The sequence below is a fragment of the Saccharomonospora cyanea NA-134 genome, assembly GCF_000244975.1.
Taxonomy (GTDB): domain Bacteria; phylum Actinomycetota; class Actinomycetes; order Mycobacteriales; family Pseudonocardiaceae; genus Saccharomonospora; species Saccharomonospora cyanea.
In genome coordinates this window covers 4,234,152-4,458,519 of the sequence record NZ_CM001440.1, presented here as the reverse complement: position 1 = coordinate 4,458,519, position 224,368 = coordinate 4,234,152, and the positions used below count along the sequence as shown (strand labels likewise).

Here is a 224,368-nt window from a genome sequence, read left to right as displayed (position 1 = left end):
TACCAGCGGAAGACCGTCCGGGTCATCCCCGTCGTGGCGCTGGTGCCCGTGGCGGCGAAGCCGAGCGACCGCCGGTGGGGCGACGACCTCGTCGCCATTCACACCGTGTTCCGGCGAGAGCTGGCGCTTGTTCGCCACGAGATCGCGAGCTCAGGACCCGGGCTGGGAGCTCAGCTTCGGATCAACTGCCTGATGGTCTGCCGTGGGCTCAGCCATCACCACACGGCGGAGGACACCGAGCTGTTCCCCGCCCTCGACGAACAGCACCCCGAACTCGGTCCGGTGATGAGACGGCTGCGCGCCGGACACGAGGTGGTCGAGCGGCTCATCGGCGAGCTGCAGGCGGCGATCGGCACCGACGGCCTCGGCCGTGACGAGCTCCGGGAGAAGGCCGAGCACCTCACCAAGGAGGTCGAGGCTCATCTCGACTACGAGGAGGAACAGCTAGTGCCGGTGCTGAACAGGATGCCGGAGGCGTAGCGCCGACCGACGCGGACGGTGACGCCCCGTTATCGTCAGGCCACGGGTACGAACGGCGTTGTCGAGCGTGCACGTACCCGGGCGCACAGAGCCCGACGGGACTTCGCGCAGGGCCGCGATCCGGTGGCGGTGTTCGGTCCGGACCGACTGCCCGACTCCGCCCGCTCAGCCATCCCGGTCCTCTCGAATCGGCGCGTTCACCTCGGCCCATACGACCTTGCCGGTCGGAGTGACCTCGGTGCCCCAGTCGTCGGCGAACGAGGCGATGAGGAACATCCCGCGTCCGTGCGGCCGGTACGGCGACGGTGTGAGCACGAGCGGGGGCTCCGGGCTGCCGTCGTGCACCTCGGCGCGCAGGACGGAGCCTTCGCGCAGCACACGCAGCCGCCTGGGACTGCGGGAGTGCAGTACGGCGTTGGAGACCAGCTCGGAAACGATGAGCAGGAAGTTGTACCTGGTGTTGGGTTCGATGTCTCCGAGTACGGCATCGGCGTCCCGCCTGGCCTGTGCCGGGATGTTCCTGTCCATGCTGAGCCGCACGTCCACCAGGGGAGTCGCGTGCAGGGCCCTGGCCCGCCGAGTCATCACGTTTCCGGTTCTATGTCGAAGAGGGGCAGCAGACCGGAGATCTGAAGCACCCGATGGGCGTACTGGTCGACGTTGACCAGCTTCACGGTGCCGCCGCGTTCGGTGACACGTGCGTGGGCCCGGACCAGCGCACTGATACAGGCGGAGTCGAAGAAGGACAGCCTCTGGAAGTCGACGACGAGCCGGTCGGCTCCTTCGGCGAGAAGCTGGTCCAGCGCGTCGTCCAGTTGAGGCGCCACACCGTGGTCGATCTCGCCGCAGAGCGTGATCCGTCCCTCGTCGTTGCTCACCAGCTCGACGTGGACCGTCGAGCTTCCGGGACTGTCGGAGATTCGTGTGGTGGGCGGTTCGTTGCCGTCCGTCATGTTCGACCGCTCCTGGATCTTGCCTGCACCCCCTACCGGGCAGTACCCAACCTGGAGGTTAGCCCTGTCGTGCCTTAAGTTTGCCAGGGAGAGCCGCATATATCAGCGTGAAGACCCCACCCCTATCGGAGCCGATACATGACCGACGAGACCCCCCACCCCGTCCGGAACCGCGTACTTCAGTTCCTGGAGGATCGCAAGGAGGACATCCAACGCGAGTGGGTGGCGACCCCGCTGTTCAGCTCCCGCAACCGCGCGGACTCGGCGGAGGAGGTGGCCGCCCTGCTGAGCGGCGTGAAGGAGGTCATCCACGGGGGAGCGGAGGAGGATCCGTCCGCCGACGGGTTCGCCATGGTGCGTACGGTGCTCGGCTCTCTGGCCGCCCGGTCGGCGGGCGGTCCCTCGGGTAGTAGCCGCCCTGACGTCACCATGCTCAAGCAGCCGCTGCTGCGGTTGTGGGAGCAGCAGGAGGTGAGCGGAAACGACGCCTACTACGGGGCGCTCATCCTCTCCACCGCCCTGAGCACCCTGCGGGTCGCGTTGCTGGAGATCGAGCTGTCCGCGGGCGCCGACACCATCCTCGCGCAGCAGGAGCAGCTCGCCGAGCTGTCCACCCCGGTGGTCAAGCTGTGGGAAGGCATCCTCGCCATCCCGTTGATCGGCACGCTCGACAGCATGCGGAGCCAGGCCGCCACCGAGAGCCTGCTCGAACAGATCGTGAAGCAGCAGGCCCGGGTCGCGATTCTCGACATCACCGGCGTCACCGCGGTCGACACTCTCGTGGCACAGCACCTGCTCAAGACCGCGATGGCGGCCCGTCTGATGGGCGCGGAGTGCATCATCAGCGGAATCCGCCCGCAGATCGCGCAGACGATGGTGCAGTTGGGCATCGATCTGGGTGAGGTCGCCACCCGGGCGACCCTGGCGGATGCCTTCGCGTACGCGTTGCGTACTTTGGGTTTTCTGGTCGCGCGGACGGACGAGGTGAAGTGACCTCCTCATGAGCACCACGACTTCGATCGTCGGACTCGGAGACGTCCTACTCGTCACGATCCAGGGTGAGCTGAGCGACGACGACGCGCTCAGCCTGCAGGAAGAACTCACCACGCGCGTGGCGAACACGAGCGCGCGGGGCGTGCTCATCGACATCTCCGGTCTGGAGATCGTCGATTCCTTCCTCGCGAGGACGTTGCACGACATCGCCGGCGCGAGTGCCCTACTGGCCGCGAGAACCGTGGTCGTGGGTATGCGACCGGAGGTGGCCATCACGCTCGTCGAACTCGGGCTGACGTTACCGGGGCTGGAGACGGCGTTGACGGTGGCAGGGGGCCTTTCCCTGCTGAACAGCACGGGGCCGCGATGACGAGCGTCTCGACTGTGCATGAGGTGCCGATCCGCGAGGAGGTCGACATCGTGCACGTCAGGCAGGCTGCGCGCGAAGTGGCGGTCTCGGTCGGCTTCTCCCTGGTGGAGCAGACCAAACTGGTGACGGCGGCGAGTGAACTCGCCCGCAACACCCTCAAGCACGGCGGCGGTGGGACGGCGGAGGTGGAACTGGAACGGACGCCGGGGTACACGGTGCTGCGGCTGGTGTTCCGCGACGAGGGTCCGGGGATCGACGACGTCGACCTGGCACTGACCGACGGATACAGCAGCGCGGGCGGGCTCGGACTCGGGCTCAGTGGCGCCCGCCGACTCGCCGACGAGTTCGACCTCCGGACGGCGTCGGGGGAGGGGACGACGGTGGTCGTCGCGTTCCGCACGAGATCGGTAACGAGATGACCGGTGGGGCGCTTGCGGTGACGTCACCGGTGCACGTGACGCAGGCGCGCCAGCTCGCGAGCCGTGCGGCGCGGAACGCCGGCCTGTCGGACGCCGACGTCGAGCGCGTGATGCTCGCCACCGTCGAGTTGGCCACCAACCTCGTGAAGTACGCCACGGAGGGATTGCTCGTGGTGATGCCAGCCGAAGACCGGTTGGACGTCATCGCCACGGACCGAGGCCCTGGCATCGAGCACGTGCCGGAGAGTCTGCGTGACGGCTTCTCCACCACGGGGACGCTGGGTGTCGGGCTCGGCGGGATCACGCGCATGGCCGACGAGTTCGACATCTTCTCGCGCTACGGCGAAGGAACGACGGTGCTGGCGCGCTGGCGCACCACCGCACAGGTGACCCCAAGGTTTCCTGACCTGCGGATCGGTGCCGCCCTGGCCGCCGCACCAGGTGAGTCGACGTGTGGCGACAGTTGGGTCGCCGCGCACGCCGACGGCGTGTTGACCGTGGCGTTGAGCGACGGCCTGGGGCACGGTCCCGACGCGGCGGCCGCGAGCCGGGCGGCCACCGCTCACGTGGCGGCGCGTCCGGCCGCGTCTCCGGTCGAGTTGCTCGCCGCGATGGACGCCGACATGGGGCCGAGGCGCGGCGCGACGGTGGCGATCGCCCAGTTCCGCACCGGGCGGGCGACGGTGTCGTTCTCCGGTGTCGGGAACTCCGCCGTCCGCCTCATCAGGGGTGACGGCTCTCACGAGACGTTCGTGTCGACACCTGGCATCGTGGGGAGGAGGCAGCGAAGCGGCAGGCGGATGTTGCCGTTGGAACGCCCGTGGGACGACCGCAGCTTGCTCGTGATGCACACCGACGGTGTGTCCGAGCGGTGGACCCCGGCAGGTCAGGCGGACGTGTTCGCCCATGATCCCGCTACCGTGGCAGGCTGGCTGCTGGGAACGTACGGCAGGCACCGGGACGACGCGTGTGTCGTCGTGGTGTCCGGAATTGGAAGTACATGAAGGACGATCTTCGCGCAGCAGGACGGGACGACGTCGTGCGTGCCGCGCTCAGCGATGCGCTGCACGGACGCGAACTCCCGCCCGACGTGTGGCGTCGGCTGCTGACCCGGCTGGGCGAAGACGACCCGGACGACGTACTGGCCGCGGCGCTGCGGGAGTTGGCGGACGTGCTCCGTGACCGCGACCGCAACCTGAGCTGGCACCAGTCCGAACTCGAACAGACGAACGCCGGGCTGCTCGCCCTGCACGCCGAGATCGACTGGCAGCGGCAACGCACGTCGTTCCTCGACGAGGTGGCGCGTGCCTCCGCGAGGTCGCTGGATGCCACCCACCTTCTGGACGAGGTCGCCGAGCTGGTGCGTTCACAGGGCTTCGCCGACACCACGAGGGTCTGGACGCTGACGGAGTTCGGACTGTCCTGCCTCGACGATCCCGAGTGTGAACCCGATCAGGCCACGCGTAGCGCGGCGAGGACGCGGGAACCGGCGCGGGCGGGCGCTCTCAGGGTGAGCGTGCCGTTGACCGCGGGGCCTCACGTGCTGGGTGTTTTCGACCTGTACCGGAACGCCGCCGAGTTCACCGAGGACGACCTGACGCTGGCCATGGGTATCGCCAACCGCGTCGCGGTCGGACTGCGCAATGCCAACGAGTACGAGCGGGAGCACGAGCTCGCCGAACGGCTGCAACGTGCGATGTTGCCGACCCTGGCGTCGCTGCGTGATCTCGGGCTCGTCGCTCGATACCGCTCCGCCACCAGCGGTGTCCACGTCGGGGGTGATTGGTACGACGCGGTGACCCGCCCGGACGGCACGGTGGTGCTGACGGTCGGGGACGTCACCGGCCACGGTGTGGACGCCGCCGTCGTGATGGGGAAGCTCCAGAACGCCCTGCGCGCCTATGCCCTCGAAGGCCACGGCCCGGCCGCGTCCCTGCGTCTGGTGCACGACCTGCTGCGAGGTCTCGACACGCCGCTGTACGCCACGGCCGTGGTCGCGGAGCTGGAGCCGGAGACGGGGCTACTGCGCTGGACCAGCGCGGGCCACCCCCCGCCGTTGCTCCAGGAGCGTGGTGGCGAGGTCTCCTTCCTGGAAGCCGAGCACGCTCCGATGCTGGGGATCCACATCCCACCGGGACTGGAGTTTCCGCAGCACGAGCGCGAACTGCCGCCGGGTTCGTCGGTCGCGTTGTTCACCGACGGGCTGATCGAGCGCAGGACGAGTGACCTCGACGCGGGCATGGCTCGGCTGGTGGAGGCTTTCCGCACCTGCGAGAGCGACGCCCTGGACGCCAGGGCCGAGCACGTGCTGAAGGTGATGCTGGGCGCCACCGACCACGACGACGACGTCTGCCTGCTCATGTGCCGCTGGGAGGGGTGACCCGGGCGTCCCTCAGGGGTCGCTCACGGTGAACTCGACGACGGCCAGCTTCTCACCACCGGCCCCACTGGTGTGGTAACTGCGCACCGAACGCACCAGCGCGGTGAGCATGTGCCAGTGGAGCCCGTTGCCGGGCAGCGCGGTGCCTTCGTGGCAGCCGGCCTCCGTGCGGGCCGTGATGGTGCCCTCCCCGATGGTGAAGCGGGTGCGCAGGGTGGTGGGCGTCGCCGCGCGGGCCAGCAGCAGTCCGCAGGTCTCGTCCACGGCGAGTCGCAGGTCGGCGATCGTGTCGAGTTGCAGGTCGAGCCGGATGGCCAGGTCGGCCGCGACGTTGCGCACCACCGGTACGAGCACCGGGTCGGCCTCGACCGTCACTTCTACGGTCCGGTTCGCCACCTTCGGCCCCCTTCCTGACCTGTGCACCGTATGACGAAGGGGTTCGAGGGCGAACCGACGACCCGGTGAGATCACACTTCCGAGCGAAATTAGGTTCGTCTAACCTAACCGCATGCCTAGCTCATTGTCTCGTCGCGCGTTCCTCGGCGGCAGCCTCGCACTCGGTGCGACAGGGCTGCTCGCCGCCTGCGGCGGTGGAACGTCGAGTGGTCAGGGAGGCGGCTCGGGGTCGTGGTCGTTCACCGACGACACCGGCAACACCGTCAGCCTCGACCGGCGCCCCACCCGCATCGCCGGTCTGAACGACGCCATCGCGTCGCTGTGGAACTACGGCATCGTGCCGGTGGCCTCCTTCGGATACACCGCGCTCGCCGACGACGTGAACTTCGAGGGCAAGGACACCTCCAGGGTCACCGAGGTCGGCACCACCTACGGTCAGATCGACGTCGAGGCGCTCGTCGCGCAGAAGCCGGACGTGATCGTCACCCACGCCTACCCCGTGTCCACCTCGGGCAAGCTGGACCCCGAGAAGCCGCTGTACGGCTTCAACGACCTCGAACAGCAGAAGCTCGTCGGTGAGATCGCCCCCATCATCGCCATCGCGATGGCGGGCTCGGCCACCCAGGTGGTCTCCCGCACCGTGGAGCTCGCCAAGTCCCTCGGCGTGACCGACGAGACCCTCGCCAAGCCGAAGCAGGACTACGAAGCCGCCCGTGACCGCCTGCGCAAGGTCGCGGCGAAGGATCTCACGCTGATGGCGGTGGCCGCCTATCCCAGCGAGGGCGTACACATCGCCAAGGCCCAGGACGACCCCGCGCTACGCAGCTACGTCGAACTCGGTCTGTCCTATCCGGACCCCGGTGGTACCGACTACTACTGGCGTGCCGTGAGCTGGGAGAACATCACCGACCACCGCACCGACGTGGTGCTCTACTCGCTTCGCGCCATGGACGGAAAAGCCATGCTCGACCAGCCCACGTTCGCGCAGCTGCCCGCGGCGAAGGCCGAACAGGTGTACCCGTGGGAGTTCAGCTCGATGGACTACGTCGCGCAGGCCCGGACCATCGACAACCTCGCGGCCAACCTGGAGAAGGCCCGAAAGGTGACGTGAGCCCGCGGCGGGACGGTTCGACACCGTCGTCCGTCCCGCCCGTTCGCGTCAGAGGTTCTTACGACCGGCCGGGGGCCTTCGTGAGGGCGGCTTCCTCGTCGGGCGTGGGCAGCAGTGCCGACTCGCCGCGCCGCAGCACCTGGTCGGCCTCGGCAAGCCGCGCGCGGGCCTCCTCGCGGATCCGCGTCAGGCGGTTGACGACGTCGTTCGCCTCCGTGGTGCGACGCTCGGCCTCGGCGGTGGCCTCGTCGACCAGCTTGCGGGCCTTGGCCGTGGCTTCGTCCACCAGCCTCTTCGCCTCGGCCGTCGCCTCGGCGACACGCCGCTCCGCCGCGTTCTTGCTCGCCGTCGTCTGGTCGGCGATGTGCTTCTCCAGCGCACTCTTCTCCGCCGACATCCGAGCCTGGAAGTCGCTTTCGATCCTGCGGCGCTTGCGTTCGGCCTCGGCGTCGAGCTGTTCCCGACGCTTGGCCGCCTCGGTGGTCATCCGCCGAACCTCTTCCTTCGTGGCCGCCAGCGCCTGCTCGTGCTCCCGCTTCAGCTCGTCGGCGTGGCTGTCGAGCGTCTTCAGCAGGTTCTGGTAACGCTCGTGGAGCCGCTTCGACACCTCACCGCTCTCGGCCCAATTCTTCTCCGCCGCCGCCTCGGCGCGGGAGAGGATCTCGGCGGCCTGGGTCTCGGCGAGCTGGACGGTGCGCTGCATCCGCTCGTCGAGGTCCTCGACGCGCTCCGGCGGTTTCTTCAGTTCCTCCACGCGATCCCGGAGCTTGGCGATCTCCCGGCGGGCGCCGTCGAGCTCACGGGACGCCTCGTTGGCCCTCGCCATCGCCGCGTCCCGCTCGGTCATGAGCCGGTGCAGGTGAGCCTCGAGATGTTCGAGGTACTGCACCACCTGGTTGCGGTCGAAACCATGCCATGCCTGGCCGAACTCCCGCCTCAGCGGAAGCAGACGGTGATCGTGGTCGGAAGCCATGTTCTGACCGTACCCGCGAGTGCCCACGTGTCGGCGTCAGGCAGGCCGAGTGGGTGAGTGGTGTGTACCGCTCGTGGTTCTCACGCCGGCTCGGCGATCACCACGCGGTTCTCCGCGTAGCCGGTGGTGCCGCCCAGCCAGCGTCCGCCGCACGTCACGAGCACCAGCCGGTGTGGGCCGCTCTGGCCGAACAGCTCGGTGGCGCGGGCGGGCAACTCGTTCTTCCCGAGCGTGATGATCTGGGCGACGGAGTAGGCGAACGTGGTGCCGTCGTCGTCGGTGACGGTCACCTGCTCTCCGACGCGGACGTCCCACAGCTCGGCGAACGGCCCGGTGCGCCCCTGCCAGTTGACGTGCCCGGCGAAGACGCTGGCGCCGCTCGGTGCGTCGAGCCCGGCGCCCCACCAGGTGGCTTCGCCGAGATCGTCAGGCACCGGCAACACCGCGTCGGGGCCGAGTTCCTTGCGGACCAGCGTCGCCGTGCCGCCGTCGGGCAGTACGACGGTTCCGGGACGCTGACCGCTCGGCGCGGCGGCGGGTTGCTCCACCGCCGGCCTGGTGGGCTCGTCCTCGTCGTCCCGGGGTTCGTCGCGATCGGCATCCGCTTCCGGCTGCTCACTCGGCCCCGGCGTGGTCTGGGCCGCCACCGTGGCAGGTGGGGCCGGGGCGGGCACCGCGGTGCCCGCCACCACCACCGGTGAGCGCAGAGCCAACACGCCCACCACCACGAGTTCCACGGCGAGCACACTGCCCGCCCCGAGCAGGTAGGCCCTGCGCCACCGGCGGCGGTCGTCGGGTCCGGAGGACCCGGTGGTCGGTGCTGTCATCGCTGCCGGACGATCCTCTTCCGAGCCACCCAACCCACGAGCGCCGACACGGCCAACGCGAGAACTCCGAGGGCCACCAGCGCACCGACCGGAGCGCCCGTGGTGGTCGCCGCCTGCGCCGTCGCTGTGCGCGCGCCGGCGGGTATGGTGCGGGGCACTTCGTTCGCCACGTTGGCGATGCGGAGTTCGAGGGTTTCACCCGGCCGGAGTTCACCACAGGCTGTCGGTGGGTTCTCCGGGTCGAACGCGTCGGTGTAGCCGTTCGGTGGCCGCACCTCGATGACGCACACCTTCTGCGGAGTACGCAGGTTCTCGATCGTGACGACGCCGTCGGTGCCCTCGGTGGTCACGACCAGCGGCTTGCCGTCGTCGCCCACGAGTTCCCCACCGTCCGAGGCGACGGCGGGAGAGGACTTGTCCTCGGCCGTGAGCCGCAGCGGTACTCCGGCGATGCCCTCACCGGTCTCCTCGTCCACCTTGGTCACCTTCACGACACCCGGCGCCGGGATGGCGTTGGTGGCCGCCTCGGCGGTCAGCGTCTGCTCGCCGCCGGTGGAGACCACGCGCTGGGTGTCGGCGGTCACCGGGTCGCGGACGTAGGGGCGTTCGGCGGGAGCCTCCAGAGTCGCCACGATGCCGGGCTGCTCGCCCGTGGGCGCGGCGCTGAGGCTCACGGTGCCGTCGTCGTCGGTGACCAGCGTGATCTGCTGCGCCTCGGGGGTTCCGACGTTCCCCGCGTCGTCCTCCGTGCCCTCTGTGCTTTCCGTGCCTTCCGTGGTCCCTACGACGTCAGCCTCCGCGGTGGGTCCGGTCGTCTCGGTGGGGGCACCGGCAGCGGCAGCCCCGTCGCTGCCGGAACGCTGGTCCACCCCGCCGTCACCAGCGAGCACCAGATCGGTCAGCGCCAGCGTCACCTCGACGCCCGGAATGCCCTTGCCGTCGGCGTTGGTGACCGTCACCGACCACTCGGCCGGGGTGTCGATGATCTGCTCTTCTTCCGGGGCGCTCGCCGTCACGTCCCAGGGGCCCCGGTTGGCCTCGGCGTCGGCCCGGAGTCGCTCCACGGCGTCCTGCGCCGACTTCGGGAGCTTGGCGAAGTGGGCGTCGACGTCGTAGCCGATCTTTGTGAACGGCTTGTCCGGGTCGAGGTCGGCCGCGCTGCGGGGAGCGGCGGTCCAGGAGTGCAGTAGGTGGGCCAGCGCGGCGGCCTCGTCCGCGTCCTGTGTGTCCCCGTAACGCAGCAGCAGGTACGAGATGTTGGCGGCGACGTCGGCGGGCAGCGGCTCGCCCCACTTGGTGAGGAGCTCGTCGCCCGGCTCGTAGCGTTCGTCGCTGTCGGGGGCCTTGAGCGCGAACGACACGCAGAACACGTGTTCACCGTTCACGACGTAGGAGCCGAGCCAGTCGTAGGCGCGGTCGCGGCCTCCCCAGGACTGTCCCGGGGTGGTCCGGTGGCCGATCCCCTCGTCGACCTCCGCGGACGCCGCGGGGGCGACCACGACGAGGGACAGTGCACCGAGCAGGGCGACAAGAGCGAGGCGGACTGCCTGCGTGAGGCGTCTTCGTGTCACGGGTTCGAAACCCCCATTGTGTTTTGTGAGATCCCCATCACGTCGACGCGGGAATTCGACAGTCGCGTCGGCGGATCGATTCGCCGTGGTGAGAATGGCGTGAGACCTGCCACAACGCAATCGGCCAGGTGGTGGACGTGTGGGGGCCTGATCGGGAAGGATGCGGGGCGGCGTCCTTGTCGTCGGGCCCGATGTCGGACACGGGGTCGGACACGGGTTTGCCTTCCCGCGCTGGTCCGAGCGGGTAAAGTTGTTTTTACTTCAGTGCAGGGAACCAATCGGCGCGCGCGGTCGTTGAATCCGATGCAGGTGCCGAAAGATCCAGGAGGATCAGGTGCGAACTTCCAGCAACCCCGCCTTCCGCAACCTGCCCAGGGGTGCGGCGGGCGCCCCGTACGCGGGCTTCCAGCAGCCGCACGGCCAGCCGGGCTACCCGCCGCCGGCGGGTTACGGTGCTCCGCAGGCGCCGTCCGGCGCGGCCGGTCGTCCCATGACGGTCGACGACGTGGTCATGAAGACGGGTGCCTCCCTCGGCGTGACCCTGCTCACGGGTGTCGTCACGGCGGTCTGGGCGCAGACCCAGGCGGCCGCGGGCTCGATGGGTGCCATCACCGGCGCCATGATCGGCGGGATGCTCGTCGGCCTCGTGCTCTCCCTGGTCATCATCTTCAAGCAGATGGCCAGCGCGCCGATGACGCTCGCGTACGCCGCCGCCGAGGGTGTCTTCCTCGGCGCGCTCACCGGCGTGTTCGAGATGCTCTACCCGGGCATCGCGTTGCAGGCGATCCTCGGCACCGCAGCGGTCTTCGTCGTGATGCTCGTGGTCTACAAGACCGGCGCGGTGAAGGTGACGCCCAAGTTCCGTAAGTGGATGATCGGTGCGCTCGGAGGCGTGCTGGTCGTCATGCTGGTGAACCTCGTGCTCGGCCTGTTCGGCATCAACACGGGTCTGCGGGACGGCAGCGGGCTGGCCATCGTGTTCAGCCTCGTGGTGATCGGTATCGCCGCGTTCAGCTTCCTGCTCGACTTCGACATGGCCGACGAGGCCATCCGGCAGGGCATGCCCGCCAAGTTCGCGTGGTTCGTGGCGTTCGGTCTCCTGGTCACCCTGGTGTGGCTGTACCTGGAGATCCTGCGTCTGCTGTCCTACTTGCAGAACGACTGACGAGCGCGTTCCCGACGCGGTGGACGAGGGGCGTTCGACCGAGAGGTCGGGCGCCCCTTTCGTCTGTGTCGATAAGGTCTCGAACCGCCTCCTGGCGGAGGACGCCTGCACTCGGCGGTGTTTACTCTATGCCGATCGTCGCTGTCAGTCCCTCGAACAGGTGAGGTCGCGGTGAGCCTTCCCCCCGGCTCCGGTGCTCAGCCCGGTGACCCCTACTCGCACTCGCCGTACGGGCAATCCCAATACGGGCAGCCCCAGTACGGGCAGCCCCAGTACGGGCAGTCGTACGGTTCCGCTCCCTACGGTGAGCCGCAGTTCCCGCAGCAGCCGCGCTACGGCGAGATTCCCACCGGGCCTCCGCCGATGCCCATGCCACCGGTACCGCCGAAGAAGTCGAAGACCGGCGCCATCGTGGCGGCCATCGTGGTGGCGCTCGCCGTGGTGGGCGGAGCCGTCACGCTCTTCGTGGTCAACCAGCAGTCGGACAGGATGGGGATCGACGGGGAGGACGTCGCGGTGGGCCAGTGCATCACCGTGGACGGCTCCGACGAACTCGCGCTGGCGAAGTCCGTCGACTGTTCCGATCCGAAGGCGCTGTGGCAGGTGGCCGCCAACCTCGACAGCACGTCGAGTCCGTGCCCGGACGGCGACTACGACGAGTACCACTACAACAGCGGCACCAAGCTCTGTCTCACGCTCAACGTGAAGACCGGCGACTGCCTCGCGAACCTCAGCGGGAACATGGCGGAGATCAGCAAGGTGAACTGCACCGACGCCGGTGCCGAAGTGGTGATCCTGGCGGCTCAGGACGGCGTCACGGACGTCGAGGGTGTGTGCGGCGGTTTCGAGGACGCCTTCGGCGGTGGCTACTACTCCGAACCCGCCAGGGTGCTCTGTTTCGGATACCCGCGGGGAGTCTGACCGGAGCGGCGGTGTGCGCGGAGGGTGTCCGCGCACACCGCGTCGCTCAGCTCAGCCGTTCGATCACCATGGCCATGCCCTGACCGCCGCCGACGCACATCGTTTCGAGCCCGAACTGCTTGTCGTGGTGACGCAGGGAGTTCAGCAGCGTCGTGGTGATGCGCGCGCCGGTCATGCCGAACGGGTGGCCGACGGCGATCGCCCCGCCGTTGACGTTGAGCTTGTCGATGTCGATGCCGAGGTCCCGGTACGACGGGATGACCTGGGCGGCGAACGCCTCGTTGATCTCCACGAGATCGATGTCGTCGATGGTCATGCCCGCCCTGGCGAGAGCCTGCTTCGACGCCTCCACGGGGCCGAGCCCCATGATCTCCGGTGACAGCCCGGATACACCGGTGGAGACGATGCGGGCGAGTGGTGTGATGCCGAGTTCGCGGGCCTTCGTGTCACTCATGATCACGAGGGCTGCGGCGCCGTCGTTCAACGGGCACGCGTTGCCCGCCGTGATCCGGCCGTCGGGGCGGAACACCGGCTTGAGGCCCTCGACGCCTTCCAGGGTGACGCCGGGGCGCGGGCTGTCGTCGGCCGACACCACGGTGCCGTCGGGCAGCGTGACCGGGGTGATCTCCTGGGCCCAGAACCCGTCGGCGAGTGCCTTCTCCGCGAGGTTCTGCGAGCGGACGGCGAACTCGTCCATCTCACGCCGGGAGATGCCCTTGTGCAGCGCGAGGTTCTCGGCGGTCTGCCCCATGGGGATGTAGATGTCGGGCAGCACGCCGTCGTCACGGGGGTCGGTCCAGTCGTCGGCTCCCGACTCGGCTCGCTGCGTGGTCCGGGCCTCCGCGTCTGCGAACAACGGGTTGTGGGTGTCGGGCCACGAGTCGGACGTGCCGTTCACCGCCCGCGACACGGTCTCGACACCGGCCGAGATGAACACGTCGCCCTCGCCCGCCTTGATCGCATGCATGGCCATGCGCGTGGTCTGCAGGCTCGACGAGCAGTACCGGGTGATCGTGCACCCCGGCAGGTGGTCGTATCCGAGCTGGACGGCGACGACCCGGCCCATGTTGAACCCCTGCTCGCCGCCGGGCAGGCCGCAGCCGAGCATGAGGTCGTCGATGTCGCGCGGGTCGAGTTCGGGCACCTTGTCGAGCGCCGCCCGTACCATCTGTGCGGTGAGGTCGTCGGGACGCATGTCCACGAGTGAGCCCTTGCGGGCCCGCCCGATGGGGGAGCGGGCGGCGGACACGATGACGGCTTCCGGCATCGGACACTCCTTCGGGTCGCTAAGCGCGTGCTTAGTCACATCCTGCCCGTCCCGCACGGGAATGCAAAGAGCGGGCGCCCGACACCACACCGCAGGCGGTGGGTGCCGGCACCGTACTCACCGGGCGGTGATGCGCCCTTCACCGCCCTCCGGGTAGTCGGCCGAGGTCACCGCACCGCCCAACCCCTCGGTGAGATAGCGCTGTACCGCCTGCTGGTAGGTCATGCCCACGCTCGTGAACGGCAGGTCGGCGAACGGGTACCCGTCGCCGCCGCGTGCGGAGAAGTCGTTGGTCGCGACCGACACCGGCGGCCCGTCCACGACGGTGCCGTCCGACACCAGCACCGTGCCGTCGTCCAGGACCACGTCGCGCACGCGTTCGCCGGGCGTCACGATCTCGTTGGTGCCCTCGCGGACCTCCTGTGCCTGCCTGGCCGGATCGTACGTGAACGACAGCCCCGCCACCTGCATGAACGCGCCCGACGCTTCCGGCGCGGCGGCGACCCCGCGTTCCAGGAGCTGCCGCAGCACGTCCCTCGGGACCTCCGGGACCACGGCCACGAAGTTGGCGAACGGCGCCACCTCGTAGGTGTGCAGCGCGGTCAACTCGCCCGCGGGCAGCACCGAGTCGTTGCGGATGCCTCCGCCGTTCTGGATCGCCACCCGGGGCGGGGTCACGCCGTACTCCGCCGCGTTCTCGCGGCCCGCCCACAACAGGCTGTCGGCAACCAGGTCGCCGAGGTTCGTCTCGCCGCTGCGGACGTCGCCCCGCACCCCGTTCAACGGCACGTCACTGGTGGCCACGACCTCCTCGGCGAGCGAGGCCACGTGCTCGGACACCGGCTTCTCCACCTGGGCGCGCACCACCGGGTCACCGTGGACCGCGTCGGGACCGACCCCGGACACCCGCACCGGCTGGGTCCGCTCGTCGTCCACGCTCACGACGGTGCCGTGCCGGTCGAAGTTCAGCACGAGCCTGCCCACGTACTTGTAGTCCCCGGCGACCGTGACCACGGGCACCGACCGGCCGTCGGCGTCGGAGGCGTGCAGCGGGAAGCCCCGCTCGGCCACGTCGCCCGGGACCAGCCGGTCACCGGGGTCGGCGAGGATCTCGCCGCCGCCCGCGCCCACCACGGCGTCCACCCCGCGCAGCCGCGGCACCAGCGCGAGTTCGTTGTCGATGTCCTGAAGATGGCTGACCAGCACCACCTTGTCGACACCGCGCCGGGCGAGGTCGTCTGCGAGCGCGTTCGTGATCTCGGCCAGCTCCGGGCGCACGTCGACGTTGCGAGGGCTGGAGATCGCGGGAAGCTCGGGCGTGGTCAGGCCGATGACGCCGATCCGCTCACCCGCCGTCCGCAGGACACGGCTACTGGCGAGCGTGCCGTCGGCGGCGTGCGCGGCCAGTTCGGGTTCGCCCGAGACGTCCAGGTTCGCGCTGACGAACGGCACCTCGTCGCCCGCCGTGTCGAGGAACCGGCCGAGCACGTCCGGTCCGAAGTCGAAGTCGTGGTTGCCGAGCGCGCTGAGGTCGTAGCCGATGTGCTCCAGCGCGAGCGCGTCGTAGAACGGGGCGCCCTCCCGCGTGCTCGCCGAGTACTCGGGCCCGGCGAGGAAGTTGTCCCCGCCCGACACGGTGATCGCACCGCGGTGCCCGGCGTGCCCCGGCGCGGGCCTGCCGCGGGTCGCCTCCGCCCGCAGCTCGTCCACCAGGGTCGCCACGCGCGACGGGCTGCCGTACGGGCGCTCACCGCCGTCGACGATCGGCCCCTCGTCCGTGTCGCCACCGCCCGGCACCCCGAGCAACGCGGACTCCATGTCGCTCGTGAACAGCACGGTCAGGGTGAAGTCGACCCGGCCGGGGCCTGCAGCGGAGGCGGGAAGTGCCACCGCTCCCAGCAGCGTCGCCGTGGCGAGCGTGCACAGCCCGGCCTTTCGGAGGGATCTCACGTGGGCTCCTCGGTTGATCACGCGAACGATGTCGCGCCAGAGCTAACCACATGAGTCCTTTTCGGACAATGCTGGCCGGGCGGACCCGACGAAGGTAGGTGTCCCTCCCCGCTCGACGGGCCGCATACCCTGGTCACATGGATTACGCCGAACACGTCACCGACCTTGTGGGCAACACACCCCTGGTCAAGCTGAACGCCCTCACCCAGGACGTGGAACCGCTCGTGCTCGCCAAGGTCGAGTACCTCAACCCCGGCGGGAGCGTCAAGGACAGGATCGCCCAGCGCATGATCGAGGCCGCGGAGGCGTCGGGCGAGCTCAGGCCGGGCGGCACGATCGTGGAACCGACCTCCGGAAACACCGGGGTGGGGCTGGCCATGGTCGCGCAACGCAAGGGATACCGGTGCGTGTTCGTGTGTCCCGACAAGGTCAGCGAGGACAAGCGCAACGTGCTCAAGGCGTACGGCGCCGAAGTGGTGGTGTGCCCCACCGCCGTGCCGCCGGAGCACCCCGAGTCCTACTACAGCGTCTCCGACCGGCTCACCCGTGAGATCGAGGGCGCCTGGAAGCCCAACCAGTACGCCAACCCGCACAATCCGGAGAGTCACTACCACTCCACCGGCCCGGAGATCTGGAAGCAGACCGAGGGCAAGGTGACGCACTTCGTGGCGGGTGTGGGCACGGGGGGCACCATCTCGGGCACCGGCCGTTACCTCAAGGAGGTGTCCGAAGGCCGCGTCAAGGTCGTCGGCGCGGACCCGGAGGGATCGGTGTACTCGGGTGGTACCGGCAGGCCGTACCTGGTGGAAGGCGTCGGCGAGGACTTCTGGCCGGACACCTACGACTGCGGCGTCGCCGACGAGATCATCCCGGTGTCCGACGCCGACTCGTTCACCGTCACCCGTAGGCTCGCCCGGGAAGAGGGCCTGCTCGTCGGTGGGTCGTGCGGCATGGCCGTCGCCGCCGCGCTCGAACTCGCGAAGCGGTGCGGCCCGGACGACGTGATCGTGGTGCTGCTGCCCGACGGCGGCCGCGGCTACCTCGGCAAGGTCTTCAACGACACGTGGATGTCGTCGTACGGGTTCCTCTCGCCCGAGTCGCAGGACGCGACGGTGAGTGACGTGCTGCGTCGCAAGGACGGCACGCTGCCCGACCTCGTGCACACGCACCCGAACGAGACGGTGGCGGAGGCGGTCGCCATCCTGCGGGAGTTCGGCGTCAGCCAGATGCCGGTCGTCAGCGCGGAGCCGCCCGTGATGGCGGCCGAGGTGGTCGGTGCTGTCAACGAACGCGACCTGCTGGAGGCGCTCTTCACAGGTAAGGCGGCTCTGGCCGACCGGCTCGAACAGCACATGTCGCCTCCTCTGCCCACCATCGGTGCGGGTGAGCAGATCGGTGCCGCGATGAAGGCCCTCGGTGCCGCCAGCGGCGCGCTCGTCCTGGAGGACGGCAAGCCGGCCGGTGTCGTGACCCGCCACGACCTGCTGGCGTTCCTCTCCGGCCACGCGTGAGGCTGGATAAGATCATCGAGCGAACCGCCAGGGGCGTTACACGCTGGGGGGATCACGATCCGATAGCGTGTGCGCGAGCGAAATCACCAAGGTCCTCGTCAAGGGGGTTCACGACCCAATGAGTGCTCCGCAGCCACCGAACCAGCCCTGGGGTGGCGAGCAACAACCCCAGGGGCCGTCCAGCGGTCCCCAGCCTCAGCAGAACAGCCCTTTCGGCACGTCCGAGCCGACCCAGGTGGTGCAGCCGCAGCAGCCCCAGCAGTCGCAGGGTGAGCAGCAGCCGTTCGGGGACAACCCCGAGCCCACCCAGGTCGTCCAGCCGCCCAACCCGGCTTCTGCGGGGCAGCAGGGCGACAACGCCGAGTCGACACAGCTGGTGGCGCCGGGGTCGCAGCCGCAACCCGCGATCCCGTACGCCCCGCCTCCCAGCGCGGCGGACAACCCCGCTGCGGTGAACCCGCAGGGCGGGTTCGGGCAGCAGCCTCCGTCCGGTGGCTTCGGAGCACCGGGTCAGCTCGGTCCGCAGTCCGGACCGCAGCCCCAGCAGGGTTTCGCTGGTCAGCCAGGTCAGTTCGGCCCGCCGCAGGGCGGTTTCGGCGCTCCTCCCGGGGGCGGATTCGGTGGTCCGCCCCAGCCCGCGTTCGGTGGCGGTGCAGGCGGTGGCGGAAACAAGCTGAAGTCGCTGGTCGCCGGTGGCGTCGTGGCGGTGCTCGCCATCGTCACCGCGATCCTGGCGATCACGCTGATGTCGGACCTCAGCGGTCCGGGCAGCAGTGAGATCGACGAGGCCGTCGAGCAGTGCGTGGCGGCGGGTGCGCCCGAGGACATGTGCCGGGAGAGCGTGGAGCAGTACGCGGATTCCGCGGAGGGGGCGCCCGGCTACATCTGGTTCTACGTCATCATGGTGCTCGTGGGCGGTGTCCTCGCCACCGCCAGTGGTGTGTTGCTCGCTCTGTTGGGCAAGCTGAAGGGCGGCCTGCGCAAGCTCGTCGCGCCGTTCATGCTGGGCGGTGGCTTCTTCACCCTGCTCTTCTCGATCCTGCTGATGATCGAGGTCGAGGGCCAGGTCACGCGGGTCATCTTCACGATGATCTTCGGTCTCCTCATCACCGTCGCCGGTGTGCTCGCGCTGCTGCCGGCGACCGCGCCGTTCCTGGGCATCGGTGGTCCCGGCGGTGGTGGTGGCGGCTTCCCGCCGCCCGGTCAGCCGGGTGGTTTCGGTCAGCCCGGTCAGCCGGGTGGTTTCGGTCAGCCCGGTCAGCCGGGTGGTTTCGGTCAGCCCGGTGCTTTCGGTCAGCCCGGCCAGCCGGGTCAGCCCGGTGGTTTCGGCCAGCCCGGAGGCCAGTTCCCGTCGAGTGGTGGTTTCCCGCAGCCTGGTCAGCCGGGCCAGCCCGGCCAGCCCGGTGGTTTCGGCCAGCCCGGTGGCTTCGGTCAGCCCGGCCAGCCGGGTGGCTTCGGTCAGCCGGGTCAGCCGCCGCAGCAGTGGTGAGCTGCTGAGCCAGATCTCCTGAAAGGGCCGTGGGTTTCTCGCCCACGGCCCTTTCGGGTCTCGGCGGCGTGTCCAGGGGGCCGCCCGTAGGCTGTGGGCATGGTTGCAGAACCGCGCTACGGATTCGAGACACGCGCCATCCACGCAGGGCAGGAACCCGACCCCCGCACGGGTGCGGTGATCGTGCCGATCTACCAGACCTCCACCTATGCGCAGGACGGTGTCGGTGGCACGCGCGAGGGAGACTACGAGTACTCCCGGACCGCCAACCCGACGCGTACCGCGCTCGAGGAGGCCCTCGCCGCGCTGGAAGGCGGCAGGCACGCACTCGCGTTCGCCTCGGGCATGGCCGCCAGCGACGCGGTGCTGCGTACCACGCTCCGGCCCGGCGACCACCTCGTGCTGGGCAACGACGTCTACGGCGGCACCTTCCGGCTGATCGACAAGGTCCTCACCGAGTGGGGCGTGAACTACAGCGTCGCGTCCCTGTCCGACCTCGACGAGGTCAGGGAGGCCCTGCGCCCCGAGACGAAACTCGTCTGGTGCGAGTCGCCCACCAACCCGCTGCTCGGCATCGCCGACATCGCGGCGCTCGCGGAGTTGGCCCACGTCGGCGGGGCGAAGCTCGTCGTCGACAACACGTTCGCCACGCCGTACCTCCAGACGCCGCTGGAGCTCGGAGCGGACATCGTCGTCCACTCCACCACCAAGTACCTCGGCGGCCACTCCGACGTCGTGGGCGGAGCGGTGATCACCGACTCCGACGAGCTGCGGGAGCGGCTGTTCTTCCTGCGTAACTCGGCGGGTGCCGTGCCGGGTGCCTTCGACGCGTGGCTGACGCTGCGGGGCTTGAAGACGCTGGCCGTGCGCATGGAGCGGCACTGCGGCAACGCCGAACTCATCGCCGAGGCGCTGGCGGTCCACCCCAAGGTCGAGCGCGTGTACTACCCGGGCCTTGCCGAACACCCCGGTCACTCACTGGCGGCCAAGCAGATGCGCCGGTTCGGCGGGATGGTGTCGTTCACGCACGTCGACGGCGAGCAGGCGGCGCTCAACGTGGCTGCCAGGACGAAGTTGTTCATCCTCGCCGAATCGCTCGGCGGTGTGGAGTCGCTGATCGAGCACCCGGGCCGCATGACACACGCCAGTGTCGCCGGGTCGCTGCTTCAGGTCCCCGCGGAGCTGGTGCGGTTGTCCGTGGGCATCGAGGACGCGCACGACCTGCTGGCCGACCTCAGGTACGCGCTGGACGCTTCGTAAAGCGCCGTAGAACACCGCAGAACGCCGTAGAACTCGGTAGCGCTCAGGGGCGGAGGTTGCTGGGGGAGGTGTCGTCGGCGCCCGACCGGTCGCGGTCGTGGCCGATGCCCGCCTCTCTCAGCTCCGCGCCCGAGACACAGCTTCCGACGAGGGTCGCCTGCCTGCCGTCGGTGACGTAGTGGCCGGGGTCGCACCGCGCCTCCGTGACGGTGTAGACGGCGGCTCCGGTGAGGGCCAGGGCCGAGACAACGCCAGCGAGAAGCGACATCACACCCGCGGAACGTGAACCGTCCGACGTGCGCACCCTTCCCATACGTGTCTCTCCCACTCTGAAGGCTCCGGTGACGTCCGGTGTGCCACAAGCTTACCCAATCGTGATCTGAGCGAGCAGGTAACCTCGTCGTGACGCTGGGTGCAGTGACATCATCTGCGGTCATGGGACTTGTCAGCGTGGACACAATCCGCGAGGCGAGGCGGCTGCTGGAATCCGTCGTGCGGAAGACGCCGATGGAGCATGCGCGTGACCTCGAACCCCCGCAGGGCGGGCCGGTGTACCTCAAGTGCGAGAACCTGCAGCGCACCGGCTCGTTCAAGATCAGAGGCGCGTACACCCGAATTCACGGGTTGAGCGACGAGGAGCGCTCCAGGGGGGTCGTGGCCGCCAGTGCGGGCAACCACGCCCAGGGAGTGGCGCTCGCCGCCGCCCTGCTCGGCACGAAGGCGACCGTGTACATGCCGGAGCGGGCTCCGCTGCCGAAGCTGGCCGCCACCCGTGGGTACGGCGCCGACGTCCACCTGCACGGCGAGTCGCTGGAGGAGGCGTTGGCCGAGGCGACGGCCTTCGCCGAACGCACGGGCGCGGTGTTCATCCACCCGTTCGACCATCCCGACATCATCGCGGGGCAGGGCACGGTCGGGTTGGAGATTCTGGAACAGGTGCCCGACGTCGCCACGGTCCTGGTCGCCACCGGCGGCGGCGGGTTGGTCGGCGGTGTGGCCAGTGCGGTGAAGGCGGTGAAGCCGGACGTCCGGGTCGTCGGCGTGCAGGCCGAGGGCGCGGCCGCCTTCCCGCTCTCGCTGTCCGCGGGCAACCCCATGCGGCTCGAAACCACGCAGACCATGGCCGACGGCATCGCGGTCGGTGCGCCCGGCCCCATCACGTTCGAACACGTTCGCGCACTCGTGGACGACGTCGTGACGGTGAGCGAGGAGTCGCTGTCGCGTGCCGTTCTGCTGTGCCTGGAACGCCGCAAGCTCGTGGTCGAGCCTGCCGGCGCGGCGGCGGTCGCCGCGTTGCTGGAGCATCCCGAAGTCTTCGAGCCGCCGGTCGTCGCGGTGCTCTCGGGTGGAAACGTCGACCCGCTGCTGCTGTTGCAGATCATCCAGCACGGCATGACGGCCGCCGGCCGCTACCTCAGTCTGCGGTTGCGGGTTCCCGACCGGCCCGGGTCGCTCGCGGGCCTGTTGTCGAGGGTCGGCGAGCTGGGCGCGAACGTGCTCGACGTCGTGCACTCGCGCATCTCGGGTCGGCTGGCGATGGGCGAGGTGGAGATCGCGTTGAAGCTGGAGACCCGCGGCCCCGAGCACTGCGCCGACGTCGCCGCCCAGCTCCAGCGTGCGGGTTACCGCGTGCTGGTCTGACGGCGGACGTGCCGTGGGGCCGCCCGGAGCGGGCGACCCCACGGGGCGGTGTCACAGGTTGCCGCGACGGGCCTGTTCGCGTTCGATGGCCTCGAACAGCGCCTTGAAGTTGCCCTTGCCGAAGCCGAGCGAGCCGTGCCGCTCGATCAGCTCGTAGAACACGGTCGGGCGGTCGCCGATCGGCTTGGTGAAGATCTGGAGCAGGTAGCCGTCCTCGTCGCGGTCGACGAGGATGCGGTGCTCCTTCAGCGTCTCGATCGGTACCCGGACCTCACCGATGCGGGCCCGCAGTTCCGGGTCGTCGTAGTAGGAGTCCGGCGTGTCGAGGAACTCCACACCCGCGGCCCTCATGGCTTTGACGGTGCCGATGATGTCGTTGGTGGCCAACGCGATGTGCTGGCAGCCGGGGCCGTCGTAGAACTCCAGGAACTCGTCGATCTGCGACTTCTTCTTGGCGACGGCCGGTTCGTTGAGCGGGAACTTCACCCGGTGGTTGCCGTTGGCCACCACCTTGCTCATCAACGCCGAGTACTCGGTGGCGATGTCGTCGCCCACGAATTCGGCCATGTTCACGAAGCCCATCACACGGTGGTAGAAGGCCACCCACTCGTCCATCCTGCCGAGCTCGACGTTGCCGACGCAGTGGTCGACGGCCTGGAAGAGCCGCTTCGGTGCGCCTTCGGGCTTCGGCGCGGAACGCTCACGGGCCTCGTAGCCAGGCAGGTAGGGCCCGGAGTAGCGAGAGCGGTCGACGAGGCTGTGCCGCGTGTCGCCGTAGGCGGCGATGGCGGCGATCCGCACGGTGCCGTGTTCGTCGGAGACGTCGTGCGGTTCCTCCAGCACGGTCGCGCCGTTCGCGCGGGCGTGCTCGACGCACTTGTCGACGTCGGCGACTTCGAGGGCGAGGTCGGTGACCCCGTCGCCGTGCTTGCGGTGGTGGTCGAGCAGGGGGGAGGTGGGCTTCACCCCGCCGTTGATCACGAAACGCGCCGAGCCCGACTTCAGGACGAACGACTTGTACTCGTAGTTGCCGGTCTCCGGGCCGGAGTAGGCGACGAGGTCCATCCCGAACGCCGTCTGGTAGAAGTGTGCGGTCTGCGTGGCGTTGCCGACCGTGAACACGACGGCATCCATCGCCTTGACAGGGAACGGGTCGCTGGCCAGGTCGTGGTCGACCAGGCCGACGAGCTGACGGAGCTGGTTGTAGTCGATGTCGTCGAGTGCTGGGTTCGCCATGTGACGAAGAATGCTCCGCAGCGCGCAGACTGGGCAACAGTCATGCGAAACGATGGACAATCTGCCCAGCCGAATCGGCATTCGGGTGATCAGATTGGCGCAGATTGCGCAGGAGGACGCATGACACTGGACTCGCTGGACGCTCGGTTGCTGCTGTTGCTCGCCGACGCGCCCCGCCTCGGCGTGCTCGAATGCGCGCGCAGACTCGGAGTGGCTCGGGGCACGGTGCAGGCGCGGCTCGACCGGCTCACCGCCTCCGGCGTGCTCAGGGGTTTCCCACCCGAACTCGACCTCGCCGAGATGGGTTACGGCCTCACCGCGTTCGCCGTGCTGGAGATCGCACAGGGGCGCCGCGCCGAGGTCGCCTCCGCGCTCGCCGCCATCGACGAGGTGTGCGAGGTGCATGCCACGACGGGACAGGGCGACCTGTTTGTGCGGGTGGTCGCGAAGTCCAACGACGATCTACAGCGGGTCATCGACGAGGTCGTCGGAGTGCCCGGTGTGCGGAGGACGGCGACGTCCATCGCGCTGTCCACGCCGGTGCCGCCGCGCGTGCGGCCGTTGCTCGAACGCATAGCCGACCGTCAGGGTTGAAGGTCGGCGGACAAACCAACGGCCGGTGCGCCACCCACGCGGCTACACCGGCCGTCCACACACGCTCGGGGTCGACCCCGGCTCAGGCGCTGTAGGGGACCGCTTTCACGAGCGTCACCTTCTGGGTCTTGCCGTTGGGCAGCGGGTACTCCCGTGCCTCGCCCTCCTTCGCTCCGAGCAGGGCCCTGCCGAGCGGCGAGTCGGGCGAGTACACCTCGATCGGCCCGCTTCCGCCTTCCTCGCGGGTGGCGAGCAGGAACGTCTCCTCGTCGTCATCGCCGTCGTAGCGCACGGTCAGCACCATGCCGGGCTCGGCGATGCCGTCGTCCTTCGGTGCCTCACCGACCTTGGCCGAGCGCAGCAGCTCCTGCAGGTGCCGGATGCGGGCTTCCTGCTGACCCTGCTCCTCACGGGCGGCGTGGTAGCCACCGTTCTCCTTGAGGTCGCCTTCTTCCCGACTGGCGTTGATCTTCGCGGCGATGACCGGACGATTCTCGATCAGCTCGTCGAGTTCGCTCTTGAGCCTGTCGTAGGCATCCTGGGTCAGCCAGGTCACCTTGCTGTCGCTCACGGTCACCATCTCCTCCTAGGGGCCTGCCGAGCCTGGGTATACAAGCCGGCCGCCACGCCGTCGTGGCTGGTAGATAAAGGAAAGACACGGCCCCGCGGGACCGTGCCGACAAGTAGAGGATAGCACGAAACCGCCCCCGAAGGCCGCTACGTTCTCGGTCGCCGGGCGTTCCGGCGCCTATTTCACTCCGTTGGCCGCTCGGGGGTTGACAAGTATTCGGGAACATCATAAGAGCACCCGTACACGTCCGCAGTGACGGGCCGTCCGATGCTCCGCACGACGGTGTTCAGGCGATGCACGCCCGGCGGAACGTAGAGCTCCTTCCTTCCCGACTCGGCTCCGTTGATCTCACGGACCCTGACGATGCACACGGCCGGACGCGACGGATCGTCACGGTTCACGTCCACCGTGATCTCCATGGCGTTGCCCGGCCGTTCCTCGAACGCCACACGTTGACCGTCGATGGGTGTGGCGAACCACTGCGAATAAGCGACATAGCTACCGAGGCCGAGAACCACGACGGTGGCGAGCCCGGCGAACCAGGCCTTCCTGCCACGCAGGCGGCGGCGCGGCCGACGGGTACGGGCGGATCCGTAGCGGTCCTCCAGAGCGCGCGCCGACTCCTGGCCGGGCTCCGAACTGCTCAAGGGAGGGCCTCCCGAACGGTCTTGTCGTTGCGGCGGGGAGAATGAAAACACCCACCTCGCGTGTTGAGTATCCGTGAGAGCGATACGGACGTGGGCCGGGGGGTCCGCACATGACGTGGGATCGGAAAGGAACCGAGCCGAACATGGCGCGAACCGATGGAGAGAGGGCGGACAGGGTGGACGCGGGGTTGCGGCTGATGGCGGTGCACGCCCATCCGGACGACGAGTCGAGCAAGGGCGCCGCCACGATGGCCCGCTACGTCGCCGAAGGGCACGAGGTCATGGTCGTGACGTGCACCGGTGGTGAAGCGGGCAGCGTGCTGAATCCGGCGATGGACCGGCCCGAGGTCCACGAGAACATGACGATGCTGCGCAGGGAGGAGATGGCCAGGGCGGCCAAGATCCTCGGGGTGCAGCACCGCTGGCTCGGCTTCATCGACTCCGGTCTGCCGGAGGGCGACCCGCCGCCGCCGCTGCCGGAGGACTGCTTCGCCAACGTGCCGCTGGAGGAACCGGTCGCGAAGCTCGTTCGGGTCATGCGTGAGTTCCGCCCGCACGTCGTCACCACCTACGACGAGAACGGCGGTTACCCGCACCCGGACCACATCCGTTGCCACGAGGTCTCGATGGCGGCCTACGACGCCGTGGCCGACCCCGAGCAGTACCCGGACGCGGGCGAACCGTGGCAGCCGCTGAAGCTGTACTACGGCCACGGATTCTCGCGGGCGAAGTTCGAGGCGTTCCACGAGGCGCTCACCTCCAGGGGGCTGTCCTCGCCCTACGAGGAGTGGCTGAAGAACTGGGACCCCGACCGGCCCGACGTCATGGAGCGCGTCACCACGCGCGTGCCGTGCGCCGACTACTTCGAGGTGCGGGACGACGCGCTGCGGGCGCACGCCACGCAGATCGACCCCAACAGCCGGTGGTTCGCGGTGCCGCTCGACGTGCAGCGTGAGGTGTGGCCCACCGAGGAGTACGAGCTGGTGCGCTCGCTCGTCGACACGACCCTGCCCGAGGACGATCTGTTCGCGGGGGTCCGAGAGAGGGTGACGACATGACACTGCCGGCCTTCGCGGCCGTACCCGCCATGAACGCCGGGGTCTGGCTCTCCCAGCAGCCGCCCGGCGGCAACGGCGGGGACGGCGGCGGTCAGGGCGAGGACTTCGGCAAGTCCTCGCCCGTCGGCCTGCTGCTTCTGCTGGTGTTCTTCGTGGCGGTCGCGTTCCTCGTCCGCTCGATGACCAAGCACCTCAAGCGGGTGCCCGCGAGTTTTGACGGCACCTCCGGGCGCGGTGACTCCGGCGGCGGTGGCAGCACTCACCACCACGACGGTGGCAGCGGGGACACCGCCGGAGCCGACACCGGTTCCGGCGGCGGTGACTCCGGCGGCGGGGGCGGCGACTGAGCGCCGCGGTTACCCGTTGGAGACGGCGGGTCGGACCGCCCTGCGGAGGTACTCCGCCGTATGGGAGCCGCGCGCGTCGAGCAGTTCGCGCGGCGTGCCCTGGAAGACCACCCGTCCGCCCTCGTGACCGCCTTCCGGGCCGAGGTCGATCACCCAGTCGGCGCGTCCGATGACGTCGAGGTTGTGTTCGACCACGAGCACGGTGTTGCCGCCGTCCACCAGGCGGTCGAGGACCGAGAGCACCACCTCGACATCGCGGGGGTGCAGGCCGGTGGTCGGTTCGTCGAGAACGTAGATCGCTCCCTGTTTGTGCAGCTCCGTGGCGAGCTTCACCCGCTGGCACTCACCGCCGCTCAACGTGCCCAGGGGTTGTCCCAGCGTCAGGTACCCGAGGCCCACGTCGAGCACCGACGACAGGATCGCTTTCGGCTTGCGTTCGGTGAAGAACTCCGCGGCTTCGGCGGCCGTCATGGCCAGCACGTCGCTGATGGAGCGGTCCCGGAGCCGGTGGGTCAGCACCGGGTCGGAGAAGCGCCGTCCCTCGCACGTCTCGCAGACCGACTTGAGCCCCTCCAGGAACGCGAGGTCGGTGTAGATCACCCCGGCGCCCTGGCAGTCCGGGCAGGCGCCGTCGGAGTTGAAGCTGAACAGTGACGCCTTCACTCCGCACTCGCGGGCGAAGAGGCCGCGGACGACGTCGAGCAGACCGGTGTAGGTGGCGAGGTTGGACCGCCTCGACGTGCCCGGCGCGGACTGGTCGATCACCACGGCCTCGGGATGCTGGGGAAGGAATCCCTCGTGTACGAGCGTGCTCTTGCCCGACCCGGCGACCCCGGTGACGACCGTGAGTACTCCCGCGGGCACGTCCACGATGATCCCGGTGAGGTTGTGCGCGTCCGCGTCGACGACGGGCAGCGCACCCGTCGCGGTGCGGACCGTCTCCTTCAGCCGGATACCGCGTGAGAAGTACCGGCCGGTGAGCGTCTCCGCACGGGCCAGGCCCGCGACGTCGCCGCTGTAGACGACGTGTCCTCCGCCCGTGCCCGCGTCGGGCCCCATGTCGATCACGTGGTCGGCCACGGCGACCACGTCCGGGTCGTGCTCCACCACCAGTACGGTGTTGCCCCGGTCCCGCAGCCTCACCAGCAGTTCGGTGAGCCGGTGCACGTCGCGTGGGTGCAGGCCGACGCTCGGCTCGTCGAAGACGTACAGCATGTCGATCAGCGCGCTGCTCAGGTGCTTGACCGTCTTGATCCGCTGCGACTCGCCACCGGACAGCGTGGCGGTGCGCCGGTCGAGGGAGAGGTAACCGAGACCGATGTCCACCAGGTTGCGGAGCCGCTCGACCAGATTCGCGACGACCGGTGCCACGACCGGCTCGGTGATGCCGGCGACGACGTCGACCAGGGCGGTGATCTCCATCGCGGACAGCTCGGCGATCGAGTGACCGTTCACCCGGCACGCGAGGACCTCGGGGCGCAGCCGAGCGCCCCCGCACCCGGGACACTCCGCTGTGGTGGTGAACCGGCGCAGCAGTTCCTGCCTGCGGGCGGACGCGCCGTCCCCCTCGCCGTCGTCCTTGTTGATGTAGAGGCGGGTGACCTTGTCGACGAACCCCTCGAACGTCGACCTCACCGTGCTGCCGTTCCAGTCGAGCGCGATCTTCGTCTCCTCCGACGGGCCGTGCAGGAACGTCTCCCACTCCGCGGCGTCGTAGTCGGCCAGGGGTTTGTCCGGGTCCAGCAGCCCGGAGTGGGCGTACAGCTTCCACATCCAGCCGCCGACCTTGAACTGCGGGTGCCGGATCGCTCCGTCGGCCAGTGATCTCGACGTGTCCAGCAGGGCGTCGAGGTCCGGCTTCGTGATGTTGCCGAGGCCGTGACACTCCGGGCACATCCCGGCGGGGTCGTTGAACGAGAAGGCGTTCGAGTACCCGACGTACGGCGTGCCCGCCCGGGAGAACACCAGCCGCAGCAGAGGTGCGATGTCGGTGACGGTTCCGACGGTGGAACGGGCGTTGCCGCCGAGGCGCTTCTGGTCCACGATGATCGCGGCTGGCAGGTTCTCGATGCTGTCGACGTCCGGCCGTGAGTAGCTCGGCAGGAAGGTACGGGCGAAGGCGGAGAACGTCTCGTTCAACTGCCGGCCCGACTCCGCCGCGATCGTGCCGAACACGAGCGACGACTTCCCCGAACCGGACACGCCGGTGAACGCGGTGATCTTGTGCTTCGGCACGCGGACGGTGATGTCGGCGAGGTTGTTCTCTCGCGCGCCGGTGATGACGATGTGGGTGCTTTCCACCTGGAGCTCCTAGCGGCTCAACCGCCGGTAGCGGCGAACGGACAGCGGGAAGAAGACGGCGATCAGCAGCACCGGCCACAGCACGGCGGGCAGCATGGGGTGCGCCGCGACCCACGAGTCGCTCGCCCAGCCCGGGTTTCCGAGCAGCTCGCGGACGGCGGCGACCGTGGCCGACAGCGGGTTCCACTCGGCGATGGGGCCGAGCCAGTTCGGCATCGTGGCCGGTGAGACGAAGGCGTTGGACAGGAAACCGACCGGCCACACCAGGATCTGGAGTGCCATCACCGACTCCGGGCCACGGGCGACGAGACCGAGGTAGATGCCCACCCACAGCATGGCCAGACGCAGCAGCAGCAACAGACCGAACGCGGCGAGCGTCGGCGCGAGTCCGCCGTGGGGCTGCCAGCCCACGGCGAGGCCTGTGGCCACCAGCACGGCAAGGGTGACGGCGCTGTTCAGCAGGTCCGCGCTCGCGCGGCCGACCACCACCGCCGAAGCGGCCATCGGCAGTGAACGGAACCGGTCGGTGACGCCGCGCGCGAGGTCGGTGCTCACGGCGGTGAACGTGGACTCGATGCCGAACACCATGGTCAGCGCGAACACGCCGGGGACGAGGAACTCCCAGTAGTCGCCCGGGACCGCCATCGCGCCTCCGAACAGGAAGCCGAACATCAGCAGCACCATCACGGAGAACAGCAGGTTGGCCACCAGCATCCCGGGCTGGTTGGCCCAGTGGGCGAGATCGCGGCGGGTCACGGTCCACGCGTCCGCGACCGCCCATCGCAGCCGCGAGCCCGTGGTCGTGGGCACCTCGGCGGGACGGGGCGCCGAGGTGGTCGAGATCGTGGGAACGGTCATGCCAGTCATGCCAGTCATGCCAGTCATGCCACTGTCTCCTTCGCGGTCCGTTCGATACCGGTGAGCTGCAGGAACACCTCGTCGAGCGTGGGGCGGCGGACGGTGACGTCCTCGATCGCGAGGCCGTCCTTCTCGACCGCGCGGAGGAAGTCCGAGAGCGTGCCGACGCGGTCGGCGACGGGCGCGCTGAGACGGGCCCTCTCGGCATCCGTGTGGACGTCGGCGTCGGAGACCCGCCGCAGCAGTTCCGCCGCCGCGGTGAGGTCGGAGGTCCGGCGCACCGTGACGTCGAGCCGGTCGCCACCGACGAGCCCCTTCAGCTCGTCCGGCGTGCCCTGGGCGATCACCCTGCCGCCGTCCACCACCGAGACGGCGTCGGCGAGCTGATCGGCCTCCTCCAGGTACTGGGTGGTGAGGATGACCGTGGTTCCCGAGGCGGCCAGTTCACGCACCGCCTCCCACATCTCCGTGCGGGCGCGCGGGTCGAGTCCCGTGGTGGGTTCGTCGAGGAACAGCACGGACGGCGCCGTGAGCAGCCCGGCCGCGAGGTCGAGCCGGCGGCGCATCCCTCCGGAGTACTGCTTCACCGGCTTGCCGCCCGCCTCCGTGAGCCGGAAGGCGGCCAGGAGTTCGTCGGCCCGGCGCGCCGCCTGCGCGGGGGTCAGGTGGTAGAGCCTTCCGAACATCACCAGGTTCTGACGTCCCGTGAGGGTCTCGTCCACGGCGGCGTTCTGCCCGACCAGGCCGATGCTGCGCCGCACGTGCTCCGCCTGCGTGCTCACGTCGAAACCCGCGACGCGGGCTGTGCCCGAATCGGCGCGCACGAGCGTGCTGAGCACGCGCACGGTGGTGGTCTTGCCCGCGCCGTTGGGGCCGAGGACGCCGTGGACGGTGCCGGGCGGCACGACGAGATCCAGGCCGTCCAGCGCGTTGGTCGTGCCGTAGCGCTTACGCAGTCCGATGGCCTCCACGGCCAGAACGGCGCTCATGCATCCTCCTAAACTCTCTACGTTGTATGGATTAGAAAGTACTATACGGCGTATGGAGATTTCAAGCCGGAGGTAACGTGAGTGAGGTGAGCAGCGTGTACGTGGGCAGCGGAGACCCGAAGCGCAGCATGGAACTGCTGTGGGGGGTGGTGGACAAGCCCCGGCGCGGGCCCAAACCCCGGTTCACCGTCGACGACATCGTCGCCACCGCGATCGAGCTGGCCGACGCCGAAGGAATCGACGCCGTGACCATGCGGGGAGTCGCCTCGGCGCTCGGCCTCACGGCCATGTCCCTCTACGGGTACGTGCCGGGCAAGGCCGAGCTCGTCGACCTCATGGTCGACCGCGTCCACGCCGAGCTGAGCCCGCCCGAGTCGAGCGCCTCCGGCTGGCGGGCAAGGCTGGAGGCCGTGGCCCGCCGGACGTGGGAGCTGTACCTACGGCACCCGTGGCTGCTCCAGGTGTCCACGGTACGACCGGTGCTGGGACCGAACGTCATCGCCAAGTACGACGCCGACCTGCACGCCGTCGCCGACCTCGGGCTGACATCCGTCGAGATGGACCAAGTGATCACCCTCGTGTCGAACTACGTCCACGGTGCAGTGCGAGCCGCCGTCGAGATGCGCAGGGTCAGGCAGGACACCGGCAAGGACAACCCCCAGTGGTGGAGCGAGTACGCGCCGCTGTTCACGAAGCTGTTCGACGACGAGCGTTACCCGGTGGCCGCGAAGGTGGGGAGCGAGATGGGCGAGGAGCACTACGGCCCCGACGCCCCCGAGCTGGCGTTCGAGTTCGGTCTCGAACGCATCCTCGACGGCGTCGCCGTGCTTGTCGAGAACGCCGCCCGCCGTGCCGGACCTGACGTCACTTCGCTGTGAACCGCCCGGACGTGTGACACGCTGGGGTCATGAACCGCCTCGCCACCGCCACCTCGCCCTACCTGCTGCAACACGCCGACAATCCCGTGGACTGGTGGCCGTGGGGACCCGAAGCGCTCGCCGAGGCGCGGCGCCGGGACGTGCCGATCCTGCTGTCGATCGGATACGCCGCCTGCCACTGGTGTCACGTGATGGCACACGAGTCGTTCGCCGACGACGACGTCGCCGCGTTCATGAACGAGCACTTCGTCAACATCAAGGTCGACCGGGAGGAACGTCCGGACATCGACGCCGTGTACATGACCGCCACCCAGGCCATGACGGGCCAGGGCGGGTGGCCCATGACCTGCTTCCTCACCCCGGACGCCGAACCGTTCCACTGCGGCACCTACTACCCGCCCGTGCCCGCACACGGGATTCCGGCGTTCAAGCAGCTGCTGACGGCGGTCGACCAGGCGTGGCGGGAACGTCGTGACGAGCTCGTCGAGGGCGCCGGGCGCATCGTCGACCACATCGCCGAGCAGACCGGGCCGCTGAGCCCGCACCCGGTCACCGGCGACACCGTCGCGTCGGCCGTGTCGAAGTTGCGGACCGAGACCGACCCCGGCCACGGCGGGTTCGGTGGCGCGCCCAAGTTCCCCCCGTCGATGGTGCTGGAGTTCCTGCTGCGTCACTACGAGCGCACGGGTTCGGTGGAAGCGCTGTCCATTGTGGATATGACGGCCGAAGGCATGGCACGCGGAGGGATCTACGACCAGCTCGCCGGCGGGTTCGCGCGGTACTCCGTGGACTCGGGGTGGGTCGTGCCGCACTTCGAGAAGATGCTGTACGACAACGCGCTGCTGTTGCGTTTCTACGCCCACCTCGCGCGGCGCACCGACTCCCCGCTCGCCCACCGCGTCGCGGGGGAGACGGCGGAGTTCCTGCTGCGCGACCTGCGGACGCCGCAGGGCGCGTTCGCCGCGTCGCTCGACGCCGACACCGAAGGCGTCGAGGGCCTGACCTACGTGTGGACGCCGCAGCAGCTCGTGGAGGTGCTCGGCCCCGACGACGGCGCGTGGGCCGCGGAGACGTTCGGTGTCACCGAGGAAGGCACCTTCGAACACGGGGCCTCCACGCTCCAACTACGCCGTGACCCCGACGACGCCTCCCGGTGGATGCGTGTGACGTCCGCACTGCTGCAGGCCCGCAACGCACGGCCACAGCCGGCCCGCGACGACAAGGTGATCGCCGCGTGGAACGGCCTCGCCATCACCGCACTGGCGGAGGCGGGCGTCGCCCTGCAACGTCCGGAGTGGGTCGAAGCCGCGGTCGCCGCCGGAGCGTTCGTCCTCGACGTGCACGCCGGCGGCGACACCGCGGGCGGACTGCGGCGCACCTCGCGCGACGGAGTCGTGGGTACCGCGGCCGGAGTGCTGGAGGACTACGGCTGCCTCGCCGACGGGCTGCTGGCGCTGCACCAGGCCACCGGCGAGTCGGTGTGGCTCGTGGAGGCGACCACCCTGCTCGACACGGCGTTGCGGCGTTTCGGGGTCGAGGGCGCGCCGGGTGCTTTCCACGACACCGCGGCCGACGCCGAGGCGCTCGTGCACCGGCCGAGTGATCCCACCGACAACGCGAGTCCGTCCGGGGCGTCGGCGTTGGCGGGTGCGCTGCTCCCGGCGTCCGCGCTGGCGGGTCCCGAGCGCGCGGGAACGTACCGGGCGGCGTGCGAGGAGGCACTGAGCCGAGCCGGCGCGCTCGTGGCACAGGTACCCCGGTTCGCGGGGCACTGGTTGTCGGTGGCGGAGGCGTTGCTGTCCGGCCCGGTGCAGGTCGCCGTCGTGGGTACCGACGCGGCGGACCGCGCCGAGCTGGTGGTGGAGGCCGCCAGAAGGGTGCACGGCGGGGGCGTGGTGCTCGGTGGCAGCCCCGAGGCCGACGGTGTGCCGCTGCTGGCCGACCGCCCGCTCGCGGACGGCGCCCCGGCGGCGTACGTCTGCCGGGGCTACGTCTGCGACCGCCCGGTGACCACGCCCGAAGCCCTAGCCAGGTCCCTCTGAAGCCGTGTCCGCAGGTTAGGAACGCGTGTCCGCACTCCTTGTACGCACCGCTGTGCGGGAACTGCGGACACGCGTGCACAGGCTGCGGACACGGTGTCCCAGGTGACGATCTTCAGGACTGCGGCGGCACCGTTTCTGGGGCAGGCTGGGCACATGGAGTCGCTGACCGAAGTGTTGACCCGGTTGCTCGACGGGCGGTGGGCGGCGGTACGCCGCGACGTCAGGGAACACCTTGCCGCGCAGGCGGCCCGAGGGGCCCTCGACACGGCGGGGCTGGACGTCGCCGCGCATCGCGAGCGGGTAGCCCGGCAGTTGCAGGCCCTCGCCGAGACCGGAGGCCCGCGACTCGGCTTCCCCCGCGAGTACGGGGGCCACGGGGACATCGGCGCCGCCGTGGTGTCGTTCGAGATGCTCGGTTTCGGTGACCTCTCCCTGATGGTCAAGGCCGGCGTCCAGTGGGGGCTGTTCGGTGGCGCGGTCCACCTCCTCGGCACCCGGTACCACCACGAGCGGTACCTCCCGGACATCATGTCCGGCGCGTTGCTCGGTTGTTTCGCGATGACGGAGGTCGGGCACGGCTCGGACGTGCAGCACCTGCGCACCACGGCCACCTACGAGAAGGACACCGCCGAGTTCGTGGTGCACACCCCCGACGAGGCGGCGTCGAAGACCTACATCGGCAACGCGGCGCGCGACGGCCGGGTCGCGGTGGTGTTCGCCCAGCTCGTCACCGGTGGCGAAAGCCGGGGCGTGCACGCGCTGCTCGTGCCGATCCGCGACGAGCACGGCGCGGTGCTGCCCGGGGTCACCGTCGAGGACTCCGGTGTGAAGGCCGGGCTGAACGGGGTCGACAACGGCAGGCTCACGTTCGACCACGTGCGCGTGCCCCGCACGGCACTGCTCAACCGCTACGGCGACGTCGCCGAGGACGGCACCTACACCAGTCGCATCGACAGCGACGGCAAGCGTTTCTTCACCATGCTGGGCACGCTGGTGCGTGGCCGGATCAGTATCGCGGGCAGCGCGGCCAGCGCCACGAAACGCGCGCTTACCATCGCCGTGCACTACGGCGACCGGCGCAGACAGTTCCAGAACCCGGCCGGGGCCGAGATTCCCGTGCTCGACTACCTGACCCACCAGCGTCGGCTGCTGCCCGCGCTCGCCACGACGTACGCGCTGCACTTCGCGCAGGAGGACCTCGTCGGGGAGTTGCACGACCTCCAGGGCGGGGGCGTCCCCGAGGACGTCGCGGAGGTCGACGACGTCCGTCAGCGGGAGCTGGAGTCACTCGCCGCGGGGATGAAGGCGCTCGCCACCTGGCACGCCACGCGCGCGATCCAGGCCGCTCGGGAGGCCTGCGGCGGAGCGGCTTACATGGCCGAGAACGTGTTGCCGTCGCTCAAGGCCGACACCGACGTGTTCACCACGTTCGAGGGCGACAACACGGTGTTGCTGCAACTCGTGGCGAAGGGACTGCTCACCAACTACCGCCTCCAGTTCGAGGACTTGAGTCCACTCGCGACAGCGCGGTTCGTGGCCGAGCAGTTCGTCGGCGCCGTGATCGAACGCACGGCGGCGAGGAGGGTCGTCGAGCGGCTCGTCGACGCCTCACCGGCCAGGGACGACGACGCCGCCGTGTTCGACCGCGCGTGGCAGTGCAAGTTGTTCACCGACCGCGAGTCGCACGTCCTCGACGGTCTGGCCCGGCGACTGCGGGCGGCGACGCGCGACAACGCGTTCGAGGTGTTCAACTCCGCAGGCGACCACGTGCTGCGGGCGGCGCGGGCGCACGTCGAGCGTCTGGTGCTGGACTCCTTCGTCGCGGCCATCGACCGCTGTGAGGACGACCGGGCGCGGGAGCTGTTGAACAAGGTGTGCGACCTGCACGTGCTGTCCACCATCGAGGCCGACCGCGCGTGGTTCCTGGAACACGGCAGGCTCACCAGTGGGCGGGCGAAGGCCGTGGTGGCCGGGGTGAACCGGCTGTGCGGGGAGTTGCGGCCCCACGCGCGCACGCTGGTGGACGCCTTCGCGGTCCCGGAACCGTTGTGGCGGGTGCCGATGCTGGACTGGACCTGACCGTCCGGTGGTGTTCACCGTGGGGTCGGCGGCCTGTGACCTCCGCCGGGTAGGAAGGTCGTAGGAGGACCGATCCGTATGGAGGAATCCGAGTGAGGCGTGCCGGGCGGCTGCTTTCGGTGATGGCGATGGTGGGGACGCTGGTGGCGGCCACACCCGCTCATGCGGAAGGCCGGATGCAGACACGGCAGGTGACCGTGGCGACGTTCAACATCCACCACGGCGCGGGGCCGGACGACCGGCTCGACCTCGCTCACGTCGCCGACGTCGTCGCGGGCAACGAGTTGGACGTGGTCGGGCTGCAGGAGGTGGACCGGCACTGGGGCGAGCGGAGTGAGTTCGTCGACCAGGCTCGCTGGTTGGCCGAACGCCTCGACATGCACGTGGTGTTCGGCGCGAACCTCGACGAGGACCCGCCGGAGGCCGGGGCGCCCCGGCGGCAGTACGGCACGGCGATCCTGTCGCGCTTCCCGATCGTGGACAGCCGCAACGTCGCCCTGCCTCGCCCCGAGGGTGGAGAGCAGCGGGGTCTGCTGGAAGCGGTGGTGCGGGTGCGGGGCGTGCCGCTGCACTTCTACTCCACGCACCTGCAGCACGACTCGCAGGTGGAACGGCTGGCTCAGGCCGACGCCGTCAACGAGATCCTCGCCGACGTCGACCGGCCGGTCGTATTGGTGGGAGATCTGAACGCCGAACCCGGAACGCCGGAGATCGAGCGGCTCACTACGCGGTTGTACGACACCTGGCCGGTGGCGGGCGACGGGGACGGGCACACCTACGACGTGCTCACCCCGCACGCCCGCATCGACTACGTCCTCGCGAGCGACGAGGTCCACGCCCGCTCGGCGCGGGTGATCGACACCGACGCCTCCGACCACCTCCCGGTAGCCGTCGACGTCGTGATCACTGCCGCGCTGGGGCCGAGCGGGCGTTAGAGGCGTGTTTCGTAGGTCCGCTCCGAGCAGCCGGTACGCGGTACTTACGAAACACGCCCGGGTTCACGACAGTCCCCAGCTCTGTCCCAGGTGCCAGGCCGCGCAGACGTTCACGTCGAGCACGTACGCGGCCGCGCGCCCGCACTGCCCCTCACCGGTACCCGGGTCGACGGGCTGTCCGTGTCCCATGCCGGTGAGCGTCACGGTCTCGACGACGGCCCGGCCACTGCCGTCCTCGTACACCGCGTGCGGGTAGCCGCCCACGGTGCCCGTGCGGTCGGGAGTGGCGTCGGTGCCGTGCACGTCGGTCCACTGCTCCACGAGTTCACGCTGGTTGGCGACCCGGACCGTGCTGTCGGCGTCGCCGTGCCAGATGCTCACCGTCGGCCAGGGACCGTCGTGCGAACTCGCGCGGCGGACGAGGTCACCCCACGCGGACGGGCTGAGGTTCTTGCCCACGTACATACAGGTGTAGGCCTCGTACAACGCCGCCGCGCATCGGTAGGGCAGTCCGGCCACCACGCCGCCGCCCGCGAACCGGTCCGGGTAGGTGGCGAGCAGGGCCGACGTCATGCCACCGCCCGCCGAAAGCCCCGTGACGTACACGCGGGAGGAGTCGCCGCCGGTCGCGGCCAGAGTGTGGTCGACCATGCTGACCACCGACGCGACCTCACCCTGCCCGCGCGTCGTGTCGGCCGAGGCGAACCAGTTGAAGCAGTTGTTGAAGTTGTTCGTGGATCGCTGTTCGGGGAGGACCACACTGAACCGCCATTCGTCGGCGAGTTCCACCCAGCCCGAGTCGGTGCCGTAGCCGGTGGCGTTCTGCGTGCAGCCGTGCAGGGCGACCACCACGGGCCTGCCCTCGGCGAGTCCCTCGGGCACGTACCGGAACATGCGGAGATTGCCGGGGTTGCTGCCGAAGCCGGTGACCTCCGTGATGCTCGCAGCCTGTGGCGGCGTGGCGTGCGCGACCACGGGCGCGGCCAGGAACACGGCGGCCAGCAGGGACAGCAGGAGACCGCGGAAACGTAGTCGCGTTCGGACAGAGGTGCTCACGGGTCCCTCCTCACGTCGTTGTGATCCAAACCACGGTAGGGGTGGGTCGTGGTGCACACCATGTCGGCGACGGCCACATCGGTCGGCCCGACTGTGGTCGGCGAGCACATTCCGTGTGGTGAGCGCTACTCCTACGGTGACCCGGTGTCGGGAGGGAGAACCGGAGGTCACGTGATGCGCAAACGCAAGGTCGCCACCGCGGTGCTGTCGTCGGTGCTCGTCGCCGTGTCCGGTGCAGGCTCGGTGGCGGTGGCGGAGTCAGTCCCCGCCCCGGCGGGGGAGTGCGCCGAACGCCACCCGCGGGTGCCCGGAGTGCGGTACCAGGAGGTGTCGTGTCTCGACGACCTCACCACCACGGGCACCGCCCGTACGGGACACACCGACCCGGCGGACTGGGCCGGCCTGACCCAGGAAGCGCTCCCCGTGCCCGGGGCGGTGCCGGGAACGCAGATCGACGGGTACTTTCCCGACGACTCCACCACGAACACCAACCACGGCTGGAACCATGACTCGCAGTTCGTCATCCGGCTGCCCGAGAACTGGAACGGTGGTCTGGTCGTCTCGGGAACGCCGGGCAACCGGGAGCAGTACGCCAACGACCGGGCTATCTCCGACTGGGTGCTGTCGAAGGGGTATGCCTTCGCCGCCACCGACAAGGGCAACACCGGACTGGAGTTCCACACCGACGGCAGGCGTCCGGGCGACGCGATCGCCGAGTGGAACCGCCGGGTGACCCAACTGGCCCGCGCCGCGAAGGCCACGGTGACCCGGCACTACCACCGGCGACCGTCCACGACACTGGTGACGGGACTGTCCAACGGCGGCTACCTGGTGCGCTGGCAGCTGGAGAACCACCCCGAGCTCTACGACGGCGGCGTGGACTGGGAAGGCACGCTGTGGTCTGCGCGGGGACCGAACCTGGTGGAGTACCTGCCGGAAGCCCTGTCGGCCTATCCCCGCTACGCCGACGGCGGTGACGACGCCGACGCGGCACACGCCGAGTTGGTGGCGGCCGGGTTCCCCGCAGGCTCGGAGTTCCTGTGGCCGTACCACTACGAGATCTACTGGGACCTGACACAGCGAATCTACCGCGAGGAGATCGACCCGGCGTTCGACGGTGACACCGTGGCCGGGACCCCGTTCTGCGAACCGGGCACGCCCGCGTGCGACGCCGACTACGACTACCGCGAGCGGCCGGAGTCGGTGCACGAGGCCGTCGAACGCATCGGGCTGACCGGGCGGATCGGCAAACCGTTGCTGACGCTGCACGGCACGCTCGACGTGCTGCTGCCCATCGGCGAGGACTCCGACGTCTACGCCCGCATGGTGCGTGAGCAGGGGCGCGGGCACCTGCACCGCTACTACCGCATCGCCGACGGCACGCACACCGACTCGCTGGTGGACACCCATCCCGACAGGCTGCGGGCGCTGACCCCGTGTCACCGCACGGCCTTCGAGGCGCTGGAGGCGTACCTGGCAGACGGCACACCGCTGCCCGCCTCCGCCACGATCCCCCGCCCGGCCGACGCCACCCCGCAGGAACTGGTGACCACCTGCGACCTGCGCTGAAGCGACCCCTACCACCGTGTCCGCAGTTCACGTACGCGTGTTCGCACTGAGGGAACGCGCTGGGCGGGCCGGGCTTGTGCGGCCTTCGGCGACCGGAGCCGTTCGTGCCGCGCTTGTTCGTCACGGGCGAAACGCCTCCCGGGTGCCGGATCGGGGCGACTACTCTGCGCGCATGAACCTGGGGACGCACTTCTGGCGGTTCTGGACCGCGGCCGTGCTCGTCAACGTCGGCGACGGTATCCGACTGGCCGCCTTCCCTTTGCTAGCGGCGAGTCTCACCGACAGCGCCGCATGGGTGTCGCTCGTGACGGCGGCGAGCACGGTGCCGTGGCTGGTCGCGGGTCTCGCGGCGGGCTCTCTGGCCGACCGCCGGGGCGCTCGTGGTCTGGTCGTCACGGCCGACGCGCTGCGCGTCGTGGTGCTGGCCGGGCTCGCGACCCTGGTCGCCGTGGGTGCGGCGAGCGTCGCGCTCGTCGCGGTGGCGGCGCTGCTGCTGGGGATGGCGGAGACGCTGCGCGACACCGCCGCCCAGACGGTGGTCCCGCGGTTGGTGCCCGCCGCGTTGCTCGAACGCGCGAACGGCCGGTTGGTGGCCGGTGAGGTCGCGGGTAACGAGTTCGTCGGCCCGTTGCTCGGGGGTCTGCTGTTCGGTGTCGGGGCGGCCGTGCCGTTCGTGGCGAACAGCGCGGCGACGGCGTTGGCGGTCATGGCGGTGCTGAGCATTCCCGCCGCGGTGCTGAACCTGCGGGCCGAGCCGTCGGACGGCGCGGAGCCGAAGGTGGGTGCCGGTGTCCGCGCGGCGCTGTCGTGGCTGCTCGAACAGAACGCGCTGCGCATGTTGGTGATCGCCGGTCTCGGTGTCGCCGTGGCGGACAGCGCGTGGTTCGCCGTGTTCGTGCTCTACACCGAGCAGACGCTGCAGCTGGGCTCCGTCGGGTTCGGCGCGTTGCTGGCCGTCGGCGCTGTGGGCGGTATCGCCGGAGCCGTCATCGCCGACAAGGTGGTGGCGGGCCGTAGGCATCGCCTGGTGCTGGCGGTGGCCATGCTGCTGGCCGCGGCGACGCCGGTGTTGCTGATCGTGCTGCCGAACGTGCCGGGTGCGGTCGTGGTCGTGGTGACGACCAGCGGGGCGTTCGGGCTGTTCAACGTCGTGGCCGTGTCGCTGCGGCAACGGTTGGTTCCCGGGAGTTTGCTCGGCCGGATCACGGCCACCTGGCGCACCGTCGTGTACGGAGGTGCCGCACTCGGGGCGTTGGCGGGCGGTGCGCTCGCCACGCGGTGGGGGCTCGACGCGCCGTTCGTGCTCTGCGGAGTCCTGGGATTGGGGGCCACCGTGGCGTGGCTGCTCAGTTCGCGTGGCCTGCCAAGCCTGCCCGGGGGCGCGGCGTGACCGGGAAAGCAGTGGAACATCACGGTGGGTGGACACTGTGGCCATGCTGCCCACCGGTGAACTCGTCGTACTGCGACCTCTCGAACCCGATGACGCGGACGATTTCTGGCGCTGGCACAAGGATCCCGACGTGGGGCGGTGGCTGGTGGCCGACTACCACGAGTCGTTCGCGCAGACTCGCGCCCGGTTCGCCGAGCGGAAGCCGAACTCGCATTCGAACGTGGTGCTGGGTGTGGAGACCCTTGCCGAGGGCAAGCTCATCGGCGCTGCCTGCCTGGAGGGCGCGACCCCGGAGACGGCGAGGGCGGAGGTGTCCTTCTACCTCGGGGAGAAGGATTACTGGGGGCGCGGCTACGGCACCGACGCCATGCGTACGTTGTGCCGATACGGCTTCGAGGTCATGCGGTTGCACTCGATCGCGCTGTGGGTGGTCCCGGAGAACGAAGCCGCGGTGCGGCTCTACAAGAAGGTCGGATTTCGCGAGGACGGCCGGCACCGGGACGCCTTCCGTGGGGTCGGCCGGTGGCACGACCTGCTCCTCATGAGTCTGTTGGAGGGCGAGCTCACCTGAACCGAGCTCTTTGTCAAGGAGCTCTTACCATCGCGGTTGAGCGATACCAAGCGAACGGAGGAGCGTCATGATCTTCATTACCGCCAAGTTCCGCGTCCTGCCCGAGCACGCCGAGGCGTGGCCGGAGATCTCACGTGAGTTCACCGAGGCCACCCGCGCGGAGCCGGGCTGCCTGTGGTTCGACTGGTCACGCAGCCTCGACGACGAGAACGAGTACGTGCTGGTGGAGGCGTTCCGCGACGGCGAGGCGGGCGCGGCCCACGTCCAGTCGGACCACTTCAAGGCCGCGCAACAGAAGCTGCCGCAGTACCTCGTCGAGACCCCGCGCATCGTGAACACCACCGTCGATCAGGACGGTTGGTCCGAACTCGGTGAGATGGCCGTCAACCGCTGAGAACTCGCACAGTCCCGAAGTCGGGCACGATCCCACCACCTCGGACGAGCGTGAGGCGACGAAAAGCGCTCGCAATCACCGGATCGCGGCACTAGCGTGCGCACATGTCCGACGAGCGCTTCGCCTGGATGGCCTCGGAACGCGAGGTGTTGCTGCACTACCTGAACGCCATGCGCGACGCGGTGGTGCGGGTGTCCGAGGGACTGTGCGAGGAACGTCAGCGTGAGCCGGGCGTGGAGTCCGGCACCAACCTGCTGGGACTCGTCCGCCATCTGACCTGGGTGGAGCAGCACTGGTTCCAGTGCGTGTTCCTCGGTGAGGAGCCGGGCACGACCGACTCGATGGTCGTGCCCGCCGGACAGTCACACGACGAGATCGTGGCCGCCTACCGGAAGGCGTGCGCGCGCAGCGACGACATCGTGCGCGCCGCACCCGATCTCGGCGTGCTCGCGGCGCGGGCCAACCCGGGAGAGCAGGTGCGCGTACCACTGCGGGTCATCGTCACCCATCTGATCGAGGAGACGGCTCGCCACGCCGGACACGCCGACATCCTGCGCGAACGCCTCGACGGCGCGACTGCGCTGTAGCCCTGCTCAGCCCAGCGCGCGCCGGTACAGAGCCTCGACGTCCTCGCGCCGAGGCGGGGCCTCGCCGAGCACCGCCTGCATCATGAGCCCGCAGGTGAGCGTGGCCACCAGCCGTCCGGTCAGCGGATCGGTGCGGGCGACGAACAGCTCGGCCAGTGCGTCGTCCCACGCGACGGCGGCCCCGCGCAGGCGGGGGCGTTGGAGTGCGAGCGCGTAGAGGTTGTATTCGGCGATCGTGTTGGCGCGCTCCCTGGTCACGGAGTCGAGCACCAGTTCCGCCAGCGCCGCCGCCAGGTCCACGTCGTCGGGCAGCGCCGCGTCCCACTCCCGGAGCGCGGCCACGTTGCGCCGCGCCGCCTCGTCGAGGGCGCTGGCGATCAGCTCGTCGAGCGTGGCGAAGTGGTAGGTGGTGGAGCCGAGCGGCACGCCCGCCTCCGTCGCGACGGCACGGTGGGTGAGCGCGTTGATGCCGCGTTCGGCGATGACCGTGATGGCCGCGCGGGCGATGCGGTTGCGGCGGTCCGGATCGTTCGGACCACGGGTGCGTCTGCGTGTCACCGGTTCCTGCGCTGTCATGCGCGTGGCTCCCCTCCAAGCCGGTCCCCGCAATGACATCACACCACGTCGGACGGGTGTGACAGCCCTATCTCTTCACTGTGTACGCATGTACATATAACATGTACCAGCGTACACAAATTGTGTGGTGTGAACCACACCGGAACGGAGGAGTGGGAAACCCGCCTCATGAGAGACCTCTACATCGACGGAGCCTGGACCGAGGCGACGACGTCGAACGGCGGCCGAGCCGTACTCAACCCCTACGACGGCAGCACCGTGACGACCGTGTCCGAAGCCGGTCCGGACGATGTGGACGCCGCCGTGTCCGCAGCCCGGCGTGCCTTCGACGAGGGTTCGTGGCCCACGACTCCCGCCCGCGAGCGCGGTGACCTCCTGCGGAGGGTGGCGGAGCTGTTGCAGCGCGACCGCGAACACATCGCCCGGCAGGAGAGCATCGACACGGGCAAGACCCTGGCCGAAGGCCGGATCGACGTCGACGACGTCACGAACGTCTTCCGCTACTACGCGAATCTCGCCGACGCCGACGCGGGTCGCGTTGTCGACACCGGCGACCCCGGCGTGGTCAGCCGCGTCGTCTACGAGCCGGTGGGCGTGTGCGCGCTCATCGCGCCCTGGAACTACCCGCTGCTGCAGATCGCGTGGAAGATCGCGCCCGCACTGGCGGCGGGCAACACCATGGTGCTCAAACCCAGCGAACTCACGCCGCTCACCACCATCGCCCTCGTCGGGCTGCTGGAGGAGGCGGGCGTTCCGCGTGGCGTGGTGAATCTCGTGCTCGGCGACGGCGGAAGCGTGGGCTCGGCGATGGTGCGCCACTCCTCCGTCGACCTGGTGTCGTTCACCGGTGGCCTCGCCACCGGCAAGAAGATCATGGCGATGGCGGCCGAGGGCGTGAAGCGCGTCGCGCTCGAACTCGGCGGGAAGAACCCGAACGTCGTCTTCGCGGACGCGGACTTCGACACCGCCGTCGACTACGCGCTCGCCGCCGCGTTCGTCCACTCCGGTCAGGTGTGTTCCGCGGGAGCCCGGCTGATCGTGCAGGACGAGATCCACGACGAGTTCGTCGCCGAACTCGGTCGCCGAGCCGACGCCATCCGGCTCGGCAACGGCCTCGACGAGGGCACCGAGTGCGGCCCGCTCGTCTCGGCCGAGCACCGCGCCAAGGTGGAGCGCTACATCGAGCGCACGATCGCCGAGGGTGCCCGGCTGGTCGCCGGAGGTGGACGTCCGTCCGAACCGGAACTCGCGAACGGGTTCTTCCTGCGGCCCACCGTTTTCGCCGACTGCACGCGGGACATGACCGCCGTGCGGGAGGAGGTGTTCGGGCCCGTCGTCACCGTGGAGCGCTTCCGTGACGAGGCCGAGGCGATCCGTGTCGCCAACGACACCGAATACGGCCTCGCCGGTGCCGTGTGGACGAACGACGCCTCCGTCGCGCAGCGCGTCGCGGGAGCGCTGCGGCACGGCACGGTCTGGATCAACGACTACCACCCGTACCTGCCCCAGGCCGAGTGGGGCGGATTCGGCAAGTCCGGTATCGGACGTGAACTCGGACCGACCGGACTCGACGAGTACCGCGAGGCCAAGCACATCTACCACAACATCAACCCGAAACCGATGCGCTGGTTCTCCGGCGATCCCAAGGAGGGATGAAGAAGTGGCAAGAAGGTACGACTACATCATCGTGGGCGGGGGGTCGGCCGGGTGCGTGCTCGCCAACCGGTTGAGCGAGGACCCGTCCACCAGCGTCCTCGTGCTGGAGGCCGGGCGCTCGGACTGGATCTGGGACATCCTCATCCACATGCCCGCGGCGCTGACCATGGTCATCGGCAACCCGCTGTACGACTGGCGGTACGAGTCCGAGCCCGAGCCGTACATGAACGGCCGCCGCGTGTACCACGGCCGCGGCAAGGTGCTCGGCGGGTCGAGCTCCATCAACGGCATGATCTTCCAGCGCGGCAACCCGATGGACCTCGAGCGGTGGGCTTCCGACCCGGGCATGGAGACCTGGGACTACGCCCACTGCCTGCCGTACTTCAAGCGCATGGAGAACTGCCGTGCCGGGGGAGACGAGTGGCGCGGTGACGACGGCCCGCTCTGGCTGGAACGCGGTCCCGCGAAGAACCCGCTGTTCGGCGCGTTCCTGGAGGCGGCGCAGCAGGCGGGCTACCCGCTGACCTCCGACGTCAACGGCTACCGTCAGGAGGGTTTCGCGGCGTTCGACCGCAACATTCGCAACGGCCGCCGCTGGTCGGCCGCGCGGGCGTACCTGCATCCGGTGAAGCACCGCCGCAACCTCACCGTGCAGACGCTCTCCCACGTCAACCAGGTGTTGTTCAACGGCAAGCGGGCGATCGGCGTGTCGGTCAGTCGGCTCGGCCGCAAGCCCGAGAACATCTACGGCGGCGAGATCATCCTCTCCGGTGGTGCCATCAACACGCCGCAGCTGCTCCAACTCTCCGGTGTGGGAGACCCGCGGCACCTGAGGCCGCTCGGGATCCCGACCGTCCAGGACCTGCCGGGTGTCGGTGAGAACCTCCAGGACCACCTCGAGGTCTACGTGCAGCACGCGTCCAAGCAGCCGGTGACGTTCAACCCGGCGCTCAAGCTGCACAACCGCCCCAAGATCGGGCTGCAGTGGCTGCTCGGCCGGACCGGCCCCGCGGCGACCAACCACTTCGAGGCAGGCGGGTTCGTACGGGGCAACGACGTCGTCGACTACCCGAACCTGATGTTCCACTTCCTGCCGATCGCGGTCCGCTACGACGGAACGCAGATCGACACCCCACACGGCTACCAGGTCCACATCGGACCGATGTACTCGGACGTCCGGGGCAGCGTGAAGATCAAGTCGGTCGACCCCAAGGCGAAGCCGGCGCTGCGGTTCAACTACCTGTCCACGGAGAACGACCGCAAGGAGTGGATCGAGGCGGTCGGTGTCGCCCGCGAGATCCTGAAGCAGCCCGCGCTCGACGAGTTCAACGGCGGCGAGATCTCACCGGGACCCACGGTGCAGACCGATGAGGAGATTCTCGACTGGGTCGCCCGGGACGCCGAGACCGCCTACCACCCCTCCTGCTCGGCACGCATGGGCATCGACGAGATGTCCGTCGTCGACCCGACGAGCATGCGAGTTCACGGCACGGAGAACCTCCGCGTCGTCGACGCCTCGGCCATGCCGTACCTCACCAACGGAAACATCTACGCGCCGGTGATGATGCTCGCCGAGAAGGCCGCCGACCTCATCCGGGGTAACACCCCGCTTCCACCCGCGGACACGCCCTACTACCGACATGACCGTTCCCACGGCGAAAGGTGAGTACCGTGTCCGACAGCGACGATAAACAGATCGCGGAGGAAGGCAGCACCGTCAACCGCGTGGTTTTCCTCGGATCGGCGGCGGTCATCCTCCTGATCGCCCTCTGGGGCATCATCGCCCCGGACAACGCGGCGGACACCATCGGCGTCCTCGTCGGCTGGGTCTCCGAGGGACTCGGCTGGTACTACATCCTCCTCGCCACGATGATTCTCGCCTTCGTGGTGTTTTTGGCCGTGTCGAAGTACGGCCGGGTCACGCTCGGCCCCGCGAAATCCAAACCGGACTACGGGTTCTTCTCGTGGGGCTGCATGCTGTTCGCGGCGGGCATCGGCATCGACCTGATGTTCTTCTCGGTCTCCGAACCGGTGACCCAGTACCTTGCCCCTCCCGAGGGAGCCCCGGAAACCCTCGAGGCCGCGCAGGACGCCGTGGTGTGGGCGCTGTTCCACTACGGCATCACCGGGTGGGCGATGTACGCGCTGATGGGCATGGCGCTCGGATACTTCGCGTTCCGCCGCGGGCTGCCGCTGGCCATCCGCTCGGCGCTGTACCCGCTGATCGGCAAGCGCGTGCACGGTCGCGCGGGCCACGCCGTGGACATAGCCGCGGCGCTGGGCACGGTGTTCGGCATCGCCACGTCGCTGGGTATCGGCGTCGTGCAGCTCAACTTCGGGTTGCACTTCCTGTTCGGCATCCCGCAGGGCACGGCCGCGCAGATCGGGCTCATCGCGCTGGCGGTTCTGATGGCGACCGTGTCGGCCGTCGCGGGCGTGGACAAGGGCATCAAGCGGCTCTCGGAGCTCAACGTCGTCCTCGCGCTCGGACTGATGGTGTTCATCCTCTTCGCCGGTGACCCGGTGTACCTGCTGAACGGGCTCGTGCTCAACATCGGCGACTACCTCAGCGGCTTCTCCGACATGACGCTGAACACCTTCGCCTACGACCGGCCCACCGAGTGGCTCAACTCGTGGACGCTGTTCTTCTGGGCCTGGTGGATCGCGTGGGCGCCGTTCGTCGGCCTGTTCCTGGCGCGCATCTCGCGAGGCCGCACGATCCGTCAGTTCGTGGCGGCCACGCTGATCATCCCGTTCCTGTTCACGGCGGCGTTTCTGTCGGTGTTCGGCAACAGCGCGCTGAAGCTGGTGCGGGACGGCAACGCGGAGTTCGGTCAGGTCGCGGCGAACACACCCGAGCAGGGCTTCTACACGCTGCTGGCGCAGTACCCGGGAGTCACGTTCAGCGCGGGCCTGGCGACGGTCGTGGGCCTGCTGTTCTACGTCACCTCGGCCGACTCCGGGGCGCTCGTGCTGGGCAACCTCACGTCGAAGCTGCCCACGCCCACCACCGACGCGGTGCCGTGGTTGCGGGTGTTCTGGTCGATCGTCATCGGCCTGCTGACGCTGGCCATGCTCATCGTCGGCGGCGTGGCGACCCTGCAGAACGCCACGATCATCATGGGGCTGCCGTTCTCGGTGGTGATGGTGCTCGTCATGTGGGGCCTGTACAAGGCCCTGAACAAGGAGAAGACGAGCGAGAAACAGTTCCTGGCCGCCCCGCCGAAGGAACGAGTCCCAGCCGGACGCTGAAGCCCCCGACATCGTGTCCGCAGGTTATGCACGACTGCGGACACGATGTCGACCAGAAGTGTCCGGTGTGAGGTGGATGGCTGGTTTCGTCTGTTCCCACCCTGTGAGGGGATGGTCACGCTACGATGCTCGTCGGCTGTTGCAGAGTGCAAGGGGGCGAGTAGTGGAAGCCAGCAGGGGAACTGGCGACTTCGCTGTCGGCGACGCCGCGCGGTTAGGGCTGTCGACGGCGCCGGGTGGGGGCGCGGTCGGTACGGGTATGGCGAGCCTGTGGCGCAACACGAACTTCATCGTCGACGGCAAGGCCTCGACTCCCGGCGCGGGTGGAGGCTTCGAACTCGACACCGACACCGCCGAAGGCCTGTACCGGGAAGCCGCCGCATTGGCCGATGATTTGGCTGAGCAGGCGCGTGAGGCGGAGAACCTTCGCGAGACTCGACCGCCCGCTGAGGACCCGGCCAGTGTGGGCTTCAACGATGTCGGGAGCCAAGCATTCGATGCCGGGGCCCAGTATGTCAGGGCCGAGGCCGAGTTTTATAGAGGGCTCGCGTGGGCTTTGGGCAAGGCGCTTGGCCTGTACCAAGAGTCCGACGAGCAGGCAAGACGGGATATCACCACCTCCGGTGGAGAGGCCGATTCTGGTGGAGGTTTCATCTGATGAAGCGCGTGGTTGCAGTGCTGAGTGTCGGTCTTGCCGTGCTAGCGGTCGCGGGATGTTCGGAGGAGTCGGCTGGTGAGGCGGCTCCGGGGTCGGAGTCGTCGGTGCCGGGGCCCGCCGAGCAGACGTCGGCGAGTTCTTCGAGCGAACCCGGTTTGCCGCACAGCGGTGCTCCAGCGGTGACGGACCCGTTGCCGGAGTCGGTGCTGTCTGTTCATCCGTGTGACGTCCTCACTCGGCAACAGGTGCAGGGCGCATTGGGTCCGGCTGCGTCGGAAGGTGAGCGCAGGGATCTCGACGAGGTGGGGCCGGGCTGTGACTGGGGAAACCTGGATACCCTCGGCGGGCTTCGGATCGGTTTTAGCGTCGTGTCGCGAGAAGGGCTTAGCGCGCAGTATGCGAACACGAAGCCCCAAGTAAAGGTTTTCCGGGAATCGGGGCCGGTAGCGGGCTTTCCTGCGGTGGCTTACAAGACCAGCGAAGACGATAGTTACTGCACCGTGGCTGTGGGACTGGCTAACGAGTACTCGATCACGACAACTGTGACTCTCAGCGCCGAGAAGGAAGCCGAGGGGGTTGACTCCTGCGTCCCGGCGGAGAGGGTCGCCGAGATGGTCGTGGGGAATCTGAAGGCCAAAGCGGGGAGATAACGGTGGGGTTGTTCGACGGGATCGGAACGAACTTCGCGGAGGAAGTCGTTCCGAAGATTCTGGCCGACATGGGGGTCCTTCCGGTTCACGAGCTGGTTCGTCGCGTGCACGAGGGGGACGCGTCGAAATGGCACGATGCGGCCACCAAGGCCGACGCCATCGTCACTGCTCACCACGAGGCGAGTGAGCGCAGCAGGAAGATGTTGCAGGTGCTGGAGAGCTCCTGGACGGGAGCCGGTGCCGACGCCGCCGCGAACAAGATCCGCATGGGGGCCCAGGCGACCCAGACGTCCGCGGAGGTGTACGCCTCCAACGCCCGCGTGTACACCGACGGCGCCCACACCTTCGACAGCATCAAGCAGCAGCTGCCTCCGGTGTCCGCGAATCCGCCGGAGCGAGGCGTCGTCGACGTTCTGACCCCGTGGGACACCGACACCGAGGACCAGATCAACCAGCACAAGGCCGATGTGGAGCGTGCCCGCCAGATCTACCAGGGCTACGAACAGGCCATGCAGTCGGCGCAGCAGGGCGTGGTGAAGGACTTCGGTTCCCTGGGCACGTTCGACGGCGACCTCGGTGCCATCGAACGCGACAAGTCCGGCACGGTGAAGGACGCCGGAACAGGCATCAGGACGTTCGACGAACCCACCTCATCGTCGCGCTCCGGCGCCCCGTCGTCCAGCCAGCCGGTGACGACCGGCGGCCCGACGTCGACGCAAGGATACCCGACGCCGCACCTGCCGAGCTCGCCGCAACCCGACTCCAGAACGTCCGCCTCGGGATTCGCGCCTTCGGACGTCAGCCGCCCCGCAGCCGCCGCTCCCAACTACACCACCCCGGGCTTCAACCCCCCGAACACCGGTTTCGGCCAGGGCGGCGGGAACAGCTCCTATCACCCGCCGGGCTTCGGCCCGATCGGCAGGCCTGGAGGCTTCGGTCCTGCCGGGGGTCCGCCAGCAGGAGGAGGTGGTCGCTTCCCCGTTCCCGGCGTGGGCGCGGGCGCCAACGGGATGCCCCGCGGGGGCGCAGCCGTCGGTGGTGCGGTCGGCGGCGCTGGCGGCGCGGTTGGCGGTGCCGGTGGTACGGGCGCGCCCGGCTCGGGTAGGGCCACGGGTACTGCCCCGTTCGGTCCGGCCGGAGGCGGGCCTGCGGCTGCCGGTGGTGCGGCGGGCGCGGCCGGTGGTCGCGGTGCGATGCCCATGGGGGCCATGGGCGGAGCTGCCGGCCGTGGTGGGCAGGGCGGTGGCGACGAGGAACACCAGCGCCAGTACGTCCAGGCCACCGACGAGGCGTTCGCGCTCACCGAGAACGGGGAAGTGCTCCGTGACCCGGTCACGGGCAACCTCGTCGCACCCCCGACCATCGGCGGGTAGCCGTGGTGGCCACACTTTCCCGCCCGATCGCACTCCCGCGGGTGGTGTTGCTGCACCTGTGGGAACTGGAGGGCCTCGGCGATCCGCACCCGCTGCTGGGTGCGGCCGACCTGTACGTCCCGCAGGGCGAGCGGGGCGAGTTCACGCGCCGATGCTTCCACGAGCTGGCCGGTCTCGGGTTGGCCGACGGGGACATGCTCACCCGTGAGTTCCGGGTCGTACTGCGGATCCTGGCCTCACCGGGTCGCGAACTGTACTGCTGGAGCGCCTACGTCGACGACCCCGGCCGCGACCGGCAGTTTCTCGTGGCCTTGGCCGGGGGTGACGCGGTGGCGATGCAGGTACAGGGCGAAGCGGTGGCGATCGTGCCGGTCGACGAGCGACGCCTTCTCGAGGAGTTCGTCGGCGAGCTGCCCGAGTTCCCGCCCGCGCCGGTGCCGGATCTCCACACGACGCGGCAGGCCTTCGACACGCGAACCGAGAACCATGACATGTTCGCCGCGAGCCTGAGCCCGGAAATGGAACTCGAAAGGCAGTTGAAGGCTCCGCGCGAAGCGGTGCACCAGGTCTACGCCGGTGGTACGTCGGACGGCCGGTACCGGCGCAGCCAACCACTCTCAGTGATCGACATCCGCGACGAGGGCAGGATCCTGGTGTTCGCCGACGCGCAGCAGAACCTGCACCGCCTCTCGGGGACTCCGGCCAACCTGGCGAGGGCCTTCGCGGCGACCTGGCAAGGCCTGTAGCCGGTCCGAGAGGCGTGCCGATGAGTGGGCCAGGACGGATCCACCGCGGTCCGTCGTGACCGACGAGCCCACCAACGATGTCGAGCGCTGAAGCGGCAGCGTCGCGCCGTTGCCGTCTCAGCTGGGCACCTCATGCTTCGTCGTCGAACCGGGCGCGCGCCCGCCGCACCTCGGGAAGGCTCGCGGAGGTCCACCGCAGGAGTGCGTCGATGAGGTCCTGGAGTGTCGTTCCCAGCGGCGTGATGCGGTACTCGACGGCTACGGGGCGCGTGGCGGTGACGACTCGCGCGACCATCCCGTTGCGTTCCAGGCGCCGAAGCGTCGCCGTGAGCGACTTCTGTGTGATCACGGGGATGGTGCGGCGCAGTTCGTTGAAGCGCCGTGGGCTCTCACACAGCTTGTCGAGCACCATCAGCGACCACTTGTCGAGCAGCTGATCCAGCAGTTCGCGATGCTCGGCGGTGATCTGCGGGTGTTCCGGGGTGGTGGGGGTGGTTTCCTGCATGAAACCTAGTCTCGTTGAAGTTCCCTTCAGACACCAGGTATCCCTCGTATACCTGCTAGAGGTGCCATCACGAAGGGAACGACATGACAGTGCAGCTGGTGACTCCCGAGGGAATGTTCCAGCCCGTCCCGTACCACCACGTCGCGATCGGAACCGGTTCGAAGCACGTGCACGTGGCCGGGCAGATCGCGCGGGACGCCGACGCGAATCGCATCGCGCCGGGGGATCTGACCGGTCAGCTCGCGCACGCGCTGCGCAACACGGCACGTGGCCTCGCCGGCGCGGGCGCGACCTTCGCCGACGTGGTGCGCCTGCGATTCTTCGTCGCCCGTTGGAAACCCGAGCAGATGGACGCCTTCCTCGCGGGCATCGACGAGGTCACGGACGAGTTGGGAATCCCGCGTCCGCTGCCACCTCTGTCCGTCATCGGTGTCGACTACCTGTTCGAACCCGACGTGCTCGTCGAGGTCGAGGCCTACGCCGTACTGGACTGACGGCGAAGCCGGCGGCCGTGGCTCCGCCGCTTGTGGGCTGGTCCGACCTTCCCGACGGGCAACCGCGTCGGGAAGGTCGGTCGGCGTCAGCCGCCGGTAGGGCTTTGGTGCCGGTCTCGACCTGTGAAACCCCTGCTAGGCGTACATGGCCAGCCAGATCGCGATGAATTGATCCCGGAGTCTGGCTGACCTGCCGTTCGAGCGTAAAAAGCGGGTTTGACCTGCGGGAATGCTTGTCATCGTTTCTCGCGGGTTCTGGGTCGTTCCGGGGCTCATACGGCCTGGAGACGGCCTGGCGCGAGCCTGCCCACTCGCCCTCCTTCATCCCGGTACACAGCCCAGAACGCGGCCGGTGGTGCCGTGTCAAGGGTCGAAGATCGCGTCAGCGACGCGGTAGCGCCCTTGATGCGGTGCCACCGGCCGTTGTCACGATCCGGTGTCGGGGTGGAGGATGTCCGTAACGACGTAGTTGCGCTGAGCGACCGAGCGGGTAGGACGTGCTGATCTGGGGGAGGGCTGCCCGTGCTCCACGTGGACATGTGCGCCGCCAATGCGTGGCGATTTCAATACATTGCGCGGGCCGCTCCGCCCGGCCGGTGGGCGGAGCGGAGCGGGAGCCCACCGAGCCGGAGCGGATGCGGCCCCAAGCGCGCCAGGACGGCCGCGAGCGCGTCGCCGCTGGCGGCGCGCCTTGATCCCATAGAGGCGGATTCGGCAGCTTGGCTGCTGCAGTTGAGCATGAAGGGCGCCTAGAGCTCGAATAAGCCGAGTAGGCGAATCAAAGCGAAAATTATTCAAATTGATCGACTTAGGTGTGATGATGGCCCGCATGAATACGCAGGATTTCCCAGTTGCAAGCCTTTTATTGGACGAGGAGAATCCGCGATTCGAGCAGAAGGTAAGCAGTCAGCGTGAAGCAATAAACGCGATCCTTTCCGAGGCGCCCGCAAAGCTTGTTGCTCTCGCGCAAGACATCGCCCGGAAAGGTGTCAACCCCACCGAATTACCTGTAGTTACTGAAATAGACGAACGTATTGTAGTAATCGAGGGTAATCGGCGAGTCGCCGCTCTTAAGCTTCTCAATAATCCGGACCTGGCTACTGACGCAGGGTTGCGTCGACAATTTGGAGATGCGGCGCAGCAGGGAAAGGGGCCAACGAGTATATCCTGCGTGGTCGCAGAATCACGATCCGATGCGGATCACTGGATTGCTTTGCGGCATACTGGTGAGAATGGCGGAGTCGGTATTGTCTCATGGAACACGGAACAAAAGTATAATTTTGAGCAGCGGCGGCAGATTCGACGCAGTAAAAGTTCTCAGCGGGACCGGGCAATAATTTTCTGCAATGCAGTAAGTGCGAAATTCGCCGACGAAGCAGATTTGCTGGTCGATGTGGCGAAAGTTCGAAGAGAGCGTTTGACTACGCTAGGTCGCCTTGTTTCTGACCCAGAGGTCCGAGCCGCGTTAGGTATCGATTTTTCAGAAGATTCTCTTCTCTTTCACTACCCGCACGACGCGACTATGTCAGCCGTCTCTCGTCTATTTGCTGATCTTGCCAGTGAGCTGTCTGTTTCACAGGTGAAGAGCAAAGCTCAGCGTCGCCAGTATATTGGCAAGATCGAAGCGGATCTGCCATCCCGATCAACACGCCTGGCAAATCCTGAGTCAGTAAGTCCGAGTTCTACGAGTGGCTCGATTGGCAGCGACAAGACACCCCCGATTGGCAGCACCAAGACACCAGCTACGCCAACTAGGCAGCGGAAACCTCAGGAAAAGTACATTTTTCAGGGGCTACGTCTCCGCAATGTGCACCTTCGGACGGCCGATGTGCTGCATGAGGCTCAGCGGGTAGAGATCGATAGCTCGCCGAACCTAGCGGCTATCATGCTTCGAGTCGTGATTGACATCGCAGTGACGGACGTGGCTGACCAGCTGGGCTGGACGAAGAGTCAGCAGGAGCTCAAGGAACGTATCCGGGCTGTTCTTAATAAGCTCGATCCGGCGCGTAGTGACATGGAGTTGACAGATGCACGTCGCCATTCGGAGGGGGATCAATTGCTTGGAATTAAAACCCTGCACGGCTTCGTTCATCATTGGTCGACGCATCCTCTTACGACTGATATTCGCAAGTTAAGTGCGGCTTTTCGGCCAATGTTGGCCAAGTTGGACGTCTACTTGGGAGAGCATCGTAAGTCGTGAGATATCTAAGTCCTTTGAGGTATCCTGGCGGTAAAGCCCGGTTGGCATCGTACATCGCTAAGCTAATTTCTGTCCAAAATCCTCGACCGTCTGACTATGCGGAACCATTCGCAGGCGGAGCCGGTGCAGCACTCCGCCTGTTGGTTGACGAAGAAGTTAGCAGAGTGCATCTTAACGATCTAAACCCCGGAATCGCCGCTTTTTGGCGTTGTGTTTTTTGGAAGACTGAGGAGTTTGCGGACCGTATTGAAAGTGAAGAGGTCAACATTGAGGCGTGGCGTAGGCATGCTGAGGTGTATGCAAACCCCTGTCGCTATGAAGATATAGAACTGGGGTTCTCGACTTTCTTTTTGAATCGATGTAATAGGTCGGGTATTCTAGATGCGCGTCCAATTGGAGGTCTTGATCAGTCTGGAAAATGGAAAATTGACGCGCGTTTCAACCGGGAATCGCTCGCCTATAGAGTGAGATTTCTTGGCCAGTACCGAGAGCGGGTCTCTGTCACGCAACTAGATGCGCGCGAGTTTCTCCGCTCTATTGAGTTATCACATGAAAGATTTTTTGTCTATATCGATCCGCCATATCTGGCGCAAGGCGATGATCTCTATTTGGATTCGCTGAAGCCAAATGATCACGCGCAACTTGCTTCGTTGTTGCGGTCATCTCCTTTGCGTTGGCTCCTGACGTATGATACTCAAGAATGGATTATAAACGATCTTTATGTCGGAATGCGCGCATTAGAGTTCGATCTAGCGCATACTGCACAGGTGCAACATGTTGGCACTGAGTATGCGATCTTCAGCAGTGACTTGAGGCTTCCCGATGAAGATCAACAACTTGCGCGGAGTATCGGTCGGTGGATCGTTGAGGGGGGGCTGGCCTAATCTTCTAATGGCGCCAACGAAGGGTGGATTGCTCGTGTTGGATCACCGATCACGGCAATTTTCAAATCGCACTACTTTGTCGTAGATGTGCAGGCGCACCATCGATGCCATCTCGTGGGGAAGGTGGTTGGACACATTATTTGTGACCTTGTCGTCTGGTCAGGCATCGCCGTGAGCGGCTGCTGACCTACTCCGAACCAAGTGCGTATCCTCGGCGGCATGCGGGGTGCTGGTGAGGATCTAAGCATCGGTGAGCGGGTGGCGTTCTATCGGCGCCGCCGTGGTTTGTCGCAGGCCGTGCTAGCTGGGCTGATGGGGAAGTCTGAGGACTGGGTCAGCAAGATCGAACGTGGTGAACGGCAGGTCAACCGCATCGATGTCGTTGTGGAGTTGGCGCGGCAGTTGCGGGTGACGTTGAATGATCTGCTTGGTGAGCCGGTGTTGTTCGAGGATGAGGACGATAACGACGATGTTCCGGCAGTGCGTGATGCGCTGATGTCCCCGCAGCGGTTGTCTCGCACGTTGTTCGGCGGTGGGCTGCAACCGGAATACGTCGATACGGAGCCGGTGGCCCGGGTGACCGAGGAAGCGTGGAACCAGTACCAGCAGGGCAAGGTGGGACAGGTGATCTCGCTGCTGCCAGGGCTACTCAAGTCGGCGCAGCAGTTGGAGCGTGGGGCGGCTGGACGTCCTGCCTATGCGCGTCGGGCGTTCGCGGTGTCGGCACGCATTCATCACTTGGCGGCCACGACCCTGAGCAAGGTCGGTGAGGCGGACCTGTCGTGGATCGCTGCGGAGCGGGCGATGCAGGCGGCCGACCAGTCTGAGGATGCGTTGGTGCTGGCGTCGGCGGCGCGGGCCGGGACGCACGCGCTGTTGGCTGTGGGCCGGTTCGATGAGGCGCTGAGTCTGGGGGAGACGGCGGCTCGATGGATGGCGCCGGAGCTGCGTGACGGGAACCCCGGTGCATTGAGCCTGTACGGGATGCTCCACCTGCGGACGGCGGTGGCGGCGGCACGTCGGCAGGATCGCCGGACCGCGACCGAACTGCTCGGGCAAGCCGATGCGGCGGCCGAGCGGCTGGGTAGGGACGGAAACTACTGGCAGACCGGTTTCGGCCCGTCGAACGTCGAGTTGCATCGCCTGTCAGCGGCGTTGGACCTGGGCGACGTGGCGCACGTGGTCGAGCGAGGGCAGGCGGTACGGCCGACACATCTTCCGGTGGAACGGCAGGTCACGCATGCCATTGATGTGGCTCGTGCGTTAAGCATGTTCGCCCGCGACGACGAGGCGCTGGACATGCTGCTGGACGCGGAACAGAAGTCCCCGCAATTGGTTCGCCACTCGTCGATGGTGAGAGAAGTGGTGCGCACCCTGTATCGCCGTGCGCCGGTCAGTAACGGTAAGTCGTCGCCGCTGTTCGGGTTGGCTGAGCGGTGCCGGGCGGTGCGATGAACACGCGGGCACTGGGGCTCATCGGATCGGCTGCCGGTGGGTTGGAACGTATCCGGTCGTCGCTGGTGGAACCGGCGATCGCTCGCGGTTGGCGGGTGGCGGTGACGCTGACCCCGACCGCCGGCACGTGGCTGGAAGCCAGTGGGGAACGGGCACGCATCGAGCAGGTCACCGGCCTACCCTGCCGTGTAGCACCTCGACTGCCGAGTGAGTCGAGCCCGCACCCGCCGATTGACTGCTACCTGGTGTGCCCGGCTTCGGCGAACACAGTTGCGAAGATGGCGCTCGGCCTGGCGGACAACCAGGCGTTGACCACGGTGTGCGAGGCCATCGGCTCTCGGGCAGTGCCCGTGGTGGTGTTCCCGCGGATCAACGCGGCTCACGCGCGTCAACCCGCGTGGGACTCTCATATCGCCGCGTTGCGGGGTGCCGGGGTGTACCTGCTGATGGGCGAGGACTACTGGCCTTTGCACGAGCCCCGGAGCGCCCCCGGTAAGGATCTTCCTTGGGGAAAGATCCTCGACGCAGTGGATCGCATTTCTCCTGTTCACGGCTCGTCCAGTACTGACTGATCACGGACCCGGACAGTTTGTCCGGGTGGTTTGGACGACTCCGGGTTTTCCTGGGTGTAGCGGCCCTGATGGGTGGGCTCGACCAGGAAGGAACGAACCCGTGAGCATGTATGTGATCGTCCAGCCCTCCGCTGGGGACGGTGCGGAGGTCGTGGAACCGACCCCCGGCGTCCGCCAGCTCATCGTCGGAGTCGGTAATGCGGCACTGAGTGTGCAGGTACCCGCCAGACTCGGTGGTCCTGCGGACGCGGCCCGCTTCGCCCGTGGCTTGTCCAGTGCGGCGCTGGACTTCGCCGAATGGTGCGAACAGCAAAGCCTCGGGCGGCACCGGCTGGGCGATCCCTACAGCAGTGGCCCTCCTTCCGGTTCCTGGCCCACCGAGGGTGGCGACTGAGTCGTCTCCCCAAGGTCGCGGCAGGACAGATCAACCAATCGAAAGAGACAGCACGGGAGAAAGACGAATGGCGATCCCAAAGGGTCACCGGTTTCCGATCGAGTTCGATGAGGCGTTTCCGCAGGGTTTGGTGATGGTCGGTGAGGTGTCGCCGGATACGGAGTTCCAGTCGCGCGAGGACAAGGCGATGGGCAAGCCCGCTCGTCAACGAGTGGATGAAGCGACGGGGCTGCTCCAGTGGAAGGTCACGGTGACCGACCCGTCGGAGTCGAACGCGAAGCGGGCTTCGTTCGAGGTGACGTTGGTGGCGAAGGTGCAGCCGGTGCCGCCGACGTCGGAGGCGTTGCCGGGGATGCGGCCGATCGAGCTGGAAGGGCTTACGGCTGAGCCGAGGGTGGCTGGCAACGGTGAGTTCAAGTACCAGTCCTATGTCTTCCGGGCGACCGGCTTCAAGGCCCCTGCTGCTGCGGGCGGCGGGCGCTCGGGCAAACCCCCGGCGTCGGGTGGTGAGTCGTCGGCCAAAGCCGCGTGAGCGGGCGCGAAAGGCTGCGTGACGAGTGCCGTTCAACCTGACATTCAGTCCTGACCCTGCGGCGAGAGCGGGTACGCAGGCGTTCTGTTTCGTGGACGAGTCGGCGACGCTGGTGGTGTACGCGGACCCGGATTGTCTGACGATCGAGCCGCCGCGTGATCCGGCGTTGTGGCCGGACTTCGCGAAGTTCCTGTGTCAACTGCGCAATGCGGCTGACGAGTTGGCCGGGTGGCTGAAGCGTGAGCCCGCGTGTTCGGGCGTGGAGCAGCAGGAGTGACCGTGATGGCACGGAGGTGAGTGCACGTGGCGTCGTGGTTCTGCCTCCGTGCCTGAGCACGTTCCGTTTCTATCGAGTCATGAGGAAGGGGGGTGTCAGATGTGGTCGAGGATGTGGGTGTCGCGCGTCAGACTTTGTGGCTCAGGGGTTATGTAGGTTCCTGAGCAGGAGGTATGACGATGAGCCGTCCCCCGGTGTTCCCGGTGGAGGACAAGATCCGGATCGTGCTGAGCGTGCTGTCCGGGGAGATGACGATCGCCGAGGCCGCTCGGCGGAACAAGGTCTCGGAGCAGTCGGTGTCGCGGTGGAAGGCCCAGTTCCTCGAGGGCGGCCGGGCCGGGGTTGCCGAGGGCGGTAAGGCCGGTCCCTCGAGTCGTGAGGAGCAGTTGCAGGCCCAGATCGACGAGTTGACCACGGCACTGGGCGAGGCGCATGTCGAGCTGCGGGTGTGGAAGCGCTCCGCGGAGCGGCTGGCCCCTTCGAGGACCTCGAGGTGATTCGCCAAGACGCGGCGATGCCGGTCTCGAGGTTCACGGCCTTGATCGGCATCCCGCGCCGCACCTATACCCGCTGGATCAGCAAACAGCGCGCCGGGAACCCGCCGAAGGGCCCATGGCCGGCACCGGCGGTCGAGGCGTTCGAGCCGGTCGTGGAGAAGTATGCCCAGGCCTGGCCGGCGTGGGGACACCGCAAGATCCACGCATTGATGCGCGCCGATGGACACGAGGTGTCCGTTTCGACCGTGGAGCGGGCGATGCGGCGGCGGAATCTGTTGCAGTCCACGAAATATCAGGCTGAACGACGAGAGCTAGCCAAGGCCCGTAAGGCTGCGTTCGCCGAGCCGCCTACGGGGCCGAATCAGGTGTGGCAGCTGGATTTCTCTGAGTTCGAGACCACCCGTGGTGGGATCTGGCGGATCGCCGGGTGCGCGGACTACTACTCGAAGTACGAGTTCGGCTGGCACCTCGCGACCACCTGCAACGCCGCCGATGCCGAGCTCGCCGTCCGGATCGCGATCGCCGAGGCCGAGCGGCTGGCCGGTGGCGTGCCGTTGGCCGAGCAGCTCACCAACCCCGAGACCGGGCACATCAAGCGGATCAAGGTGGTCACCGACAACGGTGGCGCCTTCAAAGGCAGCAGGTTCGCCGCGTTCATCGCCTCTCGCCCCGAGCTGCTCCACATCCGCACTCGGCGTCGCTCACCCGGCCAGAACGGCGTGCGGGAACGGGCATTCGGATCGCTGAAGTACGAGCACCTCTACCGGATGGAGATCGACGACGGGCAGACCCTCGCCGCCGAGGCCGAGCGCTACCGGCACGTGTTCAACCACATCCGCCCCCACGAGGCACTCGGCATGCAACGACCGATCGAGATCCACCAGCAAGATCAACAAGCACAACTTTCATCCAAGAAAACTGAGCCAGATTCTTGACGCGGGACATGGGGCCGGTGCCGCAGGTGCGGACGTTGATGCAGGCTCACGAGGCTCTGGTGGCTGAGCGTCCGGGGTTGGATGCTCCGGCGCGGGTGTGGCGGCGGTACTACCTGCGGAGTGCGCGGGTGTATGCCGAGGTCGCTGAGATCGACCGGGGCCACCATCACGAGGCGATGTATTGGGCCGATCGGGAACGGCGCAAGGCCGACGAACTGAAGATCACGGCCCAGTAGAACGACACACAGAAGACGACAACGGAAGCGTGCGGGCTGTCGGCTTGTGCGGCGATACCGCACGCTCTCATTCACTGATTGATCGTTAGGCGCAGAAGCGGTTTCCTTGGCTGCCAACCGTTTGGCCGCTTCTGCGCTGTCCACACCAGACGGAGTGGTCAATGGATAGCCTAAACACGTGCCGTGGGTGGCTGTCAACCGGGCACCCCGGCGTATTGACTGATCGAGCTTTTGCCGGTGCGGCCCTGATCGGGGGTGAGCGCTGGTGAATGTGCGTGGATCGCGCTGGGTCGATCCGGCCCCATTGGAAGTGGTGCGGCCTCGGTTGCCGTGGTGGACGCTGCTGCCCCGGTGGGTGCAGCTTGCGGCGTTGCCGTTCGTGCTCGTCGGCTTGGTCGGTTGGCTGGTGGTGCAGCTCGGTCGCCTGTTGTGGCGTTACCCGCTCACCTTTGCGGGGGCGGTGCTGGTCGGCTGGGTCCAAGCCGCCTTCGGCTGGTGGGTGCTCGCCTTCACGCTGCTGGCCGTGGTTGTGGTGCTCGGGTTGTGGTGGCGGCTGCACCGCGACTTCTTCACCCGCTTCGCCGTGGCGCAGGTGCGCACGGAGTATCGCCGGTTCGGGGTGTATGCGTGTCAGTGGCGGACGGTGATGCGCCTGTCCGACCTGGTCAAACGCGACCGGGGTAAGGAGTACCGGCCCCGCCTCGGCCTGGTGCGCGCGGACGGCTGGCGTGACCGGGTGCGGGTCCGCATGGTCAAGGGGCAGGCTCCGGAGCAGTGGGAGGCGCACGCCTCCGGGTTGGCGCACGTCTTCCGGGCGCAGACGTGCCGGGTGCGGGTGCGTAAACCCGGCCGGTTGGAACTCGACCTCGTTCACCATGACCCGCTTGCCCACTCCATCCCGGCACCCGTGCTCGCCGAGAAGCCGGACACGGTTGATCTGCGACGTGTCGTAGTCGGGCGCACCGAGACGGGTAGGCCGTGGCGGCTGCGGCTGCTGGGCCGTCACCTGCTCGCGGTTGGTGCCACGGGCGCGGGGAAGGGTTCGCTGTTGTGGTCGCTGGTGTGGGCGCTGGCTCCGCTCATCCGCGCGGGCCGGGTGCAGCTTGTGGGGATCGATCCCAAGGGCGGGATGGAGCTGGGGCAGGCTCCGGAGGTGTTCCAGCGGGTCGTGTTCGACAACGGCCCCGACGCTGTGGCCCTGTTGGAAGAGATCGCCGCCACGGTCAAGGAACGCGCGGCGCGATATCGGGGGATGCTGCGGTCCTGGACTCCCGCGACGGGTGACCCGTTCCTCGTCCTGGTCATCGACGAACTCGCGGACGTGTTGGCCTACCAGTCGGATAAGCAGTTGCGGGAGCAGGGCGCGGCGGCGCACGAGATCTCCGAGCACACCCCTGGTGTGGCCTGGGCCAAGGAAGACGGGCGGCGGGAACCGTTCCGGGCGCGCGCGTTCCACGTCACCGACACCGACCTGGATGCCCTGGCTACCTATGTCACCGGGCGGCTGGTGCGACGGGCGCAAGTGCTGCCCTTCCCCGACCCGGGACGGCGGCACGGGCTGGTCTGGGGGTGCGGCGGCATGACGTCCGTGGCCTCGTTCCCCGGTGACGTGGCCGGCCAGACGCGGGCGCAGCGGATGCGGCAACCGCTCACCACCGAGGTGATCACGGCGACGGCGGAGAAACATGGCGTGTGTGTGCGGCCGTTCACCATGGAAGTCGGCGATCCCGACACCGGTGAGTTGCGCTACGTCGCCGTGCCCTGTGGCTCCACGGTCGAGTCGGTGTGCGGGCCGTGTGCGCGCAAGGCGAAGGCGCTGCGGCAGACCCAGTGCCGCGAAGGCTGGCACCTGGACACGGAGCCTGATTTCACCCCTGAGCCACCCAGCGCCGAACAGACGCAACTCTTGGAGTACCGGGCGGATCTCGTGGCGGCCTATCGGCAGGCTCTTGCCGAGGGTGCGGAGTGTGACGCCGAGGAGGTCCGCGAGGAAATCCGCGGGGTGGATGAGGAGTTGCGAGCCTCCGGGATGCGGGGGCGGTTGCCCGCGGTGGACCCTCCGGCGGCGCGGCCGAAGAAGCGATCCACCAAACGCAGGCAGGACGCGCCCAACCTCCCGCGACGCCGAGTCGAGAACCGCACGATCGGCCGAGAGTATGCGGGGCGGTTTCGGCCCTCGATGTTTGTCACCCTCACCCTCGACACCTACGGGCGGGTGCGCGAGGACGGCACTCCGGTCGATCCCGGTAGCTACGACTATCGGCGGGCGGCGCGGGATGCGGTGCACTTCTCCGCCCTGGTGGATCGCTGGTGGCAGAACCTTCGCCGAGTGGTGGGATGGGAGGTGCAGTACTTCGCCACCGTCGAACCCCAGCGGCGGGCGGCTCCGCACCTGCATGCCGCTGTCCGGGGCTCGATCCCGCACGAGATCGTCCGGCAGGTCACGGCGGCCACGTATCACCAGGTGTGGTGGCCTGCCCATGACCAGCCTGTCTACGGCGGTGACCACGTGCCCGTGTGGGACGCGGGCAGGCGGGTGTTCGTGGACCCGGACACCCGGCAGCCACTCACCGGCTGGGATGACGCGGTGGAGCAGGTGAAGGAACCGGCGCATGTGGTGACCTTCGGGGCGCAGGTGCATTCGAAGGGCATTCTCGGAGGCACGGAGGAAGCCGGGCGGCACATCGGCTACCTGACGAAGTACCTCACCAAGGCCACCGGTGAAGTCGTCGAAGCGAGCAGTTACCGGCAGCGGGAGCATCACGATCGACTCCATGCCGAGTTGTCGATCACGCCGTGTTCGCCTCGGTGCGCGGTTTGGCTGCTCTACGGCATCCAACCCCTCGGTGCGAGCGCGAAAACCGTGCCGGGGCGGTGCAAGGGCCGCGCGCATCGGCGCTCCACCCTCGGCTTGCCTGGGCGGCGGGTGCTCGTCTCGCGCAAGTGGTCGGGCAAGTCTCTGGCCGATCATAAGGCGGATCGCAAGGCGTTCGTCCGCGCCATGCTCGCCTCGGTCGGCATCGAGAAACCCGAACAGGACACCTCGCGGCTGGTCTGGCGCAAGCTCGCTCCCGGCGATCGGAATGTTCCACCACGGGCGCACCTGCTGATGCGGGCGATCGCCGAACGCATCACCTGGCGGGCCGAATACGACCGGGCACTCCTTGCCGCGCAGGGCCCACCAGGCGGGCCGGAGACTTCGGCAACTCCGCAAGCAGCGTGAACAACGACGGGGGAGAAGCAGCTTGGGCAAGGTCGCCAGCTTTGAGCGGTTGTGGACGGTCGAGGAGGTTTCGGACTAACTCGGCATTCCGGTCAAGACGCTCTATCAGTGGAAGTGGCGTGGTGAGGGGCCGCCGGTTCGCAAGATCGGCCGTCATCTCCGCTATGACCCGGCCAAACTCCGCGCCTGGGTCGAGGCGGCGGACGAGGCGGCGTGAGTTTCTTCGGCAATTCTCGATTGGGGGCGTGAGTGGGGCATATCCAGGATCGGTGGTATCGGGCGAAGCGTGATCCGGTGACGGGTCAGGTGGTGGTGAACGCCAAGGGCAAGCCGGTGATGGAGCGCACGGAGCTGTACGGCAAGGGGATGCGCTACCGGGTGCGCTACCTCGACCCGGACGGCAACGAGCGGGCCAAGACGTTTCCCGACCGGCAGAAGAAGCGGGCCGAGGACTTCCTGATCGCGGTGGAGTCGGACAAGCGGGAGGGTAAGTACGTCGATCCGCGTGCGGGTCGGGTGTCGTTCAAATCGGTGGCGCTGCGGTGGGTGGAGGCGCAGACGTTCGACTACACGACGCGGGAACGGGTGCAGAGCCGGGTGGCGACGCATCTGTTGCCGTTCTTCGAGGGGCGGTCGATCGGGTCGATCAAGCCGAGTGACGTGCAGGCGTGGCTTCGCTGGTTGCAGGATCGCCAGGTGGCCTCGACGTCGCGGGTGCTGTACTTCTCGCACCTGGTGTCGGTGTTCAGCTTCGCCCAGGAGGACAAGCTGATCGTCACCAATCCGGCGCGGTCGCGGAGTGTGACGCGACCTCGGGAGGACAACGCGCGGGTGCGGCCGTGGTCGGGGGGATCGGGCTCGGGCGGTGCTGGAGGCGATGCCGGAGCAGTACCGCCCGGCCGTGTGGCTGGCTTCCGGGCTTGGGCTGCGCTCGGGGGAGGTGTTCGGATTCTCGCTCGACGACGTGGACCGGGACCGCAACGTGGTCCGTGTGCGGCGGCAGGTGCGGCTGGTGGAGAACCGGCCGGTGTTCGCGCCGCCGAAGCGGGGCAAGACGCGGGAGGTGCCGATCGGGGCGGCGCTGCTGGATGATCTCGACGCTTACGCGGAGCGGTTCCCGTCGACGCCGGTCACGCTGCCGTGGCGGCATCCCTCGGGTGAGCCGGTGACGGTGAGCCTGTTGATGGTCAACGCCGAGGGCGGGCCGGTGCGGCGGACGACGTTTCGCACGTCGGTGTGGATACCGGCGTTGAAGCGGGCGGGGATCGAGGCGCCGACGCGGGCGGACGGCATGCACGCGCTGCGGCACCTGTACGCCTCGGTGCTGCTGGACGCGGGCGAGTCGGTCAAGGCGGTCTCGGAGTACCTGGGCCACGCGGACCCCGGTTTCACGCTGCGGGTGTACACGCACCTGCTGCCGTCCAGCCACGAGCGGACCCGCAAGGCGGTGGACGCCTTCTTCGGGACGGTGCTCGATGGTCTGGACGGCCCGGACGAAGACCAGGCGGCGTGACGGCCTGGCCACGGCCTGATCTCGGTCCGGACCCCGGAAACCCCTGCTAGGCGTACATGGCCAGCCAGATCGCGATGTAGTGCGTGATCGCCGCGGCCACGGTGCAGGCGTGGAAGAACTCGTGGTAGCCGAAGGTCTCGGGCCAGTAGTTCGGCCAGCGGGTCGCGTAGAACACCGAGCCCAGCGTGTAGAGCACGCCGCCGACCAGCAGCAGTACCAGGGCCGCCACTCCGGCGTTGCGGGCCAGTTCGGGCAACACGAAGACGGCGACCCAGCCGAGTGCCACATAGATGGGCACGCCCAACCAGCGCGGCGCGGTGGGCCACAGCATCTTCAGCGCGACGCCCGCGATCGCGCCGCCCCACACCACACCGAGCACGACGTAGCCGGTCGGCTGCGACATCGCCAGCAGCGTGAACGGCGTGTACGTTCCCGCGATGAACAAAAAGATCATCGAGTGGTCGGCGCGCTTCATCCAGGCGTACGCGCGGGGACTCCAGAGCCGCCGGTGGTACAGCGCGCTCACTCCGAACACGCCGAGCACGGTCACGCCGTAGACCGACGTGGCCAGGGCGGCGAGGCCCGACACGGTGGATGCGGCGAGGGCGATCAGAGTCGCTCCCGCGGCGACCGCACCGAAGAAACTCCAGAAGTGGATGTGACCCCGCAGGCGGGGCCTCGTGTCCACGACATCGGACAACGGGGTGTTGGACTGATCGTGCATCGCTACGCTCACCCGATCAAGGCTACGGAACCGTAGGTTTGTTCGCACACCGGTGAGTGCGGGAGTACAGCGAAGGTCACTCCGCCGCCAGGCGTAGTCTCCCCTGCTGTGAGTCTTCGCTCGTTCCTCTCCCGCGTGGTCTACACGGTGTACTCGTGGCGGCTCAAGCAGCAGGCCGCCGGGCGGCACCCCCGCCACATCGGCATCATCCTCGACGGCAACCGCCGCTGGGCACGCGAGGCGGGCTTCACCGACGTCAACGGCGGTCACCGGGTGGGCGCGCGCAAGATCGCCGACTTCCTGAGCTGGTGTCGCGAGGCGAACGTCGAGGTCGTCACGCTGTGGTTGCTGTCGACGGACAACGTGCGCAGCCGGTCCAACGAGGAGGTCGCCGCGCTCCTGGAGATCATCCCGGACGTCGTCGACGAACTCGCCAAGCCGGGCAACTCGTGGCGGCTGTCGATCGTGGGAGCTCTGGACATGCTGCCCACCGACGTCGCGGCCAGGCTCACGGCCGCGGCGCAGCGCACCGACGGTCGCACGGGGATGATGGTCAACGTGGCCGTCGGTTACGGCGGGCGGCAGGAGATCGCCGACGCCGTGCGCAAGTTGCTGCGGCAGTACGCCGACGAGGGCAGGACCATTCAGGAACTCGCCAAGATCCTGGACGTCGACCACATCTCCGAACACCTGTACACGTCGGGTCAACCCGACCCCGACCTGATCATCCGGACGTCGGGGGAGCAGCGGCTGTCCGGGTTCCTGCTGTGGCAGTCGGCGCACTCGGAGTTCTGGTTCACCGAGGCGTACTGGCCCGCGTTCCGGCGTGTGGACTTCCTCCGGGCGCTGCGGGACTACGCGGTTCGCCACCGCCGGTACGGCGCGTGAAACCGCGGTGAATGCTCGCTGACATCACTCGACCGTGCCGTAAGGCGTTCACCAAACGTGAGTTGAGGCACCCCTGATTCACCTAGGTGGCTGCCTGCGTGAAACGGGCGTCGCAGGTAGCTTCCGAAGTGGCGGCGCACGGACCCAGGTGAGTCGCCGCGGGAGGCCCTGGTCGTGACGGTTGTGGAGCGAACGGCGGCGACGCGAATCGCGGAGCTGCTTCCGAAACACACGAGGGGGCCGGCACCGGGCCCTCGTGGCCGCATGCCCTGACACCGGAGCGTGTCGGAGCCGGCGACCAGCCAGGGCAGTGCCCGGCCCCAGCGAGTGTGGGGCGTGGTGCCGACGCCCCTGAGGGAGATGCCGTCGTGACTGCGCAGCGCGTGCCCCGAAACGACTCCGGCCGCTCGCCCGTCAGCGCTTCGAGCGCGGACGGAGGCACCGACCCCGGCGACACAGGTGACCGATCGCCCCGTACCTATGTGCTCGACACGTCGGTACTGCTGTCGGACCCGTGGGCACTCACCCGGTTCGCCGAGCACCACGTGGTGCTGCCTCTCGTCGTGATCAACGAGTTGGAGGGGAAACGACACCACCCCGAGCTCGGGTGGTTCGCCAGGGAGTCTCTCCGGCTGCTCGACGACCTCCGGCGCACGCACGGCCGCCTCGACGCCCCCGTGCCGATCGGGGAGCACGAGGGAACGGTGCACGTCGAGTTGAACCACTCCGACCCGACGGTGCTCCCACCCGGCTTCCGCACCGACTCCAACGACCACCGCATCCTCGCCTGCGCGTTGAACCTCGCCACCGAGCGGAAGTCGGTGACCTTGGTGACCAAGGACATCCCGCTTCGGGTCAAGGCCGGTGCCGTGGGCCTGCCCGCGGACGAGTACCGCGCCGAGGAGGTGATGCCGTCCGGCTGGACCGGCATGGCCGACCTCGACGTTCCCGCCGAGGCCATCGACGCGCTGTTCGCGTCGGGTGAGGTGGATCTGGCCGACTTCGGCAGGGCCGAGGTGGCCGAGTTGCCGTGCAACACCGGGCTGCGGCTGCTCGCGGGCACCACGAGCGCGCTGGGCAGGACGACGCCGGACAAGCGGGTGCGGCTGGTGCGCGGCGACCGTGAGGTGTTCGGGCTGCACGGCCGGTCCGCGGAACAGCGCATCGCGCTCGATCTGTTGATGGACCCGGAGGTCGGGATCGTGTCGCTCGGCGGCCGGGCGGGCACGGGGAAGTCGGCTCTCGCGCTGTGTGCGGGGCTGGAGGCCGTGCTGGAACGCGGCATGCACCGCAAGGTGGTCGTGTTCCGTCCGCTGTACGCGGTGGGTGGGCAGGACCTGGGTTACCTGCCCGGCACCGAGAGCGAGAAGATGCAGCCGTGGGCGCAGGCGGTGTTCGACACGCTCGGAGCCCTGGTGAGCCAGGAAGTGATCGACGAGGTGATCGACCGCGGGATGCTCGAGGTGCTTCCGCTGACCCACATCCGGGGCCGGTCGCTGCACGACGCCTTCGTGATCGTGGACGAGGCGCAGTCGTTGGAGCGCAACGTGCTGCTCACCGTGCTGTCACGCCTGGGTGCGGCGTCGCGGGTGGTGCTCACCCACGACGTGGCGCAGCGGGACAACCTGCGGGTCGGCAGGCATGACGGAGTGTCCGCGGTGATCGAGAAGTTGAAGGGGCACCCGCTGTTCGCCCATGTGACGCTGACCCGCTCGGAGCGCTCGCCGATCGCCGCGCTCGTCACCGAGATGCTGGAGAACCACGGCTGAGCGGGTGTCCTGCGGACACGAGACGGTGTGTCTCGTGTCCGCAGGTCGTGAACGTGTGTCCGCAGTCTGTGCGCGCGTGTTCGCGCCGCACGCTGCGGACACGCCGTGGGGTTACCAGCCCGCGGGCAGGGGGCGGCCCTCGGCGAAGCCGGCGGCCGACTGCACACCCAGTACCGCGCGCCGATGGAACTGCTCCAGGTTGGTGGCGCCGGCGTACGTGCAGGCGGAACGCACTCCCGCGGTGATGGAGTCGAGCAGATCCTCCACGCTCGGCCGCAGCGGGTCCAGGGCCATGCGTGACGACGAGATGCCTTCCTCGAACAGCGACTTGCGAGCGCGTTCGTAGGCGTTGTCGGAACGCGTGCGCGCGGTCACGGCGCGCTTGGAGGCCATGCCGAACGACTCCTTGTAGGGCCTGCCGTGCTCGTCGTGACGCAGGTCGCCGGGCGACTCGTACGTGCCCGCGAACCACGAGCCCACCATGGCCGCCGACGCTCCGGCGGCAAGCGCCAAGGCCACGTCCCTCGGGTGTCGCACGCCGCCGTCGGCCCACACGTGCTTGCCCGCCTCGCGGGCGGCGGCCGCGCAGTCGAGGACGGCGGACAACTGCGGCCTGCCCACGCCGGTCATCATGCGTGTCGTGCACATGGCTCCGGGGCCGACACCCACCTTGACGACGTCCGCGCCGGCCTCGATGAGGTCGCGCGTGCCCTCCGCCGTGACGACGTTGCCCGCCACCACCGGCACCGACGGTGACACCGATCGCACGGCCTTGAGCGCGGCCAGCATCTTCTCCTGGTGACCGTGGGCGGTGTCGACCACGAGCACGTCGACGCCTGCGCTCAGCACGGCTTCGGCCTTGGCCGCGACATCGCCGTTGACACCGACGGCCGCGCCGATGCGCAACCTGCCGTCCGCGTCGAGCGCGGGGGTGTAGATGCCCGCCCGCAACGCACCCACCTGGGTCAGTACGCCCACGAGCCGACCGTCGGAGTCGATTCCGAGGGCGAGGTTCTCGCCGCGTTCGTGCAGCCGCTCGTACACCTCGCGGGGAGGGGTGTCGAGCGGCACCGTGAGCACCGACCGCTCCAGCACCTCCGCCAGGCGAGCGAAGCGGTCGACGCTCGCGCACGCGTCCTCGGTGACGATGCCGACGGGACGGCCCTCGCCGTCGACGACGGCCACGGCGCCGTGGGCGCGCTTGCCCACGAGGTTCAGCGCGTCGGCCACCGCGTCCCCGGAGCGCAGGATCAGCGGCGTGTCCCACACGGTGTGGCGGCCCTTCACCCACGCCGTGATGTCGGCGACCGCGTCCGGAGCGACGTCCTGGGGGAGTACCACCAAGCCACCCCGGCGGGCGACGGTCTCGGCCATGCGCCGGCCTGCGACCGCGGTCATGTTGGCGACGACGATCGGGATGGTGGTGCCGGTGCCGTCGACGGTGGAGAGGTCGACGTCGAACCGTGACTCCACCGCCGAGCGGTTGGGCACCAGGTAGGCGTCGTCGTAGGTCAGGTCGTGAGCAGGCCGATGGCCTTCGAGGAACTGCACGAGACTCCAGCCTAGAGGCAGTGACGGTTCGATGTCAGGGCTCACGGGGTTGTTCACCGGGTCGTTCGCCTGTCAGCAGGGCACGCACGGTGTCGATGGTGTCGGCGTCGGCGGCGTCCTTGTCCGGCCGGTACCGCAGCACCCGGGCGAACCGCAGCGCCACCCCACCCGGATAGCGGGTGCTGGCCTGCACGCCGTCGAGTTCGATCTCGACGACGAGGTTCGGGCGCACGTACACCGCCTGGTCGTCGCGGTGGCTCTCGTGCCGGGGCAGTTCGGCGGTCTGCCAGTCCAGCAACTCGTCGGTGAGGCCCTTGAACGTCTTGCCCACCATGACCGGTGGCCCCCCGTTCGGGTCACGAGCGCCGAGGTGGAGGTTGGACAGGTAGCCGTGCCGGCGGCCGTGTCCCCATTCGGCTCCGAGCACGACGAGGTCGAGGGTGTGCACCGGCTTCACCTTCAGCCACGCCCTGCCGCGCCGGCCCGCGGCGTAGGGGGAGTCGAGGTCCTTGACCATGACTCCCTCGTGCCCGGCCTCCAGCGACGCCACGAGGATCGCGTCGGGGTCGGCGGGTTCCTGCTCGCCGGGGATGACGTGCTCGCCCGCGACCGCCCGCAACTTCGCCTGACGCTCCCGCAGGGGAGCGTCGAGCAGGTCGGTACCGTCGAGGTGCAGACAGTCGAAGAAGTACGGCCGCAGCAGCAGCGCACGCACCTGTTCCTCCCTCGTGCTGCCGAAGCGCGACATGGTCTCCTGGAACGGCCGGGGCCTGCCGTCGTCGGTGAGCGCCAGCGTCTCGCCGTCCAGCACGACGGACTCGCACGGCAGCCCACGCACGAGGTCGGTCAGCTCGGCGACGTGTGCGGTGACCTCGCGCAACGTCCGGGTGTAGACGTGGACCTCGTCGCCGCGGCGGTGAACCTGGATCCGAGCCCCGTCGAGTTTGTACTCGACGGACACGCTGCCGAGTTCGGCGGTGGCGTCGGCGAGCGATTCCGCCGGTGAGGCCAGCATCGGGCGCAGCGGCCTGCCGACCTCGATGCGGAACGCCGCCAGCGCGGCCGTACCGCCGGCCATGGCCGCGTGGGCGGTGTCGGGCAGACGGCCGGACAGCATGAACGCGCGCCGCACGGCTTCGGCGGGTACGCCCGCGGCAGCGGCGACGGCCTCGACCATGACGCCTTCGAGCGCGCCCTGGCGGAGCTCGCCGGTGAGCAGCCGGAAGAGGAAGTCCTGTTCCTCGGCGGTGGCCCGCGACAGCAACGAACGCAGTAGCTCCGATCGGAGGCGGACCGACCCGCTCCCGGTCGTGGCCGCCAACTCGCCGAGTGCCGAGTCGACCTCGCTGACGGTCAGCCGTGGTGCCTCGGCGGGGACCGCGCGTAACTCCGACAGCGTTCGCCAGCCGACACCGATCCGCCCCTGCGTCGGCGCGCCCGTCAGGAAGGCCACCGCTGCGGCCAGTTCGTCGGCGGGCGCGCCGCTCAGCAGCTCGGAGAGGACGGCGGTCTTGGCCTTGCGGGAGCGTCTCCTCGCGAGGTCGGCGGAGGTGGTGACGACGTCGTGGAGCTGCATGTCGCCATCATCGCGCCGGGGTCCGACAGTGCGCGCGGCCGTGTGCGCGGTTGTGTGGCGCGCTGCCCGCGCAACACGAGTGTCACGGCGGCCGCGGACACGGCGAGACCCACGAATCCCCACACGTCGACCGTGTCACCGAAGAGTGCGAACCCGGCCAGCATCGTGGTGGGCGGCGTCAGATAGAGGAGTGTGGCCGCGTGGTTGACCGACCGCCTGCGTACCACGAGCCAGTAGGTGCCGTATCCACCGAAGGTGGACAGCACCACGACCCAGGCGACGGCGAACCAGAAGCCCGCCGAGGTGGGGACCACGACCTCGCCGGCGGTCCAGGCGACGACCGTGAACAGCGCGGCGCTCGCCGAACACTGGATCACCAGGGAGTCCACCACCGACAGTGACGACGTGGCTCTGCGCTCGGCGAACGTCGCGACGACCAGGCCTGCCATGGCGAGGAAGGGCAGCGCGTAGGCGGCCGCGGGTGCGCCCGACGACGAGCCGAGATCGTCGCCCACGACGAGTGCGACCCCGACGAGCCCGACCGCGAGGCCCGCCCACTGCAGTGGGGTCGAGCGCTCGCCGAGCAGCGGGCCCGACAGCGTGGCCGTGACCACGGGCTGCAGTGCGGCCACCAGGGCGGCGACACCGGCGGCCACACCCAGCTCGGCCGACCACACCACTCCGGCGAGGTAGACGCCCTGCGAGAGGAGGCCGATGGCCGAGTGGACGCCCACGTCGCGGAGACCGATCGCGCGCCGCCGCCGGACGAGCCACCACCCGCCGAGCACGGCGGCCACCACCCAGAACCGCCAGAGCAGCAACGTCCATGCCCCGGCGTGCGCGGTGCCGAGCACAGCACCGACGAAACCGGAGCTCCACATCAGTACGAAGCCCGCCGAAAGCAGGACGTCAGGTCTCATGGCCCCTCCCAGGTATACCAACCGGTATGTCTACTAGACGTACTAAACCGATCGGTATACCGTCAAGGTATGAGCGAAGACCTCGCGCTGACCCCGGCCGCCGAGCGGGTGCTCGAAGTGGCGGGACGGCTGTTCTACGACAACGGCATTCACGCCGTCGGTGTCGAGTCGATCGCGAGCGAGGCCGGCGTCACGAAGAAGACCCTGTACGACCGGTTCGGCTCCAAGGACGCACTCGTCGCCCACTACCTCAGGCGCAGGGACGAGCGTTACCGCGAGCACGTCCGGGCGGTGGTCGAGCGCCGGGGCCGCATCGCACCCGCTCGCCGGTTGCTGCTGGTGTTCGACGCGCTGGAGGAGTGGATCGCGACGGAGAACCCGAGGGGCTGCGCGTTCGTCAACGCGCAGGCCGAGCTGCCCGACGCCACCCACCCGGCCCGTGACGTGATCCGCGAACAGAAGCAGTGGATGTTCGACTACCTGCGCGCGCTCGCGCGGGACGCGGGGGTGCGCAATCCGCGCAAGCTCGCGACCTCGCTGCTGATGTTGCTGGAGGGTGCCACGGTCACCGCCTCGCTCGGCATCGTGCCGGGGGCGGTGGGCAACGCCAAGGACGTGGCCAGGCAGCTCATCGGGGTGGGTTGACGCGCACATCGACCTCTTGGCGGCTTGACAAACCGCGTTGCCGGTTCTGCAATGTCGGCATGGAGGACGTTCTCGGGGCGGTCGGGCCTCGGCTGCGCCGTCTGCGCAGAGAGCGCAACTGCACGCTGTCCGCTCTGTCGGAGAGCACCGGCATCTCCGTCAGCACGCTGTCCAGACTCGAATCGGGACAACGCAGACCGAGCCTCGAACTGCTGTTGCCGATCGCGCGAGCACACCACGTGTCGCTCGACGACCTTGTCGGTGCGCCACCGGTGGACGATCCCCGCGTGCGGATGCGGCCGATGCGGCAGGACGGCAGGACGATCGTGCCGCTCACGCGCAATCCCGGTGGACTGCAGGCATTCAAGATCATTGTCGAGCCGAGCGAGGAGGAACCCGAACCGAAGACCCACGAGGGCTACGAGTGGTTGTACGTGCTCAGCGGCCGGTTGAGGCTCGTGCTCGCCGAACACGACGTCGTGCTCAAAACCGGTGAGGCCGCCGAGTTCGACACCCGCCTCCCGCACTGGTTCGGTAGCGCGGGGCCGTATCCGGTGGAGATCCTGAGCCTCTTCGGCCCACAGGGCGAACGGATGCACGTGCGTGCCCGGCCCCGCCGTGGCTGAGGCGGTCCGTGGTCAGCGTTCACGCTCCCGGCGCTGGACGGCGACGGACACGGCTCCCATGAGAACCTTGGCGATGACGCCCACGAGGACCAGCCCGAACACCATCTGCAGCGTCGTCACCATCCTCGCGGGGTGGCTGACCGGGGCGATGTCCCCGAACCCGACGGTGGCGAAGACCGTCACCGTGAAGTAGAGCGCGTCGGCCTTGTCGACCGGTTCGGTGAACGCGGCGGGATCGGCCCGGCCGAGAGCGGTGTACGTCAGGGCGAAGACCACCAGCAGCAGCGGCACCGCCAACCCGAGCGCCTCGATCGCTCGCAGGCGTGGAGTGGCGGAGCGGGAGACCGCGAGAACCTGCCGGGCGGTCACCGCCCCCCACCCGGCCAGGGCGAGCGCGAACCACGCCCACGTGGCCGGATCGGACCGCTCCAACGGGACGAGGAAGTACCCGGCCACCAGCACGGCGGCCGACAGCGCCGCTCGCGACAGCGAGGCGGCCACCGCGCGACGTCCCACGCGAAGGCCGTCCTCGCCGTTTCGCGAGCCGACCATGATCAACCGTTACCGCGCGCCATCCTGAGTACGTCGAGCGCCTCGTCGAGCTGCTGCTCGGTGAGCTTCCCGCTCTCCACGTGCCCGCGTTCGATCACGACCTCGCGGATCGACCGAAGCTCCGCCAGCGCCTGCTTGGCCACCGAGGCGGCCTCCTCGTAGCCGAGATAGGCGTTGAGCGGCGTGACGATCGACGGAGAACCCTCCGCGTAGGCTCGGGCGACCTCCACGTTCACCGTCATCCCGGCGATCACCTTGTCGGCGAGCAGCCGCGACACCGCCGCGAGCAGCCGAGCCGACTCCAGGACGTTGCGAGCGATCACGGGCAGGTTGACGTTGAGCTGGAAGTTCCCCTGCGCTCCCGCGAACGCGACGGCCGCGTCGTTGCCGATCACCTGCGCGGCCACCTGCAACGTGGCCTCGCAGATCACCGGGTTCACCTTGCCCGGCATGATCGAGGAACCGGGCTGGAGATCCGGCAACGCCACCTCGGCCAGACCCGTCCGAGGTCCCGACCCGAGCCAGCGCAGGTCGTTGGCGATCTTGTTCAGGGAGACGGCGACCGTGCGGAGGTGCCCCGAGGTCTCGACCACACCGTCCTGGGCGGCCTGCGCCTCGAAGTGGTCGCGCGCCTCGGTGAGCGGAAGACCCGTGACCTTGGCGAGCTCGTCGGCCACGGCGGAGCCGAACCCGGCGGGGGCGTTCAGCCCCGAGCCCACCGCCGTGCCGCCGATCGGCAACTCCGCCAGCCTCGGCAGCCCGCTGCGCAGCCGTTCGATGCCGAACCGCACCTGCGCCGCCCAGGCACCAGCCTCCTGACCGAAGGTGATCGGCACGGCGTCCATCAGGTGGGTGCGGCCGGACTTCACCACGTCCCGCCACTCGGCGGCGCGCTGCTCGATCACGGTCGCCAGGTGGTCGAGGGCGGGCACCACGTCGGTGAGCACGGCTTCGGTGGCCGCGACGCGGATGGTGGTGGGGAAGGTGTCGTTCGACGACTGGGAGGCGTTGACGTGGTCGTTGGGGTGAACGTCGCGGCCCGACGCGCGGGAGGCCAGCGTCGCGATGACCTCGTTGGCGTTCATGTTGGAGGAGGTCCCGGACCCCGTCTGGAACACGTCGATGGGGAAGTGTTCGTCGTGTTTGCCCTCGGCGACCTCGTCGGCGGCGGCGGCGATGGCGGCGGCGAGGTCACCGTCCAGCACCCCCAACCGCGCGTTGACCCGTGCCGCGGCGGCCTTGAGCAACCCCAGCGCCCGAATCTGGGAACGTTCCAGACCACGGCCGGAGATCGGGAAGTTCTCGACTGCGCGTTGGGTCTGCGCGCGGTACAGCGCGTCGGCGGGTACTGCGACCTCGCCCATGGTGTCGCGCTCGATCCGGTACTCCTGTTCAGCCATATCGTCAGTCTGGCCCAGCTTCACGGCCACCGCCGCGTGGCGTGAAGCACTAGGATCGCGACTGCCATCACGAAAGGCTGGCGGCTGCGAGGAAGGCGGTGTGCCATGAGCGCGCCCGAGGAGATGTCGGTCGACCTGCTCGTGGTGGGCGCGGGACCCACCGGTCTGTACGCCGCGTACTACGCGGGATTCCGTGGCCTGTCCACAGCGGTCGTCGATTCCCTTCCCGAGGCGGGGGGACAGGTGACCGCGATGTACCCGGAGAAGATGATCTACGACGTGGCGGGGTTTCCCGCCGTGCGTGGTCGTGACCTCGTGAAGGGACTCGTCGAGCAGGCGAGCCGGTGGAACCCGACCTACCTCCTCGGCCGCAGGGCCCACGAACTGCACACCGTCGAGGACGGCACCGGTGGCCTACGTGTCACCTTCGAGGACGGGGCGTCGGTCAGGACCGGGGCCGTGCTGGTCACCGCGGGCATCGGCGAGTTCACCCCCCGACCCCTGCCCGCCGGCGAGGGCTGGCTGGGCCGGGGACTGGTGCACTTCGTTCCCGCGCTCGACGCGCACGCGGGCCAGGACGTCGTGGTGGTCGGTGGTGGAGACTCCGCGTTCGACTGGGTGCTGGCACTGCGCCCCATCGCGTCGAGCGTCACGCTCGTGCACCGCAGGGCACGGTTCCGCGCCGCCGAATCCATCGTGCGCCAGGCGTACGCCGAGGGCGTACGGGTGATCACCGACGCCGAGGTCACCGCGCTGCGGAGCGGCGCGGACGGTGAGTTGGCCGAGGTCGACGTCGAACTCAAGGACGGCAGCCGCACGAGTCTGCCAGCGCAGACCGTCGTCGCGGCCCTCGGATTCACCGCCGACCTCGGACCCATCGAGAGCTGGGGACTGGAGGTCGAGCGCCGGGCCATCAAGGTGGACACCACGATGGCCACGGCGCGCGAGCGGGTCTACGCGGCAGGCGACGTGGCGTCGTACCCGGGCAAGGTGAAACTCATCGCCACCGGGTTCGGGGAGGCCGCCACGGCCGTCAACAACATCGCCGTGGCGCTGAACCCGGGCGCCAAGCTCTTCCCCGGACATTCCAGCGACGCCTGAGGCGAGACGATGCGTGCCGTGTCCGCAGCCTGCGCACGCGTGTTCGCACTTCCCGTACGGGTTCGCGGGTTCAGGGCAGCGGCGGAACGACGTCGTCCTCGCCCGCCCCGTCGAAGTCCACCGACGAGTACGCCCTCAGCTTGGTGAGCCGGTGGTACCCCTCGATCATCCGGACGGTGCCCGACTTGGACCGCATCACGATGGACTGTGTCGTCGCTCCACCAGCGCGGTAGTGCACGCCTCGCAGCAGGTCACCGTCGGTCACGCCCGTCGCGCAGAAGAAGACGTTGTCGCCTCGCACGAGATCGTCCGTGGTCAGCACCCGGTCCAGATCGTGGCCCGCGTCCAGCGCCTTCTGACGTTCCTCGTCGTCCTTCGGCCACAGCCTGCCCTGCAACTCGCCGCCGAGGCACTTCATGGCGCACGCGGCGATGATGCCCTCGGGCGTACCACCGATGCCCAACAGCAGGTCGACACCCGTGGTGGGACGAGCTGCGGCGATCGCGCCCGCCACGTCACCGTCACTGATGAACCGGATCCGCGCGCCCGCCTCGCGCACCTCTTCGACGATCTTCTGGTGCCGGGGACGGTCCAGGATGCACACCGTCACGTCGGACACACTGCTGTGCTTGGCTTTCGCGACCCTGCGGATGTTCTCCGCGACAGGAGCCGACAGGTCCACGGTGCCCGCGGCCTCGGGGCCCACGGCGAGCTTCTCCATGTAGAACACGGCCGACGGATCGAACATCGCACCCCGTTCGGCCACCGCGAGCACGGCGAGGGCGTTCGGCATGCCCTTCGACATGAGAGTCGTGCCGTCGATGGGGTCGACGGCCACATCGCACTCGGGACCGTCACCGTTGCCGACCGTCTCGCCGTTGTAGAGCATGGGCGCCTCGTCCTTCTCGCCCTCGCCGATCACGACGACGCCCCGCATCGACACGGTGCCGATGAGCTGGCGCATGGCGTCGACCGCGGCACCGTCACCGCCGTTCTTGTCGCCCTTGCCGACCCACCGGCCCGCGGCCATCGCGGCCGCCTCGGTGACCCGGACGAGCTCCATCGCGAGGTTGCGGTCCGGTGCCTCGCCGCGACGTGGCTGACGTGCTGGCTGGCTGGCGGCGGTCATGGTGCCTCCCGATGGTGTCGTCCGACGCTCTTTCGCCCTAGCTAAGAGATCAACGGGCGTTACGCCCACGCCTGTGTCACAGAGATCACGCGACGATCACGCGACGTCCCGAACCGCCGACACCGCCAGCGGACCTGGCGTCGGCGTCAGTGGCCTTAGCGGTGGCCTTAGCGGTCCTCCGCGGCGCCCGGTCCGCCCACGGCATCCCCTGCTTCCGCGGTGTCTGCCGTGTCCGCGGTGTCTGCCGTGTCCTCTACGGTAGCCAGCGCCGCCTCGATGCGCTCGCGTGCACCTTCGAGATGCCGTTCGCACAGCCGGGCGAGCTGCTCGCCCCGCTCCCACAGCGCGAGTGACTCCTCCAGGGACAGGCCACCGGCTTCGAGGCCTTTCACGACCTCGATCAACTGGTCACGTGCTTCTTCGTAGCCGAGGTCGGCCAGCTCGTCGTCGTTCGGTTCGCTCACTGTGCTCGTCCCAGTCGTCTGCGGTTGCGGGCGGGGTTCGAGCCGCACACTACCGGGCTCGGCATCGGGCGGCCTGCCCCTCGCTCACGCCTCGGGCTCGCCCACGAGCGCTCGAACGGCGCCGTCGGCGACCCGCACCCGCAGCGGAGTACCGTCCCTCACCTCGGAGACCGACCGCAACACTCTGAAGTTGCCCTCGTCGTCGGTGTACTGCACCACCGCGTACCCACGCTCCAACGTCGCAGCCGGCCCCAGCGCCGCCAGGCGGGCCCTTGCCGACGCGAGCGCGGACTGTTCGTGGGTGAGCGTGGTGAGAATCGCCCGCCGACCCCGCTCCACCTGTGTCTCGACCTCGGCGGCGCGGCGCTCGATCGGACCGAACGGGTCGGAAAGCGACGGTCTGCTGCGGATCTGTTCGAGCAACCGGGTCTGCGTGTCCACCCAACCGTGCAGAGCGCGCCGCGCCCGGTCGCGGAGCTGGTGGATGCGAGCCGTCTCCTCGGCCACGTCCGGGACCACGGTCTTGCCCGCGTCCGTCGGGGTCGAACAACGCCGGTCGGCGACGAGGTCGAGCAGCGGCGAGTCCGGCTCGTGCCCGATCGCGCTCACAACGGGTGTCCCGGCGGCGGCCACCGCCCGGCACAACGTCTCGTCGGAGAACGGCAGCAGGTCCTCGACGCTCCCACCACCGCGGGCGATGACGATGACGTCGATGTCCGGATCGGCATCGAGGGTCGACAACGCCCGGACGATCTGCGGCACCGCGCGCGCTCCCTGGACCGCGGTGTTGAGGACCCGGAACCTGGCGGCGGGCCAGCGGGCCTGGGCGTTGACGAGGACGTCGTGTTCGGCCGCCGACGCCCTTCCCGTGATCAGCCCGATGCCCCTCGGGAGGAACGGCAACGGCCGCTTGCGTTCGGGAGCGAACAGGCCCTCGGCGGCCAGGAGCTTGCGCAGGCGCTCGATGCGGGCGAGCAGCTCGCCGATGCCCACCGGGCGGATCTCGTCGGCACGCAGACTGAGCGTCCCCCTGCCCAGGAAGAACGTCGGTCTGGCGTGCACGACCACGCTCGCGCCGTCGCGCAACGGAGGCTCGCATGCCCGCAACAACCTCGCCGGGCACGTCACCGTCATGGAGACGTCGGCGGCTGGGTCACGCAGCGTGACGAACGACGTCTGCGTGCCCGGGCGCGCAGAGATCTGTGTGACCTGGCCCTCCACCCACACGGCACCGAGCCGGTGGATCCAGTCGGCGATCTTGCGCGCGACCGTGCGAACCGGCCAGGGGTTCTCGGACGTGGAGGGCGCGGAACCCCCGCGGGGCCGCTCGACGCCGCTACTCACCATCCTTCGAACCTTCGGTCTTGCGCATGTTGGCGATCCGCCGGGTGAGCATCCCGACGAACGACGGGCGGTTCTCGTGCTCACGCTCGTAGCCGAGGAGCTCCTCGAGCTGGGGCAGCGACAGGGAGCGCAGCCGTGCCCGCACCTGCGGCAGAGTCAGGTCGTCGTAGTTCGCCAGGCCTCCCGGCGCGGCGACGCCGGCGGGACTGTCGAACTCGCCCTCGGTGTGGTCGGACGCGAGGGCACGCTCCTCCTCCGCCCACGGATCGTCCCCGTCGGTGGCCGGCGCGGTGCCCACCCCGGCGGTGGTCTCGTCTCCAAGGCCACCGACGTCGTCGAGGTCCTCGTCGAATGTCGCCCATTCGGGTGTTTCCTCGGGGCGGCGCAGCGACGACAGGGCGTCGTCACCCCTGATCGCCAGTTCGGTGACGTGCTGTTGCACACGCATGGACAGTTGCAACGCCTGACTGGCCACGGTGACGGGCAGTTCCACGAGCTGCTTGGGCAGCCCACGCACCCGCTCGGCCGTCGTGACGGCCAGGCCGGCGGCTACCCGGAGCGGGAACGGGACATGTTTCATACCTCTAGCCTGCCGCACAGGGCACACCGTGCCCAACCCGATCCGGCCAGGCGTGTCAGTCGTCCCACGAGATCGTCGTGAGCAGGCGCCGAGTGGCCTCCCGTACCCTGGGCCTCATGAGTGCAGCGAGCCCCGCCCCGAACGGCAAGCGCGTCCTGCTGGCCAAGCCTCGCGGTTACTGCGCCGGCGTGGACAGGGCGGTTGTCACGGTGGAGAAGGCCCTCGAAAAGTACGGTGCTCCCGTCTACGTCCGTAAGGAGATCGTGCACAACAAGCACGTCGTCGAGACGCTGCGGGAGCGTGGTGTCATCTTCGTCGACGAGACCTCCGAGGTGCCAGAAGGCGCGCTCGTGGTGTTCTCCGCGCACGGTGTGTCGCCCGCGGTGCACGCTGAGGCGGCGGAGCGCAACCTGCGCACCATCGACGCGACGTGCCCGTTGGTGACGAAGGTGCACAAGGAAGTCAACCGATTCGCGCGCGACGACTACGACATCCTCCTCATCGGCCACGAGGGTCACGAGGAGGTCGAGGGCACCTCCGGTGAGGCACCCGACCATGTCCAGCTCGTGGACACCCCCGAGGACGTGGACAAGGTGACCGTGCGCGACCCGTCCAAGGTCGTGTGGCTGTCGCAGACGACGTTGAGCGTCGACGAGACCATGGAACGCGTCAACCAGCTCAAGGAACGCTTCCCCGAGCTGGCCGACCCACCGAGTGACGACATCTGCTACGCGACCTCCAACCGCCAGGTTGCGGTCAAGGCCATGGCCGCCGAGTGCGACCTCGTGCTCGTGGTGGGCTCGCGGAACTCGTCCAACTCGAAGCGGCTCGTGGAGGTGGCGCTCCAGGCGGGAGCCAAGGACGCGCACTTGATCGACTATGCGCGTGAGGTCGACGAGGAGTGGCTGAAGGGAGCCGAGACGATCGGCGTCACCAGCGGCGCGTCCGTGCCGGACGTGCTCGTGCTGGAGTTGCTGGACCACCTCGCCGAGTTCGGTTGGGAAGACGTGCAGGAAGTCACCACGGCCAACGAGAAGATCTCGTTCGCGCTGCCGCGTGAGTTGCGTGACGAGAAGGTGCGTAGCGGCGTCAGGTGACCTCCGTCCTGCCCGGAGGCCGGTGAGGAAGGGCGGTCAGGGACGGTCGTCGTCCCACGGCCGCCCACGACGTGGCGGATGGTCGCCACGCGGCCGGCCTCCGCGAGGCGGTTCCGAACGCGGCGTGCCACGACGCGGACCGGCGCCGGGTTGGCGCCCACGCGGCGGCTGATCGCCGCGCGGCGGTTCTTCGCCTCGCGGCGGCGGTGGTGGAACCCGGCGGCCACGCCCGGCCGGGGGCTGTGGGCGGCCTTCGCCGCGTCGCCGTTTTTCGGCCTGCTCAGGCGGTGGCACCGGGCGCCGACGCGGTGGGGGACCCTCATCACGTGGTGTGCGCGGCTGTTCCGCGTCCGGGTTCTGAGTTCGTGGTGGTGGAGGAGCCGCGGGACCGCCTCGCGGCCGGGAGCTCCGTTCCGGTGGGGGTGCCGACTTGTTCTGGGCACCCGGCGCGCCGGGTGCGCGGCGCCGCGGACGCGCTTCGCCCCGTGCGGCAGGTCGAGGTGCTGCGTCCATGGCCGGGCGCGTCTTGTCCTCCTCCTGGGCGCTCTCCTCGTCGAGGGCAGCCTTCTCCTTGCCGGGCCGGGCCTTTCCGGGACGGGCTTCAGCTCGGGGTTTCACGGACTTGGCTTTGCCCGATTCGGGCTTGTCCGAGTCGGATTTGCCGGACTCGGCTTCGCCGGACTCGGGCTTCCCCGCCTCGGCCGAGGTGCCGGGGTCGCGCTGCTTCACCAGCCTCAGGACTCCCACCAGCACCGTGGCCACCGTGGTACCCGCCATCATCGGGAAACTGTTGATGAGGGGCTTGCCGACAGCCAGAGCCTTGGCCAGCGTGTCGCTGTCCTCGGGCAGGCCCGACACGGTGAGCACGACGAGTGGGACGGCCAGTGCCATGGCGAGTGGTGGCTGCACCATGGGACCGAAGAGGCTCTTGCGTTGAACCGCGAGGACCGCTCCCAGTGCACCAACGACATAGCACGCGTGGAAGACCACCGAAAGGCTGTCGGTGACGAGTTGGTCGACAAAAGCTCCGGCCAGAGCCAGCCCGAACGCCAGCAACACGGCACCCCACCACGGTATACCCCGGCGGGAGTTGATGACAGAGCGTTCGTTCCACGGAAAGGCGACCGTGTCCTTCTCGGCGCTTTCCGCGTCACTCCGGCGGTCACGAATGGCGGTCACGAGGCAATACCGTATCCCGTGCGGGGAGAAAACCTGTGACCCGCCGGTAAGGAGGACGTGTGCAGCGACGTCGAGGGTGACGTTTCAGGACAAGGCCGACGAATCGCCCGCGCGCCCGACAGGGTTCTCGTGGCCAACAGCATGCGCGACATGATCGGTAACGATAGAACGGCCCGCGAGCTCATGTCGCTGACATCTCGTCGTTCCGGCGGACCTCGGGCACGGGTGAGGGGCTCGCCGCCGCGTCCGTGAGGGGGGCCACCTGCGCTCGGAAGCTGTCGAGGGCTTCGACCTCACGCCGTCGGGCGGAGAGGAAACGCTGCAGGTGCGTGCTTGACAGGTTCAGTGCCTCCACCGCGTTGCCCGCGGCTCTGTGTGCGGCTGCCGCCTGGGATCGCACCTTCTCGACGTCGTCGACGAGTGTGCGCTCGGTCGCGGCGAACAGTGCCGCGGAGGCCACCACGGCGAAACCGGTGGGCCCACAGAGGAAGATCCGGCGGTCCAACAGCCACCGCAACAGTTCGGGATCGGTGTCCAGCGCCGCCACCACGGCCGCGTCGGAAGGAACGAACATCACCGTCCCGTAGATGGCGTCGGCCCAGCGTTGGTAGTTCTTCGCCGCCAACTCGGCGGCCCTCGATCGCAGATTGCGCACGTGGACGCGCAGTGCGTCGAGGCGCTCCTCGGGGTCGTCGGTTTCCACGGCCTCGGCCCAGCAGGCAAGGCTGGCCTTGGCGTCGACGGGAACGGTACGTCCACCGCCGACAGTGAGCAGCAGGTCCGGTTTGGCCGCTCCGCCGCCCGCGACGTCCGTCTGCAGTGTGAAGTGCAGTCCTTCCCGCAGGCCGAGTGCCCTGGCGGTCTCGACCAGTACCTGTTCCCCCAGTTCGCCACGTCCGCTGATGGACGCGAACGCGACCTCGTACCGGCGGAGGGCTGCCTGTTGGGCGTCCACTTTGGCACGTTCGGCCTCGACCTGGCGTGCTGCCCTGTCGGCTCTGCGCATGCCGTCCTGGTACAGCCGCCACAGCATGGCCACCGCTGCGGCCAGCAGCAGGGCGACCACGATGGCGGCAGTGGTCAGAATCGTCGAGCCCACCGGTGTCCGTCCTTCCCCAGTCGACGCATGACGCGGTGACGGATTCGCCGTGGCCGTGGCCGTGGCCGTGGCCGTGGTCGTGGCCGTGGTTGTGGTTGTGGTTGTGGCCTGACCACCCGGCACCTCACGTCGTCCTCCCATCATGACGGAAACCGGAGAAGAGATCAGCGCCCAAGGCATTCGAACACACGTTCGAGTGACACGCCCGGGATATGTGTGCGGATTCGTCGGCCGAGGGGCTTAGCTTGTCGGCGTGCGACTGCTCCATACCTCCGACTGGCACGTGGGCCGGACGTTCCACGGCGCCGACTTGCTCGCCGACCAGGACGCCGTGCTCTCCCACCTCGCCGAGCTCGTCGAACGGTTGTCCGTCGACGTCGTCCTCGTCGCGGGTGACGTCTACGACCGTGCGGTGCCCTCTGCCGAGGCCGTCCGCGTCGCGACGGCGGCTCTGCGCAGACTCCGGCAGGCGGGAGCCGAATTGGTGATCACACCTGGAAACCACGACTCGGCGGCGAGGCTCGGTGCCTTCGCGGACTTCGCCGAGGCGGGTGGTCTGCACCTGCGTACCACGATCGACTCCATCGACCGGCCCGTGTTGCTCGAGGACGAGCACGGGCCGGTGGCGCTGTACGGAATCCCGTACCTGGAGCCCGATCCGGCGCGGCTCGCGCTCGGTGTGCGGGACGCCCGTGGACACACCGGCGTGCTCACCGAGGCGATGCGGCGCGTGCGGGAGGACCTGTCCGCGCGGAGTCCCGGAACCCGGTCGGTGGTGTTGGCGCATGCGTTCGTCACCGGCGGCGTGGGCAGCGAGTCCGAGCGCACGATCGCGGTTGGTGGAATCGAGCAGGTGCCCGGTTCGGTGTTCGACGGTGTGGACTACGTGGCCCTGGGGCACCTGCACGGTCCTCAACGGCTGGCGGACCACCTGCGCTACTCGGGAAGTCCGCTTGCGTACTCGTTCTCCGAAGCCGTCCGCAAGTCGGTGTGGATCGTGGATCTCGACGAACGCGGGCTGGCCGCCGTCGACCGCGTCGAGCTGCCGGTGCCCCGGCAACTGGCGACGTTGCGGGGACGTCTGGAGGAGCTGCTCGAGGATCCGGCGCACGACGAGCTGCGTGAGTGCTACCTCTCCGTCGCACTCACGGATCAGGTACGGCCGGTCGACGCCATGAGGAGGTTGCGCGCCCGGTTCCCGTACGCCGTACACCTCGACTGGGAGCCCGAGGGCGGGGCGGTTGGGGCCTTACGGTACTCCCAAGCGGTGCGCGGGCGGACGGATCTCGAAATCGTCGAGACCTTTCTCGCTGACTGCCGTGGGACAGAGCCCGGCGACCGCGAGCGCGAGTGGCTGGTGGCGGCGTTGGAGGCCGCCGGGAGGGCGAACGCCGACCACAGGGAGGCCGTCCGATGAGACTGCACCGGCTGGAAGTGTGTGCCTTCGGGCCGTACGCCACACGACAGGTCGTCGACTTCGACGCGCTCGGCGCCGACGGCCTGTTCCTGTTGCACGGCGACACGGGCGCGGGGAAGACCACGTTGCTCGATGCGGTGGCTTTCGCTTTGTTCGGTACCGTTCCCGGCGCCCGGGCCGAGGCCAAGAGACTGCGGTGCGACGTCGCCCAGCCCGATGCGCCCACCGAGGTCGTGTTGGAACTCACCGTGCAGGGACATCGGTTGCGCATCGTCCGCAGTCCCGAGTACGAACGACCGAAGCGACGCGGTACGGGGTACACCAGGCAACAGGCCAAGGCGTCGTTGACCTGGCTCACACCTCCTCCGGACGGCGGGACGGCGGAGGCCGTCACGCGTAGCGACGAGGTCGCGCGGGTGGTGGAGCGGTTGCTCGGGATGAACTCCCAGCAGTTCTTCCAGGTCGTGTTGTTGCCCCAGGGGGAGTTCGCCCGGTTTCTTCGCGCCGATACGAAGGAGCGGGCCGAGCTTCTGGAACGACTGTTCGGCACCGAGCGGTTCGCCGCCGTGGAGAACTGGTTCGGCAGCACGCGCAAGGCGCGCAGAGCGGAGCTGGACGCCAAGCGGGCCGGCGTTCGCGAGTGGGTCGCGCGGCTGACGCAGGCTGCGGGAGTCGACGTGCCCGAGGCCCCCGACCGCGAGTGGGCGACCGCGTTGAGGGTGCGGGCGGAAACCGGGGTCGCTGAGGCCGAGACAGAGGAGAGAGCAGCACGTGCCGCCTGGGAACAGGCACGGGAACGGCTCCAGGACCGCAGGAACGCGGCCGAGCGTGTGCGCAGGGTTCGGGCTGCTCAGGGACGGCTGGCGGAGTTGGAGCGCGGTGAGCAGGAGCGGTCGCGGTGGGTCGCCGAGGTGGAGGCTGCCAGACGGGCCGCCACGGTCGCTGAGCTGGCAGTCGACGGCCGAACGGTGGAAGACCGACTCGACCGCGCGGTCGCCGAGGAATCGGATGCGGCAACGGCGTGCCGTGGACTCGGTTTCGGTGAGGTCGATCTCGATGTCGAGGAACTGCGTCGTCACGCCGGCCGGCTTTGGGAGGAGGCAGGCGGGCTCGCCGGGCTGGTGGAGCAGGCACAGCGGCAGCACGCCGATCGGCGTCGGCTGGCGGCCCTCGACGAGTCGATCGCCTACTACGCGGAACGCATCGCGGTGATCCGGTCGAAGCTGGACGGTCTGCCCGACAGGGTGAGCGAGCTGACGGAGCAACGCGAACTCGCCGTTGAGGCCGAGGCGAGGCTCGAGGGGGTCAGAGCCAGGGAGGAGGAGCTGTCGGCGCTGCTCGACGATGCCGAGTCGCTGCCGGAGTTGGACCGCGCCGTGGCGGCCGCTCGCGAGGCCGAGAACGCCGCCGAGGCCGCCCACAACGAGGCCAGAAGCGCCCTGCTCGACGTTCGCGAACGACGTCTGGCTGGGATGGCGGCCGAGCTCGCGGGCAAACTGGCAGACGGGGAGTCCTGCCCGGTGTGTGGCTCGGACAGCCATCCCGCGCCTGCGGTGGCGACCGCCGACGCGGTGAGCGAGGCGACCGAACGGGCCGCTGCCGAGCACGAGGTGGAGGCCGACCGTAAGCGGGAGGCGGCACGAGCCGCCAGGTACGAGGCGGAGCACCGCCGGGACGCCGCAGCGCAGCGGGTGGGCGGGCGCAGTGCCGCCGAACTGGTCGAGGAGTTGGCGGACGTGCGGGCCGAGCGGCTGCGGCTCGCCGAGTACGCGGGGCGGTCGGCCGCGTTGGCTGCCGCCGTCCGGTCCGCGAAGGAGGAGGAGCAGAGGCTGCTCGCCGAGCGGACCTCCCATGAACGATCGCTGAACGAGAACGAGGCTGAGCGGGTCGTCGTGGCCCAGGGAATCGAGGAGCGCACACGGATCCTCGACGACGCGCGAGGGGAGTTCTCGGACGTCGCTGCCAGGCGGGATCACCTTTTGGCCCTTGGGAGTGCACTGGAGCGGCTCGCCGATGCCCGCACGGCGGTCATCGGAGCCCGACAACAACGTGACGATCGGCGGCGCTCGATGGCGGACGCCGCGGGCCGTGCCGGGTTTGACACCGTGGAAGAAGCCTTGGCGGCTGTGCGCAGCGCCGAGCGCATCGCCGAGCTGGAGGATCGCATCAGAAGGGCGGCCGACGAGAAGGCAGCGGCGGCCGGCGTGCTCGCCGACCCCGAGCTCGTCGGCGTTTCTGTTGACGACGACGTCGACACCGGCCCGGCCGAAGAGGCGGAACGGGCAGCGCGGGAACGCGCGGAGGCCGCGGTCGCGGCCGTGCGAGCCTGTGAACGAGTGGCCCGCGACGTGGAGACGTTGGCGCGGGAGTTCGAGGCCGCACTCGACGAACTCGCTCCCGCCGAGCAGGAGTTCGTCGAGCTCAACGCACTCACCGACGTGCTGGGCGGTCAGGGGCAGAACGCGCGCCGCATGTCGCTGCGCTCGTACGTGCTCGCGGCGCGACTGGAGGAGGTCGCGGTGGCCGCCACAGCCCGGCTGCGGTCGATGAGCCAGGGTCGCTACTCGTTCGTGCATTCCGACCAGGAGGACCGGCTCCGCACCCGGGGTGGGCACGGGCTCGGCCTCGACGTGCTCGACGACTACTCCGGCGTGGTCCGGTCGTCCAAGACGCTGTCCGGCGGTGAGTCGTTCATCGCATCGCTGTCGCTAGCGCTCGGTCTCGCCGACGTGGTCGCGGCGGAGACCGGTGGGGCGCTGCTCGACACGTTGTTCGTCGACGAGGGTTTCGGAACTCTCGACGGCGAGACACTCGACGTGGTGATGGGCGTGCTCGACGAGCTGCGCGCCGGTGGCCGCGTCGTCGGGCTCGTGTCGCATGTGGAGGAGCTTCGTCAGCGTATTCCCACCCGGTTGCGGGTGCGGAAGTCCCGGACGGGTTCAGTCCTCGTGGCCGGAGGATGACTCGTGGTCGAGCAGCCACCTCTTCACGTCCAGGCCCCATCGGAAACCGCCGAGCGCGCCGCCGATGCGCAGCACCCGGTGACACGGGACGAACAGCGCGGCGGCGTTTCGCGCACATGCCGACGCCGCCGCGCGGACCGCGGCGGGACGCCCCGCCAGTACCGCGAACTCGGAGTACGTCACCGGATTTCCAGCGGGCACGGTTCGCAGCACGTCCCACGCGTGTTGGAGGAAGGCGCCGGACTTCTGCCGAACGGGTATCTCGTCCACGGCGTCGAGTTCACCGTCGTGGTAGCGGCTCACCGCCTTCGTGACGATGCCCAGGTCAGTGTGCCGGTTCAGGGTGCCGGGACGGAGAGGGGAAGCGATGACGCTGGTCAAATCCGCCACCTCGGCGGTCCATCCGGAGGCCAGCACGGCGCCCTCGGAGTCGACCACCGTGGTGAAGGCGCCGACGGGGGTGTCCTGTGTGGACCAGTAGGCGATCATGGGGTTTCCTTCCACGGTCTTCTCGGGTGTGGCGCGCTGCTCGCACGCCACAGATACATACCTGCGTACGACCGCCACGGCCTCCAACGCCGGGCGTGGTCGGCGAGACGAGCAGGACTGAGGCCGAGCACCTGGGCTCCCCGCAGCAGTGCGCGGTCGGTGTCGAGCAACAGGTCGGTGCGGTGGAGCAGTCGCATCAGCACGTAGTCCGCCGTCCACGGGCCGATGCCGGGCATCGAGAGCAGGTCGTGCCGCAGTTCGTCGGCCTCTCGGCCGACGTGGACGTCGAGAGTTCCGGAGGCCAGGGCGGCGGCGACTCCACGGATGGCGGCAATACGGCGCCGGGGACCGGTGAGCACCTCGTCGGCGTGCTCGGCCACCGTTGCCGGCGAAGGGAAGAGTCGGGCCGGGTCGCCGTCGGAGGCGATCGCCACGGGCTCGCCGAGATCGGCCGTGAGGCGACCGGCCGCCGTGCGTGCCGCAGCCACGGACACCTGCTGCCCGAGAATGGCGCGCAGTACGAGTTCCGGCCCGTCCACGGCACCTGGAACCCGAATGCCGGGTGTCGCGTGGACCCAGGACCCGATCACCGGGTCGCCCGACAGACAGTCGAACACGGCCTGAGGGTCGGCGTTGAGATCCCACAGCCTGCGCACGCGTGACACCGCGCCCGACAGGTCACGCACGTCGGCGAGCCGGACCACGCACTCGACGTGCGTCGGCCGCGCTGTCACCCGGACGACAGCGGGGCCGTGGGGCAGCCGCAGGGTCCGGCGGTAGTCGCCGTCCACTGCCTCCACGCCGGGGACCGCGCGGGCGGAGAGAAAGTCGAGCACTCCGGAGGCGTCGAACGGCTCCCGGAAGGGCAGCCGCAGGCACAGCCTGACGCCGGTGGAGGGCGCATGCGGGTTCGCGTGCTGCCTGCCGTGGCCGCGCCGTGCCGCCGCGGCGCGGAGCTCGGACGGTGTCCTGGCGAACACCTCGCGGATCGTGTCGTTGAACTGCCGCACGCTGGAGAAACCGGCAGCGAACGCGATGTCGGTGATCGGCAGGTCCGACATCTCGATGAGCACCCTCGCCGAGTGGGCGCGGTGGGCACGGGCGAGTGCGAGTGGCCCGGCACCGAGTTCGGTGTTCAGCACCCGGCTCAGTTGCCGTTCCGAGTAACCGAGCCTGCGCGACAGCCCTGACACCCCTTCACGCTCCACCGTGCCCTCGGAGATGAGGCGCATGGCGCGTGCGGCGAGGTCGGCCCGCACGTCCCACTCCGGGGAGCCGGGCACAGCGTCGGGTAGGCAGCGCCTGCATGCCCGGTAGCCGCGTGACTGTGCGGCGGCGGACGTGGGGAAGAACTCGACGTTCTGCGGTTTCGGCGTCATGGCGGGGCACGACGGCCGGCAGTAGATGCGCGTGGTGCGGACGGCCACCACGAACTGACCGTCGAACCGCGCATCGCGCGAGCTGACGGCGCGGTAGCAACGTTCCGTGTCCCGCCAGAGCCCCGCGCACATGGGCGAAGCCGTCACCGTCACCTGAGCCATGCTGCGATCGTGCCACCGCGACGGAAGCCCCACTGGCGGAAATCGGACATGGCGGCCGACGTGCGAGGGGACGGGTGCGCGCCTACGGTCGGGTACATGACGGATAGTACGCGTCGAGGTGCATTTCGCAGGGTGCTGGCCGGTACGGCGGTCGTAGCCGCCGTGGCCGCCTCCGGCTTCGCCGCCACCGCCTGTGACGACACGCAGGGCGGAGGCGACTACCAGCAGGAGCAGCAGGAGGACCGGCCCCGGGGCAACGACGTCGGTGACGACGAGGACGGCCAGGGCGGTGAGGGTGACGACGGGGGCGGCGAGGACGACTGAGGCGACGGCTGAGTCACGCCGGTCGCCGAACCCGTACACTGGCCAGTCGTGAGTCTCACCCTCGGCATCGTCGGCTTGCCCAACGTGGGCAAGTCCACCCTGTTCAACGCCCTGACCCGCAACGACGTGCTCTCCGCGAACTACCCGTTCGCGACGATCGAGCCCAACGTCGGAGTGGTGCCGTTGCCGGACCCGCGGTTGGACAAGCTGGCCGAGATCTTCGAGTCGGCGAAGACCGTTCCGGCCACCGTCTCGTTCGTCGACATCGCGGGCATCGTCAAGGGGGCGTCCGAAGGCGCGGGACTGGGGAACAAGTTCCTCGCCAACATTCGCGAGGCCAACGCCATCTGCCAGGTCATCAGGGTGTTCGACGACCCGGACGTCACGCACGTCGAGGGTCGCGTCGACCCGCTTTCCGACATCGAGACGATCAACACCGAGCTGATCCTCGCCGACCTGCAGACGCTGGACAAGGCTCTGGTGCGGTTGGAGAAGGAAGCCCGTACCAAGAAGGAGAAGCGGCCCGAGTTCGAGAACGCGCAGCGAGCGAAGGAGATTCTCGATTCGGGCAGGACCCTCTTCTCCGCGCAGAGCGAGGTGGATCTCGACGGTCTGCGGGAGCTGAGCCTGCTCACCGCGAAGCCGTTTCTGTACGTGTTCAACGCCGACGAGCCCGTACTGACCGACGAGGCGCGGCGCGCGGAACTCGCGAAGCTCGTCGAGCCTGCCGACGCGGTGTTCCTCGACGCGAAGGTCGAGTCGGAACTGCTGGAGCTGGACGACGAGGAGGCCGTGCGGGAGCTTCTGGAGTCGGTCGGCCAGGAGGAGCCGGGGCTGCACGCACTCGCACGTGCCGGGTTCCACACGCTCGGCTTGCAGACGTACCTCACGGCGGGGCCGAAGGAGGCGCGCGCCTGGACGATTCCGCAGGGTGCGACGGCGCCACAGGCGGCGGGCGTGATCCACACGGACTTCGAGCGCGGTTTCATCAAGGCCGAGGTGGTGTCCTTCGACGACCTCGTGGAGGCGGGGTCGATGGCGGCGGCCCGCAGCGCGGGCAAGGTCCGCATGGAGGGCAAGGACTACGTCATGGCCGACGGTGACGTGGTGGAGTTCCGCTTCAACGTGTAGCCGCGCGGTGGTTCAGCGCCTTGAATCTGCGCGCCGTGCGCCGAGCTCGGTGCGACACGATTCGTTCGTGGCGTCGATCCAACCCCCTTGGTGACTCGGCGCGGAGGCTCCTCGCGCGTTGGGTCCTGGCCTGCGCGGAGCGTGTGCTCCCGCTGTTCGGCGACGACGCGATACAGAAGATCCAGGATGCGGTTTCCCGGACGCGTTCCTGCAGCACCGGAGGAAGCAGTGCGGCCAGTGAGATCCGCAAGCGACTCATCGCCGTGAGAACGGCGAATTCAGCGGCTTCGCCAGCCGGTGCCGCTGCGGCTCGGGCGGTTGTGCAGGCCGCAGCGGTCGCTCACATGGGCGCTCATGCTCTGGGCGCGGCGGCGGTCGAGAACGAGAGCAGATGGCAGCTGGCCAACCTGCGCGAGCGTGAGCGCTCCGCCTTGCGTACGCTCCCGTCACCAGGCGCTGACTCCTCCGGCCCGCTCGGGCCGGGCCTTCTGTCGCGCGGCATCCTGGGAACGACGATCCGGGAGATCCAGCTGCGGCTCGAATAGGGCACCCGCGCCTGCGCGCCGTACGACTATCCGGTGCGGAGCCCGGAAAGAACGAGTGCGACGATGCGTCGCGGCTCATAGCGTTCATCCCCTGTGCTGATGCAGATGTTCCCGATGCCGTGCATCAACTCGTAGGGGTCGACTTCTGCCCGAAGCTGGCCAGCTGCCACCCCTGCCGCGAGCAGTTCGCCGCACACGGGAACGATGCGTTCCAAGAAGTGAGCGTGGAGTGCCCGGAAGGTCGGATTGCCAGATCCCATCGCCGAGGCGAGACCGTGCTTGGTCGCCAGGAAATCGACGAAGAGATCGACCCACTCACGCAGCGCGTCGGCCGGACTCTCCGCGGTGCGCATCAGCTGCGTTCCTGCGTTCGCAAGTGACTCGATCTGGTGGTTGTAGACGGCAACCACCAGGTCAGATCGTTCAGGAAAGTGGCGGTAAAGGGTTGCCACGCCCACTCCAGCCTCGGCCGCAATGGCGCGGATCGGAGCATCGACGCCGGCGCGGGCGAACACCGCAGCAGCCGCGTCGAGCAGGGCGTCGCGGTTGCGCTGGGCATCCACACGAGGCGCACGCGCCGCTCGGGCCCCACGTGACGACTCTGGCCGATCCGATCCTGAGGCATGAGCGCCGGGCATGGCATCACATCCTTCTTGCAAACCGGAACACTGTTCCGTACAGTAAGTGGAACGCTGATCCGGATCAGTCTACTGGAGGCCGATTCTCTCGCCTTCGTTCCACCTCACTCCATCCCACTCGCCTGAGGAGCGCCATGTCACCTCTGTCCCAGCGTCTTCCCACCGTTCCATCCGGAGGAGTGGCAACGCACTCGATCGCCCCGATCACGTTGCCGATCACCGGACGGGCCCATGATCTCGAGCTGCGCCTGACCGTGCCGGTGTCCGGGCAGGATCTTCCGGTGATCGTCCTGTCGCACGGGCATGGTCCTTCGAACTACATCTCCTCGCTGTACGGCTACGGGCCGCTGGCCCAGTACTGGGCGGCAAGCGGCTTCGCGGTGATCCAGCCGACCCATCTCGACTCTCAGACCTTGGGGCTTCGCCATACGGACGTCGCAGAGGCTCCGCTGTTCTGGCGCTCACGCGCAACTGATGTCTCCACGATTCTCGACAGACTCGAAGAGATCGCCGCATTCTCCCCAGTGACCGCAGGCCGCTTGAGCGCCGAGTGCATCGCGGTGGCCGGGCACTCGATGGGCGCCTATACCGCAAGCCTGATCCTGGGCGCCCGGACTCTGGACCCTGAGACCGGAGAGATTGTGGACCTGAAGGACGAAAGGGTTCGAGTGGGCGTCCTGATGGCCGCTCCGGGGCGGGGAGGTGATGCACTGAGTCGGTTCGCTGCGGAGCACTACCCGGTGTTCATCGGCACTGACTTCTCGATGATGGACACTCCCGCTCTTGTCGTCCGAGGCGCGGCAGACGCTGCCGCACATCTCACGGTCGCGGGACCGGATTGGTACGTAGACCCGTACCGTCTTGCTCCTGGCCGAAAGACGCTCGTGACCGTCGCTGGAGGCGAGCACGGCCTGGGCGGAGTCGCCGGGTACGACGCCGCTGAAACGACAGATGAAAACCCGGAACGTATGGAATTCGTGCGTCAGATCACGACCGCCTACCTGCGCACCACGCTCGGCACAGACGCGGACGCCTGGGAAAACACTCGCAACGCTCTCCGTTCGTCCCCGATGAACGGAGGCATCGAGTCACGCCACTGAGCCTTTCCCAACCCTCGTTCCTCATTGACCCCCGCGCGTGACCGTGCCGCTCGACGGAGAGAGTCTTCCCGTCATCGTGTTCGCGACGAGCGGCTACGCGCGTTGCCTTGGGAGGGGCTGTTTCCAGGAGGTGCCAGCCCCTCCCCGGTACTCAAACCGCCTTCGTGTAGTTGACGTTCGGGAACGGCGTGAACCCGAGTTCCTCGTAGAGGGCTCGGGCGGGGGCATGGAAGGCGTCGCCGCCGGTGTTGACGGAGACGACTTCCGCCCCGCCGGTCTTCAGTCGTGCGATCGCATGCTCGGCGAGTGCTCTACCGATGCCGTGACGACGACTGCCCACCGCGACCGCCAAGAGATCGATCTCGCCGTGGCGCTCGGTGGGTTGCAGGATCCACCCGACGAAGCCCAGGATCTTTCCGCTGTCCTCGGCGATCGCGGCGTACCGGCCGTTGCCCGGATCATGGAGACCTGCGAGGTGGCGACGGTAGTCCTCTCGCCAGGAACCGTGCCGGTTGGTGAAGACGACTTCACCGACGAGTGGGCGGAACGAGTCCTCGTGGAACGGTTCGAAGGTGTCGATCGTCAGGTCGAGAAGAACCGGGAGGTCCGGCGGGGTGAGCGGACGGATGTCCATACGGAAGCCTTTCTGCTGAGAGCATGGGGAGGGAACCGCCGACCTGGTATGGCGACGGTGTCACTCACGACCCGAGGGTCATCTCTCAGGCGCGGGTCCGACCCGCTGCGAAACACTCCATGCACGCCACCCTAGCCGCGGAAATCACCCGGGTGCTCGAAGGCCGTGCCATGAGGTGGCCTCGCACTGACCGTCCGCTCCGTTGCCCGCGGCGACGCCGGTTCCGTTCATGCGTGAACCGACCGAATGACGCCTGCCCCCGGCAAGCGTGGACGCACGCGGTGACACGACCGTCACCTCCCCGCTCACGATAAAGCCCTGAGGTGACCGTCGTCCTGGTCTTCGCCGGGATTCGAACCCGGGCCTTGACCCGGCTCCAAGGGACTGGCTTGGACTGTGGTCGTCCGGAATCACCGGGATGCCGGACGGTGAGAGGAGGAGTGAGCTGCATGGAGGCCGGCTGTGGCATGGAGTAGGCGTGGAGTGCTCGACAGTTTGCCGATCAGGCACTGCCACAGGGGCGGGTTGCTCGACGTTCCCGCGTACGCGGACCTTTCGTTCAGGCGCCCTCGCGGCGCCAGAAGGTGGGCAGCCACCAGCAGAGAACGGAGCGGTCCTCAGGCCAGGGGGCGCGCTCTTTCGTTGTCGCCCACTCCTCGAAGGAGTCGCGGTCGAGGTCGATGGGACGCCAGGCAGGATCGACGGTCTCGTCCTCGGTCGGTGGCCGTACGTGCTTCAGTACGCGCCTCTCGCAGGCGCCGAACGTCCGGTAGTTGTGTTGGGCTTCGACGAGGGAGACCTTGTTGGCCCCACCCGGCATGGTCGGCCAGCGGAACTGGACGTCATCGTCCTCCCAGAAGCAGATGGGACAGATGTAGTAGGAGCCCGGCGCCGGCTGTTCGAACACCCGGTGTCCGCAACAGGGACACGGAAATCGATCATCCACAGCCGGAGATGCTGTCAACGACACGCTTCGAGCGCTGTGATGATACCGGAGTGGTATCATCATGTCATGGCGATGACCCTGCGCTTGACCGAGGAACAGGAGCGGGCGCTCTCCCTGCTGGCCCAGGCTGAGGGTGTCAGCAAGCAGGAGGCGGCCGTGCGAGCGATCACCGAGGCGGCGGCGCGGCGGGTGCGGGACGAGCGGGTCCGAGCGCTGTCCCAGGAGGGTCGCGCTCGTTATGCCGGATTGCTCGATCGTCTCGCCCAGTGAAGGTCGAGTACCTCGCCCTCGAGGACCTGCTCGCTCTGGCGGACGATCTCGGAGTGCTCGAAGTTCGTGACATCGGCCTGCTCGATTCGGCGGCGTACCGTCCGAGAACATCGGTGTTGACTCAGGACGCCTATCCCACCCTGCACGAGAAGGCGGCCGTGCTGCTGGAGTCGATCGTGCGCAATCACCCGTTGGTCGACGGCAACAAACGACTGGGCTGGATGGCCACGTTCACCTTCTACGGGCTCAACGGGGTCGACCTCGACGCACCGGAGGACGAGGCCTACGACCTGGTCATCGGTGTGTCGACAGGATCGCTCGGTTACGCCGACGCCGCGACGCGCCTTGCCGAATGGACGCGGCCTGACGTCGCGGGGCCTCGGGAACCCGTGGAGTTCCGCTTCAACGTGTGAGTCCGGTTCCGGAGCGCTCTCGGTCACGCACGTCCCCGGCCAGGCGCCGCAGGGCGGAGCGGGTGGCGTCGTCCGCGGGGAAGAACGTCTCGATCGCGATCTCGTCGAGTGTGATGTCCCGAGGCGAGCCGAACACCGTGACGGTGTACAGGAGTGAGAGTTCACCGGCGTCGGTCACCAGGCGCATGGGCGTGCTGATCCCGTTCGAGGCCGGTTCGCGGTCGTCGGCCGGGACCGGCGCCGGGTAGGACTCGAGTTCGGCGAGCAGGTCGGCCAGGACCGGATCGGCGGTTCGCTCCAGCTGCCGCCGTACCCGGCGCAGCGTGTGCGCGCGCCACTCCGCGGCATTGCGAAGCCGGCTCGCGAACCCGCTGGGGTGCATGGTCACCCGGAGCATGTTCGGGGGCGGCCCGGCGACCTCCGGGGGAAGGTCGGTGAGAAACCTCGCCATGGCCTTGTTGCAGGCGAGGAGATCCCAGTGGATGTCGACCGCGGCAGCCGGGTTTGGTTCGTGGCCGTCGAGCACCGCTTCGACGGCGGCGCGTGCGGCGCCGAGCTCGGACAGCGGGCGCTCGCGGTGTACCGGGGCGAGACCCGCCGCGAGATAGAACGCGTTGCGCTCCCGGAGAGGGACGTCGAGTTCGTCGCAGAGCCGCTCGATCATCGCGCGGCTGGGGACCGCTCGGCCGGTCTCGATGAAGCTGAGGTGCCGCGTCGACACCTCGGCCGCCAGGGAGACGTCGAGTTGCGATCGCCGCCGTCGCAGCCGCCACCGGCGCACCAGTTGTCCGACATCGCCGTCGCTCATGGTCATTGCCCCAGGTTCCCGGAGCCTGGTGAGGTCGGCAATTACCTCGGACGTAATGGACTCGCCGCGGTGACGCTCCCAGGCTGAGAGAACGGCGCCTGTCCGAAAGCCGTTCACACCAGAGAGCCGGGAGGAAACCATGACCGCAGCAACCCGTCCGCAACCGCTGGAGGCCGTCGAGAGGTACGAAGCCTTCTGGAACGCGGGGACGAGTGACGAGCAACGGCGGATCGCCGCCGAGGCGTTCGTCGACGAGATCGAGTACCGCGCGCTGCCGGGGGTGCTGACAGGGGTCGACGCGATGATCGACTTCCGGGCGCAGCTCGTGGAGCACGTGGGGTCGGTGACCTACCGGTCCCGCACCGCGCCGGACCACCACCACGATCGCGCTCGCCTCCGCTGGGAGGTCGTGCTCGCCGACGGAACGTCGTTCGCGGAGGGCACCGACATCCTGACCCTCACCTCCGACGGCCGGGTCTCCTCGGTGACGGCGTTCCTCGACCGTGCCCCGCAGGGATTCGACGAGGGAGGCGAAGCCCACTCGCACGACTGAGCACGCACGGAGCCGGTGTCGCGGGCCGGGCGGTGGTCGGCGACCACGGTGCGTCGCCGACCACGCCGACCACGCCGACCACGATGGTCACGACGGCCACGCGTCGCCTACCTTTGTCGCTCACCGACGGAGGCCCTCCGTCCGCGGTCGACAAGGAGACAGAGCAACCTCATGAGACTGGAGAACATCGTCTGGGACGCCCGGGAGCCGCAGCGGCTGGGCGCGTTCTGGGCCGCCGCCCTTGGCGCCGAGTGCCTGACGGACCAGCCGGACGGGTACGAAGCCCGCCTCAGCTTCGATGGTGAGTTCTTCCTGGATCTCTGCTTCCAGCGAGTCGCGCACCCGTCGACGTCACCTGCGCGGCTCCACCCGGACCTGGCGGGCGGAAAGGCACAGGCCGAGGTGGTCGATCGTCTTCGTGGCCTCGGCGCCGAGCACGTCGACATCGGCCAGGGCGACGTGCCGTGGGTCGTACTCGCGGATCCGGAGGGCAACGCGTTCTGCGTCATGGAACACCGTGACGCCTACGTCGGTGCGGAGCCGATCGCGGCCCTGCCGATGGCCAGCTCCTCACCGCAGCGGGATGCGGAGTTCTGGGCCGAGATCACCGGCTGGGTTCCCTTCGACGGGGTCGCACCCGCGACCCTGCGTCATCCCTCGGGCCTCGGGCCGTTGCTGGAGTTCTGCGCCGAGTCGGAGCCGAAGCGGGGAAAGAACCGCCTCCACCTCGACGTCCGCCCTGACCGCGCCGGGGACGAGGCCGTCCTCGCGCGGCTGACCGAACTCGGCGCGAGCAGGCTCGCACCCGACGTGCCGGGTCTCCCGTGGACGGTGTACACCGACCTGTCCGGCAACGAGTTCTGCGTTCTGGCACCGCTGTCGTAGTCGCTGCCGAAAAGGCGTCGACGGCGTGGCACGGGCGCGTTAGCGTCGCTCCCGTGCCTGACGCGCTCTACGCCGACCCCCGCCTCGCCCCGCTGCACGACCCGCTCGACCCCGACCGCAGTGATCTCGACCCCTACCTCGCCATGGCCGAGGAGTTCGGTGCTCGCCGCGTGCTGGACGTCGGGTGTGGCACGGGGACGTTCGCTTGCCTGCTGGCCGAACACGGCTTCGATGTGATCGGTGTCGAGCCGGCTGCCGCGTCGTTGGACGTCGCGAGAGCCAAACCGTTCGCCGACCGGGTGCGCTGGCTGCACGGGGACGCCACGGTGGTCCCTGCCCTCTCGGCCGACCTCGCGACGATGACCGCCAACGTGGCGCAGGTGTTCCTCACCGACGAGGAGTGGCATGCCACGTTGCGTGCCGTCCACACCGCCCTGCGGCCCGGTGGACGGCTCGTGTTCGAGACGCGGGATCCGGCGGTCCGCGCGTGGACGGGGTGGACCCGCGAGCGCACCTCCACCGAGGCCGACGTGCCCGGGGTGGGCACGGTTCGGGCCTGGTGCGAGGTGCTCGGCGTGGCCGAGCCGCTGGTGTCGTTCCGCTGGACCTACGTGTTCGACGCCGACGGAACCACACTCACCTCCGACTCCACCCTGAGGTTCCGAACCCGCGAGGAGGTGGAGCGGTCGCTACAGGCTGCCGGATACCGCGTCGCCGAGGTCCGCGACGCCCCGGACCGGCCGGGCAGGGAACTCGTGTTCGTGGCCGTTCGGGAGTGACCGTCACCCGGTTCTCCGGTGTTCGCGCCATTCGTGGGCGAGTATTCCCATCACGTGAGTGTCGATCCACTCGCCGTCCCAGAACAGGGCCTGGCGCTTCGTGCCCTCCAGCACGAAACCGACCTTCTCGTACACGTGGCGAGCGCGCGGGTTGAACGCGTACACCTCCAACTCCACGCGGTGCAGACCGACCGTCTCGAACGCGTGGCCGAGCACCAGGCGGATGGCCTCGGTGCCGTAGCCCCGGCCGAACACCCTGCTGCTCGCCAGCGCGACACGCAGGGAACACCATCGGTTCTCGGGATCGAGGTCGCTCAACACGACCTCACCGGCGTAGTCGCCGGAAGCGCGTTCGACGATCGCGAGGTCGAGCCGGTCGGTGTGGTCGCCTCGGGTGCTGTACCACTGCCCGGCCTGTTCCAACTCCCGTCCAGGGGGAAAGGCGTGGTGGGTGCCGGTGAGCCTGCGCACCTCCGGGTCGGCCAGCGCGGCCACGAGGGCGGGGGCATCGGCAGCGGTCACGGGGCGGAGCAGGACGCGACGGCCTTCCAGCGTCGGTTTCTCGGCGAAGGTCGGCAGTGTGTTCACGGACGCTGATCGTGCTGTGGATTCCGCGTCGACGCCACTGGATATCCGGCTTGTATGAGAGCGTTCTCATCCCGCTCTCACGGACTTGCCATCCCGCCCGACCTAGACTCGGCCTGGTGAAACGCCCGCTCGCCATCGTGTCGACGCTGCTCGTGGTCGGCGGGACGCTCGCGGTGGTGTTGCTGTTCACCCGGTCCGAACCTCCGCCACCCCTGCCCGAGCCGATCACCGTCAGCACGCCTTCGGTGCCGCCCGGCAGCGGGGCGTCGTCACCCACCCCGTCTCCGACGCAGAGCCGCAACGACGATGACGACGGCGATGTCGAGGACGACGACGCGGACGACGACGACGGCATGGTGGCGCCGCCGCCCGCGCTCGACGACGTCGACGACCGCGACGACTTCGACGACGATGACGACGACGTGGACGACGACTGATGCCCGCGCCCGGTTCCCGACAGGTGCAGACCGAGTCCGCCCCTGAGTCTCGGCGCCGTGCGCTGTCCACGGCACGTGCCCGCATCATCGGCTGGATGCTGCTGCTGGTGCTGGGGGCGCTGAGCGTTCTCACCCTGGTGACGTGGCGGTTGTCGGTGGAGGACGTCGACAGGCGCATGGACGATGCGCTGCGCGGTGAGATCGAGGAGTTCGGCAAGCTCACCAGAAGCGGCATCGACCCGGCCACGGGCCAGGCGTTCACCAGCGTGAAGCAGGTACTCAACGTCGCGATCACCTACAACCTCGCCAGGCCGAACGAGAAGTTCATCGGCTACGTCGACGGCACGTTCGTCTACCAGAGCAGACAGCAGGCACCCGTGTTGCTGGCCGACGACCCGAACTTCACCGCACTGGTGTCGACGGTGGACACGCCCAAGGAGGGGGTCTACGAGAGCGCCGCCGGAGAGGTGCGTTACCTCGCGGTGCCCGTGCGCCTGGCGAACGATCCCCGCGAGGGCGTGATCGTCGCCGCGTACTTCGCCGACCAGGAACGCGAGGACGTCAACGAGGTGGCCCGGCTGATGCTGGGGGCGGGCGCGGGGACGATCCTGCTCGTCGCCGCGGGCGCCTGGATGGTGGCGGGCCGGATCCTGCGGCCACTGCGCGACATCACGGTGACGGCGCGTTCGATCACCGACACCGACCTCTCGCGGCGCATCCCGCAACCGTCGAGCCGCCCCGGCGACGAGATCGGGGAACTCGTCGACACGGTGAACGCCATGCTCGACCGCGTGGAGAACGGCGTGGCCGCGCAACGCCGGTTCGTCGACGACGCCGGGCACGAGCTTCGGACTCCGATCACCATCGTCAGGGGACACCTGGAAGTCCTCGATCCCGCCGATCCCGAGGACGTCAGGGACACCGTGGCGCTCGTGGAGGACGAACTGGTGCGCATGAACCGCATGGTGTCCGACCTGCTGCTGCTCGCGCGGTCGGAACAGCCGGAGTTCCTGCACGCCGAGCCCACCGACGTCGCCGCTCTCACCGAAGCGATCTTCGACAAGATCACCGGCCTCGGCGAGCGGGACTGGGCACTCGACCACGTCGCCGACACCCCGGCGGTGCTCGATCCCCAGCGCATCACACAGGCTGTCGTGGCGCTCGCGGACAACGCGGCCAGGTACACCCCCGAGGGCGGCCGTATCGCGCTCGCCTCTCACCGCGATGACGACGTCGTCCGCTTCCAGGTCACGGACTCCGGCCCCGGAATCGCCGAGGAGGACCGCGAGCGCATCTTCGAACGGTTCGCGCGCGGTGGTTCGGGCCGGCGATCCGAGGGCGCGGGACTGGGCCTGTCGATCGTGCGGGCGATCGCCACGTCCCACGGCGGACGGGTCACGTTGGACAGCGAACCGGGGCGGGGTGCGACCTTCACGGTGGAGGTTCCCGTCGTGGCCGCGCCGCCACACCCCGGCAGGCACACCGAGGGAGGACGATGAGCCGGATCCTGGTCGCGGAGGACGAGCCTCGTATCGCCGCGTTCGTCAACAAGGGACTCACCGCCAACGGTTTCACGGTCACGGTGGTCGAGGACGGCCCCGCCGCGTACGAGTACGCGCTCACGGGTTCGTTCGACCTCATGGTGCTCGACATCGGGTTGCCGGGCATGGACGGGTTCACCGTGCTGCGCAAGCTGCGCTCGGAACGCTGCCCGATCCCCGTGATCATCCTGACGGCACGGGACTCCGTGCAGGACACGGTGGCGGGCCTGGAGGGCGGCGCGGACGACTACATGCCCAAGCCGTTCCGTTTCGAGGAACTGCTGGCTCGGGTGCGGCTTCGGTTGGTGTCCGACCGGGCGACCGAGCCGACCGTGCTGTCCTACGGCGGGCTGCAACTCGACCTGCGGACGCGACGTGCCCACGTGGGCACCGACACGGTCGACCTGTCGGCTCGGGAGTTCGCGCTCGCCGAGACGTTCCTGCGGCATCCCGGCCAGGTGCTGTCACGGGAACAGTTGCTCAGCCGGGTCTGGGGTTACGACTTCGACCCCGGGTCCAACGTCGTCGACGTCTACGTCCGCTATCTGCGTCGCAAGCTCGGGGCCGACCGGATCACCACGGTCCGGGGGATGGGCTACCGGCTGGAGGAACGCGACTGAGACCGCGGTGCCTGCCGGGCTCGGGAGTGAGCCCGGCAGACCGGTAGCGGCCGGATCAGTCGTTGTCCGGAGTGTTGTCGTCCGCGTCGTCCGCGTCGTCCGGTGTGTCGTCCGGTGTGTCGTCCGGTGTGTTGTCGGGGGTGTTGTCGTCCGCGTCGTCCGGCGTGTTGTCCGGCGTGTTGTCCTCGGGCGTGTTGTCGGCACCGTCGGGCGTGTTGTCGGGGGTGTTGTCCGGGGTGTCGTCGAGGTTGTGCTGCCCGGCCGCACCGGCCTTGCCCTCCGCCCGGTCGTCGGCGTCGTCGCCGGCGTTCGGGGCGGGAGCCGACTGAGCGGCGGTGACCTCGATCGGCCGGATCTGCGACGAATCGGCACCGCCGCCGTCGGCCAGCGCGATTCCGGTACCCGTGATGCCCAGACCCGCGAGAGCGGCGCCGACGGTCAGGATCTTCCAGTTGGGGCGTGCGGCCATTGTCGTGTTCCTTTCGAAGCAGGTGTTCGTTTCCGACGTGACCCAGAATTCCGGCCCGGAGTGAGAAAACCCGGAGAGCCGGATGAGGGGGTTCTCATGGACGGTCGAGCCAGCGCTCGGCCAGGTCGATGCGCTGCCGGGTACGCGCCATCCAGTCGGGCCGCTGCGTCCGGAACGGTCCCGTGGCGAGGCCCAGCACGGTCGACGCGACCCGCGGGCGCAGCTGCTTCGGGTGGAAGTGTTCGTGGACGTGCCGCAGGATTTCCCGTTCCCAGTCGCGAGCCCGCGGGGTTTCGGTGACCGCGAGATGCGCCAGGAGGTTCGCCCAGTCGTCGAGCCTCTCTCCCGGGCCCGCCGTGTCGATGTCGAGCAACCCCGTCACCGCACCCGCGCTGGTCAGGAGCTGGTGCTCGTAGAAGTCGCCGTGCACGGGCACCACAGGGTGCTCCCCGGCGTCGGCCTCGGTGATCATGCCGGCGAGCGCGGTGACCCTGTCGCGTTCCTCAGGCACGGTGAGAGCGAGTACGGCCCCGTAGTGGCGGGCACGCCGCCGATGGTCCGATCTGGCCGGCATGGTGGTGAGGGCAGGCGGAAGGCGGTCGAGAAGGTCTTCCAGGGCTTCCGGGGTGGGTAGTCGGTGCCCCTGGCGCAGCGCGGCGCGCCCCGAGGTTCCCGGCAGGGCGGGCATGAACGCCAGCCCGTCGTCGGTGGTGACAAGGAGCCGTGGCACCGGGAGACAGGATGCGAGCAGCTCATGCCGCCTGCGCAGCCCCGGCAGCTCCGAGGGAGGAACGACCTTGGCGAACAGCCGGTCCGAGCCCGCGGTGATGGCCAGCACCGCGCGGCGCCCGGGTCGGTACGACTGCACGCGCACGGTCGGTGGGTGCTCCGGTGACACGCCTGCCCGCGCCAGCAACGCCCCCAGCCGGTCGCGGTCGACGACGTGCGACAGCCCGGGCAGGGCGGGATCGTGCGGCCACCGCCACAGCCCCACCTCGACCGACTCACCGTCGAGGTCACCCGCCACGATGGCAGCGCCCCGGGGCACGAGAGATCCGGTCGCGGCGACGAGCGTCTCCCGCACGACGGTCGTGTCACGCCGCCGGACCTCGACGGCGTAGCGGACGAGTGTGTCACCGGACGGCCGCACGGTCACCGACGTGGGCCGCACCGAGTTCACCCCGCCGACGTCGTCCGTGGTGGCGTCGACGACGGCGTGGACGAGATCCCTCGCGGACTCACCGAGCAGGATGTTCAGGTCACGGACGTGGGCGGGAGCTGAGGTCGCGGTCATTCGCCCGAGCATGGAACACGCCCGTGGGCCTGCGATGAGCCTTCGATGAGAGTCCTCTCATCGAAGGCGTGATCATCCGAGAGCACCCAGCGCGAGGACCAACAGCAAGGTGATCGCGGTGGCGAGGACTGAGATCCAGGCGCGTTGGGTCGGCGTGAGCGCGGGTGCGTTCCGGTGCATGGCGGTCCCTCCGATGTGCCTCGACACCCGCTTCACCGCGTTGATCACCCGGTTCGTTACGGCCGGGCGAAAACCGACGCGTCGACCGGCGTCCCGGTGGCCGCTGAGACGAGCTTGAAGATCACGGCGTCCTCGGTCATGCCGTGCTTCTTCGCCAGCTCGGCGAGCGACTTGTCGTTGGCCTCGATGGCGGGGAGGAGATCGACTCGCCACCCGCCCGCCTCCTTCACGAAGGTGCGTGGGGCGAGCTCGGGGCCGTTTCGCTTTCCGGGGGAGGCCACCGATGCGACCGCGGTGTCCCCGGTCACGGTGATCTCACCGAGTTCGAGGCCCTCCGCCGCCGACTTGTCGACGAGCCCTTTCCGTACGGCGAAGCCCAGCAGCGCTCTGCCGTCCATGCCCGCGGCCTTCTCGGGCGCGAGTTGGTGCCGCAGCAGGGCGACGTTCATCCGCTCGGTCACGCCTCGAGCTCCGATCTCCTCGGGGCCTGCTGTCGCGGTCAACCTGGCTAGGTCGTCGTAGTAGCCGCGCGTCCCCTCGGTGACCAGCGCGGCCACCGCCGCGCCGTCCTGTTTCCGTAACGCAGCTCGATATCGCTCGAACGTGTCACGCACCGCCTGCTCGTCGGCGGCCAGGGACTGCGAACCGCCCGCCTGAGCCGCCTCCCCGCGCGGGGTGTCGGAGCCGCCCGAACAGCCCGACAACCCCAGCACGAGTGCCACCAACGGTGCCACCACTGTCACCACGCCACGCTGCGAGAACATCGCTGCCCCCTCGGTGTGAAAGGTCCACGGTGGGACCTTCCACACCGCGGTTCGGCCCCTGAGGGTAACCGCAACGTCACAGCGGGTCATCTTGTCGCCGTCGCGCCGTGTAGAACAACACGGCAGCCCCGGCGGCGACCATCAACGCGAACGCCGACCCACCGACGACGAGAGCCTGGACGGTCCCGTCGGCCGGAGCGGTCGGCGCGCTCTCGGGAGGTTGCTCCGTATCCGCAGGCTCCGCCATCGCGGGTTGTACCGCGCCCACCAGCAAAACCATCAACAGAGCCAGCGCCGACGCGAACGGCGCACGCCGGACGATGCGGATCATCACGCACTCCCCTCGGTGTTCCAGGCGATCTGGTACTCACCACGCCTAACGTTCGGCGTTCGCACGAGAGTTGCCCGAAACGGCGGGAATCACACGCTCGGGATCACCCCGTCGATCTCACCCGCGAGTGCGATGTCCTTCTCCGTGATGCCGCCATGGGAGTGGGTGCTGAGGCGGAAAGTCACCGTCCGCCAACGGATATCGATGTCCGGATGGTGGTTCGCCGACTCGGCGCGCTCGGCGACCCGGTTCACCACTTCGATCGCTTCGGGAAAGCCCGCCAGCTCGGCACTGCGCTCTATCGCGTCCCCCACGCGCCGCCATTCCGGCAGCCCGCGCAGGGCCTCGGCGATGCCTTGCTCACTCAGTAGCTCCGTCATGGGCTCATCCTGGTACGCCGCCGGGTACGCTGCACGCTGCCACGGGAGTCCGGCGCGCCGGGCTGAGAGGTGGGCACGCGGCCCACGACCGTCCGCACCTGATTCGGATCATGCCGACGCAGGAAGGTGTACAACGGTGTACAACGGCTTCCTGCGCGGCCACGGCGAGGAGGCTGAATGGGCCAGAGGTCGGGCCAGTGGTCAACGTCGATGCGCGCGACGATCGCGCTGCTCTCGGCCTGCGCACTGACGGCCGGGTGCACGGTCATCGGCGCTGAGGACGAACCGGCGACAGGGCCGGTGACGGTCACCCTGGTGACACACCAGTCGTGGGCCGTTCCCCAGGAGGTGGTGGACGCCTTCGAGCAGCGCGCAGGCGTCCGCATCGAGATCCGCAAGGAAGGCGACGCCGGGGAACTCACCAACAAACTCGTGCTCACCAAGGACAACCCCATCGCAGACGTCGCGTACGGCATCGACTCGACGTTCGCCTCCCGCGCACTCGACGAGGGTGTCTTCCAGCCGTACACCTCACCCGAGGCGGACCGGGGCCCGCAGCGCTACGCCGTCGACCCCCAGCAGCGGTTGTCGGCCGTGGACGTCGGTGACGTCTGCGTCAACATCGACACCGAGTGGTTCGCTTCCGAGGGCGTGCCCGAGCCGACCAGCCTCGACGACCTGACCGACCCGGAGTACAAGGACCTGTTCGTGGTGCCGAGTCCTGCCACGTCGTCGCCCGGACTGGCCTTCCTGTTCGCCACCGTGTCGACGTACGGCGAGGACGGCTGGCGCGACTACTGGCGTGACCTCGAGGAGAACGGGGTGAAGGTCGTCAGCGGCTGGACCGAGGCCTACACCCAGGACTTCTCCGGCTCGTCCGGCGAGGGTGACCGGCCGATCGTGCTGTCGTACGCATCGTCCCCCGCCGCTGAGGTCGCCGAGGACGGCACGCCGCGCACCAAGGCGTTGCTCGACACCTGCTACCGGCAGGTCGAGTACGCCGGTGTACTGGAGGGCACACGCCATCCGGACGAGGCGGGCAAGGTGATCGACTTCTTGCTGTCGCACGAGTTCCAGTCGACCGTCGCGAACAACATGTACGTCTACCCGACGCGGGAGGGTGTCGCTCTGCCCGAAGGGTGGGCGCAGGCCGCACCGCTGCCCCGCGAGCCCATCTCGCTGCCCGGTGAGCAGGTGCAGGCCAACCGAGAGCAGTGGATCGAGGAATGGCGCGGGCTGCTGGAGGGCTGACGTCCCTTCCCGGCGTGCGCCGGGCGGCGGCGGTCGGCGCGCTGGGTGTCCTGCCCGTCGCGTTCCTCGGGCTGTTCTTCGTCTGGCCGGTCGTGGCGATCATCCGCCTCGGGTTCACCGATGGCGGAGTCGCCGAGACCCTGGCCGAGGCGTCGACGTGGCGGCTCGCCGCCTTCACCGTGGTGCAGGCCCTGGGCGCCACCGCGGTCGCGCTGCTCGCCGGGTTCCCCCTGGCGTTCGTGTTCGCCAGGGTCAGGCTTCCCGGGATCGCGGTGGTGCGCACGCTCGTGCTGGTGCCGTTCGTGCTGCCGACCGTGGTCGTGGGGTTGGCGTTCCGGGCGCTGTGGCCCGACGGTGGCGTGCTCAGCATCATCGTCGCCAACGCGTTCTTCAACGTCGCCGTCGTCGCCCGCACCGTCGGTGGGCTGTGGGCGCACCTCGATCGGCGGGTCGAGGACGCGGCACGATCACTCGGCGCGTCGCGCTTCCGGGCGTTCCGCACGGTGACGTTGCCCGCTCTGCTGCCCGCGGTGTCGGCGTCCGCGGCCGTGGTGTTCCTGTTCTGCGCCACGAGTTTCGGTGTGGTGCTGATGCTGGGCGGCAACCGGTACCGCACCCTGGAGACCGAGATCTACCTGCGCACGGTGAACCTGCTGGATCTCTCCGGTGCGGCGGCGCTCTCGTTGGTGCAGCTCGCCGCTGTCGTCGCCGCACTGGCAGTCGGCGCGCTGGCTCGTCGCCGCAACGAGACGGCGGTACAGCTTCGCTCGGCGCGGCACTCGGCTCGCAGGCCCGAGGGTGGCGAGTGGGCAGTGGTGGCCGTCGCCCTGGGGGTGCTCGGGTTGCTGCTGACCCCCATCGTCGCGCTGCTCGTGCGCTCGGTGTCGGGACGGCACGGCTGGACCCTCGACGGTTACCGAGCGCTCTCCGGGGTCGGGCAGGACGGCGCGTTGAACGTCACCGGATGGGACGCTGCGCTGAACTCGCTACGCACCGCGTCCGACGCCACGATGCTCGCACTCGTGGTGGGAGTGCTGGCGGCCGTCACGGTCGTGGTGCTGCGCCGCTCGCCGAGCCGGGCCGCGAGGACGGCGGGAGAAGTCACGGACGCCGCGTTGATGCTGCCGCTCGGGGTATCGGCGGTGACCGTCGGGTTCGGCTACTTGGTGACGCTGGGCGACCTGCCGTGGGACCTTCGTACGTCGCCGCTGCTGGTTCCGTTCGCTCAAGCCCTGGTGATCATCCCCATGGTGGTGCGGCTGATCCTGCCGGTGCTGCGTTCGGTGGACGAGCGGTTGCGGCAGGCCGCGGCGACCCTGGGCGCGAGCCCGACGCGGGTGTGGCGAGAGGTGGATCTTCCCCTCGTCGCACGGTCGTTGGTCGCGGCAGCGGCGTTCGGGTATGTCGTCGCGCTCGGGGAGTTCGGTGCGACCAGTTTCCTCGCCCGGCCCGACGCGCCCACCCTGCCGGTCGCCGTCGCGGACCTGATCAACCGGCCCGGGGACCTGAACCACCTGATGGCGTACGCGGGCTGTGTTTTGCTCATGGTGGTGACAGTGATCGTCGCGGCTTTGATCGAGAGCGTGCGTGCGCCACACGCGCGACTGGGAGAGTTCTGATGTTGACGGTCACCGGTGTTTCGGTTCGTTACGGCGACGTGGAGGCGGTGCGTGACGCCGACCTCGAGATCGCGGACGGCGAGGTGCTGGCGTTGCTCGGCCCCTCGGGCTCGGGCAAGTCGACGCTACTGCGGACGATCGCGGGACTGGAGCCCGCCGCCACCGGCCGGGTGTGCTGGGACGGTGACGACCTCTCCGGGGTGCCTGTCCACCGCCGGAACTTCGGGCTGGTGTTCCAGGACGGCCAGCTCTTCCCGCACCGTGACGTGGCGGGCAACATCGCGTTCGGCCTGCGGATGCGGGGCATGGACCGGGCGGCCCGGGACGAACGGGTTCGCGCTCTGCTCGACCTCGTCGGTCTCGCCGGGTACGAGCGGCGCAAGATCACTGCGCTTTCCGGCGGGGAGGCTCAGCGGGTGGCGCTCGCGAGGGCGTTGGCGCCGCAGCCTCGGTTGCTGCTGCTCGACGAACCGTTGTCCGGCCTCGACGCGGAACTGCGCGAACAGCTTGCGATCGAGGTGACCGAGTTGTTGCGGCGGACGAAGACGACGACGCTCCTCGTCACGCACGACCAGGAGGAGGCGTTCACCCTCGCCGACCGGATCGCGGTGCTCGACGACGGCGTGATCCGGCAGGTCGGTGATGTCCTCGACGTGTGGCGCAGGCCCGTCGACGAGAGGATCGCGCGGTTCCTCGGTGTGGCGACGTTCTTGCGTGGCCGGACAGAGCGTGGCCGACTTCGGTGCGCGCTGGGCGAGGTGTCACTGCCCTGGGCGGGGACCGGTGATGTGCTGGTGGGCCTGCGGCCCAACGCGGTGCGGGCTGTGGAGCTCGACCGGGCCTCGGGCACCACTCACCCCGCCGACGGGCTGCGCGCCGAAGTGCTTTCCCGCGTGCATCGGCGTGATCACGTCCGGTTGTCGGTGCGCCCGGACGGCGATGCACCGCACGTGGCGGCGGTCGCGGCGATGACCAGCAGGGCGGTACCCGGCGACCAGGTGGTGTTGACCTTGGACGCGGACGGCATCGCCACCGTGGGGCTGTGACGCGACAGTCGGCAGTCGGGGAGTTCAGCTGTCCTTGGTGAGGATGCGAGCTGCCGCCAGCGACATCGCGATCGCGATGTAGCAACCCGCGCGGACGACTCCTTCTCCGAGCGCGTCGAGAGGCATCGGGTCGCGCAGGACGTCGACCACGTAGTCCCAGGACGTGTTCAGCAGGAACGGATGCAGCCACGAGAGTGCGTCGAACACGCTGAGTAACGAGAACAGCAGCACGCCACCGAGCACCGAGACCAGCACGACCAGTGGGTGTTCGGTCATGGTGGAGATCGCCAGTGCGACGGCTCCCACAGCCCACAGTTGCACCGCGACCCACGCCGCGGCGAGCAGTACCCGCCCCAGCGCCTCCGGTAGTGACACCGTGGTGCCCGACATCGTGAACAGAGCATCGGTGCCGTTGCTGACCAACCCGGTGACGATGCCGCTCAGCGCCATGATCAGGGCTGCGGAGGAGGTGAGTGCGGCAACGCCGACAGCCTTGACGAGCAGCACGCGACCTCGGCTCACCGGTGCCAGCAGCAGACCGCGCAAAGTGCCGTGAGTCTGTTCACCGGCGATGGCGTCCGCGCCGGACATCGCCGCGGCGAGTGGCAACATGAGGTTCACTGACAGGACCAGCGCGGCGATCGGCAACACGAGCGCGTTGCCTGCGGCCGTGGACATCAGCGCACTGTTCTCGCCGTCGCCGTCAGGGCCTCCCACCGGCGCGTCGACCACAGCCAGAGCAATGCCCATGATCACCGGGATCGCGCCGAGCAGCGCGAGTATCACCAGGGTCCGCGGCCTGCGGAAGATCAGGGAGATCTCCGAGCGGAGCAGCCTTCTCAACCGGACGCGGTCCCTCGGGACCGGCTCGGTCGTCCACAGTGGTCCTGATGCCGCCGAGACAGGCCCGGCAGCCTTTCGTCGCGCCCCGCTGACGTCGGTCACGGTCGTTCCTCCTGCTCCTCGCCCTGGGTCAGCCGGGCGAAAAGATCTTCGAGACCGGTCCGGTCCTTGTGGACCTCGTACACCGGAACATCGGCGTGCACGAGGGCCGCGACCACCTCGGGCGCGGTTGTGGTGCTCACGTCGACGCGTACCCCGCCGGGCACCGGCCGCGCGGCGATTCGGGCTTGCCGCAAGGTTTGCAGCGCTCGGTCGGAGTCGGGTGTGGACACGATGACCGCAGGGGTGCCCGAGTCGAGTAGCTCGGCCAGTTCGCCCTGCGCCACCACCGTGCCGTGATTGAGGACGGCCACGTGGGTGCACGTGGCTTCCACTTCGGCGAGCAGGTGCGAGGACACCAGCACGGTGACACCTTCCGCATGCAGTTCCGCGATCAGCGCTCTCACGTCGCGCGTGCCGGCGGGATCGAGCCCGTTCGTCGGTTCGTCGAGCATGACGAGCTTGCGCGGGGCCAGCAGGACTCCTGCGAGGCCGAGTCGTTGTTTCATACCGAGCGAGTAGCCGCGATAGCGTCGGCCGGCGGCGTTGGACAGCCCGACGCGTTCCAGTGCCGAGCGCACGGCGTGCGGGATGTCCTGCCGGGCGAGGCGTGGTTCGGCCGCCGCCAGGCGCAGGAGGTTGTCGCGTCCCGACAGGAACGGATGGAAGCCGGGCCCCTCCACGAGAGCACCCACATCCGGCAACGCTCGCTCGATCTCGTCCGGAACGGCTCGGCCCAGCACTGTCGCGGTGCCCTCCGTCGGCCTGACGAGGCCGAGCAACATCCGGATCGTCGTGGTCTTGCCGGAGCCGTTCGGTCCCAGCATCCCGAGCACGGCCCCTTCGGGAATGTCGAGGTCGACGTGCTCGACGGCGACCGTCTGCCCGTAGACCTTGCGCAGTCCCCGGGCGGACGCCGCGATCGACCCGGTGATGGCCGGGGGCGCCTCCGGCGGGTGACCGAAGGCGCCCACGCTGTCGGCGGTGGTCACCGGCCGTCCCTCGTCAACGCGTCGGCCAGCACCTGCTCGGGCACAGCTCCGACGGCGATCCTGCCGTCGTCGGTGAGCAACGCGGTGGCGGCTCGGGTCTTCACGAGGTATCCCGACCCGTAGTCGCCGTTGACCCGAGTGCCGATGTTCGACAGCAACTCGCCGGCCTCCTCGCCGTCCGACTTCCTCACGGCGTCGGACATCCGCGCCACCATGACGCTGTCCCAGCCGTCGCCCACCACGCGGAGGTCGTCGACGGGTGCCTGTGCGCGGTCGTCATGAGGTGGGCTGATCTCGGTGACTTCCGCGCTCTCAGGTGGAGTGAAGGTGAACAGGTCGGCGGGTTGCTCACCGAAGTCGATTTCGCTGAACCCCAGTGAGAACACGGGCTCCGTGTCACCGTGCGTGAACACCGATACCCGCAGCGGCATCCGGGTCTCGGCGTCGACGGCGATCCGAGTCTCCCGCAGCAGCGTCTTCTCGGTGGGTTTCGGCGTGAGCACGAGCTCGTACGCGGCGCGGTCGGCCACCGTCGCGGTGCCGTCCACGGTGACAGTGCTCGTCTCCCGCGCGAACTCCAGCGACTTCTGAGCTGCGGTGGCTGGGTCGGTGGGAGTGTCGTGCATCCCCGGCGACGCGGCTGCGGCGTCGGGCAGGTGCAGACGTGAGGCGCTGTTCCGGCCCGAGTCGTAGCTCCAGACCTGCGTGCCGTCGGCGACGACGGTGTGTTCGCCGCCGCGTAGTTCGAGCGCGAGCCGAGCGCGTCCTTCACCGTCGTAGTACACGCGCCCGGAATCGGCGGCGAGGGCCGAGGACCGGCCGAGCTGGGGGATGCCGAGCTCGTTGTCCACCGTGATGGTGCCCGACAGCGCGGGCGGCTCCGCCCGAAGCACGGACTCGACAAGGCTCTGTGGCTCCACGTCCGGAAGCTCGGGTGCCTCCCCCGCTCCGGCGGGGACCGCGAGCAGCCCCAGGCCCACCGCTCCCAGCGTGGTGCCCGACACCGCGATCACCGCTGCTCTTCTCCTCGGATTGACGGGTCTCACGTCGTCTCCTCCCGGTCCGATTCCAGTGTGCCGTCATCGACGCTTCCCACGCTGGCCCATCTCTGCTGAGACTGCCCTGAGAGCGCGCCCCACGCTGAGACACCGCTGAGAAAGCCCGCCGGGAAGCCGCCCGAACCGGCATCCTGGACGGGTGAGGCCTCGGGTACTGGTCGTCGACGACGAAGCGGGGATGCGCAAGGCCCTGCAACGTGGGCTGACGGCCGAAGGGATGGACGTCGTGACGGCCGCCGACGGTCCGGCGGGATTGCGGCTGGCGCGGACACAGGCGTTCGACGTGCTGTTGCTGGACATCATGCTGCCCGGCCTTTCCGGGTACCGCGTGCTCCAGCAGCTGAGGGCAGAGGGGATCGGCACACCGGTACTGCTCGTGTCGGCGAAGGACGGTGAGATCGACCAGGCCGACGGCCTGGACCTGGGGGCCGACGGCTACGTCGTCAAACCGTTCTCCTTCGTGGTGCTGGTCGCGCAGGTCCGGGCCGTGCTGCGCCGGTCGTCACGTGACGCCCGCGGCCCGTTGAGGATCGGAGGACTCACCGTCGACCCCGCCACCCGCGAGGTGCGTTGGCACGACGAGCCGGTGTCGCTGTCGCCGAGGGAGTTCTTCCTGCTGGAGACTCTCACCAGGCGGGCGGGCACGGTGGTGCCGAAGGAGGACCTCCTGCGGGAGGTGTGGGGCGTGGAGCAGGCCGTCACGCGCAACGTCGTCGAGGTCTATGTCGGGTACGTGAGGCGGAAACTGGAGGCCGTGGGCGCGAGGTCCTTCGTCAGGACCGTCCGCGGGCACGGCTACGTCGTGTCGGTACCCGAGTCCGACCCCGTGGCTTCCGGACGAACGTGATCGACGCCGTCCGCCGCTCATGGCGTCGCCGTGGCCTGCGGTTCCGGATCACGCTCATCGTCACCGTGGGCACGCTGGTACCGCTGTTCGGTCTGGCGCTGTTGGCGGGCAAGACACTGGGGCCGCTGCTGGTCGGGTCCGTGGACGGTGAACTGCATGCGGTGTCGGTGAGGGCCGAGGCCGCTGTGGCCGAAGGACGGATGCCGTACGAGGTGCCCGGCATCGAGGTGCGGGTGCTCGACACGGCGGGCTCACCCGCCGACGGCGACGACCCGCCCCCGCTGGACGGCGAGGACGTCGCCGCGCTCAAGGCGGGAGTCCCCGTCCGGGTCGAGGGCCGGGACGAGGTGCCGCCGTGGCGGTGGCGCGGGTCCGTGGTCACGGCTCCGGACGGCGCGCAACGCCTCGTCGCGGTGGGGGCACCCCTCGTGGGCAAGGCGACCTCGGTGGAGGACGGTGCGCAGTGGCTCCTCGTCGCAGCAGGGGTCGGCGCACTGGTCGCCACGGGCGCCACGTGGGCTGGTGTTCGAGCCGCACTGCGTCCGGTCACGCGGATGCGAAGCGCGGTGCGGCGGCTCCCACCGGGGACGCGGTTGCCCCTGCCCTCGGCCGATGACGAGCTTCGGAGGCTCGCCGCGGACTTCAACGCGCTGTTGGCGCGGCAGGAGGAGGCGGCGGAGCGCCTCCGCCGGTTCACGGGTGACGCCGCGCACGAACTCCGTTCGCCGGTCGCGACCATCCGGGTGCAGGCCGAGGTGGCCGTCACCAACCCGGACCCGGAGCTGGCACACGAGACGCTGCGCGACGTGCTCGACGAGGCGGAGCGTCTCACGGTGCTGCTCGACAACCTGCTCGCGCTCGCGCGTTCGGACGCAGGGGAACTGCCGAGGGCGGAGCCGGTGGAACTGACGAGGATGGTCCGCGACGTTGTGGCCAGAGCGAGCCCGAGCGGACCTCGGGTGAGGGTGAGTGCCGTGGCAGGACAGGCGTGGGCGTCGGCCAACCACGCCGAGGTGGAACTCGTGCTCGACAACCTGCTGCGCAACGCGTGCGCCCACGCCGCGAGCGAGGTGGTGGTCTCTGTGCTCACCTCGCGGTCGCACGCCCGGGTGGTGGTGGACGACGACGGCCCCGGAGTACCGGCGGAGCACCGGGCGCGGGTGTTCGACCGGTTCTACCGCGTCGCCGACGACCGCGCCCGCACCTCGGGCGGCACCGGACTGGGGTTGGCGATGGTGGCGGAACTGCTGCGCAGGCGGGGTGGGCGGGTCGCTGTGGGGGAGTCACCGGACGGTGGTGCGAGGTTCGAGGTGACGTGGCGTCGCCATCCCGGGTAGCTTGTGCGTTTTGTGACGACAGACGAGACAACCGGCAGGACGGTGGCGACCGTCGTCGTGGGCGCGGCCGTGGTGCGTGACGGATGTTTGCTCGTCCAGCAGCGGGCGTTCCCCGTGGAGGTCGCGGGTCGTTGGGAGCTTCCGGGCGGGCGGGTCGAGCCCGGGGAGTCGGACGTCGATGCTGTGCGCCGCGAGTGCGTGGAAGAGCTCGGGGTCGACGTCGTCGTGGGCGGTCGAGTGGGAGCCGACGTTCCGCTCCCGAACGGCATGGTCTTGCGTGTCTACTCCGCGACCCTGCGAGAGACAGGGGCCGAGCCTCGTGCCGTGGAGCATCGGGCTCTGCGCTGGGTGTCCGCTGCCGAGGTGAGCGAGCTCGACTGGCTTCCTGCCGATCGGGCACTGGTGCCCGCCCTGCTGGCTCTGGTGTGAGCGGCCGTGCGGCATCGAATGCTGTGACATGCGTCTCACCGGCCTACCGTGGGGGTATGTACGTCGTTCTGCTGACCTACACGGCGCCGCCTCCCGAGATCGACTACGCGCTGCCCGACCACGCCGAATGGCTTACGAGGCAGTACGAGCACGGGCGTCTGATCGCATCGGGACGCAGAGCCGACCACCGTGGTGAAGTGCTGCTGACCAGGTCGATGTCGGTGGGCAAGCTGGAGGCCACGCTGGCGGGCGACCCGCTGTTGTTGCGGCATCTCGCACACCACGAGGTGATCGAGTTCTCGGCAACGCGCACGGGCCCTGAACTGCGTGCCGTCAACGAGGCGCTGGCTCACTGAGCCGACCGGCCGGTCCGGGGCCCGCCTCGCTGTGGCCTGGGGCTGCCAGTCTTCTCGGCCTGAGCGCTCGACCAGGCACTTCTCGTGGTCGGCGGCGAGGTGACGCGCTTCTTTCCTGCTCTTTCCCACGTGTGCTCGCCTCCCCGAGAGCCTGCGGACCGCCGCCGTCGAGCGTCCGGGGTTGCCCGCACTGGGCGCCCGCGCGTCAGGCCGGGTGTGTTTCTCGACGGAAGGTGGCCCGGATCACGGGCAGAGCAGCGACTATGCTGGTAGTCGACCACGCCGGGGCCGCCGAGTCCGTTGGTCGACCATCATTCTTCTTCACCAGGGAGCCTCCGCGTGCCCACAGCCGCTGCCCAGAAAGTCCGCACCGACCTCCGCAACGTCGCCATCGTCGCGCACGTCGACCACGGCAAGACGACTCTGGTCGACGCCATGCTGCGGCAGTCCGGTGCCTTCGCCGAACGTTCCGAACCAGTCGAGCGAGTCATGGACTCCGGCGAGTTGGAGCGTGAGAAGGGCATCACCATCCTCGCGAAGAACACCGCCATCCACCGCAGCACGCCGAACGGCACCGTCACCATCAACGTCATCGACACGCCCGGGCACGCCGACTTCGGTGGCGAGGTCGAACGCGGTCTGGCCATGGTCGACGGCGTGGTGCTGCTCGTGGACGCCAGCGAGGGCCCGCTGCCGCAGACCCGCTTCGTGCTCCGCAAGGCGCTCGCCGCGCGGTTGCCCGTGATCCTCGTGGTCAACAAGGTCGACCGTTCCGACGCCCGCATCGCGGAGGTCGTCGAGGAGACCCACGACCTGCTGCTGGAACTCGCCGGTGAGATCGAGGGCATGGATGACGACGCGCTCGACGCCGTACTGTCGATGCCGGTCGTCTACGCCGCCGCGCGCGCAGGCGTCGCCAGCCTCGAACGCCCGGCCGACGGGCAGTTGCCCGACGCCGAGAACCTCGACGCCCTGTTCGACGTGCTGCTCGAGCGTGTTCCGGCTCCGCAGGTCGATCCGGACGCCCCGCTGCGGGCGCTGGTCACCAACCTCGACGCGTCCAGCTTCCTCGGCCGTATCGCCCTCATCCGCATCCACGCGGGCAGCCTGCGCAAGGGGCAGACGGTGGCCTGGCTGCGTGAGGACGGCTCGGCTCAGAAGGTGCGCATCTCGGAACTGCTGGTCACCGAGGCGCTGACCCGCGTGCCCGCGGACGAGGCGAGTGCGGGCGACCTGGTGGCCATCGCCGGCATCCCGGACATCACCATCGGGGACACGCTCGCCGATCCCGAGCACCCGGAGGCGTTGCCGCGTATCACGGTGGACGAGCCCGCCATCTCGATGACGTTCGGTGTCAACACCTCACCGCTCGCGGGACGAGGCGGCGGTGACAAGCTCACCGCGCGGCTGCTCAAGGCAAGGCTCGATGCCGAGTTGATCGGCAACGTCAGCATCCGCGTCCTTCCCACCGAGCGGCCGGACACCTGGGAGGTCCAGGGGCGTGGCGAACTGGCTCTGGCCATCCTCGTCGAGACCATGCGTCGGGAAGGTTTCGAGCTGACCGTCGGCAAGCCGCAGGTCGTCACCCGCACCATCGACGGCACGCTGCACGAACCCTTCGAGCGTCTCTACGTCGACGCGCCCGAGGAGCACCTCGGCGCCATCACACAGTTGCTGGCAGGGCGCAAGGGCCGCATGGAGAACATGGACGGCCACGGCACGGGCCGGATCAAGCTGGAGTACGTGCTCCCGTCGCGGGGGCTGATCGGGTTCCGCACCGACTTCCTCACCGAGACACGAGGCACGGGCATCGCGAACCACATCTTCGAGGGCTACTTCCCGTGGGCGGGGGAGATCCGCACACGGCACAGCGGTTCGCTGGTGGCCGACCGCTCCGGCCCCGTCACCACGTACGCGTTGCTGCAACTGGCCGACCGGGGCACGTTCTTCGTCGAGCCGGGCTCCGAGGTCTACGAGGGCATGGTCGTCGGCGAGAACCCGAGGGCTGAGGACCTCGACATCAACGCGACGAAGGAGAAGAAGCTCACCAACATGCGTTCGTCTACCGCCGACGAGCTGGAACGCCTCGCCCGTCCGCGCACGCTCAACCTGGAGGAGGCGCTGGAGTTCTGCTCGGCCGACGAATGCGTCGAGGTCACCCCGAAGGCGATACGGGTGCGCAAGGTCGTCCTGGACGCCACGCAGCGAGCCAAGGAGCGCTCCAGGGCCCGCAGCCGCGACCGCAACGCCTGACTCGCTTCCACCCGCACCGCCCTTGACGCGGGGCCTACGCGTACTTGAGACACTGGGGGAACCACACGGTAGGCCCGTGCGTCAGCCACACAGGGATCGGGGACAGGCGAACCGGTCGGCGACTTACGTCGCCCCACCGGCCGCCGCTGGGGTCACGGCACCGTCGGCGTGCCCGGGGTGGACAAGTGTCGAGCGAGCAGGAGGGGCTGCGGCGTGCGAGCGGACGGTGGCAGGGCTTGGCCGTGGAAGGCCGTGCTGGTGCTGGTGCTCGTCGGCGCCTTGTGCGCGTGCTCGAACACCCCGCCGCCACCCGTGGTGAGCTCGTCCGCCTCCTCGCCTCCGCCGGTCACCGAGACTCCGTCCCAGATCGTGGCGGCGGTGGACGACATCGTGGGCGGCTACAACCCTCACACCCTCGCCGACGCGTCGACCGTGACCACGGCGCTGTCACAGTTGTTGCTGCCGTCCGTCTTCCGGACGGATGCCGAGGGCGAGCCTCGACTCGACGACAGTCTCATGACGTCTGCCGAGGTGACGAGTGAGGACCCGTTCACGGTCGAGTACCGCATCCGGCCCGAGGCGTCGTGGTCCGACGGGGCACCCATCGCGGTGGAGGACTTCTCCTACCTCGCCGAGGCGATGAGATCCCAGCCCGGCGTGGCCAACTCCGCGGGATACGAGTTGATCTCCTCGATCGAGCCTGGCGAGGGAGGGAAGCTCGTCAGGGTCATCTTCACCGAGCCGTATCCCGGATGGAAGACGTTGTTCTCCAACCTGCTTCCCGCCCACGTTCTCAAGGACGCGCCGGGGGGCTGGCAGTCGGCCCTGGCCGACAGTTTCCCCGCGTACGGTGGCCCGTTCGCGATCAAGACGATCGACACGGCCAGGGGCGAGATCGTGCTCGAACGCAACGAGCGCTACTGGGAGAAGCCCGCGGCCGTGGACCGCATCGTGCTCCAGCGCGCGGACGGCCCGGGCATGGTTTCGGCGTTGCGCAGCGGCAGTGCCCAGTTCGTCCTCGGCGGAGTCAACGGCAACACGCGGGATCTCCTCTCCGACCTCGGCGACGAGGTGGGCCTGCACTCCGTGGCGCAGCCGTACGTGGTGGACGTGGTGTTGCGCCCGGTCGGGCCCGCGCTGGCCGACGACAAGGTGCGGGAGGCCGTCGCGGCGCTGATCGATCGCAACGCTCTCATTGACGAGGGCGCACAGGGCGGTGACTCGGCGAAGTTGCGTGCCAGTGCGCAGGTACTGCCGCCGTCCGCTCCGGAGTACGCGCACACCATCCCCGGCGCCGGGCCGCCGTTGGAGCGGAACACCAAGCGGGCCTACAAGTTGCTCGCCGAGGCAGGCTACGAGCGTGAGGCAGGCAGTTGGGTCGACGAGGACGGCCGGACACTGTCGCTCGTCGTGGCGTCGCCGGGACAGAAACAGCCGTACCAGCGCATCGCCCAGGCTCTGAGCGAGCAGCTCATCGCCGAGGGAATCGACGTCACGCCGGTTCAGCCTCCGTCCAGGGAGCTGTTCGGTTCGGCCCTGGCCGCACCCGTCGACCTCGACGGTGGCTCCGCGGGTGAGCCGACTCCGGTGAACGGGCAGGTCGGCATCGACATCGCCGTGATCCCGAGGGCGATCAGTGCCGACCCGGCCACCACGGCGGCCTCGTGGTTCGGTTGCGCCACCGACATGGGTGGCGACACGGCCGGTGAGGATGCCGAGGGTGACGAGGGCGCCGGGTCTTCGACGTCGCAGACTTCGTCGCCGACGTCGAAGGCGGCGAGCACGTCGGACACTTCGCCCAAAACCTCCACCACCGCCACCACCACGACGGATGCCGACTCGGACGCCGGTCTGGTGACGCCCGCCAATCCCGCCGGGTTCTGCGATCCCGAACTGCAGTCCGCGCTCGACGCCGCGTTGACGGGGGAAGCGCCGCTGAAGCAGAGTCTCGCCGAGGTGGAGCCCGAGGTCTGGGACCAGAGCGTCTCCATCCCGCTGTTCCAGCTCGCCGACACCCTGGCCCTGGGGTCCGGGGTGTCCGGGGTGACGCCGGGGCCGTCCCTCGTGGGTCCCTTCTCGGCCGCCGTCAACTGGACGCGAGCGCCTCGCTGACGACCGGCCGAATCCCTTCACCGCAATGGCCGCACATCCACTGACCATCGACGTAACCGACCGCTTGGTTGGTACTGTGACTGATCACAGTTCGTCACTGCTGTATGTTGCGTTCGCTAGATAGATGTCACCCTTTGGTCACGATCCTTCAAGAAGTGCTGACCGATGGTGGTCATCCTTCTTAGCGTTCCCCCGCAGTGCGCCAATCGAGTGTGATGGGCGTGTCATAAGCTCCGGCGCTAACCGGAGAGTTGGGTCCCACTGAGGAGTCCGGGACTCAGTGCTAGGAGGGCACACGTAATGAGGAGATCGAAGGCCATCTCCGCGTGGTCGATGCTCGCCGCGTCAGCGCTCGTGCTGAGCGCGTGCGGCGGGGGCGGAGACGACGCGGCGGATGCGAACAGCGGCTCGACCGTCGATGTCAAGAGCTTGGCGGAGGGCAAGGCGCAGGAGGGTGACACCTTCAAGCTCGCCGACGTCCCGGAGATGGACCCCGTCACGGTGGCCGTCGACGAGGGCTACTCCGCGTACAACAACAACACCGCGGACGCGAACAGCTCGTACAACAACTACGTGCTCACCAGCGTCATCGCGGGTCCCACCGTGCTGGACGGCAACAACAAGGTCCTGCTCAACGGCGACGTGATGGAGTCCATCGAGGTCACCTCCGAGGACCCGTTCACCGTCGAGTGGAAGATGAAGCAGGGCGTCAAGTGGTCCGACGGGGATGAGTGGGACTGCCGCGAGTTCTACTTCGCCTGGCTCGCCAGCTCCGGCACGACGGACGGCTTCAACTCCGCCTCCACCACGGGCTACGAGCTCATGACGCCCGAGTGCACTGACGACTACACCTTCAAGGCCGAGTTCAGCGAGCCCTACCTCGACTACAAGGGCATGTTCGCCGACGTGCGTCTCATGCCCGCGCACATCGTGGAGAAGGAACTCGGCATCGACGACATCCGCGACGTCGAGCCGAAGTCGAAGGAGGCCAAGGAGGTCGCCGAGTTCTGGTCGGGCGAGTGGAAGGGCTTCAAGCCCGAGATCATGCCCGGCTCCGGCCCCTACAAGATCAAGTCCTTCGACTCGAACTCCGACACGGTCGTTCTGGAGAAGAACCCGCACTGGATCGGCGCCAAGGGCGGGCCGAAGGAAGTCACGATCCGCGCGATCCCGGACACCAAGGCCATGGCCACCGCGCTGCAGAACGGTGAGATCGACGTCGCCGCTTCGACCCAGCCGGACGCCACCGCGGCCGACACCCTGAAGAGCCTGGCCTCGCAGGGCGTGAAGTACGCCTCCGCGCCGCAGCTCACCTACGAGCACCTCGACCTGAACCTCAACCGCGACGTCTTCAAGGACGAGGCCGCGCGCAAGGCGTTCTTCGAGGTCGTCAACCGCGAGGAGATCGTCAACAAGCTGCTGAAGCCGGTCCAGGCCGACGCCAAGCCGCTGGGCAGCATCGTCTTCTTCAGCAGCGAGGAAGGCTACGAGGACCGCTACAGCGACAAGATGAACAAGGGCGCCGAAGCGGCCATGAAGACCCTCGAAGAGGGTGGCTGGAAGAAGGGCCCGGACGGCATCTACGCCAAGGACGGCGTGAAGTTCTCGGTCGAGATCTCGCACAACGAGAACGCCCGCCGCAGCCAGACGGTCGAGATCATCCAGTCGCAGGCCCGCGCGGCCGGCATCGAGATCAAGGACGACACCGACCCGAACTTCCTGAAGGGCCGTGTCGACAAGGGTGACTACGACATCGCTCTGTTCGGCTGGTCGTCCGCGCCGTTCAAGGCCGAGTCCAAGGCCATCTACATCAGTGACGGCAACCAGAACTGGCAGGGCCTGAGCGACCCGAAGATCGACGAGGCGTTCGACAAGGCGACCTCGGCGACCAAGCCGGAAGACGCGCTCAAGAACTACATCGCGGCCGACGAGGCGATCGCGGAGAACTACGCCACCGTGCCGCTGTTCGAGACGCCGTCGATGTGGGCCTTCCGTGGTATCGACCGCGTGTACATGCAGTCGTACAACGGTGCTCTGTGGAACGTCGGGGAGTGGGAGGCCGCCGAGTAATCGGCGCTGCCCACCCGTCACCGGCTGACGTCTGAGACCGTCGGGGGCCGGACACCATACCGGCCCCCGACGGTCCGACGTTAGTAGCTGTTCACGCGAACCCGACCCCCACTACCGTGGCGCGGGACGGTGACGAAATAATTCCGGGCGATCCCGGGACTAGGAGCAAGTCGTTGAACCTGGTTTTCTACATCCTTCGCCGTCTGGCGATCTCGATTCCGATCCTGCTGATCGGAAGCTTTCTGGTCTTCGTGATGGTGGCCGGTGCGGGCGACCCTCTCGCGGAACTGCGTACCCAGCCGAACATCAATCAGGAATCCATCGACGCGATCGCGCACGAGCTCGGTCTGGACAAGCCGCTGATTCCCAGGTACTTCGACTGGCTCGGCGGGTTCGTGACCGGTGACTGGGGCATCTCGATCGCGCAGGGCTCCGCGATGGAGCCGGTGTTCCCGAAGATCATGGACGCCTTCTGGGTGTCGATCCGCCTGATCCTCGGGGCCGAGATCCTGGCCGTCATCCTCGGTGTGGCCGTGGGCCTGCTCGCTGCGGTGAAGCAGTACAGCGTCGTCGACTACGCCGCCACCACGCTGGCGTTCCTGTTCTTCTCGATGCCGATCTTCTGTGTCGCCATCGTGCTGAAGATCTACGCGATCGACCTCAACGTCGTCATCAACAACCTCGGCCTGAACGACATCTTCGGCAACCCGTTCCTGAGAACGACCAGCCCGGAATCACTCGAGTCGGACGGGTTCTGGGACTTCATCATCAAGTACACGGGCGCCTTCCTGCTGCCGACGCTGTCCATCATGTTCATCAGCTTCGCCGCGTACAGCCGGTTCCAGCGTTCCTCGATGCTGGAGACGCTGAACATGGACTACGTGCGGACGGCACGCGCCAAGGGGCTGACCGAGCGGCGTGTCATCCTGAAGCACGCCTTCCGGAACGCGTTGATCCCGACGACCACGCTGTTCTCCGTGAACTTCGTGACCGTCGTGACGGGCGCCGTCATCACCGAGCGGGTGTTCAACTGGAACGGCATGGGCGCCGTGCTCGTCGAGGCCGTGAACAAGAACGACCCGAACGTGATGATGGGCTGGGTCGTGGTGATCTCCATTGCCGTGATCATCGCGAACCTGATCGCGGACTTGTTGTACGGCATTCTGGACCCGAGGATTCGCGTTGGCTGACATGAACTCGCTTGTGACCGGTGCGGAAACCGGTGGCAAGCCACCGATCACCGAAGGCGAACTGAGCACCGAGGCGCTGCCGGAGCCGCGCAGCCAGGGCGCGCTCGTCCTCCGGAAGTTCCTGCGGCACAAACTCGCGATGATCAGCGTCGGCATGCTGCTGCTGATCACGTTGGTCGCGCTGCTCATGCCGGTCTTCTGGCCGCACAGTTACTGGGACTCGTCGTTTTCGTCGTTCGCCGAACCGAGCGCCGACCACCCGCTGGGCACCACGCAGGTCGGCAAGGACATGGTGTCGCAGATCCTGCGGGGCACCCAGTACTCATTGCTCATCGCGATCACGGTGTCGCTCGTGGCGACGTTCATCGGTGTCGTGTTGGGCGCCTTCGCCGGGTACATGGGCGGGTTCGTCGACTCCGCCATCTCGCGTCTCACCGACCTGTTCCTGATCATCCCGGCGATCGCGGCCGCCGCGATCCTGGTGAAGGTCTTCAGCGGCAGTTGGTGGGTCGTGGCGGTGGTGCTCGCCGCGTTCGCGTGGATGCCGATCGTGCGTATCACGCGTGCCGAGGCGATGTCGTTGTCGCAACGGGAGTTCGTCGAGGCGGCGAGAGCGTCGGGCGCCAGTACCGGGCGCATCGTGTTCAAGCACCTCGTGCCGAACATGGTCGGTACGATCACCGTCAACGCCACCCTCGCCGTGGCTCAGGCAGTGCTCGCCGAGGCGGCTCTGTCGTTCATCGGCCTCGGTGTGAAGCCGCCGGACACCTCGCTCGGTCGCGTCATCTCGGAGAACTACGCGCAGATGACAGGGCGTCCCTGGTTGTTCTTCGGGCCGTTCGTCGTCCTCGTGCTGATCTCCCTGTCGATCAACTTCATCGGTGACGGCCTGCGTGACGCGTTCGACCCGCGTCAGCGAAAGGTCAAGGCCTAGAAGGCTTTTCGTCTCCACGGCACAGGGGAGCGTCGACCGCGTGAGCGGTGACGCTCCCCTGTGCCGTTTCATCGTGTCCGCGGTCTGCGTACGGATGTCCGCCTCGCAGGACGCGAAGAGAGCCGTGCGAGAACTGCGGAGACGACGGCACGAAAAAAGGGGCGGTACCAAACGGCACCGCCCCTTTTTCGGGTTCCGGCAGGCTCTTCTGCGAGGCTTTCCGGTCAGTCCTTGACCGGAGCCACCCGGCCTTCCTCCCATGCCCGCCTGCGCTCGGCCTGCAATGCGGGGTCGGCCACGGGAGCCGCGGACAGCAGCCGCTTCGTGTAGTCCTGCTGCGGGTTGTGCAGCACCTGCTCGCGCGTACCCACCTCGACCAGCTTGCCGCGCTGCATCACGGCGACTCGGTCGGCCAGCAGGTCCACCACGGCGAGGTCGTGGCTGATGAACAGGCACGCGAACCGCAGGTGCTGCTGAAGGTCGAGGAACAGGTCGAGGACCTTGGCCTGCACCGACACGTCCAACGCCGACGTGGGTTCGTCCGCGATGAGCAGTTTGGGGTTGAGCGCCAGGGCGCGCGCGATGGCGACCCGCTGGCGCTGACCGCCCGACAGCTCGTGCGGGTAACGGTTGCGGTAGTGGCCGGACAGCTGGACCTTGTCGAGCAGGTCGGTGACCCGGTTGTCCAGGTCCTTGCCGGACAGGATCTTGTGCAGCACCAGCGGTTCGGCGATCGACTCGCCGATCGTCATCTTCGGGTCCAGAGTGGACGCCGGGTCCTGGAAGACGATGGAGAAGTACTTACGCAGCGGACGCAGGTCCTTCTGCGACATCGTGGTGATGTCGGTGCCGGCGATGGACACCGTGCCGGAGGTGGGCTTCAGCAGCCGGATGGCGCACCGCCCGACCGTGGACTTGCCCGAACCGGACTCGCCCACCAGGCCGACGATCTCACCACGCTCGATGTGCAGCGACACGTTGTCGACGGCTCGGTTCTTACCCTGCCTGCCCTTGCCCGGGTACTCGAGCACGAGATCCTTGATCTCCAGCGGCGGAGCCGCGCTGTCGAGTCGCGACTCGAGTTCCTCGTGGGCCTTGCGCAGTGCCTCGTCACTCTTGCTCTCCGTGACACTGACCTGCGGGGCGTCCAGCAGGCGCCGACCCTCGGGACGCTGGCCGAGTACCGGAACGGCGGCCAGCAGTCGCTTGGTGTAGTCCTGCTGCGGGTTGGCGAACAGCTCCCGAACCGGGGCCTGCTCGACGATCTCACCCTGGTACATCACCACCACGCGGTCGGCGAGGTCGGCGACGACGCCCATGTCGTGGGTGATGAGGACGATGGCTGTGTTGAGCGTGTCACGCAGCTTGCGCAGCAGGGCGAGGATCTCGGCCTGCACCGTGACGTCGAGCGCGGTCGTCGGCTCGTCGGCGATGATGACCTTCGGGTCACAGGAGATCGCCATGGCGATGACCACGCGCTGGCGCAGACCGCCGGAAAGCTGGTGCGGGTACTGCTTGAAGCGCCGCTCCGGCTCCGGAATACCCACCATGTCGAGCAGTTCGATGGCCCGCTTGTCGGCGGCCTGCTTGGAGATGTCCTGGTGAGCCCGCAGGGACTCCCGGATCTGCCAGCCCACCGTGTACATCGGGTTCAGGGCCGTCATCGGCTCCTGGAAGATCATGGCGACGTCGCTGCCGCGGTGCTTCCGCAGCTGCTTGGGGGACATGCCGCCGAGGTCGATCCCGGCCAGGCTTCGCGCACCGTCGATCTTCGCGGTCTTCGGCAGGAGTCCCGGCACCGACATCGACGTGACCGACTTGCCGGACCCCGACTCCCCGACGATCGCGAGAATCTCGCCGGGGGCGACGTCGAAACCGATTCCCTTGACCGCTTCGACGACGCCGTCCTCGGTCGAGAAGGAGATCTTCAAATCCGAAATGGACAGCACGGATTCCGACGATTCCGCCGACTGCGGCGATACTGCTTCTACGCTCACCAGAAGCCCTTCGTGAGGGAGATTAGGGTGTCACGGCGATGTGTGGTTGTGACTCGGCGCGAGGATAGTGCAGACGCGCCGGTGTGGGGACGGTACGAACGAACTAATCTTAAGTTGTGACCTCGGTAGATGGCCGTAGGGTGCTGTTCGTTCACGCACACCCCGACGACGAGAGCATCACGACAGGTGGGACGATCGCCCGCTACGCCGCCGAAGGGGCCCACGTCACAGTGGTGACCTGCACCCTCGGCGAGGAAGGCGAGATCATCCCTGGCGAGCTCGACCAGTTGGGCTCCTGGGCCGGTGATCAGCTCGGCGGTTACCGGATGGGTGAGCTGGCCGAGGCCGGTGCGGCACTGGGCTGGGCGGAACACCGCTTCCTCGGCGGTGCGGGGCGGTGGCGCGACTCGGGGATGGCCGGGACGGCGTCGAACGAGCATCCACGCGCGCTCGTCCAGGGTTCCCTCGACGAGCAGACCGAGCAGCTCCTCTCCGTGTTCGAGGAGTTACGTCCCGAGGTCGTCGTCACGTACGACTCGAACGGCGGGTACGGGCACCCCGACCACATCCGGGCCCACGAGATCGCCACGGCCGCGGTGCGACGGGCCGAGGGCGTGGGCCGGTTGTTCCACACGGTGTCGTCGGCGGAGGCGACGGCGCGAGGGCTCGCCATGCTGAGGCAGGACGAACGCGTGCCGTTCCGCGTGCCCGCCGACGAGGAGTTGCCCGCCACGCCGGACGCCGGCATCACCACGCGGGTCGACATCACGGGCCACCGTGAGGCGAAGTTCGCGGCACTGCGCGCCCACCGCACCCAGGTGACCGTGGGGCCGGACTGCTTCGCGCTCTCCAACGGCATCGCGCAGCCGGTGCCCGACACGGAGTTCTTCGTGCTGGTCCACGGGCCCGCCGAGGGCGCGGAGACCGACCTCTTCGGAGGTCTGCCGCTGTGCTGACCGCCCCGGGGACGTCGTCGGTCAGCAGGTGGCCGGTCATCGTGTTGCTCTCCGTGGACGCCGTGCTGCTCGCCACGCTGGAGCTGTTCTACCTGCCGTTGCGCCTCGACGGTGTGGTGTTGCCGAAGGCCGGTGACGTGCCGTTGCCGCTCAGCGCGCTCGTGGCCGCCGTCACCACGCCGTTGCTCGTGACGACGGCCGAACGACTGGTGTCACGCAGGCTGGCCATGGTCCCGCTGCTGGTGTGGTTCGTGACGCTGCTCGTGCTGGGTGTCGAGGGGCCGGGCGGCGACAGCGTCCTCATGGTCGACTGGAGGGCACTGCTCCTGTTGGCGGGTGGTGCGCTGCCCGCCGCGATGGCGCTCGGAGGATCGTTGGGACGATCGGCGGTGTCCGACACGGGAACGAGGTAGTGCCTGTGGGCGAGCCGATCAGTGACAGACACGTCGTCAAGGTGCTGCGACCGTTCGTGAGGGCGGCGGGGCCGATGGTCGACGCGCTACGGGAGTCCGACCCGTTCGGGCTCACCACACAGACCGCACAGACCGCACAGAACTCGGAGGGGGACACCGAGTCCACGGTGCGTGCCAGGCTCGCCGAGGCGCTGAAGTCGGTGAGGGTCCCCGGGTCGGTCGCGTGGAACGCGATGGACGTCGACGACCGGGTCGACTGGTGGGTCAACCGGGTCGGCCGGTTCACCTCGCTGCTCACCGCCGCTCCCGGACTGCTCGGCGCACTGGCCGACCGGCTTCCGGTCCAGGACACGATGGGCGTGGCGTCGCAGGGTCTGTTGTTGTGCGCCATCGCCGGTGAACACGGTGTCACGGAGGTCGCGGAGCGCGTCCGGCTCATCGGGTGGGTGCTGTTCGAGCGCGACATCGACCCCCGCATCGCGGAGGGCGGGTACGAGGGCTACGACGTCGCGGGGGAGAACGAGCGGACGGCGGAGCTCTCGGAGGACCTGCCCGAGGGCGGGCGCAGGAACTCCCGTCTCGGTGTCAAGGCGGGCGCACGCACCCTGTGGAAGCTCGGCCGGTCGCTGTTCGCGATCACGGGAGAGCTGGAGAAGCGGCCGAGCGGCAGGCTCTACCACCAAGCACTCGGCGCGTTGCCGGTGGTGGGGCTGGTGGGTAACTACTTCGGCGAGCGCGCGGGTCTCAGGCGGGTGGCCAAGCGGGCCCGTACGTGGTTCGCCGAGCACCGGTGACGTCGGCCGCCTTGCGCGCTCACCGCCAGAACATGAAGACGTACTGCCCCACGCTTGCCGCGAACGCGTCCCCGCCGACCGCCGCGAACACCGTGTCGGTGAGCGTCCAGAGGGCCTCGCCGACGGCGGGAACGCCGAGGACCAGCGCGAACAGGACGAGCGGAGCCCACGGGCGGGCCTTCGCGCCGAACTCGCGAGCCTGCGGCGACAGGTAGGGCTCGATGGCTCCGAAGCCGTCCAGGCCCGGCACCGGAAGGATGTTGATGACGAAAGCGAGGATCTGCAGCGACGCGAGATAGGACAACCCGGCGAACAGCCCCGGCGGCATGGAGACCGTGGCCACGAGTGCGGTGAGCACGACGCCGAGGGCGAGGTTGCTGAGCGGGCCCGCCAGGGACACCCATGACGACACCGCACGTGAACGCAGCGCCCAGCGGTTGATCCACACCGCGCCGCCGGGCAGCGGGATTCCACCGACGGCGAGGATGATCAACGGCAGCACCAGCGACATGATCGGGTCGGTGTAGCGCCGGATGTCCATCGACAGGTAACCCTTGGCCGCCACCTCGCGGTCGCCACCCTTGTAGGCCACGAACGCGTGCCCGAACTCGTGCAGGGTCAGTGACAGGGCCCACCCGCCGATGATCAGCAGGAACATTCCCAGCGTGCCCAGCACCGACCGGTCGAGGATGTCCTCGATCGTTGTCAGCGTGGTGGTGAGCACGCCGCCGGCGACGGTGACGGCGAGGATCGCGTAGAACAGCAGGCTTGGGCGAACGACTGAGCGTTGCACGGGCTTGGTGTGTCCTCTCCGTTCACCCTCTGCGGCGAACTTCCGGCGCAACCGGTTGAAACCGGTCGAGGTCTCCTCGGCGTGTCCCCTTGCGCACGCCGTCCCAAGTATCCCCCAACCTTGCTACTCTGCTTGACCCGGCCGCACTACACAGGTGTAATCACATTGATGTCATTCCGCTGTCTTAAAAGGGGGGCAGTCGGGGCATCCAGTACCGCCGGCCCTGGGAGTGCGTGAAAGCGAGGAGGCGGACGTGCGGTTGGACACTACTGGAATGGAATGGGGGAACGTCATGGAGTTGGGTGGACACCCGGAAAGCGATCGGGGTGTGCTCACCGAGCTCTTCGACGTGACGGGGGAGCAGGATTGGCAGGAGCGTGCCCTGTGCGCGCAGACCGACCCCGAAGCGTTCTTCCCGGAGAAGGGGGGCTCGACCCGGGAAGCGAAGCGCATCTGCCAGGTGTGTGAGGTGAGGGACGACTGCCTGGAGTACGCCCTGGCGCACGACGAGCGGTTCGGGATCTGGGGCGGTCTCTCCGAGAGGGAGCGGAGGAAGCTGAAGAAACGCGCCGTGTGACCTGCGGTGCCGGTCGCTCGTTAGAGTGAGTGCCCTTGCTCGTCTCTGTACGCGGAGAGGCACTTGCCGTTCACGATCGTCCCTTCGCAAGTTCGTACCGCGCTCTCACCGGCTGCGTTGCGCCGTCCTGGCGGGCGGAGTGTTCCACCGGTCGGCCATCGGCCGGGTGTGTCGAGCATTCTGACCGATACTCGTGCCGAGGTCGAGCGTGCCCCGATCGACGGCGTGTTGCCGCCGGAGACGCCCGGTAGGTGTGCCGCGCCTTCGGTGAGGGGCCGGTGATGCGGGCGTTGCGGTCGCGTTGGGTTCCGCCAGCGGTACTGACCGGCGTACTCACCGTCGTCGCCTTGGGAGCGCACTCGGGTCGGCTCGGGCTCTCCCTCGCCGGTGGCGCACTGCTTCCGGTCGGTGATCTCGGCGATGTGTGGAGCGAGTACCTCGCTGCTTGGCACGGCACCGTCGGCGGTGCCTCCGGCGGTGCCCCGCCGGCCTTGGCCGTGCTCGGCGTCCTGGGAGCTCCTCTCGCGCCGGTGGGCGGGCCTGCTGCGGTCGTGGCGGTGTTGCTGCTGGCCGACGTCCCGTTGGCGGCTCTGTCCGCTTACGCCGCCACCCGGCGGATACCTGTGGCCCGTTGGGTCAGGGCGTCGACGGCTGCCGCCTACGGACTTCTACCCCCGGCCACCGCAGCCGCTGTGCAGGGCCGACTCGACGTCGTCGTGCTGCACGTCCTGTTGCCGCTGTTGCTGGCGGGAGTGTTCGTGGTGACGTACGGGCCGATGCGCGAGCGGTGGTTGAGCGCAAGCGTGTTGTGCGCGCTGGGGGTGGCGACCACGGCGGCGTTCTCGCCCGTGGCGTGCCTCCTGCTGCTGCTCGTGGCGTCGATCGCCTTCGTCGCCGCGCCAGGCCGGGACCGGCCGAGGGCCCGGGCCGGTGCGTTCGCGGTGCTCGTGCTGCTGCCCGCGGGGCTGCTGCTGCCGTGGCTGCCCGTGCTCGTGGCTCACCCCGTGCTCGTGCTGCACGGGGTGAGTGGTCCAGGCACCCAGGCACCCACGCTGGTGGAACTGCTCGCCCTCGACCCGGGAGGACCGGGCGGCTCGCCGGCGGGAGTCGTCGTGGTGGTGGCGGCGTTCACGGCTGTCGTCGCGCGGCCCACGTCCCGCATGGCGCCTGCCGCGGGGCTCGTGCTGGTGGGAGTGCTCGGCGCGGCCGTCCTGTCGTTCGTGCCAGCCCGTCCGGTCCGTGGTGGTCCGGCGGCCTCCGCCTTCGCCGGTGCCCCGTTGCTGTTGGTCGGCGCGGGACTGCTCGTCACCGTGCTGGTCGCCTGCGTCCGCGTGCCGGAACGAACACGGACGTCCCGGACGCGCGTCGCCGTGGTCGGTGCGGTGTGTGGTGTGTCGGTGTTGGCAGGCTGTGACGTCATCGCCGGGCGAGGTGGGCCGTTGGTGAACCAGCCGAGCCCGCCGATGGAACCGATGATCGAGGAACTCGCCTCGACCGGTCGCGGAGTCCTGGTGCTCGGCGACCCGGAGGCCCCGCACGACGTCCCGCGACTCACCTCCGGCCGGGCACCCCGCTTCGGTGACGACGCGCTGGCGCCCGTGGAGACGATGGCGTCACGGGCGCAGGCCTGGCAACGGCAGCTGCTGAGCGGGAGACCCGAGGCGGTCACCTCGGCGGTGACCTCGGCTGCGGCTTCGGGTGTGCTGTTCGTGGTCCTGCCGCGGGGAGACGACGGCCGGCCGCTGCGGAGCGCGGCGGGTGAACTCGCCGAACCCGCACCACCCACCACCGACGGGCGTGCGGTGCTGCGGCTGACCCCCGAGGCGGGCGCGGCGACGCTGATCTCGTCGGAACAGGCCCGCCGGTCGGTCAGCGGCCTGCCGCCCGACGCCGAGCTGCTGACCCCGCCCGCGTCGGCGGCGGTGGACGCCGCGCCGCCCGAGATCGGAGTGCGGGTGTCGGAGGGGCCCGAAGGTCGTCTGCTGGTGTTGTCGGCGGCCTACGAACCGGGATGGCGCGCCACGGTGGACGGCGTCGCGGTTCCGATCGTGCGGGCGTGGGAAGGCCAGGTGGCGGTGGCCGTGCCGCCGGAGCCCGCGGAGGTCCGCGTGAGTTTCGACAGCGCTCGGCACGACGTGTTGCTGCTGGGGCAGCTCGCGGCCGTGCTGTTCACCGTGCTGACGGCGCTCCCGTCGTTGCGGCGCCCGGCTCGACGGTGACGACCACCGCGTCGACGACGTGGCTCCCGCGCGGCTCCCACACCGTCAGCCTCCGTCGATGATGTCCGGTTCGACTCCGAGGTAGTTGGCCACCTGCTCCACGAGGACGTCGTGGACGAGCTCGGACAACTCGGTCGGGTCCTTCGCCCTCGCCTCCAGCGGGCGGCGGTAGAGGACGATCCTCGCCCTGGTGGGCAACCCGTCGCGATCCACCCCGGCCGGCACCAGCCGGGACAGGGGGACCCTTCCGTCCAGCAACACACCGTCGACCTGCGTGGAGGGGATCTCCATGCGCACCTCGGGGACCTCGTCCACGGCTACGTCGAGCTCGGTGAGATCGTGCCGCCACCGGGCCTCGATCGGCTCCAGGGCGTCGAGCACGAGGGCGTCGAACTTCTCGGCCCGGCTCGACGCGGCGGGCAGCGTGGACGGAAACAGCGGCCCTCGCAGACCACGACCATGCCGGTCGCGGCGCAACCGCTGTCGCGAGCCTTTCGCCATAGCCACGAGGGGAAGCCTACGCCGCCACGTCACCGTGACATTCTCGGTGTGTCGGCAGCACGCGGGACCTCTGACAGGATATGGTGAGCAACTGTGCGGAGCGTGCGAAAGTGTTCGCGAACGGGTTGCCTCGAACCCGCTGTTGCGACGCTGACCTACGCCTACAGCGACTCCACGGCGGTGGTTGGTCCGCTGGCCACGGCGTCGGAGCCCCATTCGTACGACCTCTGCGAGGCTCACGCCCTGAGGCTCACGGCGCCCAAGGGCTGGGAGGTCGTCCGCCACGAGGGTGAGTTCGCTGCGCCGGAACCGTCCAGCGACGAGTTGACCGCGCTGGCCGAAGCCGTGCGTGAGGCCGGAAGGTCCGACCGCCCGCCGCCTCCCCCTTCCCAGCAGCAGGAACAGCCGAGAACGGGCCAGGGCAGGCGGGGACACCTGCGGGTACTGCCCGGCCGCGCCTGAACGTCCGGACGTGTCGGTAGGCTTCCTCGCGGGTATCGAGGCTTGCGGAAGCCTACATCGGAGACGATCGGGGAGAGGCGTGTCAGACCTGTCGGCCATCGTGAAGGCGTACGACATCCGTGGTGTCGTCGGTGAGGAGCTGACCGAGGAACTGGTCACCGACTTCGGTGCCGCCTTCGCGTTGCTCATCAAGCCCGACTCGCCCTCGGTGGTGATCGGGCACGACATGCGGGAGTCGTCACCGGGCCTGGCCAGGGCGTTCGCGAACGGCGTGACGTCGCAGGGGCTCGACGTGGTGTCGATCGGCCTCGCCAGCACCGACGAGCTGTACTTCGCTTCCGGCTCGCTGAACATGCCCGGTGCGATGTTCACGGCCAGCCACAACCCCGCCCGATACAACGGGATCAAGCTCTGCCGTGCGGGCGCCTCCCCGGTGGGGCAGGAATCAGGACTCGCCGAGATCAGGGACACCGTCGAGCACGGTGTGCCCGAGTTCGCGGGTCAGCACGGCAAGGTCACCGAGCGCGACGTGCTCAGCGACTACGTGGCCCACCTGCACCGACTCGTCGACCTGAGCGGCAGCCGCCCGCTGAAGGTGGTCGTCGACGCGGGCAACGGCATGGGTGGGCTCACCGTGCCGCGCGTGTTCGAGGGCCTGCCCATCGAGGTCGTGCCGATGTACTTCGAGCTGGACGGGACGTTCCCCAACCACGAGGCCAACCCGCTCGACCCGGCCAACATCGTGGATCTCCAGGCGAAGGTCCGTGAAGTGGGTGCCGACCTCGGACTCGCGTTCGACGGCGACGCCGACCGCTGCTTCGTGGTCGACGAGAACGGCGACCCGGTGTCGCCGAGCGCCATCACCGCGCTCGTGGCGGTGCGGGAGCTCGCGAAGGAGCCCGGCGCCACGATCATCCACAACCTCATCACGTCCAAGGCGGTTCCCGAGATCGTCGCCGAGCACGGGGGCACGCCGGTGCGCACCCGCGTCGGGCACTCCTTCATCAAGGAGCAGATGGCCGAGACAGGCGCCATCTTCGGTGGCGAGCACTCGGCCCACTACTACTTCCGTGACTTCTGGCGTGCCGACACGGGCATGCTCGCGGCTCTGCACGTGCTCGCGGCGCTGGGCGAGCAGGACGGCTCGCTGTCGGCGCTGACCTCCGAATACAGTCGCTACGCCGCGTCCGGTGAGATCAACTCGACGGTGGACGACCAGGCCGGGCGGCTCGCCGCCGTGAAGGAGGCGTTCGGGGGTCGCGACGGGGCCGAACTCGACGAGCTCGACGGGCTCACGGTGGACCTCGGCGAGCGCGGTTGGTTCAATCTCCGTGCGTCCAACACGGAGCCGCTGCTCCGGTTGAACGTCGAGGCGTCCGACGAGGCGGCGGTGCGCTCGTTGACCGACGAAGTCCTTGCCATCGTGCGTGGTTGAGTCACGGGTCCTCAATCCGTCACACCGATCTGACGTCACGTATGAACTCGCTAGTGGTAAAGAGGAAGCATGGCCGTCACGCTTGATGCGCAGCTGTTGGAGATCCTCGCGTGCCCCGCGCCGGACCACGCTCCGTTGACGCCGGGTGCGCCGGGTGACCCGGATGCGGATGCGCTGACCTGCACGTCGTGCGGACGGGTCTACCCGGTGCGTGACGGAATCCCCGTGCTCCTGCTCGACGAGGCAACTCCCCCGGACGACGGCGGGCGTGACAACGATGACCAGACCAGTTCCGATGGCGCTTGACGACAGCCTGCTCGACGACCCGACGCGGTTGGCCGACGCCGACGGTGCCGGGCTGCTGAGAGCCGCCGCCATGGCGGGCGCCCAGGTGCGGGCCACCGCCGAGACCGCTGCGGAGCTGGAGCTGAGCGAGCGACTCGACGTCGGCAGGCCACGTTCCCTGGTGATCGTGTCCCGCCCGGGGGTGGGGCACACCGCGGCGAGACTACTGGAGGCCCTCGTCGCTCCGGCCAGTCCCGTGCCGGTGGTCCTGAGCGACGTGGTGCCCAGCTGGGTCGGGGCGCTCGACGCGGTGTTCGCACACACCGACGATCCGTACGACCACGAGTTGGCCCGGTCGTTGGAGCGGGCCGCGAGGTACGGCGCCGGTTTGGTGTTGTCCGCACCGTCGGAGGGACCGGTGGCCTCGTCCGTGGCGGGGCGTGGGGTGGTCCTCGCTCCCCGCGTGCCGGTGCCCGAGGAGTTCGCGCTGGCGAGGGCCCTCACGGCGGGCCTGCTCACGACCAACACGCTCGGCTTGTCGGTGGCCGACATCGAAACCCTCGCCGACCGTTTGGATCACGAGGCCGAACGCTGCCACCTCGGTCACGAGTCGTTCGTCAATCCCGCCAAGTCGCTGGCGTTGCGGCTGGCCGAGCGTACCCCGCTTTTGTGGGGACTGGACTCGGTGGCCGTGGGGGCGGCCCACCATGCCGCATACGCTCTGGCCGCCCATGCGGCCGTCGTCGCGGACGTCGCGCACTACCGTCAGGCGCTGTCCCGGTCTGCGCTGCGGAGGGCGGCCGCGGACGTCTCGGGAAGCAACACGATCTTCGCCGATCCCGAGGACCGGACGGGGGAGAGTGCCCCGGTTCGAGTGGTGCTGCTCGCGGTGATCACTGGGCAGGCGGCGGACGGCAGTCGGCATCGGGCCGGGGAGTTGCTGCCGTCGGCGGACGTTCTGGCGCCGGCGGACGAGATCGTGGCCGATGACGCCGCCCGCGCGGCCGTTCTTGCGCTGCGGTTCGAGTTCGCGGCGCTCTACCTCGGTCTCGCGGCGGGAACGATTGGGGGAGCTGGCCGCGTTGCGCCCGCAACCGCGTAGAGCCAGTACACGAGAAAAGGCCGGTGGACGGCCGGCGAGGAGTTGAGTTGACCGTGGAACTGCTGCGCAACGCAGTCCGGCCCTACGCGTGGGGCTCCAGGACCACGATCCCGGAACTGCTGGGGCGTCCGGTGCCCGCGCCGCATCCCGAGGCGGAGCTCTGGATGGGAGCGCACCCGGGCGACCCCTCCCGCGTGGTGAGTGAGGACGGGACGGAGCGGAGCCTGCTCGACCTGGTGGAGAGCGACCCGGTCGGACAGCTCGGTGAGGACTGCGCGGGCCGGTGGGGCGGTCGGTTGCCGTTCCTGCTCAAGATCCTCGCGGTGGAGGAGCCGCTGTCGATGCAGGCTCACCCGTCGGCGAAGCAGGCGGCGGAGGGTTGGGCCCGCGAGGAGGCGGCGGGCATCCCGAAGGACGCGCCGAACCGGAACTATCCCGATCCGACGGCCAAACCGGAGCTGGTGTGCGCGCTGACGGAGTTCCACGCGCTCGCCGGGTTCCGGGACCCGCGCCGCACCGTGCGCCTGTTGCGGGCCATCGACACTCCCGGGCTCACCAGGTACACCGAGTTGCTGGCCGCCCAGCCCGACCCGGACGGGCTCCGGGCGTTGTTCACGACGCTGATCACCATGCCGCAGCCCACCCTCGACCAGCTCCTGCCCGAGGTGCTCGACGCGTGCGTGCGGCACATCAAGGAACACGGCGAGTTCGACACCGAGTGCCGCACCGTGCTCGAACTGGGCGAGGCACACCCGCACGACGCCGGTGTGCTGGCCGCGTTGCTGCTGAACCGGCTCACCCTCCACGCAGGAGAAGCCCTCTACCTGCCCGCGGGCAACCTGCACCTGTACCTGCACGGCACCGCCGTGGAGATCCTCGCGAACTCCGACAACATCCTGCGTGGCGGGCTGACGCCCAAGCACGTGGACGTGCCCGAGCTCCTGCGGGTGGTCGACTTCGCGTGTGGTGACATGCCCGTGTTGTGCGGGGAACGCGGTGTGCTCGACGAGCGCGTCGCCGTGTACCGCACCGACGCGCCGGAGTTCGAGCTGTCACGTCTCGAGTGGGCGGACGGCGACAACGGCGAGGTGCGGCTCGGTGGGTCAGGCCCACAGATCCTGCTCTGCACCCAGGGCGAGTTGTTGCTCTGTTCCGAGGACGGTACGAAGGTCGAGCTGCGCCGTGGGGAGTCGGTGTGGTTGCCCGCGTGCGATCCCGAGGTGCGGATCCGGCCCACGCTCAGCGGTTCGGCCAGGGTCTTCCGGGCGACTGCCGGTACGTGCGCCTGACGGGGACGAACAGCCGCCGCTGACCTGGCACGATTTCGTGTACCCGGCAGCTGGCGTCCCCCTGCCGGAGGCGCGCAGGCCGTTTCGTGCGTCTCAGGCCGGGCCGCGCTCCGTCCCCGGTGTGACGACGTGGGAACCGGGTGCCACAGCACAGCGGTCCCACCGGGCCTTTAAGCTGCACTCCGATCGACGCGGGCCGGTCGGTCTGCGCACACGAAGGGGGAAACCGTGGCAGCAGAAGGTGGGACCAAGGCGATCCTCGCGGCGTTGTTCGCGAACGCGGGTATCGCCGTGTCCAAGTTCGTGGGCTTTCTGATCACCGGATCGTCGTCGATGCTGGCGGAGTCGGTGCACTCGGTGGCCGACACCTCCAACCAGGGGCTTCTGTTGCTGGGGCAGAAGACCTCGAAGCGCCGGGCGACCAAGGCGCACCCGTTCGGTTACGGACGGGAACGCTACTTCTACTCGTTCATCGTGGCGCTGATGCTGTTCACGCTCGGCTCGGTCTTCGCCCTGTACGAGGGCATCCACAAGATCCAGCATCCGGAGGAGCTGTCGTCCCCGATGGTGGCCGTGGTGATCCTCGTGGTGGCCATCGCGCTGGAGTGCTACAGCTTCCGCACCGCCATCGTCGAGTCCAAGCGGTTGAAGGGCGACAAAACGTGGTGGGCGTTCATCCGGCAGTCGAAGACTCCTGAACTGCCCGTGGTGTTGCTCGAGGACGCCGGGGCCCTGTTCGGGCTCGTCTTCGCGCTGCTCGGCGTCGGCCTCGCGGTGGTGACCGGCGACCCGGTGTGGGACGGCGTGGGCACGCTGATGATCGGTGTGCTGCTCGGAGTCATCGCGATCACGCTGATCGTCGAGATGAAGAGCCTGCTCATCGGCGAGGGCTCGGGTGACCGCGAACTCGAGGCGATCGTGGGCGAGCTGGTGTCGGGGGACGTCGAGCGGGTGATCCACATTCGCACCCAGTACATCGGGCCGGAGGAGCTCCTGGTGGCCGCCAAGCTGAGTCTGCGCGAAGGTCTGGACATGGCCGCCGTCGCCACGGCGATCGACGAGGCCGAGGCCCGTGTCCGCGCGAAGGTGCCCGCGGCTCGGCTGATCTATCTGGAGCCGGACCTGTACCGCGTCACCGTGTGAGAAGTCGCCGGAGCGAGGCGGTTTGTTGCGACTTGATGGCGATTGTGTCGTCGGTCGTTACCAATTGGAATCGAATGGATCACCATCACGGATTCGGCATGATGGTTTCACTCTGGGCATATAGAGTGCGGGCGGCCTCCTCCGACTTCGAGGCCACCCGTAATTTCCCTGTATCCCCCGTGTCCCCGACGGAGTGACCCATGCCCCGACTTTTCCGAACCCGAAACCTCGCTGTCGCCGCACTGAGCCTGGGCCTGGCGGTGGCCGCCGTGCCGCCGGCGCTGGCGACGGAGTCCGAAGAGGACCCACGCGCTGTGATCGAGCAGGGCAACGCCACGGAGTGCGAGCAGTTCGGCGGTGGCATCCTGGTGAAGGTCGGCGACGGCGGTGAAGACGTGGAAAACGCCTCGTTGACCTACGAGGGCGGCGTCCCCAACCAGGACAGGTACCTGACGATCACCGACGTGCCCGACGGCATCGTGGTCACCGCGATCGTCGTGAAGGGCGGCCCCCGCTACAACGTGTACGTGCCGGGGGAGCGTGGGCTGTCCGAGACCGTGCCCTGGGAGGACCTGCGGTCCCCGCTGAACAACGGTGGCAACATTCCCGCGATCAGCCACTGGTTCGCCTGCGGTGAGGAGGCGCCGTCCGAGCCGCCGACCACCGACCCGGAGACCACGGAGCCGAACCCCGACCAGCCTGAGCCGAGCGAGCCCGGCACCGAGGAGCCCCCGGCGAGTGAGCCGACCGACGTGCCGTCGTCGACGGCGGTGAGTGAACCCACCACCTCGAACCCCGCGGGCGGCCCGAGTGCGCCGGAGACCACCGAAAGCGCACCCGCACCGGTGGCCGAGGACGGCGACCTGGCCTCCACCGGGTTCAGCAGTGGCTGGTTGATCGGTCTCGGTGCCGCGCTGCTCGTGGGCGGCGGTGCGTTGCTCGCCCTGACGCGGATGCGCAAGGGCAAGGCCACGTCCTGACCCCAGGCTGCCCTACAGCCTCGGCGCGCCGAGGGCATCACTCGGCACGGGCCCGGTCGGCCGGGTCGGCTCGGGGATGGCAGGCGACGGGCCGACCAGACCTGCCGCATACGCCACGGCCCTGTCCCACTCGGGCTCGACGACGTAGTCGCCATGCCTGCGTACGCCCGGAGCCCAGCGCCGCCCCTTGACCGGACCGGCCGCCGGGTCGGGAAGCCAGTGGTCGCCGCCGAGCACCAGCGCGCCGTGAGGGCCGCGCTCGGCGGCGTCCAGCGGTCCGACCCCACCTTCGGGCAGGTAGCCGACACCAAGCAGTTCGCCGCCCGCGACCTGGTGGCGCCACGTGGTGGCACCACCGCCGAAGGTGTCGGTGCCCCGGCAGAGTCCCCGCCAGCGGCCGGAAAGAGTGCCGAAGACCCGGACGAGCGCCTCGTGCCCGAACACGCCCGGAAACGCGCGCTGGTACCCCCACTGCAACGGAGTGCCCGCCGTGAGCAGCCCGAGTCGTTCGATTTCGGGTTCGGAGAGTTCCGCGCTCAGCCTGCCCGCGGTGATGACGGCGAGCAGGCCGCCCACGTGGTATCCGGCGAGGACGACCCGGCTGTCGGGCGCGCGTAGGTGTTCCTTGGCGCGCTCGGCCAGTTCGGGAACCACTTTCAGCGCGTACGACGGCGGTACCACGGGGTGCGCGACGCGGGGCCAGAAACACACCAGATCGGTGAACGCGGCGAGGTGACGTACCCGGAGTGTTCCCGTCGCGGTGGTGAAGACCGCACGCAGCAGCGCGAAGGCCAGCCCGCCGAGCGCCACCACTCCCACCGCCGACAGGGGTTTCAGAAAGTCCGGGATCTCGATCGCGCCGACGCGCACGGCCACGAGCGCACCCGCACCCGCGATCATCGCCAGGACCACGGCCAGCACGATGCGGTGCAGGTGCTTGCGTTCCCAGGCGGCCCTGGCCCATGCGGCGGTGGCTTCGTCGACGTCCTCCTCGCGGGTTTCCATGAGACGCAGCACCTCGGGCACTCCGCGCCGGACCCTGCGCAGCGGCACCGCAACGGCGAACACCGGCACGGCGACGAGCGCGGCGAACACCAGCCCCGCGCCCCACAGCAAGGTGATCAGTGTGTAGCCCTCGGGGAGGGCGAGCGAGGAATCCAGCATGTGCCGGGCGGCGATCGCCAGGCCGGCACCGAAGCCACCGCCCAGCAACGCCCCCAGTGCGAGCACGGGTGCCGCCGCCCAGCCACCCACCCACGGCCGAAGCCGTCGGGGCAGCGCCGACCACGTGCGCCTCGCCACGATCGCCGTGGGCACGAGCAGCAACGCGAAGAGCACGCACACGGCGAACAACGCCGCCGCCACCAGTTCCACGGTGGCGTTCGCACCCGAGGACACCTGCCCCGACAGCGGCGTCGCCACTACCGCGGCCACGCCGACCAGCACCAACGCGAGCGTGATGAGCCCGGCACGCGGCACCGGTCCCAGCAGGCGGTGCGCCCGCAACGCCGCCGCCCCCGCGCCGAACCCGAGCAACACCAACGCGAGCACCCAGACGACGGCGTCCACGGTACGGGTGGGCGCCGTCAGGGGACCGCCGAGCAGCATGAGCACGACGACGCTGAGCGCGGCCACCGTGTGCAGACAACGCAACGTGGTCGTCTCCTGCTCGTCGTCCAGCAGTGTCCCGCCGGGAAGGTCCGGCCGGTGCTCCCGTAGGCGAGACGCTCGCACCTCCCAGGACGTGGAGGCCACGACGAACAGGACCCCGATCAGTACCAGCAGTGGTGCGAGGCCCAGTGCGGTGCGAACGCTCGCCGTGTCACGCAGCCACGACGGCGCGGCTTCCAGGCACGCCCCTGCGGGACGCAGGCACTGCGTCGCCAGGAGATCGAGGCTCACCACCGCGAGCTGGCCCACCAGCAGCATGGTGAGCAGCAGCGCGGCGACCCGCAGCAGCGCCCGGCAGACCGCCGACAGAGTCTGCGAGGCCCGCGACCCCGAGTCAGGCGGCAACATCCACTGTGCGACGTTGACCAGCGAGAACGGAAACAACAGTGCCCACGCCGCCTTCGCCGCCCCGCCCGAGGTCATGCGGCTCCACAGGTAGCCCTCCAGCGTCCGGGGCACGGAACGGCCGGGTGCTCGCAGAACCGGGCCGGGCGCAGGCCGACGCAACCGGTCGCACGGCCGGATGATCCTGCCGATCCCGTCGCCGTCGACGTCGACGGTGCCCGTCGAGTCCAGCAGATCGTCCCCACTGGTGCCGATGAGTCCCGGGACACGTAACTCGACGACGTGGGTGTCGGGGCCAGGGAGTGGCACGCGCGCAAACACCTCGCTCACTGTGGTCGGAACTCGTGGTCTGCCTGCTCACAGCCAAAGTCGATCGTGCACCCACAGTAACGAAGTAGTGACGTCTCCGCTGGTCACCGCGTGGAGCAAGTCGGCACCCGGTCGGGCGAAACCGGGGTACGCCACAATGGGCGCATGGGGCGATTGGTGGCCGTCGAGGGCCTCGACGGGGCGGGCAAGCGCACGTTGACGGACGCGCTCACCGCGGCGCTACGCGAGCACGGCGCGACGGTCACCACGGCCGCGTTTCCGCGATACGGCAGGGACGTGCACGCCGACCTCGTCAGGGAGGCCCTGCACGGCGAACACGGTGATCTCGCTGAGTCCGTGTACGGCATGGCGCTGCTGTACGCGCTGGACCGCAGGGACGCCGCCACCGAACTCCGGGCGGCACTCGCCGACCACGATGTGGTGCTGCTCGACCGGTACGTCGCGTCGAACGCCGCCTACCAGGCGGCCAGGCTGAGCCAGGGGATCGACGGCCCCGTGGTGCGTTGGGTGCGGGAAATGGAAATCGAACGTTTCGGACTGCCTGTCCCCGACACCCACCTGCTGTTGCGGGTACCTGTCGAGGTCGCCGCCAGTCGCGCCGCCAACCGAGCGCGGCACGACTCGACCCGGGAGATGGACGCCTTCGAGTCCGACGACGCGCTCCAGGCACGATGCGCGCGCGTGTACGACGAACTCGCAGCGGCGAACTGGCTGTCCGAGTGGCACGTCGTCGACGGCAGCCGCGACCTGACGGCCGGACCGGAGTCGACCGAGGCGATGGCCGTGCTCGCGAAGAGGCTCTACCTGGGGAAGTGACCGAGTTGCGACGACAGTTCGGTCGCCGCGTCGGTCAGTGGCCGGACGAGCTGCGGCACGCGGTCGCGCGAGAGCCGGTACGACGGTCCCGACGCGCTCATCGCCGCGATCACCTGGCCGTCGGCGCCGAAGATGGGCACCGCGACGGCGTGCATACCGAGCTCCAGCTCCTCGAACGAAGCGGCGTAGCCGTTCCGTCGCACGCGGGCGAGTTCGGCGCGCAGGTCGTCCGGGGCCACGGTGGTGCACGGGGTGTAGCGTTCCAGCCGCTCGCGTAACAGGAGCTCGCGTGTGTGTTCCGGCAGGTGAGCGAGCAGTACCTTGCCGCTGGACGTGGCGTGCAACGGTGTGCGCCGCCCGGTCCAGTTCCGGGCGGTGACGGCCGCGGACCCGAACGCCTGGCTGATGTTGATCGCCACCCCGTCGTCGGCGACGGCGATGTTGACGGTCTCTCCGAGTGACTCGGCCAGTGACCGGCAGGTCTCGTTGCCCAGCCTGGCGAGATCGAGCCTGCCCATCGCGGCACCGGCGATCCGGACGACGCCGAAGCCAATGGCGTACTTGCCCCGCTGCCCGAGCTGTTCCACGAGATTGCGCGACTCCAGCGAACCCACGAGCCGGGAAGCCGTGGACTTGTGGACGCCCAGCTCGGCGGCGATCTCCGTGATGCCGGCCTCACCCTTCCTGGCCAGCAGTTCGAGCACGCTGATCGCGCGGTCGACCGACTGGACGGTGCCGGCAGCGCCTTTCGCAGACTCGGAGTTCCGCATAGCGCAACGGTAACGTGTGAAGGCAAACGCTCAGGTCACGCGCAGGTCGCGAAGGGCCCTCACCGGGTGCGTCAGCCGTCTGAGCGCCGGGCTCCCCGGCTCCTTTTTCACCGGGTCGTGCACATTGCGCAAGACGTAAATGCGAATATGTGCCCATGAAGGCGCGTGTGCTGGTCGTCGACGACGACCCCGCTCTGGCTGAAATGCTCACCATCGTGCTGCGCGGTGAGGGGTTCGACACCGCCGTGGTGTCCGATGGTTCCCGTGCACTGCCTGCGCTGCGCGAACTCAAACCCGACCTCGTCCTGCTCGACCTCATGCTGCCCGGTATGAACGGCATCGACGTCTGCAAGGCGATCAGGGCCGAGTCGGGTGTGCCGGTCGTGATGCTCACGGCCAAGAGCGACACCGTGGACATCGTGCTCGGACTGGAGTCGGGTGCCGACGACTACGTCGTCAAGCCGTTCAAGCCGAAGGAACTCGTGGCGCGGGTGCGGGCGCGGTTGCGGCGCACCGAGTCCGAGCCCGCCGAGACACTCACGATCGGCGACCTGCACATCGACGTGCCCGGACACGAGGTGACGAGGGACGGCAGGTCGATCGCGCTGACACCGCTGGAGTTCGACCTCCTCGTGGCGCTGGCCCGCAAGCCGCGCCAGGTGTTCACCCGTGAGGTCCTGCTCGAACAGGTCTGGGGCTACCGCCACGCCGCCGACACGCGGCTGGTGAACGTGCACGTGCAACGCCTGCGGTCGAAGGTGGAGAAGGATCCCGAGCACCCCGAGGTCGTGCTCACCGTCCGCGGTGTCGGTTACAAGGCCGGGCCACCGTGATGGTGCTCGTAAGGTGAACGCATGAGCGGGCGACTGGCTTCGGTGAGCCGGTCGGCGTTGTCGGTGGCCAGGAGCGCGGCCGCGTTCAGCAGGCGCAGAACGGTCGCCTTCGGCGAGCTGTGGCACCGGTCGTTGCAGTTCCGGGTGACGACCTCCACGCTCGCCCTGTCGTCGGCCGTGGTGTTCGTTCTCGGTGTCGTGCTGCAGAACCAGATCGTCGAGCGGCTCGTCCACACCAAGGAGCGGGCTGCCATCACGCAGTTGCAGGTGGCAGTGCGCACCGCGGAGAGCGAACTCGTCGGCGACGCGGGGCAGGGTGACGCCCTGCGTAACCGCCTCTCCACCGCTCTCAAGGCCCTGACGAGCAGTTCCGCGGCCACGCAGGACATCGACAGCTCAGCGGCGGCCGGTGCCTTCGAACCCGTGCTCGTGGCGGGCGACCCGGGTGACGTCGACAGTGACCTCGTCCATGCCGGTCCGGTCGAGGACGTTCCCGGCGGTCTGCGGAGCTATGCCGAGAGCAACCGGGTCGCACTCCAGTACCACACCGACGGTGTGACAGGTACGACCTACCTCGTCGCCGGTGCGCCGGTGACCACGGCGACCCGGCCGATCCAGCTCTACCTGCTGTTTCCGATGACCACGGAACAGAACACGGTGGCCACCGTGCAGAACACCCTGCTGGTGGGCAGCGCGTTCCTGCTCGTGCTCCTGGCGGTGATCACCAACATGGTGACTCGGCAGGTGGTGCTGCCGGTCCGGCGAGCGGCGGCCGCCGCGGAGGGGTTCGCGGACGGCGACCTCAATCGCAGACTCGACGTGTCCGGAGAGGACGACCTCGCCAAACTCGCCGTGTCGTACAACGAGATGGCCGCGAGTATCCAGGAGCAGATCCGCAGGCTGGAGGAGTTCGGGCAGCTCCAACGGCGATTCACATCGGACGTCTCCCATGAGCTACGCACTCCGCTGACCACGGTGCGTATGGCCGCGGACGTGTTGTACGCCTCGCGCGACCAGTTCCCGTCCGGACTCGCGCGCTCGTCGGAACTGCTCGTCGACGAACTCGACCGGTTCGAGAGCCTGCTTCGCGACCTGCTGGAGATCAGCCGCCTCGACGCGGGCGTGGAGGAGCTGGCCGCGGAGCCCGTCGACGTCCGCCCCGTCGTGCACCGCGTCGTCGAGCAGCTCAAGGTCATCGCGGGTAGCACCGGCAGCGAGATCGTCCTGGACCTGCCCGACGAGGAGGTCACCGCCGAACTGGACACCAGGCGGGTCGAACGTATTCTGCGGAACCTGCTCGCCAACGCCGTCGACCACGGCGAGGGCCATCCCGTGCGCCTGCGCCTGGCGGCCGACGAGCACGCCGTCGCCATCAGCGTGCGCGACTACGGGGTCGGTCTGCGACCCGGTGAGGCGGAGCTGGTGTTCAACCGTTTCTGGCGCGCCGACCCCTCGCGGAACCGGCGCACCGGAGGTACCGGACTCGGCCTCGCGATCAGCCACGAGGACGCCCGTCTGCACGGAGGCTGGCTCGAGGCGTGGGGGGAGCCGGGTCAGGGTTCGTGCTTCCGCCTCACCCTGCCACGTGCCGTGGGCCGCACCCTGGAGCACAGTCCCATCCCGCTGCCGCCCGACCCGCCACCCGCCGAACCTGCGCGCCACGACGAGAGCGGGGAACCGGCGCAGGAGCACGACGCCGCGGAGGCCGCCGAACAGGAGGAGGTCCGGTGAGAAGACAGCGACGGATGCCGGCCGTGGTGCTCTCCCTGTTCCTCTGCGTGCTCACCGTGGCAGGGTGCGCCTCGATCCCCATGGAGTCGCAGCCCAAGGCCATCCCCCAGCGCAACGCGGGCCAGCCGACGCAGGAGATCCCCGAACCGGAACTCGGCCTCGACCCGCTCACGGTCGTCAGGAACTTCGTGCGCAACAGCGCGCAACCGGCCAACGACCACGCCGCCTCCCGCGCCTACCTCAGTGGTCGCATGCGCGAGTCGTGGAAGCCGGACCCGAGCCTCCGGGTGGTCAAGGAGGAGTTCAGCACCGTATACGCGCCGGAGAGCGAGCAGCCCGACGATCCCAACGAACGCGTGGTGGCGCTGCGGGCGGTCGAGGTCGGCAGGTTGGCGCCCGACCGCTCGTTCATCGCCGGGCTGGAGGAGTACCGCAAGCCGGTGCGGGTGCGCAGGCAGCCCGACGGCGAGTGGCGCATCGTCGATCCACCCGACAGCATCGTGATCACGGAGAGCGACTTCAACGACGCCTACTTCCAGGTGCCGGTGTACTTCTTCGCTCCCGACTCGACAGCACTCGTCTCCGATCTGCGGTACGTGGTCGCCCGCCCGCAGTCGGGACTGCCCTCCCGCGTCGTCGACCTACTGCTGTCCGGCCCTTCCGACGGCTTGGCCGGCGCTGTGCGCAACCCGCTCGGCGACTCCGCGGCACTCGACAGCAACGTCACCACCGGCAACGACGGCGCGCTCGTCGTGCCGCTGACCGGACTCGGTGACGAGGCGGTCCAGGAACGTGAGCTGATGGCCGCCCAGGTCGTGCGCTCGTTGCAGCACGTGACCACGAGCCGCGTGAAACTGCTCTCCGACGGCACGCCACTCGTACCGGGGCAGGCCGAGTGGCGGCCCAGCGACCTACCCGCGTACGACACCCTGTCGTCCCCCAACGCCGAGCTGCCGGGGTTGATGACAGTGAACGGGCGGGTGCGTTCACTCGGCTCCGGTTCTCCCATCGACGGGCCTGCGGGATCGGGAGCACTCGACGTCGTGAGCGCCGCCCAGGCGATCAACGGCCACCAGCTGGCGGTCGTCGAGTCGATCGGCGACGAGGTGCGGCTGCGGATCGGCGACTACGGCGCCCCCGGACAGCTGGTGGACCTGTCCGGGTCGCGGATGACCCGACCGACGTGGAAGCCACCGGTCAGCAAGGACGACAAGTCCACCGAAGTGTGGACGGTCGTCGACGGCGAGCAGGTGACGCGGGTGCAACAGGACGCGGACGGTCAGTGGGTGACCGTGCCGGTCAACGCGTCCGAACTCACCGACGCCGGGTGGATCAGCGCGTTGCGCCTGTCCCGCGACGGGTCCAGGGCAGCCCTCGTCGCGGGCGGCAAGCTGGTGGTCGCCTCGGTGGTCCGCACGGCTTCCGGAGCGACGCTGCGCGCGCCGCGGGTGCTTCAGGAGGACCGGCTGTCCTCGGTCGTCGACGTCGACTGGATCGACCACGACACGCTCGTGGCGACCACGTCGTCGGAACGGGTGCCCGTCGCGCGGGTCTCGGTGGACGGCTTCCAGTTCGACCAGTACAACACCTCCAACCTGACACCGCCGATGCGCGCCGTCACAGCGGCTCCGGGGCGGCCCATCGTCGTGGCCGACAGCAGCGGGCTCTGGACGGCGGCCGAAGTCGGCGCCGTGTGGGTGCCGCACAGTCACACCTCTGCCGACGCCGAGCCGTTCTACCCAGGCTGACCGTTCGCGTACCAACGGAGGATTCGCGTCCCGTCGGCACGGAAACCGTCGGGGTCGTGCGCCACGGTGCGCGCATGACGACGCGAACGGCGAGACCACTCCGTTGCTCCGTCGGCGCGCTGGCGAAGGCTGCCGGAACCGCCGTGGCCGAGCTGCTGTTGCCGTCGGTGTGTGCGGGGTGCGGCGGCCTGGGGGCTGCCGCGTGCGAAAGCTGCCTGGCCGAGTTGGCCTCCGGGCCCGTTCCCGTGGCACCCGGTGTTGCCGCGTTGACCCGTCACGACGGCGTCGCGCGGGAACTCGTGCTCGCTCACAAGGAAAGGGGGCGGCGCGACCTCGCGCGCCCGCTCGGGCAGGCGCTCGCGCGAGCCCTGCCGAGGCTGCCACGAGCGAGTCCCGACGCGGACGGCACGTGGTGGTTCGTGCCGGTTCCGTCCCGACCTTCGGCCGCGCGGGCCCGGGGCGGCTCACACGTCATGGCACTGGCCCGGTCGTGTGCCGCCCGGATCGCCGAGCAGGGCGGGGCTGCGGCCGTGGCCCCGGCTCTGCGGCTGTCGGCGCGTGCGAGGGACGCGGTCGGCCTCGACCGCGCAGCCCGCATGGCCAACCTGGCGGGCCGGGTCCTTCTCGACCCCGACGGTGCCCCGACCCCGGGGACACCCGTCGTCCTGCTCGACGACGTGGTCACCACGGGAGCCACTGTGGAGGCCTGCACCCGGGTCCTGGCCTCCCACGGCGCGGTGGTGACCGCGGCGCTGACGTTGACGGCGGCGTCCCGGACCGTCGCGTGGCCGCGACACAGGGTCAAACACCGACACTTGTCACCCACACGGGTAATTGGGGAACTGAACGAGGGGGGCCGTCGTTGACCGGATATGACGCAGCCCACGGTCACGCAGAGCCAGACCAGGGTATGCCGACTGCGTCACCGGTATGAGTCCAGCACCGGTGCGCTGCTCCGAACGGGGGTTGGCGCATATGTCGCAACCAGTGTTCCACCGCGTACTGTCACCGTCTGCCTGTTTCAGGCATCCCCCGGCGCGGGGGCTGTTGTGGCAGCGCCACGCGGGCTAACGTGCAGCGCTAACGAACATCCCGGCAGCAGGGGAGGTGAACAGTCGATGTCCCCGGTGCCGGAGCCCTGATTCGGCTCGGATGCCCGATATTTCTGCCGCATCCGGTCCCGCCGTCGCTTCGGTGCCCGTGGTCGCCCATTTCAACACTCGCACGTAGGTGAGCGAGGAGGTCGTGAATGGACATCGTCATCAAGGGTCGCAACGTGGAGGTTCCCGAGCACTATCGGGTGCACGTCGCGGACAAAATGGCCCGACTGGAGCGTTACGACAGAAAGGTCATCCGCTACGACGTCGAGCTCTTCCACGAGCCCAACCGCAGGCAGGCCAAGAACTGCCAGCGGGTCGAGATCACCGGTAAGGGCAAGGGCCCGATCGTCCGAGCCGAGGCGCGGGCTGGCGACTTCTACGCGGCGCTCGACTGTGCGATCAGCAAGCTCGAGAGCCGACTCCGCCGTATGCACGACCGGCGACGCGTCCACTACGGACGACGCGCACCCGAGTCCCTCGCCGAAGCCACCGCAGCGGGTCCGCTGTCGGCCGCCGCGGCCGCGGGCCGTGGCCGCTCGGCGACCGCCGTGCTCGAGGCGCCCGCGGAGCCCGAAACCGACGAAAGTGTGGCGACCGACGAACTGGGTGTACCCAGCCCTCGCTGGGACGACGGGGTCGTTCCCAGCCAGCCCGGCCGGGTGGTTCGGGAGAAGCAGCACTCGGCCGAACCGATGACGATCGACGATGCCCTCTACCAGATGGAACTCGTCGGGCACGACTTCTACCTCTTCAACGACTCGGAGACCGGGAAACCGAGCGTCGTGTACCGCCGGAAGGGATTCGACTACGGGGTGATACGACTGGGCTGATGTCGTAGGCGGCCTGGCTGAGCAGGCCGTCCGCGTTCCGAGTTCCGTTCCCGGCGGCCCGCGCGTCCACTTCGCGCGGGCCGCCGCGTGCACGCGGGCCTGCGCATTCCCTACGATGGGGGTGCTGCCCGGCGCCCTGCTGGGGTGCTACGACGTCCACACAGACACCGCTAGCGAGGTCGACCCGATGCTTCTGAACCGCCTGCTCCGTGCGGGCGAGGGCAAGATGGTGAAGCGGCTCCGCCGTATCGCCGATCACGTCAACACCCTCGAAGACGACGTCAAAGACCTTTCGGACGCCGAGCTGCAGGCGAAGACCGACGAGTTCCGGAAGCGACACGCCGACGGCGAATCGCTCGACGAGCTTCTGCCGGAGGTCTTCGCCGTCGTACGGGAGGCCGCGACGCGTGTCCTGGGACAGCGGCACTACGACGTCCAGCTGATGGGTGGTGCGGCGCTGCACCTCGGCCAGGTCGCCGAGATGAGGACCGGTGAGGGCAAGACGCTCACCAGCCTCCTGCCGGTCTACCTGAACGCGCTGCCGGGCAAGGGCGTCCACGTCGTCACCACCAACGACTACCTCGCACAGCGTGACTCCGAGTGGATGGGGCGTGTCCACCGGTTCCTCGGCCTGGACATCGGTGTCATCCGATCCGACATGTCGCCCGCCGAGCGCAAGGCCGCGTACGCCGCCGACATCACGTACGGGACGAACAACGAGTTCGGCTTCGACTACCTGCGCGACAACATGGCGTGGAGCCTCGACGACTGCGTGCAGCGCGGGCACAACTTCGCCATCGTCGACGAGGTCGACTCCATCCTCATCGACGAAGCCCGGACTCCGCTGATCATTTCCGGTCCCGCCGACCAGTCCTCACGCTGGTACGTCGAGTTCGCGCGGATGGCGCCGCTGATGAAGAAGGACGTCCACTACGAGGTGGACGAGCGCAAGCGCGCCGTCGGCGTCACCGAGGCGGGCGTCGAGTTCGTCGAGGACCAGCTCGGCATCGACAACCTCTACGAGGCCGCGAACACGCCGTTGGTCGGGTTCCTCAACAACGCCCTCAAGGCCAAGGAGCTCTACCGCAAGGACAAGGAGTACATCGTCCGGAACGGCGAGGTGCTCATCGTCGACGAGTTCACGGGCCGGGTACTGGCGGGCCGCCGGTTCAACGAGGGCATGCACCAGGCGATCGAGGCCAAGGAAGGCGTCGAGATCAAGGCCGAGAACCAGACTCTGGCCACGATCACCCTGCAGAACTACTTCCGGCTCTACGACAAGCTCGCAGGCATGACCGGTACCGCCGAGACCGAGGCGGCGGAGTTCCACCAGACCTACAACCTCGGCGTCGTGCCCATCCCGACGAACCGGCCGATGGTCCGTGTCGACCAACCCGACCTGATCTACAAGACCGAGGAGGCGAAGTTCGAGGCGGTCGCCGACGACATCGCCGAGCGGCACGAGAAGGGCCAGCCCGTCCTTGTCGGCACCACGAGTGTCGAGAAGTCGGAGTACCTGTCGAAACTGCTGCTCAAGCGCGGCGTTCCCCACGAGGTGCTCAACGCCAAGCAGCACCACCGCGAGGCGTTGATCGTCGCGAAGGCCGGCCGTAAGGGCGCCGTCACGGTGGCGACGAACATGGCAGGCCGAGGCACCGACATCGTGCTCGGCGGCAACCCGGACATCATCGCCGACGAGGTGCTGCGGGAGCGCGGGCTCGACCCGGTGGAGCACTCCGAGGAGTACGAGGCCGCGTGGCCGAAGGTGCTGGAGGAGGTCACCGCCGAGTGCAAGGTGGAGGCCGAGGAGGTCCTGGAGGCCGGTGGCCTCTACGTCCTCGGCACCGAGCGCCACGAGTCTCGGCGTATCGACAACCAGTTGCGTGGCCGGTCCGGTCGTCAGGGCGACCCGGGTGAGTCCCGCTTCTACCTGTCGCTGGGCGACGAGTTGATGCGGCGCTTCAACGCCGCGATGGTGGAACGGGTCATGACCACCATGCGGTTGCCCGACGACGTGCCGATCGAGCACAAGATGGTCTCCAGGGCGATCAAGAGCGCTCAGACCCAGGTCGAGCAGCAGAACATGGAGATCCGCAAGAACGTTCTCAAGTACGACGAGGTGATGAACCAGCAGCGCAAGGTCATCTACGCCGAGCGCCGCCGGGTGCTGAAGGGCGAGAACCTGCGCGAGCAGGTCGAGCACATGATCACCGATGTCGTCACCGCGTACGTCACCGGCGCCACCGCCGAGGGATACGCGGAGGACTGGGACCACGCCAAGCTGTGGACCGCGTTGAAGACGCTCTACCCGGTCGGCGTGACGTGGGACGAGATCATGGACGAGAGCGAGGACGTCGACTCCGAACGTCTGCGTGAGATCCTCGTCGAGGACGCCCACAAGGCGTACGCCGCCCGCGAAGCCGACATCGACGCCAAGGTCGGCGAGGGCGCGATGCGCGAGCTGGAACGCCGTGTCGTGCTGTCCGTGCTCGACCGTAAGTGGCGTGAGCACCTCTACGAGATGGACTACCTCAAGGAGGGCATCGGGCTGCGGGCGATGGCGCAGCGCAACCCGCTCGTGGAGTACCAGCGCGAGGGCTTCGACATGTTCAACGCGATGCTCGACTCGTTGAAGGAGGAAGCCGTCGGCCTGGTGTTCAACGTCCAGGTTCAGCAGGCCGAGCAGCAGCAGGCGGAGCAGCCGGAGGCTTCGCAAGCCAAGCCGCAGCGCGCGCCGCAGCCCGCAGTGGCTGCCCCGGCCAAGGCCGCGGGCAACGGTAGGGCCTCCGCGCCGTCGAACGCTCCCCGGCACGCGCGTCCTGTGCCGCCGCAGCCGACCGTCACCGGAGAGCCCGTGCCCGCCGCGTTGCAGGGCAAGGGCCTCGGCGGGCAGACCCCGCAGGGCTTGACGTTCTCGGGCCCGTCCGAGGGCGGCGGCGTCCAGTCCCGCGGTGACGGTTCCAGCAGTAAGGCCAAGAGCGGTCCCGCTGCCGGTGGCACGCGTCGGGAGCGGCGAGCCGCCGCCCGCGAACAGGCGAAGAAGAGCAAGCGTCAGACCGGCCGTTAGGACCGTCGTCCGAGCACGGTGAACAGGGTGCAGCGCCACCCACCGCCGTCGTGTTCGAATCGCGCCACGAGAGCGTAGGCACGGTGGGTCAGGTGGGCGGTGCCGCACACCTCCAACGCCCCGTCGGCGGGCCGACACACGTGGATGTTCCGCAGAACGTAACGTGTGCTGGCCCTACGCGGCGTGGCTCGGAAGCGCCGCTGCAGCACGGGTGACAGCCAGTCGTCGAGCTGACTGGCGGCTCTGCTGCCTGCCTGCACTTCGATGAGTGCGGTGAGCACTCGATGCAGAATCCGCCTGCCCGGTGCGGGCAGCGTGTACGCGTGACGTGTGACGTTTTCTGCGTGGAGCTCGGCCAGCAGGTCGTCGAGTGACAGTTGTCCCTCGGCGACCTCCCCCTGCGAACGCTCCCCGAACTCGGTCGGTTCGTACGGGTTGAGTGGAAGCAACCCGCTTGCCGACTGAAACGCGTGCATCACAGTCCTTTCTGTTTTGTTGGGGACGGCCCCCCTGACCGCCCACTAAGACAGAGGGAGGGAACGCGCGTTTCGCCCCAAACAGGACCTGATGAGGTGATCGGTCCCGGTCTCGGCGCGCCGATTCGGTGATGGTGTGTTAAGGGCGCGGACGTAGGGTGGCGTGATGCTGCGAGGGTTGGTGTTGGACTACGCGGGTGTGCTCACCGATGTCGGCGGGGATCGTTTGTTCGCGGCGGTGCGGACGGCACGCGCTCACGGGGTGCGGGCGGCGTTGTTGTCGAATTCCGCAGGTGGTCCAGAAGCACGGCGAGGACTCACCGAGTGGTTCGACGCGCTGGTGTTCTCGGGCGAGGTGGGGGTGGCGAAACCGGACGCCGTCGTGTACCGCCTGACGGCTGAGAAGCTCGGTGTCGACGCGGGGGCGTGCGTGTTCGTCGACGATTCGCCGCGGAACGTGGCGGGTGCGGTGGCGGCGGGCATGGTCGGTGTCCGGCATGTGAGCGTCGAGGAGACGCTGACGGAGCTCGAGGCGCTGTTTCCCGTCCTGGTTTCGGGAAGTCGCTGACCGGGTGCTGGGTGTTCGTTACTCTCGGGGTGGTTTCCGGTGATGCTGAGCGGGAGTGATGATGGCTGAGGACTGGTTCAACGCCCTCGCCGATGAGGCGGCCAACGGTGTGAGCGCGACCGACGCGGTCGGTGCGGTGCTGGGAGGGCCCGCCGGTGCGGTCGCGCTCGGGGCGTCCGTGGCGGCGCGAGCGGCGGCCGGTGGTGGGGGCTCCTGGTCCTTCGACAAGGACGAGATCGACGCCGTCATCGCGGAGTGGAAAGCGTTGGCTGAGGACTTGCAAGCGGATCGAACTGAGTTTCATTCAGCAGCGACAGTGAACGCTCCCTCGAATGACCAGCCAAGCACTCGGTTCATGGTCGACCTGGTTGACGGGCTTGCGGCTCTGGAAAACTCAAACAGATCTATGTGGCGGTATGTTGATGAATTCATCGGTAAACTTGAGGAGGCGAAACGAGCCGTTGGTCAAGTCGACGACGAGAATTCTGAAACGTTCAAGGGGTGATGATGAGGCCTGAGCAGAAAAGTTCAGTAACTCGAATCATTCCCTTGGTCTTCCTGTTGTTTTCCGCTGCGTCTTGCTCGTCGGCGACAAACGGTTTTCCAGAAGTGAGCGTTCCCTCGGGTTTGTCGACGGCGCAAACTTCTTCGGTCCCTCGGTATTCCGTCGACGATCCCTTGAACGTTGCTCCCTTCCTCGAGCGGCCTTGTGAACTCGTTTCACCTGACGTTCTTGTGTCTCTCGGGTTTGATCCGGCGGGTGGAAGAGCTCGGACTTCGGGGAACGACGAAGTTGCTGCGCTTGCGGGGCCTTACTGTGGATGGTCGGGCGAGAAAGAAGGGAATCTAACCGTTTCTGTCCAGTCCGGCAACACGGAACGCGGTGTGGGCGGACTGGAGGGTATAAGAACTCTCCACGACCAAGGTCGCTTCAAGCTTTGGGAAGAGACGAATATGGTCGGATATCCCGCAGCTTACTACGCAATGCAGGACATGCGTGCTCAAGGCGAGTGCGCCATCGCGGTTGGGGTGGCTGAGGACATGAGTATCACGGTTGGAGCAGATTTCTTTGTCGACGATCCTAGTCAGGCATGTTCCACAGCGGAGAACGTTGCTGCCAACGTGATCGAAACTCTGAAAGCGGAGGGCTGACATGGCCAGCATGTCGGGATCCCAAGTGTACGACAATTTCAAGGGAGGTGCGGGTACGGGAGGTCTGGAAGCCTTTGCTGATGTTTTGATCAATCTTCGCCGTAGTTACGTGGAGCGCGCTCAGGCGATCAAGAAGATTCAGGAGCGCATGGAGGGCGCCTGGACCGGCGATGCGGGGTCGGCTGCGACTGCGGGCGCTGGACCGCTGGCCACTGCTCTCCAGGACTCGGCTGTGAACATGGAGCACACGTTCAAGTCGGTGAGCAACCAGGCGCAGGCGTGGCATCAGGCCGCGAACTCCGTCGAGCCCGTTCCGCCCGTGCCGGAGAAGCCGAACTGGTGGGACAACGTCACGAGTCTCGGCGGCGCTTCGGACACCTACGAGCAGCAGCTCGGCAGGCACGCTGCCGCAGCCGCACGCAACGTCGAGGTCATGAGCGCCTACGAGGCGGAGACGGCGTCGAACCAGAGCTTCCCCCGCAGTTACACGACCCTGTCCTCCGCAGGCGGCAGCATCACCATCGACAGCGGTACCGCGTCGAGCGGAGTGATCAACATCGGTTCCTCCTCCGTGCCTGAGGCTCGGGGTGGAGTGTCGGCGACGTCCGGGCCGGGGGTTTCCACCGGTGCCGCGCCGATGGTGAGCGGCGTGCCGTCCGTGGGGCGTCCGGGGCCTGGTGGGATCGGTTCGCCCGCTCCTACGCCCACCCCACCGGTCGGGCCGAGCGCGCCGACGCCGACTCCCGTCGCCGGGGGCGGTCCTGTCGGGACGCCGCCCGTCGGGGACACCCGGCGCAACCCCAACCGGTCGGCGAACTCTCGCCCGGGCACCGGGCCCGGCCGTGGCGGTGCCGGCGAGCGTGCCGGGTCGCGGCTCTACGGTGCTCGCCCCGCCGCCGGCGGCGGAACGGCTTCGGGCGGCGCTGCCGGGCGGCTCGGTGACGCCACCGCCGCCAAGGGGGGCTCCCTCGGTGCGCCGCGGGTCACCGGCACCGGGGCCGTCCCCGGCGCCGCGCCGGCAGGCGGTGCGGCCGCCGCCGGTACCGCCGGTGGTGCGGGCGCGCGCGGCGCGGGCATGGCGCCGATGGGCGCCGCTGGTGGCCGTGGCCAGGGTGACGAGGACAAGGAACACCAGCGCGCCTCCTACCTCCAGGAGAACGACCCCGACGAGGCCTTCATCGGTGACCTCGGCAAGACGGCACCGCCGGTGATCGGGCAGTGAGCGCAACCCGCGTGGAACTGTCCGTCGGGGCCCTCGCCGCTGCTGCCGAACGCGAGGGCCTCGGCCCGCTCCACCTGTCCCTGCAGCCGGAGCCGATGTGGTACCCGCGGGAGGAGCGCGACTCGCTGCGGTCGGCGCTGGACGGCGAGCTCGCCGACGCGGGTCTCGTCGACCGGCGTGGTCGCCTCGACCCGGACTTCCTCGACCTGCTGCCGGTGCTCACCGCCGCTTCCCTCGAGTACTACGGGTGGGTGTCGCAGGACGGCACCACCTGGAGCGCGCTGGCGGCGTCCCGCGGCATCCTGGGTGTCCTGGCCGTACGGCGGGGCGACCGCGTCACTCTCACCGCCGTCGACCACACCGAGTTGCCCTCGGCGCTCGTCGGCGCGCTGCCCGAGGTCGGCCCCGGCGGTGGCTCCCGTTGGGTCGTGCGGGTGGACGACATGCGGGAAGGTCTCGAACGGACACACCACGACCGGTCGGTCGCCCGGGTGATCGCGGAGATCGCCAAGGTGATGGAACGGCCGGTCGCCAGCGGGGGTGAGCTGTACGTGGCGGACCGCGACCCCGCGGGCAACCGTCGCACACTGCGAACACCGCTGCGTTTCGTCGACACCGACTGGGGCCGATACGTGAACTACCGCGTGCGGGTGGGTGACGAGGAGGAGTTCTGCGTGCAGCCCGCCGACCCCACCACCGTGGTGGCGACGCTGGAGTCACTGCGCGGGCACCTCGTGGTCACGCAGCGCGCGTGAAGGTCACACGCCGCGGCGGACGAGTTCGAAACACACGACCGCCGCGGCCGCCGACACGTTGAGCGACTCCACGTCGCCCGGCATGGGAATCGACACCCAGCCCGCCGCGAGGTTCGACACGGCCTCGCTGACGCCGTGGGTCTCCCCGCCGAGCACGAACGCCGCCCGCGACGGCACGCTCACCTCGAACAGCGGTGTGGGTTTCGTAGCGGCCCTGGCACCGAGCGCGTACACCGTGTAACCGGCCTCGGTGAGCAGTTCCACGGCCTCCTCCGCCGACGCGCACCGCAGCACCGGCGCGCGAAACGCCACACCCGCCGACGCCTTCACCACCAGCGGGTCGAGCGCCGCCACACCGCGGCGGGGAACCACCACGCCCTCCACACCGGCGGCGGTGGCGGTGCGCAGGATCATGCCGACGTTCGCGGGCGTGGTGATGCCGTCGAGCACCAGCAGCGGAGACGGTGGATTGCTGCCGTCGAGCGCGGCGGCCAGGGGACGCATGCGCGGCGCGACGACATCGGCGAGGACCCCCTGGTCCTGCTTCCCGTTGCCCGCGAGCACCTTCACCCGGTGAGCGCTGGCGCTCTGCACCGGGACACCCCGAGCCCGCGCCGCACGGCGGATCTCGGTCACGGCCGAGCCATGAGCGGTGTCGGCCACGATCACCTTGTCGACGTCGAGGGAGGTGTCCCCCAGGACCTCCAGCACTGGTTTGCGGCCGTAGACGGTCAGGAAGCGGTCCTTCGGCGACGTCGCCTGCTTGTCACCCACCGAGCCAGTCTCCCATCACAGGCCGTTGGCGCGGACGGAGGCATTCGAGCGCGGATTCTGTCAGGATCGCGTCATGGCCGACCGTCTGTCCGCACTGGATGCGTCCTTCCTCTACGTGGAGGAGCCGTCCCTGCCCATGCACGTGGGCAGTGTCGCGATCCTGCGGCGCCCCGGTTCGGGTTTCGACTACGCACGGCTCCTCGCTCTGGTGTCGCGTCGCCTCGCGTACCTGCCCCGCTACCGGCAGTACGTGGAGTTCGTGCCCGGGCATCTGGCCAGGCCGGTGTGGGTGGACGACGCCGACTTCGACGTGAGCTACCACGTGCGCCGCTCCGCTCTGCCTGCCCCAGGCAGTGACGCGCAGCTCTTCGAGTTGGTCGCCCGGTTGCTCGCACGGCCGCTCGACCGCGATCGCCCGCTGTGGGAGCTGTACGTCGTGGAGGGGTTGGAGGACGACCGGGTGGCCTTGGTGACCAAGACACACCAGTCGCTGGTGGACGGCACCGCGACCATCGACCTCGGACAGCTCATCCTCGACGCCGAACGTACCGACTCCGGTGGGCAGGACGACGTGTCCGAGGAGCCGCCGTGGCCGGAGTGGACGCCGTCGTCGCGCCCTGGCCGCGCGAGGCTGCTCCTCGAAGCGGTCACCGACAGTCTGCGCAGGCCCGCCGAAGTGGTGGACAACGTGCGCAGCGCGACCAGGGACCTCACCAGCACGGCGGAACGCGCGTTCGACACCGCGGGCGACGTGGCGACGACGGTGCGTTCACTGGTGCGACCCGCCCCGCGGAACCCGCTGAACGCGCGTATCAGCGGAGGCCGGGTGTTCGCGGGCGTGTCGGCGGAACTCGACGATCTGCGTGGAATCCGCGACCGGCACGGCGGCACGATCAACGATGTGGTCTTCGCGGTCGTCACGGGCGCTCTCCGGCACTGGCTGCTGTCCCGGGGCAGGTCGCTGGAGCAGACGGAGACGGTGCGGGCACTCGCACCGTTGGCCGTGCGCGCGCCGGACAGCGTGGGGTTCTCGACGGTCGGTCTGCTGGACAACCGGGTGGACCCGTGCCTGGTCGACCTCCCGGTGGGGGAGCCGCACCCGGTGTTGCGACTCCAGCACATCGCGCATGCGATGGCGGAGCACGTGCGGGCCCGCCGGTCGGTGGCGGCGCGGGCGATGGTGCGGGTGAGCGGGTTCGCGCCCGCCACCATGTACTCGCTGGCCGCGAGGGCGGCGAGTTCGCTGTCGGGGCGGCTGTTCAACGTGGTGGTGGCCAACTCGCCGGGACCGCAGCGGCGGCTGTTCGCGGGAGAGGCGCCGTTGGAGCGGATCTATCCCGTACTGCCGCTGTCGCGGGACCAGGCGCTGGCGGTGGGTGTCACGTCGTACGACGGAGGCGTCTACTTCGGACTCAACGGAGACCGCAAGGCGTTGTCCGACGTCACGGTGCTCGCGGGTGCGGTGACCGAAGCGATCGAGGAACTGAAAGGGACGAACTGGTGAGGATCTACGTGCCTGCCACCATCGGCATGCTGCGCCAACTGCTCGATGCCGGGGAACTGGCGCCCGTGGGAGGGACGGCGTTCGCGTTGACCCCGGCGTTGCGCGAGTCCTACACCAGCGGCACCACGGAGGAACTGGAGTACGCGGCGCTGACCGACGCCGCGCGGGCGTCGCTGAGGCTGCTCGCGGTCGACACCGACCGCGGAGGCTCCGACGACAAGGACGACAAGGAACCGCCTCGGCGCGTGGTGGTGTCGGCCGATGTCGACGACGTGACACTGCGTCCTGACCTGGACGACTCCGTGGTGAAGGTGTCCGGGCCGGTGGCGATGGACGCGATCGCCGCGGTGCACGTGGACGCCCCGGAGGCGGAGGACGCGGTCCTGGCCGCGGCGGCGGTGATCGACGACGCCGACCTCGGCGACGAGGACGCCGAGCTGGCACTCGGTGACGTGGAGGATCACGAACTCGCCTGGTACGCGCCGCAGGAGCTGCCGTTCCTGCTGGAACTCATGTAAGCATGTCACCGGCGTACCGCCCACAAGGCGGACCGACACGGAAGGCGGGACACACCATGGACGCTGTGACATCCGTTCCCACGCCGGCCAACGAGCCGGTGCACACGTACGCTCCGGGGACCGCGGAGCGGGAGTCGCTCCAGGCGAAACTCTCCGAGCTGGAGAACGCGAAACACGAACTGACCCAGACGATCGGGGGCCGCCGCCGCATGGCCGGTGGCGAGGTGTTCGACGTCGTGCAGCCCCACGACCACGGACACGTCCTGGGCGTGAGTGCGCAGGCCACGAACTCCGACGTGGCGGACGCGGTGGCGGCGGCGAAGGCCGCGGCCCGCGAGTGGAGCGAGCTGCCGTTCGACGAGCGCGCGGCGGTGTTCCTGCGGGCGGCGGACCTGATCGCCGGGCCGTACCGCGACACGTTGAACGCCACCACGATGCTGGGCCAGTCGAAGTCGGTGCAGCAGGCCGAGATCGACGCCGCGTGCGAGCTGATCGACTTCCTGCGGTTCAACGTCTCGTACGCGCGCCGCATCCTGGCCGAGCAGCCGAACTCGGTGCCGGGGGCGTGGAACCGCATGGACTACCGGCCGCTCGACGGCTTCGTCGTCGCCATCACGCCGTTCAACTTCACGGCCATCGCGGGCAACCTGCCGAGCTCTCCCGCGCTCATGGGCAACACGGTGGTGTGGAAGCCGACGCCGTCGCAGCAACTCGCCGCGCACTACACGATGCAGGTCTTCGAGGAGGCGGGTCTGCCGCCCGGCGTCATCAACATGGTCACCGGTGACGGCCGGGCCGTCAGCGAGGTGGCGTTGACCGACCCCGGTTTCGCGGGCCTGCACTTCACCGGCTCCACGGCGACGTTCAAGCTGCTGTGGCGCACCATCGCGGGCAACCTCGACACCTACGGCGGTTATCCGCGCATCGTCGGTGAGACCGGCGGCAAGGACTTCGTGGTGGCCCATCCGTCGGCGAACGTGGACAAGCTGGCGGCGGCGCTCGTGCGCGGCGCGTTCGAGTACCAGGGCCAGAAGTGTTCGGCCGCCTCGCGCGCGTACGTGCCGAGGTCGCTGTGGAACGACGGCCTGCGCGAGAAGCTGGCCGATCTGACCAGGACCGTGTCCTACGGTGACGTCACGGACTTCTCACACTTCGGCGGCGCGGTCATCAACGCCAGGGCGTTCGCCAAGCACCGCGCCCTGCTGGAGCGCGTGCCGGGAGACGAGCACCTCGAACTGCTCGTGGGCGGCGGCTGCGACGACAGCGTCGGCTGGTTCGTGGAGCCGACGGTGCTGGTGGCCGACGACCCCCGGCACGAGGTGTTCACCACCGAGTACTTCGGGCCGATCCTGGCGGTGTACGTGTACGAGGACGGCGAGTACGAGAACGTGCTGGAACTCGTCGACACCACGGCGCCGTACGCGCTGACGGGTGCGGTGTTCGCCGACGACCGCCGTGCCGTCCAGCAGGCCCACCGCGCGCTGCGGCACACGGCGGGCAACTTCTACGTCAACGACAAACCGACCGGATCGATCGTGAGCCAGCAACCCTTCGGCGGCTCGCGGGCGTCGGGCACCAACGACAAGGCGGGCTCGATGTTCAACCTCCTGCGGTGGACGAGCCCGCGCTCCATCAAGGAGACGTTCGACGCGCCGGTCGACATCACCTACCCCCACATGGGCTGACATCGATCAACGAAAACCGCCCCGAGGCCGCAGAGGCTTCGGGGCGGTTCTTTCGAGCGCAGGAAGGGTGATCGATCAGAAGCCTTCCAAAGGCGTGCTGCTGACCTGGTCGGCCGGGGGCGCCTCGATCGTGACCGGCTGCCCCCAGTCGTAGTAGTTCTGGCTCATCGACATCGTGAGCATGTCGGGGTTGTTCTTCACCTCGGCGGGAATCTCCTCACCGGCCGCCTCGGCGGCTTCCCGGACCATGTCGTTCATGTTCATTTCGAATTCCATGCGAACGGGAAGGTTCTCGGAGTCGAGGTAGAGCAACGCCGGTATCGTTCCGAGTGATTCCATCATGGACATCATCTCGGCGGGCATCTCCTCGCCGGAGGCCTTCATCATCTCGACCGGGTCGATGTCGATGGTGTAGAGCGTCACCCGCTGCCCGTCGAGAGTGGTGGCCTCGCTGCCGGTGATGGTGCCACCGGACTGCTGGAACTGTTCCAACGTCTTACGGGGGTTGTAGCTCTCCAGCAACGCAGCCATCGAGGCGTTGTTCTCGAGCTCGGCGAACTGCCCGCTCATGTCGCCCTTCTGCCATGGCTTACCCGGTTCCCCGGAATCGGGCATCCTCATGTAGATGGCCTGGTCGACGATCCGTACTTCCTGTTCCTGCCCGGCCATCGACATGGTCATGCTCATCGCGATGTCGTCGGGGTCCATGCGGCTCTGCCCGGTCATCGTGAAGTTCATGCCCAGCATCGTCATCTCGGCGTCGAACTTGACCGACTGGACCTGTTCGGCCTTGTCGCCCACAGACGCGACGAGCTGCTGCAGATCCCCGAAAGTGCCCGCGCCGCCGCCGGAAAGGCCGGTGGCCGTCTCTCCGTCGCCACCACAGGCGGTTAGAGCCAGGGTCACGGCCATACCACTGGCTGCGAGAGCGAGTTTGCGCACGAGAGTCCTCTCTGTCTGGTTCCTACCATCGTGTCAGAAGGAAGATCTCGAAAGCCGGTTTCACATCACGGCTCGACTACGGCTCGACGACGATTCCGGACGGGCGCTCTCGGTGGTCTGCCCGGATCCTTCCGGCCTGTGCGGCGGCTCGCCGGCTTCAGGGCGCTTTCCCCGTTTCGCAGCGGTGCGCGACAAGAACCGACCCTGCCCACCCGCGTCTGGGCCGGCACCGTTCGAAAAAGGGGAACGCCCCCGAGGCCGAGGCGCTCGGGGGCGTTCGTCGTTTCGTGGTGGTGTGCCGGTCAGTACGACGGCATCTCGCCGACCTGGTCGGCGGGAGGCGCCTGGATGTCGACGGCGGTACCCCAGTCGCTGTAGGTCATGACCATCTTCATGCCACCCGGCGCTCCGGCGGACTGCGCGAGCGAGTCCATGTTCATCTCGATACGCACCGGCAGGTTGTCGCCGTTCATGTACAGCTCGACCGGGATCAGCGTGCCCTCCGGGATGGCGGCCGCGGCGCTCTCGTCACCGAGCATCGCACCGGCCTTCGACAGGTCCAGCTCGACCGTGTACTGGGTGACCTGCTGGCCGTCGAGCTGGGTCTGCTTGGTGCTCTTGATCTCCCCACCCGCCTGCTGGAGCTGCTCCAGGGTCTTGGTCGGGTCGCTCTGCTCGGTCATCTGGTCGAAGTTCTGACCGGCCATGGCGGGGTGATCCGCCGTCATCTTGACCCAGGGCTTGCTGGGGTCGGGGTTCATGTTGTCGGGCATCTTCATGTACATCGTCTTGTCCACGAAGATGACCTCCATGGACATGCCCTGCATGTCCATGGTCATGGTCATGGCGGTGTCGTCGCCCGCGTAGACACCCTGCCCCTGGGCCTGCATCTTCGTGCCGGCCATGTCCATCTCCATCGTGAAGTTGGACGAGCGGCTCTTGTTGGTCTGCTCCTGGGCGGACGCGATGAGCGAGGACAGGTCCTGGAACTGCCCGGAGCCCCCGTCTCCGTTGCCAATGGGCAGGCCCGTGTCGTTCGAGTCTCCACCGCAGGCGCTCAGCGCCAGAGCCAGCGCGACGCCGCCGGCAGCGAGGACAGAGGTGCGCATGGGAGTTCCCCTCTTCACATTCGGGTCCGAGTCGGTTTGTCACTCAGACGTGAAATCGGCCTCAAGGGTTCCATGCCGGTCCCACATTCCTCACACACCCCTGCCGTACGCTGTCAGATCTCCGTTCCGGCACGGGATGCCAGCAGCCTGCGCAACGACGACAGTCGTGACACGCGCGCGGCGCCCGACTTCACCACGTCGTCGAGCATGCAGCCCGGATCCTCCGGCGAGCCGAGGTGGCCGCAGTTGGACGGGCACTCCTCCGCGGCCTCGGCGAACTCGGGGAAGGCCGCCACCACCTCGTCGGGCGTCACGTGCGCGAGACCGAACGACCGCACTCCGGGAGTGTCGACGACCCAGCCACCACCGGGCAACGGGAGCGCGACCGCGCTGACGGACGTGTGCCTGCCCTTGCCCACCGCGCTGACCTCTCCAGTGGCGAGGTCGGCATCGGGCACGACCCGGTTGACGAGCGTGGACTTGCCGACACCCGAGTGGCCGACCAGCGCCGAGACGCGGTTGTGCAGCACGTCGACCAGCTCGGGTATGGCCTGGTCATGCCGCGTCACCACGGCCGGAACCTTCAGGTCGGCGTAGGAGGCGAGCAGTTCGTCGGGACTGGCGAGGTCGGCCTTCGTCAGGCACAGCACTGGCTCCAGCCCACCCGTGTAGCAGGCGACGAGGCAGCGGTCGATGAACCCGGTCCTGGGGGGCGGGTCGGCCAGCGACGTCACGATCAGCAACTGTTCGGCGTTGGCCACCACCACCCGTTCGTAGGGGTCGGTGTCGTCGGCCGTGCGGCGCAGCACGCTGTTCCGGTCCTCGACCCGCACGATCCTCGCGAGCGTGTCCGGTTTGCCGCTGACATCGCCGACCAGGCGCACGCGGTCGCCGACGACGACGGGGGTGCGCCCGAGTTCCCTGGCACGCATGGCGGTGACGACCCGGTCGGGAGAGTCCTCGATCGCGCACCGCCAGCGGCCCCGGTCGACGGCCACCACCATGGCGGGTACGGCGTCGGTGTGCGCGGGACGGCGCTTGGTGCGCGGCCGCGAGCCCTTTCCCGGCCGCACCCGGACGTCACTCTCGTCGAGCCTGCGCCAATCGCTTCGGGCCAAGCCGTTGCCACCCCGCTTCCGTGTGAACGTCGTTCAGCGTGTCCGCCGCCGTCTGCTGCCCACCATGATCCCCCACGGCGCTCGCCACGGCCGGGCAACCGTGTCACGATGGCGAGCGGGCACCGTGAACAGTAAGGAGGCCGATACCGATGTGTGGCCGCTACGCCGCCACCAAGGACCCCGCCACCCTGATGCGGGAGTTCGACGCGGTGGACGGCACCGAGGGCAGGATCGAGAGGGCCGACTACAACGTCGCCCCGACCAAGCACGTGCCCACCGTCGTCGAACGTCACCCGAGGGACGCCGACGGCACGGTGCGTGAGGACGATCCCGCCGTGCGCAGCCTTCGCGTGATGCGCTGGGGCCTGGTGCCGTTCTGGGCGAAGGACCCCTCCGTGGGCAACCGGATGATCAACACTCGGGCGGAGACGGCGCAGGAGAAGCCGGCGTTCCGCAAGGCGCTGTCCCGCAGGCGCTGCCTCGTACCCGCCGACGGCTGGTTCGAGTGGAAGGCCACCGACGGCGGCACCGGCCGCAAGGCCCCCAAGGAGCCCTTCTACATGACGACGCGGGACTCCTCCTCGCTGGCGTTCGCGGGGCTGTGGGAGACATGGCGTGATCCGAAGGCCGACCCGGACGCGCCGCCACTCATCACCTTCTCGGTACTCACCACCGAGGCCGTCGGCCAGCTCGCCGACATCCACCACCGGATGCCGCTCGTGCTGCCGAGGGAGCGCTGGGCCGAATGGCTCGATCCCGGCCGCACCGACGCCACCGACCTGCTCGCGCCGCCCGACCGGGACTGGGTGGACGGGTTGGAACTGCGTCCGGTCTCCACCAGGGTCAACAGCGTCCGCAACAACGGGCCCGAGCTCATCGAACGGATCGATCCCGAACCCACCGACCTCGACGCCGCCCTGTTCGACCTGCCGAACCCGCAATGACCACCACCGAGCTCGAAACCCCCCACGGGCCCGCCAGGGTGTCACTGCACTCCGCCGACCAGGGTGTGGCCGCGCTGCTGCTCGGGCACGGCGCCGGGGGAGGCATCGACGCGCCCGACCTCGTAGCCGTGGCGAGGGCGGCCTGCGCCGCCGACGTGCACGTCGCGCTGGTGGAACAGCCCTACCGCGTAGCCGGCCGCCGGGCTCCCGCTCCTGCGAAGCAGCTCGACGCGGCCTGGTTGGCCGTGGCGGAGCAGCTCGCGGCCACGACGTTCGACGAGCTGCCGCTCGTGTTCGGCGGGCGGTCGTCGGGTGCGAGGGTGGCGTGCCGTACGGCGGAGGCCGGGGGAGCCGAGGCCGTGTTGTGCCTGGCGTTCCCGGAGCATCCGCCGGGCAGGCCGGAGAAGAGTCGTCAGCACGAACTGGACGCCGTGGCGGTACCGACCCTGGTCATCCAGGGAGAACGCGACCCCTTCGGCAAACCGAGGCCCGGCCCGCACCACGAGATCGTCACGGTCCGGGGCGACCACGGTCTCAAGGCCGACCTCGACGCCGTGTCGAGGGCCGCGTCGGAGTGGCTCACCCGCGTCCTGCGGCCACTGGTGTCCTGACGCCGGTGCCGCGAGCCTAGGAGATCGTCGGTGGCTCGGTCGTCCGCTCGATCCGTATCTCGGTTTCGGCCATCGTCCAGCCGTACCGCTCGGCGACCGTGTTCCGGATCGACGCCTTCAACCTGCTCTTGAGCTCGGCGGGAGCGTGCTCGCCTCCGCACTTGCGGGCGAGCAGCTGCTTGATCTGCTCGTCGATGCCGTACTCCTCGAGGCAGGGGGGGCAGTCCTCGATGTGTCGCCGTAGCTCCGCATCGCGTTCGGGCGTGCATTCCCTGTCGAGCAGCATGTAGATCTCCGCCAGAGCGTCGTCGCAGCTGACCTGCTCGCGCTCGTGCGACTCGTCGCGGATGGTCATCGACGCGCCACCTCCCGCTGCTGCCCAGAACGGATGAAGCCCCGTTCCCTGGCGACGTCGGCAAGCAGCTTCCGTAGCTGGCTACGGCCACGGTGCAGGCGCGACATCACCGTGCCGATGGGGGTGTTCATGATCTCGGCGATCTCTTTGTACGCGAAGCCCTCGACGTCGGCAAGGTACACCGCGAGCCGGAAATCCTCCGGAAGCTGCTGCAACGCGGCCTTCACGTCGGTGTCGGGCAGCTTGTCCATCGCCTCGACCTCGGCCGACCGCAGCCCCGTCGAGGTGTGGCTCTCCGCCTGCGCGAGCTGCCAGTCGGTGATCTCCTCGGTGGGCTGCTGCAGGGGCTGCCGCTGCCGCTTCCGGTATCCGTTGATGTAGGTGTTCGTGAGGATGCGGTACATCCAGGCTTTGAGGTTCGTGCCCTGCTTGAAGGACGAGAAGGCGGCGTACGCCTTGAGGTAGGTCTCCTGGACCAGGTCCTCGGCGTCGGCCGGGTTCCTCGTCATCCGCATCGCCGCCGAGTAGAGCTGGTCGACCAGCGGCATGGCCTCGCGCTCGAACCGTTCGGCCAGTTCCCGTTCGGCGTCCGTATCGGGCTCAGCGATCGATTCTGGAATGTCGACAGGGCTCTGCGTGCTCGGCAAACCGTTCCCTTCCCGGTTGGCGCCGACCTGACGGCGCGTGGTGTGTCGAACCGGCCGGGTGCCGTCCAGATTCCTGGTGATGACCCGGGGACGGTTCGATGGTGTGGTCAGCGTTGTCGGCACGTTCCGTGCAACGTCCGTCCGGTGCGGGTTATTCCCGGCTACCATCCGGCGGTGTGGCTGGAAAGGGAACACCCGCAACCGCGTTGTTGACCAAGCGCAAGGTCCCGCACACGCTCCATACGTACGATCACGACCCCAGGGAGTCGTCGTACGGGGTGGAGGCGGCGGCCGCTCTCGGGGTTGCCGAAGAGCGGGTGTTCAAAACGTTGGTGGCTGAGGTCGACGGCAAGCTGACGGTGGGGGTGGTGCCCGTCACCGGACAGCTGAATCTCAAGGCGCTCGCTGCGGCGGTGGGCGGTAAGAAGGCGAAGATGGCCGACACCGGCGCCGCTCAGCGAGCGACCGGTTACGTGCTGGGTGGGATTTCGCCGCTCGGGCAGCGTACTCGCCTTCCCGTGGTGGTGGATGTCTCCGCGCGGCGGTTCGACACGGTGTTCTGCTCGGGAGGACGCCGGGGCCTGGAGATCGAACTCGCGCCCGACGACCTGGTGGGGCTCACAGCCGCGACCGTGGCCCCCATCGCGGGGTGATGCCGGCGCGCCCGGCGCCGGCTACGTGAGTTCGCGTTCACGGTGCCCCGCGCCGGGCGGCACGCACTCGTCAGGAGTTCGGCTTCTTGCCGTGGTTGGCGCTGTTCTTCTTGCGGTCGCGCCGCTTACGGGCTCGCTTCGACATTCTCACTCCTTGCCTGAAGACGTCGCGTTTAGTGTGTCATGAGGGGCGCTTCGGTGTTTGAGCCCCCTTCGCCGACGTCGATACGGGAGAGGCATGTCCACGCTTGCTGAGCTGCTCGCCGACCACACAGGGCTTCCTGGCGAGTCCGTCGACCACCTGCAACTCGTGGTGGCCGAATGGCAACTCCTCGCCGACCTGTCCTTCGCCGACTTCCTCATGTGGGTTCCCGTCGAGGAGGGTGCGGACGAGTTCGTGTGTGTCTCCCAGGTGCGCCCGACCACCGCACCGACCGCGCATCCCGAAGACGTCGTCGGAACCCGGTTCACCGCCGAGGAACACCCGCAGCTGCGCAGGGCCATGCGCGAGGGCCGCATCTGCCGTGAGGAGGAGCCGCACTGGTACCGCGACCTGCCGATGCGCAGGGAGGCGATCCCGGTCAAACTGGGCGGCTCCGTCATCGCGGTGCTCTCACGGGAGACGAACCTGGCGACGCCGAGGGTGCCGAGCCCGCTGGAGATCGCCTACCTCGGCAGCGCGGCCGACCTCTGCCAGATGATCGTCGACGGTACGTTCCCCAGTACCGAAGGAGGCACCGACGTCCACACCAGCCCACGGGTCGGCGACGGTCTGGTGCGTGTCGACCAGAGCGGCACGGTGGTGTTCGCCAGCCCGAACGGCCAGTCGGCCTACCACCGCATGGGCTACGAGTCCGACCTGATCGGCACCCGGCTCGTGCCGCTGACGCGTTCGCTCGTGCGTGATCCGTTCGACGCCACCGATGTCGCCCACCGCATCCTCGAGGCGATCGACGGCAAGCCCGGCACGCGCACGGAGGTGGAGTCCCGGAGGGGTGCGGTGGTGCTCTTCCGGGCGCTCCCGCTGCGCCCCGCAGGCCGTGCGGCCGGTGCGCTCGTGCTCGTCCGGGACGTCACCGAGGTCAAGCGGCGGGATCGGGCGTTGTTGTCGAAGGACGCCACCATCCGCGAAATCCACCATCGGGTGAAGAACAACCTCCAGACCGTCGCCGCACTGCTGCGCCTGCAGTCGCGGCGCACCCCCTCTGCCGAGGCGAAGCAGTCCCTCGCCGAATCGGTCCGCCGCGTGTCGTCCATCGCGATGGTCCACGAGGCGCTGTCGATGTCGGTCGACGAACGTGTCGACCTCGACACGCTGTTCGACAAGGTGCTGCCGATGGTGGGGGAGGTGGCCACCGCCGAATCGCAGGTGCGGTTGACGAGGACGGGCTCGTTCGGCGTGGTGGCCGCCGAAATCGCGACACCGCTCGTGATGGTGGTCGCCGAGCTCGTGCAGAACGCGGTCGGGCACGCCTTCTCCGGCGGACGGCACGGCCGCGTCGACATCGTGGTCGAACGCTCCGCGCGGTGGTTGGACGTGCTCGTCCGTGACGACGGCAAGGGACTGCCCGCGGGCTTCTCCCTGGAACGGGCCAACGGCCTCGGGCTTCAGATCGCTCGCACGCTCGTGGAGTCGGAACTGCGCGGGTCGCTGTCACTGCGGGGAATGCGGCAGGACGACACCACGGTGGGAGAGGGAACGAAGAACGACGGCGCGACGAAAGCGACGGGAACCGAAGCGGCGGTGCGCATTCCGCTCAGCCGACGATCCTGACGGCCCGAGTCGCTTTTGCGCCGACTTCGGTCTCTTGGCGCAGATGTCCGAGAGATGACGCACAAACTGTTGCCAAGGCAACCGATGTACGACGCGTTTGAGGGCCGGCACCCGAAACGGATGCCGGCCCTCAAACCTTTTGCCGTTATCGCAGGGCAAAAGGAAACGCGGTTCTTCGCTCAGAAGCTGCTACGCGTGCCGATCTGCGCGCGACGACGCTTGAGCGCACGCCGCTCGTCCTCGCTCATACCGCCCCAGACGCCGGCGTCCTGGCCGCTGGCCAGAGCCCAGGCCAGGCAGTCGGAGGCGACGGTGCAGCGGTGGCACACAGCCTTCGCCGCGGTGATCTGAGACAGAGCGGGACCGCTGGTGCCCACGGGGAAGAACAGTTCGGGGTCCTCGTCTCGGCAGGCCGCGCGGTGGCGCCAGTCCATTTCTTCGAGCTCCTTATTCGGGCGCGGTGCTCCGCGCCACAGTCGTCATGGCGGTCGTTTTTGGGGTGCTTGTGAATGGTTTCACGAACCCTCGGGTTCGACAAGTGTTTTGCGGGGATCGGTGAGTCAGCTCACCCGGCTTAGCGACGCGCCTGACCTGCGACTTTGCTCATTCGCCGCGAAGCCGCCGGAAAAGCGGTGCGGTGAACGGGCCGTTCCCGTCGCCGAGTGGCAACACGGACTTTGCCGCAGGTGATCACGTTGCCGTTGCTCGCCGACCGCGGTGACTCACACCGCAACCGTGAGAGCACGGGGCACACTGACGAACTCCACGTGAGTGCGTTGACCCACCAGGTCTCCGTCGACCTGGAAGTTTACCGGCGATGGCGCGGTGATGCTGATTAACGACAGGTCGTCGTGACGGACCAGACGCCGACCGCGATGTTCGCCACGCCTGCGCAGTGCCTGCAGGACGTGCCGCAACACCGTGGGGAGGCCGAGGCCGGTGAGGGCGAACAGGCCCAGTCCGGTGTCGAACGAGCAGCCGTCGTTGAGGTGCACCGGCCTCGGCCCCAGGTAGCTCCACGGATCGGTGTTGGACACGAAGGCCGTGCGTACCGTCGCGGGTTCCGCCCCGGGCACCTGCACGGTCAGCTCCGGGTGGCCCTGCGGGGGGCGCAGGTAGCACCGCACGGCAGTGCGGAGGTAGAGCGAAGGGCTCGTGCGTTTGCCGCGCCGACTGTCCACCGCCGCGACCACGTCCGCGTCCCAGCCCACCCCGGCGTTGAACGTGAACCATCGGCCGTCGGCGCGTCCCAGCCCCACCGGCCTGCTGCGGCCCTGTTCGAGCGCGTTCAGCAGTTGGTGGGTGGCCTCGACGGGGTCACGCGGCAGTCCGAGGGCCCGGGCGAACACGTTCGCCGAGCCGCCCGGCACCACGCCCAGCATCGGCACCGAGTCGTAGGAACCGGGCCTGCCGCCCTTGACCGCGAGCAAGCCGTTCACGACCTCGTTGACGGTGCCGTCACCACCGTGTGCGACCACGAGATCGACCTCGTCGGACGCGGCGGCACGCGCCACCGTCGTGGCATGCCCCCGGTAGTCGGTCTCGACCACGTCGAGCTTGACCTGGCTGGCCAGTGCGTGCGCAAGCACGTCACGACCGGCCGGTGTGGTTGCGGTTGCCTGAGGATTGACGACGAGAACAGCGCGCACTAGGCGCAGAGTAGGCGAGTCGATGCCGCCAGCGGCATCTTCGCGACCAACTCCTGCTGCGAATCTCGTCACTGCGTGCCCCGCGGCCGCCGCAGGACCTGCTCACCCGTTCGCTTCCGCCTGCCGCCTCCCGTGTCCTCTCGCGAGTTCCTGCCAGTGCCGTGACGAGTTGCACCCCGGGCACGACCGCCCGCTCATCGACGACACCTGAATCTTTGCCCGCTGCGCCGCCGGATAAAACGGCCGACCGGGTGGCATACCATCGGAGGTGTTCACGCAGGGTCACGTCCACCGTGTCGTCCATGTCTGCATCACTCAGAAAGGCAGCAGCCCGTGCCGATCAGTGACCTCGTCTCTCCCGCACCACGTCAGGTACGCCTCGCCGGAGCACTCACGGCCCTCCCGGGGCTCGCGCTCCTGGTCTTCGGGGTGCTGCTCGCCCTGAACGCGGGTGACGACCCCGCCATGGCCGGGGGCAGCGTCGCCGCCGAGATCGCCTACTACGTGGTGTTGGCGGCGGGGGTGCTCGCGTGCGCGGCAGCGTTGTTGCTGGGCAAGACGTGGGCGCGCTCGCCCGCCCTGGTCGTGAACCTCGTCGTGATCGGCATCGGGTGGTACGCCACGGGGCCGTCCGACCAGCCGGGTTTCGGCGTTCCGGTGATGATCGTGGGCGTCGCCGTGGTGGTCCTGCTGTTCCGGGAGCCGTCGCGGGCGTGGGTGCTGGGTCAGCGCGCCGGCGAGAGCGAGGAGGAGGCCGCACGCCGCGGTGGTGCGGCGGGCAGGGCCGCCGAGCGCGAACAACGGGGCGAGTGACGAGTACGGCGACACATCACGCGACGCGGACACGCGTACGGGAACCGCGGACACGCGTGCACAACCTGCGGACACGGTGTCAGGTGGTGAGCGGGTGGGCCAGGTCGTGTTCTTCCTTCACTGCGCGCAGGTGGGTCCAGGACTCCAGGGCGCGGACTTTCGGTAGGGCCCGGATACGTTCCAGCGTGGCGAACACCGCTTCCTGAGAGCCCGCCCTGATCGAGCCGATGCCGTTGCACCAGCCGATGCCCTCCGCGAAGCTGTCCACCTCGTCGATCGCGGTGAGGTGTTCGGCCACTCCTTCCGTGGCCCCGCCGAGGGACACGGCGAACCCCGCGGTGTGGACGCGGCTCAGCGGCGTCAGCCGTACGAGCGCCCCGATGTGAAGGACGCCTGCGCCGAGCAGGCGCAGCACCCTGGCTCGGGTCGCTCCCGGTGACAGTCCGCTGACCTCGGCGAGTTCGGCGAAGGACGCCCTGCCGTCGACTCGCAGGCGGGAGAGCAGGGCGTGGTCGGCGGCATCGAGGTCGAACTGCCGCGCCGACCCGCTCGCCGAGAGCGGGCCCGGCGGGAAGTACGGGTCCTTCCACAGGTGGGTGTAGGTCAGCACCTGCACGGCGAGTACGCCCGGCACTGCCTGGACGCGGGAGAGCCCACGCTGGAACGCGTCGAGGTCGGTGGTGCGCAGCTCGGCGGTGACGGCGAACCGTCCCGCGGTCGTGGTGACGAATGAGGTCTCGACCAGTGCGGCGAGCTGTTCGGCCACCGGAAGTGCGGGCCCGGCGACCTCGACGGTGACATGTCCCATCTGGTTCAGATCGAGTGCACCCGGGTGGACGGCGCCGACGAGCCGCAGCCCGCACTCGTCCACGAGGCGCCGGACGCGTGCTTTGGTCGTCGAGCGAGCCAGTCCCACCTCGCGGGCCAGCGCCTCCCAGGACGCCCGGCCATCGCGTTGGAGCGCGCGGACGAGTTGCTCGTCGATCTCGTCCAGTTCCACCCGCACCGTCCTTCGAGCGATCGCCATGCGGACCGGCCGACAACCTATCGCATGGGGCCGGAACGCACTGAGAAGCCAACCAAAAAATTGGTTGTCAGCACGTTGTAGTAGCTGATCTGACGCCAAACCGAGTAGTTCGCCGACGATTCTTCTCTTGTTTGCCTCTTCTTGCGACTGTATCGTCTGCGCCTGCCGTGGCGGCCCGGGCGACCGGGTCGTACAGACCATCGACCGTCCCGGAGGTGCGCCATGGGCGTTCGCAGTTCGACACGGGATCCCCGGCGGCACGCTTCGGACCGGGAGTTCTTCGGTCATCCGCGTGGGCTCGTGGGCCTGTTCTTCGCGGAGGCCTGGGAGCGTTTCTCCTACTACGGGATGCGTGCGCTGCTCCTGTACTACATGTACGACCAGGTGGCGGACGGCGGACTCGGGATTCCCGCCGACACCGCCCGCTCGCTCGTGGCGGTCTACGGGTCGGCGACCTACATGGCGGCGATCGTGGGCGGTTGGGTCAGTGACCGGCTGCTCGGCGACCGGAGGTCGACGCTGCTCGGCGGGGTGCTCATCATGTGCGGGCACATCTGCCTCGCACTGCCGGCCGGGGCCACGGCGCTGTTCGTGTCCATGGTGCTCATCGCGGCGGGCACGGGGCTGTTGAAACCCACCATCTCGTCGTCCGTCGGCGACCTCTACGGCGGGAACGACCCGCGCCGGGACGCCGGATTCTCGATCTACTACATGGGCATCAGCGTCGGCGCCGTGGCGGCACCGCTCGTGGTGGGCACGGTGGGCGAGACCTACGACTACCACCTCGGGTTCGGCCTGGCAGCCTTCGGCATGGCCATCGGGCTGGTGGTCTACCTGGGCATCCAGCGCAACCTGAGCGCGGCGAGCGACCGGCCGAAGAACCCGCTCCGGTTGGCCGAGGTGCCCCGAGGCCGGTTGGTCACCGTCGTCTCCGTGTTCGTCCTGGTGGCGATCGGCCTGGTCGGCTCCGCAGTCACGGGCGTGCTGACCGCGGGTGGTGTCGTCAACCTGATCAGCCTGGTCGCCATCGCCCTGCCGATCACGTACTTCACGGTGATGCTGCGAAGCCCTCGGGTGACGGAGGCCGAGCGCGCCCGGCTCCGCGGCTACGTCCCCCTGTTCGTCGCGGCGGTCTTCTTCTGGGTGATCCAGGAGCAGGGAGCCACGGTGATCGCACAGTACGCCGCCGAGAGCACCGACCTCGACGCCTTCGGCTTCGCCGTTCCGGCGTCGTGGTTCCAGTCGGTCGGTTCGTTCGTGCTGATCGTGCTGACGCCGCTGTTCGCCGTGCTGTGGCTTCGACTCGACACCTCGGCGCGGCCACCCTCGACCGCGCACAAGTTCGGTGTGGCGCTGGTGATCGCCGGCCTGTCCTACGTGCTGCTCGTGCTGCCGTCCGCGCAGGCGGGCCTGGCGCACCCGCTGTGGCTGGTGGGCAGCCTCGCGATCGTGACGGTGGGCGAGATGTGCCTGTCACCGATCGGGCTCTCGGCGACGGCGCGCCTGGCTCCGGCGGCGTTCGCCACGCAGACCATGGGGTTGTGGTTGACGGCGGGCTCGGCGGGCCAGGGAATCGCGGCGCAGCTCGTCAAGTTCTACGACGCCGATTCGGCGGCGGGCTACTTCGCCGTCGTGGGCACCGGGACCGCGGTGCTCGGCCTCGTGCTTCTGGCCGCGGCGCCACTCATCCGCAAGCGCACCGACGTCGCCGCGTAGGACCCACCATCTCGCTCAGGGCGGAAAGGACGACATGACTCGCACGGTGTTCCGGGGAGGGACCGTCTTCGACGCGGTCGGTCGCGCGGCCGAGGTGGCCGACGTCGCGGTGGAGGAGGGCGTCATCGCCGAGGTCGGGCCGGACCTCGACGGCGATACGGAGGTCGACTGCACCGGCCAGGGTGTTCTGCCGGGGCTGTTCGACTGTCACGTGCACCTCACCATGAGCGACACCGACCTCTTCCGCACCGCGCAGGAGCCGTTCTCGCTCCAGTTCTTCGAAGCCGCGATCAACATGGCGGCCACCCTCGCCGCGGGCGTCACCACGGTACGCGACGCCGGTGGGGCCGACCTCGGCGTGCGGGTCGCGCAGGAACGCGGATTGGTGGCGGGCCCCAGGACGCAGGTGTCACTGAACATGCTGAGCCAGACCGGTGGGCACGGTGATCCGTGGTGGCCGTCGACGTGCGTGATGGACCTGCTCCCGCCACACCCCGGGCGGCCACCGGTGGTGGTGGACGGACCCGAGGAGATCCGGCGCAAGATCAGGGAGCTGGTCCGGGCGGGTGCGGACGTCATCAAGGTGGCCACGAGCGGAGGCATCGTCTCCAGCGGCGCGGGGCCCGAGATCCCGCACTTCCGCGACGACGAGATCGCCATGATGGTGACCGAGGCCTCCGCCGCGCGCCGCTTCGTCATGGCGCACGCGCACGGTGCGGGGGCGAAGGCGGCCGTGCGCAACGGGGTCCGGTCGATCGAGCACGGCAGTCACCTCGACGACGAGACTCTGGAGGAGATGGCGCGGCGGCGCGTGTGGCTCGTGCCGACGCTGGCGTCAGGCCTCGGCCTGCGGGAGTCGCTGCGTGACGGCGCGACCTACCCCGACCACATCCGGGAGAAGATCGAGCGGATGGGGGCCGACCGGAGCGTGCGGCGGGCGATCGAGGCAGGCGTGCCCATCGCGATGGGCACCGACGCGCCCCTGTACCCGCACGGGAAGAACCTCATGGAGCTGCCGTTGCTCGTGGAGCAGGGCATGACTCCGGCGGACGCACTGCACGCGGCGACGTTGTCCGCGGCGGAACTCATGGGGCTGCACCGGTCACTCGGCTCGATCGAGCCCGGTAAGCGCGCGGATCTCGTCATCGTCGACGGCGATCCGCTGCGCGTGCACGACCTCGGCGAACGAGTGCGGGCCGTGTACCAGGACGGGCGTGCCGTACACGTGCGGCCCGACGTGTCCGCACCGGTTCAGGCCGCGCCGGAGACCTCGGACGCCAGTGCGGCCAGCGGTTCGTCGGTGAGCCGGTAGACGGTCCATTCGTCCATCGCCTCGGCGCCGAGAGACTTGTAGAAGCCGACGGCCGGGTTCCAGTTCAGCACCCACCACTCGAGCCGGGCGTAGCCGCGGTCGACGCACTCCTTGGCGAGTGTCGCCAGCAGCGCCTTGCCGAGGCCGGTGCCGCGCATCTCCGGACGGACGTAGAGGTCCTCGAGGTAGATGCCGTGCACCCCGCGCCAGGTGGAGAAGTTGAGGAACCACAGCGCGAACCCGACGACGCGCCCTTCGACCTCCGCGACGTGCCCGTACAGTGCCGGGTTCTCCCCGAACAGGGCGGTGTGCAGTTGCTCCGCCGTGAGGTGGCACTCGTGCGGTGCCTTCTCGTACTCGGCGAGCTCGTGCACGAGTTCCACGACGGTGTCCACGTCCGCTTCCCGGACGCGGCGGATTCTGCTGTCCAACGGATTTCCTTTCCAGACCGACGGTTGTCAGGACGGCGGGAGGTTGAGGTGCAGCAGGCGGGCACCGTGGTGCGCGCGGCCGAGCACCGTCAGACTGGCCGGGTCGAGACCGAACTGTCTGCCCGCCGTGGCGGGGAGGTCGAGCCACCGCGCGATCAGCACCCGGCCGAAGTCGCCGTGCACCACGAGCGCGACAGGGTGCCGCGCGAGTTCGTCCCGGACACGCGCGAGCAGAGTGTCGGCCCTGCACTCGACGTGCTCGGCGCTCTCGCCGTCCGGCACCGGGTGCGACCACACCGTCCAGCCGGGGGTCTCGTCGTGCACCTCGGCGGGTGTCTTGCCCTCGTGCGCGCCGTAGTCCCATTCCACGAGGTCGTCGCTGGTGCCGGACACGGCGAGGCCCGCGAGTTCGGCGGTCCGGAGGGGCGCCTGGCGAGGACTGCTGAGCACGAGTGCGGGGACGTCGTCCGACATGAGTGCGTAGGTGCGCCCGGCAGCGTGCGCCTGCCGCTCTCCGACGGCGGTCAGGGGCGGATCGGCCCTGCCTGCGTACCGTCCGACCGTGGACCACTCGGTCAGGGCATGGTGCAGGAGGAACAGGTGGTGCTCAGGCACCCCAGCAATATAGCCGTCTTCCTGCGCGGAGGAGGCCGTCGAGCGGGAAGGTGACCGCCTCTCCCGGTGCTCGTTCGGGTGAAGCCGGCGCCGCCGCGGTTCCGTCGTCGGAACCTGCGCCGTTCGACTTCCCGGGCCCGCCAGGCCGTCAGTCCGTCAGGCCTCGGCCTTGCGCAGCCGCTCGTAGTGGGCGACGCAGTCCTCGTAGCGCGGCAGCAGGCCTGCCTCGCGTGCCTGGACCAGCGTGGGAGCGTCGGCGTCCTTGTCCGACAGGACCGGTTCGACGTCGGACGGCCAGGGCAGGCCCAGTTCGGGGTCGAGCGGGGTGATGCCACGCTCGATCGACGGCTCGTAGGCGGTGGAGCACAGGTACGTCATCACGGTGTCGTCCTCCAGGGCCATGACCGCGTGACCGAGCCCCTCGGCGAGATAGACGCAGTTCAGTGTCTCGCTGTCGAGGCGTACCACGTCCCAGCGTCCGAACGTCGGCGAGCCGACGCGGAGGTCGACGGCCACGTCGAGCAGCGCGCCGCGTGCGCAGTACACGTACTTGGCCTGTCCGGGTGGTGTGTCCTTGTAGTGGACGCCGCGCACGGTGCCGCGCCGCGACACCGTGTTGTTCGTCTGTGCGACGGTGAGCCTGTGGCCGACGGCGTCGAGGAACGCCGACTCCTGGTACGGGGCGACGAAGAAGCCTCGCTGGTCGGGAAAGACCGGAGGGATGAACTCGTAGGCGTCCCGCACAGCCAGTTCGCGCACGTCCATGCGCGTCAGCTTAGAGCGCCGTGAGTGCCCTCCCCGTAGCGGCCACACAAGCCGGACGGACGTCTTGCTATTGGTGCGCTGACCAGCCAAAAGGGTGGCTTCTTCTGTGATCTCAGCCGCACCTCGGCGACAGGGGGCGCACCCGTACTGGCACACTGGGCGGACCGCTGCGTCCGCGGCCACGGTGTCTTCCGACCCACCTCACCACGGGCCTCGACGGACGCCTCGGCGGCGAGGTGCGCTACCGCGCCGACTCGCCGTGTGGAGGAACCCACATCACCGGGGACGCCAGGTCGTACTGGTGTATCCCCGTCTGCCAGTCATGGAGATTGACGTGTCCCAGGCTCAGGTGAGCGACGAAGACATCTTCACCGGTCACGAGCGCGGAAAGCTCTCGGTGGCCGCCACCCGCCCCATCAGTCAGGCTCGTGACCTGTCCATCGCCTACACCCCTGGTGTGGCGAAGGTCAGTCGCGCCATCGCCGACGACGCCGCGCTGGCCGCGCGCTACACGTGGGCCGACCGCCTCGTCGCCGTGGTGAGCGACGGCACGGCGGTACTCGGCCTCGGCAACATCGGGGCCAAGGCGTCGTTGCCGGTCATGGAGGGCAAGTCGGTGCTCTTCAAGACGTTCGCCGGGCTCGACTCCATTCCGCTCGTGCTCGACACCACCGACGTCGACGAGATCGTCGAGACGCTGGTGCGGCTGCGGCCGTCGTTCGGTGCCGTGAACCTGGAGGATGTCTCGGCGCCGCGCTGTTTCGAACTGGAGGCCAAGCTCATCGAGGCGCTCGACTGCCCGGTGATGCACGACGACCAGCACGGCACCGCCATCGTGGTGCTGGCCGCGCTGCGCGGAGCCAGCCGGGTGCTCGACCGCGAGGTGGGGGACCAGCGCGTGGTCATCTCCGGGGCGGGTGCGGCAGGGGTGGCCTGCGCGAGGATCCTGCGCGCCGCCGGCGTGGGTGACGTCACGGTGCTGGACTCGAAGGGCATCGTGCACAGCGGCAGGGAGGACCTCAACCCCGTCAAGGCGGAGCTCGCGAAGCTCACCAACGCGCAGGAGCTGCGGGGCGATCTCGCCGAGGCACTCAAGGGAGCGGACGTCTTCGTCGGGCTGTCGAGTTCCACCGTGGACGGCGACCTGCTCGCCACCATGGCGCCCGATCCGATCGTCTTCGCGCTGTCCAATCCCGACCCGGAGGTGCACCCGGACGTCGCGGCCTCCTACGCGGCGGTGGTCGCCACGGGTCGCAGCGACTTCCCCAACCAGATCAACAACGTGCTGGCGTTCCCCGGCGTGTTCAAGGGTGCGCTGGACGCGGGCGCGACGGCGATCACGGAGAACATGAAGCTCGCGGCGGCCGACGCGATCGTGTCCGTGGCGGCGGATTCGCTGGCCGTTGACCGGATCGTGCCGAGCCCACTGGACGAGCGGGTCGCTCCCGAAGTGGCCGACGCGGTGGCGAAGGCGGCCGAATCGGACGGCGTCGCCACGGCGGTCGCGCGCTGACGACGCGGGCGGCCGGTGGGTTCGGACTACCGGCCGCCCCTTTTTCATCTAATAGGGGATTGACAGTCAGTTCGACGGGTTATGCTGCGGCGTCCGCAGCACGCAGGGTGCTGCCTGAGATAAGGAGAACGATGTCGGTAGGCCCTAACGGTCCCGGCTATCCGCAGGGGTCGCAGCAGCCCAACATGCAGTCGATGCCTCCCGCTCCGATGCCGCCGGCCAGTCCGCTGCCTGCCAGCCCGATGGCGAGCGACGTCAACATGGGCGGTCGGGAACGGCCGGGCACGCTCACGGGCGCGGCGGTCCTCGGGTTCGTGACGTCCGGCTTCGAGATCATCGGCGGTCTGCTGTGGATTCTCGGTGGCTCGGTGGTCGGCGACCTCGAATCGACGTTCGACACGGGCACGGGCTTCGGGAACATGATCATGATCCTGGGCCTCGTGTCGCTGCTCGTGGGTGGTGTCTACATCTGGGGCGGTGTCATGGCCCTGAAGTGCAGGACACCCGTGCTGTTCGCCGCGACCGGTGTCGGCATTGTGATCAACCTCGTCGCGTTGATCATGTCCGAAGGCGGCGCCGGCCTGTTGTCCCTCGTGCTCGGCGCCGTGACTCTGCTGTTGCTGGCGTTGCCGGCGAGCCGCAAGTTCTAGTCCGGCAATCCTAGTTCGGCGTCGAGTCCTCCGCCGTCAGTCGACGGAGGACCTCGACGATCCGGTGCCGTGGCAGGTCGATCAGTCGTAGCTCGGACAGATCGGCGGGCGCCTGGGTCCAGACGTTGCCGAGCCGCGCGTGTGCCCGGGTCCACACCGGACGCGCGGCCGAGGCGCCTTCCATCCGGTCGGCGACCACCACGGCATGTTTGTTGTCGGGTGTGCTGCGCAGCAGCCGCAGCCGGTACTTGCAAGCCACGAGCTTGATCAGTGCGGCCTGTGAGGCGGCGTCGACGAGATCGGGGTGTGCGTTGGGAACCAGCGCCGCCACCCTCTCGGCGTTCACTGCCAGCAACACCCGCGCCAACCACGGGCCGGGATCGCCCGACAGATCCAGGGTCACAGCGGTTCCGGGTTCGGCCGTGATCGGCTTCGTCCAGTCGGGGGCCGCCTCCGTGACCTTCCTCCCGTCTTCGCCCGCGAGGGCTGTCAGCGCGGCGAGGGTTTCCCGCGTCGCGCTGGCGGTACCTTCGGCTTCCACCGACCGGGGACCGTGGGTGTAGATGGCCTGCGCACCCTTGGCCTTCCTCCGGGCGCGCGGTGTGGGGTGGCAGACGTAGAGGTCCGCGGAACTGCCGATGGCCTGAGCACCGTGGTAGCGGTGGAAACCCGGCACGATCGCCTCGAACGTGAGTCCCAGGTTCAGCAGCGCCCTCTGGGTCTGGTGGCCGAGTGTGGGATGGCGACGGCTGTAGCCGTAGGCGAGCAGCACGCGACCGCTCGTGGGTTCGGCGAGGCACTCGACGGCCCGAGACGCGAACAACGCCATGCCCTCCGGCGTGTACGGCGGGTCGCTGAAGACGACGTCCGCGGTGCCCGCCACCGCTCGGGGCAGTCCGAACCGCAGGTCCGCGTGGACGGTACGGACCGTGCCACGGCTCCGCCGGTCGATGTGCTCCAGCACTCGGTCGTCGACGTCCACCACGGCAAGGTCGGCGTCGGGGCGCAACTCCCGGACGGCCAGTGAGGTCAGGTCGTGGTCACCGACGAAGACGGTCTTCACCCGACCGAGGTCGTAGTGCTCGTCCAACCACAGGGCCCGGCGCAGCACGGTGTCCGCGGTCGCCTGGACGTGGTCGAGTGCGGGCAGTGGCGGCGGCACGTCGGCGAGGTGCGCCTCGATCCTGGCCGCGAGGTCGGTGGGCGGCGTCGCCTGCCGTCCGACGTGGTCGAGCCATTTCTCCTCGGTGCCCGGGCGCAGCCGCAGTGCCGTGCGGTCGCGTTCGACGTCGTCGCCGAGTTCGGCGAGCAGGTCCTCCGCCGAACGCCGGGGCAGCCCGGTTTCGCGCACGAGGTCGTCGAACCGCGACCAGCCTTCCGCCAGGAGAGTGATGGCCAGCCGGTGTTGCCGTGCGAACACGCCGAGATCCACAACAGCGAGCCTAGAGCCGCGGGAGTACGCGTACGCCGGGAGGTGCCCGCAGGTTGCCGGGAGTGTGGCACATCACAGCGGAGTAGTCGCCGGAAGCGAACGGATCGCGTCCGAAGTAGGGTGCCGCCCCTACTTTCGAAGCGGACCAACAGAGTGGTTCTGCCCCTTCGCCGACGGTTCGGAGCGGGCTGGTTACCTTTTGTGCCCGGGTAAGGCAAGAGCTACCTGTTGGGAAGTTTCGCGCTTACGTTTTCCGCCAACGTTCACCGGAACGTGTAGGAGGAAACGTGCGAGGTCACCGAATGTTCAACGGCAGATCCCTTGCCGGTGTCGGAATCACCGCCGGGGTCGCCGCCCTGACCGTGTTGGGAGCGACCCTCCCCGCCGCGGCCCAGGAGGGCACGATTCTGGGCGCCGAAGCCGAAGGCGCCATCGACAACAGCTACATCGTCGTGTTGAAGGACGGGTCGACGGTCTCCGACGTCGCCGACCGGCACGGCGCCGACGTGGAACACGTCTACGACAGCGCGCTCCACGGCTTCTCGGCGACGATGAGCGAAACCATGGCCAAGCGCGCGGCGGCCGACCCCCGCGTCGCCTACGTGGAGCAGAACCGCGTCTTCCACACCATGGCCGACCAGACGAACCCGCCGTCGTGGGGGCTCGACCGGATCGACCAGCGGGACCTGCCGCTCGACGACACCTACAGCTACTCCACCACGGCGTCGAACGTCGAGGCGTACGTCATCGACACGGGCATCCGGATCTCGCACGACGACTTCGACGGCAGGGCGCGCCACGGGTACGACTTCGTCGACAACGACAGCAACGCCGACGACTGCAACGGGCACGGCACCCACGTGGCCGGCACGATCGGCGGCAGCTCCTACGGTGTCGCCAAGGGAGTCGAGCTGATCGGTGTGCGGGTGCTCGACTGCGCGGGTTCGGGTTCCTACGACGGCGTGATCGCCGGCATCGACTGGGTGACCGAGAACGCTTCGGGCCCGGCCGTGGCGAACATGAGCCTGGGCGGCGGGGCCTCCACCGCCGTGGACGACGCGGTGCGCCGCTCGATCAACGCGGGTGTGACCTACGCGCTGGCAGCGGGCAACGACTACGGCGCCAACGCCTGCAACACCTCGCCCGCGAGGACGCGGGAAGCCATCACCGTCGGCTCCACCACGAGCACCGACGCTCGTTCCAGCTTCTCCAACGTCGGTACCTGCCTCGACATCTTCGCGCCCGGCAGCAGCATCACGTCCGCGTGGATCGGCAGTGACTCCGACTCCAACACCATCAGCGGCACCTCGATGGCCACGCCGCACGTGGCGGGCGCGGCGGCGCTGTACCTGGCGGACAACCCGTCGGCCACGCCGCAGCAGGTGCGTGACGCCCTGGTGGAGAACGGCACCAGCGGCGCTGTCGGAAACCCGGGCAGCGGTTCGCCCAACGTGCTGCTGTACACGGGCAGCGGTGGCACCGAGCCCGGCCCCGACCCCGAGCCCGAGCCCACCGAGTGCGACCCGGTCACGAACGGCGCCGACGTGAACATCGTCGACGGCCGCACCGTGACCAGCTCCGTGACCGTCAGCGGCTGTGACCGCGCCGCCTCCAGCACCACCACGGTGGCGGTGGACATCCGGCACACCTACCGCGGTGACCTGCGGATCGACCTGGTGGCTCCCGACGGCACCACCCACCGCCTCAAGAACTCCGGTTGGGACTCGCGGGACAACGTGACGGAGACCTACACGGTCGACGCGTCGAGCTCCCCGGCCGACGGCACCTGGCAGCTTCGGGTGACCGACGTCTACTACGGCGACACCGGCTACATCAACAGCTGGACGCTGACCCCGTGATCGGGGGCTGACCGGCTTCTTTAGGGAAGGGCCCGCCCGCACCGGCTGCGCTGCCGGTGCGGGCGGGCCCTTTCTCGTGCTCACGTTCGGGCGAACCACGTTGACAATGCCCTACCCCCCTAGGGTATAAAGAAGTGTGTCGACGACGCCGAGACCGGACTCGGATATACGGGTACGGGGTAACCTCGAAAGGCGGTGTCGACGAGGCAAGGAGTGTCAGATGCGGGGATACACGGAAGACAAGGACGCGTACCTGAAGCGATTGCGCCGGATCGAGGGGCAGATCCGCGGACTGCAGCGCATGGTCGAGAACGACGAGTACTGCATCGACGTGCTCACGCAGATCGCGGCGGCGACCAAGGCACTGCAGGCCGTGTCCCTCGGGCTGATGGACGAGCACCTGCGGCACTGTGTCGCCGAGGCGATCGCCGAGGGCGGCGAGACCGCGGACGCGAAGGTGAAGGAAGCCAGCGACGCCATCGCGCGGTTGGTGCGCTCCTGAGTTCGAAACCGTTCCCTGCCCGTAGTACGACCACGAAAGGATCGACGACATGGTCGAGCAGACCTACACCGTGACCGGCATGACCTGCGGCCACTGCGCCAGCTCGGTGAGTGAGGAGGTCCGCGAGATCGCGGGCGTCGCGGACGTCGCGGTGGACCTGCCCACGGGCAGGGTGACCGTCACCAGTGAGCGCGAGCTCGCCGTCGACGACGTCCGCAAGGCAGTCGAAGAGGCCGGTTACACGTTGAGCGCCTGATCCGGGCGCCGCAGAGAACGGGTACGCCATGAACACAGCAGCCAGGCTCTCCGCCTACGGTGTGTCGCTGGCCCTGGTCGCCGTGGGCGGCTGGGTGGTCGGCGCGGCTGTCGGTCCCTTCGCCGGCGAGGCCGGTGTGCGCGGTGGCGAGGACGCCGCGCACGGGGACGTCCACAGCGGCACCGTCGCGGGAGCGACTCGGCACCTGCCCGAGGGGCTGGCGTCGTCGAGGGGCGGTTACACCCTCACGCCCACCAGCACGACGCTCGCCTCGGGCGAGGAGAACACCTTCGCCTTCCGGATCGGCGGACCGGACGGCGAGGCGGTGACGCGGTTCGACGTCGAACACGCCAAACGGATGCATCTCATCCTGGTGCGGCGCGACGCGAGCCACTTCCAGCACGTCCATCCGGTGATGAGCGATGACGGCACGTGGAGCGTGCCGATCACGGTCGGCGAGGCGGGAAGCTACCGCGCGTTCGCCGACTTCACCCCGGCAGGGGGAGAGTCGATGACGCTGGGGGTGGACCTGGCCGTGCCGGGCGACTTCCAGCCGGTGCACCACGAACCCTCGCGGGTCGCGCACGTCGACGGCTACGAGGTGCGGCTCGACGGCGAGCTGGTGCCCGGGCGGACCTCGTCGGTCACCACGAGCATCAGCAAGGACGGCAGGCCCGTCACAGACCTCGAACCGTACCTGGGCGCGGACGGTCACCTCGTCGCGTTGCGCGAAGGGGACCTCGCGTACCTGCACGTCCATCCGGGCGGGCACGGGGAGACCCCCGAAGAAACATCCGAGGGGGACATCGGGTTCGCCGCGGAGGTGCCGTCCGCGGGAACCTACCGGCTGTTCCTCGACTTCCGGCACGAGGGCACGGTCCGCACGGCCGAGTTCACGGTGAACACCCAGGGCGCGCCGGGTACCGGTCACGGACACGGTCGCTGAGCCGCCGTTCGATCTGGAGGAGTGGACATTGAGTTCCGACGTCGCAACAGGCAGCGTCACGGCCGGGGTCGCAGCCGACGTCCCGGCCACCCGGGACATCGAGCTCTCGATCGGTGGTATGACGTGCGCGTCGTGCGCCAACCGCGTCGAGCGCAAGCTCAACAAGCTCGACGGAGTCACGGCGACCGTCAACTACGCCACGGAGAAGGCGAAGGTCGTCTTCCCCGCGGAGTTGGACCCGGGTGAGCTCGTCAGCACGGTCGAGGCCGCCGGTTACACCGCCGAGCTCCCGCGGCCGGTGGAGTCCCCACACGGCGCCGACGAAGGCGGCAGTGCCGGTAGCGCCGACGGTGCGTCCGGTGTCGACGAGCACGGCGACCCCACCCGGTCGCTCCGGCAGCGGCTCGTCGGGGCCGCCGTGCTCTCGGTGCCGGTGGTGCTGATGGCGATGGTTCCGGCGTTGCAGTTCGAGTACTGGCAGTGGATCTCGCTGACCCTGGCCGCTCCCGTGGTGACCTGGGCGGCGTGGCCGTTCCACCGGGCGGCGTGGACGAACCTGCGCCACGGTGCGGCCACGATGGACACGCTGGTGTCGATGGGCACGCTCGCCGCGTTCGCCTGGTCGCTGTACGCGCTGCTGTTCGGCAGCGCGGGCGTGCCCGGGATGACACACCCGTTCGAGCTGACCATCGAGCGGGTCAGTGGTGACGGCAACATCTATCTCGAGGTCGCCGCGGGCGTGACCACCTTCATCCTGGCCGGCCGCTACTTCGAGGCCCGGTCGAAACGGCGGGCCGGGGCGGCGCTGAGGTCACTGCTGGAACTGGGAGCCAAGGAAGTCGCCGTCCTGCGTGACGGCACAGAAGTGCGCATCCCGGTCGATCAGCTCCAGGTGGGCGAGGTGTTCCTCGTGCGGCCCGGAGAGAAGATCGCCACCGACGGCGTGGTGGAGGAGGGCACCTCCGCGGTCGACGCCAGCATGCTCACCGGCGAGTCGGTGCCCGTGGAGGTCGGGCCCGGTGACACCGTCGTGGGTGCGACGGTGAACTCCGGCGGACGCCTGGTGGTGCGGGCCGGCAGGGTGGGCGCGGACACACAGCTGGCCCAGATGGCCAAGCTGGTGGAGGACGCGCAGACCGGCAAGGCGGCCGTGCAGCGTCTCGCGGACCGGATCTCCGGGGTGTTCGTGCCGGTCGTCATCGCGTTGGCGGTGGGAACGCTCGCGTTCTGGCTCGGCGCCGGAGCCTCGACCTCGGCGGCGTTCACCGCGGCCGTCGCGGTCCTCATCATCGCCTGCCCGTGCGCGTTGGGTCTGGCCACGCCCACCGCACTGCTCGTGGGCACCGGGCGCGGTGCCCAGCTCGGCATCCTGATCAAGGGTCCTGAGGTGCTCGAATCGACGCGGCGGGTCGACACGGTCGTGCTGGACAAGACCGGCACCGTCACCACCGGTGTGATGGCTTTGGTCGACGTCCACCTCGCCGAGGGCGAGGACGCCGACGAGGTGTTGCGCCTCGCCGGTGCGCTGGAGAACGCCTCCGAGCATCCGATCGCCCGCGCCATCGCCCAGGGTGCGGCCGACCGCGTCGGTTCCCTCGCCACGCCCGAAAGCTTCACCAATGTCGAGGGGCTCGGTGTTCAGGGCGTCGTGGACGGCCGGGCCGTGCTGGTCGGGCGAACCGCGTTGCTGGACGACTGGAGTCAGCACCTGCCCGCGCAGCTGGCGGAAGCGAAGGCGGAGGCCGAGCGTCAGGGGCGCACCGCCGTCGCCGTGGGGTGGGACGGCAGGGCCAGGGCGATCCTCGTGGTGGCCGACACGGTCAAGCCCACGTCGGCGGAAGCGGTCTCCCAGCTACGTGCCCTCGGCCTGAAGCCCGTGCTGCTGACGGGTGACAACGAGGCCGTGGCCAGGGCGGTCGCCGCGGAGGTCGGCATCGACGAGGTGATCGCCGAGGTGCTGCCGAAGGACAAGCTGGACGTCGTCAGGCGGCTGCAGTCCGAAGGCAGGGTGGTCGCGATGGTCGGCGACGGGGTCAACGACGCCGCCGCGCTCGCCCAGGCCGACCTCGGGCTGGCCATGGGAACCGGTACGGACGTGGCCATCGAGGCGAGCGACCTCACCCTCGTCCGGGGCGACCTGCGTGTCGCGGCCGACGCCATCCGGCTCTCCCGCCGCACACTGGCCACGATCAAGGGCAACCTGTTCTGGGCTTTCGCCTACAACGTCGCGGCGCTGCCTCTGGCGGCGGCGGGTCTGCTCAACCCGATGCTCGCCGGGGCCGCGATGGCGTTCAGCTCGGTCTTCGTGGTCAGCAACAGCCTGCGGCTCAAGGGTTTCCGCGGCACGGCCACGGCGAGTGCGGTCGCCGACAGCGGCGCGAAAGCGGAAGAGGCGAAGGAGCCCGTCTCCGTCTGAGGACCGCCTTGTCGCCGGCCTGCGTGAACGTCACGGCTCACGCAGGCCGACGACAACCGCTGTGCGGGGCGTCCGGTAGGCGCGGGGTGCGGGACTTCTCCCGCATCCGCACGCGGGTCTCGCAGCCTGTCCGCACGAGCGGAACCGAGCCGACTCGATGAGAACCCCCACGCCACAAGAGGTGCAGCACGATGGTGGACCGAGACGTCGCCGCACTCGCCGACCCGGTGGGCGAGTCACTCCGAGGTCACCACGCACATCTCGCGCGCCGACTCGGCCGGGCCGCCACCTACGTGCCGGAGGTCGCGACCTTCTCCGCGGTGAGCGCCGACCCCGATCCGGGAGAGTGGGCCGACCTCGCTCGGCTGCTCGGGCCGGGCGAGGTCGCCGACATGTTCAGCCATCCGGCGATACCGCCGTCGGACTGGGAGCCGGTCTTCGTCCTCCAAGGCCGCCAGATGATCTGGCCCGGCAGAAGCCGGCCCGGTGACCCACCAGCCGGGGACGGCACCGATGTGGTCGAACTGGGCGCGGACAGCGTGCCCGAGATGCTCGACCTCGTCGCGCGGACCCGGCCGGGACCGTTCTGGCCACGCACCCACGAACTCGGCACCTATCTCGGCGTCCGCGACAACGGCACGTTGGTGGCGATGGCGGGGGAACGCCTCCGGCCGCCGGGGTGGACCGAGATCAGCGCCGTCTGCACCGCTCCCGAGGCCCGCGGGCGAGGCCTCGCGGCGCGCCTGGTCGGTGCGCTCGTCGCGCGTGTCGTGGCTCGCGACGAACGTCCCTTCCTGCACGTGGCCGAGGCGAACACCAGCGCGATCGGCCTCTACGAAAGGCTCGGGTTCGAGACCCGGAAGCACGTGACCTTCCGGGGGTTCCGCACGCCTGACGGCCGAGGCCGCGCGCCGGAGATGCCTTAGCCCGCGTTCTCAAGGGACGCCCGGGCTAGCGGCCGGAAACGCCGGTGGCGGCGGCACCGTCCAGGTACCGCCGCCACCGTGTCGGTTGTCCGTCGCCGATCTCCGGCTTACTCGAACGCCTTGGCGATGAGCGCCTTCTGCTCGACCTCGTGCACCTTCGACGAACCGGCCGAGGGAGCCGCCATGGGCCGGCGCGCCACCACCTGGAGGTTCGAGAACGCCTCCGGCAGCCTGCGCGGAAGGTTCAACCCGAAGAACGGCCAGGCGCCCTGGTTCTCCGGCTCCTCCTGCACCCACACGACCTCGGCGCCGCTGTAGCGCTCCATCTCGGCGAGCAGCTTCTTCTTCGGCAGCGGGTAGTACTGCTCGACGCGCACGATCGCCACGTCGTTCGCCTCGCGCTTCCGCCGCTCGGCCACCAGCTCCCAGTAGAGCTTGCCCGACGTGAGCAGCACCTTGCGGGTCTTGGCCGGGTCCACCTCGGTGTCACCGATGACCGACAGGAACTTCGAGTTGCCGGTGAAGTCCTCCACGGCCGAGGTCGCCGCCTTGTTGCGCAGCATCGACTTCGGGGTGAACACGATCAGCGGCCGGTTGACGCCGTCGAGGGCGTGGCGGCGCAGCAGGTGGAAGTAGTTCGCCGGGGTCGACGGCACCGCCACCGTCATCGAGTGCTCCGCGCAGAGTTGGAGGAACCGCTCGATGCGGCCGGACGTGTGGTCGGGCCCCTGACCCTCGTGGCCGTGCGGCAGCAGCAGCACGACGTCGGAGAGCTGGCCCCACTTGGCCTCACCGGACGAGATGTACTCGTCGATGACGGTCTGGGCACCGTTGACGAAGTCGCCGAACTGTGCCTCCCACATCACCAGCGCCTCGGAGTTGGCCACCGAGTAGCCGTACTCGAAGCCGACGGCCGCGTACTCGGACAGCGCCGAGTCGTAGATCATCACGCGGCCCTGGTCCTCGGACAGGTTCTGCAGCGGCGCGTACTCCTCGCCCGTCTTGCGGTCGATGAGCACCGAGTGCCGCTGGGTGAACGTGCCGCGACGGGAGTCCTGGCCGGACAGGCGGACGAGCCTGCCCTCCATCGCCAGCGAACCGAACGCGAGCAGCTCACCGAACGCCCAGTCGATGCCGCCCTCGCGGGACATCTTCCTCCGCCGCTCCAGTACCGGCTTGACCCTGGGGTGCGGGGTGAAGCCCTCGGGCAGGGAGACGAACGCGTCGCCGATGCGCTCGACGACCTCGCGGTCGACGGCGGTCGGCACCTGCGCGGGCACCTGCTGCCGTTGCTCCACGGACGGGCTCGGCGCGATCGGGTGCTTCTCCAGCTCCCTGACCTCGTTGAACACGTGCTCCAACTGGCTGGAGAAGTCGCGCAGCGCGGCTTCCGCCTCCTCCATGGAGATGTCGCCGCGACCGATCAGCGCCTCGGTGTAGGTCTTCCGGACGCTGCGCTTGGCGTCGATGATGTCGTACATGCCGGGCTGCGTCATCGACGGGTCGTCGCCCTCGTTGTGGCCGCGCCGCCGGTAGCAGATCATGTCGATCACGACGTCCTTGTTGAACGCCTGGCGGTAGTCCACGGCCAGCCGCGCGACCCAGTACGCGGCCTCGGGGTCGTCGCCGTTGACGTGGAAGATCGGCGCACCGATCATCTTCGCCACGTCGGTGGCGTACTGCGACGAGCGCGCGTGTTCGGGCGCGGTGGTGAAGCCGACCTGGTTGTTGATGATGACGTGGACGGTGCCGCCGGTGCGGTAGCCGCGCAGCAGCGCCAGGTTCAGTGTCTCGGCCACCACGCCCTGACCCGCGAACGCGGCGTCGCCGTGCAGCAGCACCGGCAACACGGTGAAGCCGCCCGTCTCGCGGTCGCCCTTGTCGAGCAGGTCCTGCTTGGCCCGCACGATGCCTTCCAGCACCGGGTCGACGGTCTCCAGGTGGGACGGGTTGGCGGTCAGCGACACCTTGGTCTCGCCGTCGCCGAACATGCGGAAGTACTTGCCCTCCGCGCCGAGGTGGTACTTCACGTCGCCGGAGCCGTGCGCCTGGCCGGGGTCGAGGTTGCCCTCGAACTCCTGGAAGATCTGCGATATCGGCTTGCCCACGATGTTGGCCAGCACGTTCAGCCTGCCTCGGTGTGGCATACCGATGACGACCTCGTCGAGCTGGTGCTCGGCGGCCTTGTCCAGCACCGTGTCGAGCAGCGGGATCACGGTCTCGCCGCCCTCCAGCGAGAACCGCTTCTGCCCGACGTACTTCGTCTGCAGGAAGGTCTCGAACGCCTCGGCCGCGTTCAGCTTGGAGAGCACGTACTTCTGGACCGCCGGGTCCGGCTTCTCGTGCGGGACCTCGACGCGCTCCTGGATCCAGCGGCGCTCGTCCGGGTCGAGGATGTGTGTGTACTCCACGCCCACCGTGCGGCAGTAGGAGTCGCGCAGGACACCGAGCACGTCGCGCAGCTTCATGCGCTCCTTGCCCGCGAACCCGCCGACCGCGAACTCGCGGTCGAGGTCCCACAGGGTGAGGCCGTGGGACAGGATGTCGAGGTCCTCGTGCCTGCGCTGGCGGTAGTTCAGCGGGTCGGTGTCGGCCATCAGGTGGCCGCGCATCCGGTAGGCGTCGATGAGTTCCAGCACGCGGGCGGTCTTGTCGATCTCGCCCTCGGGCAGGTCCTCCACCCAGCGCACCGGCTCGTACGGCAGTCGCAGGGACGTGAAGATGTCGTCGTAGAAGCCGTCACCACCGAGCAGCAGTTCGTGGACACGCTTCAGGAACTCACCGGACTCCGCGCCCTGGATGATGCGGTGGTCGTAGGTCGAGGTCAGCGTCATGATCTTGCTGACGCCGAGCTGGACCAGCGTCCGCTCGCTGGTGCCCTCGAAGTGGGCGGGGTACTGCATCGCACCGACGCCGATGATGGCGCCCTGACCGGCCTGCAGGCGGGGCACCGAGTGGTTGGTGCCGATGCCGCCGGGGTTGGTCAGCGAGATCGTGGTGCCCGCGAAGTCGTCGGCGGTCAGCTTGTTGTTCCTGGCCTTCTTGACCATGTCCTCGTAGGCCTGCCAGAACTGCAGGAACGTCATGTTCTCGCAGTTCTTGATGGAGGCCACGACCAGGCTGCGCTGCCCGTCCTTGCCCTTCATGTCGATGGCGAGGCCGAGGTTGACGTGCTCCGGCGTCACCACGTGCGGCTTGCCGTCGACCAGCGCGTAGTGCCGGTTCATGTTCGGGAAGTCCCGCAGAGCCCGGATCATCGCGTACCCGATGAGGTGGGTGTACGAGACCTTGCCGCCGCGCGTGCGCTTCAGGTGGTTGTTGATGACGATGCGGTTGTCCGCCATCAGCTTGGCGGGCACCGCGCGCACACTGGTGGCGGTGGGGACGCTCAGTGAGGCGTCCATGTTCCTGGCGATGGCCGCGGCGGCCCCACGCAGGGGCTTGCGCTCGGGCTCGGTGGCGGCCTTGGGCGGAGCCGTCCTCGCGGTGGCGGCGGAGGACTGCTTCGGCTCGCTCTTCGGGGCGGGCTTCGGCGCTGCCTTCGGAGCGGGAGCCTTTGGCGCCGCGGCGGTCGGTTCGGACTTCTTCGGGGCCGGCTTCGGCTCGGTCTGCGTCGTCGACTGGCCGTTCGCGGACGGCTTCGGCTCTGCGTCTGCTGCGCCCGGCTTCGCCTGTGCACTCTGAGTGGGTTTGAAGTCGGCAAAGAACTCATGCCAAGCGGCGTCGACTGAGGATGGGTCGGCGAGGAACTGGTCGTACATCTCCTCGACGAGCCACTCGTTGGGGCCGAACTGTGACGCAGGGCTGCTGCTGGACACGGCTAGGACTCGCCTCTATCCGTCTCGATCTTGGTTTGCTGAATTCGCGCCTACCAGGCTAACCCCCGGGTTTCGCCGGGCGTCATCGAACTCGCCCATGACATGGGAGGAAGACCCCCTCGACCGGGCTGTATCGATAAGGTGAATGTTGTCACAACAACCCGTTGCGGCGCTCACCCGTCAACTGGGTACGGATTCCTTGTTCGTGTGGCAGTTCCTGCGGACGTTCTCAAGGACCGCTCTACTCCTTCAGCCTGAGTGGCTCCACATCCGCGCGTAGCGCCCGCCCGCCGCGATGAGTTCGGCGTGGGTGCCCTGCTCCACGACACGGCCGTGGTCGAGCACCACGATCACGTCGGCTCGCGCGGCCGTGGCCAGCCGGTGGGCGACCACGAACGTGGTGCGGGTCGAGGCGAGCCGGTCGGTGGCCCGCAGCACCGCCGTCTCGGTTGCCGGGTCGAGAGCGGCCGTCGCCTCGTCGAGCAACAGCACGTCCGGGTCCACCAGCTCCGCCCTGGCGAGCGCCACGAGCTGCCGCTGCCCCGCCGAGAGCGCCCGGCCGCGCTCGCCGACCTGCTGGTGGAATCCGTTCGGCAGTGCGGCGATGGCGTCCAGCGCCCCCACGGCCCTCACCGCGGCCTCCACCTCGGCGTCGCTCGCGTCGGGACGGCCGTAGCGCACGTTGTCGGCCACCGTGCCGGAGAACAGGTGCGACTCCTGCGGCACCACCCCGACGCGCCCCCTGAGCCGTTCCAGGTCGTAGTCGCGCACGTCCACGCCGTCGAGGCACACGCGGCCACGGGTGACGTCGTAGAACCGCGCGATCAGCTTCACCACCGTGGACTTGCCCGCACCCGTCGCGCCCACGAGCGCGACCGTGGTGCCCGCGGGCACGCGGAGGTCGACGTCCCGCAGCGCGGGCTTCTCCGCGCCCGGGTAGTGGAACTCGACGCCCGCGAGTTCCACGTCGCCCCGGAGCCGGTCCGGTACCGGTACCGGGTTCTCCGGCGGAGGTACCGACGTGGGAGTGCGCAGCAGGTCGCCGATGCGCCGCAACCCCACCTTGGCCTGCTGGTAGCCGTCGAACACGCTCGAAAGCTGCTGCACGGGCGAGAAGAACAGGCCCAGGTACAGCAGGAAGGCCATGAGCACCCCGACGGTGAGGGTTCCGTCGGCCACGCGGTTCGCGCCGGCCACCAGCACGACAGCCTCCGCGATGCCCGAGAGCAGTGTGATGAACGGGAAGTACGTCGCGACGTAGCGCTGCGCGCGCAACCGTGACCGCCGGTAGGCGTCGCTGCGTGAGGCGAACTGCTCGGCCGAGCGCTGCTCGCGGGTGTAGGCCTGGGCCACCCGCAGGCCGGAGACGTTCTCCTGCATGTCGGCGTTGACCGCGCTCACCCGCTCCCTGGCCTCGGAGTAGGCGGCGGAGGCGCGTCGCCGGAACAACACCGTCGCCACCACGAGCACCGGCAGCACGGCGAACGCGAACAGCGCCAGGCTCGCGTCGGTGACCACCAGCGCCACGCTGATGCCCACCAGCGTCAGCACACTCACCACCGCGGTCGCGAGGCCGGTCTGCAGGAACGTCGACAGCGCGTCGACATCGGTGGTCATCCTCGTCATGATCCGGCCAGCGAGCTCGCGCTCGTAGTAGTCGAGGCCGAGTCGCTGCAGATGGGCGTAGCTGCGCACGCGCAGCAGGTAGAGCACCGACTCACCGGTGCGGGCGGTGACGCGGGTCTGCGCGTACACGGCCAGCCAGTCCACCGCGATCACGAAAGCCCCCGCGAGCGCGGCCAGCCAGACGGCGGACTCCACACCCAGCCGGACACCGTCGTCCACGCCGCGCTCGTACAGCGCGGGCACGGCGATGGCGGCGAGCGCGTCGACGGCCACCAGCGCGACCACGGCGGCCAGCAGCGAACGCACCGGTCTGAGCAGCCCTCGCAGCCGGAAGTGCGGATCGGGTGCCGTGGGGTCCTCGCCGTCCAGTCGGGGTTCTCCGGTGGCCTCGGGCAGCTTCCGCACGCGGTGCAACAGCTCTGGCGTGGGCGGCAGGTCGAGAGCGGCGCGGGAGCCCGGCCCGCCGGCCGTTCCGGTCGCCACCGCTCTGACGGCCGCGCTCGTGGAGCCATCGGTGCCGTCGGAGTCTTCGGAGTCTTCGGAGCCTTCGGAGGCGTCCCCGGACACCGGAGGCCAGAGCTGTGGTGTGACACCGCTGTCGTCCCGAACGAGGTCGTCGTGCCGGTGGAGCTCCTCGGCGTCGTCGCCTGGTCCGGAGACGAGGTCGCGGAACAGGCCGCACCGCTGCCACAGTTCGTCGTGCGTGCCCACGTCCAGCACCCGGCCGCCGTCGAGCACCGCGATCCGGTCGGCGAGTGCGAGCGTGGAACGGCGGTGCGCGATGAGGATGGTGGTCCGCGACCTCGTCACGCTGCGGAGCGTGTCGTGGATCGCGGCCTCGGTCACCGTGTCCACGGCCGACGTCGCGTCGTCGAGCACCAGCACCCGAGGGTCGGTCAGCAACGCGCGGGCGAGGCCGAGCCGCTGGCGCTGCCCGCCCGAGAGCGTGAGCCCGCGCTCGCCGACCTGGGTGTCGTAGCCGTCCGGCAGCGCGCTGATGAACTCGTGCGCCTCGGCCGCCTTCGCGGCGGCCACGATCTCGTCGTCGCCTGCGTCCGGCCTGCCGTAGGCGATGTTCTCGCGCACCGACGTCGAGAAAAGGAACGCCTCCTCGAACACGACCCCGATGGTGCGCCGTAGCTCGGTCAGGGAGAGCTCGCGCACGTCCACACCGCCGACGCGGACGGTGCCCGCGTGTGGGTCGTAGAAGCGGGGCAACAGCAGTGAGATCGTCGACTTCCCCGACCCCGCGGTGCCCACGAGCGCGAGTGTCTCGCCGGGGCGAGCCTGAAGCGACAGCCCGTCGAGCACCGGTTCGGTACGCGTGTAGCCGAACCGCACGTCCTCGAAGTGCACCGGCAGCGGGCCGTCGGGCACCGGCGTGGGGTGTTCCGGGTCGACGACCTCCGGCTGCGCGTCGACGAGTTCGTTCACGCGCTCGACCCCGGCCCGGGTGAGCTGTGCCTGCACGACGAGGCTGGCGAGCATCCGTGCGGGGCCCACCAGCGACGAGACGTACGTGGCGAAAGCCAGAAACGTACCGAGACTGATCTCGCCGCGGAGCGCGAGGACGCCCCCGACCCCGAGCACGGCCACCTGCCCCGCGGCTGGGAGTGCCGAGGTGGTGGCCGTCGGGACGGCCGCGAGGCGAGCCGCGCGCAGCCGTTCCGCGTAGAGCCTGCGCGCCCGGCCGGACAGGGTGGTGACCTCCCGCGCCGACTGCCCGAAACCCTTCACCACCCGCACGCCCGTGACGGTCTCCTCGACCTGCTGGGCGACGTCGGCCGCGCGTTGCTGAGCCGACCACGTGGCGGGGAACAGGCGTTTGCGGCTCACCGCGACCACCACCCCCACGGCGGGGGCCACCACCAGCGCGATGAGGGTGAGCAACGGCGACATCCACAGCATCGCGCCGAGGGCGAGAAGGGCGAAGACCACCGAGCCCGCCGACAGCGGGACCTGCATGAGGAACCCGGTGACCAGTTGCAGGTCGGTGATGGCCCGCGACACGATCTGGCCGGTCTTCATCGAGTCCTGCTTACCGCCGTCGAGGCGGGAAACGGACGCGAACACGTCACGGCGCAGGTCGTGCTGAACGTCGAGGGCGAGTCTGCCGCCGAGGTAGCGCCGGGCGAACGCGCTGCCGAACGCGAGCAGGTGCAGGCCCACCAGCGCGGCGGCCAACCCGACGAGTTGTGACGTGTCACCCGCGACCGCGTCGTCCACGGCGGCGCGCACGAGCAGGGGAGCGGCGGCCTGCAGCCCCACGCCCACGACCGCCGCCGACAGCGCCAGCACGACGAGTACCGGGTGACGCCAGCAGGCGGAGGTCAGCCGCCGGATCCAGCCGGAGGAACGGCGGGAGGGGCCGTGTGTGGGTGACAGTGCCGATGCTGTGCTCTCCACTCACGACCCCTCTTCGTGGCGCTTTCCCGTCAGGTGATGTCGCGGTTCTGGTTGGCCGCCCAACCGATCCCGAAGAACAGCATGGTCCATGCGAGGAAGATCAGGGCGGAGGCCCACCACGAGAACGCGCCCGGCGCGCCCGCGAAGAACTGCATACCCCACTGCAGGCCCTCGTCGACCTGGTTGAGCTGGTCGGCCATCGACGACCCGATCGCGCCGAACGCCTCCGCGCCGACGGCGCCGACGATGCCGTTCAACGCGCCGTTCGGCAGCACACCGCCGAGCCAGTCGAGTTCGGCGGAGAAGAACGCCACCACGACGAGAATGTTCTCGATCAGCAGCATCCACAGGCACAGGAGCACCGTGGGGCCGGTGACGCTGTTCCATGCCGCGCCGAGCCCGACCCCGAACAGGGTGCCGAGAACGGCGGCCAGCAGACCCGTGCCCGTGATGCCGAGCCACTGGCCCACCGACGGCAGCCCCGCGCTGTCCACAGTGATCACCGTGCCGATGCTCGCCGCGGCCACGGCGATGACGCCGTAGACGAGTCCCCACACGCTGAAGGTGATCATCTTCGCGGAGAGCACGGCCGCGCGGTTCGGGGCTGTGAGGAACGTGGTACTGATCGTCTTACGGACGTACTCGCTCGCCACGGCCGTGACTCCGAACAGCACCCCGAAGAACACGCCGATGTTGATGGCGCGCCCGAGGGCGAGCAGGCCCACCGGCATCGTCTCGACCTCGATGCCGAGCAGCAGGGCTATCTCCTGCGCGTCGTTGCTGCCGATGAAGTCGTTGAAGTCGTTGACGGTGGAACCCCAGCTCAGTGCGAACACCAGCGCCGCAGCGAACGCCGGGATGGCCAGTGCCCACCACAGGCCGAGGCTGAGCGTCTTGCGGAACTCCGCCTTGATCAGATTGCCCATCACTGCTGCTGACCTCCCCAGCCCTGGTTCGGCTGCGGTTGTTGACCGGGTTGCTGGTAGTTCTGCTGGTAAGGCTGCTGGTACGGCGCCTGGGGACCGGGTTGCTGGTACTGCGGCTGAGGACCGGACTGCGGTCCCGGCTGCTGGTACGGCGCCTGGGCGCCCGGCTGCGCCCAGCCGGACTGTTGCGGCTGCTGGCCGGGGATCGGAGCCCCGCTGTACTGCGGCGAGGTGAGCTGGAAGAACAACTGCTCCAGATCGGCTTTCTGCTCCTCCATGCCGTACACGGCGATGCCGGCCCGTGCTGCGATGTCACCGATCTGCTGCACGGTCGCCCCGGACACCGCGACCCTGCCGTCCTGTGTGGGTTCGACCTCGTTCAGCCCGGCCTCGCGCAACGCGGTCGCGAGTCCGGTGGCGTCCGCGGGCTGCACGAGCACCCGCGACCGCTGGCTCTGCCGGAGGTTCTCCAGCGGTCCGTAGTACCGCGTCATGCCCGCGCTGACGATCACGACCTGGTCGATCGTCTGCTCGACCTCCGACAGCAGGTGACTGGAGATCAGCACCGTGCGGCCCTGCGCCGCGAACGACCGCAGGAAGGTTCGCAGCCACGCGATGCCCTCCGGGTCGAGGCCGTTGGCGGGCTCGTCGAGCACCAGCACCTGCGGGTCGCCCAGCAGCGCGGTGGCCAGCGCCAACCGCTGGCGCATGCCCAGGGAGAAGCCGCCAGCCCTGCGGTGGGCTGCGGGCGTGAGACCCACCAACCCGAGAAGTTCGTCGGCGCGCTGGTCGGGCACCCCGATCGCCGCCGCGTACACACGAAGATGGTCGCGGGCGCTGCGCTTCGGGTGGAAGCTGCCGTTGTCGAGCACCGAACCGACGATGCGGGCCGGGTTGCCCAGCTCGTGGTGCTGCCTGCCGTTGATCGTCGCCGTGCCCGCTGTCGGCTTGACGAGGCCGAGCAGCATCCGCAACGTCGTCGTCTTGCCCGCACCGTTCGGCCCCAGGAACCCGGTCACGCTTCCGGGCTCGACTGTGAAGCTGAGATTCCGCACCGCTGTGACGGCGCCGAACTGCTTGGTGAGGTTCTGCACCGCGATGCGGCCGCTGCCGTCGTGCATGCTGGCCCTCGATTCCTCGTGATCGTGCGCTTGGCTCGCGCCATCCTGCCGTACCGGCTCTTTGGACGATCACGCGAGGGGATCGGTTTCATCGGGTGTCGTGATGCGGTGCGCCTCACGATCCGGCGAACTGGACGATTCACGGGAACCATCACCCAGTGGTGGGAAAGAAACCCGGTGTGACTGGCCGCCCCCGAGCGGCGAAGTCGGACGTTATTGCTTAAACTTGGTGATGGCGGCCCGCTCCCGGTGACCCCCAGGCTGGTAGAGCGGGCCGCCCCTTCTTTTCTCATCACTTTCTCATCGGACACTCCCTGTCCCACCTCGGCCTGTTCCCGCGGCGCGCTCGATGTCGGCGTGAGCCGAACCCGGCGACCCTGTGGCCGCGCCGTTGACCTCCAGCCAGGTCGAGCTTGCAGGGTGGTCACGGCGAGAGGAGCGTCGTGAGAGTCGTGTGGATGAGGGAGTTCGGCGGCCCCGAGGTGCTGGTCCCGGGGGAGGCGCCGGATCCGGAACCTACTGCGGGGCAGGCGTTGGTGCGCGTGGCGTACGCCAACATCACGTTCGTCGAGACCCAGTACCGGCGCGGCGGTTTCGGCCCCTTCCCGGTCGAGCCGCCGATCGTGCCGGGCAACGGTGTGGGGGGTGTCGTCACTCGGGTCGGCGCCGGGGTGGACCGGAATCTGGTGGGGAAGCGCGTCGTCAGCAGCCTGGGTGGGTCGGGTGGCTACGCCGAGCAGGTCGTGGTCGACGCCGCGGCATTGCTGAGCGTGCCCGACAAAGTGGCGCTCGACGACGCCGTGGCGGTGTTTGCAGACGGCCGCACCGCCCTGCTCGTGTCGGACTCGGCTGGGGTGTGCCGGGGCGAGCGCGTACTGGTGGAGGCGGCCGGGGGTGGGGTCGGGAGCCTGCTGGTGCAGCTTTCGAACGCTGCCGGAGCCACGGTGATCGCGGCGGCGGGAGACGGGCGCAAGAGGGAGCTCGCCGCCGATCTCGGCGCCGGGGTGACCGTCGACTATCGCGACCCACGGTGGGTCGATGAGGTCCGTGAGCGAGTGGGCGGAGTGGACGTGGTCTTCGACGCCGTCGGGGGTGAGGTGGGCCGGGCCGCGTTCGATCTGCTCGGCGACGGCGGACGCTTCGTTCCGTTCGGCGCGGCCGGTGGCGGGTGGACGGAGGTGCCTGCCGAACCGGCGGCCGAGCGCGGCGTCACCGTGGTTCCCTGGTCGGTCCCCGGCCCGGAGCGATTGCGGGAGTACTCGCGGCGCGCGCTGGCCGAGGTCGCGGCAGGCAGGCTCCGGCCGATGATCGGCCGACGCTTCCCGCTGGAGCGGGCGGCGGACGCGCACCGGGCGATCGAGTCGCGGCGTGTCGTGGGCAAGACCCTGCTGGAGGTGCGATGACGAGGGTCGGCGTGGCCCGTGGCCGCGTACGCCCGGTACCGGGCGATTCGGAAGACGAGAGACCGAGGCGCCGCGGTGGCGCCCGTGGGAAGGGAGAACACGTACGTGCCGACAACGACTTTCCGCATCGGTGGAGAGCTGGAAGTGCGGCGGCTCGGATTCGGTGCGATGCGTTTACCGACGGAGCCGGGCCCTGCCCGGGAGGACTCCCTCGCGGTCGTCCGGCGAGCCGTCGAACTGGGCGTCACATTGATCGACACCGCGCACCTGTACGGCTGGGGAGCCAACGAGGAGCTTCTGGCCGAAGCCCTGTACCCGTACCCGGAGGGAGTGCTGATCACGACCAAGGTCGGTATCGCCCGCTCGGGGCCCGCAAGTGAGTGGAAGCTTGACGGGCGGCCTGCCGTTCTGCGGGACCAGGTCGAGCAGGCGCTGCGCCGGTTGCGTGTCGAGCGGATCGAGCTGCTTCAGCTCCATCGCATCGATCCGGAGACACCGTTGGACGACCAGCTCGGTACGCTGCGGGAACTGCAGAGCGAAGGCAAGATCGGCCGGATCGGCCTTTCCGAGGTCACCGTCGACGAACTCCAGCAGGCCCGGGCCGTTGTCGACGTCGTGAGCGTGCAGAACCGCTACAACATGCTCGACCGCGAGCACGATCCGGTGCTCGCGGCATGTGAGGCGGCGGGAATCGCGTTCCTGCCGTGGCACCCCGTCGCCATGGGGGCGGCGGGAGCGAACGGCGAAATCGCCGCCATGGCGGCTGAACTCGACGCCACTCCCACGCAGGTCGCGCTCGCCTGGCTGCTCGACCGCTCACCGGTCGTCCTCCCGATCCCGGGCACTTCCCGGACGAGTCATCTGGAGGAGAACCTTGCCGCGGAGCGTGTCCGGTTGGGACCCACCCACCGCGACCGTCTCGATCGACTGTCCGGCCCGGCACGGAACAGCGAGGCCGAAGAGTGACAGAGTGACGCCGCCTAGTCGGTGAAGACGGCCTCCACCCACTCGGGCACGGGGAGGTCGCGGTCAAGGCACTCGGCGGCCAGGCGCAGCGTCCAGTGCAGCGCCGCGAGCACCACGCTGTCCACCTCGTCCGGTGCGGCGTTCGCCAGCGCGATCTCCACCTGGTCGGCCGCGGCGTCGGTGTTGCCGTGCACCTCGGCCAGCAGCGTGCGCACAGCCGTGCGCATCGGCGGGTCGGCCTGGTCGATCGGGACCTCCTCGCCGGTCTCGTCCAGCACCTGTACCCGCACCGGACGAGCGCCGCCGTCGCCCAGGCTCGCGATCATGGCACTGCAGGCCCCGAACAGCAGGAGCATCAGGCCCCGTGTGTCCGGCAGCTCGCCGCGCCTGCCGTCGGGCCCGACGGCGGCGAGGGCCTCCTCCTCGTCGGCCAGCGCAGCGGCCACCAGGGCCCGCTGCGCCTTACGCAGCAGCGCGTCCTCGTGTCCGTGGTCGTCGGCCCACACGTGTCCTATCCAACACGACAGCGGGCGTCTTGGGTGCCGCCCGCCAGGGTGATCGAGGAAAGTCGCGCGCGGACCCGGCTTCGGCCGTGGGAGGACGTCGACGTCACTTCGCGGCGTACAGCGCGCCGAGGGCGAGGGTGGTCAACAGGTCGGTGAGCTCGGCGTCGGGCAGGTGGCGACTGTGGGGGGTGGAGTTCATCAGACCGAACACGGCGTGCGCGGCCGAACGCGCACGGGCGTCGTTCAGGCCGGGGACCGCGGCGCGCAGCGCCGACACCCACACCTCGACGTACCTGCGCTGCAACGCCCGGACCTCCTTGCGGTCCGCTTCGGACAGGTTGGCGAGGTTTCGCTCCTGCACCGTGATGAGTGCGGGCTGCGACAACGCGAAGTCGAGGTGGAACCGCACGAGCCCGGCCAACACCTCGTCGGGCGAGCCGCCTTCGTCGACGCGGGCCGTGCCGCCGTCGAGCAGATAGCGGCTGATCGAGGTGAGCATCTCGCCCAGCATGGCGTCCTTGCTCCGGAAGTGCCGGTACAGAGCCGGGCCCGAGATGCCGACAGCCGCGCCGATCTCGTCGATGCCCACGCCGTGGAACCCGCGGCGCGCGAACAGCTCCGCGGCCGCCGCGAGGATCTGATCGCGGCGGGTCGCCTTCTCTCCATGTACGAGCGGGGAGTCCGAGGGCACCCCGACACTCTAGCGATCTGGTTAGCAATTGTTAACCAAAGGGCGCGACTTCTGGTGTGATCCGGTCGGGTTATGTCGGGTTCGCGCACTTCTTTCGTCACCCGTCCACCTGGTAGAGCTCTGGTCGGCCAAACACTGACGAAAGGGTGCGCCATGACGGTGCGGGCTCGGCGGTTCTTCTCGGTCCTGGTGGTATTCATAACAGCGCTCGCGGGAGGGGCCCTCACTGCGGCCGCCACACCCGCAGCCGTCAACTACGTCGCCCTCGGCGACTCCTACTCGTCCGGCGTCGGCGCGAAGGACTACGGCGACTCCGGCAACTGCATGCGAAGCGCCAACGCGTACCCGCAGTTGTGGGCGGACTCCCACGACGTGGCGAGCTTCGAGTTCGTCGCCTGCTCCGGCGCGGTGACGTCCGACGTGATCAACCAGGCGGCGGCGGTCGACTCCAGCACCACGTTCATCACCGTCTCGGTGGGTGGCAACGACGCCGGGTTCGCCGACGTGATGACCGACTGCACGCTCAGCTCGAACAGCGGCTGCGTGTCGCGAGTGGAGGAGGCCAAGGACTTCGCCAGGACGACGTTGCCGGGACGACTGGACAACGTGTACAGCACCCTGAAGAACCGTGCGCCGAACGCGGAGATCGTGGTCCTCGGGTACCCGCGCTTCTACAAGATCGGTGGCTCGTGCAACGTGGGCCTGAGCGACACCAAGCGCGCGGCGATCAACTCCGGCGCGGACACGCTGGCCGAGGTGACCGCCGAGCGCGCCGCGGCGCACGGGTTGACCTTCGTCGACATGCGACCGGCCTTCGAGGGGCACGAGATCTGCGCCGACGGTGAGCGGTGGCTGCACAGCCTCACCTGGCCGGTCGTCGAGTCGTACCACCCCACGGCCAACGGTCAGCGGCTCGGTTACCTCGCGGCGCTGGAGAGCGTGACCGGCTGACGTTCCCACGCCACGGCCGCCGCCCCGCCGGGGCAGGCGGCCGTTCGCGTGTCCGCACCTCTTGTTCGCGTGTCCGCGTGTGGTGAACGAGAGTTCGCGGTTCCGGTACGCCCTCGGTGCGGTCGTCCGCGCGTTGCGGACATGCGTGCACAGGCTGTGGACACGGCTCTGGACATGGTGGTTAGTCGACGCTAACATCTCCGCTGTGGTGTTAACGGGTGCTAACTTGGTGGTGTGATGGACACTCCTGCTCTCGCCAGTGCTGTCGACACTCGTGGTGAGTCCTACGCCCGCAACGTCGCCCACCACGAGGAGCTGGTGGCCGACCTGCGCGAGCGGTTGAGAGTGGTACGTCAGGGCGGCCCGGAGAAGGCGCGGGTGAAGCACGTGGAGCGCGGCAAGTTGCTGCCGCGCGACCGGGTCGACGCGCTGCTCGACCCCGGTTCACCGCTGCTGGAGCTGTCGCCGCTGGCGGCGAACGGCCTCTACGACGACGAGGCGCCCAGCGCGGGCATCATCACGGGCGTCGGCCGAGTGTCCGGCCGCGAGTGCGTCATCGTCGCCAACGACGCCACCGTCAAGGGCGGCACCTACTACCCCATGACGGTGAAGAAGCATCTGCGCGCGCAGGAGGTGGCGCTGCACAACAACCTGCCGTGCCTGTACCTGGTCGACTCGGGCGGTGCCTTCCTGCCGCGTCAGGACGAGGTCTTCCCCGACCGCGAGCACTTCGGTCGCATCTTCTACAACCAGGCGACGATGTCGGCGCGGGGCATCCCGCAGATCGCCGCCGTGCTCGGCTCGTGCACGGCGGGGGGCGCGTACGTTCCCGCGATGAGCGACGAGGCCGTGATCGTCCGCAACCAGGGAACGATCTTCCTCGGCGGCCCGCCCCTGGTGAAGGCCGCCACGGGCGAGGTCGTCTCGGCCGAGGAACTGGGCGGCGGCGACGTGCACGCGCGCTCGTCCGGAGTCACCGACCATCTCGCGGCCGACGACGCCGACGCACTGCGCATCGTGCGCTCCATCGTCGCCACGCTCGGCCCTCGCGCACCGCGTCCGTGGGACGTCACCCCCACCGAGGATCCGGCCGTCGACCCGGAGGAGCTCTACGGCGTGGTGCCCGCCGACCCGCGCACGCCCTACGACGTGCGCGAGGTCATCGCCCGTGTCGTCGACGGCAGCCGGTTCGCCGAGTTCAAGAAGGAGTACGGCGCCACGCTCGTCACCGGATTCGCGCGCATCCACGGGCACCCGGTGGGCATCATCGCCAACAACGGCGTGCTGTTCTCGGAGTCGGCGATGAAGGGCGCGCACTTCATCGAACTCTGCGACCGCCGCTCGGTGCCGTTGGTCTTCCTCCAGAACATCACCGGGTTCATGGTGGGCCGGGACTACGAGGCGGGCGGCATCGCCAAGCACGGCGCCAAGATGGTCACCGCCGTGGCGTGCGCGAGGGTCCCGAAGTTCACCGTGATCATCGGCGGGTCGTTCGGTGCGGGGAACTACTCGATGTGCGGGCGGGCGTACTCGCCGCGGTTCCTCTGGATGTGGCCGAACGCGCGGATCTCGGTGATGGGCGGCGAGCAGGCCGCCTCCGTGCTGGCGACCGTGCGCAGGGACGGGTTGGAAGCGCGTGGCCAGGAGTGGTCGGCCGAGGACGAGGAAGCGTTCAAGGACCCCATCCGTGAGCAGTACGAACGGCAGGGCAACCCGTACTACTCGACGGCCCGGCTGTGGGACGACGGCGTGATCGACCCGAAGGACACGCGCACGGTGTTGGGACTGGCGTTGTCGGCCGCCGCCAACGCACCACTGGAACCGGTGAACTACGGCGTCTTCAGGATGTGATGGGCATGTTCGACACCGTGTTGGTCGCCAACCGGGGCGAGATCGCCGTGCGGGTCATCGCGACACTGCGGCGGCTGGGCATCCGGTCGGTGGCCGTCTACAGCGACGCCGACGCCGACGCCAGGCACGTCGCCGAGGCAGACGTCGCGCGCCGGGTCGGCCCCGCCGACGCGGCCCGCAGCTATCTGTCCGTTCCGGACATAGTGGCCGCCGCGGTCGAGACGGGGGCGCAGGCGGTGCATCCCGGCTACGGCTTCCTCTCCGAGAACGCGGCGTTCGCCAAGGCGTGCGAGGACGCGGGCATCGTGTTCGTCGGGCCGCCCGTGGCGGCGATCGACGCGATGGGTGACAAGATCCGCGCGAAGGAGACGGTCTCGGCGGCCGGGGTCCCCGTCGTGCCCGGAGCGAACGACGTGTCCGACGTGGATTCGGTCGCGGCCGCGGCCGAGCGGGTCGGTTATCCGGTGCTGTTGAAGCCCTCCGCCGGTGGCGGTGGCAAGGGCATGCGACTCGTGCGTGAGCCCGCCGAGCTGCCCGCGGCCGTGGAGTCGGCGCAGCGGGAGGCGCGAGGCGCCTTCGGTGACGACCGCCTGCTGGTGGAGCGGTTCGTCGCCGACCCGAGGCACATCGAGATCCAGGTGCTCGCCGACCGCCACGGCACGGTGGTCCACCTGGGCGAGCGGGAGTGCAGTCTGCAGCGACGGCACCAGAAGATCGTGGAGGAGGCTCCGTCGACGCTGCTCGACGCCGACACCCGAGCCCGGATGGGCAAGGCGGCGGTCGAGGCGGCGCGTTCGGTGGGTTACGTCGGCGCGGGCACGGTCGAGTTCATCGTGTCGTCGTCGGCGCCCGACGAGTTCTTCTTCCTGGAGATGAACACCCGGCTCCAGGTCGAACACCCCGTGACCGAACTGGTGACCGGGCTCGACCTGGTGGAGTGGCAACTGCGCGTCGCGGCGGGCGAACCGCTGACGTTCACGCAGGACGACGTGCGGCTCGACGGGCACGCCGTGGAGGCCCGCGTCTACGCCGAGGATCCGGCGCGTGACTTCGTGCCCACCGGGGGCACCGTGCTCGGTCTGCACGAGGCGTCCGGGCCGCACGTACGGGTGGACTCGGGACTGCGGCAGGGCACCGCCGTGGCGTCGCACTACGACCCCATGCTGGCGAAGGTGATCGCGTGGGGCCCTGACCGGACGTCGGCCCTGCACCGGCTCGATCGTGCTCTGGCCGACACCGCGGTGCTGGGTGTGCCGACGAACGTGCCGTTCCTGCGCACCCTGCTGCGCCACCCCGACGTCGTGGCGGGCCGGCTCGACACGGGCCTGGTGGAGCGGGAACTGTCCGTGCTCACCGCCGATCCGGACCCCGTGGAGTTCTTCGTCGCGGCGGCGCTCGACCGGGTGCTGTCGTTGTGGCCGACGGGCCCGGTGATCGACCCGTGGGACGTCCCGAGCGGGTGGCGGCTCGGCGGGAACGCCGGGGTGACCATGCGCCTGCGGGTGGGTGCCGCCGAAGCCCTCGTGCGCGTCGAAGGCCTGCCCGCGCAGGCCCGCGTGGTGGTGGACGGCGCCGAGGCGGTGTCCGCCTCGGCCGCCCGCGAGGGTGCAGACCTCGTCGTGCGGGTGGCGGGTGAGTACCGCCGGTACCGCCGCGCCGAGGCCTGCGACGGAGCCGTGTGGTACGCGCGGGAGGGCCGGGTCGTCGCGGTGAGCGAGCGACCGAACCTGCTCGCCTCACACGCCGAGTCGGTGGCCGCCGGGCCGGTCACGAGTCCCATGCCGGGCACGGTGCTCGTCGTCAAGGTCGAACCCGGCGACACGGTGAAGGCGGGAACGCCGCTGCTGGTCGTCGAGGCGATGAAGATGGAACACACGATCACGGCGCCCGTCGACGGGGTCGTGAGTCAGCTCGACGTCCGGGCGGGTCAACAGGTCGCGCTCGACGAACCCCTTGCTCTGGTTACCCCGGAAGAAGGCGAATCATGATCGATTACAGGTTGGACGAGGAGTACGAGGACCTTCGCACCACGGTGCGCGACTTCGCCACGTCCGAGGTGGCCCCGGTGATCGGGGAGTTCTACGAGCGCGAGCGGTTCCCGTACGACATCGTCAGGCGGATGGGGGAGATGGGGCTGTTCGGCCTGCCGTTCCCCGAGTCCTACGGCGGCATGGGCGGCGACTACTTCGCGCTGTGCCTCACGCTGGAGGAACTGGCGAGGGTCGACTCGTCGGTCGCGATCACCCTGGAGGCCGGGGTCTCGCTCGGTGCGATGCCTCTCTACCGGTTCGGCACCGAGGAGCAGAAGCAGCGTTGGCTGCCCGACCTGTGCGCGGGCCGGGCGCTCGGCGCCTTCGGGCTCACGGAGCCGGGCGGTGGCTCGGACGCGTCGGCCACCCGGACCACGGCCAAGCTCGACGACGGGGAATGGGTGATCAACGGCAGCAAGTCCTTCATCACCAACTCCGGCACCGACATCACCAGCCTGGTCACGGCGACGGCGGTCACCGGGGAGAGGCCGGACGGGCGCAAGGAGATCTCCGCGATCATCGTGCCGTCGGGTACGCCGGGCTTCACCGTCCAGCCGCAGTACTCGAAGGTCGGCTGGAACGCGTCCGACACGCACGGGTTGACCTTCGACGACTGCCGGGTGCCCGAGGAGAACCTGCTCGGTGAGCGGGGCCGAGGGTACGCGCAGTTCCTGTCCATCCTGGACGAAGGACGGGTCGCGATCGCCGCGCTGTCGGTGGGGCTCGCGCAGGGATGTGTGGACGAGTGCCTGCGCTACGTCAAGGAACGCGAGGCGTTCGGCAGCAAGATCGGTGAGTACCAGGCGATCCAGTTCAAGATCGCCGACATGGAGTTGCGCGCCCACACGGCTCGTCTGGCGTACTACCAGGCGGCGGCCAAGATGCTGCGTGGCGAGCGGTTCAAGAAGGAGGCGGCCATCGCGAAGCTCGCGGCCTCCAACGCCGCGATGGACAACGCCCGCGACGCCACGCAGATCTTCGGCGGGTACGGCTTCATGAACGAGTACCCGGTGGGCCGCTTCTACCGCGACGCCAAGATCCTGGAGGTCGGCGAGGGCACGAGCGAGGTCCAGCGCATGCTGATCGCGCGGGAACTGGGCGTGGTGAGCTGACGGCGGGACGAACATCGTGTCCGCAGCCTGTGCACGCGTGTCCGCACTTCCTGTACGCCCACTCGTACGAGAAGTGCGGACACGGCACGGTTGGGCCGTATCCGCCGGAGCTTGGGGGTCAGTGGTCCGCTCTTCCTCTGAGCGGTTGCCTCACGAGCCTGCGGAACAGGAACTCGGCGGCGTAGTGGCGGGCGGCCACGCGGTAGGTGAGATAGAGCAGCAAGGCGGCTGCCGCGAGGCCGGTCGTGAGCGCGGCAGCCCACCCCCAGCCCTGAAGCAGGTAAACGAGGTACCACGTGCTGGTGGAGAAGACCGTCGCCAGTGTGACGAGCACTCGGAGGGCGGTGGGATACGTTCGCGCGACGCCCAGGTACAGCAGCACGGTGATCAGCGGGTTGACCTGAGTGGCGAGCACCAGGTTCAGCCCGTGTGCTCGGAGCCGTTCGGCGCGGCCGAGCTGCCGCCAGCGGGTCACCTCGCGCAGATCCCGCGAGGTGACGATCAGTGAAGTCGCCACCGCCAGTACGGTGGTGCCCCAGAACACCACGTTCCACGCCGACGGGATCGGTTCGTCGGCCACGAGTACGCCGGCGATGTTCAGGCTTCCTCCCCAGAGGAGCCACAGTATCGAGACGCTCCAGTACGACGCCGTACCGAAGAACGGCCGCAGCGCCCCCACCGAGTCCCCGGCGAACCGGAGTACGTCGGACAGCGGCTGGTCACAGGGCATCCGAAGGAGCTGCTGCCGCATGTCGTGGGGTAGGGCTCGGAACAGTCTGAGGGCGGTCCTACCGCCTCCGACCAACCGGGCGATCCGGTCTCCCGCGGTGTCGGGATCGTCGGTGCCGAGAAGTTCCGAGAGGCGGGCCCTGCCTCTGCCCGATTCCCAGTCGTGCTTGGGAACGATGTGCTGGAGCAACACGGGGACCACGATCCGGCTGTCAGGACGAAGCTCGACGGCAGGGTCAAGGGTGGATATTGTCATCGACATGTCGAGATGGTGGGTCACCTGCTCGACCATCGCCGCGAACGACAGGCTGTCCGCATCGACGGCCGCGTGGCGGCTCATCGCGAAAAGGTTGTGGACGAACGGATGCCTCCAGGACTCGGGTGGTTCGACATCGCGGACCGTCCGGCGCAGAGCGACCTCGATCGACGGCTCGCGCAGCAGGTCGGCAAGGTACCAGGCGGCGTGACACCGTGCGGTGAAATCCACCGAGTTGAGCAGGACGTCGGCGAGTGCTCCCGCCGCGCGAGGGGTGCCGATGTGAAACAGCACCTCGGTCGCGCCTGCCAGGTGGAAGCTGCCGGCTGATTCGACCTGTCCTTCGCCGTAGTACTGGTCGAGCACCCCGGACCCGTCGACCGCCAAGCGCCGCAGGATGGGCACCACATCGTCCCCCTCGGCGGCCAGCAACCGGACGACGTGCGTGGGCTGTGCCTTGACGTATTCCTCGCCGTTGTCGTCGTAGACGAGGTGGTCATAGTCGAACAGCTCGTGCAGGGCCGACGGGTTGCGGCTGCGTACCAGGGCACGGCGCAGCACCGCGAGCTTCCTCGATGCCGGGTCGGGCGGCTTGTGCAGTACGAAACGCAGACCGTGGGCCAGTTCCCAACTGAACGGGCGGTGATCGGCCAGGGCGTTCGCGACAGCCCTGACGGCACGTTCCTCGGACACGGCGTCACCGGGGTCGACCGGGGCGAGTTTCCTCCACGGAAGAGCCGGATATCCGCGCAACTCCCATCGGATATGGTCGACCAGGGTCCGGGGCAGCTCGCTGTCGACCGTGTGGGACTCGACGACGCAGTCCAGCGCCAGCAGTGCGTCGTCGCGGGCGATCTCGGAGACGAAGGACGCCGTGTCCTCATCTTGCAGACCGCACCAGAACCGCACGGTCTCCGCCCACGTCTGCGGGTCCGCGCGGTAGTGCCGGAGCAGGTCGTCCGGCTTGTCGCGCAGCGCCTCGGCCGCCAGGTACTCGGGTAGGGACACGTGCGGGAAGCTGATGAACTGCCCGTCAGGGCTGTGGTGCAGCAGACCCGTCCGCTGCACCACCTCCGTGAGCAGGTCGGCGGCCTCGCCGGGGTCCAGATGATGCAGGCGGAGTACCTCGGCGGCGAGATCCCGCGCACGGAGGGTCGACATCCGCGAGGTTTCCGCGCCGCCGCGAGACGCCAGCGCGAGTGCCCTCAACAGCCCACGTTTCTCCAGCGGCGCGAACCGCTCCACCGGGCCCACGGTCTGCGGTCGCCGGGCGAGCACCCGTGTGATCAGTGCGTGGTAGACGTCGGTCCGCCGAAGCTGCCGGGGGAGTCCACCGCCGGGGCCGGAGTCGTCGTCAAGGCCGAGGTCGTGATCGTCGTCCGGAGCCTCGACCGCGCCGGGGACGGCCGCCAGGTTCGCCACCATGCCGGCGAGCACGGGAGTTCTCAGCACCTCGGCTAACCGGGGATGCCTCAGCAGCAGCGCACGGACCCGCTCCGTAGCTTCCTCACCGAGGGCCTTCGTGTGGTTGTCCAGCAAGCTGCGCAGTTGGGAGCCGCTGATGTCCCGCAGGGTGCACACCCGGGAGAACCCCGGATCGAGTTCACCGGAGAACGCGGCCGAACGGCACGACAACACTACTTTGTTACCCGGATGCCGCTTCGCGAACTCCCGGACGCGGGCCACCAGCTCGGCTCGCCGGTCGGGAACGACCTCGTCGAGGCCGTCCAACAGCAGAAGCGCCCGGCCTTTCCGCAGCGCGTCGAGGAGGAGCCGGTCGCCGGAAACGCCGAACTGCCGTAGCTCCGCCAGCGCATTCGTCTCAAGTGGCTGGTCCGGGGCCACGTCCCGCAACTCCAGCAGCACCGGAACGCGATTCATCGGCCGCCTGCTCACGTGGTGCAGAAGCACGTACCGCAGCAGCAGGGTCTTGCCGGCACCCGGTGCGCCCAAGAGCAGGACGTTGGGACCGTCGTCTCCGACGACGTCCACGGCGTCGCGTGGGGTGCCGTCGCGGCCGGTGACCGTGGGCGGAACGAAGAGTTCGCCGAGGTCGATGTCGACCGACCACGGCTGCACCACGTGGCCGTATCTCTCGCGCACGGCGGTCCGGTACCGGCGCTTGCGGGACCGCCATGGCGCGAAGTGGCGGAGGTGGTGTCCTGGCGAGGCGCGGTCCTCACCCGCACGAGCGAGAAGTACGGTGGCCACGGCCGAGGCCGGCGCCAGGATGAGCAGAGCGAGCCACGCGAGGGCGTTGGTCATCGATTCGGTGGCGATGTTGACCACGACGCCTGTGGCGATGACCAGCAGGCTGTTGACCAGCGCCCAGGTCCACTCCCGGCCGCCTGCCGGCTTCGGTGGCCGCGGCGGCTGTGACGGCTTCGACGAGCCCTCGGTGCCCGATGTCGCGCCCATGCGCAAACCGTACCGAACCTAGTCTGCAGAGTGTCCGGTTTCGGAGACGTCATTCGCGCCGGCACCGGCTACCACAGCAACGGGATGCCTGTCCCCGACCACGAGGACCCCTGCGCTCACTTCCCGACGGTCCGCCGCGACCCGCACACCGGCCCGCTGCGGACACGCGTGCGAGAAGTGCGGACACGATTCTTGATCTCTAGTTAGCTGGAGGTTGCAGGGTGGTGGCATGACAGGAGCAAGCGCACCACCCGTCGTCGAGTACTCCCCTCCGACGGAGGAGGATCTCGCCGCCATCCGGCAGATCGTCGCCGACACCGAGTCCGCGTACAACACCAACGACGCGGAGCTGATGACGAAGCACTTCGCCCGCAACGCGACGGTGGTCAACGCGATGGGCGTGACACTGTCCGGAGTGGACGCCATCGTGGAGGCCACCCGGCAGGGGCTGGCGGGGTTCCTCCGCGACGAACACGTCCGCTACGACCTGCTCGACGTACTGTTCGTTCGGCCGGACGTGGCGCTGGCCTACAAGGGGGCGCGCGCCACCGACGCCGAGGGCAACCTTCTCGACGCCGAGCACGTCATGAAGGTCCTCTACGTCGTCGTGAAGGAGGACGGCCGCTGGTGGACCGTGGCCCGGCACCACACGCTGGTGCGTTGAGGCATCCTCACGGGACTCCCACCGACCCTGCCGCCGCAGCGGCTCGCCGGAGGGGACGAACTCCTCCGCGGGTTCGGCGGCGGGGCGGCCGCTCAGCGCGTCGGCGGGTTCCCCGGCCGCCCGGTCGATGCGCTGGGTCAGCTCGGCGGCACCCTCGCCGCCTCAAGCCAGTCAGTTCGTTCCTCCGGCATTGGCTGGAACTCGGCAGTGCGGAGCCGTCTTCACCCGAGAACATCGCTTCGGCCGAGCACCGGGGTGGAAGAGCTCTGATATGTGGTCCTGAGTCGATACCCTGGCTTCAGCTTCAACCGAGTCTCATGGGGAGACAGCGATGGGGGATCGGCGATGAACGAGCGACCGTTGACGAAGTGCGGCACCGTAGTCGGAAGCACTTGAACCGCCGTGTCCGTCCGTACTGAGCCCCGGGGGCGCTGGCTCGTTGCTCTCCTCGTGAACGTGCTGCTCGGTTGCGTGGCCGTCGTCCCGATCTGGTTGCTCTGGCACTTCTTGTCGAACTACCCGCTCGCGGCGTTGGGACTCACTCAACGGGAGCCGACCGACAACGACGGAATATCATCCTGGCTGCTCATCCTGGTGCCCGTGCTGACGGTGTTCGTGCTGTCGTGGTTGTGGCTCAACTCGTGGTTACGGCGCAGGACAGGACTGCGCGCTCGTCCTTATTGGACGGTCAGTCTGATGTTGATGGTGCTGCCCACGATCGTTCTCGTGATCCTGTCGAGCGTCTCGTGAGTACCGGGCGTCGCGCAACGCCGAGCGACGCGTGAGTCCGTGTCGTCAGCTGCCTCGTGACTGACGGCGCAGCAGTTCGTCGAACGGCACGAACTCCTCCTCGGGCTCGGCTGCGGCGGGCCGGCCGCTCAGCGCGTCGGCGAGTTCCCCGGCGGCCCGGTCGATGCGCTGCGAGAGTTCCGCGACGCCCTCGCCGCCCCAGTCCTGCGACGCCGCGTACACGCCGGTGGGCATGACGACGGCCCGCAGGTAGGCGAACATCGGCCGCACGGCGTGTTCCAGGGCGAGCGAGTGCCGTGGGGTGCCGCCGGTCGCGGCGATGAGCACGGGCTTGCCCCGCAACGCCGTGTTGTCGAGTACGTCGAAGAACGACTTGAACAGCCCGCTGAAGGACGCCGTGAAGATCGGGGTGACGGCGATCAGGCCGTCGGCCTTGGCCACCAAGTCGAGCTGCGCCGCCAGCGCGGGGGGAGCGAAGCCGGTGACGAAGTTGTCGGCGACGTCGCGCGCGTGGTCCCGCAGCTCCACGACGTGGGGCTCCACGGGGACGCGCCGGGCGACGGCTTCGGTCAGCCGGTCGGCGAGCAGCCGCGTGGACGACGGGTTGGTGAGCCCGGCCGTGACGACGGCGAGGTTGTGTGCGCTCACGGTCACCTCCCGGTCCCGTCGGCGGGGTCCTGCTTCGCCGCCCGCAGGGAGTCGTGGGTGGGCGCGTCGGGCACGCCCGGCGCCCGCAGCGCGGCGAACTCCCTGCGCAGCACGGGCACGATCTCGCCCAGCATGTCGAGTTGTTCGAGCACGGTCTTCAGCGGCAGCCCGGCGTGGTCCATGAGGAACAACTGCCGCTGGTAGTCGCCCGCGTACTCGCGGAAGCTCAGGGTGCGGTCGATGACCTGCTGGGGGCTGCCGACGGTGAGGGGGGTCTGCGTGGAGAAGTCCTCCAGCGACGGACCTCCACCGTAGACGGGGGCGTGGTCGAAGTACGGGCGGAACTCGCGAACGGCGTCCTGGGAGTTCTTCCGCATGAACACCTGCCCGCCGAGGCCCACGATCGCCTGGTGCGGCTCACCGTGGCCGTAGTGCGCGTACCGCTCGCGGTAGAGCTCGACCATCCGCTTGGTGTGTTCGGCGGGCCAGAAGATGTTGTTGTGGAAGAAGCCGTCGCCGTAGTAGGCGGCCTGCTCCGCGATCTGGGGACTGCGGATGGAGCCGTGCCACACGAACGGCGGCACGCCGTCGAGCGGCCGCGGGGTGGATGTGAAGCCCTGCAACGGCGTGCGGAACCGGCCCTGCCAGTCGACGACGTCCTTGCGCCACAGCTCGTGCAGCAGCGCGTAGTTCTCCACTGCCAGCGGGATGCCCTGGCGGATGTCCTGACCGAACCACGGGTACACGGGCGGCGTGTTGCCGCGGCCCATCATGACGTCCACGCGGCCGTCGGCCAGGTGCTGCAACATCGCGAAGTCCTCGGCGATCTTCACCGGGTCGTTGGTGGTGATCAGCGTCGTCGAGGTGGACAGGATCAGCCGCTCGGTGCGTGCGGCGATGTAGCCGAGCATGGTCGTGGGCGACGAGGGCACGAAGGGCGGGTTGTGGTGCTCGCCGGTGGCGAAGACGTCGAGGCCGACCTCCTCGGCCTTGAGCGCGATGCGCACCATCGCCTTGATGCGTTCGTGCTCGGTGGGCGTCCGGCCCGTGGTCGGGTCGGTCGTCACGTCGCCGACGGTGAAGATGCCGAACTGCATGATGTCACCACGCTCGCAGGAGTAGTTGTGCGTTCAACTAAGCACTGTAACGCGGACCCTCGGAGAGGTATTCCGCCACCCGGCCCGGCCAATCGTCGGACCACTGCCCTGCTCGAACCGGCGTGGCTGCCTGGTGCACGGGGGCGACGCCGCCCGGTCGAATTCCGTGGAGCAGGGGAAGTCATCTCGCTAGCATGCGGCCGTGACGTGCGCACCCGCCCCCGAGTTCGACGACTGTGTCGTCATCAGTCCGGTCGGAAGCAGCCTGGCGGTCAGTTTGTGGAACTCGAGGGAATCCCCGGCGCACGAGACGATCACGGCTTTCTGCGCACAGCTCACCGGCCCCGGAAGTCGAGCTGAAGCCCATGAGATCTGGGACATGAACGCGCACGGTGGCGAAGGGTTCGCCACCTTCGTGGCGGGGCTGGTGAAGGACTTCAGGGGTTGGCAGGGCGTGCGGACGTGGCGGTCGTTCACCGAGGACCTGACGGTGGACGCCGTGCACACCACGGGCGGTCATGTGGACCTGACGTGGACGCTGTCGAACAACGTCCACGTGCTCGACACGCGGTGGAGCGCCTCTGTCGTGATCACCGTGGATGCCGGAGAGGAGCTGGGCCGCCTCGCGGCGGACCTCGACGAGTTCCTGACCCCGGAACGGACCTAGGTCGTGTTTCACCAGTCCCGCGTACCGGCTGTGCGGCGATCCGCGGCGTTGTCGTCATCCACGCCACACCCCGCTCGCTCGGAGAGGACCTATGGAACACGACCTAGCCGCCTGCTGTGCGGGCCCGGCGACCCGTCGTCCGGTCAGCCCAGCGGATGACGCCGGTAGTGGGACAGCGGGGTGTCGAACCCGAGTCCGTTCTCGTCCAGCGCGTTGTAGACACCGACCCTCGTCCCACCGAGGAGGAAGCCGAGTTCGAGCGCGCCGTTCGCGACGTCGTCCCCCTGGTACTCGAGGAGCTCGACGGCGTCGAGCAGCCTTCCGGCGAGTGCTGCCAGGGCCGGGATGGCGTCGGAGCGCCACCGTAGGCGCGGCTGGAAGTCGTCGAAGCACACCCAGAACGGGTGCCGACCGGTGTCGATCGAGTTCCACGTGACCGACACCTCGTCCAGCTCGGTGTGGTTGATCTCCACCTGTTCGCCGTCGAAGTCGAACACGACGGGACAGTCGGCGAACCACTCGTCGCAGGAGAGATCCCACACGATCCAGGAGCTGGTGAGCCGACGTCCCACAAGAGCTGCGAGGCGATCACCGTGCGCGTCGAGGACGGCTTCCGGTGTCCGCAGCCACCGCGGCCGGTAGCCCTCGATGCCGAATTCGTGCATGGCGATCATGCTGTCGCAGCGGGTATCCGGCGTCCACCAACCCGATTCCCGGACCGCCACATCTCCTCCGGTGCCTGTTCGGTGGCGTGGGGAAGTTCGGCCAGCCGAGGTGGGTGCTCGTAGCCCTCTGGCGGGACCGACGCGCACGTCCGCTCCGACCGCGTTATAACAGCGGGAGAGTGTGGGAAGGAAGGTGTGACGTGGCCGTCCCCGGTGGGCTCGTGGACGGGCCTATCTACCTCGACTACAACGCCACCACCCCGGTCGATCCGGCCGTCACCGACGCCGTGCTGCCTTACCTGTCCGGTGCGTTCGGCAACCCGTCCAGCGATCACCACTATGGCAGCGAACCGCGTGCGGCATTGGACCGCGCGCGGGCTCAGGTGGCCGCTCTGATCGGGGCTTCGAGCGAGCGAATCGTGTTCACCGGCTCGGGGTCCGAGGCGAACGCACTCGCGGTGCACGGCGTCACCCTGGCCGCTGGGACCGACCGCCCGCACGTGATCACCCAGTGCACCGAGCATCCCGCTGTGCTGGAGTCGTGCCGGGCGTTGCGGAGCCGACACGGCGTCGACGTCACCTACCTGCCGGTGTGCGGGGACGGGATGGTCGACCCGGCTGGGTTGGCTGCCGCGTTCACCCCGCGCACCGTGTTGGTGTCCGTCATGGCGGCGAACAACGAGACGGGCGCGTTGCAGCCGATCACCGAACTGGCCCGAATCACCCACGAGCACGATGCGGTGTTCCACTGCGACGCCGCTCAGGCGGTGGGGAAGCTCCCGATCGAGGTGACAGCCCTCGGTGTGGACCTGCTGACCGTGGTCGGACACAAGATGTACGCACCGAAGGGCGTGGGCGCCCTGTACGTGCGGCCTGGTGTGCGGCTGGAGCCGTTGGTACGTGGGGGAGGGCAGGAGCGGGGACTGCGAGCGGGGACCGAGAACGTGGCCTTCGCCGTGGCACTCGGGACCGCTGCGCGGCTTGCCGCGGACGACCTCGCAACCGGTGCCCCCGACCGCGTCCGCGTGCTGCGCGACCGGCTCCACGAACGGCTCCGCGCGGAACTGGGGGAGCGGGTGATGCTCAACGGACCGCTGGAATCGCGGCTGCCGAACACACTCAACGTCAGCATCGACGGTGTGCGAGGACAGGAGTTGCTCGCCGGAATCCCGGAGCTGGCGGCGTCGACCGGTTCGGCCTGCCACAGTGGCCGGCACAGTCCGTCTCCGGTACTGACCGCGATGGGCCTGCCCGCCGAGCGGAGCCTGTCGGCGTTGAGGTTGTCGCTGGGCCGGTGGAGCACAGGGGAGGAGGTCGACCGTGCGGCCGAGCTGATCATCTCGGCGACAGCCACCCCGGGCCACGGCGGGCGTCGCCGCGAGATCCCCCGGGCTTGAGGAGTGCGTCGGCTTCGTCGTCGGTCAGGTGGGGGGCAGTGGCATGGTGAGATGGTGTCAGGTCCGACGCCGCAACACGTGCCTCCGGCTGGGTTGGTCGAGGTTGTCACGACGAGCCGGGGAACACCGCGGCGGCGCTCCCCGGCCCATGCCGTCAGCTGCGCACCGGTTCGGGCTGCGGCAGCGGGGTGACGACGAACTCGGCCTCGCGGTGCCGGTTGGGCATCGCGAGCAGCGTCCACAGCGCCGCGACGGCCGACAGAACGGCGGCGGCGACCATCGCCGAGGACAGTCCGCTCATCCAGGCGTCCGTGGTCGTGGCGACGAAGGCCTCCGCCGCAGCTGGGCCCGCCTGGGCCTCGACGGCCGGGGCGACGCCGTGTACGGCGGCGGCGAAGCTGCTCTCCGTGGCTGCCGCGGCCTCCGGCGGCAGGGTGGCGGTGAGGTCGGAGACCCCGCTTTCGTAGCCGCTGGCGATCAGTGTGCCGAGCACGGCGATGCCGATGGCCGCGCCCAGCTCGCGCACCGTGTCGTTCATCGCCGAGCCCATGCCCGAGCGATTCTTCGGGACGGCCGCGATGATCAGGTTCGTGGCGGGTGGCATCACGAACACCATGCCGATCACCACGATGACGAGAGACCCGAAGACCTGCCAGTAGCCGCTGTCCGCCGTCCACAGGCTGCAGACGTAGAAGCCGCCGGTGATGACCACCAGGCCGCCGCCGACGGTGAGCCGCGAACCGATCCGCTCGGTGACCTTGGGCACGAGTGGGGACAGCAGCAACATCGGGATCATGATGGGCAGGGTCAGCAGCGACGACTTCAGGGTGCCGTAGCCGAGCACGAGCTGGAACAGCTGAGCGAGCAGGTAGAACGCGCCCGCCAGTGCGAAGAACGCGATGAGGCACGCCGTGGACGACACCGAGAACAGCGGGTTGCGGAACAGCGTCAGGTCGAGCATCGGGTGTGCGCAGCGACGTTCCCACCACACGAACAGACCCAGCCCCACGACGGCGGCGACGATTCCCGCAACCACGTCCGTCTCGCCCCAGCCCTTCGTCGGCCCCTCGATGATGGCGTAGACGAGACCGAGGATGCCGACCGTGGAGAGCACCCCGCCGAACCAGTCGATCGGTGTCTGCTTCTCGTCCTTCGACTCGTGGGTGAGGACCTGGTTCGCCACGACGGCAAGGACACCGAACGCCACGCTCATCAGGAAGGCCGAGCGCCAGCTCCAGAACTCCAACAGGAGTCCACTCGCGACGGTGCCGAGGCCCACACCCGCGCCGGCGACACCGGTCCAGACGGCGATGGCGCCCGCACGCTGTCCACTCGGGAACGTGGTGTTGATGATCGACAGTGTGGACGGCATCACGAGCGCCCCACCGAGACCCATGAGGCCGCGCATGACGATCAGTTCGAGGCCGGTGTCGGCCACCACACCCGCGTACAGGCCCGCCGCGGTGAAGACCACCAGGCCTATCTGCAGCAGCAGCTTGCGTCCGTACCGGTCGCTGACGGCTCCGGACGTGAACAGCAGCGCGGCGAACACCAGCGAGTACAGGTCCACGATCCACGTCTGCTCCGTGGTGGTGATCCCGAGGTCGCTGGTCATGCCGGGCAGCGCGAGGTTCATGCTGGAATTGGCCAGCATCACCACGAGCAGGCTCGTGCACATGGCGGCGACGACCACCCAGCGCCGGTGGAACACCGCCGGGTCGATGCCCTCGGCCACCGCTTCGGCCAGGAGTCTGGCGTTTCTGTCTTCCTTGGTTTCTTCCCTGGTCCCGCCAGCGTCGGGAACGCCTGGCGGAATCGTTTCGGACATCGTTCTCCTTTGAGGACACGAGGAACTGACTGCCGCCGCACGGCGCCGGGCGGCGGATGCGTGTGGGCCGGAATCAGGGCTGCGCGGGCCGGATGCCGCCGCGGAGCATGTCGACCACGGAGGCGATGTGGGGCAGCGGGTCACCACCGCGCTGGGCGCAGACGCGAGCCGCGACCCGGAGCGCGGTGGAGGAGCACTCGACGACGAGTTGGCCGTAGACGTCGTCGGCGAGGCCACCGGGTAGCCGCCGCGCGAACTCGGCGTTCAGGTCGCGGATCACGTCCTCCAGTGGGTGCCTGCCGTGGGACTTCCAGTCGTGGGCGAGCACGAGTGTCGGCGCGGCGGCCACCAGGGCCTCGGCCGCGGCGACGAGCGCGAGGTCCGTCTCCGGGGACGTGAGGGTCGCCTCGATGGCGTGTTGCACGACGTCCCAGATCGGCTCGCCGTCGGGTCGGGCGGCCAGCGCGGCGGCGAACCGGGCGGCCGTGGAGTGCAGCGGCCAGGTGAACGCGGCTTCCTTGGTGGGGAAGTAGTTGAAGAACGTCCGTCGCGACACCTCGGCGCGCTCGGCGATGGCGTCGACGGTGACCGTGTCGGGGCCGCCGCCCTCGGTCGCCAGCGAGATCGCGGCGCGGCTGAGAGCGGCGAGGGCGCGTTCGCGTTTGAGTTCGCGCAGGCCACTGCCTGTCGTCATGCGAAAGAGTGTACCGCCGTTTTGCACCATGGTGCAAAGATGCATCGGAGTGCAAGACAGGCGGCCGGAATAGCCACCGCCATGCCGGTCGTTGCGGTTGGTATGCGAGCGATCATCCAGGAGAAGTACGGCGAGCCGGACGTGTTGACACTGGCCGAGCGTCCGGACCCGAAAGTGGCACCGGGTGAGGTGCTCATCCGTGTCAAGGCCGCAGGAGTCAACCCGGTCGACTGGAAAATCGGTGCCGGTTACCTCGACGCGATGATGGAGTCGCAGTTCCCGATCATTCCCGGGTGGGACGTGTCGGGCGTCGTGGAGGCCGTGGGGCTCGACGTGTACGACTACCAGGTCGGTGACGAGGTCATCGGTTACGCGCGCAAGGACTGGGTGGCCAATGGAACGTATGCGGAGCTGGTGGCCGCCAACGTGCGCTTGATCGCGCGCAAACCCGCTGCTCTGGACTGGAACGAGGCGGCGGGACTGCCGCTGGCGGGACTCACCGCGTACCAGATGCTCGACCGCGCGCGTGTCGGCAAGGGGGACACGGTGGTCGTGCACGCCGCCGCGGGTGGTGTGGGTTCCTTCGCCACACAGCTCGCCGTGGCGCGCGGGGCGCGCGTGATCGGTACGGCGTCGGAGCGCAACCACGACTTCCTGCGTGAGCTCGGTGCCGAGCCCGTCACCTATGGCGAGGGGCTGGTGGAGCGCGTGCGCGAACTCGCGCCCAACGGAGTCGACGCCGCCGTGGACTGCGTGGGCGGTGAGTCGGTCGACGCATCCCGGGAGCTGCTGCCGGACCTCTCGCGCCTGGTGTCCGTGGCGGATCCCAGGGCCGAGGAACTCGGTGGCGCGACCATGTGGGTGCGTCCGGACGCCGCCGACCTCACCGAGTTGTCCCGGCTCGCCGACGCGGGCGAGTTGCGCGTGTTCGTCGACCGCGTGCTGCCGTTGGAGCAGGCCGCCGAGGCCTGGCGCCTGAGCCGGGAAGGCCGGACCCGCGGCAAGATCGTCCTGTCGGTGAGCTGATCCCAGCCGCCTTGGGTAAATGAGTTGCTCGGGCCTTCCCACGAAAACCACACTGGTGGCCTTTCGTGGGAAGGCCCGTTATGTCACTCAGCTCCGAGCAGGTCGAGCAGTTCGTCCGCGACGGTTACCTGAAGCTGGAAGGGGCTTTCCCCGCCGACGTCGGCGAACGCTGTGTGCGGGAACTGTGGGAGGCCACGGGCTGCTCCCGCACCGATCCGACGACGTGGACCCAACCCGTCATCCGGCTCGGTGGCTTCTCCACCCCGCCGTTTCGTGAGGCGGCCACGACACCGGCGCTGCACGACATGTTCGACACTCTCGTGGGTCCGGGCCGGTGGCAGCGGCTGGGTGGTCTGGGCACCTTCCCCGTCCGGTTCCCGAGCGAGGTCGACCCGGGCGACACGGGGTGGCACGTCGAGGCCAGCTACGCGGGCCCCCACGGCGAGGGCAGGCTCAACCACCGTTCGCGCGGTCGTGCGCTGCTTCTGCTGTTCCTGTTCTCCGAGGTGGGGCCGGACGACGCGCCCACGCGCATCCGCGTCGGATCTCACCTCGACGTGCCCTCACTTCTCGAACCCGCCGGGGACGAGGGGCGGGAGTGGCTGTCGTTGTGCCGGGACGCTGTGGCGGCGTCCGAACACCGCCCCGTGACCCTGGCGACGGGCACGGTCGGCGATGTCTACGTGTGTCACCCGTTCCTCGTGCACGCGGGCCAACCGCACCGCGGCCGCACGCCACGCTTCATGGCTCAGCCACCGCTCGTCCCGACGGGTGTTCTCGACCCGTATGCGGCCGACCCGAGCCCGGTGGAGCGCGCCATCGCCCTCGCCTCGCGGGACACCGACCGGCGCTGACCGTTCGACCCGACATCGTGCTCGTGTCCCCCGCGGGGTCCGTAATTCGTTGAGTTTTTCCGCGGCGGGACGCGGGCGCATTTCTCCTGTGCTCGTCCGGTACCCGCAGGTGAGCGGGTGTCCAGTTGTTGCCGGAGCGGGTTGGCGGCGTTCCCCGGAGCCCGGCGAATTCGATTTCCGAGCGGGAGGCGGAGGACCTTGCCGGGACGATTCTTTCGCATCCGTGAAAGGTGTCGAAGACGCGTTTCCGAGGCAGTTGGTCCTGAATCCCGAGGACCCGGGTGGTGCATTCTGGTTCACGTGCTCGTGTTGCCGCTTGTGTGGTCGCGATCCCAGCGTCTTCCGGCAACCGAGGTGACCAATCGGTGATTGAGATCACAAAACCCGAAGCGGCTGCCTGTAACACCACTCGAACATGCGTCTCTAGCTGCGAGTTTGCCGACAGATTCCACTGTTCTGGCATGCCGGTTTCAGGTGACGAATCGGGAAAATATGTGATCTGCGTCTCTCATCAATGTGTGGTGCGCGTTACTAAGCGGTTCCAAAGCCTCCGGAATTCAACTAGGGATAATCCCCGCCCGCCTCCTGGAAGGGAGGAGACACAAGCGATAAAGGTCATGGAGAGTTCAGTTGTTTCAGCTGAGTGCAACGACCACCGTTCTCTTGTTGGTCGGGTTCTACGGGTTGACGTATCTCATGACTCGGACGATCAAAGAGAAAAAAGAGAACGTCGACGGATTCATGGTCTCGAACAACGCGGTGGGGTTCGGGATCTCGGCTGCGAGTATGACCGCCACCTGGGTGTGGGCGGCCTCGTTCTACGCCAGCGCCACGTCGGGCTACAACTACGGCCTGTCGGGGCCCATCCACTACGGGCTCTGGGGTGCGCTGATGATCCTCTGTATCTACCCCTTCGGGCGGCGATTCCGCGAGCTGGCACCGCGCGCTCACACCTTGGCCGAGATGATGCGCGCTCGACACGGTAAGTCCAGCCAGCTGATTCTCGCGTTCTCCAACATCGCCGGTAGCGTCATCAGCCTGACGGCGAACTTCACCGCGGCAGGTGCGTTGGTGGAGGTCCTCACGCCGTTCGACTTCATGCACGGTGTGCTGGCGGTGGCGATCGGTGTGCTCGCCTACACGCTGTGGTCGGGGTTCCGTGCCTCGGTGCTCACCGACTTCGCCCAGCTCGTGGCCATGATGCTGGCCGCGGCGATCATCATCCCGATGGTGTTCTTCGCCGCCGGGGGCACGGACGTGATCGACGAAGGAATGCTGAAGATCACGGACGAGCAGGCGAACTTCTTCTCCGGGACCGCGTTCCTGGAGCAGGGTGCTCCGTACCTGGCGGCGGTGCTGGCCTACGCGGTCGGTAACCAGACCATCGCGCAGCGCCTGTTCGCGGTGCGGCAGGACAAGATCAAGGCCACGTTCGTCACGGCCACGCTCGGCTACGCCGGTACCGTGATCGGCCTGGGAATGATCGGTCTGGTCGCGCTGATGGTCGGTCTGCAGCCACTGAACGGCGACATGAACAACATCATCCCGCAGACGGCGTCGGAGTACCTGCCCGCGGTGCTGATCGCTCTGCTGTTCATCATGGTGATCGGTTCGCTGTCGTCCACTGCGGACTCCGACCTCGCGGCGCTGTCGTCGCTGGTGATGACCGACATCTACGGCAGGAACCTGGCCCGCAACAAGGCCAAGCCGGAGACGATGCTCCTGATCGGCCGGTTGACGATGGTCGGTGCCACGGCCCTGGGCGTCATGATCGCCATGACGAAGTTCGACATTCTCGACCTGCTGGTCTTCATGGGCGGTCTGTGGGGCGCGCTGGTGTTCCCCGTCATCGTCAGCTGCTTCTGGGACCGCATCAACAACCTGGCGTTCACCGTGTCCGCGGTCGTCGGCGTGGTGTTCTTCGTCGTGTCCCGGTTCGAGCTGCTGGAGCTGACCGGCGTCGTCGGTGTCGTGATGGAGATCGCCGCGGTGATCGGTGCGGCAGTGGTGTTCGGGCTCATGGCGTTCGGCTTCTTCGGCAAGAACGTCGGTTTCGGTGTCGCCGGGGTCAGCCTTGTCGTCCTCACGCCGTTGGTGCTCGGGTTCCTTCGCGACTATCCGACGCTGCTCGGCGCTTTGGTCGCCTACGGCGCCAGCACGGTGACCTGCGTGCTGATCACCATGCGTAACACCGAGCGGTTCGACTTCGCGCTGCTGAACGAGCGGATCACCGCGTTCCAGGACGAGGAGAAGCGGAGCGCCGAACCCGGCGACGACGCCGTCGCGGCCCGCTGAGGATCGACAGGAGGAAAAGCGGACATGGAAACGTTTCTCATCACGGCCTACATCCTGATGTGGCCTCTGATCACCTTGACCGTCCTCGCCGTGCTCGCACGTGGCGTGGTCAAGGACTATCGCGCGGCACGCAAGAGCGGTAACACGGTCGTCTGACCCCGGCTTCTGACCGACCCCGGTCGTGCGCCCTCACGAGGAGTTGGGCGAGGTGTCCTCGTCGTAGACCAGCACCCGTGCCTCGGGCACCAACCGTGCCTCCGGGCTGGGGCGGTGGGGCCGCAGTGAGCCGTCGGGCATGAGGTGACGCACGTCGACACGGCACACCAGCACGAGAAAGTCGGCGATCAGCTTGCGGTGGCAGCGCCACCACACCGACTCCGCACACATCACCGCCGTGACCCCGCCGCCATCGGCGACCAACTCGTCGATGGCGGTGCGGAACTCCGGTGTCCGCATGTGTCCGGCGTAGCCACGGAAGGACTCGTTGCGCAGGGCGACGTCCGGGGAGTCCGGCCGAAGGCGTCGCCAGCCGCCCAGCCGCTCGTCCCAGCGGTAGTCGATGCCGGCCTGCGGCAGCCAGTGGGACATCGCCGTCCGCGCCGCGTCGGGATTGCGGCGACTGCCGGGGGCGGTGCGTACGTCGACCAGGCGCCGCACCCCGGCGTCCCGCAGCCGCCGGGTCATCGTCTCGGCGTCGGCGGTGCCGTGGCCGAACGTCACCACACGCGGTCCCGACTCGGTCCCGTCGACATCGTGGCCTGTGCTCCTCTGCCGCATCCAGCTCATTGTCACGCCGATGCGGGGACCACGAAAAGACCCGCACCGGCCGGGTCACTGTTCCGGGGGTTCGACTCCTGGGGGTTCCAGCCGGTCGGCGTGCCGGTGTCGACGGCGGTAACGGCGGTGCTCGGCGCGGGCGATGGAGTGGCTCGACACGGGCGAGGTGATCGCGATGAAGGCGATGGCGAGAGCGGCGAAGGTGATGATCCCGGCGTTCTCGGTGGCGATCGAGGCCGCCAGTATCGCGATCACTCCGGGCCCGGTGGCCAACCCCTGGGCGTGGAGCTGCTGGTAGGTGGTGGGCAGTCGCAGCACCCCGTACAGGCTGATCGTGTGCAGGGTGAGGCCGAGCAGCAGGAGCGCGGCGCCGAGGACGTCGAGCACGACCGAGATCATCCGAAGGGGCCTCCGGAACCGAGATACCGCGCCGTCGCGACGGTGGAGACGAAGGACAGCAGGGACAGCGCGACCGCGGCGTCGAAGTAGTACGGCGCGTCCCTGAGATACGACAGCAACGCCAGCAGTGAGATGACGAGGACCGCGAGCATGTCCAGCGCGACGAGGCCGCGGATGGCGTCGCGGGCCCGGATCAGCACGAGCCCACCGCCCACGAGCAGCAGTGTCATCCAGATCAGCGCGGGAACGAGAACGGCGGCAGGCACGGTGATCACGGAAAGACCCGGCGTTGCCGCCGCTCGTAGCTGTCCAGCTCGGTGGCCCGCACGGCGTCCGGGTCGCGGGAGTCGAGCACGTGTAGCAGCATCTGACCCCGCTGCTCGTCGATGTCGACGACGACGGTGTCAGGGGAGATACCGACCCGGATCCCCCAGGCCGTGGCCGAACT

215 protein-coding genes, 2 pseudogenes and 1 riboswitch (2 of these 218 only partly in view) are annotated in these 224,368 nt (G+C 68.9%); of the genes and pseudogenes, 136 read left to right on the top strand and 81 right to left on the bottom strand.

The window, feature by feature from the left end; all coding sequences use genetic code 11:
• Positions 1-480: the 3' portion of a nitroreductase/quinone reductase family protein gene (locus SACCYDRAFT_RS20790; protein WP_005459176.1), read on the top strand. The gene continues 354 nt to the left of window position 1, outside the view; only the last 480 of its 834 coding nucleotides appear in the window; the start codon falls outside the window, past its left edge; it ends in the stop codon at positions 478-480.
• 165 nt (positions 481-645) lie between these two features.
• Here the strand turns inward: SACCYDRAFT_RS20790 and SACCYDRAFT_RS20785 are convergent, their stop codons facing one another.
• Both SACCYDRAFT_RS20785 and SACCYDRAFT_RS20780 read right to left on the bottom strand, forming a co-directional pair.
• On the bottom strand, positions 646-1,065 hold the full coding sequence (locus SACCYDRAFT_RS20785) for an ATP-binding protein (RefSeq protein ID WP_005459174.1): 420 nt from the start codon (positions 1,063-1,065) through the stop codon (positions 646-648).
• Positions 1,065-1,433: an STAS domain-containing protein gene (locus SACCYDRAFT_RS20780; RefSeq protein WP_005459173.1), complete on the bottom strand. Its 369-nt coding sequence runs from the start codon at positions 1,431-1,433 to the stop codon at positions 1,065-1,067. The genes SACCYDRAFT_RS20785 and SACCYDRAFT_RS20780 overlap by 1 nt, the downstream gene beginning before the upstream one ends.
• A 138-nt stretch (positions 1,434-1,571) precedes the next feature.
• Between SACCYDRAFT_RS20780 and SACCYDRAFT_RS20775 the strand changes: the two genes are divergently transcribed.
• Genes SACCYDRAFT_RS20775 through SACCYDRAFT_RS20755 form a run of 5 tightly spaced genes read left to right on the top strand, consistent with a single transcriptional unit; the run spans position 1,572 to position 5,595 of the window.
• Positions 1,572-2,426, top strand: a complete 855-nt coding sequence (locus SACCYDRAFT_RS20775) for an STAS domain-containing protein (protein WP_005459172.1) — start codon at positions 1,572-1,574, stop codon at positions 2,424-2,426.
• Between the two features lie 7 nt (positions 2,427-2,433).
• Positions 2,434-2,796 carry an STAS domain-containing protein gene (locus tag SACCYDRAFT_RS20770; RefSeq protein ID WP_005459171.1) on the top strand — a complete coding sequence of 121 codons (363 nt, stop codon included), beginning with the start codon at positions 2,434-2,436 and terminating at the stop codon, positions 2,794-2,796.
• The gene (locus SACCYDRAFT_RS20765) at positions 2,793-3,215 is read left to right on the top strand and encodes an anti-sigma regulatory factor (RefSeq protein ID WP_005459170.1); all 423 of its coding nucleotides are present in this window, start codon (positions 2,793-2,795) and stop codon (positions 3,213-3,215) included. The genes SACCYDRAFT_RS20770 and SACCYDRAFT_RS20765 overlap by 4 nt, the downstream gene beginning before the upstream one ends.
• Complete coding sequence (locus SACCYDRAFT_RS20760; protein ID WP_005459169.1) at positions 3,212-4,219, top strand: ATP-binding protein; 1,008 nt, start codon at positions 3,212-3,214, stop codon at positions 4,217-4,219. The genes SACCYDRAFT_RS20765 and SACCYDRAFT_RS20760 overlap by 4 nt, the downstream gene beginning before the upstream one ends.
• A complete protein-coding gene (locus SACCYDRAFT_RS20755; protein ID WP_005459167.1) occupies positions 4,216-5,595 on the top strand; it encodes a PP2C family protein-serine/threonine phosphatase in 1,380 nt (459 codons plus the stop codon). Before SACCYDRAFT_RS20760 ends, SACCYDRAFT_RS20755 begins: the two co-directional genes overlap by 4 nt.
• A gap of 12 nt (positions 5,596-5,607) precedes the next feature.
• Here the strand turns inward: SACCYDRAFT_RS20755 and SACCYDRAFT_RS20750 are convergent, their stop codons facing one another.
• Positions 5,608-5,991 (bottom strand): ATP-binding protein, encoded by a 384-nt coding sequence (locus SACCYDRAFT_RS20750; RefSeq protein ID WP_005459166.1) that lies wholly within the window; start codon positions 5,989-5,991, stop codon positions 5,608-5,610.
• Between the two features lie 112 nt (positions 5,992-6,103).
• Here SACCYDRAFT_RS20750 and SACCYDRAFT_RS20745 point away from each other — a divergent pair, with 112 nt between their 5' ends.
• The gene (locus SACCYDRAFT_RS20745) at positions 6,104-7,102 is read left to right on the top strand and encodes an ABC transporter substrate-binding protein (protein ID WP_005459165.1); all 999 of its coding nucleotides are present in this window, start codon (positions 6,104-6,106) and stop codon (positions 7,100-7,102) included.
• Positions 7,103-7,160: 58 nt separating this feature from the next.
• On the opposite strand, the gene SACCYDRAFT_RS20740 is transcribed toward SACCYDRAFT_RS20745, so the two are convergent.
• From SACCYDRAFT_RS20740 to SACCYDRAFT_RS20730, 3 genes are all read right to left on the bottom strand, one after another.
• Positions 7,161-8,075 carry a coiled-coil domain-containing protein gene (locus SACCYDRAFT_RS20740; RefSeq protein ID WP_005459164.1) on the bottom strand — a complete coding sequence of 305 codons (915 nt, stop codon included), beginning with the start codon at positions 8,073-8,075 and terminating at the stop codon, positions 7,161-7,163.
• Positions 8,076-8,155: 80 nt separating this feature from the next.
• Positions 8,156-8,902 carry a class F sortase gene (locus SACCYDRAFT_RS20735; RefSeq protein ID WP_005459162.1) on the bottom strand — a complete coding sequence of 249 codons (747 nt, stop codon included), beginning with the start codon at positions 8,900-8,902 and terminating at the stop codon, positions 8,156-8,158.
• Positions 8,899-10,473, bottom strand: a complete 1,575-nt coding sequence (locus SACCYDRAFT_RS20730; protein WP_005459157.1) for a SpaA isopeptide-forming pilin-related protein — start codon at positions 10,471-10,473, stop codon at positions 8,899-8,901. Before SACCYDRAFT_RS20730 ends, SACCYDRAFT_RS20735 begins: the two co-directional genes overlap by 4 nt.
• Before the next feature lie 334 nt (positions 10,474-10,807).
• On the opposite strand from SACCYDRAFT_RS20730, the gene SACCYDRAFT_RS20725 reads away from it, so the two are divergent.
• Positions 10,808-11,638 carry a Bax inhibitor-1/YccA family protein gene (locus SACCYDRAFT_RS20725; RefSeq protein ID WP_005459152.1) on the top strand — a complete coding sequence of 277 codons (831 nt, stop codon included), beginning with the start codon at positions 10,808-10,810 and terminating at the stop codon, positions 11,636-11,638.
• A gap of 171 nt (positions 11,639-11,809) precedes the next feature.
• The gene (locus SACCYDRAFT_RS20720) at positions 11,810-12,559 is read left to right on the top strand and encodes an LppU/SCO3897 family protein (RefSeq protein WP_005459151.1); all 750 of its coding nucleotides are present in this window, start codon (positions 11,810-11,812) and stop codon (positions 12,557-12,559) included.
• Between the two features lie 46 nt (positions 12,560-12,605).
• On the opposite strand, the gene SACCYDRAFT_RS20715 is transcribed toward SACCYDRAFT_RS20720, so the two are convergent.
• Positions 12,606-13,826 carry an acetyl-CoA C-acetyltransferase gene (locus tag SACCYDRAFT_RS20715; protein ID WP_005459148.1) on the bottom strand — a complete coding sequence of 407 codons (1,221 nt, stop codon included), beginning with the start codon at positions 13,824-13,826 and terminating at the stop codon, positions 12,606-12,608.
• 117 nt (positions 13,827-13,943) lie between these two features.
• Entirely contained in the window at positions 13,944-15,776 is a 1,833-nt protein-coding gene (locus SACCYDRAFT_RS20710) for a bifunctional metallophosphatase/5'-nucleotidase (RefSeq protein WP_005459146.1), read from the bottom strand.
• Positions 15,777-15,913: 137 nt separating this feature from the next.
• Between SACCYDRAFT_RS20710 and SACCYDRAFT_RS20705 the strand changes: the two genes are divergently transcribed.
• The 3 genes from SACCYDRAFT_RS20705 to SACCYDRAFT_RS20695 all read left to right on the top strand — a co-directional run bounded on the left by SACCYDRAFT_RS20705 (position 15,914) and on the right by SACCYDRAFT_RS20695 (position 20,036).
• Positions 15,914-17,287 carry a cystathionine beta-synthase gene (locus tag SACCYDRAFT_RS20705; protein ID WP_005459144.1) on the top strand — a complete coding sequence of 458 codons (1,374 nt, stop codon included), beginning with the start codon at positions 15,914-15,916 and terminating at the stop codon, positions 17,285-17,287.
• 118 nt (positions 17,288-17,405) lie between these two features.
• Positions 17,406-18,776 (top strand): hypothetical protein, encoded by a 1,371-nt coding sequence (locus SACCYDRAFT_RS20700; RefSeq protein ID WP_043536751.1) that lies wholly within the window; start codon positions 17,406-17,408, stop codon positions 18,774-18,776.
• A gap of 99 nt (positions 18,777-18,875) precedes the next feature.
• Positions 18,876-20,036: a cystathionine gamma-synthase gene (locus SACCYDRAFT_RS20695; protein WP_005459142.1), complete on the top strand. Its 1,161-nt coding sequence runs from the start codon at positions 18,876-18,878 to the stop codon at positions 20,034-20,036.
• Positions 20,037-20,079: 43 nt separating this feature from the next.
• Here the strand turns inward: SACCYDRAFT_RS20695 and SACCYDRAFT_RS20690 are convergent, their stop codons facing one another.
• On the bottom strand, positions 20,080-20,349 hold the full coding sequence (locus tag SACCYDRAFT_RS20690) for a hypothetical protein (protein WP_005459141.1): 270 nt from the start codon (positions 20,347-20,349) through the stop codon (positions 20,080-20,082).
• A gap of 122 nt (positions 20,350-20,471) precedes the next feature.
• Here SACCYDRAFT_RS20690 and ilvA point away from each other — a divergent pair, with 122 nt between their 5' ends.
• Entirely contained in the window at positions 20,472-21,677 is a 1,206-nt protein-coding gene (gene ilvA / locus SACCYDRAFT_RS20685) for a threonine ammonia-lyase (RefSeq protein ID WP_005459140.1), read from the top strand.
• A 51-nt stretch (positions 21,678-21,728) separates the two neighbouring features.
• Here the strand turns inward: ilvA and hppD are convergent, their stop codons facing one another.
• On the bottom strand, positions 21,729-22,913 hold the full coding sequence (gene hppD, locus SACCYDRAFT_RS20680; RefSeq protein ID WP_005459139.1) for a 4-hydroxyphenylpyruvate dioxygenase: 1,185 nt from the start codon (positions 22,911-22,913) through the stop codon (positions 21,729-21,731).
• 120 nt (positions 22,914-23,033) lie between these two features.
• Here hppD and SACCYDRAFT_RS20675 point away from each other — a divergent pair, with 120 nt between their 5' ends.
• A complete protein-coding gene (locus SACCYDRAFT_RS20675) occupies positions 23,034-23,507 on the top strand; it encodes an Lrp/AsnC family transcriptional regulator (RefSeq protein WP_005459138.1) in 474 nt (157 codons plus the stop codon).
• Between the two features lie 82 nt (positions 23,508-23,589).
• Here the strand turns inward: SACCYDRAFT_RS20675 and greA are convergent, their stop codons facing one another.
• Complete coding sequence (greA, locus tag SACCYDRAFT_RS20670; RefSeq protein ID WP_005459137.1) at positions 23,590-24,084, bottom strand: transcription elongation factor GreA; 495 nt, start codon at positions 24,082-24,084, stop codon at positions 23,590-23,592.
• A 176-nt stretch (positions 24,085-24,260) separates the two neighbouring features.
• Positions 24,261-24,725: a DUF4307 domain-containing protein gene (locus tag SACCYDRAFT_RS20665; RefSeq protein WP_005459135.1), complete on the bottom strand. Its 465-nt coding sequence runs from the start codon at positions 24,723-24,725 to the stop codon at positions 24,261-24,263.
• Between the two features lie 143 nt (positions 24,726-24,868).
• On the opposite strand from SACCYDRAFT_RS20665, the gene mca reads away from it, so the two are divergent.
• Complete coding sequence (mca, locus tag SACCYDRAFT_RS20660) at positions 24,869-25,783, top strand: mycothiol conjugate amidase Mca (RefSeq protein ID WP_043536750.1); 915 nt, start codon at positions 24,869-24,871, stop codon at positions 25,781-25,783.
• Positions 25,780-26,130 (top strand): hypothetical protein, encoded by a 351-nt coding sequence (locus tag SACCYDRAFT_RS20655; RefSeq protein WP_005459125.1) that lies wholly within the window; start codon positions 25,780-25,782, stop codon positions 26,128-26,130. The genes mca and SACCYDRAFT_RS20655 overlap by 4 nt, the downstream gene beginning before the upstream one ends.
• Before the next feature lie 9 nt (positions 26,131-26,139).
• Here the strand turns inward: SACCYDRAFT_RS20655 and SACCYDRAFT_RS20650 are convergent, their stop codons facing one another.
• From SACCYDRAFT_RS20650 to SACCYDRAFT_RS20640, 3 genes are read right to left on the bottom strand one after another with little or no spacing between them, the layout of a single operon-like run.
• The gene (locus SACCYDRAFT_RS20650) at positions 26,140-28,431 is read right to left on the bottom strand and encodes an ATP-binding cassette domain-containing protein (protein WP_005459123.1); all 2,292 of its coding nucleotides are present in this window, start codon (positions 28,429-28,431) and stop codon (positions 26,140-26,142) included.
• Between the two features lie 9 nt (positions 28,432-28,440).
• Positions 28,441-29,316 (bottom strand): ABC transporter permease, encoded by an 876-nt coding sequence (locus tag SACCYDRAFT_RS20645; protein WP_005459121.1) that lies wholly within the window; start codon positions 29,314-29,316, stop codon positions 28,441-28,443.
• Positions 29,313-30,278, bottom strand: a complete 966-nt coding sequence (locus SACCYDRAFT_RS20640; protein ID WP_005459119.1) for a daunorubicin resistance protein DrrA family ABC transporter ATP-binding protein — start codon at positions 30,276-30,278, stop codon at positions 29,313-29,315. Before SACCYDRAFT_RS20640 ends, SACCYDRAFT_RS20645 begins: the two co-directional genes overlap by 4 nt.
• Before the next feature lie 95 nt (positions 30,279-30,373).
• Here SACCYDRAFT_RS20640 and SACCYDRAFT_RS20635 point away from each other — a divergent pair, with 95 nt between their 5' ends.
• From SACCYDRAFT_RS20635 to SACCYDRAFT_RS20620, 4 genes are all read left to right on the top strand, one after another.
• Positions 30,374-31,156, top strand: a complete 783-nt coding sequence (locus tag SACCYDRAFT_RS20635) for a TetR/AcrR family transcriptional regulator (RefSeq protein WP_043537444.1) — start codon at positions 30,374-30,376, stop codon at positions 31,154-31,156.
• A gap of 29 nt (positions 31,157-31,185) precedes the next feature.
• Positions 31,186-33,198, top strand: coding sequence for a thioredoxin domain-containing protein (locus SACCYDRAFT_RS20630; protein WP_005459115.1), 2,013 nt, complete (start codon positions 31,186-31,188; stop codon positions 33,196-33,198).
• A 153-nt stretch (positions 33,199-33,351) separates the two neighbouring features.
• Positions 33,352-35,277, top strand: a complete 1,926-nt coding sequence (locus SACCYDRAFT_RS20625) for an acyl-CoA dehydrogenase family protein (protein ID WP_005459114.1) — start codon at positions 33,352-33,354, stop codon at positions 35,275-35,277.
• 92 nt (positions 35,278-35,369) lie between these two features.
• Positions 35,370-36,212: an endonuclease/exonuclease/phosphatase family protein gene (locus SACCYDRAFT_RS20620; protein ID WP_005459112.1), complete on the top strand. Its 843-nt coding sequence runs from the start codon at positions 35,370-35,372 to the stop codon at positions 36,210-36,212.
• 63 nt (positions 36,213-36,275) lie between these two features.
• Here the strand turns inward: SACCYDRAFT_RS20620 and SACCYDRAFT_RS20615 are convergent, their stop codons facing one another.
• Complete coding sequence (locus SACCYDRAFT_RS20615) at positions 36,276-37,268, bottom strand: extracellular catalytic domain type 1 short-chain-length polyhydroxyalkanoate depolymerase (RefSeq protein ID WP_005459111.1); 993 nt, start codon at positions 37,266-37,268, stop codon at positions 36,276-36,278.
• A gap of 174 nt (positions 37,269-37,442) precedes the next feature.
• Here SACCYDRAFT_RS20615 and SACCYDRAFT_RS20610 point away from each other — a divergent pair, with 174 nt between their 5' ends.
• The 5 genes from SACCYDRAFT_RS20610 (at position 37,443) to SACCYDRAFT_RS20590 (ending at position 41,779) form a co-directional block, all read left to right on the top strand.
• Positions 37,443-38,837, top strand: coding sequence for a 3-hydroxybutyrate oligomer hydrolase family protein (locus tag SACCYDRAFT_RS20610; RefSeq protein ID WP_005459110.1), 1,395 nt, complete (start codon positions 37,443-37,445; stop codon positions 38,835-38,837).
• A 172-nt stretch (positions 38,838-39,009) separates the two neighbouring features.
• Positions 39,010-40,227 carry an MFS transporter gene (locus tag SACCYDRAFT_RS20605; RefSeq protein ID WP_005459109.1) on the top strand — a complete coding sequence of 406 codons (1,218 nt, stop codon included), beginning with the start codon at positions 39,010-39,012 and terminating at the stop codon, positions 40,225-40,227.
• A gap of 43 nt (positions 40,228-40,270) precedes the next feature.
• On the top strand, positions 40,271-40,798 hold the full coding sequence (locus SACCYDRAFT_RS20600; RefSeq protein WP_005459108.1) for a GNAT family N-acetyltransferase: 528 nt from the start codon (positions 40,271-40,273) through the stop codon (positions 40,796-40,798).
• Between the two features lie 67 nt (positions 40,799-40,865).
• On the top strand, positions 40,866-41,192 hold the full coding sequence (locus SACCYDRAFT_RS20595) for a putative quinol monooxygenase (protein ID WP_005459107.1): 327 nt from the start codon (positions 40,866-40,868) through the stop codon (positions 41,190-41,192).
• Between the two features lie 104 nt (positions 41,193-41,296).
• Positions 41,297-41,779 carry a DinB family protein gene (locus tag SACCYDRAFT_RS20590; protein ID WP_005459106.1) on the top strand — a complete coding sequence of 161 codons (483 nt, stop codon included), beginning with the start codon at positions 41,297-41,299 and terminating at the stop codon, positions 41,777-41,779.
• Between the two features lie 6 nt (positions 41,780-41,785).
• Here the strand turns inward: SACCYDRAFT_RS20590 and SACCYDRAFT_RS20585 are convergent, their stop codons facing one another.
• Positions 41,786-42,355 carry a TetR/AcrR family transcriptional regulator gene (locus tag SACCYDRAFT_RS20585; RefSeq protein ID WP_005459105.1) on the bottom strand — a complete coding sequence of 190 codons (570 nt, stop codon included), beginning with the start codon at positions 42,353-42,355 and terminating at the stop codon, positions 41,786-41,788.
• A 168-nt stretch (positions 42,356-42,523) separates the two neighbouring features.
• On the opposite strand from SACCYDRAFT_RS20585, the gene SACCYDRAFT_RS20580 reads away from it, so the two are divergent.
• The 7 genes from SACCYDRAFT_RS20580 to SACCYDRAFT_RS20550 all read left to right on the top strand — a co-directional run bounded on the left by SACCYDRAFT_RS20580 (position 42,524) and on the right by SACCYDRAFT_RS20550 (position 50,690).
• On the top strand, positions 42,524-44,011 hold the full coding sequence (locus SACCYDRAFT_RS20580; RefSeq protein WP_005459104.1) for an aldehyde dehydrogenase family protein: 1,488 nt from the start codon (positions 42,524-42,526) through the stop codon (positions 44,009-44,011).
• A 4-nt stretch (positions 44,012-44,015) separates the two neighbouring features.
• Positions 44,016-45,677: a choline dehydrogenase gene (gene betA / locus SACCYDRAFT_RS20575; RefSeq protein WP_005459103.1), complete on the top strand. Its 1,662-nt coding sequence runs from the start codon at positions 44,016-44,018 to the stop codon at positions 45,675-45,677.
• Positions 45,678-45,682: 5 nt separating this feature from the next.
• Complete coding sequence (betT, locus tag SACCYDRAFT_RS20570; RefSeq protein ID WP_005459095.1) at positions 45,683-47,263, top strand: choline BCCT transporter BetT; 1,581 nt, start codon at positions 45,683-45,685, stop codon at positions 47,261-47,263.
• Between the two features lie 163 nt (positions 47,264-47,426).
• Entirely contained in the window at positions 47,427-47,921 is a 495-nt protein-coding gene (locus SACCYDRAFT_RS20565; RefSeq protein WP_005459094.1) for a hypothetical protein, read from the top strand.
• Positions 47,921-48,571, top strand: a complete 651-nt coding sequence (locus SACCYDRAFT_RS20560) for a DUF3558 domain-containing protein (RefSeq protein ID WP_005459093.1) — start codon at positions 47,921-47,923, stop codon at positions 48,569-48,571. The genes SACCYDRAFT_RS20565 and SACCYDRAFT_RS20560 overlap by 1 nt, the downstream gene beginning before the upstream one ends.
• 2 nt (positions 48,572-48,573) lie before the next feature.
• The gene (locus SACCYDRAFT_RS20555) at positions 48,574-49,944 is read left to right on the top strand and encodes a hypothetical protein (RefSeq protein WP_005459092.1); all 1,371 of its coding nucleotides are present in this window, start codon (positions 48,574-48,576) and stop codon (positions 49,942-49,944) included.
• A 2-nt stretch (positions 49,945-49,946) separates the two neighbouring features.
• Entirely contained in the window at positions 49,947-50,690 is a 744-nt protein-coding gene (locus SACCYDRAFT_RS20550) for an ESX secretion-associated protein EspG (protein WP_005459091.1), read from the top strand.
• A 130-nt stretch (positions 50,691-50,820) separates the two neighbouring features.
• On the opposite strand, the gene SACCYDRAFT_RS20545 is transcribed toward SACCYDRAFT_RS20550, so the two are convergent.
• Positions 50,821-51,195, bottom strand: a complete 375-nt coding sequence (locus tag SACCYDRAFT_RS20545; protein ID WP_005459090.1) for a winged helix-turn-helix transcriptional regulator — start codon at positions 51,193-51,195, stop codon at positions 50,821-50,823.
• 83 nt (positions 51,196-51,278) lie between these two features.
• Between SACCYDRAFT_RS20545 and SACCYDRAFT_RS20540 the strand changes: the two genes are divergently transcribed.
• From SACCYDRAFT_RS20540 to SACCYDRAFT_RS27025, 16 genes and pseudogenes are all read left to right on the top strand, one after another.
• On the top strand, positions 51,279-51,689 hold the full coding sequence (locus SACCYDRAFT_RS20540; RefSeq protein ID WP_005459089.1) for a RidA family protein: 411 nt from the start codon (positions 51,279-51,281) through the stop codon (positions 51,687-51,689).
• A gap of 829 nt (positions 51,690-52,518) precedes the next feature.
• Positions 52,519-53,889, top strand: a complete 1,371-nt coding sequence (locus SACCYDRAFT_RS26475; protein ID WP_157606542.1) for a hypothetical protein — start codon at positions 52,519-52,521, stop codon at positions 53,887-53,889.
• Complete coding sequence (locus SACCYDRAFT_RS26090) at positions 53,886-54,773, top strand: DNA adenine methylase (protein WP_005459087.1); 888 nt, start codon at positions 53,886-53,888, stop codon at positions 54,771-54,773. Before SACCYDRAFT_RS26475 ends, SACCYDRAFT_RS26090 begins: the two co-directional genes overlap by 4 nt.
• 219 nt (positions 54,774-54,992) lie before the next feature.
• The gene (locus SACCYDRAFT_RS20535) at positions 54,993-56,228 is read left to right on the top strand and encodes a helix-turn-helix domain-containing protein (RefSeq protein ID WP_005459086.1); all 1,236 of its coding nucleotides are present in this window, start codon (positions 54,993-54,995) and stop codon (positions 56,226-56,228) included.
• Positions 56,225-56,800: a flavoprotein gene (locus SACCYDRAFT_RS20530; RefSeq protein WP_005459085.1), complete on the top strand. Its 576-nt coding sequence runs from the start codon at positions 56,225-56,227 to the stop codon at positions 56,798-56,800. Before SACCYDRAFT_RS20535 ends, SACCYDRAFT_RS20530 begins: the two co-directional genes overlap by 4 nt.
• A 106-nt stretch (positions 56,801-56,906) precedes the next feature.
• Positions 56,907-57,194 carry a hypothetical protein gene (locus SACCYDRAFT_RS20525; RefSeq protein WP_232212867.1) on the top strand — a complete coding sequence of 96 codons (288 nt, stop codon included), beginning with the start codon at positions 56,907-56,909 and terminating at the stop codon, positions 57,192-57,194.
• Positions 57,195-57,261: 67 nt separating this feature from the next.
• Complete coding sequence (locus tag SACCYDRAFT_RS20520) at positions 57,262-57,726, top strand: hypothetical protein (protein WP_005459080.1); 465 nt, start codon at positions 57,262-57,264, stop codon at positions 57,724-57,726.
• 25 nt (positions 57,727-57,751) lie between these two features.
• Complete coding sequence (locus tag SACCYDRAFT_RS20515; protein WP_005459078.1) at positions 57,752-58,003, top strand: hypothetical protein; 252 nt, start codon at positions 57,752-57,754, stop codon at positions 58,001-58,003.
• 179 nt (positions 58,004-58,182) lie between these two features.
• Complete coding sequence (locus tag SACCYDRAFT_RS20510) at positions 58,183-58,500, top strand: helix-turn-helix domain-containing protein (protein ID WP_005456432.1); 318 nt, start codon at positions 58,183-58,185, stop codon at positions 58,498-58,500.
• A 17-nt stretch (positions 58,501-58,517) separates the two neighbouring features.
• Positions 58,518-59,435 (top strand): integrase core domain-containing protein, encoded by a 918-nt coding sequence (locus SACCYDRAFT_RS20505; RefSeq protein WP_198284920.1) that lies wholly within the window; start codon positions 58,518-58,520, stop codon positions 59,433-59,435.
• Positions 59,432-59,671 (top strand): AMED_5909 family protein, encoded by a 240-nt coding sequence (locus SACCYDRAFT_RS20500; RefSeq protein ID WP_232283718.1) that lies wholly within the window; start codon positions 59,432-59,434, stop codon positions 59,669-59,671. Before SACCYDRAFT_RS20505 ends, SACCYDRAFT_RS20500 begins: the two co-directional genes overlap by 4 nt.
• Before the next feature lie 646 nt (positions 59,672-60,317).
• Positions 60,318-60,851 (top strand): annotated as a pseudogene (locus tag SACCYDRAFT_RS27035) (FtsK/SpoIIIE domain-containing protein); the annotation flags it as partial.
• A gap of 399 nt (positions 60,852-61,250) precedes the next feature.
• A complete protein-coding gene (locus SACCYDRAFT_RS26680) occupies positions 61,251-62,894 on the top strand; it encodes a replication initiator (RefSeq protein WP_052309213.1) in 1,644 nt (547 codons plus the stop codon).
• Positions 62,895-62,979: 85 nt separating this feature from the next.
• On the top strand, positions 62,980-63,111 hold the full coding sequence (locus tag SACCYDRAFT_RS26080; RefSeq protein WP_232283870.1) for a helix-turn-helix domain-containing protein: 132 nt from the start codon (positions 62,980-62,982) through the stop codon (positions 63,109-63,111).
• Positions 63,112-63,230: 119 nt separating this feature from the next.
• Positions 63,231-63,626: pseudogene (locus SACCYDRAFT_RS27030) on the top strand (phage integrase central domain-containing protein); the annotation flags it as partial.
• A 145-nt stretch (positions 63,627-63,771) separates the two neighbouring features.
• Positions 63,772-64,407: a tyrosine-type recombinase/integrase gene (locus SACCYDRAFT_RS27025; protein ID WP_232283717.1), complete on the top strand. Its 636-nt coding sequence runs from the start codon at positions 63,772-63,774 to the stop codon at positions 64,405-64,407.
• 46 nt (positions 64,408-64,453) lie between these two features.
• On the opposite strand, the gene trhA is transcribed toward SACCYDRAFT_RS27025, so the two are convergent.
• Positions 64,454-65,131, bottom strand: a complete 678-nt coding sequence (gene trhA / locus SACCYDRAFT_RS20485; RefSeq protein ID WP_005459072.1) for a PAQR family membrane homeostasis protein TrhA — start codon at positions 65,129-65,131, stop codon at positions 64,454-64,456.
• 108 nt (positions 65,132-65,239) lie between these two features.
• On the opposite strand from trhA, the gene SACCYDRAFT_RS20480 reads away from it, so the two are divergent.
• Both SACCYDRAFT_RS20480 and SACCYDRAFT_RS20475 read left to right on the top strand, forming a co-directional pair.
• The gene (locus tag SACCYDRAFT_RS20480) at positions 65,240-66,019 is read left to right on the top strand and encodes an isoprenyl transferase (RefSeq protein WP_005459071.1); all 780 of its coding nucleotides are present in this window, start codon (positions 65,240-65,242) and stop codon (positions 66,017-66,019) included.
• Positions 66,020-66,387: 368 nt separating this feature from the next.
• A complete protein-coding gene (locus tag SACCYDRAFT_RS20475; RefSeq protein WP_005459070.1) occupies positions 66,388-67,788 on the top strand; it encodes a PhoH family protein in 1,401 nt (466 codons plus the stop codon).
• A gap of 111 nt (positions 67,789-67,899) precedes the next feature.
• Here SACCYDRAFT_RS20475 and guaB1 read toward each other — a convergent pair whose 3' ends face one another.
• The 3 genes from guaB1 to SACCYDRAFT_RS20460 are packed head-to-tail and all read right to left on the bottom strand — an operon-like array spanning position 67,900 to position 71,835.
• Positions 67,900-69,339 carry a GMP reductase gene (gene guaB1 / locus SACCYDRAFT_RS20470; protein ID WP_043537440.1) on the bottom strand — a complete coding sequence of 480 codons (1,440 nt, stop codon included), beginning with the start codon at positions 69,337-69,339 and terminating at the stop codon, positions 67,900-67,902.
• 34 nt (positions 69,340-69,373) lie between these two features.
• On the bottom strand, positions 69,374-70,915 hold the full coding sequence (locus SACCYDRAFT_RS20465) for an ATP-dependent DNA ligase (RefSeq protein WP_005459068.1): 1,542 nt from the start codon (positions 70,913-70,915) through the stop codon (positions 69,374-69,376).
• The gene (locus SACCYDRAFT_RS20460) at positions 70,825-71,835 is read right to left on the bottom strand and encodes a DMT family transporter (protein ID WP_005459067.1); all 1,011 of its coding nucleotides are present in this window, start codon (positions 71,833-71,835) and stop codon (positions 70,825-70,827) included. Before SACCYDRAFT_RS20460 ends, SACCYDRAFT_RS20465 begins: the two co-directional genes overlap by 91 nt.
• Positions 71,836-71,904: 69 nt before the next feature.
• On the opposite strand from SACCYDRAFT_RS20460, the gene SACCYDRAFT_RS20455 reads away from it, so the two are divergent.
• Both SACCYDRAFT_RS20455 and SACCYDRAFT_RS20450 read left to right on the top strand, forming a co-directional pair.
• Positions 71,905-72,480 carry a TetR/AcrR family transcriptional regulator gene (locus tag SACCYDRAFT_RS20455; protein WP_005459066.1) on the top strand — a complete coding sequence of 192 codons (576 nt, stop codon included), beginning with the start codon at positions 71,905-71,907 and terminating at the stop codon, positions 72,478-72,480.
• A gap of 59 nt (positions 72,481-72,539) precedes the next feature.
• The gene (locus SACCYDRAFT_RS20450) at positions 72,540-73,106 is read left to right on the top strand and encodes a helix-turn-helix domain-containing protein (protein WP_005459065.1); all 567 of its coding nucleotides are present in this window, start codon (positions 72,540-72,542) and stop codon (positions 73,104-73,106) included.
• 12 nt (positions 73,107-73,118) lie between these two features.
• On the opposite strand, the gene SACCYDRAFT_RS20445 is transcribed toward SACCYDRAFT_RS20450, so the two are convergent.
• On the bottom strand, positions 73,119-73,658 hold the full coding sequence (locus tag SACCYDRAFT_RS20445; protein WP_043536741.1) for a potassium channel family protein: 540 nt from the start codon (positions 73,656-73,658) through the stop codon (positions 73,119-73,121).
• 2 nt (positions 73,659-73,660) lie between these two features.
• Positions 73,661-75,058: a class II fumarate hydratase gene (locus SACCYDRAFT_RS20440; RefSeq protein ID WP_043536739.1), complete on the bottom strand. Its 1,398-nt coding sequence runs from the start codon at positions 75,056-75,058 to the stop codon at positions 73,661-73,663.
• Between the two features lie 105 nt (positions 75,059-75,163).
• Between SACCYDRAFT_RS20440 and SACCYDRAFT_RS20435 the strand changes: the two genes are divergently transcribed.
• Positions 75,164-76,159 carry an NAD(P)/FAD-dependent oxidoreductase gene (locus SACCYDRAFT_RS20435; RefSeq protein ID WP_005459062.1) on the top strand — a complete coding sequence of 332 codons (996 nt, stop codon included), beginning with the start codon at positions 75,164-75,166 and terminating at the stop codon, positions 76,157-76,159.
• Between the two features lie 70 nt (positions 76,160-76,229).
• Here SACCYDRAFT_RS20435 and glpX read toward each other — a convergent pair whose 3' ends face one another.
• The 4 genes from glpX to SACCYDRAFT_RS20415 form a co-directional block, all read right to left on the bottom strand.
• Positions 76,230-77,288: a class II fructose-bisphosphatase gene (gene glpX / locus SACCYDRAFT_RS20430; protein ID WP_005459061.1), complete on the bottom strand. Its 1,059-nt coding sequence runs from the start codon at positions 77,286-77,288 to the stop codon at positions 76,230-76,232.
• A gap of 167 nt (positions 77,289-77,455) precedes the next feature.
• Positions 77,456-77,752 (bottom strand): exodeoxyribonuclease VII small subunit, encoded by a 297-nt coding sequence (locus SACCYDRAFT_RS20425; protein ID WP_005459059.1) that lies wholly within the window; start codon positions 77,750-77,752, stop codon positions 77,456-77,458.
• 84 nt (positions 77,753-77,836) lie between these two features.
• Positions 77,837-79,099 carry an exodeoxyribonuclease VII large subunit gene (xseA, locus tag SACCYDRAFT_RS20420; protein ID WP_005459057.1) on the bottom strand — a complete coding sequence of 421 codons (1,263 nt, stop codon included), beginning with the start codon at positions 79,097-79,099 and terminating at the stop codon, positions 77,837-77,839.
• Positions 79,089-79,676, bottom strand: a complete 588-nt coding sequence (locus SACCYDRAFT_RS20415; protein WP_005459054.1) for a lipid droplet-associated protein — start codon at positions 79,674-79,676, stop codon at positions 79,089-79,091. Before SACCYDRAFT_RS20415 ends, xseA begins: the two co-directional genes overlap by 11 nt.
• Positions 79,677-79,792: 116 nt before the next feature.
• Between SACCYDRAFT_RS20415 and SACCYDRAFT_RS20410 the strand changes: the two genes are divergently transcribed.
• Positions 79,793-80,773 carry a 4-hydroxy-3-methylbut-2-enyl diphosphate reductase gene (locus SACCYDRAFT_RS20410; RefSeq protein ID WP_232283716.1) on the top strand — a complete coding sequence of 327 codons (981 nt, stop codon included), beginning with the start codon at positions 79,793-79,795 and terminating at the stop codon, positions 80,771-80,773.
• Between the two features lie 36 nt (positions 80,774-80,809).
• Here the strand turns inward: SACCYDRAFT_RS20410 and SACCYDRAFT_RS26075 are convergent, their stop codons facing one another.
• Positions 80,810-81,952, bottom strand: a complete 1,143-nt coding sequence (locus tag SACCYDRAFT_RS26075; protein ID WP_083844781.1) for a DUF6542 domain-containing protein — start codon at positions 81,950-81,952, stop codon at positions 80,810-80,812.
• Positions 81,953-82,133: 181 nt separating this feature from the next.
• A complete protein-coding gene (gene rmuC, locus SACCYDRAFT_RS20400) occupies positions 82,134-83,051 on the bottom strand; it encodes a DNA recombination protein RmuC (protein ID WP_005459051.1) in 918 nt (305 codons plus the stop codon).
• Between the two features lie 253 nt (positions 83,052-83,304).
• Between rmuC and SACCYDRAFT_RS20395 the strand changes: the two genes are divergently transcribed.
• Both SACCYDRAFT_RS20395 and SACCYDRAFT_RS20390 read left to right on the top strand, forming a co-directional pair.
• On the top strand, positions 83,305-84,468 hold the full coding sequence (locus tag SACCYDRAFT_RS20395; protein ID WP_005459050.1) for an exonuclease SbcCD subunit D: 1,164 nt from the start codon (positions 83,305-83,307) through the stop codon (positions 84,466-84,468).
• Complete coding sequence (locus SACCYDRAFT_RS20390) at positions 84,465-87,431, top strand: AAA family ATPase (protein ID WP_005459049.1); 2,967 nt, start codon at positions 84,465-84,467, stop codon at positions 87,429-87,431. Before SACCYDRAFT_RS20395 ends, SACCYDRAFT_RS20390 begins: the two co-directional genes overlap by 4 nt.
• On the opposite strand, the gene SACCYDRAFT_RS20385 is transcribed toward SACCYDRAFT_RS20390, so the two are convergent.
• Both SACCYDRAFT_RS20385 and SACCYDRAFT_RS20380 read right to left on the bottom strand, forming a co-directional pair.
• The gene (locus SACCYDRAFT_RS20385) at positions 87,408-87,920 is read right to left on the bottom strand and encodes a methylated-DNA--[protein]-cysteine S-methyltransferase (protein WP_005459048.1); all 513 of its coding nucleotides are present in this window, start codon (positions 87,918-87,920) and stop codon (positions 87,408-87,410) included. The genes SACCYDRAFT_RS20390 and SACCYDRAFT_RS20385 overlap by 24 nt on opposite strands.
• A complete protein-coding gene (locus SACCYDRAFT_RS20380; RefSeq protein ID WP_005459046.1) occupies positions 87,917-89,461 on the bottom strand; it encodes an AlkA N-terminal domain-containing protein in 1,545 nt (514 codons plus the stop codon). The genes SACCYDRAFT_RS20385 and SACCYDRAFT_RS20380 overlap by 4 nt, the downstream gene beginning before the upstream one ends.
• A gap of 96 nt (positions 89,462-89,557) precedes the next feature.
• On the opposite strand from SACCYDRAFT_RS20380, the gene SACCYDRAFT_RS20375 reads away from it, so the two are divergent.
• Genes SACCYDRAFT_RS20375 through SACCYDRAFT_RS27275 form a run of 3 tightly spaced genes read left to right on the top strand, consistent with a single transcriptional unit; the run spans position 89,558 to position 91,461 of the window.
• Positions 89,558-89,785: a hypothetical protein gene (locus SACCYDRAFT_RS20375; RefSeq protein WP_232283715.1), complete on the top strand. Its 228-nt coding sequence runs from the start codon at positions 89,558-89,560 to the stop codon at positions 89,783-89,785.
• Between the two features lie 48 nt (positions 89,786-89,833).
• The gene (ychF, locus tag SACCYDRAFT_RS20370) at positions 89,834-90,916 is read left to right on the top strand and encodes a redox-regulated ATPase YchF (protein ID WP_005459044.1); all 1,083 of its coding nucleotides are present in this window, start codon (positions 89,834-89,836) and stop codon (positions 90,914-90,916) included.
• Between the two features lie 35 nt (positions 90,917-90,951).
• The gene (locus SACCYDRAFT_RS27275; RefSeq protein ID WP_332306976.1) at positions 90,952-91,461 is read left to right on the top strand and encodes a putative immunity protein; all 510 of its coding nucleotides are present in this window, start codon (positions 90,952-90,954) and stop codon (positions 91,459-91,461) included.
• A 26-nt stretch (positions 91,462-91,487) separates the two neighbouring features.
• Here SACCYDRAFT_RS27275 and SACCYDRAFT_RS20360 read toward each other — a convergent pair whose 3' ends face one another.
• Positions 91,488-92,024 (bottom strand): TetR/AcrR family transcriptional regulator, encoded by a 537-nt coding sequence (locus tag SACCYDRAFT_RS20360; protein ID WP_005459042.1) that lies wholly within the window; start codon positions 92,022-92,024, stop codon positions 91,488-91,490.
• Between the two features lie 209 nt (positions 92,025-92,233).
• Here SACCYDRAFT_RS20360 and SACCYDRAFT_RS20355 point away from each other — a divergent pair, with 209 nt between their 5' ends.
• Positions 92,234-93,199: an alpha/beta hydrolase family protein gene (locus SACCYDRAFT_RS20355; RefSeq protein WP_005459041.1), complete on the top strand. Its 966-nt coding sequence runs from the start codon at positions 92,234-92,236 to the stop codon at positions 93,197-93,199.
• Positions 93,200-93,350: 151 nt separating this feature from the next.
• Here the strand turns inward: SACCYDRAFT_RS20355 and SACCYDRAFT_RS20350 are convergent, their stop codons facing one another.
• Together SACCYDRAFT_RS20350 and SACCYDRAFT_RS20345 are read right to left on the bottom strand one after the other, a co-directional pair.
• On the bottom strand, positions 93,351-93,833 hold the full coding sequence (locus SACCYDRAFT_RS20350) for a GNAT family N-acetyltransferase (RefSeq protein ID WP_005459040.1): 483 nt from the start codon (positions 93,831-93,833) through the stop codon (positions 93,351-93,353).
• Between the two features lie 559 nt (positions 93,834-94,392).
• Positions 94,393-94,839, bottom strand: a complete 447-nt coding sequence (locus tag SACCYDRAFT_RS20345) for a CPCC family cysteine-rich protein (protein WP_269744660.1) — start codon at positions 94,837-94,839, stop codon at positions 94,393-94,395.
• 6 nt (positions 94,840-94,845) lie between these two features.
• Between SACCYDRAFT_RS20345 and SACCYDRAFT_RS20340 the strand changes: the two genes are divergently transcribed.
• Together SACCYDRAFT_RS20340 and SACCYDRAFT_RS20335 are read left to right on the top strand one after the other, a co-directional pair.
• Positions 94,846-95,049, top strand: a complete 204-nt coding sequence (locus SACCYDRAFT_RS20340; RefSeq protein ID WP_043537436.1) for a hypothetical protein — start codon at positions 94,846-94,848, stop codon at positions 95,047-95,049.
• Positions 95,046-95,462 (top strand): type II toxin-antitoxin system death-on-curing family toxin, encoded by a 417-nt coding sequence (locus tag SACCYDRAFT_RS20335; protein WP_005459036.1) that lies wholly within the window; start codon positions 95,046-95,048, stop codon positions 95,460-95,462. The genes SACCYDRAFT_RS20340 and SACCYDRAFT_RS20335 overlap by 4 nt, the downstream gene beginning before the upstream one ends.
• Here SACCYDRAFT_RS20335 and SACCYDRAFT_RS20330 read toward each other — a convergent pair.
• Positions 95,452-96,276 (bottom strand): helix-turn-helix domain-containing protein, encoded by an 825-nt coding sequence (locus tag SACCYDRAFT_RS20330; RefSeq protein WP_005459034.1) that lies wholly within the window; start codon positions 96,274-96,276, stop codon positions 95,452-95,454. The two genes, SACCYDRAFT_RS20335 and SACCYDRAFT_RS20330, sit on opposite strands and share 11 nt — an antisense overlap.
• Positions 96,277-96,409: 133 nt before the next feature.
• Here SACCYDRAFT_RS20330 and SACCYDRAFT_RS20325 point away from each other — a divergent pair, with 133 nt between their 5' ends.
• From SACCYDRAFT_RS20325 to SACCYDRAFT_RS20315, 3 genes are all read left to right on the top strand, one after another.
• Positions 96,410-96,823, top strand: a complete 414-nt coding sequence (locus SACCYDRAFT_RS20325; protein WP_005459032.1) for a nuclear transport factor 2-like protein — start codon at positions 96,410-96,412, stop codon at positions 96,821-96,823.
• A gap of 171 nt (positions 96,824-96,994) precedes the next feature.
• On the top strand, positions 96,995-97,708 hold the full coding sequence (locus SACCYDRAFT_RS20320) for a VOC family protein (protein WP_005459030.1): 714 nt from the start codon (positions 96,995-96,997) through the stop codon (positions 97,706-97,708).
• Between the two features lie 53 nt (positions 97,709-97,761).
• The gene (locus SACCYDRAFT_RS20315; protein WP_005459028.1) at positions 97,762-98,487 is read left to right on the top strand and encodes a class I SAM-dependent methyltransferase; all 726 of its coding nucleotides are present in this window, start codon (positions 97,762-97,764) and stop codon (positions 98,485-98,487) included.
• A gap of 3 nt (positions 98,488-98,490) precedes the next feature.
• Here SACCYDRAFT_RS20315 and SACCYDRAFT_RS20310 read toward each other — a convergent pair whose 3' ends face one another.
• Positions 98,491-99,075, bottom strand: a complete 585-nt coding sequence (locus SACCYDRAFT_RS20310; protein ID WP_005459026.1) for a GNAT family N-acetyltransferase — start codon at positions 99,073-99,075, stop codon at positions 98,491-98,493.
• A gap of 116 nt (positions 99,076-99,191) precedes the next feature.
• On the opposite strand from SACCYDRAFT_RS20310, the gene SACCYDRAFT_RS20305 reads away from it, so the two are divergent.
• The 3 genes from SACCYDRAFT_RS20305 to SACCYDRAFT_RS20295 are packed head-to-tail and all read left to right on the top strand — an operon-like array spanning position 99,192 to position 101,673.
• The gene (locus SACCYDRAFT_RS20305) at positions 99,192-99,512 is read left to right on the top strand and encodes a hypothetical protein (RefSeq protein WP_043536731.1); all 321 of its coding nucleotides are present in this window, start codon (positions 99,192-99,194) and stop codon (positions 99,510-99,512) included.
• The gene (locus SACCYDRAFT_RS20300) at positions 99,512-101,011 is read left to right on the top strand and encodes a sensor histidine kinase (protein ID WP_005459022.1); all 1,500 of its coding nucleotides are present in this window, start codon (positions 99,512-99,514) and stop codon (positions 101,009-101,011) included. Before SACCYDRAFT_RS20305 ends, SACCYDRAFT_RS20300 begins: the two co-directional genes overlap by 1 nt.
• Positions 101,008-101,673 carry a response regulator transcription factor gene (locus SACCYDRAFT_RS20295; protein WP_005459020.1) on the top strand — a complete coding sequence of 222 codons (666 nt, stop codon included), beginning with the start codon at positions 101,008-101,010 and terminating at the stop codon, positions 101,671-101,673. The genes SACCYDRAFT_RS20300 and SACCYDRAFT_RS20295 overlap by 4 nt, the downstream gene beginning before the upstream one ends.
• 55 nt (positions 101,674-101,728) lie before the next feature.
• On the opposite strand, the gene SACCYDRAFT_RS20290 is transcribed toward SACCYDRAFT_RS20295, so the two are convergent.
• The 5 genes from SACCYDRAFT_RS20290 to SACCYDRAFT_RS20270 all read right to left on the bottom strand — a co-directional run bounded on the left by SACCYDRAFT_RS20290 (position 101,729) and on the right by SACCYDRAFT_RS20270 (position 105,091).
• On the bottom strand, positions 101,729-102,142 hold the full coding sequence (locus SACCYDRAFT_RS20290; protein WP_005459018.1) for a hypothetical protein: 414 nt from the start codon (positions 102,140-102,142) through the stop codon (positions 101,729-101,731).
• Between the two features lie 94 nt (positions 102,143-102,236).
• On the bottom strand, positions 102,237-103,436 hold the full coding sequence (locus tag SACCYDRAFT_RS20285) for a phosphotransferase (protein ID WP_043537435.1): 1,200 nt from the start codon (positions 103,434-103,436) through the stop codon (positions 102,237-102,239).
• Positions 103,437-103,672: 236 nt separating this feature from the next.
• Complete coding sequence (locus SACCYDRAFT_RS20280) at positions 103,673-104,380, bottom strand: hypothetical protein (protein ID WP_005459013.1); 708 nt, start codon at positions 104,378-104,380, stop codon at positions 103,673-103,675.
• Positions 104,381-104,456: 76 nt separating this feature from the next.
• Positions 104,457-104,711, bottom strand: a complete 255-nt coding sequence (locus SACCYDRAFT_RS20275; RefSeq protein WP_005459011.1) for a hypothetical protein — start codon at positions 104,709-104,711, stop codon at positions 104,457-104,459.
• 89 nt (positions 104,712-104,800) lie between these two features.
• On the bottom strand, positions 104,801-105,091 hold the full coding sequence (locus SACCYDRAFT_RS20270; protein WP_005459009.1) for a 4a-hydroxytetrahydrobiopterin dehydratase: 291 nt from the start codon (positions 105,089-105,091) through the stop codon (positions 104,801-104,803).
• 31 nt (positions 105,092-105,122) lie between these two features.
• A riboswitch (TPP riboswitch) is annotated at positions 105,123-105,233 on the top strand.
• Between the two features lie 35 nt (positions 105,234-105,268).
• Between SACCYDRAFT_RS20270 and SACCYDRAFT_RS20265 the strand changes: the two genes are divergently transcribed.
• From SACCYDRAFT_RS20265 to SACCYDRAFT_RS20255, 3 genes are read left to right on the top strand one after another with little or no spacing between them, the layout of a single operon-like run.
• A complete protein-coding gene (locus SACCYDRAFT_RS20265) occupies positions 105,269-106,342 on the top strand; it encodes a thiamine ABC transporter substrate-binding protein (RefSeq protein ID WP_005459008.1) in 1,074 nt (357 codons plus the stop codon).
• Complete coding sequence (locus SACCYDRAFT_RS20260; RefSeq protein ID WP_005459006.1) at positions 106,318-107,961, top strand: ABC transporter permease; 1,644 nt, start codon at positions 106,318-106,320, stop codon at positions 107,959-107,961. Before SACCYDRAFT_RS20265 ends, SACCYDRAFT_RS20260 begins: the two co-directional genes overlap by 25 nt.
• Positions 107,961-109,007: an ABC transporter ATP-binding protein gene (locus tag SACCYDRAFT_RS20255; protein ID WP_005459004.1), complete on the top strand. Its 1,047-nt coding sequence runs from the start codon at positions 107,961-107,963 to the stop codon at positions 109,005-109,007. The genes SACCYDRAFT_RS20260 and SACCYDRAFT_RS20255 overlap by 1 nt, the downstream gene beginning before the upstream one ends.
• 24 nt (positions 109,008-109,031) lie before the next feature.
• On the opposite strand, the gene SACCYDRAFT_RS20250 is transcribed toward SACCYDRAFT_RS20255, so the two are convergent.
• From SACCYDRAFT_RS20250 to SACCYDRAFT_RS20240, 3 genes are all read right to left on the bottom strand, one after another.
• Positions 109,032-109,850: an ABC transporter permease gene (locus SACCYDRAFT_RS20250; protein WP_332306957.1), complete on the bottom strand. Its 819-nt coding sequence runs from the start codon at positions 109,848-109,850 to the stop codon at positions 109,032-109,034.
• Positions 109,851-109,948: 98 nt separating this feature from the next.
• Positions 109,949-110,941: an ABC transporter ATP-binding protein gene (locus tag SACCYDRAFT_RS20245; RefSeq protein WP_005459001.1), complete on the bottom strand. Its 993-nt coding sequence runs from the start codon at positions 110,939-110,941 to the stop codon at positions 109,949-109,951.
• Complete coding sequence (locus SACCYDRAFT_RS20240) at positions 110,938-111,987, bottom strand: LolA family protein (RefSeq protein WP_043536728.1); 1,050 nt, start codon at positions 111,985-111,987, stop codon at positions 110,938-110,940. The genes SACCYDRAFT_RS20245 and SACCYDRAFT_RS20240 overlap by 4 nt, the downstream gene beginning before the upstream one ends.
• A gap of 151 nt (positions 111,988-112,138) precedes the next feature.
• Here SACCYDRAFT_RS20240 and SACCYDRAFT_RS20235 point away from each other — a divergent pair, with 151 nt between their 5' ends.
• The 9 genes from SACCYDRAFT_RS20235 (at position 112,139) to SACCYDRAFT_RS20195 (ending at position 123,527) form a co-directional block, all read left to right on the top strand.
• Positions 112,139-112,846, top strand: coding sequence for a response regulator transcription factor (locus tag SACCYDRAFT_RS20235; protein ID WP_005458998.1), 708 nt, complete (start codon positions 112,139-112,141; stop codon positions 112,844-112,846).
• Entirely contained in the window at positions 112,843-114,183 is a 1,341-nt protein-coding gene (locus tag SACCYDRAFT_RS20230; protein ID WP_005458996.1) for a sensor histidine kinase, read from the top strand. Before SACCYDRAFT_RS20235 ends, SACCYDRAFT_RS20230 begins: the two co-directional genes overlap by 4 nt.
• A 12-nt stretch (positions 114,184-114,195) precedes the next feature.
• Positions 114,196-114,612, top strand: a complete 417-nt coding sequence (locus SACCYDRAFT_RS20225) for an NUDIX domain-containing protein (protein ID WP_083844779.1) — start codon at positions 114,196-114,198, stop codon at positions 114,610-114,612.
• 56 nt (positions 114,613-114,668) lie between these two features.
• Positions 114,669-114,968, top strand: coding sequence for a YciI family protein (locus SACCYDRAFT_RS20220; protein WP_005458993.1), 300 nt, complete (start codon positions 114,669-114,671; stop codon positions 114,966-114,968).
• A 339-nt stretch (positions 114,969-115,307) separates the two neighbouring features.
• Positions 115,308-117,221 carry a translational GTPase TypA gene (gene typA, locus SACCYDRAFT_RS20215; RefSeq protein ID WP_005458991.1) on the top strand — a complete coding sequence of 638 codons (1,914 nt, stop codon included), beginning with the start codon at positions 115,308-115,310 and terminating at the stop codon, positions 117,219-117,221.
• Between the two features lie 213 nt (positions 117,222-117,434).
• Entirely contained in the window at positions 117,435-119,333 is a 1,899-nt protein-coding gene (locus SACCYDRAFT_RS20210; protein WP_005458990.1) for an ABC transporter family substrate-binding protein, read from the top strand.
• A 300-nt stretch (positions 119,334-119,633) separates the two neighbouring features.
• A complete protein-coding gene (locus SACCYDRAFT_RS20205; protein WP_005458988.1) occupies positions 119,634-121,403 on the top strand; it encodes an ABC transporter family substrate-binding protein in 1,770 nt (589 codons plus the stop codon).
• 173 nt (positions 121,404-121,576) lie between these two features.
• Positions 121,577-122,593, top strand: a complete 1,017-nt coding sequence (locus SACCYDRAFT_RS20200; protein ID WP_005458986.1) for an ABC transporter permease — start codon at positions 121,577-121,579, stop codon at positions 122,591-122,593.
• Position 122,594: 1 nt separating this feature from the next.
• Positions 122,595-123,527 (top strand): ABC transporter permease, encoded by a 933-nt coding sequence (locus tag SACCYDRAFT_RS20195; protein WP_005458985.1) that lies wholly within the window; start codon positions 122,595-122,597, stop codon positions 123,525-123,527.
• 224 nt (positions 123,528-123,751) lie between these two features.
• On the opposite strand, the gene SACCYDRAFT_RS20190 is transcribed toward SACCYDRAFT_RS20195, so the two are convergent.
• Positions 123,752-125,524, bottom strand: coding sequence for an ABC transporter ATP-binding protein (locus SACCYDRAFT_RS20190; protein WP_005458984.1), 1,773 nt, complete (start codon positions 125,522-125,524; stop codon positions 123,752-123,754).
• Between the two features lie 140 nt (positions 125,525-125,664).
• Here SACCYDRAFT_RS20190 and mshB point away from each other — a divergent pair, with 140 nt between their 5' ends.
• From mshB to SACCYDRAFT_RS20175, 3 genes are read left to right on the top strand one after another with little or no spacing between them, the layout of a single operon-like run.
• Positions 125,665-126,480 carry an N-acetyl-1-D-myo-inositol-2-amino-2-deoxy-alpha-D-glucopyranoside deacetylase gene (mshB, locus tag SACCYDRAFT_RS20185; RefSeq protein WP_005458983.1) on the top strand — a complete coding sequence of 272 codons (816 nt, stop codon included), beginning with the start codon at positions 125,665-125,667 and terminating at the stop codon, positions 126,478-126,480.
• Positions 126,474-126,893 (top strand): hypothetical protein, encoded by a 420-nt coding sequence (locus tag SACCYDRAFT_RS20180; protein WP_005458982.1) that lies wholly within the window; start codon positions 126,474-126,476, stop codon positions 126,891-126,893. Before mshB ends, SACCYDRAFT_RS20180 begins: the two co-directional genes overlap by 7 nt.
• Before the next feature lie 5 nt (positions 126,894-126,898).
• Entirely contained in the window at positions 126,899-127,687 is a 789-nt protein-coding gene (locus SACCYDRAFT_RS20175) for a hypothetical protein (RefSeq protein WP_005458981.1), read from the top strand.
• A gap of 19 nt (positions 127,688-127,706) precedes the next feature.
• On the opposite strand, the gene SACCYDRAFT_RS20170 is transcribed toward SACCYDRAFT_RS20175, so the two are convergent.
• Positions 127,707-128,480 carry a site-2 protease family protein gene (locus SACCYDRAFT_RS20170; protein WP_005458980.1) on the bottom strand — a complete coding sequence of 258 codons (774 nt, stop codon included), beginning with the start codon at positions 128,478-128,480 and terminating at the stop codon, positions 127,707-127,709.
• A gap of 253 nt (positions 128,481-128,733) precedes the next feature.
• Here SACCYDRAFT_RS20170 and SACCYDRAFT_RS20165 point away from each other — a divergent pair, with 253 nt between their 5' ends.
• Positions 128,734-129,057: a WhiB family transcriptional regulator gene (locus tag SACCYDRAFT_RS20165; protein WP_005458978.1), complete on the top strand. Its 324-nt coding sequence runs from the start codon at positions 128,734-128,736 to the stop codon at positions 129,055-129,057.
• Positions 129,058-129,338: 281 nt separating this feature from the next.
• Positions 129,339-131,276, top strand: coding sequence for a hypothetical protein (locus SACCYDRAFT_RS20160; RefSeq protein WP_005458977.1), 1,938 nt, complete (start codon positions 129,339-129,341; stop codon positions 131,274-131,276).
• Positions 131,277-131,321: 45 nt separating this feature from the next.
• On the opposite strand, the gene SACCYDRAFT_RS20155 is transcribed toward SACCYDRAFT_RS20160, so the two are convergent.
• Entirely contained in the window at positions 131,322-131,777 is a 456-nt protein-coding gene (locus tag SACCYDRAFT_RS20155; protein ID WP_005458976.1) for a metallopeptidase family protein, read from the bottom strand.
• 93 nt (positions 131,778-131,870) lie between these two features.
• Here SACCYDRAFT_RS20155 and SACCYDRAFT_RS20150 point away from each other — a divergent pair, with 93 nt between their 5' ends.
• The 7 genes from SACCYDRAFT_RS20150 (at position 131,871) to SACCYDRAFT_RS20120 (ending at position 138,473) form a co-directional block, all read left to right on the top strand.
• Positions 131,871-132,239 carry a DUF3499 domain-containing protein gene (locus tag SACCYDRAFT_RS20150; RefSeq protein WP_005458975.1) on the top strand — a complete coding sequence of 123 codons (369 nt, stop codon included), beginning with the start codon at positions 131,871-131,873 and terminating at the stop codon, positions 132,237-132,239.
• A gap of 79 nt (positions 132,240-132,318) precedes the next feature.
• Positions 132,319-133,674, top strand: a complete 1,356-nt coding sequence (locus SACCYDRAFT_RS20145; protein WP_005458974.1) for a phosphomannomutase/phosphoglucomutase — start codon at positions 132,319-132,321, stop codon at positions 133,672-133,674.
• A 69-nt stretch (positions 133,675-133,743) separates the two neighbouring features.
• Positions 133,744-133,980 (top strand): Trm112 family protein, encoded by a 237-nt coding sequence (locus SACCYDRAFT_RS20140; protein ID WP_005458973.1) that lies wholly within the window; start codon positions 133,744-133,746, stop codon positions 133,978-133,980.
• Positions 133,970-135,061, top strand: a complete 1,092-nt coding sequence (locus SACCYDRAFT_RS20135) for a hypothetical protein (protein WP_005458971.1) — start codon at positions 133,970-133,972, stop codon at positions 135,059-135,061. Before SACCYDRAFT_RS20140 ends, SACCYDRAFT_RS20135 begins: the two co-directional genes overlap by 11 nt.
• Before the next feature lie 47 nt (positions 135,062-135,108).
• Complete coding sequence (gene manA, locus SACCYDRAFT_RS20130; RefSeq protein WP_005458970.1) at positions 135,109-136,350, top strand: mannose-6-phosphate isomerase, class I; 1,242 nt, start codon at positions 135,109-135,111, stop codon at positions 136,348-136,350.
• 228 nt (positions 136,351-136,578) lie between these two features.
• Entirely contained in the window at positions 136,579-137,493 is a 915-nt protein-coding gene (locus SACCYDRAFT_RS20125) for a cation diffusion facilitator family transporter (RefSeq protein WP_005458968.1), read from the top strand.
• A 200-nt stretch (positions 137,494-137,693) separates the two neighbouring features.
• Positions 137,694-138,473, top strand: coding sequence for a hypothetical protein (locus SACCYDRAFT_RS20120; protein ID WP_005458967.1), 780 nt, complete (start codon positions 137,694-137,696; stop codon positions 138,471-138,473).
• 12 nt (positions 138,474-138,485) lie between these two features.
• Here SACCYDRAFT_RS20120 and SACCYDRAFT_RS20115 read toward each other — a convergent pair whose 3' ends face one another.
• A complete protein-coding gene (locus SACCYDRAFT_RS20115; RefSeq protein ID WP_052309143.1) occupies positions 138,486-140,798 on the bottom strand; it encodes a hypothetical protein in 2,313 nt (770 codons plus the stop codon).
• Between the two features lie 165 nt (positions 140,799-140,963).
• On the opposite strand from SACCYDRAFT_RS20115, the gene SACCYDRAFT_RS20110 reads away from it, so the two are divergent.
• On the top strand, positions 140,964-141,635 hold the full coding sequence (locus SACCYDRAFT_RS20110; RefSeq protein ID WP_005458963.1) for a dTMP kinase: 672 nt from the start codon (positions 140,964-140,966) through the stop codon (positions 141,633-141,635).
• Here the strand turns inward: SACCYDRAFT_RS20110 and SACCYDRAFT_RS20105 are convergent.
• Positions 141,620-142,405 (bottom strand): IclR family transcriptional regulator, encoded by a 786-nt coding sequence (locus SACCYDRAFT_RS20105; protein ID WP_005458962.1) that lies wholly within the window; start codon positions 142,403-142,405, stop codon positions 141,620-141,622. The two genes, SACCYDRAFT_RS20110 and SACCYDRAFT_RS20105, sit on opposite strands and share 16 nt — an antisense overlap.
• 155 nt (positions 142,406-142,560) lie before the next feature.
• On the opposite strand from SACCYDRAFT_RS20105, the gene mtrA reads away from it, so the two are divergent.
• From mtrA to secA, 6 genes are all read left to right on the top strand, one after another.
• Complete coding sequence (gene mtrA / locus SACCYDRAFT_RS20100) at positions 142,561-143,238, top strand: MtrAB system response regulator MtrA (RefSeq protein ID WP_005458960.1); 678 nt, start codon at positions 142,561-142,563, stop codon at positions 143,236-143,238.
• Positions 143,239-143,259: 21 nt separating this feature from the next.
• Positions 143,260-144,969: an MtrAB system histidine kinase MtrB gene (gene mtrB / locus SACCYDRAFT_RS20095; RefSeq protein WP_005458958.1), complete on the top strand. Its 1,710-nt coding sequence runs from the start codon at positions 143,260-143,262 to the stop codon at positions 144,967-144,969.
• A 14-nt stretch (positions 144,970-144,983) separates the two neighbouring features.
• The gene (locus tag SACCYDRAFT_RS20090; RefSeq protein ID WP_043536726.1) at positions 144,984-146,717 is read left to right on the top strand and encodes an LpqB family beta-propeller domain-containing protein; all 1,734 of its coding nucleotides are present in this window, start codon (positions 144,984-144,986) and stop codon (positions 146,715-146,717) included.
• 74 nt (positions 146,718-146,791) lie between these two features.
• Positions 146,792-147,583 (top strand): ComF family protein, encoded by a 792-nt coding sequence (locus tag SACCYDRAFT_RS20085; RefSeq protein WP_157606541.1) that lies wholly within the window; start codon positions 146,792-146,794, stop codon positions 147,581-147,583.
• Between the two features lie 383 nt (positions 147,584-147,966).
• Positions 147,967-148,647 (top strand): ribosome hibernation-promoting factor, HPF/YfiA family, encoded by a 681-nt coding sequence (gene hpf / locus SACCYDRAFT_RS20080; RefSeq protein WP_005458952.1) that lies wholly within the window; start codon positions 147,967-147,969, stop codon positions 148,645-148,647.
• Between the two features lie 187 nt (positions 148,648-148,834).
• Positions 148,835-151,714 carry a preprotein translocase subunit SecA gene (gene secA / locus SACCYDRAFT_RS20075; protein ID WP_043537428.1) on the top strand — a complete coding sequence of 960 codons (2,880 nt, stop codon included), beginning with the start codon at positions 148,835-148,837 and terminating at the stop codon, positions 151,712-151,714.
• Here the strand turns inward: secA and SACCYDRAFT_RS20070 are convergent.
• A complete protein-coding gene (locus SACCYDRAFT_RS20070) occupies positions 151,711-152,190 on the bottom strand; it encodes an Rv3235 family protein (RefSeq protein ID WP_005458948.1) in 480 nt (159 codons plus the stop codon). The genes secA and SACCYDRAFT_RS20070 overlap by 4 nt on opposite strands.
• Before the next feature lie 166 nt (positions 152,191-152,356).
• Between SACCYDRAFT_RS20070 and SACCYDRAFT_RS20065 the strand changes: the two genes are divergently transcribed.
• From SACCYDRAFT_RS20065 to SACCYDRAFT_RS20050, 5 genes are all read left to right on the top strand, one after another.
• The gene (locus SACCYDRAFT_RS20065) at positions 152,357-152,758 is read left to right on the top strand and encodes an HAD-IA family hydrolase (RefSeq protein ID WP_005458946.1); all 402 of its coding nucleotides are present in this window, start codon (positions 152,357-152,359) and stop codon (positions 152,756-152,758) included.
• A gap of 61 nt (positions 152,759-152,819) precedes the next feature.
• Positions 152,820-153,263, top strand: a complete 444-nt coding sequence (locus SACCYDRAFT_RS20060; protein WP_005458944.1) for a hypothetical protein — start codon at positions 152,820-152,822, stop codon at positions 153,261-153,263.
• 2 nt (positions 153,264-153,265) lie between these two features.
• On the top strand, positions 153,266-153,910 hold the full coding sequence (locus tag SACCYDRAFT_RS26070; RefSeq protein ID WP_157606540.1) for a DUF3558 domain-containing protein: 645 nt from the start codon (positions 153,266-153,268) through the stop codon (positions 153,908-153,910).
• Between the two features lie 238 nt (positions 153,911-154,148).
• The gene (locus SACCYDRAFT_RS20055; RefSeq protein WP_232283886.1) at positions 154,149-155,132 is read left to right on the top strand and encodes a hypothetical protein; all 984 of its coding nucleotides are present in this window, start codon (positions 154,149-154,151) and stop codon (positions 155,130-155,132) included.
• Positions 155,129-155,887: an ESX secretion-associated protein EspG gene (locus SACCYDRAFT_RS20050; RefSeq protein WP_052309142.1), complete on the top strand. Its 759-nt coding sequence runs from the start codon at positions 155,129-155,131 to the stop codon at positions 155,885-155,887. Before SACCYDRAFT_RS20055 ends, SACCYDRAFT_RS20050 begins: the two co-directional genes overlap by 4 nt.
• Positions 155,888-155,890: 3 nt before the next feature.
• Here the strand turns inward: SACCYDRAFT_RS20050 and SACCYDRAFT_RS20045 are convergent, their stop codons facing one another.
• Positions 155,891-156,661, bottom strand: a complete 771-nt coding sequence (locus SACCYDRAFT_RS20045) for a TrmH family RNA methyltransferase (RefSeq protein WP_005458940.1) — start codon at positions 156,659-156,661, stop codon at positions 155,891-155,893.
• 73 nt (positions 156,662-156,734) lie between these two features.
• Between SACCYDRAFT_RS20045 and SACCYDRAFT_RS20040 the strand changes: the two genes are divergently transcribed.
• Genes SACCYDRAFT_RS20040 through pruA form a run of 3 tightly spaced genes read left to right on the top strand, consistent with a single transcriptional unit; the run spans position 156,735 to position 160,368 of the window.
• Positions 156,735-158,165, top strand: a complete 1,431-nt coding sequence (locus SACCYDRAFT_RS20040; RefSeq protein ID WP_005458939.1) for a WS/DGAT/MGAT family O-acyltransferase — start codon at positions 156,735-156,737, stop codon at positions 158,163-158,165.
• On the top strand, positions 158,162-158,683 hold the full coding sequence (locus tag SACCYDRAFT_RS20035) for a DUF6912 family protein (RefSeq protein ID WP_198284944.1): 522 nt from the start codon (positions 158,162-158,164) through the stop codon (positions 158,681-158,683). Before SACCYDRAFT_RS20040 ends, SACCYDRAFT_RS20035 begins: the two co-directional genes overlap by 4 nt.
• Before the next feature lie 56 nt (positions 158,684-158,739).
• Positions 158,740-160,368, top strand: coding sequence for an L-glutamate gamma-semialdehyde dehydrogenase (gene pruA, locus SACCYDRAFT_RS20030; protein ID WP_005458937.1), 1,629 nt, complete (start codon positions 158,740-158,742; stop codon positions 160,366-160,368).
• Positions 160,369-160,443: 75 nt separating this feature from the next.
• Here the strand turns inward: pruA and SACCYDRAFT_RS20025 are convergent, their stop codons facing one another.
• The 3 genes from SACCYDRAFT_RS20025 to rsgA all read right to left on the bottom strand — a co-directional run bounded on the left by SACCYDRAFT_RS20025 (position 160,444) and on the right by rsgA (position 163,537).
• Positions 160,444-161,280 (bottom strand): hypothetical protein, encoded by an 837-nt coding sequence (locus SACCYDRAFT_RS20025; protein ID WP_157606634.1) that lies wholly within the window; start codon positions 161,278-161,280, stop codon positions 160,444-160,446.
• A gap of 332 nt (positions 161,281-161,612) precedes the next feature.
• Positions 161,613-162,419: a LolA-like protein gene (locus SACCYDRAFT_RS20020; protein ID WP_005458935.1), complete on the bottom strand. Its 807-nt coding sequence runs from the start codon at positions 162,417-162,419 to the stop codon at positions 161,613-161,615.
• A gap of 113 nt (positions 162,420-162,532) precedes the next feature.
• Positions 162,533-163,537 carry a ribosome small subunit-dependent GTPase A gene (gene rsgA, locus SACCYDRAFT_RS20015; protein ID WP_005458934.1) on the bottom strand — a complete coding sequence of 335 codons (1,005 nt, stop codon included), beginning with the start codon at positions 163,535-163,537 and terminating at the stop codon, positions 162,533-162,535.
• Between the two features lie 149 nt (positions 163,538-163,686).
• Here rsgA and SACCYDRAFT_RS20010 point away from each other — a divergent pair, with 149 nt between their 5' ends.
• The gene (locus tag SACCYDRAFT_RS20010; protein WP_005458933.1) at positions 163,687-164,481 is read left to right on the top strand and encodes an SOS response-associated peptidase; all 795 of its coding nucleotides are present in this window, start codon (positions 163,687-163,689) and stop codon (positions 164,479-164,481) included.
• Positions 164,478-165,092, top strand: a complete 615-nt coding sequence (locus tag SACCYDRAFT_RS20005) for an alpha/beta hydrolase family protein (protein ID WP_005458932.1) — start codon at positions 164,478-164,480, stop codon at positions 165,090-165,092. Before SACCYDRAFT_RS20010 ends, SACCYDRAFT_RS20005 begins: the two co-directional genes overlap by 4 nt.
• Before the next feature lie 16 nt (positions 165,093-165,108).
• Here the strand turns inward: SACCYDRAFT_RS20005 and rsrA are convergent, their stop codons facing one another.
• Both rsrA and SACCYDRAFT_RS19995 read right to left on the bottom strand, forming a co-directional pair.
• Positions 165,109-165,447 (bottom strand): mycothiol system anti-sigma-R factor, encoded by a 339-nt coding sequence (gene rsrA, locus SACCYDRAFT_RS20000; RefSeq protein ID WP_005458931.1) that lies wholly within the window; start codon positions 165,445-165,447, stop codon positions 165,109-165,111.
• A complete protein-coding gene (locus SACCYDRAFT_RS19995) occupies positions 165,444-166,094 on the bottom strand; it encodes a sigma-70 family RNA polymerase sigma factor (RefSeq protein WP_005458929.1) in 651 nt (216 codons plus the stop codon). Before SACCYDRAFT_RS19995 ends, rsrA begins: the two co-directional genes overlap by 4 nt.
• Before the next feature lie 176 nt (positions 166,095-166,270).
• Between SACCYDRAFT_RS19995 and ybaK the strand changes: the two genes are divergently transcribed.
• The gene (gene ybaK, locus SACCYDRAFT_RS19990; RefSeq protein ID WP_043536721.1) at positions 166,271-166,747 is read left to right on the top strand and encodes a Cys-tRNA(Pro) deacylase; all 477 of its coding nucleotides are present in this window, start codon (positions 166,271-166,273) and stop codon (positions 166,745-166,747) included.
• 70 nt (positions 166,748-166,817) lie between these two features.
• Here ybaK and SACCYDRAFT_RS27335 read toward each other — a convergent pair whose 3' ends face one another.
• Entirely contained in the window at positions 166,818-166,892 is a 75-nt protein-coding gene (locus SACCYDRAFT_RS27335; protein ID WP_005466056.1) for a 50S ribosomal protein bL37, read from the bottom strand.
• Between the two features lie 93 nt (positions 166,893-166,985).
• Here SACCYDRAFT_RS27335 and SACCYDRAFT_RS19985 point away from each other — a divergent pair, with 93 nt between their 5' ends.
• Positions 166,986-168,521, top strand: coding sequence for a sensor histidine kinase (locus SACCYDRAFT_RS19985; protein WP_005458927.1), 1,536 nt, complete (start codon positions 166,986-166,988; stop codon positions 168,519-168,521).
• Between the two features lie 179 nt (positions 168,522-168,700).
• On the opposite strand, the gene SACCYDRAFT_RS19980 is transcribed toward SACCYDRAFT_RS19985, so the two are convergent.
• A complete protein-coding gene (locus tag SACCYDRAFT_RS19980; RefSeq protein WP_005440673.1) occupies positions 168,701-168,955 on the bottom strand; it encodes a WhiB family transcriptional regulator in 255 nt (84 codons plus the stop codon).
• Between the two features lie 288 nt (positions 168,956-169,243).
• Entirely contained in the window at positions 169,244-170,170 is a 927-nt protein-coding gene (locus tag SACCYDRAFT_RS19975; protein ID WP_005458926.1) for a diacylglycerol/lipid kinase family protein, read from the bottom strand.
• 333 nt (positions 170,171-170,503) lie between these two features.
• Here SACCYDRAFT_RS19975 and SACCYDRAFT_RS19970 point away from each other — a divergent pair, with 333 nt between their 5' ends.
• Positions 170,504-170,983, top strand: a complete 480-nt coding sequence (locus tag SACCYDRAFT_RS19970) for a hypothetical protein (RefSeq protein ID WP_005458925.1) — start codon at positions 170,504-170,506, stop codon at positions 170,981-170,983.
• A 79-nt stretch (positions 170,984-171,062) separates the two neighbouring features.
• Here SACCYDRAFT_RS19970 and SACCYDRAFT_RS19965 read toward each other — a convergent pair whose 3' ends face one another.
• The gene (locus SACCYDRAFT_RS19965) at positions 171,063-172,010 is read right to left on the bottom strand and encodes an Lrp/AsnC family transcriptional regulator (RefSeq protein WP_043536716.1); all 948 of its coding nucleotides are present in this window, start codon (positions 172,008-172,010) and stop codon (positions 171,063-171,065) included.
• A gap of 222 nt (positions 172,011-172,232) precedes the next feature.
• Here SACCYDRAFT_RS19965 and SACCYDRAFT_RS19960 point away from each other — a divergent pair, with 222 nt between their 5' ends.
• Together SACCYDRAFT_RS19960 and SACCYDRAFT_RS19955 are read left to right on the top strand one after the other, a co-directional pair.
• A complete protein-coding gene (locus SACCYDRAFT_RS19960; protein ID WP_005458923.1) occupies positions 172,233-173,726 on the top strand; it encodes a peptide MFS transporter in 1,494 nt (497 codons plus the stop codon).
• Positions 173,727-173,760: 34 nt separating this feature from the next.
• Positions 173,761-175,038, top strand: coding sequence for a metal-dependent hydrolase family protein (locus SACCYDRAFT_RS19955; RefSeq protein ID WP_005458922.1), 1,278 nt, complete (start codon positions 173,761-173,763; stop codon positions 175,036-175,038).
• Here SACCYDRAFT_RS19955 and SACCYDRAFT_RS19950 read toward each other — a convergent pair.
• The 3 genes from SACCYDRAFT_RS19950 to SACCYDRAFT_RS19940 all read right to left on the bottom strand — a co-directional run bounded on the left by SACCYDRAFT_RS19950 (position 174,978) and on the right by SACCYDRAFT_RS19940 (position 176,849).
• Positions 174,978-175,469, bottom strand: a complete 492-nt coding sequence (locus tag SACCYDRAFT_RS19950; protein WP_005458921.1) for a GNAT family N-acetyltransferase — start codon at positions 175,467-175,469, stop codon at positions 174,978-174,980. The two genes, SACCYDRAFT_RS19955 and SACCYDRAFT_RS19950, sit on opposite strands and share 61 nt — an antisense overlap.
• A 27-nt stretch (positions 175,470-175,496) precedes the next feature.
• Complete coding sequence (locus tag SACCYDRAFT_RS19945) at positions 175,497-176,084, bottom strand: histidine phosphatase family protein (protein WP_005458920.1); 588 nt, start codon at positions 176,082-176,084, stop codon at positions 175,497-175,499.
• A gap of 156 nt (positions 176,085-176,240) precedes the next feature.
• Positions 176,241-176,849, bottom strand: a complete 609-nt coding sequence (locus tag SACCYDRAFT_RS19940; RefSeq protein ID WP_005458919.1) for a dTDP-4-dehydrorhamnose 3,5-epimerase family protein — start codon at positions 176,847-176,849, stop codon at positions 176,241-176,243.
• Between the two features lie 334 nt (positions 176,850-177,183).
• Between SACCYDRAFT_RS19940 and SACCYDRAFT_RS19935 the strand changes: the two genes are divergently transcribed.
• Complete coding sequence (locus tag SACCYDRAFT_RS19935; RefSeq protein WP_005458918.1) at positions 177,184-178,362, top strand: NAD(P)-dependent malic enzyme; 1,179 nt, start codon at positions 177,184-177,186, stop codon at positions 178,360-178,362.
• Between the two features lie 131 nt (positions 178,363-178,493).
• Positions 178,494-179,012, top strand: coding sequence for a hypothetical protein (locus tag SACCYDRAFT_RS19930; RefSeq protein WP_005458916.1), 519 nt, complete (start codon positions 178,494-178,496; stop codon positions 179,010-179,012).
• Positions 179,013-179,022: 10 nt separating this feature from the next.
• Here the strand turns inward: SACCYDRAFT_RS19930 and SACCYDRAFT_RS19925 are convergent, their stop codons facing one another.
• The gene (locus SACCYDRAFT_RS19925) at positions 179,023-180,444 is read right to left on the bottom strand and encodes a bis-aminopropyl spermidine synthase family protein (RefSeq protein ID WP_005458915.1); all 1,422 of its coding nucleotides are present in this window, start codon (positions 180,442-180,444) and stop codon (positions 179,023-179,025) included.
• Between the two features lie 302 nt (positions 180,445-180,746).
• On the opposite strand from SACCYDRAFT_RS19925, the gene SACCYDRAFT_RS19920 reads away from it, so the two are divergent.
• From SACCYDRAFT_RS19920 to SACCYDRAFT_RS19895, 6 genes are all read left to right on the top strand, one after another.
• On the top strand, positions 180,747-182,303 hold the full coding sequence (locus SACCYDRAFT_RS19920) for a S8 family peptidase (protein WP_232283712.1): 1,557 nt from the start codon (positions 180,747-180,749) through the stop codon (positions 182,301-182,303).
• Positions 182,304-182,523: 220 nt separating this feature from the next.
• The gene (locus SACCYDRAFT_RS19915) at positions 182,524-182,805 is read left to right on the top strand and encodes a metal-sensitive transcriptional regulator (protein ID WP_005458912.1); all 282 of its coding nucleotides are present in this window, start codon (positions 182,524-182,526) and stop codon (positions 182,803-182,805) included.
• A 49-nt stretch (positions 182,806-182,854) separates the two neighbouring features.
• Entirely contained in the window at positions 182,855-183,061 is a 207-nt protein-coding gene (locus SACCYDRAFT_RS19910; RefSeq protein ID WP_005458911.1) for a heavy-metal-associated domain-containing protein, read from the top strand.
• Positions 183,062-183,089: 28 nt separating this feature from the next.
• A complete protein-coding gene (locus SACCYDRAFT_RS19905) occupies positions 183,090-184,007 on the top strand; it encodes a hypothetical protein (protein ID WP_005458910.1) in 918 nt (305 codons plus the stop codon).
• Between the two features lie 28 nt (positions 184,008-184,035).
• Positions 184,036-186,423 (top strand): heavy metal translocating P-type ATPase, encoded by a 2,388-nt coding sequence (locus SACCYDRAFT_RS19900; protein ID WP_005458909.1) that lies wholly within the window; start codon positions 184,036-184,038, stop codon positions 186,421-186,423.
• A 191-nt stretch (positions 186,424-186,614) separates the two neighbouring features.
• Positions 186,615-187,349: a GNAT family N-acetyltransferase gene (locus SACCYDRAFT_RS19895; RefSeq protein WP_005458908.1), complete on the top strand. Its 735-nt coding sequence runs from the start codon at positions 186,615-186,617 to the stop codon at positions 187,347-187,349.
• 107 nt (positions 187,350-187,456) lie between these two features.
• Here the strand turns inward: SACCYDRAFT_RS19895 and SACCYDRAFT_RS19890 are convergent, their stop codons facing one another.
• The 4 genes from SACCYDRAFT_RS19890 to SACCYDRAFT_RS19875 all read right to left on the bottom strand — a co-directional run bounded on the left by SACCYDRAFT_RS19890 (position 187,457) and on the right by SACCYDRAFT_RS19875 (position 197,246).
• Complete coding sequence (locus SACCYDRAFT_RS19890) at positions 187,457-191,167, bottom strand: multifunctional oxoglutarate decarboxylase/oxoglutarate dehydrogenase thiamine pyrophosphate-binding subunit/dihydrolipoyllysine-residue succinyltransferase subunit (RefSeq protein WP_005458907.1); 3,711 nt, start codon at positions 191,165-191,167, stop codon at positions 187,457-187,459.
• 249 nt (positions 191,168-191,416) lie between these two features.
• On the bottom strand, positions 191,417-195,199 hold the full coding sequence (locus SACCYDRAFT_RS19885) for an ABC transporter ATP-binding protein (protein WP_005458906.1): 3,783 nt from the start codon (positions 195,197-195,199) through the stop codon (positions 191,417-191,419).
• A 29-nt stretch (positions 195,200-195,228) separates the two neighbouring features.
• Entirely contained in the window at positions 195,229-196,125 is an 897-nt protein-coding gene (locus SACCYDRAFT_RS19880) for an ABC transporter permease subunit (RefSeq protein WP_005458905.1), read from the bottom strand.
• Positions 196,125-197,246, bottom strand: a complete 1,122-nt coding sequence (locus tag SACCYDRAFT_RS19875) for an ABC transporter ATP-binding protein (protein ID WP_005458904.1) — start codon at positions 197,244-197,246, stop codon at positions 196,125-196,127. Before SACCYDRAFT_RS19875 ends, SACCYDRAFT_RS19880 begins: the two co-directional genes overlap by 1 nt.
• 443 nt (positions 197,247-197,689) lie before the next feature.
• Here SACCYDRAFT_RS19875 and SACCYDRAFT_RS19870 point away from each other — a divergent pair, with 443 nt between their 5' ends.
• Both SACCYDRAFT_RS19870 and SACCYDRAFT_RS19865 read left to right on the top strand, forming a co-directional pair.
• Complete coding sequence (locus tag SACCYDRAFT_RS19870) at positions 197,690-198,649, top strand: zinc-binding dehydrogenase (RefSeq protein ID WP_005458903.1); 960 nt, start codon at positions 197,690-197,692, stop codon at positions 198,647-198,649.
• A gap of 105 nt (positions 198,650-198,754) precedes the next feature.
• A complete protein-coding gene (locus SACCYDRAFT_RS19865) occupies positions 198,755-199,615 on the top strand; it encodes an aldo/keto reductase (RefSeq protein ID WP_043537425.1) in 861 nt (286 codons plus the stop codon).
• Positions 199,616-199,629: 14 nt separating this feature from the next.
• Here SACCYDRAFT_RS19865 and SACCYDRAFT_RS19860 read toward each other — a convergent pair whose 3' ends face one another.
• Entirely contained in the window at positions 199,630-200,130 is a 501-nt protein-coding gene (locus tag SACCYDRAFT_RS19860; protein ID WP_043536713.1) for a hypothetical protein, read from the bottom strand.
• Positions 200,131-200,224: 94 nt separating this feature from the next.
• Positions 200,225-200,812 carry an SACE_7040 family transcriptional regulator gene (locus SACCYDRAFT_RS19855; protein WP_005458899.1) on the bottom strand — a complete coding sequence of 196 codons (588 nt, stop codon included), beginning with the start codon at positions 200,810-200,812 and terminating at the stop codon, positions 200,225-200,227.
• A 153-nt stretch (positions 200,813-200,965) separates the two neighbouring features.
• Here SACCYDRAFT_RS19855 and SACCYDRAFT_RS19850 point away from each other — a divergent pair, with 153 nt between their 5' ends.
• From SACCYDRAFT_RS19850 to SACCYDRAFT_RS19835, 4 genes are all read left to right on the top strand, one after another.
• Complete coding sequence (locus tag SACCYDRAFT_RS19850) at positions 200,966-201,763, top strand: SGNH/GDSL hydrolase family protein (protein ID WP_005458898.1); 798 nt, start codon at positions 200,966-200,968, stop codon at positions 201,761-201,763.
• A 237-nt stretch (positions 201,764-202,000) separates the two neighbouring features.
• Positions 202,001-203,614 carry a carboxyl transferase domain-containing protein gene (locus SACCYDRAFT_RS19845; RefSeq protein ID WP_005458897.1) on the top strand — a complete coding sequence of 538 codons (1,614 nt, stop codon included), beginning with the start codon at positions 202,001-202,003 and terminating at the stop codon, positions 203,612-203,614.
• A gap of 5 nt (positions 203,615-203,619) precedes the next feature.
• Positions 203,620-205,602, top strand: a complete 1,983-nt coding sequence (locus tag SACCYDRAFT_RS19840; protein WP_005458894.1) for an acetyl-CoA carboxylase biotin carboxylase subunit — start codon at positions 203,620-203,622, stop codon at positions 205,600-205,602.
• Positions 205,599-206,756, top strand: coding sequence for an acyl-CoA dehydrogenase family protein (locus SACCYDRAFT_RS19835; RefSeq protein WP_005458892.1), 1,158 nt, complete (start codon positions 205,599-205,601; stop codon positions 206,754-206,756). Before SACCYDRAFT_RS19840 ends, SACCYDRAFT_RS19835 begins: the two co-directional genes overlap by 4 nt.
• Before the next feature lie 118 nt (positions 206,757-206,874).
• On the opposite strand, the gene SACCYDRAFT_RS19830 is transcribed toward SACCYDRAFT_RS19835, so the two are convergent.
• Positions 206,875-210,159, bottom strand: coding sequence for an NACHT domain-containing protein (locus tag SACCYDRAFT_RS19830; protein ID WP_005458891.1), 3,285 nt, complete (start codon positions 210,157-210,159; stop codon positions 206,875-206,877).
• Between the two features lie 229 nt (positions 210,160-210,388).
• Here SACCYDRAFT_RS19830 and SACCYDRAFT_RS19825 point away from each other — a divergent pair, with 229 nt between their 5' ends.
• Together SACCYDRAFT_RS19825 and SACCYDRAFT_RS19820 are read left to right on the top strand one after the other, a co-directional pair.
• A complete protein-coding gene (locus SACCYDRAFT_RS19825; protein ID WP_005458890.1) occupies positions 210,389-210,823 on the top strand; it encodes an SgcJ/EcaC family oxidoreductase in 435 nt (144 codons plus the stop codon).
• A 450-nt stretch (positions 210,824-211,273) separates the two neighbouring features.
• Complete coding sequence (locus tag SACCYDRAFT_RS19820; protein WP_005458889.1) at positions 211,274-211,573, top strand: hypothetical protein; 300 nt, start codon at positions 211,274-211,276, stop codon at positions 211,571-211,573.
• Between the two features lie 45 nt (positions 211,574-211,618).
• On the opposite strand, the gene SACCYDRAFT_RS19815 is transcribed toward SACCYDRAFT_RS19820, so the two are convergent.
• Together SACCYDRAFT_RS19815 and SACCYDRAFT_RS19810 are read right to left on the bottom strand one after the other, a co-directional pair.
• On the bottom strand, positions 211,619-212,221 hold the full coding sequence (locus SACCYDRAFT_RS19815) for an FMN reductase (protein ID WP_005458888.1): 603 nt from the start codon (positions 212,219-212,221) through the stop codon (positions 211,619-211,621).
• Positions 212,222-212,223: 2 nt separating this feature from the next.
• The gene (locus SACCYDRAFT_RS19810) at positions 212,224-213,318 is read right to left on the bottom strand and encodes an LLM class flavin-dependent oxidoreductase (RefSeq protein ID WP_005458887.1); all 1,095 of its coding nucleotides are present in this window, start codon (positions 213,316-213,318) and stop codon (positions 212,224-212,226) included.
• Between the two features lie 202 nt (positions 213,319-213,520).
• Here SACCYDRAFT_RS19810 and SACCYDRAFT_RS27015 point away from each other — a divergent pair, with 202 nt between their 5' ends.
• Positions 213,521-213,985: a DUF6228 family protein gene (locus SACCYDRAFT_RS27015; RefSeq protein ID WP_005458886.1), complete on the top strand. Its 465-nt coding sequence runs from the start codon at positions 213,521-213,523 to the stop codon at positions 213,983-213,985.
• Between the two features lie 143 nt (positions 213,986-214,128).
• On the opposite strand, the gene SACCYDRAFT_RS19800 is transcribed toward SACCYDRAFT_RS27015, so the two are convergent.
• Positions 214,129-214,650 carry a hypothetical protein gene (locus tag SACCYDRAFT_RS19800; RefSeq protein ID WP_043537423.1) on the bottom strand — a complete coding sequence of 174 codons (522 nt, stop codon included), beginning with the start codon at positions 214,648-214,650 and terminating at the stop codon, positions 214,129-214,131.
• A gap of 200 nt (positions 214,651-214,850) precedes the next feature.
• On the opposite strand from SACCYDRAFT_RS19800, the gene SACCYDRAFT_RS19795 reads away from it, so the two are divergent.
• Positions 214,851-216,047, top strand: a complete 1,197-nt coding sequence (locus tag SACCYDRAFT_RS19795) for a cysteine desulfurase family protein (RefSeq protein ID WP_005458884.1) — start codon at positions 214,851-214,853, stop codon at positions 216,045-216,047.
• A 154-nt stretch (positions 216,048-216,201) separates the two neighbouring features.
• Here the strand turns inward: SACCYDRAFT_RS19795 and SACCYDRAFT_RS19790 are convergent, their stop codons facing one another.
• Entirely contained in the window at positions 216,202-217,875 is a 1,674-nt protein-coding gene (locus SACCYDRAFT_RS19790; RefSeq protein WP_005458883.1) for an MFS transporter, read from the bottom strand.
• Positions 217,876-217,948: 73 nt separating this feature from the next.
• Entirely contained in the window at positions 217,949-218,569 is a 621-nt protein-coding gene (locus tag SACCYDRAFT_RS25560; protein WP_052309140.1) for a TetR family transcriptional regulator, read from the bottom strand.
• A gap of 102 nt (positions 218,570-218,671) precedes the next feature.
• Here SACCYDRAFT_RS25560 and SACCYDRAFT_RS19780 point away from each other — a divergent pair, with 102 nt between their 5' ends.
• The 4 genes from SACCYDRAFT_RS19780 to SACCYDRAFT_RS27010 all read left to right on the top strand — a co-directional run bounded on the left by SACCYDRAFT_RS19780 (position 218,672) and on the right by SACCYDRAFT_RS27010 (position 222,900).
• A complete protein-coding gene (locus SACCYDRAFT_RS19780; RefSeq protein ID WP_043536711.1) occupies positions 218,672-219,595 on the top strand; it encodes an NADP-dependent oxidoreductase in 924 nt (307 codons plus the stop codon).
• Positions 219,596-219,675: 80 nt separating this feature from the next.
• The gene (locus tag SACCYDRAFT_RS19775; RefSeq protein ID WP_005458879.1) at positions 219,676-220,449 is read left to right on the top strand and encodes a phytanoyl-CoA dioxygenase family protein; all 774 of its coding nucleotides are present in this window, start codon (positions 219,676-219,678) and stop codon (positions 220,447-220,449) included.
• A gap of 741 nt (positions 220,450-221,190) precedes the next feature.
• Entirely contained in the window at positions 221,191-222,744 is a 1,554-nt protein-coding gene (locus tag SACCYDRAFT_RS19770) for a sodium:solute symporter family transporter (protein WP_232283711.1), read from the top strand.
• 24 nt (positions 222,745-222,768) lie between these two features.
• A complete protein-coding gene (locus SACCYDRAFT_RS27010) occupies positions 222,769-222,900 on the top strand; it encodes a putative transporter small subunit (protein ID WP_005458875.1) in 132 nt (43 codons plus the stop codon).
• Between the two features lie 33 nt (positions 222,901-222,933).
• Here the strand turns inward: SACCYDRAFT_RS27010 and SACCYDRAFT_RS19765 are convergent, their stop codons facing one another.
• The 4 genes in view from SACCYDRAFT_RS19765 to SACCYDRAFT_RS19750 are tightly spaced (at most 54 nt apart) and all read right to left on the bottom strand, a layout consistent with a single transcriptional unit that may run on beyond the window.
• The gene (locus tag SACCYDRAFT_RS19765; protein ID WP_005458873.1) at positions 222,934-223,521 is read right to left on the bottom strand and encodes a DUF488 domain-containing protein; all 588 of its coding nucleotides are present in this window, start codon (positions 223,519-223,521) and stop codon (positions 222,934-222,936) included.
• 54 nt (positions 223,522-223,575) lie between these two features.
• Positions 223,576-223,920 carry a monovalent cation/H(+) antiporter subunit G gene (locus SACCYDRAFT_RS19760; RefSeq protein ID WP_005458872.1) on the bottom strand — a complete coding sequence of 115 codons (345 nt, stop codon included), beginning with the start codon at positions 223,918-223,920 and terminating at the stop codon, positions 223,576-223,578.
• Entirely contained in the window at positions 223,917-224,186 is a 270-nt protein-coding gene (locus SACCYDRAFT_RS19755; protein ID WP_232283710.1) for a monovalent cation/H+ antiporter complex subunit F, read from the bottom strand. Before SACCYDRAFT_RS19755 ends, SACCYDRAFT_RS19760 begins: the two co-directional genes overlap by 4 nt.
• Before the next feature lie 5 nt (positions 224,187-224,191).
• Positions 224,192-224,368: the final stretch of a Na+/H+ antiporter subunit E gene (locus SACCYDRAFT_RS19750; protein ID WP_005458867.1), read on the bottom strand. Its footprint extends 327 nt past the window's final position; the window shows 177 of its 504 coding nt (coding positions 328-504); the start codon falls outside the window, past its right edge — the gene reads right to left on this strand; its stop codon occupies positions 224,192-224,194.

Excerpts from the sequence above, each read along its gene's own strand:
- SACCYDRAFT_RS20520 (WP_005459080.1), top strand. The coding sequence starts at position 57,262 with ATGGCGATCCCAAAGGGTCACCGGTTTCCGATCGAGTTCGATGAGGCG.
- SACCYDRAFT_RS20530 (WP_005459085.1), top strand. The coding sequence starts at position 56,225 with ATGAACACGCGGGCACTGGGGCTCATCGGATCGGCTGCCGGTGGGTTG.
- SACCYDRAFT_RS19875 (WP_005458904.1), bottom strand. The coding sequence starts at position 197,246 with ATGCACGACGGCAGCGGCCGCATCGCGGTGCAGAACCTCACCAAGCAG.
- SACCYDRAFT_RS26070 (WP_157606540.1), top strand. The coding sequence starts at position 153,266 with ATGAGGCCTGAGCAGAAAAGTTCAGTAACTCGAATCATTCCCTTGGTC.
- pruA (WP_005458937.1), top strand. The coding sequence starts at position 158,740 with ATGGACGCTGTGACATCCGTTCCCACGCCGGCCAACGAGCCGGTGCAC.
- SACCYDRAFT_RS20715 (WP_005459148.1), bottom strand. The coding sequence starts at position 13,826 with ATGCCGGAAGCCGTCATCGTGTCCGCCGCCCGCTCCCCCATCGGGCGG.
- SACCYDRAFT_RS19940 (WP_005458919.1), bottom strand. The coding sequence starts at position 176,849 with ATGGACGTGCGCGAACTGGCTGTGCGGGACGCCTACGAGTTCATCCCT.
- SACCYDRAFT_RS20355 (WP_005459041.1), top strand. The coding sequence starts at position 92,234 with ATGTCACCTCTGTCCCAGCGTCTTCCCACCGTTCCATCCGGAGGAGTG.
- secA (WP_043537428.1), top strand. The coding sequence starts at position 148,835 with ATGCTTCTGAACCGCCTGCTCCGTGCGGGCGAGGGCAAGATGGTGAAG.
- SACCYDRAFT_RS20380 (WP_005459046.1), bottom strand. The coding sequence starts at position 89,461 with ATGGCTCAGGTGACGGTGACGGCTTCGCCCATGTGCGCGGGGCTCTGG.
- SACCYDRAFT_RS27025 (WP_232283717.1), top strand. The coding sequence starts at position 63,772 with ATGCCGGAGCAGTACCGCCCGGCCGTGTGGCTGGCTTCCGGGCTTGGG.
- SACCYDRAFT_RS20260 (WP_005459006.1), top strand. The coding sequence starts at position 106,318 with ATGGCGCGGGCTGCTGGAGGGCTGACGTCCCTTCCCGGCGTGCGCCGG.
- SACCYDRAFT_RS25560 (WP_052309140.1), bottom strand. The coding sequence starts at position 218,569 with ATGACGACAGGCAGTGGCCTGCGCGAACTCAAACGCGAACGCGCCCTC.
- SACCYDRAFT_RS20085 (WP_157606541.1), top strand. The coding sequence starts at position 146,792 with ATGACGACGCGAACGGCGAGACCACTCCGTTGCTCCGTCGGCGCGCTG.
- SACCYDRAFT_RS20600 (WP_005459108.1), top strand. The coding sequence starts at position 40,271 with ATGCTGCCCACCGGTGAACTCGTCGTACTGCGACCTCTCGAACCCGAT.
- SACCYDRAFT_RS20655 (WP_005459125.1), top strand. The coding sequence starts at position 25,780 with ATGACACTGCCGGCCTTCGCGGCCGTACCCGCCATGAACGCCGGGGTC.
- SACCYDRAFT_RS20285 (WP_043537435.1), bottom strand. The coding sequence starts at position 103,436 with ATGACCGCGACCTCAGCTCCCGCCCACGTCCGTGACCTGAACATCCTG.
- SACCYDRAFT_RS20280 (WP_005459013.1), bottom strand. The coding sequence starts at position 104,380 with ATGTTCTCGCAGCGTGGCGTGGTGACAGTGGTGGCACCGTTGGTGGCA.
- SACCYDRAFT_RS20105 (WP_005458962.1), bottom strand. The coding sequence starts at position 142,405 with ATGCGGAACTCCGAGTCTGCGAAAGGCGCTGCCGGCACCGTCCAGTCG.
- SACCYDRAFT_RS20645 (WP_005459121.1), bottom strand. The coding sequence starts at position 29,316 with ATGACTGGCATGACTGGCATGACTGGCATGACCGTTCCCACGATCTCG.
- SACCYDRAFT_RS20060 (WP_005458944.1), top strand. The coding sequence starts at position 152,820 with ATGGCTGAGGACTGGTTCAACGCCCTCGCCGATGAGGCGGCCAACGGT.
- SACCYDRAFT_RS20065 (WP_005458946.1), top strand. The coding sequence starts at position 152,357 with ATGCTGCGAGGGTTGGTGTTGGACTACGCGGGTGTGCTCACCGATGTC.
- xseA (WP_005459057.1), bottom strand. The coding sequence starts at position 79,099 with ATGGTGAGTAGCGGCGTCGAGCGGCCCCGCGGGGGTTCCGCGCCCTCC.
- SACCYDRAFT_RS20770 (WP_005459171.1), top strand. The coding sequence starts at position 2,434 with ATGAGCACCACGACTTCGATCGTCGGACTCGGAGACGTCCTACTCGTC.
- SACCYDRAFT_RS20765 (WP_005459170.1), top strand. The coding sequence starts at position 2,793 with ATGACGAGCGTCTCGACTGTGCATGAGGTGCCGATCCGCGAGGAGGTC.
- SACCYDRAFT_RS26680 (WP_052309213.1), top strand. The coding sequence starts at position 61,251 with ATGACGTCCGTGGCCTCGTTCCCCGGTGACGTGGCCGGCCAGACGCGG.
- SACCYDRAFT_RS20120 (WP_005458967.1), top strand. The coding sequence starts at position 137,694 with ATGCCCCGACTTTTCCGAACCCGAAACCTCGCTGTCGCCGCACTGAGC.
- SACCYDRAFT_RS19955 (WP_005458922.1), top strand. The coding sequence starts at position 173,761 with ATGACTCGCACGGTGTTCCGGGGAGGGACCGTCTTCGACGCGGTCGGT.
- SACCYDRAFT_RS20005 (WP_005458932.1), top strand. The coding sequence starts at position 164,478 with ATGACCACCACCGAGCTCGAAACCCCCCACGGGCCCGCCAGGGTGTCA.
- SACCYDRAFT_RS20160 (WP_005458977.1), top strand. The coding sequence starts at position 129,339 with ATGCGGGCGTTGCGGTCGCGTTGGGTTCCGCCAGCGGTACTGACCGGC.
- SACCYDRAFT_RS20690 (WP_005459141.1), bottom strand. The coding sequence starts at position 20,349 with ATGGGAAGGGTGCGCACGTCGGACGGTTCACGTTCCGCGGGTGTGATG.
- SACCYDRAFT_RS19810 (WP_005458887.1), bottom strand. The coding sequence starts at position 213,318 with ATGCAGTTCGGCATCTTCACCGTCGGCGACGTGACGACCGACCCGACC.
- SACCYDRAFT_RS20340 (WP_043537436.1), top strand. The coding sequence starts at position 94,846 with ATGGCGATGACCCTGCGCTTGACCGAGGAACAGGAGCGGGCGCTCTCC.
- SACCYDRAFT_RS20450 (WP_005459065.1), top strand. The coding sequence starts at position 72,540 with ATGGAGGACGTTCTCGGGGCGGTCGGGCCTCGGCTGCGCCGTCTGCGC.
- SACCYDRAFT_RS20625 (WP_005459114.1), top strand. The coding sequence starts at position 33,352 with ATGGAGTCGCTGACCGAAGTGTTGACCCGGTTGCTCGACGGGCGGTGG.
- SACCYDRAFT_RS19880 (WP_005458905.1), bottom strand. The coding sequence starts at position 196,125 with ATGGGCAATCTGATCAAGGCGGAGTTCCGCAAGACGCTCAGCCTCGGC.
- SACCYDRAFT_RS20760 (WP_005459169.1), top strand. The coding sequence starts at position 3,212 with ATGACCGGTGGGGCGCTTGCGGTGACGTCACCGGTGCACGTGACGCAG.
- SACCYDRAFT_RS19895 (WP_005458908.1), top strand. The coding sequence starts at position 186,615 with ATGGTGGACCGAGACGTCGCCGCACTCGCCGACCCGGTGGGCGAGTCA.
- SACCYDRAFT_RS20300 (WP_005459022.1), top strand. The coding sequence starts at position 99,512 with ATGCCCGCGCCCGGTTCCCGACAGGTGCAGACCGAGTCCGCCCCTGAG.
- SACCYDRAFT_RS20275 (WP_005459011.1), bottom strand. The coding sequence starts at position 104,711 with ATGATCCGCATCGTCCGGCGTGCGCCGTTCGCGTCGGCGCTGGCTCTG.
- hpf (WP_005458952.1), top strand. The coding sequence starts at position 147,967 with ATGGACATCGTCATCAAGGGTCGCAACGTGGAGGTTCCCGAGCACTAT.
- SACCYDRAFT_RS20785 (WP_005459174.1), bottom strand. The coding sequence starts at position 1,065 with ATGACTCGGCGGGCCAGGGCCCTGCACGCGACTCCCCTGGTGGACGTG.
- SACCYDRAFT_RS19775 (WP_005458879.1), top strand. The coding sequence starts at position 219,676 with ATGTCACTCAGCTCCGAGCAGGTCGAGCAGTTCGTCCGCGACGGTTAC.
- SACCYDRAFT_RS20540 (WP_005459089.1), top strand. The coding sequence starts at position 51,279 with ATGACAGTGCAGCTGGTGACTCCCGAGGGAATGTTCCAGCCCGTCCCG.
- SACCYDRAFT_RS26475 (WP_157606542.1), top strand. The coding sequence starts at position 52,519 with ATGAATACGCAGGATTTCCCAGTTGCAAGCCTTTTATTGGACGAGGAG.
- SACCYDRAFT_RS19905 (WP_005458910.1), top strand. The coding sequence starts at position 183,090 with ATGAACACAGCAGCCAGGCTCTCCGCCTACGGTGTGTCGCTGGCCCTG.
- SACCYDRAFT_RS19850 (WP_005458898.1), top strand. The coding sequence starts at position 200,966 with ATGACGGTGCGGGCTCGGCGGTTCTTCTCGGTCCTGGTGGTATTCATA.
- SACCYDRAFT_RS20265 (WP_005459008.1), top strand. The coding sequence starts at position 105,269 with ATGGGCCAGAGGTCGGGCCAGTGGTCAACGTCGATGCGCGCGACGATC.
- SACCYDRAFT_RS20675 (WP_005459138.1), top strand. The coding sequence starts at position 23,034 with ATGACACTGGACTCGCTGGACGCTCGGTTGCTGCTGTTGCTCGCCGAC.
- SACCYDRAFT_RS20705 (WP_005459144.1), top strand. The coding sequence starts at position 15,914 with ATGGATTACGCCGAACACGTCACCGACCTTGTGGGCAACACACCCCTG.
- SACCYDRAFT_RS20410 (WP_232283716.1), top strand. The coding sequence starts at position 79,793 with ATGAGTGCAGCGAGCCCCGCCCCGAACGGCAAGCGCGTCCTGCTGGCC.
- SACCYDRAFT_RS19910 (WP_005458911.1), top strand. The coding sequence starts at position 182,855 with ATGGTCGAGCAGACCTACACCGTGACCGGCATGACCTGCGGCCACTGC.
- SACCYDRAFT_RS20740 (WP_005459164.1), bottom strand. The coding sequence starts at position 8,075 with ATGGCTTCCGACCACGATCACCGTCTGCTTCCGCTGAGGCGGGAGTTC.
- SACCYDRAFT_RS20140 (WP_005458973.1), top strand. The coding sequence starts at position 133,744 with ATGGCCGTCACGCTTGATGCGCAGCTGTTGGAGATCCTCGCGTGCCCC.
- SACCYDRAFT_RS19770 (WP_232283711.1), top strand. The coding sequence starts at position 221,191 with ATGGTCTCGAACAACGCGGTGGGGTTCGGGATCTCGGCTGCGAGTATG.
- SACCYDRAFT_RS20445 (WP_043536741.1), bottom strand. The coding sequence starts at position 73,658 with ATGGTCGGCTCGCGAAACGGCGAGGACGGCCTTCGCGTGGGACGTCGC.
- SACCYDRAFT_RS20155 (WP_005458976.1), bottom strand. The coding sequence starts at position 131,777 with ATGGCGAAAGGCTCGCGACAGCGGTTGCGCCGCGACCGGCATGGTCGT.
- SACCYDRAFT_RS20255 (WP_005459004.1), top strand. The coding sequence starts at position 107,961 with ATGTTGACGGTCACCGGTGTTTCGGTTCGTTACGGCGACGTGGAGGCG.
- SACCYDRAFT_RS19800 (WP_043537423.1), bottom strand. The coding sequence starts at position 214,650 with ATGCACGAATTCGGCATCGAGGGCTACCGGCCGCGGTGGCTGCGGACA.
- SACCYDRAFT_RS20345 (WP_269744660.1), bottom strand. The coding sequence starts at position 94,839 with ATGATACCACTCCGGTATCATCACAGCGCTCGAAGCGTGTCGTTGACA.
- SACCYDRAFT_RS20605 (WP_005459109.1), top strand. The coding sequence starts at position 39,010 with ATGAACCTGGGGACGCACTTCTGGCGGTTCTGGACCGCGGCCGTGCTC.
- SACCYDRAFT_RS20510 (WP_005456432.1), top strand. The coding sequence starts at position 58,183 with ATGAGCCGTCCCCCGGTGTTCCCGGTGGAGGACAAGATCCGGATCGTG.
- SACCYDRAFT_RS20640 (WP_005459119.1), bottom strand. The coding sequence starts at position 30,278 with ATGAGCGCCGTTCTGGCCGTGGAGGCCATCGGACTGCGTAAGCGCTAC.
- SACCYDRAFT_RS20745 (WP_005459165.1), top strand. The coding sequence starts at position 6,104 with ATGCCTAGCTCATTGTCTCGTCGCGCGTTCCTCGGCGGCAGCCTCGCA.
- SACCYDRAFT_RS20465 (WP_005459068.1), bottom strand. The coding sequence starts at position 70,915 with ATGCAGCTCCACGACGTCGTCACCACCTCCGCCGACCTCGCGAGGAGA.
- SACCYDRAFT_RS20350 (WP_005459040.1), bottom strand. The coding sequence starts at position 93,833 with ATGGACATCCGTCCGCTCACCCCGCCGGACCTCCCGGTTCTTCTCGAC.
- SACCYDRAFT_RS20535 (WP_005459086.1), top strand. The coding sequence starts at position 54,993 with ATGCGGGGTGCTGGTGAGGATCTAAGCATCGGTGAGCGGGTGGCGTTC.
- SACCYDRAFT_RS20460 (WP_005459067.1), bottom strand. The coding sequence starts at position 71,835 with ATGAGACCTGACGTCCTGCTTTCGGCGGGCTTCGTACTGATGTGGAGC.
- SACCYDRAFT_RS19790 (WP_005458883.1), bottom strand. The coding sequence starts at position 217,875 with ATGTCCGAAACGATTCCGCCAGGCGTTCCCGACGCTGGCGGGACCAGG.
- SACCYDRAFT_RS20585 (WP_005459105.1), bottom strand. The coding sequence starts at position 42,355 with ATGACAGCGCAGGAACCGGTGACACGCAGACGCACCCGTGGTCCGAAC.
- SACCYDRAFT_RS20375 (WP_232283715.1), top strand. The coding sequence starts at position 89,558 with ATGACGGATAGTACGCGTCGAGGTGCATTTCGCAGGGTGCTGGCCGGT.
- SACCYDRAFT_RS20595 (WP_005459107.1), top strand. The coding sequence starts at position 40,866 with ATGATCTTCATTACCGCCAAGTTCCGCGTCCTGCCCGAGCACGCCGAG.
- SACCYDRAFT_RS19760 (WP_005458872.1), bottom strand. The coding sequence starts at position 223,920 with ATGATCTCGGTCGTGCTCGACGTCCTCGGCGCCGCGCTCCTGCTGCTC.
- SACCYDRAFT_RS19840 (WP_005458894.1), top strand. The coding sequence starts at position 203,620 with ATGTTCGACACCGTGTTGGTCGCCAACCGGGGCGAGATCGCCGTGCGG.
- SACCYDRAFT_RS20455 (WP_005459066.1), top strand. The coding sequence starts at position 71,905 with ATGAGCGAAGACCTCGCGCTGACCCCGGCCGCCGAGCGGGTGCTCGAA.
- SACCYDRAFT_RS20110 (WP_005458963.1), top strand. The coding sequence starts at position 140,964 with ATGGGGCGATTGGTGGCCGTCGAGGGCCTCGACGGGGCGGGCAAGCGC.
- SACCYDRAFT_RS20320 (WP_005459030.1), top strand. The coding sequence starts at position 96,995 with ATGAGACTGGAGAACATCGTCTGGGACGCCCGGGAGCCGCAGCGGCTG.
- SACCYDRAFT_RS19930 (WP_005458916.1), top strand. The coding sequence starts at position 178,494 with ATGTCGGTAGGCCCTAACGGTCCCGGCTATCCGCAGGGGTCGCAGCAG.
- SACCYDRAFT_RS20055 (WP_232283886.1), top strand. The coding sequence starts at position 154,149 with ATGGAGCACACGTTCAAGTCGGTGAGCAACCAGGCGCAGGCGTGGCAT.
- SACCYDRAFT_RS20755 (WP_005459167.1), top strand. The coding sequence starts at position 4,216 with ATGAAGGACGATCTTCGCGCAGCAGGACGGGACGACGTCGTGCGTGCC.
- SACCYDRAFT_RS20695 (WP_005459142.1), top strand. The coding sequence starts at position 18,876 with ATGGTTGCAGAACCGCGCTACGGATTCGAGACACGCGCCATCCACGCA.
- SACCYDRAFT_RS20325 (WP_005459032.1), top strand. The coding sequence starts at position 96,410 with ATGACCGCAGCAACCCGTCCGCAACCGCTGGAGGCCGTCGAGAGGTAC.
- SACCYDRAFT_RS19980 (WP_005440673.1), bottom strand. The coding sequence starts at position 168,955 with ATGGACTGGCGCCACCGCGCGGCCTGCCGAGACGAGGACCCCGAACTG.
- SACCYDRAFT_RS19825 (WP_005458890.1), top strand. The coding sequence starts at position 210,389 with ATGACAGGAGCAAGCGCACCACCCGTCGTCGAGTACTCCCCTCCGACG.
- SACCYDRAFT_RS19835 (WP_005458892.1), top strand. The coding sequence starts at position 205,599 with ATGATCGATTACAGGTTGGACGAGGAGTACGAGGACCTTCGCACCACG.
- SACCYDRAFT_RS19985 (WP_005458927.1), top strand. The coding sequence starts at position 166,986 with ATGTCCACGCTTGCTGAGCTGCTCGCCGACCACACAGGGCTTCCTGGC.
- SACCYDRAFT_RS20220 (WP_005458993.1), top strand. The coding sequence starts at position 114,669 with ATGTACGTCGTTCTGCTGACCTACACGGCGCCGCCTCCCGAGATCGAC.
- SACCYDRAFT_RS20590 (WP_005459106.1), top strand. The coding sequence starts at position 41,297 with ATGTCCGACGAGCGCTTCGCCTGGATGGCCTCGGAACGCGAGGTGTTG.
- SACCYDRAFT_RS20330 (WP_005459034.1), bottom strand. The coding sequence starts at position 96,276 with ATGACCATGAGCGACGGCGATGTCGGACAACTGGTGCGCCGGTGGCGG.
- SACCYDRAFT_RS27010 (WP_005458875.1), top strand. The coding sequence starts at position 222,769 with ATGGAAACGTTTCTCATCACGGCCTACATCCTGATGTGGCCTCTGATC.
- SACCYDRAFT_RS19920 (WP_232283712.1), top strand. The coding sequence starts at position 180,747 with ATGTTCAACGGCAGATCCCTTGCCGGTGTCGGAATCACCGCCGGGGTC.
- SACCYDRAFT_RS20025 (WP_157606634.1), bottom strand. The coding sequence starts at position 161,280 with ATGGCCGTGACCCTGGCTCTAACCGCCTGTGGTGGCGACGGAGAGACG.
- SACCYDRAFT_RS19915 (WP_005458912.1), top strand. The coding sequence starts at position 182,524 with ATGCGGGGATACACGGAAGACAAGGACGCGTACCTGAAGCGATTGCGC.
- SACCYDRAFT_RS20090 (WP_043536726.1), top strand. The coding sequence starts at position 144,984 with ATGCCGGCCGTGGTGCTCTCCCTGTTCCTCTGCGTGCTCACCGTGGCA.
- SACCYDRAFT_RS20040 (WP_005458939.1), top strand. The coding sequence starts at position 156,735 with ATGGCCGACCGTCTGTCCGCACTGGATGCGTCCTTCCTCTACGTGGAG.
- SACCYDRAFT_RS20020 (WP_005458935.1), bottom strand. The coding sequence starts at position 162,419 with ATGCGCACCTCTGTCCTCGCTGCCGGCGGCGTCGCGCTGGCTCTGGCG.
- SACCYDRAFT_RS19830 (WP_005458891.1), bottom strand. The coding sequence starts at position 210,159 with ATGGGCGCGACATCGGGCACCGAGGGCTCGTCGAAGCCGTCACAGCCG.
- SACCYDRAFT_RS20135 (WP_005458971.1), top strand. The coding sequence starts at position 133,970 with ATGGCGCTTGACGACAGCCTGCTCGACGACCCGACGCGGTTGGCCGAC.
- SACCYDRAFT_RS20385 (WP_005459048.1), bottom strand. The coding sequence starts at position 87,920 with ATGATCGCCTACTGGTCCACACAGGACACCCCCGTCGGCGCCTTCACC.
- hppD (WP_005459139.1), bottom strand. The coding sequence starts at position 22,913 with ATGGCGAACCCAGCACTCGACGACATCGACTACAACCAGCTCCGTCAG.
- mtrA (WP_005458960.1), top strand. The coding sequence starts at position 142,561 with ATGAAGGCGCGTGTGCTGGTCGTCGACGACGACCCCGCTCTGGCTGAA.
- SACCYDRAFT_RS20780 (WP_005459173.1), bottom strand. The coding sequence starts at position 1,433 with ATGACGGACGGCAACGAACCGCCCACCACACGAATCTCCGACAGTCCC.
- glpX (WP_005459061.1), bottom strand. The coding sequence starts at position 77,288 with ATGACCGCCGCCAGCCAGCCAGCACGTCAGCCACGTCGCGGCGAGGCA.
- SACCYDRAFT_RS20290 (WP_005459018.1), bottom strand. The coding sequence starts at position 102,142 with ATGGCCGCACGCCCCAACTGGAAGATCCTGACCGTCGGCGCCGCTCTC.
- rsrA (WP_005458931.1), bottom strand. The coding sequence starts at position 165,447 with ATGACCATCCGCGACGAGTCGCACGAGCGCGAGCAGGTCAGCTGCGAC.
- mca (WP_043536750.1), top strand. The coding sequence starts at position 24,869 with ATGGCGCGAACCGATGGAGAGAGGGCGGACAGGGTGGACGCGGGGTTG.
- SACCYDRAFT_RS20775 (WP_005459172.1), top strand. The coding sequence starts at position 1,572 with ATGACCGACGAGACCCCCCACCCCGTCCGGAACCGCGTACTTCAGTTC.
- SACCYDRAFT_RS20390 (WP_005459049.1), top strand. The coding sequence starts at position 84,465 with ATGAGACTGCACCGGCTGGAAGTGTGTGCCTTCGGGCCGTACGCCACA.
- SACCYDRAFT_RS20505 (WP_198284920.1), top strand. The coding sequence starts at position 58,518 with ATGCCGGTCTCGAGGTTCACGGCCTTGATCGGCATCCCGCGCCGCACC.
- SACCYDRAFT_RS19845 (WP_005458897.1), top strand. The coding sequence starts at position 202,001 with ATGGACACTCCTGCTCTCGCCAGTGCTGTCGACACTCGTGGTGAGTCC.
- SACCYDRAFT_RS20270 (WP_005459009.1), bottom strand. The coding sequence starts at position 105,091 with ATGACGGAGCTACTGAGTGAGCAAGGCATCGCCGAGGCCCTGCGCGGG.
- SACCYDRAFT_RS20440 (WP_043536739.1), bottom strand. The coding sequence starts at position 75,058 with ATGGCTGAACAGGAGTACCGGATCGAGCGCGACACCATGGGCGAGGTC.
- SACCYDRAFT_RS20070 (WP_005458948.1), bottom strand. The coding sequence starts at position 152,190 with ATGCACGCGTTTCAGTCGGCAAGCGGGTTGCTTCCACTCAACCCGTAC.
- SACCYDRAFT_RS20630 (WP_005459115.1), top strand. The coding sequence starts at position 31,186 with ATGAACCGCCTCGCCACCGCCACCTCGCCCTACCTGCTGCAACACGCC.
- SACCYDRAFT_RS19765 (WP_005458873.1), bottom strand. The coding sequence starts at position 223,521 with ATGCGGCAGAGGAGCACAGGCCACGATGTCGACGGGACCGAGTCGGGA.
- SACCYDRAFT_RS19965 (WP_043536716.1), bottom strand. The coding sequence starts at position 172,010 with ATGGCGATCGCTCGAAGGACGGTGCGGGTGGAACTGGACGAGATCGAC.
- SACCYDRAFT_RS20525 (WP_232212867.1), top strand. The coding sequence starts at position 56,907 with ATGTATGTGATCGTCCAGCCCTCCGCTGGGGACGGTGCGGAGGTCGTG.
- SACCYDRAFT_RS19780 (WP_043536711.1), top strand. The coding sequence starts at position 218,672 with ATGCGAGCGATCATCCAGGAGAAGTACGGCGAGCCGGACGTGTTGACA.
- SACCYDRAFT_RS20205 (WP_005458988.1), top strand. The coding sequence starts at position 119,634 with ATGAGGAGATCGAAGGCCATCTCCGCGTGGTCGATGCTCGCCGCGTCA.
- trhA (WP_005459072.1), bottom strand. The coding sequence starts at position 65,131 with ATGCACGATCAGTCCAACACCCCGTTGTCCGATGTCGTGGACACGAGG.
- SACCYDRAFT_RS20560 (WP_005459093.1), top strand. The coding sequence starts at position 47,921 with ATGAAGCGCGTGGTTGCAGTGCTGAGTGTCGGTCTTGCCGTGCTAGCG.
- SACCYDRAFT_RS20435 (WP_005459062.1), top strand. The coding sequence starts at position 75,164 with ATGAGCGCGCCCGAGGAGATGTCGGTCGACCTGCTCGTGGTGGGCGCG.
- SACCYDRAFT_RS20010 (WP_005458933.1), top strand. The coding sequence starts at position 163,687 with ATGTGTGGCCGCTACGCCGCCACCAAGGACCCCGCCACCCTGATGCGG.
- SACCYDRAFT_RS20545 (WP_005459090.1), bottom strand. The coding sequence starts at position 51,195 with ATGCAGGAAACCACCCCCACCACCCCGGAACACCCGCAGATCACCGCC.
- SACCYDRAFT_RS20735 (WP_005459162.1), bottom strand. The coding sequence starts at position 8,902 with ATGACAGCACCGACCACCGGGTCCTCCGGACCCGACGACCGCCGCCGG.
- SACCYDRAFT_RS20700 (WP_043536751.1), top strand. The coding sequence starts at position 17,406 with ATGAGTGCTCCGCAGCCACCGAACCAGCCCTGGGGTGGCGAGCAACAA.
- SACCYDRAFT_RS20415 (WP_005459054.1), bottom strand. The coding sequence starts at position 79,676 with ATGAAACATGTCCCGTTCCCGCTCCGGGTAGCCGCCGGCCTGGCCGTC.
- SACCYDRAFT_RS20295 (WP_005459020.1), top strand. The coding sequence starts at position 101,008 with ATGAGCCGGATCCTGGTCGCGGAGGACGAGCCTCGTATCGCCGCGTTC.
- ilvA (WP_005459140.1), top strand. The coding sequence starts at position 20,472 with ATGGGACTTGTCAGCGTGGACACAATCCGCGAGGCGAGGCGGCTGCTG.
- SACCYDRAFT_RS20195 (WP_005458985.1), top strand. The coding sequence starts at position 122,595 with ATGAACTCGCTTGTGACCGGTGCGGAAACCGGTGGCAAGCCACCGATC.
- SACCYDRAFT_RS20580 (WP_005459104.1), top strand. The coding sequence starts at position 42,524 with ATGAGAGACCTCTACATCGACGGAGCCTGGACCGAGGCGACGACGTCG.
- SACCYDRAFT_RS19960 (WP_005458923.1), top strand. The coding sequence starts at position 172,233 with ATGGGCGTTCGCAGTTCGACACGGGATCCCCGGCGGCACGCTTCGGAC.
- SACCYDRAFT_RS20610 (WP_005459110.1), top strand. The coding sequence starts at position 37,443 with ATGCGCAAACGCAAGGTCGCCACCGCGGTGCTGTCGTCGGTGCTCGTC.
- mtrB (WP_005458958.1), top strand. The coding sequence starts at position 143,260 with ATGAGCGGGCGACTGGCTTCGGTGAGCCGGTCGGCGTTGTCGGTGGCC.